This is a genomic window from Rhizobium sp. R634 (genome assembly GCF_002211305.1).
Lineage (GTDB): Bacteria > Pseudomonadota > Alphaproteobacteria > Rhizobiales > Rhizobiaceae > Rhizobium.
Genome location: NZ_LOKW01000027.1, coordinates 113,173 through 343,858, shown reverse-complemented (window position 1 = coordinate 343,858; position 230,686 = coordinate 113,173). Strand labels below are relative to the sequence as shown.

Sequence of the window (230,686 nt, the reverse complement as noted above, 5' to 3'; positions counted from 1 at the left end):
GTCGCGATGCGTCGAGCCGACGGTGATGGCAAGCGCGGCGTTGCCGGGATCCATGATCGTGCCGACATGGGCGGCGCGTTCGGGCGCTCCGGAAAATTGCGTCACCGTGCCGTAGCCGGCATTGCCGGCCGCGACCACCACGCAGACGCCCGATCGGACGAGCCGGTTGACCTCGACGCAAAGCGGGCTTTGCCCGGCGGCGAACCAGGCCGGATCAAAGGTGTAGCCGAGGCTGAGATTGATGCCGTGAATCTTGAGGTTACGCCCATAATCGTTCGAGCGTTGGACGTAATTGATCGCAGCCAGCAGATTGCTGAGCTTTCCCTGCTTCTCGTTAATCAGCACTTTCAGGCTCATCAGCTTACAGTGCGGCGCCATGCCGGTGATGACGCCTTCGTGCGGATCGTTGACCGTTGATTTTGTTCCATCCTCCTTGCGAATCTGCGAGGTCACGCAAATAGTCTTTAGCGCTTTCGTTTTCGGTACTTCTTTTACGGAGGTACGACCGGCGATGATGCCGGCAACGTGGGTTCCATGGCCGGCCGTGTCGATCAACGCCGCATCCGACGCCACGACCGGGTCGGGATCGGGATCGTCGATGGTGAAATCCCGGTGATAAAGGCCGTCCGGCAGATCGAGCGTGCCTAGGGTTTTGAAATGTGGGTGGTTTTTGTCAATTCCGGTATCGGCGACCGCCCAGACGATGCCTTTTCCACTGGCCGCAAAGGATGCATAGGCCGCATCGCATTTGATCGTCCTGACGGATTCGTAAACGCAGCGATCGATCTTATGATCACGCCAGATCTTGTAGACGAGCGGAACGTCCTTCTGCTTTTTGCCATCCTTCTTTTGGGTCATCATCCAGGTCGAAAGCCGGTCGATGGCTTCTCGAGTTAGGGTCGCAAAGGCGTAGCTGTCGGTCCAGAGGGATTTGGCGGCGATCCTGCTGCCATTCGAAAAAATCTGCGAGAGATTCAGCTTACCGTCCTCCGGAACCGCAGGCATGCCGAGCGGTAGCGACATGCCGAAACGTCGCAGGCTGTTGCTGTCGTCGGTCGCTCCGACCCGGTTGAGATACAAAAGATACGCCTCGAACAGGAATTGCCGCGCCGCCGTCACGCCGCCTGGAAAATCGCGATTGAATTCGATGACGACATCGAAGCTTTCAGGGGACGCCTTGGCGGGTTTCCTGGGGCGATCCGCGTCATCCTTCATCAACGAGGAGAGATCGCCTCCGATCCGAGTCTTGACCAGGTTTTCCCGGAAGTCGTCTTCGGGTTCTTTTCCGGGCTGCCCCGGCCGCGGTCGTCTCGCCATTCGCTGCTCCCTCCTTTTCGAGAAAGAATACCAGCAGCAACCGTGGGTGCAATGTATTTCTAAAATACAGCTCTGTATTTGTGAGTGCGCTGCCCGGCAAATGGCCTGCCGCATTTTCGGAGATTAGCGGGATGCGATTTCAGTCTTAACGAGTATCTTTTCTCTGAGGAACACGTTCTCTTCACACATGAGCCGTCCACGAAACTGAAATGGTACTGCAATCTTCAACGGACGAAAGTTGTCGCTAACGAAACCGACCTGAAGCCCTTAATCCGGCCCGGGATTTGATATCTCGTCGCAAATTTGGTCGAGCGCACCGCCACCGGAGCCCGCTCACGTCAAATCGTGCAGATCCGTCGTAATCGCCGGCCCAATCGAAAAGCCCGAAAACCGCACACTCAGCCCACTCCGCTCCGGCGTGCACGCGGTCGGCCCGACCTCGTATCTGTCGGCGATCGGGAAGGGCGCCAACCGCAGCAGCGGCCAGCGGCTGCCATCGCGGGAGGCCTGGATGCGCAGGGCGCCGCCCGCGACGGTGATGCGGATGTGGAAATCCTCCAATTCCTTGAAGGGCTGCGACACCGACCAGTCGGATTGGCCGTCGGTGACGACGGTGCTGAGGAAGGCTTCGCCGTCGGTGAATTCGACGCCGGTTTTGACCCAGCGGTTTTCGTCGAGGCGCACCATCAGGCCGGCCTGGTCGTAGAGGGTGCGGAATTCGCCTTGCACGCGGATCTGGGCGGTGAAGCTGTCGGCGGTGGGGAAGGCGAGGAAGTGGCCGCTATCGCGGGTGAAGCCGTAATAGGTTTCCCGCCAGAAGTCAGTCTTCTCGCCTGTTGTCAGCGTCAGGCCGGTTGCGTCGGCCTGCCAGCTGGCCGGTTCGTTCAGCCATTTTCCATCGGTGAAATCGATGTTCATTCCATCCTCGCTTGGTTGAAGCTCTGCCGGTGCCGATTCTTCGTGCTCGCATCATGCGCAACCTTCTCGCAGACGGCTAGCCACGGCCGGCGGCGCGGGCGCTGTCTCCGCCGTTCCGACCTTCGTCTCACGATATAATCCGCGGCCTCCGCTTGACACGATCACTTCATCTCTTATTCTGTTACAAAAATATGAATTACATAATTGTGGAACTTGACCGGGAGCCCTCATATGAAAACGCTTGTCGCATTCCTGCTCGGCACTGCGCTCGTCGCCCTGCCTTCGACCCTCTTTGCCCAGGAAAAGGGCGGCGTCATCAATGTCGCGACGATCGGTGAGCCGCCGACGCTCGATCCGATGTCGTCGACGGCCGATCTCGTCGGCATCGTCACGCAGCATATTTTCGAAACGCTCTACACCTTCGACAAGAGCTGGAACGTCACGCCTCTTCTGGCCGAAAGCCTGCCCGAGATCAGCGCCGACGGCAAAACCTATACGATCAAGCTCAGGACGGGCATCAAGTTCCACGACAATAGCGACATGACGTCGGAGGACGTCGTCGCCTCGCTGAACCGCTGGATGAAGATCGCCTCGCGCGGCAAGCAGGTGGCTGGCTTCATCGACAAGATCACCGCGACCGATCCGGCGACCGTGACGATTACGCTGAAGCAGCCCTATGCGCCGCTGACCTCGCTGCTTGCCTTCAACAATTCGGCCGCGATCATCATCCCGTCTGAAAAGCAGGACGAGCCGATGAAGGAGTTCATCGGCACCGGCCCCTATATGCTGAAGGAGCGCAAGGCCGACCAGTATATCCAGCTCGTCCGCTTCGACGGCTACAAGTCCCGCGAAGGCGAGGGCGACGGTTATGGCGGCGCCCGCCATCAATATCTCGATGAAATCCGCTTCGTGCCGGTGCCGGATCCGAATACCCGCGTCGAGGCCGCCGTTTCCGGCCAGTACGATTATGTCGATTCGATCCCGGTCGAATCATACGACAAGCTGAAGGCCTCGACCGCCTCGCAGCCGGTCATGCTGAAGCCCTTCGGCTATCCGGTCTTCGTCTTCAACACGAAGGAAGGCGCTGCTGCGAATGTCGAGGTTCGCAAGGCGATCCGCCAGGCGCTCAGCATGGAAGACATGCTGGCCGCAGCGTTCGGCGGCACGGATTTCTATGCGCTCGATGGCTCGATCTATCCGAAGACCTTTGCCTGGTCGACGGATGCCGGCGTCGAAGGCGCCTATAATGTCGCCGATCCGGAAGGGGCGGCCGCTGCCGCCAAGAAGGCCGGCTATAATGGCGAGCCGATCCGCATCCTGACCAGCCGCCAGTACGAATTCCATTACAAGATGGCGCAGGTCGCCGCCGAATATCTGAAGCTTGCCGGCTTCACCGTCGATATGCAGGTGGTGGACTGGGCGACGCTGACGCAGCGCCGCACCGATCCGAAGCTTTGGGATATCTACATCACCCACAGCCCCTTCCTGCCGGAGCCGGCGCTGATCGGCTCGCTCTCGACGAGCTCGCCCGGCTGGTGGGATACGCCGGCGCGCAAGGCCGCCGTCGATGCCTTCACCTCCGAGGTTGATCCGAAGAAGCGCGTAGAGCTCTGGGCCGATGTCCAGAAGGCGATCTATACCGATGCGCCCTTCATGAAGATCGGCGATTTCAACGCCGTCTCGGCGAAATCGGTCAAGCTCGAAGGCGTCGATCCGGCTCCGTGGCCGTATTTCTGGAACGCTTCGATCAAGAAGTGATGGAGTGATTTCGGTGCCTACTACTTGCTCCCTCATTCCTGTGCTCGTCACAGGAATCCAGCGCGCTCAAGTCCTTGGGCGCGGGAGACTCTTATTTGTCAAAAGATCCATTCACGGCGCAGACGCGCCGTGGCTGGATTCCTGTGACGAGCACAGGAATGAGGGCGAGCGGGGCGTTCCGCTGCAGTCCTGTAAGCACCGAGCGCAGGAGCAGTTCGGATGATCCGCTACATCCTCCAGCGCCTGTTCGGCATGATCGTCGTGATGTTTCTCGTCGTCACGATCGTCTTCGTTATCGTGCGCGTGACGCCGGGTGATCCGGCGGCCGTCATGCTCGGGCCGGATGCGACGCCGCAGGATATTGCCGATCTGAGAAGCAGGCTCGGGCTCGATCAGTCGCTCGGTCTGCAATATCTCTATTATATCGGCCAGTTGCTAAAGGGCGATCTCGGCCAGTCAATCTTCCTCAACATGCCGGTCACGTCGGCGCTACTCGACCGCGCCGAGCCCACCTTCTTCCTGACGCTGTTTTCGCTTGCCATCGCCAGCGTCATCGCGCTCCCGATCGGCATTTACGCCGCCTATCGGCGCGGCTCCTTCGTCGACCAGGCGGCAACGACGCTCGCCATGTTCGCCGCCAGCATTCCGAGCTTCTGGCTCGGCCTCATCCTGATGCAGTTCTTCGCCGTCCGGCTCAACCTCTTCCCGGTCTCGGGTTATGGCGGCCCGGGCTCGACCTTCGCCGACCGCATGTACCATCTGACGTTGCCGGCCTTCGCGCTCGGCATCGTCTCTTCGGCGCTGATCCTGCGCTTTACCCGCGCCTCGATGCTCGATGTGCTCGGCGACGATTATATCCGTACGGCGCGCGCCAAGGGGCTGGTCGAACGCAAGGTCATCCTAAAGCATGCGCTGAAGAATGCTCTGATCCCGATCCTGACGGTGATCGGCCTGACGGCGGCGGTGCTGATATCGGGCGCTGTCGTCACCGAGACCGTCTTCGGCCTGCCGGGCGTCGGCAATCTCGTCGTCTCGGCGGTGCTGCGCCGCGACTACCCCGTCATCCAGGGCGCGCTGCTCGTCATCGCCGCGCTCTATGTGCTGATCAATTTTGCAATCGACATGCTCTATCTGCTGGTCGATCCGAGGGTGCGCTACTGATGGCCGATATCGCAATCAAACCGGTCGAAAGCGAGGGCAGCAAATTCGTTCGCCGCCTTCTGAAGCGCAAGACTGTGGCCTGCGGCCTCCTGATCCTGACGATCTTCGTGCTGCTTGCGGCCTTCGCGCCCGTCGTGGCGCCCTATTCGCCTTCCAAGCTTTCGATCGTCAACCGGCTAAAGCCGCCGAGCGAGATCTTCTTCTTCGGCACGGACGAGTTCGGCCGCGACGTCTTCTCGCGCACCATCTTCGCCGGCCGCCTGTCGCTGCTGGTCGGTGCGGCGGTCGTCGCCCTTTCGGCGCTGATCGGCGTCACACTCGGCCTGCTTGCCGGCTTCTTCCAGAAGCTCGACACGCCGATCGCCCGGCTGATCGATGCGATGATGGCCTTTCCGGATATTCTGCTGGCGATCGCGCTCGTCGCCGCCCTCGGGCCCTCGTTGACGACTGTCATCATCGCGCTGTCGATCGTCTATGCGCCGCGCCTTGCCCGCATCGTGCGCGCTTCGACGCTCGTCATTCGCGAGCTTCCCTATGTCGAGGCCGCGCGGGCGCTCGGCATCTCGACCTTCCACATTATGACGCGGCATGTGCTGCGCAATCTGCTGTCGCCGATCCTCGTGCAGGGCACGTTCCTCTTCGCCAGCGCCATGCTGGCCGAAGCGGGCCTCTCTTTCCTCGGCCTCGGCGTCAGTCCCGAGATCCCGACCTGGGGAACGATGATCGCCGCCGGCCGGCAATATATCGGCCAGGCCGACTGGATGACGCTGTTTCCCGGCGTTGCAATCATTCTCTCGGTGCTGTCGCTGCAGATGGTCGGCGACGGCCTCAGGGACATGCTCGACCCAAGACTTCGCAAGGACCTTTAATCCGCCGGCGAAATGCCGGGTATCCAATTCGCCAGATCAAAAATTGCATGACAGGAGTTTGCGTGAATCAGTTTCCCACCGCCGCCGGCAAGGTCGAAAACTCGCCTTACGAACGGCTTTCCGCTCTCGGTATTACGCTTCCGCCGCCGCCGCCGCCGATCGCCAATTTCGTGACGCATGTGCTGGAAGGTAACATGCTCTATCTCTCCGGCCAGGGGCCGCGCGAGGCCGATGGCTTCCTGCATGCCGGCAAGGTCGGCGCTGGTGGCGTTGGTGTCGAAGAGGCTTACGGTCACGCGCGGTTGACCGGCATCAACCTGCTGTCGGTCATGCAGGATGCGCTGGGTGATCTCTCCCGCGTCAAGCGGGTGGTCAAGCTGCTCGGCATGGTGAATGCCGTGCCCGACTTCGAGGATCATCCGAGCGTCATCAACGGCTGCTCGGATCTGCTGATCGAAGTCTTCGGGCCGGCCGGCGAACATGCCCGTTCGGCCGTGGGCTTCGGCTCGTTGCCGGGCAACATCACCGTCGAAATCGAGGCGATCGTCGCCTTGCATGGCTGACGGGAATTTTCATATTGGGAGCAGCGTTTCCCCATATCCTGCTCCCCGACCCAGAATTCTGGAGAACTTCATGTCCACTGATATGAGACCATCGATCGGCCTCCGCCCCGTCATCAACGTATCGGGCACGATGACCAGCCTGGGTGCGTCGATCGTCGTGCCGGAAGCGATCGAAGCGATGGCGTCGATTCTGCCGCACTTCGTCGAGATCAACGATCTGCAGCGCAAGGCGAGCAGCGTCATTGCCCGGCTGACCGGCGGCGAGGCGGGCTTCGTCACCGCCTCATGCTCGGCGGGCATTTCGCTCGCCGTCGCCGGCGCGATCACCGGCGACAATCTGCTGGCGATCGAGAAACTGCCGGATGCGGTGCCCGAGAAGAACGAAGTGCTGGTGCAGATGGGCCATGTTGTGAGCTACGGCGCCCCCGTCGACCAGGCAATTCGGCTGGCCGGCGGCAAGGTCGTGCTTGTGGGACAGGCGACCTCGACGCATCGCTTCCACATGGAAAAGGCCATCACCGAGAAGGCCGCCGCTGCCGTCTATGTCGTCTCCCACCATGTCGTTGATTACGGCTTGTTGAATCTCAAGGAATTCGTCGAGATCGCCCATGCCAGGGGCGTGCCTGTCATTGTCGATGCGGCCTCGGAATACGGTCTCAAGATTTTCCTCGAGCAGGGGGCCGATATCGCGCTCTATTCCGGCCACAAGTTCCTCGGCGGCCCGACCTCGGGCATCGTTGCCGGCAGGAAAGAGCTGGTGCGTCACGCCTTCCTGCAGAACACGGGCATCGGCCGCGGCATGAAGGTCGGCAAGGAGAGCATCTTCGGCGTCATGGCGGCGCTGGAAGCCTGGGAAAAGCGCGATCATGCCGGCATCCGGGAGCGCGAAACCGGCTATCTCAATCTGTGGAAGCGCACGCTCGCCGGCCGTCCTGGCGTTACCGCGCTGATCGAGCCCGATCCCACCAACAATCCGCTCGACCGGCTGCGCCTCATCGTCGATGCCGAACAGGCCCATATCACTGCCTGGGATCTGGCCGATGCGCTGGCCAAGGGCAGCCCGCCGATCATCGTGCGCGATCACGAGGTCGAGCACCGCTATTTCTATCTCGACCCGTGCAACCTGCATCCGGGCCAGGAAGTCATCGTCGCGAACCGCTTGGCCGAGGAACTCGACAAGGCGCGCGCCTCCAACGAGATCATCGCAACGCCGATCGAAAACCGCAGCCGGCACCGCTTCGACGGCTTGCTGCGCTGGCCGGATTGAGCCGTAGGAGGAGCCGACATGGCAAACGTCCAAGCGCAGTTGATCGAGACAGCCACCCCCGTTCTTTCCGTTGAGGGGCTGACGACTTCCTTTCTGGTCGACGGCGCCTGGAAACCCGTGGTGCGCGACGTCTCCTTCACCGTCGCGCCCGCCGAGACGGTGGCGATCGTCGGCGAATCCGGCTCGGGCAAGAGCGTCACCTCGCTGTCGATCATGCGGCTGCTGCAGACGGATGTGAGCCGCATCGAGGGCCGCGTCATGCTCGGCGGCCGCGACCTGCTGGCCCTGCCGGAACAGGCCATGCGGCAGGTGCGCGGCAATGAGGTGGCGATGATCTTCCAGGAGCCGATGACCTCGCTCAATCCGCTCTTCACCATCGGCGATCAGATTTCCGAAGCGCTGCTTTGCCATTCCGCGATGAGCAAGGCCGATGCCAGGGCCGAGACGATCAGGCTCCTCGAAAAGGTCCGCATCCCCTCGGCCGCCTCGCGCTTCGACGAATATCCGCATCGCTTTTCCGGCGGCATGCGCCAGCGGGTGATGATCGCCATGGCGCTCGCCAGCCGGCCGAAGCTTTTGATCGCCGACGAGCCGACGACAGCACTCGACGTGACGATCCAGGGCCAGATCCTCGATCTCATCAAGATGCTGCAGGACGAGGAGGGGACCTCCGTTCTCTTCATCACGCATGACATGGGCGTCGTCGCCGAGATCGCCGACAGAACGGTGGTGATGTATCGCGGCGAGCAGGTCGAAAGCGGCGCCACGGCCGATATCTTCCACCGCGGCAAACATCCCTATACCAGGGCGCTGCTATCCGCCGTGCCGGTGCTCGGCTCGATGCAGGGCCGGCAGAGGCCGCTGCGTTTTCCCGTCGTCAATACGGCGACAGGCGAATCGGACGTTCCCGCCGAGGCTGCCGATACGGTTGCGGCGAAGCCGGTGCTGCAGGTGAAGAACCTCACCAAGCGTTTCGACATTCATTCCGGCCTCTTCAATCGGCTGACCAGCCGGGTGCATGCGGTCGAAAACGTCTCCTTCGATCTTCATGCCGGCGAGACGCTGTCACTCGTCGGCGAATCCGGCTGCGGCAAATCGACGACGGGGCGCGCCATCATGCGTCTCATCGAGCCGCAGGCGGGTTCCGTTCTCGTCGAGGGCAGGGAGGTGCTCGGCCTCGACAGGAAGGATCTGCGCGAGATGCGCAAATCGGTGCAGATGATCTTCCAGGATCCCTTTGCCAGCCTCAATCCGCGCATGACGGTAGGGGCGTCGATCTCCGAACCCTATCTCGAACACAGGATGGGCAATGCGAAACAGGCGAGGGAGGTCGTTGCCGACCTGCTGGTGAAGGTCGGCCTCTCCCACGATATGGCTTCGCGCTATCCGCATGAATTTTCCGGCGGCCAGCGGCAGCGCATCTGCATCGCCCGCGCGCTCGCCCTGCGGCCGAAGGTCATCGTCGCTGACGAAAGCGTGTCGGCGCTTGACGTGTCGATCAAGGCGCAGGTCATCAACCTGATGCTGGACCTGCAGCAGAGCCTCAATCTCGCCTTCCTGTTCATTTCGCACGACATGGCGGTGGTCGAACGCGTCAGCCACCGGGTGGCGGTGATGTATCTCGGCGAGATCGTCGAGATTGGCCCGCGCGCCGCGGTCTTCGAAAATCCGCAGCATCCCTACACGAAGAAGCTGATTTCGGCCGTGCCTGTGCCCGATCCGGACCGCCGCCACGAAAAGCGTATGGTGGCGAATGACGAGATCAAGAGCCCGATGCGATCAGTCGACTACCAGCCTCCGGCCACCTTGTATCGCGAGGTGGGGCCGGGCCATCTGGTGATGGCTGACCGGTAGCGAAAGCCGTTGGGAGTTGCCTAACCGGCTGGCGGCGCATAAAGCAGATGCAGAGACACCTGCCTGGGAAGCCGCATCAATGGACAAGACAGAGTATTTTTCGAAGCTCGGCGGTTTGCCGCCGCAGACCCAGTTGCTTTCCGGCAGAGCTGTTTTCACCACGGCTTACGCGGTCATCCCCCGCGGCGTCATGAGCGATATCGTCACGAGCCTCCTGCCGCATTGGACGGGAACGCGGGCATGGGTTCTTTCCCGCCCGCTCTCCGGCTTCTCCGAAACCTTCTCGCAATATGTCATGGAAGTTCAGCCGGGCGGCGGAAGCGACCGGCCGGAGCCCGACAAGCGGGCCGAGGCAGTGCTGTTCGTCGTCGAAGGCGGCATGACTGTGGAACTCGAAGGTGTGAGCCACGCGCTGCGCGCCGGCTCCTTCGTCTATATTCCCGCCGGTTCGGCATGGCGCCTAAAGAATGACAGCTCGGCCGCGGCGATCTTTCACTGGGTCAGAAAGGCGTTTCAGGAAGTCGAGGGGTTGGAGCCGCCGCCGGCGATCGTTACGCATGAGGACGACCATCCGATCCGCGCCATGCCCGACACCGATGGACGCTGGGGTACGACCCGCTTCATCGATCCGGCAGACGTGCGCTACGACATGCACGTCAACATTGTGACCCTGGAGCCGGGTGCGGTGATCCCCTTCATGGAAACCCATGTCATGGAGCACGGGCTCTATGTGCTGGAGGGCAAGGCGGTCTACCGCCTGAACCAGGACTGGGTCGAGGTCGAGGCCGGCGATTTCATGTGGCTGCGCGCCTTCTGCCCGCAGGCTTGCTACGCCGGTGGTCCCGGCCGCTTCCGCTACCTGCTCTACAAGGATGTCAACCGGCACATGAAGCTCTGGTAGGCCCCGCGCCGGATGCGACGGGCACGCTGCCGAAGAGCCTGTCCGGTTGCTTGACAGCTCTGCCGATTGCCCGCATCGTCCTTCGATGCGGGATATGGATTCATGGCTGTCGGAGAAGAAGGAAATAAGCCGGAGAAACGCTGCCGAAGCGGTCTTCGAAGATATCCGCACGGCCATCGTGGATCGGAAGTTGGCGCTCGGGATCCGTCTTCCCTCGGAGGTGCAACTCGCCGAACGGTACGGCATCAGCCGGGCGATCGTGCGTGAAGCGCTCCGCTCGCTTCAGACGCTGGGATTCACGCAGACCAGGACCGGCCGCGGCACCTTCGTCGTTTCGGAAAGCCCGGCGCGGCAGCTCGGCGGCGGCGCCTATTCCGCCCGTGATCTCATGGAGGCGCGTCCCTGCATTGAGATCCCGGCAGCGGGTTGGGCCGCCCTACGGCGCTCGGACGAGCAACTGGCCTTGCTGACATCCCTATGCGACCGGATGGACGGCGAGGATGATGTCCAGAAATGGGTGCGGATGGACGCGGCATTTCACGGAGAAATCGCAGCGGCCTCGGGCAATGCGATCTTCAGGAAAGTTGTCGCCGATGTTCGCGGCGCGCTTTCGACGCAATCGGAACTGGTGGAGCATGTTCGCGGACGGCGCAGAGCGTCCAACGCGGAACATCGCCGTATTCTGGAGGCCGTTGCCGCGGGCAGGGAGGAGGAGGCGCGTGCCGCCATGGCGGAGCACCTGCTGGAGGTAAAGCGCTCCATCATCGGGATTGCCGATGAAAATGAACTGCACTGAAGGTATGATTTCAAATTTGGCGCCCGGACATTCGGGGTGCCGCCGATCGAATGCAATGCGATGAACGATCTAGAAAGCTGGCTTTCCGACTCCGCGATCCTCAGCCGAAAAAGCGCCTCGGAACTGGTGTTCGAGGATTTGCGCAATCTCATTCTCTCCGGCCGGTTTACCGCCGGTTCAAAACTGCCGTCGGAGGCGAAGCTCGCGGCAAAATACGGCGTGAGCCGCCCGATCGTGCGCGAAGCGCTGCGCTCGCTGCAGATTTTGGGGCTGACGGAGACGCGAACGGGAAGCGGAACATATGTGCTCGCGACTGCCGGCGATGGAGATATCCGTTACGGCGATTATTCGGCGCGTGATCTGATGGAGGCGCGTCCTTTCGTCGAGGTGTCGGCTGCCGGTTGGGCGGCGCTGCGCCGGAGCGACGATGAGCTGTCCCGGCTGCTTCGCCTTTGCGACCAGATGGAGCAGGAAGAAGATACCGAGGCTTGGGTGCGGCTGGATTCGGATTTTCACGGGCTGATCGCGGAGGCATCGAAGAACGCCGTCTTCCGCGATATCGTCGATGACGTCCGCGAGGCGATGGCGCAGCAATCCGAGCTGCTGAGCGCCTTGGGGCCAAGGCGCCAGGAATCGAATGAAGAGCATCGCGCCATCGTCGAAGCCATCCGCATAGGGGCGGAGGCCGAGGCTCAGGCGGCGATGGAAATCCATCTCAGGAAGGTCGCGGCGGCTGTCAGCCGCATCATCGGCATCGAGCTGCGCTGATATCTTTGGCGCTTTTGACGGAAGCCTAGGAAATCGATCCAATCCCGCCGCCAAGACTGCCTTTCTCCAGGCCGCCGGCATCCACAAATAGCAGACGGAAAATCCTTGACTGCAAGGTGGTTCTTCCTTTATTCGCCAAACCTGTCAGACCGCATAGCAGATTAACATCTTTATGGCGTCTGCGCGGAGGGGCGGCCGGGAGGTTGCCGAACCCATAGGGAGGAGAAATGACAGTCATGCAATCCACCAGAACCGAGGCCGATGGCCAAGTTTTCGCCGAGGAGGATCTCGGCTACCACAAGGCGCTGAAGCCGCGGCAGATCCAAATGATCGCCATCGGCGGCGCCATCGGCACGGGGCTGTTTCTCGGCGCCGGCGGCCGGCTTGCCGCTGCCGGTCCGGCACTTGTGCTGGTCTATGCCTTGTGCGGCTTTTTCGCCTTTCTCGTTCTGAGGGCGCTCGGCGAATTGATCGTCCATCGCCCGACCTCGGGCTCGTTCGTCTCCTATGCCCGGGAATTTTACGGCGAAAAGCTCGCCTTCGCGGTCGGCTGGATGTATTGGCTGACCTGGGCGATGACGGCGGTCGCCGACGTTACCGCGGTCGCCCTCTACATGAATTTCTTCAAGGCCTATGTCCCGTGGATCGCAATGATCGATCAGTGGGTCTTTGCGCTGGCGGCGCTGGTCCTCGTCCTTTCGATGAACCTTCTGTCGGTGAAGGTCTTCGGCGAACTGGAATTCTGGTTCAGCCTCGTCAAGGTTCTCGCCCTCGTCGTCTTCCTGATCGTCGGCGTCTACTTCGTCGTCACCGGCACGCCGATCGACGGCCATGTTCCGGGCCTCAACACGATCACCGATTTCGGCGGCATATTCCCGAACAGCATCCTGCCGGCCCTGGTGGTGATACAGGGCGTGGTCTTCGCCTATGCCTCGATCGAGCTGATCGGCACTGCCGCCGGTGAAACCGAAAATGCCCGCAAGGTCATGCCGCGGGCGATCCGGACGGTCGTGCTGCGCCTGGTGGTCTTCTATGTTGGCTCGGTCCTGCTGCTGTCACTGCTGCTGCCCTATACCGCCTATAAGGGTGGCGAGAGCCCGTTCGTGACCTTCTTCGGCAAGATCGGCATCCAGGGCGCCGACGTCGTCATGAACCTCGTCGTGCTGACCGCCGTCCTGTCGTCGCTCAATGCCGGCCTCTATTCCACAGGCCGCATCCTGCATTCCATGGCGATATCAGGCTCGGCGCCGGCGGCGCTGGCGAAGATGAACCGATCCGGCGTGCCCTATGTCGGCATTGCGGTGACGGCTGTCGTGACCGCCTTCGGCGTCGTGCTGAATGCCGTCGTTCCGGCGGAGGCCTTCGAGATCGGCTTGAATGTCGCCGCGCTCGGCATCATCGCCGCATGGGGCGTGATCGTCCTGTGTCAGCTCAAGCTGTGGCAACTCTCGCGGCAGGGCAAGCTGGCGCGGCCTGAATTCCGGATGTTCGGCGCGCCGTACACCGGCCTGCTGACCCTGGGTTTCCTTGCCGTCGTCGTGATCCTGATGGCTCTCGATTATCCGGTCGGAACCTACACGGTCGCCTCTCTGGCGCTGATCATTCCCGCGCTGGTGGTCGGCTGGCTGCTGATGCGTGAGCGCATCTACATGCTCGCCGCCGAACAGGGCGAGGATCGCGGCGGTTTCGATCTCGCCTGATACCGATCGACAATCCAAGCTTGCTCCCGGCGGCGCATGCCGCCGCCGGGGTGCGGCATGAATGGAGAGAGACATGACCTCGAGTGAGGATTTCGTCGTCACCGATCGTGGCGGCATCGTCGAAAACCGTCATCGCATCCACGCAGCTGTCGTCGATACAAAGGGCAGGCTGCTTTACGCGCTGGGAAATCCCGAGCGTATGACGCTTGCCCGCTCCGCCGCCAAGCCGGCCCAGGCGCTTGCCATTCTGGAGACGGAGGGTTTCGCGGGTTACGGCTTCGACGATGCGGATATCGCGCTGATGTGCGCCTCCCACAGCAGCGAAGAGCGCCATATCGCGCGGACGCGGGCCATGCTGTCGAAGATCAAGGCCGAGGAGGCCGATCTGCGCTGCGGCGGCCATCCTTCGCTGTCCGAAACGGTGAACCGCGCCTGGATCAGGCAGGACTTTGCCCCGACGGCGGTTTGCAGCAATTGCTCGGGAAAGCATGTCGGCATGCTTGCCGGCGCCCGGGCGATCGGAGCCGGCGTGGAAGACTACCACCTGCCGAACCATCCGATGCAGGAGAGGGTCAAGCGCACCGTCGCCGAACTCTGCGACCTGGATGTCCGGGATGTCGAATGGGGGATCGACGGGTGCAATCTTCCGACCCCTGCTTTTCCGTTGGACCGGCTGGCGCGCATCTATGCCAAGCTCGCTTCGGCAGCGGATCGGGACAAGGCGCGCGAGGACTTGCCGGCGCGAGACGCAGCGCTGGCTCGCATTTTCCGGGCGATGGCGCGCTATCCCGAAATGGTTGCGGGCGAGGGGCGCTATTGCACGGTGCTGATGCGCGCATTCGACGGCGCCCTCATCGGTAAGCTCGGGGCCGATGCCAGCTATGCGATCGGCGTGCGGGCCTCGGATGAAACCCGGCGATTGGGGGCGGACGGTACGCTCGGTATCTCGGTCAAGATCGAGGACGGCAATCTTGAGATCCTTTACGCCGTTGTGACGGAACTCCTCGATCGGCTCGGCATCGGTTCGACTGAGATCCGCAGCCGGCTCGCGCCGTTCCATCGTCCCCAGCGCGTGAACACGATGGGTGTTACGACAGGCGGCGTATCCTTTCCGTTCAAACTGCGTGGATCGAAGGCGGATGGGGACGATCCCCGCCTTGCCGCCCCGACCCGATGACGCCTCCGGACGCGGCTTTTCTGCCGCGTCACCAGCCATTCTCGTCTTCAGCCTGGCGTCGCAATGCGTGCTCGCAGCGCCCCAATCGAAAGCTTCTGCCATGACGACATCCGATATGACCACAATTCGCGTCGAACACGACCTGATCGGCGACCGCGACGTGCCGGCCTCGGCCTATTACGGCGTGCATACGCTGCGCGCGGTCGAGAACTTTCCGATTACCGGTCAGACGCTGAAGGAATCGGCGGATCTGATCGCATCCCTGGCGGCGATCAAGCAGGCGGCGGCTCAGGCCAATGCGAGCCTCGGCCTTCTGGATCAGGAGCGCGCCGATGCCATCATCGCGGCTTGTATCGAGATCCGCCATGGCGCATTGCACGACCACTTCGTCGTCGATCTGATCCAGGGCGGAGCGGGAACCTCGACCAACATGAACGCCAATGAGGTGATTGCCAACCGCGCGCTCGAAATCCTCGGTCATCGCCGCGGCGAGTACCAGCACCTGCATCCGAACGAGCACGTCAATCTCTCGCAATCCACCAACGACGTCTATCCGACGGCGCTGAAGCTCGCCGCATGGATCGGCGTTCACCGTCTGGTCGACGCCATGGCGATTCTGCGCCGGGCATTCGAGGCCAAGGCGGTCGAGTTCGCCGACATCCTCAAGATGGGCCGCACCCAGTTGCAGGACGCGGTGCCGATGACGCTGGGGCAGGAATTCGGAACCTATGCGCTGATGCTGGCGGAGGACGAGGCGCGGCTTTCCGAGGCCGTCTCGCTGATCCGCGAGATCAATCTCGGCGCCACCGCGATCGGCACCGGCATCACCGCTCATCCTCGCTACGCTGCGCTGGTGCGCGAGCGGCTGTCCGAAATCGTCGGCGTCGATCTGGTGACGTCACCTGATCTGGTGGAGGCGACACAGGATTGCGGCTCTTTCGTCCAGCTTTCGGGCGTCCTCAAGCGCGTGGCGGTCAAGCTGTCCAAGACCTGCAACGACCTGCGGCTTCTGTCTTCGGGGCCGCGCGCCGGCTTGAACGAGATCAACCTGCCGGCGCGCCAGGCCGGCTCCTCGATCATGCCCGGCAAGGTCAACCCTGTCATCCCTGAGGTGGTCAACCAGGTCGCCTTCGAAGTGATCGGCAATGACGTGACGATCACCATGGCCGCAGAGGCCGGCCAGCTGCAGCTGAATGCCTTCGAGCCGGTGATCTTCTACAGCCTCTATCGGAGTCTCAGCCACCTGACCAACGCCTGCCTGACGCTCGAGGCGAATTGCATTCAAGGCATCACCGCCAACCGCGACCGTTTGCGCCAGACGGTCGAGCAATCGATCGGCATCGTGACGGCGCTCAACCCCTATATCGGCTACCGCAACGCCACCGAGGTTGCGCTGGAGGCCCATCATTCCGGACGGGGGGTCTATGAAATCCTTCTCGAACGCGGCCTGATGCAAAAGGAGCATCTCGATGCGGTGCTGCGCCCGGAAACACTGACCCGGCCGAGCGAGAAGCTGTCCTTCTCGTAAGGCATGCGGCGCATTTTGCTTCCGGGCGGCACCCAGGTATGCGCGATCACGCCGCCTTGGCTTGCGGCTTGGCAGCCTTGACATGGGTTATGCTGCGGCGGCCGTCGATGCTGACGGGAACATCGCCGTCGACGGTGGCGCGGCGCACGACCCGGTGCTGGTCGCCATAATCGTTGACGGCATAGTGCTGCGTCGCGCGATTATCCCAGATTGCGACATCTCCGGCCCGCCAGCGCCAGCGCACGGTATTTTCCGGGGCGGTGACGTAGGACTGGAACACCTCGTAGAGTTTCGCGGAGTCGCTTTTCGAAACGCCGACCAGGCGCTGGACGAAATTGCCGAGCAGCAGCGATCTTTCGCCGGTTTCCGGATGGACGCGCACGACCGGATGCTCGGTCTCGTAAATGGTCGAGGTGAAAACCTCCTCGAAATGCTTCTTCTCTTCGGCGGTGGCGCGAGGGCGCACGGCAGCATAGTCATAAGCATTGCTGTGGATGGCCCACAGATTGTCCGCCAGCAATTTCAGCGATGCCGGCAGGCTTTCATATGCGGCATGGGTGTTGGACCAGATCGTGTCGCCGCCGGCTGCCGGAATGACGACGCCGCGAAGCACGGAGAATTTCGGATAGGCGTCGACGAAGGTGACGTCGGTGTGCCACTGGTCGGCTCTGCCGCCGCCGCGACTGGAATCGAGATTGAGGATGGAAGCCGTGCCGGCGACCGGTCCCTGGGTCGGATGCGGCACGAGATCGCCGAGGCGGCGTGCGAAAGCTTCCTGTTCGGAATCGTCGAGATGTCCCTGATCGCGGAAGAAAATGACCTTGTGCTTCAGCAGAAGCTGGTTGATGGCCGCCACCGTTGCATCCGAGAGCTGACCGCCAAGGCGGATACCTTTGATTTCGGCTCCGACACGGCCGGTCAGCGGCACGACATCGGACTCGGGAATGATCTGGTTGACGAGAACCGGATTGCTCATGGAAATCTCCTGTTGATTTGGAAGAAGTCGGCAGGTCACAGGCGCCCAAGGATGCATCCATTTGGGCGTTCGAATTCTCAGCGCTGAAGTCGACAGGGCTATGGAACCGTATAATCTATAAAATCAGTAGACAATAATTTCTAATTTTGCCTGTTTTCCTGAAATAGCCGTCTTCGATTTCCTCGCCGGCAGGGAGGCTGGCGGCCGTTATCATTTCTTCGTATCTTCCACCGGCAGCGTGGAACCGCCGAACCAACCACGCTCGAGGCCTGAGATCGGCGCGCGGAAAGGAACTTTCGATGGCAACAGTCAAACTTCTGTCGGACCAAGAGGCCGCAGCCATTCCGGCCGTTCAAGCCGTGTTCGATGACATCAGGGCGACCCGCAAGACCGATTTCATCAACAATTTCTGGCGGGCTCTCGCCAACGATCCCGCAAATCTCAAGCGGGTTTGGGAGACGCTGAAATCGGTCATGACGGTCGAAGGCGCCATCGATCCGCTGACGCGCGAGATGATCTACATAGCGGTGTCGACGGCCAATGCCTGCCAGTACTGCATTCAATCCCACACCGCCGCCGCCCGTGCGCGGGGCATGACCGATGCCCAGCACGGCGAACTCCTGACGATCATCGGACTGGCCGCGCAGACGAACCATCTCGCTCTCGCCATGCAGGTTCCGCCCGACCCGGAATTCGAAGTGCGATAGGAAACGAAAGACCCGGCGCGCGCATCGGGATATTGTCTCCGTCGCCGTGAAATGCGAAGCAGGGTAAGAACCGCAACTTTTGGTGCGAAATAATCAACTCAAGATTGTAAATGTGGCGTAAGGTATGTTATGGAACGCGCCAACATTAAACAAAAGTCGCTTTGAGCCATTTCGTCACCCTAGGAAATGTGCCTCAGGTGAATCAGTCGCGGCCAGCGGCTATCAGGGCGTGCGCGGCATCGCGGAGCAAACCCGTCGCCTCGCCGGGTTCGAAGACCTGCATGCTGACAAAGGCGCCGTTGATCAGCACCGCGAGCTGCCCGGCAAGCCGGTCGGGCGCAGCAACCGCCAGTCTGCCGGCGATGGCCTTTAGGCGGCGCCGCATTTCGCGCATATGGGCTTCGGCGACCTTGCGGGCTGGGTGACCGGCTTCCGGAAACTCGGCAGCGGTGTTGATCTGCGGGCAGCCTCGGTAATTGTCGCGCCCGACCCGTTCGCCGATCCACTCGAAATGGGCGTCGAGTTCGGCCGAAGCGTCATCCGCATGTTGCGCGCTCACCCGGTCCCACGTGCTCCAGAAATCCACATCCTCGCGCTTGAGAAAGGCCGCAATCAAATCGTCCTTTGTGCCGAAATGGCGGTAGAGACTGGTCTTGGCGACACCGGATTTTTCCACCACCAGATCGACGCCAACGGCGCGGACGCCGCGCCGGTAGAAGAGCTCCGATGCCGTCTCGAGAATTCTGTCCCGGACCTCGTTGACGGCAGTGGCCGGCGCGTTCGCTGTGCTTTTCGTCATTCGCTTATCTCCAATTCAGGCACAGTAGCAGAAAGTTTGTTGACACGCTACAGACCTGTATGTTTTATAGAAGACAGACAGGTCTGTAGCGGAGGAGAGAACAATGACCATGCATCACGCCGACATCATCACAACATCCCAAGCCGTCGCGGTCTTCGGCGCCAACGGCCATACCGGCCGGTTTGTCGTCACCGAACTGTTGCGGCGCGGGCTGAAACCGATTGCCATCGGACGGAGTATCGAGCGGTTGGCGGAAGCGGGTTTTCCGGACCGTGGCGTCGAATGCCGCGAAGCAGCGATTGAGGATGACGCGGCGCTCGACAGGGCTCTCGCCGAAGCAGCGGTGGTCATCAACTGCGCCGGCCCGTTCATGGAGACGGCCGACGCAGTTATACGTGCCGCGTTGCGGGCCGGCATCCACTATCTCGACGTAACCGCTGAGCAGCCGAGCGCGCAGGACACGTTCGACCGGCATGGTGCTGCTGCAGAAAAAGCTGGCGTAGCCGTCATCCCGGCCATGGGATTTTACGGCGGCCTGGCCGATCTGCTGGTGTCAGCGCTGATGGACGAATGGCAGGACGCAGACACTGTCGAAATTCGCGTCGCGCTCGACAGCTGGCTGCCCACGAAAGGCACGCGCGTGACCGGGGAGAAAAACAAAGCGCAGCGCCTGGCCGTCAACGGCGGGCAGCTTGGGCCTGTGCCTCAGCCGGCGGCCGAGAGAGTGACTGTTTTACCAGCCCCGTTCGGCCGGCAGACATTCGTCGAGCTTCCATTTTCCGAAGTGCCGCTCATCGCCCGCCACATCCGGACAAGGGAGCTGCATACCTTTCTCAGCACGACAGCGCTGCAAGATGTTCGCGATCCGTCAACGCCCCCGCCCCAGGCCATCGATGAAACCGGGCGTTCGGCGCAGCGCTTCGTCGTTGAAGCGATCGTCACGCGAGGCGACCTGCGCCGCCGAATTCTCGCCCAGGGACAGGACATCTATGCCGTCACGGCGCCGATCATTTGCGAAGCAGTCCAGCGCATCCTGTCGGGCGACGTCCGCGATATCGGTGCGAAACCACCGGCTGCCATCTTTGATGCCGCGAGTTTCCTGCGGGCGCTCGGCTCGAACCTGCGGGTTGAGACATCGGAAACCAAATCTTCGCGCATGACTCGGGGAGACCTTACTCGGCGAAACCTCCGCATTCCGTGAGAAACCACGGACCTCGATCTTACGGGGGCGTGGCAAGGTCGCGCGTTCGCAATAGCCCGATACGACATTTGCCAGTCAAATCGCCGGGCCGAAGCGGCCCGGCGGGACACTGCCTTTCTCAGGCGAGATATTTCTTGAACCAGTCGACCGTCCGCTGCCATGCGAGGGTGGCGGCCGCTTCGTCGTAGCGCGGCGTGGAATCATTGTGGAAACCGTGATTGACGTCGGGATAGACGTAGGCCTCGTAGGTCGTCCCTGCTGATTTCAGCGCCGCCTCATAGGCCGGCCAGCCTTCGTTGATGCCCTTGTCCAGCCCGGCATAATGAAGAAGCAGTGGCGCCTTGATCTTCGGCACGTCCTCGGCGCGCGGCTGCCGGCCGTAGAAGGGCACGGCGGCGGCGAGCTCGGGATAGGCGACCGCCGCAGCGTTGGAAACGCCGCCGCCATAGCAGAAGCCGGTGATGCCGACCTTGCCGGTGGTGAGATCGCTCTGCATCAGGAATTCGACCGCGGCGAAGAAGTCGTTCATCAGCTTTTCCGGATCCACCTTCTGCTGGAGCTCCCGTCCTTTTTCGTCATTGCCGGGATAGCCGCCGACCGAGGTCAGGCCATCCGGCGCAAGGGCGATGAAGCCGGCCTTCGCCACGCGCCGCGCCACATCTTCGATATAGGGGTTGAGGCCTCTGTTCTCGTGAACGACGACCACGCCGGCGACCTTGCCGGTGGCGTTTTTGGGGCGGACGAGATAGCCGCGGACATCGCCGTTTCCTTTCGGCGAGGGATAGGTAATGTATTCGGCAACGATGTCGGGATCGGTGAACTCGACCTGGGTCGCCAGCGCATAATTGGGGCTGAGCGATGCCAGAATGGCGGCGGCCGTCACGCCGCCGACCGCAAACTTGGCGGCCCGGTCGAGAAACTCGCGCTTGGTGATCTTCCCGTGCGCGTAGTAATCGTAGAGTTCGAGAAGTTCCTGCGGGAAATCCTTGGCTGTCATACGGGTCATGATGGCTCCTCCTGGCCTCGGGTTCTCACCGCATCCTACACGCGCGGGATCACGAGTCTTTTCAACCTTTCGCGAGCACTTGCGTGATCTTGCGGGCGGTCGTTCACGCCTTGCAGCAAGAGGGATCGGCATCCGCCGTCCGTGCTTCGAGGCGCGGCCCTGTGCGCACCCGGTCCCTCGCGGCCCGGAATCGGCGGCCGCCTACCGATCCATGAAAATTAATTTCATACGCGCCCCGTGGCGCCCGTTTTCTATTGACGCCCCCTGTTTTTTGTCCCAACTTAAAGAAAATAAATTACTTAACTGGGAACATGATCGGCATGAAAGTAGGAATCATCGGGCTCGGATTCCGGCTGGGCTATCTCGGCTATGTCTTCAAGGCGATCGACAGCAGCTTCGACATCGTCGGCTATGTGGATCCTGATCCCGCGGGGCTTCCCGGATTGACGGAAAAGGGCATTTCGACCGGCAAGGCCTATGGTTCGCCGGAAGAGCTCCTCGCCTCCGAAAAGCTCGATCTGCTGATGATCGGCTCTCCCAATCACATGCATCTCGATCACATCAGGCTCGGGCTTCAGGCCGGCCTGAAGGTCTTCTGTGAAAAGCCGATCGTCACGACGATTGCCGAAAGCATCGAGCTTGCCCATCTGATGGCGAAATTCGGCCATGAGCGGCTGATGGTCGGCCTCGTGCTGCGTTATTCTCCTCTCTATAAGGATCTGCGCGCGATCCAGGCGGAGGGCAAGCTCGGCCAGATCGTCTCGATCGAGGCTTCCGAGCATATCGAGCCCTATCACGGCGCCTTCTTCATGCGCGACTGGCGCCGCTACGAGCGCTATTCCGGCAGCTTCATGCTGGAGAAATGCTGCCACGACCTCGACCTTTATAATGGCGTCGTCGGCGCCCGGCCGGAGCGCGTCGCCAGTTTCGGCGGCCGCAAGAGCTTCATCCCCGCCAACGACCCGGCGCGCGAAGGTATCAACGATCTCGAACTTTTCCACCGCAAGCCGAGCGGCTGGATGGGATCGGACAAGGTCTTCGACAGCGATGCCGATATCATCGATTATCAGGTGGCGATCGTCGAATATGAGAATGGCGTCGGCATGAACTTCCACACCAATCTGAACGTGCCCGACCAGTTCCGCCGTTTCGCCATCATGGGTTCGCGCGGCATGGCCGAAGGCGATTTCGTCCGCGGCTATCTCGACGTCCACGAGCAGCTGACCGGCAAGAAGGTGGTCGAGAACAAATATGCCGCGACCGAACTCTCCCAGCATTACGGCGCCGACGAGCAGATGGCGAGCGATCTGCTGGAAAGCGTGCGCACCGGCCTTGAACTTCCCGTCTCCACGCTGAACGCGCTGGAGGCCGGCATCCTGGCGCTGGCGATGGACGAGGCGAGGATGAAGAAGACGGTCGTCGACCTGCGTCCCGTCTGGGATCGCTTCGACGAGGCGCTTCACGCCAGAGCGGCTTGAGGAAGGCGGCAAGATGAGTGTCCAAAGAAGCGCCTTCATCTTCGCCTGGATCCTCCTTCTTCCGGCCGTTCTCTATGTTCTCGCCATCGTTGCCTATCCCCTTGTCGATACCTTCATCCTCTCCTTCACCGACGCGTCGCTGAAGAAGACCACCAATTGGGTCGGCTGGGTCAATTACCAGAAGATCTTCAACGCCACCTTTGCCGAGGTCATCCTGCGCACCTTCGTCTGGACCTTCTTCTCGGTCGCCCTGAAAATGGTGATCGGCACCTTCGGCGCTTGCATGCTGAACGCCGCAGTGCCCGGCCGCTCGCTGTTCCGGCTCTTGACCATGCCGCCGTGGATCGTGCCGATGGCCATCGGCATCTTCATGTGGGGCTGGATGTATAATGGCCAGTTCGGAATGATTTCGGGCCTGCTGCAGCGCTTCGGCCTCGTCGATGGCCCGGTCGCCTTCCTCGCCTATGGCAGCACCGCCTTCTGGGCAACGATCGTCACCGATGTCTGGATCGGCGTGCCGCTGGTGACGATCTACTTCCTGGCGGCGATCCAGTCGATTCCGAAGGATCTTTACGAGGCCGCCTGGACCGACGGCGCCGGCCGCTGGTACCGCTTCCGCCGCATCACCCTGCCGCTGATGGTTCCCGCTATCATCACCATGTCGATGCTGTCGCTGATCGCCACCTTCAACTCGTTCGACATCATCTGGATCCTGACGCAGGGCGGCCCGAGCGGCGAAACGACGACGATGATCATCGATACCTATCAGACCGCGATCGGCTCGAAGAAATACGGAGAAGGTGCGGCGCGCGCTGTCCTCATCTGCATCTTCCTGTCGCTCTTCTGCTTCGCCTATTTCCGTGTCACCCGCCACCTCAACCCGGAGAAGCGCGCATGAGCAGCGCCGCCATGATCGACCGTTACCGCTGGTGGGAAATCATCCTGATCTATTGCGGCATTGCGGTGTTCCTGTTCTTCGTGCTGGCGCCCTTCGTGGAGGGCTTCCTGGTTTCGCTGAAGCCGCTTGCCCAGCTTTTCTCCTCGCCCTACCGCTTCTGGCCGGAGAACGGCTCGTTCGAAGCCTATCGGACGATGTGGATCAGCGTGCCGGGTTTCGGGCGTTATATCTTCAACTCCTTCTTCATTTCGATCATCGTCACGCTGATCGTGCTCTGCCTCGTCATTCCGGCGGCCTATGCCTTCGCCAAGTTCGAATTCAAGGGTATGGGCATCCTGCTCGGCGCCTTCCTGACGGTGAACATGTTCTCCGGCGCGGTGCTTCTGATCCCGCTCTTCCGGTTGATGCGCAGCATGGGCGTCCTCAACACCTATCTCGCCATGATCGTGCCGGGAGTGGCCTTCCTGATCCCGTCGGCCATCTGGCTGCTGCGCACTTATATGATCCGCATTCCCCAGGAGCTCAACGAAGCCGCCTACATGGATGGCGCCAGCCATTTCTACACGCTTCGCCGCGTCATCCTGCCCATTGCGATGCCGGGAATTATCGTCGTCGCTATCACCACCTTCATCGGCGCTTACGCCCAGCAATTCATCTTCGCGCTGACCTTCAACTCGAAGACCGAATACATGCCCTTGCCGGTGGGGCTCTTTGCTTACTTCGGCAAGCAGGAGGTCATCTGGAACGAACTGATGGCGGCTTCCTTCGTCGGCATCGCGCCGGCGATGGTCGTCATCTTCTTCCTTCAGCGTTACCTCGTCGGCGGCCTGACCGCCGGTGCGGTGAAACAATAAGACTAAAAAGAGAGTGAACAGCTAACAACCACGATGGGAGTCACGACGTGAGCATTACAATCAAGACAGGCCTTATGGCGCTCGCCCTGCTCGGCTCGACGGCACTGACCGCGGTCACTGCCCATGCGGCCGACAAGGAAATCAGCTGGATCTATTGCGGCGACACGATCGACCCGGTCCACACCAAATACATCAAGCAGTGGGAAGAAAAGAACGCGGGCTGGAAGGTCACGCCTGAGGTCGTCGGCTGGGCGCAGTGCCAGGACAAGGCCACGACGCTCGCCGCCGCCGGCACGCCGGTTGCCATGGCCTATGTCGGCTCGCGCACGCTGAAGGAATTCGCCCAGAACGATCTCATCGTTCCGGTGCCGATGACCGATGAGGAAAAGAAGGCTTACTATCCCCACATCGTCGACACGGTAACCTTCGAGGGCAACCAGTGGGGCGTTCCGATCGCCTTCTCCACCAAGGCGCTCTACTGGAACAAGGACCTCTTCAAGCAGGCCGGCCTCGACCCCGAGACGCCGCCGAAGACCTGGGCCGAAGAAATCGAGATGGCCAAGACCATCAAGGAAAAGACCGGCATTCCGGGCTTCGGCCTTTCCGCCAAGACCTTCGACAACACGATGCACCAGTTCATGCATTGGGTTTACACCAACAATGGCGCGGTGACGGATGCAGAAGGCAAGATCACGCTCGACAGCCCGCAGATTCTCGCCGCGCTGAAGGCTTATAAGGATATCGTCCCTTACTCCGAGGAAGGCCCGACGGCCTATGAGCAGAACGAAGTCCGCGCCATCTTCCTCGACGGCAAGGTCGCCATGATCCAGGCCGGATCGGGCGCCGCTACCCGCCTGAAGGAGACGAAGATCAACTGGGGAATCACGACGCTGCCGCTCGGCCCCGATGCCAAGGGTCCCGGCACGCTGCTGATCACCGACAGCCTTGCGATCTTCAAGGGTTCGGGCGTCGAGGAGAAGGCGACGGAATTCGCCAAGTTCATCACCTCGCCGGATGTTCAGTCGGAATACGAGTTGCAGGGCGGCGCCGGCCTCACCCCGCTGCGTCCCTCCGCAAAGGTCGACGAGTTCGTCGCCAAGGACCCCTACTGGAAGCCGCTCATCGAGGGCATCGACTATGGTGGTCCTGAGCCGCTCTTCACCGATTATAAGGGCTTCCAGAACTCGATGATCGAGATGGTCCAGTCGGTCGTGACAGGCAAGGCCGAACCGGAAGCCGCACTGAAGAAGGCTGCCGGCGAAATCGAAGCCTTCAAATAAGCCCTTTCGAGGCTCTCCCTGGGGTCGCGGCATCAGCCGCGGCCCCTCCCCTCTATCGAATGTGCGACGAAGACCGCCGGCGGAGACAGATTTTTGGGACAGCTCCTTCTCAACAAAGTTCAGAAATTCTACGGCGACTACGAAGTTCTGAAGGGCGTGCAGCTCGAGGTGAAGAACGGCGAATTCGTCGTCTTCGTCGGGCCGTCAGGCTGCGGCAAGTCCACGCTCTTGCGGATGATCGCCGGCCTCGACGCGACGACGGCAGGCGACATCGTCATCAACGGCGTCAGGGTCAACGACCTGCCGCCGGTCAAGCGCGGCATCGCCATGGTGTTCCAGTCCTACGCGCTCTATCCGCACATGACTGTCTTCGAGAACATCGCCTTCCCGCTGCGCGTCGAGAAGATGGAAGAGGCAAAGCTGAAGGCCAAGGTGGAAAACGCCGCGCGCATCCTGCATCTCGACCAGCGGCTGCAGCAGAAACCCGGCATGCTTTCCGGCGGCCAGCGCCAGCGCGTCGCGATCGGCCGCGCCATCGTGCGCGAACCGAAGATCTTCCTGTTCGACGAGCCGCTCTCCAATCTCGACGCGGCGCTGCGCGCCGACATGCGCATCGAGCTTGCCAAGCTGCACCGGCAGCTCAAGGCGACGATGATCTATGTGACGCACGACCAGGTCGAGGCCATGACGATGGCCGACCGCATCGTCGTGCTCGACGCCGGCAATATCTCCCAGACCGGCGCGCCGCTGGAGCTTTATCACAAGCCCGCCAACAAATTCGTCGCCGGCTTCATCGGCAACCCGAAAATGAATTTTCTGCCCGTCACCTGCAAGGCCGTCAGCGCCGCCGGCGTCGAAGTCGATTATCTCGGCCAGACCGCCGTCCTGCCGGTGACGCCACGCGACGGCATGGCCGGCAAGACCCTGACGCTCGGCATCCGCCCGGAGCATATCCAGCTGAACGGCGGCGATATCGTCTTTACCGTGACCCCGACCGTCATCGAGCGCCTCGGCGCCAATACGGTCGCCTACGCCTCGCTCAACGGCGAGGCCGAGAATTTCTGCGCCATGCTCCCCGGCAGCGTCGGCATCCGAGCGGATGCGCCTGTGGCCACCGGCATCAATGCTGCGGATTGCCATCTCTTCGACGAGGCGGGCATTGCGTTTGAGCGGCGCGTGGAACTGACGGAGATCGATATGAATGTGATCAATCCGACGGCGGCTTGAAGTGACCGCCGGCAGTGAACTCAATTCCACCTTGTCGTCGTTAAATTGTAACTGCGTGCCACCTGGCCTAAGCGACAGCGTTCTTGTAATGTCTCAGCTCAAGTTCCAGATCCAGTCTACATCAATCCAATGGACCTCTAATGAGTGCGCGCCTATCGACGGCCATCAGGATCGGGGAAGCCGCAAAGGCAATTTTTCGAAAAACTCAAAGCTTTCCAGCGCAAGAATTCGGAAAACATGCAGACCTTAGCGAGAACGAACACGTCGGTGTTGAACCGATGCTTCTGGCACTTTCGATGGAGTTGGCGCTCAAAGCTTGGTTCGTTTTCGACTATGATGATCCGAAAGTTGCCAAGTCACACAACCTGATAAGGCTGTTTGATAGACTGAAGCCTGAAAGCCAAGAGAAACTCGACGCGGAGTTCAGAAGGTCAGTGGCACCGTATCATCCCAACGGTTTCTACATGGACTACAGCATTCGTCACATTCTCTATCAGCACCAAGATGCCTTCATCGACTGGCGCTACCTTCACGAGGCAGAGAAATCGATGATGTTCGATCAGGGTGCTTTTGAGGCAACGCTCGAAATGGTGCTCCGTGAGTTTGAGAAAAGATATCGCATTGAGCCGGTGAAGCCGCTTTGGCCATCCTGAACGCAGTCCGGATGGGGAGACCCAGTGCGGTGTTGAATATTCATTCCGCGCGGTAGCTTCGGCATAGAAGTTTTCCTTGCCGCGGCGAAGGGATAACGACCGCAATGAGGCCAGGAGTGGCCGGGCGGCAACGCGCCTTCATCTCGGTCATTGAAGCTCCGCCGCAGATTGCCTGAAAGCGGACACTTGATGAGCCCGCTTGCAAAGTCGGACACTCCGGACAGGCAGCTTACAGGAGGGCATAAGATTATAGCGGAGGCTCGACACCCAATGGAGAGCCGACGGCTGGTTTGCGCTTGGTTGATCAGTTGCAGACATAGGTTTTCAGCAGGAAGTTCAGTTCCATATTATCCGCAATCTGGTCGTGTGGGATGAGGGCGTAACGCCAAGGTTTTCCGCCACTTTGTCGAGCATGTTCGCTCGCCCACTTGCACCACTGAACTGCCACATCTCGTTTCGCGAGCACATCCGCATCGTTCATCTGTGTGGCCATCTTCGGCTCAAGCATCAAAATCTCATTCGCAGTCTCGGCAACGAAGTCCGGACGATATTCCAAATGGTCGCTGCCCTTGCGATAGAACATCTGGAACTGACCTTTCGCGGGTCGAAACCACTTTTCCGCCTCTCGCTCCAAGATGACGGCCAGCTTGCGTTCTGAGTCTGAATCAAACCGCGCGACGTTGGTCAGGCAATTGGTGAACCCGCCAAATAGGTATCGCGCCATGTTGCTCTTGTCGGCCGGCGGGCTGCGATAATCGAGGGGTTCGCCGCGCTCGGCGGAATGGGCGCTCTGCTTGATCTCTGTGAAGCCGCTCGTCACTACATGGTGATACTCGACCGTGTCGTCCATCCAGAAATGATCGAGCATCTGGGCATGGACGGCTCGTGCGATATTGGGCTGCTCCAACTGCAACAGGCGTAACGTGTCCTCTGCCGAGAGGTAGGAATGGAAATGCCGCACGACCTGGCCGGCCAAATCGTAAAGCAGATCCGCAGTGTCGTCGTAGGACACATCGGGGAAATCGATCAGGCCGCTTACGACATAGTCCTCCGGGCGCTTCTCGAGGAAATTACCCTGCGACATGCCGATGGAATGGCCTTCGTTTCGTCCCAGATACTGTGCCCAGAGCGTTTCTTCAGGCGCGGCATAAGTCATGCTGCCTAGGTCGAGCGTGAATGGCTTGAATCCCGCTTTGACTTCTCCCTTGGGCGATACCGAAATGCGCGGAATGTTGATCGTACGGTCAACTACGAGCGCGGCTGTTTTCGCAATCACCTTGGCGAAATCGGGGGGGGGCGGTGCGACGCCTTCCAGTTCCATTTGCTGCGGTTGGTACTGGCTCTGAACCTCTCGAACGAGCTGCGCCTGCACCTCGGGCCGCGAGATGTAGCTGATGTCTGGAACCCTATCCGGCGAACGGGACAGCTTCCGTATTGCCTCATAAGCGAGCTGGGCGACCCTTTCAGCCTCAGGATTGTAAAAGGCTCGCGTTGGCGGCGGCCCCGCATATTTCGAGCCTTCCTCGCTAAGCCCCGTTTTTATGCCAAGGCTTCCCAAGATCGTCGGCGCGGCCACCACTGTAACGGTCTTACGCTCCAAGACCTCCTCGTCCAGGACAAGGGCTTTCAGCCGGATCGGAGAGTTAGGGTTGTTCGCCTCGTCCACGATCTCTTGAAACCGGTCGTGCGCGACGATGTTGAGCCGATCCACGGCGGCCACGCCGGTGCGCTTACCATAAGGCAGACGGAGGCCGCGCCCGATGCTCTGCTCGATCAGCGTCCGAGCATTGGCGGCGCGCAAAGGAACGATGGTATAAAGGTTGGTAACATCCCAGCCCTCTTTCAGCATGTTGACATGGATGACTATCTCGACGGGATTTCCGGTATGTTCGACCGTCAGCAACCGTTCGACCGTCTCCTCTTCCTTGACGCTGGAATCGACCTGAATAACCTTGTCGGCATAGCGTGCCTTAAAAAACCGCTCCGACTGGATCAGTCGCATCAGCTCCGCCGCATGGGTTGTGTCACGGGCAATGACAAGGACGAAGGGCTTGACGATATTCACACCGTTCTCGCGCGCGTAGGTTTCCAGTTCAACCTTCACGCTTTCATGTAGCCGGATACCGTCCTCCAGCTTCATTTGCTGGATCGCTTCAGGAGATTTATTCGCCGTGATAAAGTTCTTCCGAGTGACAACGGCGGGGTCTTTGACGAACCCATCATCCATCGCGCGAGCGAGCGGATAATCGAACACGACGTTGCGGAATGCCACCGGTCCCTTGCTGCTCTCGACAAAAGGCGTAGCAGTAAGTTCTAGCCCAAGCACCGGCTTCAACTCGTTGATCGCCCGCATTCCCGCCGTGGCGCGATAACGGTGCGATTCATCCATCAGCATTACAAGGTCGTGCTGCTTGGAGAGATAATCGAAGTAGCTGTCTCCCAATTCTTCCTTGAAGGACCGGATGCGCATCTGCTTGCCGCCGCGCACTTCGGAGGTGATCTTGGAAATATTGAAGATATTGATTTTGCACCGCAGGACATCGTCAAGCAGAGTGCCCCGGTTTTCGTAGTTATCTCCGGTAATAACTTCGGGTGTGAACACAGCAAATTCATTGATCCCTTTGAATACATACTTAGCCGTGTTCGCGGCGAAATCCTGAATGAGTTTCTGATATATCGTAAGGTTGGGTGCGAGCACGAAGAAGTTATTGATGCCGTGGGCTATGTGCAGATAGGCGATGAAAGCGCCCATCAAGCGGGTTTTACCGACCCCGGTTGCCAGCGCGAAACAGAGCGAGGGGAACTCCCGCTCGAAATCGGTGACGCCGGGATACTCACTTCGGATAATGTCGAGCTTAGCAGCTAAATCGGTGTTGCTGCGCAGCGGTACGATCTCGGTAATCCGGTCGAGAATCGCCAGGCTATCCCGCTGCGGCGCGCGTAGGCTGAGGCGACCCGAGATTGCGTTAACATGACGCTGATTGGAGGTCGGCGGCTTGCTCATTCGTCTTCCTCCCAGTCAAACAACCCATCTTGTTTAGACGGCAGTGGCGCGACGAGTTTAATTTCCGCTATTGGGAGATTGGCGACATTCAAGGAATAATCGTCATGACCCCATTCGCATGTGCTGCGGATGTGGTTAGGGATTTTGCGAAGGGTTAGATTGTGGAACTGGTCCGCATTGCCACGCCACGCAGCGCACAGCACCAGCAGAGAGCGACCTTCACCCACATCGTCTGACAACGCCACCAAATCTTCTGGCCCAAGCGTTTGGGTCGTGACGTAGAGAAAGTCGGTCTCGGACGAACGGCCCTGCTGCCACCAGACATCCGGGCTGGGTGCATAGGTGAAACCTTCCAGCTTACAGAGCGCTTGCGCCAGCATAGCTGCATCATACTCTTTTGAGATGACCTCGCGCCCCCACTTGTCCGTTTCGAGCAACGAGGGCGCAAGTTCGTAGTAGCGGAAGCCCCCGCCGCCGCTCCAGTCGAGCGCCTTGCTGACACCTCCCTGGTCGCTGCCGTCGATCACCTTTCGCAAGCGCGGCACGACATGGGTAGTGCAGTGATCACCCATTTCGACCATAATCCAACGTCGGTGGAGCTTGTGCGCTACGGCCCCTGTCGTTCCTGACCCTGCAAAGGAATCAAGAACCAGATCGTTATCATCGGTTGCAATCTCAATAATTCGCCGGAGAAGGCGCTCAGGCTTTGGTGTCCCGAACGGTATCTCATCAGGGAAGAGAGCCTTTACTTCTGCCTTTGAAGTTCGATTGCTTCCTACCTCAGCGTGGGTCCAGATCGTTTCCACTGGCCTGCCATTACCAGTATCAGCATAAATTCGATAGTATGGTGCCCAACCAGAACGCCCGGCCACCCATTCGATGCGGGTGGCTTCGGCGGTGGCTTTTGATGAACTCCAGCGCCAAGCACCATCGGCCCCATCTTGTCTTTTTGGATAAATTTGTGATCCATCGGGTGCCGTTAGCGGATAGTAAAGCGTTGGACGTGTTGCTCGGCTGTCTCCTTGTCCACCCATGGCGCGCAAGGGCTTCAAGTAATACTTCCGTCCCTCATCATCCACTTTATCATAATGAGAGGGCAGTGAGTCACCATCTGTCGGAATGCGGTGCCATTCGGTCTTCGAGATATCTTTTGCGAAAACGAGAAGGTGGTCGTGCCTGTTGGAAAGGAACACCGCATCCATACGAGGACTATCCGATTTTTCCCAAATAATATTCCCTATGAAATTTGATCGCCCAAATATCTCGTCGCAAATCACCTTGAGATAATGAGCCTCATTATCGTCGATCGTAATCCATAATGACCCGTCATCAGACAGAAGCTGTCGAATTAGAGCGAGGCGATCCCGCATTAGACCGAGCCAAATTGAGTGTTCAAGGCCGTCCTCGTAATGTGTAAACGCAACCCCGGTATTGTATGGTGGGTCGATGAAAACGCATTTCACCTTGCCCGCATAGTCCGCTTCTAGCGCCTTGAGCGCCAGCAGATTGTCGCCGTGGATCAGCACATTGTCGAAGATGTCATTGTCAGTGACCCGCTTGGCAGCGTGATAACTCTTAGTTGGGTCCTCAATGAGGATGCGCGGCTCCAGCCGAGGCCGGCTCTCCTTTCCTACCCAAGTCAGTTCAAGCTTCTGTTTCTTAGACATTGTCACCCTGTGGCGCGGCCATTGCGGGCGGCGCTTGATTTTAAGAATTCCAGATTTGCGCTTTTAACGCAGCGAAGAGATTTTGGCAGTCGCCTTGTGTCTTAAACACCGATTGAAAATCACGAGGCGACTGGAGAACCTGCTGTCCGCCCAAACCGACGTAGGCCGCCAAACCCTTCCCAACTGCAATGGCGAGCAACTTTTCAGCAAAATCGGGTACGGCGGCGGCGATCGCAGTAGCTTCGTCGTCGGTGAGCCCCAACGCTTCGCCATCCTGCGGTTTTAGCCGGACATATATAGCTGCCAGCACGATCCATTTAGCATGTGTGTAGAAAGACTTTGTAGCCCCGCTGCTGGCTCGTGTGCTTTCTGTCATGCCCAGCAAAACGATACGCTGTGCTTGTACGGCCCGCCACGCAGTCCGCGCAGAAAGTCCCTGCGGAAAAATACGCTCGTGACGACTCGGGCACAGGAGATCATTCGGATAGACGACGTCGAGCGAAAGTAGAGAGGTTCGGTTTGCGGCAACGCGAGTTACAAGGTCGCAATCGCTTGCGTTAGCCAGACAGGCGCAAGCCGTCAGGGCTTCGTCAATAGTGAAGTTCGTTGCATCGTTGGCGGGTGTGTCTTCGTCGAGCCGGAAATGATAATCGATTCCGTGCGGTTGCAACGTCGCTGCAATCTGCCCGTGCAAAGGGTAGGCTGCGGCAAAGTCCTTGAGCACCACGGCGTTCTGGAAGTTCGCCGCCCGTGAAATCCTGTCGGCAAAAGCTCGATCGTCCTCGCACTTCTCAAGCGAAACAATCTTGATGAAGGCAAAGCCCCGCGGGGGAGCCTCAGCACCTGGCGCAGCAACGCATTTGGCGATCGACCCCAAGGTCTGCGCCCCATTGATGATCGAGAATCCCTTTGCCGTAATCCGCTTCCTTTCAGCATTGGTACGATCAAGGTTGTGCAGCTCCAGCCTATCGCAATAGGCAGTCAGGCCATTGTTTAGGTAGTGGAACAGGCCCACCTCTTCAGTGAGCGTCTTTTGAATGTCCTCGTTGACGTCGGTGCTGCCCTTGAACCCTCTGATATTAGCGCGCACCAGTCGCGCGCCGTATTCATCATGGAGCACCTTCAGCCGCTCAAGCGGGATAAGGCCGTAAATTGTTTCATAAGGCGCAGTGACATAACCGGGCCGCATGATTTCAAGCTCGACGGTTTCGATACCGGGAGCCGCATCACCACCACTAACCCAATCGTTCAGTGTGGTCAGGTTGACAGCTTGGAACGCGAAATAACCGTCGGCTTGATCCAGCGATAATTTGACGCGGAGCGCTTCAAAAAGGTGCTTTCGGTCTTCGGAAATAAATGACAACCCGGAATAACATAGGACCGATCGAACCTGCGTAGATGGGTTTTTCAACGCTGCTTCGAGCTGCGGGAGTAGGGCAACAATTTTGGCATTCTGAGCGAAGGCATCAAAGCGTGCTTCGAGCAGGTTTTCTATACCAATTTTGAATTTGGTTACCTCTCCAAGATCGGGCTCACCCGACCCCGCGTGAATGTATTTCGATTGCGTAAGCCAAAGTGTATTAGTGACGGGCGAAAAATAGATGCCATCGATACCGCCATCTCCGCCACCATCGACGATCCCGTTTGCGCCATCTTCAATCGACGCACCGCCGAGCTTGTGAAGCGTATAAGCCGATAGCGCACGGCTCAGAAAATCCCTTTCTCGCTGGTCTGCGTCACCAATAACGCCCGGACGAACATGCCCGTCAAATAGCTCGTGTAACTTCGGCGGGAGAGCCAATATCTCTACGGGGCGTGGCACCATCAGACCACGCTCCAGCGGATGGTGAACAGGTCTTCCTCTAGGATTTTCTGCTCAAGCCGGCTTTCAATGCTGGCGATAAGTTCGGATCGTTGTTCGTCAATCTTGTCCTGCGCATCGAACAATGATCTCCGCTTGCTGTTGCGCTCATTTTCCAGCGCCTTGACCGCCTTCTGCCCTGCAAGTTTCTCTTCCAAGGTTAAGGCAGCAGTGGCCGCGCGGCGCGCCTCCTTGATCTGGCGGTCAATCTCCTTGATCTCCCGCTCCAGTCCAACTTTCAGATCGTCTGCCCAACCATCCAGCTTGTCCGCCTCTTTCTCGAAAAAACGGGCATTACGTTCCGAAATAGCTCGCCGGATGCGGGTTTGCTGATCGGTGACGTACTGAGAAAGTGTCTCAGCAGCACCCACGGGCAACGCGATCTGTGCACCCACACGGCCGCCGATCGTCATCATGCGGGTTGTTGCTTCGTCAGAAAGTAAAGATCCGTTGTCCGCGATGCCAGCAAGCAGCAGGTAGTCCTCACCCTGACTCAGCGCCTCAACCATTAAGAGCTTGGCTTGCAGCCACCCGGACTGCCCCTTGAGAGGCTCGATTTGCGATACACGACCTTCGTGGTTGGTCAGGTCGAATGTCAGTTCCGCGATCTCCAGTTCTCTAGTTCGGGCACGCGCAACGATAGCCTCCCCAAGCGGGTGATTGAGACGAAAAAGATGCGCCTCACCCGTCCGCCGTGGTAGCTCATACAGGCCGGTAGGAATTCCAGCTCCGTTGATCCAATCTGGCAAGGTATTCAGGCGGAAACTGGAACCATCGATAAACCGCGCATGATCCCCCAACTCCTGTTGAGCGAGCCTTATCAGGCTTTGCTCGAACTGGTTCAGATACACCTTCGTGTCGGTATCGCGAATTTTAAGCTTGTCGCGAACTTCATCATCGAAGTTTTCCATCAGTTTACGCCGGGCGGACGTCATCTGCTCGTTAATTTCAAGGCTCAATTCACGTTGCAGTCTGTCAAAGGCGACCTTAATCTCATCCTTTGTTCGGCATCGCTGATAAATTTCAGCAATACGTTTTTCGAAATCCACCCCTGATTCGATAGCACCTAGAACTTCATCACTTGCGCCGAACACACCCTCAAAAAGCTGAAATTTTTCCGAGAGCAATTGAAACACGCGCTGGTCAGCTTCGTTCTTCTGGTTCAGGAAATTGACGACTACCACGTCATGCTTTTGGCCGTAGCGATGGCAACGACCGATACGCTGTTCGATGCGCTGAGGATTCCACGGCAGATCATAGTTCACGATCATCGAGCAGAATTGCAGGTTGATGCCTTCCGCCCCTGCTTCGGTCGCGATCATGATGCGTCCTTCCTCGCGGAAATAATCCACAAGCGCGGATCGCATGTCAGCCGTTTTTGAGTTGGTTATTCGATCTGATCCGGCGTGCCGATCCAGCCAGATGCGGTAAATCTGCTGCGATTTAGGGTCGGTGTTCGACCCGTTGAACAGGACGATCCCATCTGCGTAAGGGCTATCGGCTAGCAAGCGCAGAAGGTAGGATTGCGTCTTTCGCGATTCCGTAAAGATGATCGCCTTTTCTTCCGCACCTAATTCTTTTGCCTTCGCAAAACCGACCTCAAGCGCCTTAAGCAAAGCAAGGCCCTTGGCGTTCTGCGTTATCGAGGTTGCAAGCTCAGCAAACCTTTGAAGATCAGTTATTTCCGAGGCCAGCGCGCTTTGCTCAGCATCGGATATTGGCTCAACCTCATCGTCAGGCCATTCCTCGGCCGTCTCATCCAGCGCCTCATAGTCCTCATCCAGTTCGTCAACCAGCGATGTGGTGGGTTGGCTATGATCGAGCTTCTTTTGCAGGCGCGCAGACATTGAGGTAAGCGCGCCCGCGATCGCGAACGTTGATGATGCTAACAACTTGCGGAGGACAAGAGTCATGAGTGTACGCTGGCTCGGCGGGAGTGCTTGGAGGTTCGGCCTGTCGAGATACCCGGTGACCACATCATATAGGCGGTCTTCTGCCTCGCTGGGGTCGAACTTTTCCAAGATCGCGTGCCGCTTTGTGTACGGCACATATGCGGTCACCTGGCGCCGTAAGGTGCGATGACAAATCGGCTTAAGCCGTTCGCGCAGCACCTCGAAAGCGCGTTCCTGCGATAGATTGGCGAACTGCTCGCGAAAGCTCTTGAGATCGCCGAACGTGTGCTCGTCGATAAAGCTCACTAGGCCATACAGTTCGAGCAATGAATTCTGCAATGGCGTCGCAGTTAGCAATAGCTTGTGCCGGTCGGCCAGCGCACCCTTGAGCGTGTTAGCAATGATATTAGACGGCTTATAGACGTTTCTAAGACGATGCGCTTCGTCCATCACGACCAAGTCCCAAGGCGTCGCCTTGATATCCAGTTCCTTGTTCCGCGCGAACTGATAGGAGCAGATCATTATTCTGTCGGAATGATCGAACGGTCTCAAGTCGCCTGATTTCACTGCGGCGTTGAAGGACTTCGACTCAATGATCGCGCATGGCAGAAAAAACTTCTCGCTGAGCTCTTGGTGCCATTGCTTGCGAAGGTTTGACGGTGCGACGATTATAATTCGGCGCTTTCCTTCAGCCCAGCGTTGGGAGATGACGAGGCCCGCCTCGATTGTTTTCCCGAGCCCGACCTCATCGGCCAAGAGAGCACCGCGTGACAGTGGAGAGGAGAAAGCAAAGAGCGCCGCATCCACCTGATGCGGGTTCATATCAACCTGCGCACCGGCGACCGCAATTGCTAGCTTTTCAGCGCTGTCCGCCGATCGCCGCCTGACGAGATCAGTCGCCAGATATTTCGCATGATATTCAGTGAGTTTCGCCATCCCAGATGGTTAGCCTCTGGCGCGGCACAGGTAAAGTAGTCCGAAAAGCAAAATGCTCGGTAAGCGTTTCGAGTAGACGCACGTCGGTAGGGCAAGATCTTCTCGATAGCCATAAACGAACGAAGGCTTTCGACAGCCGACATCTCAGGTTCGAACGACCGAAATGTCGGCGGCCGCTGACGAAGTCATTAGTTTACCCGAATGTCGACTTTGCCAACTTTCGATCTTCAATCCGGATAGGCAGGAGACGGCCCCAAAGTGGACTTCTTGCCCTCAGCCGAAACCGCCGCTACCAGACGAGCCCCCGAGCCGCGACGTCCTCGACGCGGGTCACAATCCCGCCCCGATGAAACACCATCGTATCGAACAGGTTGGACACCACGCAGGTGTGGTTCGGGACAATGAAGAGCTTCTCGCCGATCTGCGGCCGGGGGCCGGTGCAGTTTGAGAGATCGATGACGCCGTGCTCTTCCGAGAGGCTGGTGATCCGCGCCTGGGGATAGCTGACGATCAGGCCGTAATCGCTGAAGCCCTGAAGGTCCGAGGTCAGCGCCTTCGAGCCGGCGTCGATGACGGCGCGGTCGGTGGTCGGGCGGGAGACGACGGTGGCGAGCACGTGCATGGCGCAATCGTCTTCGGTGCAATGGCCCATGCGCACCATCTGGCGGTCGTTGTAGATATAGGTGCCGGCGCGGTGTTCGGTGGCGGATGGGACGAGATGCGCCTCGAACAGGCTCGGCGTTCCGCCATTGCTGACGATCGGGCAGGCGATGCCGTCGGATTTCAGGCGGTCCAGCGTCTCGGTGATGAAGGCCTCGACGCTCGCTGCCGACTGCGGCTTGGGATAGGTGACGATGCCGCCGAAGGTGAGGCCGTCGGCGGCGGTGATGCGCCTGGCGAGCGAGGCGGCTTCTTCCGGCGTCTGCACGCCGCAGCGGCCGCCGCCGGTGTCGCATTCCACCAGCACGATCAGCGGCTTGTGGCCGGAAAAATGCGCGGCGAGCCCGTCGACCGTCGTTTCGCTGTCGGCGACGACCTTGAGGGCCGGGATTTTCTCGTTCAGCCTGGCCAGGCGCTCGAGCTTCTGCTGTCCGAGGATGTTGAAGGTGATGAGGATGTCGTTGAAGCCGGCTTCGGCGAAGACTTCCGCTTCGGTGACCTTCTGGCAATTGATGCCCTTGGCGCCTGCGGCGACCTGCGCCACGGCGAGCGCCGGAATCTTGTGCGTCTTGATATGCGGGCGGAAGTTCAGCCCATGCTGATCCATATAGGATTGAACGCGGGCGATGTTTGCAGCCACCCGGTCCTCGTCGATGACAGGGCGCGGCGTCGAGAGATCGGCGATCCTATCCCCTGCCTTGGCGACGACGGCGAACCTGTTGTCATGCATCTAGGCGGCTCCGCGTTCTATCCCGTGTGGATCGGCCACGATCGGCCAAATGGTCTTCGGCGCCCGCCGGTAAGGCGTCGTCGCCGGATTATTGGGATAGGGCGTTCCGGCGGAGCAGTAAAGGATCTCCGACGCGATCTTCGAGAAGGACGCGAAGAAGTGATTGGTGGATTTGATCACCAGGATCTTCTGCTTGGTGGGATCGAGGCCCATCACCGAAAAGAGGCTGGGGTCGAAGCTCTGGGCGCGCGTCGAATTGAGGATGATGTCGATGCCGTTGAGAACGATGTGCGCGGCATCGCCGAATGGCGCGAGGCTCTCGCCGAACTGCATCTCGGCGTTCTTCACCAGCTTGACGACCTTGACGGTGCCGTCGATCGGATTGCCGGTGCCGGGCGCCGATTTGGCGCCGAAGCGTAGCGGAATTTCCGCCCCCTCGCCTGCCGCAAAGCAAATCTGCACCGCAATCGGATCCCAGATGGTGCCGATAGCCGCACTCGTGACGCCGCGTGCCATGAGTTCTGCGAGAACAACGGTTGCATCGCCTGCCGTGCCGCCGCCCGGATTGTCCCAGACATCGGCGATGACGACAGGCCATGCGGTGGCGGCGATCGCCCGCGAGACGGCTTCCTTCTCGTCGATCTGCGGGACCATGAAAGTGCCGCGCTTGGAAAAGAGTTCGAGGCCGAGTTCGCGCGCCAGCGACGTGCCCTTTTCCGGCTTGTTGTCGGTGACGACGAGCAGCTTCGTTCCCATTTCGGGAACGTCGCCCACCATGAAGCCGTGGATCACCGAAATCGACAGGATCTCAGGATCATCCTTCTCGATCCGCATGATCTTGTCGACGAAGGAGCGCATGGGATCACGCGAGGTCGGGAAGACGTCGATCATGCGGCAGTCGAACACCGACATGAGAGGCTTGGCCCGGCCTTCGAGCGAATCGACGGCGATGCGCCAGAGATCCTCGGCGCGATCGACGAAATCGGTATGCGGAAATTCCTTGAAATAGACGGCGAAATCGAGTGCGGCGACGCGCTTCGCCGTCAGATGGCTGTGCGGATCGAGCTCGGCACAGATGAGGACCTCGGGTCCGACGATCTCGCGCATGCGCGAGAGGAGATCGCCTTCGGTATCCTCATAGCCCGCTGCCACCATCGCGCCATGCAGGCCCATGACGACGGCATCGACAGGCATTGCCGCCCTGAGCTGGCCGAGAATTTCGTCGCGCAATCCCTCATAGGTCTCCCGGTTGACGAGGCCTGCCGGGTCGGCCCAGGTGGCCGTTCCCTCGATCAGTTCCCAGCCCTTTTCCCTGGTCACGCGCCGTCCGACGGTGATCGGCGCAGTGCAGAGCGTCGGCGTTTCGGGATGCTGGCCGGGGGGCGCATAAAGCGAGGCTTCGAATGCGCGGCGATCCACGCAGATCGGGGAGAAAGTGTTGGTCTCGGTCGCCAGTGCTGCCGTGAAAATGCGCAAGAAAGTGGCCTTCGTGTTGGCGGCTCCGCTTCAACCCATCGGGTTCGGCAGGTAGCCGGTGAAACCTGAGATCTTCCAGCGTCCCTCGTGCAGCCTGCAATAATAAAGCGTCTGCCATTGCAGGACATCGCGGGTGCCGTCGGCCTTGGTAATGCCGCCGTCGAATTTCTTGCGCACCAGCGCCATGTCGCCTTCGATCTCGATATCCTCGAGCGTCGTCGTGGTGAAGATCGCCGTGCGCGGATCTTCCGCGAAGCTCTGTCCGGCGAAATCCTTCGCCTGCCTCAGCCATTCCTGGCGGTAGGCCGAAAGCGTCGGAAATGCCAGGCGCCACTTGTCGGGGCTCACTTCCTTCCGGCCGTCGATGCCGATGAAGCCCTCCTCCACGAAATCATGCTCCACCATCGACCAGTCGGCGGCGAGGAACGCGTCGATATCGCGGGAAACGAGCATTTCCCAGATCGCGTGCCGGGCGCTGTCGGACGGGAAAGGATTCTTGAACGGATCGCGCATTTCGGCCCCCATTGAAATTCTTTTCATAAATTGCGTTTTTCACTGGTCAAATTCCGCTTTCTATGGTCACTTGTCAACTTATCAAGAAAATAATTTGCAAGGACTTGGGAATGCCTATCAAGCGCTATGGCACTGTTCAAACGGGCGCCGGCGGCAAGGCGCTGCCTTTCGCGCGCGCCGTCGAAGCCGATGGATGGCTCTATGTGTCAGGACAGGTTGCAATGGAAGATGGCGAGATCATCGACGGCAACATCATCGCGCAGACCCATAAGACGATCGCCAATGTTTTGGGGATCCTTGAGGAAGCCGGATATGGCGTCGAGGATGTCGTGCGCGTCGGCGTCTGGCTCGACGATCCCCGCGATTTCTGGACCTTCAACAAGATCTATCAGGAGTATTTCGGGCAACATCCGCCGGCACGCGCCTGTGTGCAATCGTCGATGATGGTCGATTGCAAGGTTGAGATCGACTGCGTGGCCTATAAGAAGAAGGGTGCATAGCGAATAAGGGCGGGAGCGGCTTTGGATATCTTTTCGACATTGCAGGAAGACAAGGGCCGGCTCTCTCCCTCCGAAAGCCGCATTGCCGAGATCATCGTCAACGATTTCGAATTTGCCGTGAACGCCTCGATCATCGAGCTTGCCGAGCGGGCTGAGGTATCGCCGCCGACCGTGACGCGCTTCTGCCGCCGGCTCGGCTGCGAGAGTTTTTCCGATTTCAAGGTGCAGCTCGCCCGCACCGCCCATATCGGCGTGCGCTACCTGAAGCCGGAATCCAAAAGCACCGATCCGGCCGATGTCGCCCAGGATATCATCACCAAGGCGCAGAACGCGCTGTTTCTCCTGCACCGCTCGCTCGATCTCGCCGCGATCGAAACCGCCGTCTCGCACATCGCCAAGGCCGATATGATCTACGCCTTCGGCTCGGGCGGCAATTCGTCGATGATCGCCGACGAGCTGCAGAACCGCCTCTTCCGTCTCGGGCTGCGCATTACCGCAAGTTCCGACCACAGCATGCAGCTGATGATGGCGGCCGCGGCGAAGTCGGGCGACGTGCTGATCGGCTCCTCCTTCTCGGGGCGCAACATGGAGCTGGTGCGCGCCTTCGAGCTTGCCCGCCAGGCCAAGGTCAAGACGATCGCGCTGACGCAGACGGCAAGCCCGGTTGCCAAGGCGGCGGAAATCGTCGTGCCGATCGACCTTCCCGAAGGCAACAATATCTATCGTCCGACCTCGACGCGCATCGCCTATATCGCCATGGTCGATATTCTGGCGAGCCTGATCGCTTATGCCGTTCAGCCGAAGGCGACGGCGACGCTGCGGCGCATCAAGCAGCAGCTTGTTCTGCACCGGGACGGCGACGACCGGCAATTGCTTGGAGACTGAAGCGCATGAACGGGAGCGACATCCAATGACCCAATCGGCAGCGATCGTGACCGGTGCTGCAGGCGATATCGGCGCGGCGATCGCCGCGCGGCTCGCCGACGACCATGATGTCGTGCTGCTCGCCGACATCGATGCTGCGGCCGCCGCCGCCGTGGCTTTGAAGCTCGGCCCGGCCGGTCGTTTCGTGGCCGTCGGATGCGATGTGACCAGCGAGGCGAGCATATCCGAACTGGTAAAACACGCTGAAAACGTCGGCGTCGTTCGAACCCTGGTCAACAATGCCGGCGCTGCCCGCGCGACCAGCCTGCACGATACGACGCCGGAGATCTGGCGGGCCGATAATGCGCTCAATCTCGAGGCGGCGTTCCTGTGCTTTCGCGCCTTCGAACCGATGCTGAAGGCCTCGAAGGGTTCCGTCGTCAACATCGCCTCGGTCAACGGCATGAATGTCTTCGGGCATCCGGCCTATAGCGCCGCCAAGGCGGGCCTTCTGCATTTCACCCGGCTGGTCGCGGTGGAATACGGCAAGTTCGGCATCCGCTCCAATGCCGTCGCACCCGGCACGGTGAAGACGCAGGCCTGGGAAGCGCGCGCCGCCGCCAATCCGAATGTGTTCGAGGAAGCGCGCCGCTGGTATCCGCTGCAGCGCGTCGTCGATCCCAAGGATGTCGCCAATGCCGTCGCCTTCCTTGCCGGCCCGCTTGCTGCCGCCATAACGGGCGTCTGCCTACCCGTCGATTGCGGGCTGACGGCCGGCCAGGCCGAGCTTGCGCGGACCTTCTCCCAATCGGAGCATTACTGACATTCAGGGCTGCGATCTCTGAGTTGAAACGATAGCATGACATGACCTTCCGGACTGCCCGCTGCGGCCGCGCCTGCCGATTTCCCTGACGATTGATGCCCCCATGAGCCGCCTCTTCCCCGACGTCTTCCGCAATCCGGCGATCCGCGCCAGCATGATCGCCATTTTCACCTTCGGAATGGCGGGGGCGATGACCGCGCCCTATCGTTCGATCGTCGGCATTCGCGAATTGGGTCTGAGCGATGGCCTCTATTCTTTCCTGAGCTTCGCCTCAGCGGCGGTGAACGTCGTCGTCAGCGTCCTGCTCGGCAATCTTGCCGATCGGCTCGGCGAGTATCGATCGGCGATGATCGGCGCCTGCATTTTCGGCATCGTCGGTTACGGCATCGTCTATGCCTTTCCGAGCGCGGCCATCTTCGCCATCAGCGGGCTGCTGCCGCTGCCGATCTTCGGAGCGCTGAATTCGCTGCTGTTTGCCAATGCGCGCGCGGCGATGCAGGGCATGAACCGGAATGACATGGTGACGGCCAATTCAGGCGTGCGCGCGATGATCTCGCTCTCCTGGGTATTGATCCCGGGAATTACCGGCCTTGTGCTTTCGGGCGCATCGAGCATGCTGCCGGCCTATCTCTTTGCCGCCATCGCCTGCCTGCTATGCCAGGCCATCATCCTCTTCGCCCTGCCGAAGCGGGCGGGAACGGAGATGGCCGCAACCCATCACCTCACCTATCTCGGTGCGCTCCGCCAGGTGGTTTCGCCGCGGATTTCGGCACATATTGCAGGGGTGGCGCTGATCACCAGCACGCTGCATCTCAACGACGCCCTTCTGCCGCTGATTGCCACCGGCGCGGCGCATGGCCGGCTCAGCGACGTCGGCATTCTCGTCGGCATCGTCGCATTGCTGGAGGTCGTCTTCATCATCGTCTGGTCGCGGATTGCGCGAAAGATCGGCCAGATGACGGCGCTTGCTGCCGGCACTATCATCTATGCCATATTCCTTGGCCTTCTCGGTTTCGCCTCCGAGCCATGGCATCTCTATGCGCTCACCTCACTTGCCGGCATCGGTGCTGCGGCGATCATCAGCTTTCCGATCACCTATCTACAGGATCTCATCGCCGACCGGCCGGGGCTCGGCAGCGCGCTCATCTCCGTGAATATCTTCGCGAGCGCCGGGATCGGCGCGCTGGTTTTTGCCGCCGGCACGTCGGTTGCGGGTTATTCCGGCACCGCCATCCTCAGCGCCGTCACCGGATTGGCGGGGATAGGCATCCTCGGCTTCCTGCAGCGGCGCAACGCCTAGCCGATCGATGGGCTCGGGAAATATGTGGCTTTCATCACTCTCTCTCTTGTGACAAGGGTGATGCACCCATTTCCTTTGAAGGCGACATGAAGGCGATCTCCGGCACGAATCTCGAGCAGGCCAAGTCTCACAACCGGCGTGTGGTGATCGAGTTGATCCGCACGCACGGTTCGCTCTCGCGGGCGGCGATCGCCCGGATGACAGCGCTGACGCCCCAGACGGTCTCGAATATCGTCGAGGAGCTGGAGAGGTCGCACCTGCTCGTGGCCGCCGAGGCGCAGAAGCTGGCGCGCGGCCAGTCGATCATTCCCTACACCATCAATCCGCGCGGCGCCTATTCGATCGGTCTCGAACTTGGCCGCCAGCGCGCCATCGGCGTCCTGACGGATCTGTCGGGCGCCGTTTGCGCCCGCATCGAGCGCGACGTCGAGCATCCCGATCCGCAAAGGGCGATGCCGGTGCTGCAAGCGATCGTCGAGGAGCTGCACCAGGCCTTCGCCTTCGACCGCAGCAGGCTGCTCGGCGTCGGCATGGCCCTGCCCGGCCGCTATGGCGATGGCGGCACCACCTCCCTCAGCCCGCACAGCCTGCCCGGCTGGCAGGGTTTTCCCGTCGGGCGCGAGCTGGAAGAGCGGGTGAAGGTGCCGGTGCTCGTCGAGAACGACGCGACGGCGGCGGCGATCGGCGAGCGTCTCCATGGCGTCGCCCGCGGTCTCGCCAGTTTCGTCTATCTCTTCCTCGCGGGCGGCGGCGGCATCGGCGCAGGCATGTTCCTCGACGGCCATCTGTACAAGGGCAGCCGCAACAATGCCGGCGAGATGGGGCATATTATCGTCGAGCCGCACGGCAAGCTCTGCAGCTGCGGCAAGCGCGGCTGCCTGGATCGCTATGTCTCGCCGAGCGTCGCTTACGAATTCATGGGCATCCCTAATGCGCAGGAGCTTTCGCCCGACGAACTCGACGCGCTGATCGCCAGGAGCGGCGAAGGACTGGACGCTTGGCTGGATCAGGCCGTCCAGCCGCTGCGGCAGACGGTCGACTTTCTCGAACTCGCCTTCGATCCGCAGACCGTCGTGCTCGGCGGCAGCATATCGACATCGCTGATGCGCCGGCTTGCCGAGCGCCTGGAGCCGCTGCACCTTCCGATCGATCCCGACCAAAAACGGACGCTGCCGCGCGTCATGATCGGCATGACCGGCAAGGATACAGCGATCCTCGGCGCCGCCGCCCTGCCGATCTTTTCCGAAACCAATCCGCGCTTCGACGTGCTGCAGAAGCCGGTCGGTTAGCGCATCTAGCCCGTCCTTCAGCCGCGTGCCGGCAGGTTCGCATCTGGTTGCGGCGACCGCCGCGCGAGAGGGCGCGCAAAGATGATCACGTTCCCAAGCAGCGTCAGCGTCAGGCCGATCAGGCCCAGGCCGGTCCAATGGTAGCCCTCGAAGACCGTCGACAGCGACAGGGCGACAATCGGGAACAGCACGGTGGCATAGGCCGCGCGTGAGGAGCCGATGCGCGACACCAGCATCAGGTAGGTGGTGAAACCGATCACCGATCCGATTGCTGAGAGATAGAGCAGCGCGGCAAGATAGGTGATGCCTGATGGTGCCACGATCGGGGTTTGCGTCACGGCAATCAGGACGAGAAGGATGATCGTGCCATAAGCCATGCCCCAGGCATTGGCGGTCAGCGGTGAGATGCCGGCCGCGCTGTTGCGGCGCGATGCCATATTGCCGAGCGAGAAGAACAGCGTGCCGAGCGCTGCGAGCCCGATCCCTTTCAACGTGCCCATATCGAAATCGACGGCAACCTCCTCTGCGAACAGCAGGAGAAGGCCGGTTGCGCCGAGTGCTGCGGCGAACAGCGTGCGGCCCGTAATGCGGTCGCCGAAGAAGAGGCGCGCATTGACGGCATTGTAGATCGTCGCCAGCGAGAAGATCACGGAGATCAGCCCCGATGGAATCGAGGCGGCGGCGTTGTAGAAACAGATGAAATTGAGGCTGAACAGGCAGAGCGCCTGCGCAAGGATGAAAGGTTGATCGCGTAAGGCAGGGAGCTTGAGCCGCCGCATGACAGCAAGGACGGCGATGAGGATCACGGCCGCGAGCGCAAATCTGTAAAAGACCGAGACCAGGACCGGCACCGGACCGACCTGCATCGCAATGGCAATCCAGGTCGTCCCCCATATGAGGACGGTCGCGATGAAAAGAACGGCGTTTGCCATGGAGTAATCCTCGTTTTTTCCACCAATAGGCAAACCGTGAGCGGGTCTCTTGCAGATTCTTGCTATGAAATCGATCTGCCCGGACTTCCCCCTCGCCATCTCAGCGGTCGCCCCGTATTATTCTGAGCGCGTGGCCAGCTGTGGGAAAGAATTGGTGAAAGATAGCCGCCTCTCGGTTTTCAGGTTTTTGTCCGCCTCTCCCACTGCGCGGATGTCACAGTCGATCGATCTGGGTTTCGGGCGATCGGCTGCCATCTGGAGCAATGCGCATGACAGGATGAGCTATCAGCGGCCGAACGGTCATACGTTCAGTCTTTATCTGAGCGGCGGCGCCGGAACGCGGCGGCTGGATGGCGGCCCCGACGCGCGCGGCCGTCCGGGCGTGCTGTGCATCATGCCGCAGGGGCATTCGTCCGAATGGGAAATCACCGACTTCTTCGAATTCGTCCACCTGTATGTTCCCGACGATCAGATGCGCCGGATGTTTGCCGAGACGTTTGACCGCGATGCGCGGCTCATGGCTCTTCCGGAAGTAACCTTCGACGATGCCCCCGCCTTGGCGCTGAGGCTTCGGCAGATGACGGAAGCGATATTGGCGGGCGGGCATCTGCTGGCCGAAGAAGCGATGACGCAGGCGATCAGCGACCTCTTCGTCGATCCGCGTTATGGAGGCATGCGTGCCTGCGCGATCAGCGGTGGACTCGCGTCACATGTGCGGCGCCGAACCCTGGACTATATCGAGGCCCACCTTGGCGAGACGATCCGCCTGCAGGATCTGGCTGATATCGGGCAGCTCAGCGCCTTTCATTTCCAGCGGATGTTCCGGGCGAGCTTCGGTATCTAGCCGCATGGCTGGGTGGCGCACCGTCGTGTCGAGCGCGCCAAAATGATGCTATCAGGCATGGAGCCAATCGCGCAGATCGCTTCGGCCTGCGGCTTCAGCAGTCAGAGCCACATGACGCGGGCCTTCAAGCTGGGCACAGGCGTCACGCCCTCTGCCTACCGGCAGCGACAGTAAAGGCCGCCTTCAAGACTCCTGCAGCCCGTAAAGTAGCGGCATCAATCCCGCCAAGGCTCTGAAGCGCTCCCAAGACTTGGCGGACGGCTTCGTCCAGCCCGTTTCGGCCAGCGCGGAAATACGCGGGAAGACGAGACGGTCGAACACGGCGCGATCGGTCATCGGTTCCGACCAGATGCAGGCCTGGATGCCGAGAAGTCTCTGTTTCTGCGCTGCCGTCCAGCCGCCGACCGGATCGAAATTGTAGAGCTTTTCCGCGTCTGACGTTCCTGCCCAGCTGGCGCCGGGCTCGTCCCAGTCGGGTCTCAGCGCCATGTCGAGATAATAGACCTGCCCGGGGCAGACGACCATCTGGTAGCCGCGTTCGGCGAGTTCCGCCGAGACTTCGACATTGCGCCAGCTGCAGAGATAGCTCTTCGACTTGTCGATGACATCGCCATGGGCGGCTTCTTCCCAGCCCCCGGTGATGCAGCCCTTGCTCGCCAGGAAGCGCTGCACCCGCTCCAGGAACTCCGCCTGCAGGATGGCCGCACCCGATCCATGAATATCGTCGGCGCCGTGGGTATTGGTGACGACGTTCAGCCGTTTGGCGTGGGCATCGGCAACCTCGTTGCCGGCGACGGCGCGCAGACGCGCAAGCGCTTCCGGCGAGCCGGACCAGGCGCCGAGGGGAACTTCGTCGGCGCCGAGGTGGATCGTCTTGAACGGAAAGAGGTCGATAAGCTCGGTAAGGATCGTCTCGACGATCTCGTAAGTCTTCTCCCGCGCCGGGTTGATGCAATTGTCGGGAAAGCCCTGAACCGAGTGGTAGCTGCCGGTTTCATCGGGATCGCGCAGCTCCGGTATCGCCTGCTGCATGGCGTAGCAATGGCCTGGCATGTCGATCTCCGGCACGATTTCCACGCCAAGGCCCTTTGCATAGGCGACGATATCGCGGATGGCGGCCTTGGTGTAATAGCCGCCCGTCCGGGCCGGGCTTGACCCCAGCAGCGGCGGCACGGCAAGGCCGTGGCCGCGCCAGGCGCCGACCTCGGTCAGAGCGGGATAGGCATCGATTTCCACGCGCCAGGCTTCGTCGTCGGACAGGTGCCAGTGGAAACGGTTGAGCTTGTTCCAGGCCAGAACCGCAATCAGCTTCTTGACCTCGGCCGCGCCATAGAACTGGCGGGCGACATCGAGATGCAGGCCGCGCCAGCCCATCGACGGCTCGTCGACGATCTCGCCGGATGCCGGAAACTGGAAGACGCCAGGATGCAGCTTGGCGCCGCGCCAGATCTGGCCGAGTGTCACGAGGCCATAGAGAAAACCGGTCCGGCTGCTTGCCTCGACGGCGATCATTTCGCCGTCGAAGCTCAGCCGATAAGCCTCCGCTCCCATGCCGGCGGCATCCCTGAGGGCAACCGGAACCGCGCCTTCCGCTTCACTGCGCACGATGCCTTCCACCGCGAAGAGATGGTCCACCAGCGCTGCGAAGCTCCGGGCGGCCGCCTCCCCCTCGGCGCTCTGCGCCTGCGGCGCGAAACCGGCGGGCAGCGGCCGGCGCGAGCTGACCGCCACGCGGTTCGGCCACGGAATGATCGACACCTGGACGGGCGCATTGGCGGGAACGGGATAGATCTCGGCGCCGCGCTTCAGCGGCGCGTTGCTGACGGAGGACCGCGTCGGCTCGATCGAAAGCACAATGGTGCTGCCGTCGGAAAGCGCGAGATAGCCGCTCGTCGCGCCGTCGGTCCAGTGGCGGAATTGCCAGCTCAGCGCATAGACCGATATCGTCCATGTCTCGCCCGCGCCGAGAACGAAATTGGCCGGCGGTTTGAATTCGGTGAAATTCGACAACCGCTGCGAGACGGTGGCGCCTTCGACGCGCCCGGCCGGATCGACGCGGCCCGGGCCGCTCACGCAGAGAGAAAAATCCGAAAGCGGCTCGGTGCCGAGATTCCTGAGGCGCAGGACATAGGAAAATTCCTTGCCGTCGGCCGGCGGGTTCCAGAGGGTTTCGAGCCGCAGGGCTTTCGGGCGCGGTATGGACATGGTCACTGGTTCCTCGTGAAAATCAGGCTTGAACATTCCGCGCGAGTGCGGGAGCTGAATTTGATGTCAATCAAATTGATTTAATATTGATAGTCAGTTTCCCGCCGGGGCGTCAACCGCCGATCGCGAATTTGCGACGGCCTGCTTCCATAACTTTCGCCTTGAGGCGGCAACCGGAACAGCCCCGACACCGAGCATCCGATTTTCGCACAAAATTGCGTCCCGACGCCGTCACGTTAACGATTAAGGTACCTTTAAGTACCATAATTTGCTCAACGATGGCGAATTGACCTGCCCGAACGCGGGTCGATAAGCATGAGGCTGCTCGCCACGGCCCGGATGTGTCCCGGGATGCAACACATCCAACTTCCGAAACAGGCGAATTTCCAATGACGAGCATCAATACGAACAATTCGGCGATGGCAGCCCTTCAGACGCTGCGCAGCATCAACTCCAATCTCGAATCGACGCAGAATAGCGTTTCCACCGGTTATCGCGTCGACACCGCATCCGACAACGCCGCCTACTGGTCGATCGCAACCACCATGCGGTCCGACAACAAGGCCCTTTCTGCTGTGTCCGACGCCCTAGGCCTCGGCGCGGCAAAGGTCGATACGGCTTACACGGCAATGGAAAGTGCGATCGACGTCGTCGACGAGATCAAGGCCAAGCTGGTGGCCGCAACGGAAGACGGTGTCGACAAGTCCAAGGTCCAGGAAGAAATCAGCCAGTTGCAGGAACAGCTGATGAGCATCGCCCAGTCGGCATCCTTCTCCGGTGAAAACTGGGTCGCCGGCGAGAGCAGCACGAAGAGCGTCGTATCGTCCTTCGTTCGCGACGGCTCCGGCGCCGTTTCCGTTAAAATGACCGATTATGCTCTGGATACCAGCTCCATGGGCAACGTTCTGTTCGGCATGAGCGGCGGGTCGATCGAAACCTCCTCGGGTATCCTCGGTACCTCCTCGGGCGCGACCGGCTCGGTCTATTCGATGGACATCACCGACTTCACGCTCGGCCAGATCCAGTCGGCGCTGACGACTGTCGAATCGGCGCTGTCGGCGATGACCTCTGCCGGTGCGCAGCTGGGTTCGATCTCGACGCGCATCGAACTGCAGGAAGATTTCGTCAGCGCGCTGTCGGATTCGATCGACTCGGGCGTCGGGCGGCTGGTCGATGCCGACATGGAGGAAGAGTCGAGCAGGCTTTCCGCGCTGCAAACCCAGCAGCAGCTTGCGATCCAGTCTCTGTCGATCGCGAATTCGTCGTCCCAGAACATCCTGTCGCTCTTCCGCGGCTAATCGGACTGGTCGAGGCAAAGGGAGCCGGGCGCTTAGTACGCCCGGACCACATTCGCAGATCGAGCACCGAGCCTGGCCCTCCCGGTCAGGCTCGGTCGCATTGTCGGCGAAAATGCCGCCGCCGGCATTTTTCTCCACAAGCCAATATGACTGCCCGGGCGTTCCAAGACCGGTTGCCCCTCTTCCGATTGTCGGTAAGATTTCTCTCAATCTTTTTGCGTCATCCTTCGATTCCCCTCTGATGCCAATCGATGAGATCCCGATGTCCCCCGACTTTACGCGCAGTTTGCAGATGCCCCGACGCGAAGAGCTTGGCCTCTTCACGATCGGCAACGGTTCCGGCCTGTCGATATCGGCACTGCCGAACGGCACGCTGTTTGCCATCGAATATGCCGACGACAAGGGATCAGTGCAGATCAACCAGATCCAGGGATCGCCGCTCATCGGCGGCATCGGCCGCCTGTATCTGCGCATCGGCGGTCCCGTGCCCGATGTCGTCGAGATCGTCGGCCCTCGCGCCGCCGGCAGCTTCGGGTCCGATGCGACGAGTTTTTCCTGGAGCGGCAAAACAGGCGATATTGGCTACAAGGTCCGCCTCGAGCTTCATCCATCCGAAACCGCCTGGTTCTGGCGCGTCTCGCTGCGGCATCTGAAGCGTGGAAACATTCCGGTGGATCTGGTGCTGGTTCAGGACCTTGGCCTCGGCGATCGCGGCTTCCTGATGAACAGCGAAGCCTATGCCTCGCAATATGTCGATCACCATATCGCCGAGCACGAGACATTCGGCCCCGTCCTGATGAACCGGCAAAACCTCAAGCAGTCGGGTGCACGCAATCCCTGGATCGTGCAGGGCTGCCTTGAGGGCGCGGCCGCCTATGCCACCGATGCGATCCAGCTGGTGCAGGCGAAAGAGCGCCGCGGCGACATGCTGGTCGGCCCCTTCGGCACCAGCCTGCCGAGCGAACGGCGGCAGCAAGAGACGGCATGTCCGGCCATCCAATCGAAATCCTTCCCGGTGCCGGCAAGCGGCACAAGCGCGACTTTCTTCGTCCTGTTTACCGCCGATCATCCCGAAGCATCGAGCGATGCCGATCTTTCGCTCCTTGATGGGTTCGCGGCGACGGAAGGTGCTGCAGCTGATATTGCAGAAGCCGAACCGGTCCGTAGCCTACTGCAGGATGCCGTCCTGCTGACGGCCGAGCCGCTCGATAAAAAGGCGATTGAGCGGCTCTATCCGGAGCGGAGCCTGGAAGAACGCGCCGGCGGAAAGCTTCTTTCGTTTTTCGTGCCGGACGGCGTCCTAAACCGCCACGTCGTCCTCAGCGAAAAGGAGCGCCTGGTGGCGCGCCGCCACGGCGCGATCGTCCGCAGCGGCCAGAACATGCTGCTCGACGATAGCACGCTTGCCGCCACGTGCTGGATGCAGGGCATCTTCGCCGCGCAGCTGACGATCGGCAATACCTCCTTCCACAAGCTCTTTTCGGTCTCCCGCGATCCCTACAATCTGACGCGCGCCAGCGGGCTGCGCATCATGACGGATGTCGGCGCGGGTTGGCAGCTCCTGGCCGTGCCTTCGGCTTTCGAGATGGGGCTCAGCGATTGCCGCTGGATCTATCGCTGCGCCGACCGCACGATCACTGTCGCGGCGGTCGTTTCCGGCGAGGATGCGGCCGTGCAATGGACCGTTTCCGTCGAAGGCAAGCCTTGCCGCTTCCTCGTGTTCAGCCATGTCGTCCTCGGCGAGCGCGAATATGATGCGGGCGGGCGGATCGACTTCGATGCGCCGGGCAAACGCATTCGCTTCCTGCCTGATCCGGGCTGGCTCTGGGGCGAACGGTATCCCGACGCCGCCTATTGGCTGGTGAGTTCGACGCCCGATGCCATCGAGGAGATCGGCGGCGATGAGCTGCTCTACAGCGATAGTGTCGCCCGCAACGGCGCCTTCGTCGCGTTGCGCTCCCGGCCAACGCAGGCGCTGTCCTTCGCCGTCGTCGGTTCGATGACCGATGCTGAAGAAGCCGAGCGCCTTGCGCAGCGGTATGAGGCCGGCATCGCCGACCAAGCCATGCTTGCGCCGGCATCGAAATTCTGGCGGAAGACCGTGCGTGGCCTGACGATCGGCGGCACATCGCCCGACCTCGCCGCGCAAACGACCCTGCTGCCCTGGCTCGCCCATGACGCCATCGTGCATCTGAGCGTGCCGCACGGCCTCGAGCAATATACGGGAGCGGCCTGGGGCACGCGCGACGCCTGCCAGGGGCCTATCGAATTCCTGCTTGCCTATGAACATGACTGCGAAGCCAAGGAGGTGGTGAAGACCGTCTTCAGCGAACAGTACCTGGAAAAAGGCGATTGGTCGCAATGGTTCATGCTGGAGCCCTATTCCAACATTCGGGCGGGCGACAGCCACGGTGATATCGTCGTCTGGCCGCTGAAGGCGCTCTGCGATTATATCGAAGCGACCGGCGATCTCGCTATCCTCGACGAGAAGGTCACCTGGCGCGACGAAAAGACCATGCAGAAAGCGGCGGAGATCGACACCATCGCGATCCATGTCGAGAAACTGCTCGATACCGTCCGCGAAGCTTTCATTCCGGGAACGCATCTGATCCGCTACGGCGAAGGAGACTGGAACGATTCCCTGCAGCCGGCCGACCCGCATCTGCGCGACTGGATGGTCAGCAGCTGGACGGTTGCTCTGCTTTATGAGCAGGTCGTGCGCTATTCCGCCATCCTGCTCCGTCATGGGTCCGGCGAAAAGGCCAAGGCGCTCAGGAAGATCGCGACGGCGATGCGCCGGGATTTCAATCGCCATCTCATCCGCGACGGCGTCGTTGCCGGCTATGGTATCTTCGATCCCGAACATGACGGCGTCGAATTGCTTCTGCATCCAAGCGACCGGCGCACCGGCCTCTCCTACTCGCTGATCTCGATGACACAGGCGATGCTCGGCGGGTTGTTCACGCCGGTTCAACGGCGCGATCATATGAAGCTGATCGAGGAGCATCTACTCTATCCCGATGGCGTGCGGCTGATGGAGAAGCCCGCGACCTATGCCGGCGGGCCTGAGACGCTGTTTCGCCGGGCGGAATCCTCCTCCTTCTTCGGCCGCGAGATCGGGCTGATGTATGTGCATGCCCATCTGCGCTATTGCGAAACGCTCGCGCTGGAAGCCGAGGCGGACGAACTCTGGAAGGCAATCGCCGTCGTCAATCCGATCGCCGTCACATCGGCGCTGCCGCATGCTTCGCTGCGCCAACGCAACGCCTATTTCAGCAGCAGCGACGCGGCCTTCCATGACCGCTATCAGGCGGCGGCCGAATGGGCGCGCGTCAAGGCGGGCAAGATCGCCGTCGATGGCGGCTGGCGCATCTATTCGAGCGGTCCGGGCCTCTACACAAGGAGCTTCGTCGAAAACATCCTCGGCTTCAAACGGCGCTTCGGCCGGCGCAGACGCAAGCCGCTTCTGCCCGCCGCTCATGCCTCCGTCGCTCTGCAAACCGATCACGCCGCCTGGCGGCGGCTGATGAAGTCTCGAACCGAAGACTAAGACGAGGTGCTGGCATCGCGCAGCTCTTCGAAGCGCGCTGTGCTTTTCGACAGGTGGGTCCGGATGGCGCGGCGTGCGGCGGATTCGTTGCCGTCGCGGATCGCCGCGAAGATGGCGTGGTGTTCTCTGCGCATGCGCGCCGCATGGCGCTTGCGCTCGGCGGCCGTCATCTTGTCCAAGCGCGCCCACTGCCGCGGCACCATGATGTTGCCGAACGTATCGAAGAGACGGCCGTAATAGGAATTCTGCGTCGCGACCAGAATGGACCGGTGGAAGGCATAGTCCTCTTGCGCGCCATATCCGCCTTCTTCCAGCGCCCTGTCGAGGGCGTCGAGGCGATCCTGCATGCGATCTATATCTTCCTGCGTGCGCCGCAAAGCGGCAAGGCCGGCGGCTTCATATTCTACCCCCATGCGCAGCTCCAGCACGCGCAGGACCTCGTCGATCGACTGCAGGTCGTTGGGAATGATCGAGAAGGATCGCGGCTTGGGATCGTCGGAGACGAAAGCCCCGAGGCCTTGATGCGTGGTGATCAGCCCCTTGGCGCGCAGCGTGGCGAGCGCCTCGCGCACGATTGTCCGGCTGACGCCGGTCGCCGCCATGATCGCCTGTTCGGTCGGCAGGCGCTGGCCGGGTTTCAGATCGCCGGACTCGATCTGCGCCGTCAGCGTATCCGCCAGGCTGCTGCGCAGGTTCGGCGGCTGGCGAGTGGCATCGAAGACCGTTTTGTCCCTGTCCGTCATCCCTTGTCCAAGTCCTGCGTGTCGATACAGCTGCGCCGGCCGCGCTGCTGTTGCTAGCGCATGGCGGCAGGAAAGGCAAAACGATGCGAGCCACGACGGAAGCGCCGTGGCTCGCCATTCGCTGAGGCGGTCAGCGTGCGAGCCAGCCGCCGTCGACGGGCAGCACGGTCCCGTGCACGTAATCGGATGCCGGCGATGCCAGGAAGACGGCGGCACCGCCGAGTTCGGCCGGCGTTCCCCAGCGCCCGGCCGGAATGCGGGCGAGGATCGCGGCATTGCGGTCAGGATCTTCGCGCAGCGCCGTCGTGTTGTTGGTGACGAAATAGCCCGGAGCGATGGCATTGACGTTGACGCCCTTGGCCGCCCACTCGCAGGCAAGCAGCTTGGTCAGTCCCGCAAGCCCGCTTTTCGAAGCGGTATAGGATGGAATGCGGATGCCGCCCTGAAAGGAGAGCAGCGAGGCGATGTTGATGATCTTGCCCCTGCCCTTCTCGACCATGTGGCGGCCGGCCGCCTGCGACAGGAAGAAGGCGGTCTTCAGGTTGACGTCGATCACCGCGTCCCAGTCTTCTTCGGTGAAGTCGAGCGCATCGGCGCGGCGAATGATGCCGGCATTGTTGACGAGAATGTCGAGCCCGCCGAAGGTGCGGATCGTCTCGTCGACGATCCCCTTGACCGGTTCGATGGTGGAGAGGTCGGCCTTGACGACATGGAAGCGGCTGCCCGCCTGCTTCACCAGGGCTTCGGTTTCGTCCATCGAGGAACGCCCGACGGCGACGATGGAGGCGCCGGCTTCGGCCAGTGCGCCCGCAATGGCCTGGCCGATACCGGTATTGGCGCCGGTGACGACGGCGGTCCTGCCGGAAAGGTCGAAGGGGCTTGCCACAGCGCTCACCTCAGATCTGCAACGGCGATGTGGTCCATGTCGGTGAAGCTCTTGTTGTCGCCGGCCATCGCCCAGATGAAGCTGTAGTTCCGGGTGCCGGCGCCGGAGTGGATCGACCAGGGCGGCGAAATGACCGCCTGCTCGCTGGCCACGACCATATGGCGGGTCTGCTGCGGCTCGCCCATGAAATGGAAGACGCGCTGGTCGGCTTCGAGATCGAAATAGAGATAGGCTTCCATGCGCCGGTCGTGCGTGTGCGCGGGCATGGTATTCCAGACACTGCCGGTCTCGAGCATCGTCAGGCCCATGGTCAGCTGGCAGGACTGGCAGATCTCCGGATGGACATACTGGTAGATCGACCGCTTGTTGGAGGTCGCCGGGTCGCCGGGGCTGAGATGCCTCGCCTTGTCGCGCGTGAGCAGCACGGTCGGATGCGTGGCATGGGCTGGCGTCGAGACGAGGTAGAATTTTGCCGGATCGGCGGCATCGACGCTTTCGAAGCGGATGTCGCGTGCACCCTTGCCGACATAGAGGCAATCATACTTGGCGAGATCGTAGCTCGTGCCGTCGACGACGATGCGGCCGGCGCCGCCGATGTTCAGCGCGCCGAGTTCACGTTCGGCAAGGAAGGTTTCCTGCCCGATCGCCGTCGGCGCCGTCAACGTCAGCCCGGAAGCGAGCGGCGTGGCGCCGCCGATGACCATGCGGTCGTAATGGGAATAGGTGAGCCGGATCTCGCCGCCTTCGAAGATGGTTTCCACCAGAAAGTGACGCCGCAGCGTCTCCGTGTCGAAATTGCGCACGGCCTCGGGGTGGGAGGCGTGCCTCACGTCGATCTGCATGTCCATTTTCCTTCAGCTTCGTTGTCGTCTGGCATTGGCGGAAGCCGGGATTTGCCCGCCGTCTTCCGTGCCGTGGTATCCGGCTAGTTACATAGTTGTACGACAAGTTGGGTGTCAACCGCTTTGTCCGGGTGGTTGCCTGATGAGATGCCGGGCCGGTCACAGCAGGGGAAGAAAATCTCGAAATGGGACAAGGGAAGTCGCTGGCGGTGGCGGCCAGAACGAAAAAAGCCTGCCGCGGGAGGAGGTGCGGCAGGCTTTCGATAAAACCGAACGACAGCTGGGAGGAGGAGTGCCGTCGTTCCCGCAAGCGACCCTGGGAGGAGGATGGGGCGCCTGCATGTCCGAAGGGATGCGGGAGGAGGTGCATCGCTTCGATGGAAATAATCATACTTATTTCCTGCTCAGTTGATAGGCATTTCTTTGCAGGGCAGCTATGCGCTATGCGAAAGGCGGGAGGCTTGATCGCGGCAGAGTGCCGTCGGGCGGCGGCACAAAAGCAAAGCGCCCGCTCGGGAGGAAGCAGGCGCTGGCAAGTTTCGAAGATGCTTGGTCTAAGCGGCCGTTAGCGGGCGATGGCTGCACGGGCGATGTTGCGGATGTCGCCGCGGCCGATGCCGAGGTCGTCCAGTTCGCGCGTGGACATACGGCCCAGTTCAGCGACCGTCTGACGGTACTTGCGCCAGTTGTTGAAAGAGCGTGCTACGTTCATGATGATCCCCTTTCCGTGGGCTTTCGAAGCTTAGCTGCCAGTCCTTGGCGCTTCGTTCGCTTCGATGAGCTTCATATAGTATAAGACCCTCGATTGTTGCAGCGCCAATGCATCACTGCACCTATGCAGGGAATGCATGGATTGTTGCGGAGGCTCAGAGTCTGAAGCGGTCGAAAGCCGTCAGTCTGAGGATCGGCGGATCCGCCTCGGCCCAGCGGTAGATTTCCGAGCGCAGGTAGGAAAGCTCTTCAGGGAGATCCTCTTCGCCGATTTCGATCCACCAGGATTTCAGACGACCGTCGCTGCCGTCCGACCAGCGGTAGCCTCGCGCCTTCAGATGATCCTTCATCTCGAAGGGGCTGTGTTCCGCAAAGATGCGGATACGGGAGCGCTGGCTGGCGCGGTAAAGCTCCGCGAAGGCCCTCTCTCCGTCGCCCTGCGCTCGGTCGAGTATTTCGAGCAGCGCGTGGCAGTCGTCCACGGCGCGATGGCCTTCGTGGAAATAACCGGCCTGGCCAACGAGATAGCCGAGCTTGGTGCCCTCGAAACCGCGAGCGCTCCAATCGATCTCCGAAACCGAGCATGCCCAGGCCTTGCCGGCGAAGATGTTCGAGAAGGTCTCGCAGAACGGCCGGTCGAAGCCGGCATTGTGGGCAATGATCAGATCCGCCGGCTCGATCAGTTCTCTCAGCGCGCGGATGTCGATCGCCTGCCCTTCGACCATGGCATCGGTGATCCCGGTCAGCCGGGTGATCTCGGCCGGGATCGGCCGGGACGGCTGCTGCAGGCCGCCATAGACGCCGACGACGTCGCCGACCACGCCGTCTTCGTCGAACGTGAAGGCGACCGCGCCGATTTCGATGATCTCGTCGCTGCGGTGGCTGAGACCTGTCGTCTCCGTATCGAGAATGACGCCGAGCCGCGAAAATCCTGGCCGCCTGGTTGCCGCAATCGGCCGCGGCGAGAGCTTCCTGAGGATGCGGTAGTTGCCGCTCTCCTCCAGTACCCGCGCCATGTCTTCATCGGAACGGACGGCAGCCTGCGGTGGCTGCCGGCGCGACGGACGGTGCGCCTTGGCCGTCACGGGCGATGCCTTGGCAAACATGTCGAGTTGCGAATCTCTGTGCACGCTCATTGAATTTATATGTCACGGCGACGCGGCTTAATCCATCGGGCGCGCGGCTTATCCAGAGGGGAAGCTCAGGCGGCAGACCGCACCGGGATTGCGGTTGGCAATCGTCACCTCGCCGCGGTGCAGGCACATGATGTCCCGAACGAGATTGAGGCCGAGGCCGGCTCCGCGCCCGTCGTGGTGGCGCTTGAAGAATGGCTCGAAGATGCGCTCCTGCAAATCGGCGGGAATGCCAGGCCCCTCGTCGCTGACCTCGACCCAGTTGGAGCCTGCGGTCAGGGAGATGATGCCTTTCCGGCCGCCATGATTGATGGCGTTCTGGAGGATATTCATCAGGGCGCGCTGCAGCGCCAGCGGGTCGCCATCGATCTCCCCGGCATGATCGACATCGAACTGCACCGTATATCCGGCGGCAAATGCGAGCGGCGCCATTTCGATGATGACCTTTCGCGCCAGCTGGCCGAGATCGACCTTGATAAATGGGGACTTGCCCTGTTTCAGCCTTTGAAGATCGAGCATCTGTTCGGTGAGTATGGCGAGCCTCGCGGCATCTTCCAGGAGATCGGTCTTGACGGGGCCGTGCGGCAGGGATCCGATTCTCGTATTGAGAATGGCTATCGGGGTGCGAAGCTCGTGGGCGGCATCGGTCAGGAACCGTTCCTGCCGCTCATAACCCTCGTCGAGACGGCCAAGCGCGCGGTTGACGGCGCGCACCAGCGGCGCGATCTCGTCGGGAACATCGTCTGCGGAGAGCCGGCCGCCGCGCTGATCGATATCGATCGTATCGGCCTGGAGCGCTGCCTTGTCGACCCCGACAAGCGACCTGCGCACGACGATAGGCGTGGCGATGAGCGCGCCCAATGCCATTACGGCGACAATGGGGATGACGACTTTAAGGATCAACGAAAGACCGCGCAGAAGAAACGTGCTGGCGGTGGGGCCGTCGGTGCCTGTCAGGAACTGCAGCTGACCCCAATCGGTGGGGATCCACTTCATGAGGGCAACGGGACGCTCGTGATCGCCGAGACCCTTGGCGAACTTCGCTTGGCCGATATGGTCGAGTGTGTTGCCGATGCTTGCGTATTCCGGAGGGATCAGGCCTTCCGTCAAGGTGTGTCCCTGGGTGTCGCGGATGGTAAACCAAAGATCCGGCGCGTCTTTGCGGAGCTGCCGCAAATCTTCGGTCTCCCTGACGCTCAGTTCTCCCGAGGGCTGACGGAAGACGGCCTGGCGCAGGATCTCGACCGTGCCGTCCGGCGACCTGAAATCGAATATTTGCCAGACGAAAAACAGCACGATCATCACGAGGATGAGAACGACCGACTGCAAGGCGAGAAGCCGCCAGAACAGACGCTTACGCAGTGAATAGCCGCATCGCTTTCTCATGATGCCTCGCGCAAGAGATAACCGACGCCCCGGATGACGTTGATGACCACGCCCGCCTGCGAGGCTGCCAGCTTGCGCCGCAGGCGCGAGATGTGAGAATCGAGCGCGTTGGACTGGATTTCGTCGTCGAAGCCGAAGACTGCCTCCATCAAGGTCGGCCGCGGCACCATGCGGCCGGCTCGCCGCATCAGGCATGCGAGCACCAGCGCCTCCCGGCGCGGCATGTCCAGAGGCTGGCCGGAGACGCTGACATCGCAATAGGTCGGGTCGAATGAAAGCCGGCCGATAGAGATCAGTGACGGGCGCAAGGTTTCGGAGCGGCGCATGACGGCACGCAGCCGCGCCAGAAGCTCATCGAAGACGAAGGGCTTGGCGAGGTAATCGTCGGCACCCGTCTCAAGCCCGGTGATCTTGTCTGGCACCTCTCCCTTGGCGGTGATGACGATGATCGGCAGCGTCAACCCCCTTCCGCGGATCTTCGGAATGAGCTCAAGCCCGTCGCCGTCAGGCAATTGCCGGTCCAGGAGAACGGCGTCGTAGGCGCCGTCACCGATCACCAGCTCGGCGTCGCAAAGGGTCGAGACATGGTCCATCACCATGTCGTGCCTGGTCAGCGCGCCGCGAAGCGCCACGGCCATTTGAGGTTCGTCCTCGATCAGTAATATGCGCATCTCACATTCCTATCGCGGCAGTCCTTTAGGGAAGGCGACCATATCACGCGCGGCGTCACACGATCAGGGCCATGGATCGACAGCCGCGGCCGAAGCGATAGACCGCAGCGGCCGGCAGAGACGCGCGAAATCAGAAGAGAAGATGTCGGAGTCGATCGAAACGTGGCTGGAACCTTCACCTAGACGGTCTGATTCCTCCTATGAAACGGCTCAACATTGCAGCAGTCTGTCAAAGCCCCGCCTGGATCATGCTTCTTCGATTCTGGTGAACTGATGTACTCGTTGCAGAAGGGAACAGGAACAGGTGCTTCATGCTCAGGCAACCGAACAGACATTGCGACCAGAGGAGAATTCATGCCGGGTGAGACCAGCAAGGGCGCTAACGAAGATGTCGTCATTGTCGGCGCCGGGGCCGCTGGCATTGCCGCTGCCCGCCGCCTTCAGTCAATCCGTCCCGATCTTTCCATTCTCCTTCTCGAAGCGGGAGATCGTCTCGGCGGCAGGGCGTGGACCGTTGGGCTGCCGGGCGTTGCCGATGTGGGGCTCGACCTCGGCTGCGGCTGGCTGCATGGCGCGCGTACCAATGCCTGGACTGAAGTGGCCGGCGAAGTCGGGCTGACGGTCGACCGCACGCCCGCTCCCTGGAATGGCGGTCGACGGCTTGAGCGGGACGATGCGGAGGTTCGTGCCTCGCAAGAGGCGGTCAGCGCCTATTTCGAACGGTTGGAGAACCACGAAGGCGATGATACCGACATGGCCCGAGCGCTGGAACCCGGAAATCCCCGGAACGGCCAGATCCGGGCGATCGGCACCTATATTACCGGCGCCGAACTGGAGCGGTCTTCGGTTGTCGACTATACCAGATATGACCCCGGCGCCGGACCGGATTGGCGGGTGCGCGAGGGCTATGGAACCGCAATCTCCCGCTATGGCGAGCCGGTGCCGGCAAGGCTCGGCGTGGAAGTCAGGCGCATCGACCATCGCCATGCCGGCCGCGTCGGCATCGAGACGAACAAGGGGACACTCAACACCCGAACGGTGCTCGTCACCGTTTCGACGAATGTGCTTGCCGCCGAAAAGATTGCCTTTGACCCTCCCCTGCCCAAGAAGATCGAGGCGGCGGCGCGTTTGCCGCTCGGGCTTGCCGACAAGCTGTTTCTCAGGCTCGCCAATCCGGAGGCGCTGCCGGCGGATACGCATATGCTCGGCTCGACCAGCCGCGGCGCGACCGGCACCTATCAGCTCCGGGCATTCGGCGCCCCCGTCGTGGAGGCCTATTTTGCCGGCGACCTCGCGCATGATCTGGAGCGGGCGGGCAGAGATGCCGCTTTCGCCTTCGCCGCTGATGAACTGGCGGCGCATTTCGGCGCGAATATTCGCAAGGAATTATCGGTGGCGGCGATCTCGGCCTGGGCCGCAGCACCTTATATCGGCGGCTCCTATTCCTACGCGGAGCCCGGCGCCTCCGATCTGCGCGGAGTTCTCGCGGCGCCGCATGAGGGGCGGATCTTCTTTGCCGGAGAAGCCTGTTCGCGCTCGCGTTATTCGACGGCGCACGGCGCTTACGAAACCGGGATCGCTGCCGCCGATCTGATCGTCGGCTCGTTTCCGCGACCCTGACCGTCTCCCGCCACGACGGCAGGGAAATATTTTTTCCCACTTGTGGCCCGGGCGGGATTGACTATGCTGCCCTTGCCCCTCGCGCTTCCCAAGCCCAGGGTGCCGTACCTCATCATCCCGGCGGCAAGCGGCCGCCTCAAGCACGACACTGTCATTGATTGCAGGAGCCCCGGCTTCTAACCCCGACGTTTTTGCGCGTCGGCTGCGGGCATCCGCATGAGGAGGAAAAATGGATTATCGCAAGCTCGGTCCCAGCGGGACCGTCGTCACCGCCTATTGCCTGGGCACCATGACCTTCGGCGCGGAGGCCGACGAGACCGCCTCGCACAAGCTGCTCGACGATTATTTCGCCTGGGGCGGCAATTTCATCGATACAGCCGATGTCTATAGCGCCGGCAAGTCGGAAGAGATCATCGGACGCTGGCTGAAGGCGCGCCCGACCGAAGCCCGCCAGGCGATCGTCGCCACCAAGGGACGTTTTCCGATGGGCAACGGCCCCAATGATATCGGCCTGTCGCGCCGGCATCTCGGCCAGGCGCTCGAAGATTCCCTGCGCCGCCTCGGCCTCGAGCAGATCGACCTCTACCAGATGCATGCCTGGGACGCGCTGACGCCGATCGAAGAGACGCTGCGCTTTCTCGACGATGCGGTTTCGTCAGGCAAGATCGGCTATTACGGCTTCTCCAATTATGTCGGCTGGCATATCGCCAAGGCTTCGGAGATCGCCAAGGCTCGCGGCTATACGCGTCCGGTGACGCTGCAGCCGCAATACAGCCTGCTGGCGCGCGACATCGAGCTCGAAATCGTCGCAGCCTGCCAGGATGCCGGCATGGGCCTCTTGCCATGGTCGCCGCTCGGCGGCGGCTGGCTGACCGGCAAGTACAAGCGCGACGAGATGCCGACCGGCGCCACCCGCCTCGGCGAGAACCCCAATCGCGGCAGCGAATCCTATGCCCCGCGCAATGCCCAGGAACGGACCTGGGCGATCATCGGCGCGGTCGAAGAGATCGCCAAGACCCGCGGCGTCAGCATGGCGCAGGTGGCTCTCGCCTGGACGGCGGCCCAGCCGGCCGTCACCTCGGTCATTCTCGGCGCCCGCACGCCTGAGCAGCTCGCCGACAATCTCGGCGCCATGAAGGTCGAGCTTTCCAACGAGGAGATGGCCCGGCTGAACGAGGTCAGCGCGCCGCAGCCTCTCGATTATCCCTATGGCAAGGGCGGCATCGCCCAGCGCCATCGCAAGATCGAGGGCGGCCGCTGAGCCTTTCGACCGGACAGGCCGACGCAAAAAGCCGCCATGGTTTCCGTGGCGGCTCGGACTGCCGAGAAGATCGGTCAAACCCTCATTTCGTCATGCTCGGGCTTGTCCCGAGCATCTGCCCCGGTCGATAGGGCAGCAGATCCTCGGCACAAGGCCGAGGATGACGTCAGGGGGAGAGCACGATTGCCATGAAACTGAGCTGCCGTGTTCGGTGGCGGCTTTCGTATCTTCAGGGCAACGAGAGAGCGTGTCGTTACCCTCAGGCGGCCTGTACGGCCGCATTCAGCGGGATTTCGACGTCGATCTCCAGCGTCGAGACATATTCGTTGCGATCGATCGTCACCTGCACCTTGTCGTGGTCGAGTTCGACATGCTTGGCGATCACCGCAAGGATTTCCTCGCGCAGCAAGGTGACCAGGTCCGATCCCGCCGAGGCGCGCTCGTGGGCAAGAAGCACCTGCAGGCGTTCACGGGCAGCGGGCGCGGTCCTCTGCTTGTTGAAGAGACGGAAAATATTCATGCCGCCCTCCGTCCGAAAATCTTGCCGAAAATATTGCGCTTTTCCTCGGGGATCGCCATCGGCAGGGTTTCGCCGGCGAGCCGGCGGGCGGCATCGAAATAGGCCATGGCGGCCGGGCTGCGGCTTTCGGCCAGCGTGACCGGCGCACCGACGTTGGAGGCGCGCAGCACATCCATGCTTTCCGGTACGATGCCGAGCAGCGGGATGGACAGGATTTCCAGCACGTCGTCAACCTTCAGCATGTCGCCGCGTTCGGCCCGGTTGGCGTCGTAGCGGGTCAGCAGCAGATGCTTTTCCATCCGCTCGCCGCGTTCGGCCTTCGCGGTCTTGGCATCGAGCAGACCGATGATGCGATCGGAATCGCGCACCGACGATACTTCCGGATTGGTGACGACGACGGCGACATCGGCATGGCGCATCGCAAGCGTCGCGCCGCGCTCGATCCCGGCGGGGCTGTCGCAGATGATCCAGTCGAAATAACGCTTCAGATCGTTGATAACGCGCTCGACGCCTTCGGGCGTCAGATTGTCCTTGTCGCGCGTCTGCGAGGCCGGCAACAGGAACAGCGTCTCCAGCCGCTTGTCGCGGATCAGCGCCTGGGTGAGCTTGGCGTCGCCCTGGATGACGTTGATCAGGTCGTAGACGACCCGGCGCTCCGCGCCCATCACCAGATCGAGATTGCGCAGGCCGACGTCGAAATCGACGACGACGACTTTCTCATTGCGTTGCGCCAGGGCCGCTCCCAATGCGGCGGTCGAGGTCGTCTTTCCGACCCCGCCCTTGCCTGACGTGACGACGATCACTTTCCCCATTTCTCTCTCCTTTGCCGTAGCTGCGACAAGTCAAAGTGTGACGGCGTTCGTTGCGCGTCTCGAAGACGCGCGGCGCCGTAATCAAATCAGTTTTTCCGCCATGATCGCATCCTCTTCGAGCCAGAGCTGAACAGCCTGTCCGCGAAGATTGGGCGCCATGTCTTCCGCCATTTTGTAGATGCCGTCGATTGCAACCAGCTCGGCTTCGAGCTTGCGGCAGAAGATTCGCGCGGATGCGTTGCCGATGGATCCTGCCATGGCGCGGCCACGCAGGGCGCCATAGATATGGACGGAGCCGCCGGCGATGACCTCGGCGCCCGAGGCGACGGAGCCGACGATGGTGACGTCGCCCTCCGGGAAGATCACCGATTGCCCCGAGCGCACCGGCTCCCTGATGACGATCGATTGCGTTGTTGCCGGACGGGTCTCAATGACCGCAGGTTTGCCGGCCGGCTCGGCCGGCTCGCTCGTCTGAACCTCGATGTCGGAAGCGGAGCGGCCGCCTTTGAGCGCCGGCGGCATGCCGGATCCGAGAATGGATGGCCGCGCGCCCTCGATGCCCATGATGCTGACATTGCGCTTGGCAAGCTCGGCGATGAGCTCCTTCAGCTGCGGCTTGTCGATTTGCAGGTCCGTCAGATCGAGCACGACAGGCCGTCCGAGGAAGAAACCGGCCGAACGTGCGGCCAGATCGTCCAGTCTGGCCAGCCAATCATCGAAAGGAAGGTCAGGGGACAACATGACGGCCAGGAAGGAGCGGCCCTTGATGCGGATAGAGCGAGCGTCTGTTAGCACTTTGGTCATCTGTGTGAAGAAATCGTTGACCATGTCTACCGCCGACATGGTTAACAAAAAGTTAACGCGGCCCCGAAATTCCCTAACGTAATGTCACTTCCTTCGGTCGAGAATTTTACTTAAGCGAATGAAAAGATTGAATTAATATGAAGAGTGAATAATCCTCATATATGATCGGGATAAAGATCTGTTGCTCGGCGATCACGTCGACAGCATCGCGCGGTTCTTAGGGCTGCGTTAACCCCTCTGCGACTCACCCCATGCGCCCGGAGGCGCTGATCCTTTCCGGCAATGAGGTTGCAGAGTCAGGATCTCATTCCTCCGCTGTTTCGCCCGCGATCCGTTTGACGGCATCCGCGGCGGCTTCGAGCAGACGCTCGGACATGCCCTGGTCGGTCATGATGCGAGAGATGGTTACGGCGCCCACCATGAGGGACAGGACGACCATGGCTTTGTCATAGGGGTTCCTGCCGTCCGATGCCGGGATCAATTCGTCGAGAACCTGAAGATGCGCCTCGATGCCATCCTGGAACGGAGCTCGCACCTCTTCACTCTGGCGCGCCGCATCCGACCCAAGTGCTGCCAAGGGGCAGCCATCACCTTTCTCTTCCTGGTGCCCGGTCGAAAGATACATGCCGACAACCGCGGCGAAGGGATCGGCACTTCCGGCCGCAACCCTCGACCACCTGCGAATGGCGCTCTCCATCGCTCGGCCGGATGCCAGCGCCGCAAGATCATCCTTTGATGCGAACTGCTTGTAGAAGCCGCCTTGCGTCAGACCGGCCCCTTTCATCAGGTCCTTGAGCCCGATGCCGTCGAATCCATGCTCTCGGAAAAGCCGGCTTGCGACATTGATCACCGTTTCACGATTGGCCTCGGCTTGAGCGCGACTGACTCTCATTGCGATCTCCAATTAGATTTCATTTGACATCTATAGCAGAATTAGAGTTAGATCGCAATCTAATTAAAGGGCTGCGCCCGTCAATAAGGCTTACTGACATGAACCGTAAAATCCTCCTCGCCTCTTTCGGCCTTCTGGCGGCTGCCGGCGCCACGACGTTCGTGCTTTTCGGAGTCTCCTCGAAAGGAGGCGCGCAAGCCGCCGATCCGCGAATCGCGCCGCCGTTCGTCAAACTGGTGGAAGCGAAGAAGCCGGAAACGGCCGAACGCACCTTTACGGGCACCATTGCCGCCCGGGTGCAGAGCAATCTCGGTTTTCGTGTGCCCGGCAAGGTCATGCAGCGTTATGTGGACGTTGGCGAGCAGGTCAAGGCCGGCCAGCCTTTGATGCGCATCGATGAGACCGATCTGCGTCTCGCGCTGACTGCGAAACACAATACCGTCGTCTCCGCACAAGCTGTGTTGACCCAAGCGCAAGCCGACGAGAGACGCTATGCTGCTTTGACGAAAAGCGGATTGGCGGCGGCTTCGCCGCAGCGCTATGAACAGGCAAAGGCTGCACTCGATACGGCGACGGCTCAACTGGCTGCGGCGGAAGCGGAGGCAAGGGTCGCTGAGAACGCCGCAACCTACTCTTTGTTGGTTGCCGATGCTGACGGGACCATTGTCGAAACGCTCGGAGAGCCGGGTCAAGTCGTGACCGCGGGACAAACCGTGATCCGTCTGGCGCAGGCCGGCCCGCGCGAAGCGCTCGTCTGGCTTCCGGAGTCGCTGCGGCCGCAAATCGGCGAGATAGCCGCGGCCAGCATCTACGGAAACGAGAGCCGGCAGGACAAGGCGCGGCTTCGGCAGATCTCCGACGCTGCCGATCCTCAAACCCGCACCTATGAGGCGCGCTGGGTTCTGGATGGCGCTGCAGCTTCGGCGCCGCTGGGCGCGACGGTGACGATCAGAATCTCCAGCAGCGGTGGCCAATCGCATGCCGCGGTGCCGGTCGGCGCCGTATTGGACGATGGCAGCCGAACCGGCGTCTGGGTCTTCGATCAGGCATCTTCGACCGTCCACTTCCGGCAAGTGAAAATAGAACAATTGGGCGAGGAGGTCGCGGTGGTTTCCAGCGTCAATGCTGGCGAGCCGGTCGTCGCTCTCGGCGCCCATCTGCTGCAGGACGGCGCCAGCGTGCGCACCAAGGTAGAACAGACAGAGGCGGCAAACTGATGACCTTCAATCTTTCCGCGCTCGCCGTTCGCGAGCGGGCCGTTACGCTGTTCTTCATCGTTCTGCTGGCCGCCGCCGGCGCCTATGCCTTCGTCAAGCTCGGGCGCGCCGAGGATCCCTCCTTCACCATCAAGACTTTGACCGTGACGACTGTGTGGCCGGGTGCGACTGCGCGCGAGATGCAGGATCTGGTCGCCGAGCCGCTGGAGAAACGCCTCCAGGAACTCACTTGGTACGATCGTGTCGAGACGACAACGCGGCCGGGATACGCCTTTTTGACCGTGACACTGAAGGACAGCACGCCATCCACGGCCGTCGAGGAGGAATTCTATCAGGCCCGAAAGAAGCTTGGAGACGAGGCTCGCAACCTGCCCAGGGGCGTGCTCGGTCCCTTTGTCAACGACGAATACTCCGATGTCAGCTTCGGCCTTTACGCGCTGAAGGCCAAGGGCATGCCGATGCGTGAGCTCGTGCGCCAGGCCGAGGTGATCCGCCAGGATCTTCTGCATGTGCCTGGAGTCAAGAAAATCAACATTCTCGGAGAGCGGCCCGAACAGATCTTCGTCGAATTCTCCTATGCCAAGCTCGCCACCCTCGGCATTTCGGCGCAGGACATCGCGGCCGCCTTGCAGCGGCAAAACACCGTGACGCCGGCGGGATCGATCGATACGCGCGGCCCGCAGGTCTTCATTCGCTTCGACGGCGCCTATGACAGCATACAGGCGATATCAGACACGCCGATCGTCGCGGCCGGACGCACCTTGAAACTCTCGGATTTTGCCGAAGTGCGGCGCGGCTATGAAGATCCGGCCACCTATCTCATCCGCCATGACGGCGAGCCCGCCATCATGCTCGCCGCGGTGATGCAGCAGGGTTGGAACGGTCTGGAGCTTGGCAAGGCGCTGGAGGAAAGATCCGCGGCGATCGCCAAGACCCTGCCGCTCGGCATGACGCTCGCCAAGGTCAGTGACCAGGCCGTCAACATCGACGAAGCCGTCGGCGAGTTCATGCTGAAATTTGCGATGGCGCTCGGCGTCGTGTTGTTCGTCAGTCTCGTCAGCCTCGGCTGGCGTGTCGGCATCGTCGTCGCTCTGGCCGTTCCGCTCACGCTTGCCGTCGTCTTCCTCATCATGCTGGAGACCGGCCGGTTCTTCGATCGAATCACTCTTGGCGCGCTCATCCTGGCGCTCGGCCTCCTGGTCGACGACGCCATCATCGCCATCGAGGTGATGGTGGTGAAGATGGAAGAGGGGATGGATCGCATCAAGGCGGCCGCCTATGCCTGGAGCCACACCGCGGCCCCGATGCTGTCGGGCACGCTTGTGACGATCATCGGGCTGATGCCGGTCGGCTTTGCCCGGTCGACCGCCGGCGAATATGCCGGCAACATTTTCTGGGTCGTCGGCTTTGCCCTGATCGTCTCCTGGATTGTCGCGGTGATCTTCACGCCCTATCTCGGCGTCAAGATGCTGCCGGCGATCAAGCCGGTCGAAGGCGGCCATCACGCCATCTACAACACCCCGAACTACCGGCGCCTGCGAGGGCTGATCGAGTTTGCCGTGCGCCACAAGTTCGTCACTTGTGCGGTGGTCGGCATCGTCATGGGGATCTCTGTCGTGGGCATGGGATCGGTAAAGCAGCAGTTCTTCCCGACTTCGGATCGTCCGGAGGTTTTGGTTGAAGTCCGCATGCCTGAAGGGACCAGTATCGAGACGACGGCCGCCACGGTCGGGAAGCTTGAAGACTGGCTGCAACAGCAGCCGGAAGCAAAGACAGTGACGAGCTATGTCGGTCAGGGCGCTCCCCGCTTCTTCTTTGCGATGGCGCCCGAGCTGCCGGACCCGTCCTTCGCCAAGATCGTCGTGTTGACTCCGGACGCTCACACACGCGAGGCTTTGAAGCTTCGCCTGCGCGCCGCCATCTCGGATGGGCTCGCTCCGGAAGCCTATGTCCGCGTCACCCAGCTCGTCTTCGGTCCCTATACGCCGTTTCCGGTCGAATTCCGCATCATGGGGCCTGACACCGACCAATTGTACCGGCTCTCCGAAAAGGCCCTTGAGATGATGAAGAGCGTGCCGGATGTGCGTCAGGCAAACCGTGATTGGGGCAACCGCACACCGGTGGTGCGCTTCGTTCCAGACCAGGAACGGTTGGGCCTGATCGGCCTTTCGCCGACGGAGGCCGCCCAGCAGATGCAGCTGCTGCTGAGCGGAATTCCGGTCACGGAGGTTCGCGAGAATATCCGCAACGTGCCTGTCATCGCACGCAGTGCTGGCGACAACCGGCTTGATCCGTCGCGATTGGCAGACTTCTCATTGATGAGCCGGGACGGCCGACAGGTTCCGCTCGATCAGATCGGTCATTCCGAAATCCGGTTCGAAGAGCCGATCCTGAAACGTCGCGACCGCACGCCCGTTGTCACGATCCGTTCCGATATCGACGAGGCGACGCAGCCCCCCGAGGTATCCCAGCAGGTCATGAAGGCGCTTCAGCCGCTGATCGCCTCGCTTCCTGTCGGATATCGTATCGAGATGGGCGGGAACATCGAGGAGTCGCTCAAGGCCAACGCCGCCCTCGTCAAAATCTTCCCGGCGATGGTTGCTGCCATGCTGATCGTGATCGTGCTGCAGGTCCGCAGCCTGTCGACGATGACCATGGTCATGCTGACGGGGCCGCTCGGTCTTGCCGGGGCGGTTCCGGTCCTGCTGCTCTTCAATCAGCCGTTCGGCTTCAACGCCATTCTTGGATTGATCGGATTGGCCGGAATTCTGATGCGCAACACGCTGATCCTGACGGAACAGATCAAGGAGAACAAGGCAGCCGGTCTCGACGATTATCACGCCGTCGTCGAGGCGACGGTGCAGCGGACGCGCCCCGTCATTCTGACGGCCCTTGCCGCCGTCCTTGCCTTCATTCCTCTCACCCATTCGGTGTTCTGGGGGTCGATGGCCTACACGCTGATCGGCGGCACGGCGGTCGGCACCGTGATGATCCTGCTCTTCCTTCCCGCTCTCTACGCCACGTGGTTTCGCATCAAGCCGACGAAAGATGAAAGCCATGAAAATACGCCGAAGGAAGTGGAGTTATTACCAACGGCAATGGCTGCCGAGTGATGTTCTCCGGGAGCGGTGATGGCATTTAACGTGCCGGAAACCGGGCGAATTCGTGAGAGCAACTCTGGTCGAAAAATCGCCGGGATAATGAAAAATTATTGATAATCAACTGCTTGATAAGAGCCAAGGAGCATGCATGTCTACAAACAAAGTTGTCGTGATTACCGGAGCATCCTCCGGAATAGGTGAAGCGTCAGCCCGCCTTCTCGCACAACACGGCTTCCAGGTCTTCGGCGGCGTACGCAACCCGGCGCGTGTCAATGGCATTCCCGGCGTGCGCTATGGAACTGTCGACGTGACCGATGACGCTTCGGTCTCCAATTTTGTTCAATGGGTTTTGTCCGAGGCAGGCAAGATCGACATCCTGATCAACAATGCCGGCGTTTCGCTGGTCGGGCCTGTCGAGAACACGTCGCCTTCCGAAGCGCAAACGGTATTCGATGCCAATGTTTTCGGCCCTTTGCGCATGATCCGCGCTGCCTTGCCCTCGATGCGCGCCGCCCGCAGCGGGCTGATCATCAATATCAGCTCGGTCCTCGGCTTCCTGCCGGCACCGTTCATGGGAATATATGCCAGCAGCAAACATGCGCTCGAAGGATTGTCGGAATCGCTGGACCATGAAATTCGTGAGTTCAACGTGCGCGTCGTGCTGGTTGAACCGACCTTCACAAACACCAGGCTCGATGTAAACGCGGCACAGACCGAGGCGCCCTTGGGTGCCTATGCAGCGCAGGCCGAGGCGACCATCAAGGCGGTGCAAGCCCAGATCAAAACCGCGCCGTCGCCTGCAAAGGTTGCCGAGAAGATATTGGCGGCAATCAATGGCCCGTACAAAATGCGTCAACCGGCCGGCGGCCAGGCAACGCTTCTAAGCCGGCTGCGCAGGTTCATGCCGGCAAAAGCCGTCGACAGCAGCCTGCGCAAGACATTCGGCTTCGGAAAGCGTGCTGCGTCCTAAATCTTGCTGAAACTTCCAGACGGCGTCGGCTGACCGGTCGATTAGCAGCGTGATAACCCCAGCGCGCCCGAGCGATTGGCGGAGCACGCTTGTCTAGATTTCCGGCTGGCCGGGGCGCTCACCCCATGCGTTCGGAGGCGTAGCTTCCGGGACTTGCCGGGAAGACGACGGTGCGGTTGCCGTTGATGAAGGTGCGGTGGTGGATATGGGCGTGAATGGCGCGCGCCAAAACCTGGGCCTCGACGTCGCGTCCCAGCGAGACGTAGTCTTCCGGGGACTGCGCATGCGTGATTCGGACCGTGTCCTGTTCGATGATCGGACCTTCGTCGAGATCGGCGGTGACATAGTGAGCCGTCGCGCCGATGAGCTTCACGCCGCGCTCATAGGCTTGTTTGTAAGGATTGGCGCCCTTGAAGCTCGGCAGGAACGAGTGGTGGATGTTGATGATGCGGCCGGACATTTTTTGGCACAGCGCATCCGAGAGAATCTGCATGTAGCGGGCAAGAACAACCAGTTCCGCTTCCGATTGCCCGACGATATCGAGCAAACGCGCCTCGGCCTCGGCTTTGTTGGCCTTGGTCACGGCGATGTGGTGGAAGGGAATGTCGTGATTGACGACCAGCTTTTGATAGTCGTGATGGTTGGATACGACGCCCACGATGTCGATCGGCAGCGCGCCGATGCGCCAGCGGTAAAGAAGATCATTTAGGCAGTGGCCGAAGCGGGACACCATGAGGATCACCTTCATCCGGCGCGAGGCGTCCACCAGTTCGAAGCTCATCTCGAACTGCCTGGCGACTTTCTCGAATCCTTCCCGGATCTCGGCCTGGGTTGCGCCGTCTTCCGAGACGAAGGTCACTCTCATGAAGAACTTCGTGCTCTCGAGATCATCGAACTGAGAGGAGTCGATGATGTTGCAGCCTTTCTCGGCAAGGCAACCCGAAATCGCAGCGACGATCCCGCGGGTCGACCTGCATGAAACCGTAAGAACGTACTGAGACATGGGACTATCCGACTAAAGAAAAAAGACCCGTGCCCGAGGCACGGGGCAGGTAGCCGCGAATGCGGCGGGAGCTCAAATGTCCAGAGTGGTGCTCCGTTCCCACTCGGTGAAATGCGAGCAATAGGTGTTCCACTCGCCGTGCTTCAGTTTGAGGTAGGCGGAGGAGAATTCCCGGCCAAGGGCCGCCCGCAATTCTTCGTCCTTCTCATATTCACGTAGCGCGTCGAGAAGGTTGAGGGGCAGCTTCGGAGCGTCGGTCACGGTATGCCCGTCGCGATACATATCGATATCATAATGGCTGCCGGGATCGGCCTTCGACCGGATTCCGGAAAGGCCGGCGGCAATGATGATCGCCTGCAGAAGATAAGGGTTCACCGCGCCGTCGGGCAGCCGCAGTTCGAAGCGGCCGGGACCGGGCACACGCACCATATGGGTGCGGTTGTTGCCCGTCCAGGTCACCGTATTCGGCGCCCATGTCGCGCCCGAGATCGTTCTCGGCGCGTTGATCCGCTTATAGGAATTGACCGTCGGGTTGGTGACGGCGGCCAGCGCCGACGCATGTTTCATGATGCCGCCGAGGAAGGTCTTGCCCTGAGCGGAGAGCCCGAAAGCCATTTCCTTGTCGGCGAAGGCGTTGACCCTGCCGTCGAGGTCCCAGACCGAGATGTGGGCATGGCAGCCGTTGCCGGTCAGGCCCTTGAAGGGTTTCGGCATGAAGGTGGCGCGAAGCCCGTGCTTTTCGGCGATCGACTTGACCATGAACTTGAAGAAGGAGTGCTTGTCCGCCGTCTTCAGCGCATCGTCATATTCCCAGTTCATCTCGAACTGGCCGTTCGCATCCTCGTGATCGTTCTGGTAGGGCTTCCAGCCGAGTTCGAGCATGTAGTCGCAAATCTCGGCGATGACGTCATAACGGCGCATCACGGCCTGCTGATCATAGCAGGGCTTTTCGGCAGTATCGAACTGGTCTGAAATCACCGAGCCGTCGGGAGAGATCAGAAAGAATTCGGGCTCGACGCCGGTTTTCACCCGGAGCCCCTCTTCCGCAGCCTCGGCGACCAGCTTTTTCAGCACCACGCGCGGCGCCTGCTCGACAGGCCGGTCGTCCATGACGCAGTCGGCGGCGACCCATGCGACGTCTTTCTTCCAGGGCAGCTGGATGACGGAGGAAGCATCGGGAACGGCAAACAGGTCGGGATGGGCGGGCGTCAGATCGAGCCAGGTTGCGAAGCCGGCAAATCCGGCGCCATCCTTCTGCATATCGGCAATGGCTTCGGCCGGAACCAGCTTGGCGCGTTGGCCGCCGAAGAGGTCCGTATAGCTGATCATGAAATATTTGATGCCTCTTTCGGAGGCGTATTGCGAGAGATCCAGTGTCACGTTTGTCCCCTTATGTTGATCTTCGACACTTGATGATGAAGCCGGCCGCATCCTCCCAAACGCGCCCGGCCGGCCATTCTTAAAAACCGGTCTTGCCGGGGATCCAGTTGGTGCCGGCGAGCGGCACCTGCGCCATGGCCGATGCCTCGATCGTCAGTGCGACAAGGTCTTCCGGCTCGAGGTTGTGCAGGTGGTTCTTGCCGCAGGCGCGCGCGATCGTCTGCGCTTCGAGCGTCATGACCTTGAGGTAGTTGGCGAGACGGCGGCCGGCCGCAACCGGATCGAGGCGCTTTGCGAGCTCCGGGTCCTGGGTGGTGATGCCGGCCGGATCCTTGCCTTCATGCCAGTCGTCATAGGCACCGGCCGTGGTGCCGAGTTTTTGATATTCCTCTTCCCAGTGCGGATCGTTGTCGCCGATGGCGACGAGTGCTGCCGTGCCGATCGCGACCGCATCGGCGCCGAGCGCCAGCGCCTTGGCGACGTCGGCGCCCGAACGGATGCCGCCGGACACGATGAGCTGCACCTTGCGGTGCATGCCGAGATCCTGCAGCGCCTGAACGGCAGGACGGATGCAGGCGAGCGTCGGCATGCCGACATTCTCGATGAAGACGTCCTGGGTCGCCGCCGTGCCGCCCTGCATGCCGTCGAGCACGACGACATCGGCGCCCGCCTTCACCGCAAGGGCCGTGTCGTAATAGGGCCGCGCCCCACCGACCTTGACGTAGATCGGCTTTTCCCAGTCGGTGATCTCGCGCAGCTCCATGATCTTGATTTCCAGGTCATCGGGGCCGGTCCAATCGGGATGGCGGCAGGCCGAGCGCTGGTCGATGCCCTTCGGCAGGTTGCGCATATTGGCGACGCGGTCGGAGATTTTCTGGCCGAGCAACATGCCGCCGCCGCCGGGCTTGGCCCCCTGCCCGACCACGACTTCGATGGCGTCGGCGCGGCGCAGATCCCTCGGGTTCATGCCGTAGCGCGAGGGCAGATACTGGTAGACCAGCGTTTGCGAATGGCCGCGTTCCTCATCGGTCATGCCGCCGTCGCCGGTCGTGGTCGAGGTGCCTGCGATCGTCGCGCCACGGCCGAGCGCTTCCTTGGCGTTGCCGGAAAGTGCACCGAAGCTCATGCCGGCAATGGTGATCGGCGTCTTGAGCGTGATTGGCTTCTTGGCGAAGCGCGAGCCGAGCACGACCGTGGTGTCGCACTTCTCCCGATAGCCTTCGAGCGGATAGCGCGAGATCGAAGCGCCGAGAAACAACAGGTCGTCGAAATGCGGAACCTTGCGCTTGGTGCCGGCGCCGCGGATGTCATAGATGCCGGTGGCGGCCGCGCGGCGGATTTCGGCAAGCGTATAGTCGTCGAAGGTCGCAGACTTGCGTGGCGGGGTGTAGGGGTTGTGATAGCTCATGAGTGTCCCTCGCCTTAATACGCGTCGGCGTTGTCGATGTTGAAATTGTAGAGCTTGCGGGCCGAGCCGTAGCGCTTGAACTCTTCGGGCCTGACGCCGGTGATCCCTGCCTTGTCGAGCAGCTCGGCAAGCTTCTCCCGATGCTCCGGCCGCATCTCTTTCTCGATGCAGTCGGAGCCGAGGCTCTTGACCTCGCCGCGGACGAAAAGCTTGGCTTCGTAAAGCGAATCCCCCAGCGCCTCGCCGGCGTCGCCGAGCACGACGAGATGGCCGGATTGGCCCATGAAGGCCGACATGTGGCCGATGCTGCCGTGCACGACGATGTCGATGCCCTTCATCGAAATGCCGCAGCGCGAGGCCGCATTGCCCTTGATGACGAGCAGGCCGCCCCGGCCGGTGGCGCCGGCATACTGGCTGGCGTCGCCCTCGATGACGACGGTGCCGGACATCATGTTTTCGGCAACGCCCGGACCGGCTGAGCCATGGACCGTAACATTGCCACCGTCATTCATGCCGGCGCAGTAATAGCCGACCGAGCCTCTGACGGCGACGGTGACGGGGCTGTCGATGCCGACGGCAACGGAATGGCTGCCACGCGGGTTGATGACCTCGAATGCGGTGTCGTTGGCGCCTTTGGAAAGGGCGTGCAGCGCGCTGTTCAGCTCGCGAAGAGGGGTGTTGGAAAGATCGAATGTGGGCATTGGTTCCTCGTTGATCTGGGAGGCGGGTTCAGCCGGCTCCTGGCTTTCAGGCGCCCCTCAGGCGGCCTTGTCGTGATCCCAGAAGTAGACGGTCGCCGGCTCCGGCTCCCAGACGCGGGCATTCTCGATGCCGGGAAGGTTGACCAGCGCGCGGTATTCCGAGCCGAAGGCGACATATTGCTCGGTCTCGGCCATGACGGCGGGCTTGCAGGCGATCGGGTCGCGCACCACGCCGAAGCCGGACTTGGTGCCGACGACGAAGGTGAAGAAGCCGTCGAGATCGTCGAGCGCGCCGGTCAGCGCCTGGCCGAGATCCTTTCCCTTGGCCATCTCGGCCGTGAGATAGGCGGCGGCGACCTCGGAATCGTTTTGCGTCTCGAAGCTCATGCCTTCACGGATGAGTTCGCGGCGCAGATTGTTGTGGTTGGAGAGCGAGCCGTTGTGCACCAGGCACTGGTCGGCGCCGGTCGAGAACGGATGGGCGCCGAGCGTGGTGACCGCGGATTCGGTCGCCATGCGGGTATGGCCGATGCCGTGGGTGCCGCTCATCGCACGCACGCCGAAGCGCGCCACGACATCCTTGGGAAGGCCGATTTCCTTGTAAATTTCGACGCTTTCGCCCGATCCCATCAGACGGACCGCCGGTCGGATCTCTGCAAGCGCCTTGCGCACGGCGCCAAGCTTCGAGGCTTCGAGCTCGACGACCGCATGCGTGCTCTTGACCGACACCTCGGCTTTGATGCCGGCCTTCTCGAGGTCGCCGGCGAGGCCTTCGAAGTCCGCGCCCGGATTGGCGGACTGAATGGTGATTTTGGCTTTGCCCTCGGCAGAACCGCCATAGATCGCGATGCCGGCCGAATCCGGGCCGCGATCCGTCATGGTGATCAGCATATCCGAGAGCAGATTTCCCAGCTGGGGTTCAAGGCTCTTGTCCTTGAGGAACAATCCAACAATGCCGCACATAGCGTGTGCCTCCGTTCATGTTGCGAAAGGAGTAACAGCTCTGTTTGCAGTCTTCAACTGGGAGGAATAAATTTTTCTTTTAAGGCAATATTAGCCTTTGGTGCTTTGCTGGGGATAGCTGATGATCGAGAGATAGCGGCTCGGCAGTTTCACCAACTGCTCCGGCCCGTGCGGTGCATCCGCGTCGAAGAACAGGCTGTCGCCCGGCTGCATCTGGAAAAGCTGGTCGCCGTGGCGATAGACCACCTCGCCCTCGAGCATGTGGAGGAACTCCATGCCCTCGTGCTGGAAGGTCGGGAAGACATCGGAATCGGCCGTCAGCGTGATGAGATAGGGCTCGACGATGACGCCGCTCGAATTGTTATCGATATGGCCGAGCAGATTATATTGATGGCCGGCGCGCGTGCCGCGCCGTTCGAGCTCGACGCCCTCTCCCGCCTTGACGAAGACGGCATTGCGCGGTTCCTCGTAGCGCCTGAAGAAAGCGGTCAGCGGCACGCCGAGCGCCCGCGACAGCGATTGCAGCGTCGTCAGCGATGGTGAAATGTTGCCATTCTCGATCTTCGACAGCATGCCGAGCGAGATGCCGGTGGCGGCTGCGAGATCGGTGACCGTGATGCCGAGTTTCTTGCGATAGGCCCGCACCTCATGGCCGATCGCCATTTCAAGGTTGTTTTCCTTCGGCTCCCGAACGGCGTGCGGGTCCTGGGAAAAGGGCGCGCGTCCGCCATGTTCCGGTTGCTCTGCCGTTTCACGCTTGGTTGTCATGAATGTCCCGCCGCCTGCTCTTTTGTCCCGATGCCAACCTATCCCCCTGGTGAAGGTTCCTCAACCGTGAAGAAAACCTAATCCCGCCTCGCTTGCCGCGGCGCAATGCCATAAAGGGCGCGGAACATCCGGGAAAAGTGGCTGAGACTGGAAAAGCCGGTGGCTACCGCGATCTCCGAGACGGAAAGTGGGCTCTGCTTCAGCAGGCGGTGAGCATGCTGCAGCCGGATCCTGTGATATTGATCGAGGAAGGTGGTGCCGAGACGGGCCGAGAAGAGCCGGTCGAGATGACGGGCGGAAACACCGGCGATGCGCGCCATGGCGGCGCGGTCGAGCGGCATCTCGATCGTCTCCTCCATACGCTCGAGAACGCTGAGCAGGCCGGGATGATGGACGCCGTAACGCTCGGCGAGCGACGCGCGCTGGGGCGCTGCCGGCTCGTTGACCTCTGTGTGCAGATACCAGTCGCTGACCCGGCGGGCGAAATCCGGCCCCATGCGCTCGGTAATCAGCACATGCATCATGTCGAGCGCTGAGATGCCGCCGCCGCAGGTGATTCTGCTGCCGTCGATCATAAAGCGCGCCTGGCGCGGCGAAAGATCGGGGAAGGCCTCGAGAAGAGCGGCGGCGTACTCCCAGTGGATGGTGAAGTCGCGGCCGGCGAGCAGTCCGGCGGCCGCCATCAGATAGGGACCGCCCGAAATGCCGCCGATCCTGACACCTTCGCGCGACAACTGCCTGAGGCAGGCGAGTACGCCCGGATAGCGCCAGTCGCGCGGCGAGCCGCCGGCGCAGACGAAGGCCGTGCCGAGCCCCGCGCCCCTGATGGGAAGAGGTTCGGCCGGCACCGGCACACCGGAGGAGGAGAGAACAGGCGCGCCGTCCGGCGAGAAGGTCCGCAGACGATAAATATCGCGTCCGGCCAGAAGATTTGCCGCCCGCAACGGCTCCGTCGCCGAAGCGTAGGACATCAGCGCGAATCCCGGGATCAGGATAAAGCCGATCTCCTGGACATTTCTGGTATCGGGTGAGGACATGTCCCTTTTATATTCATTAGTGTCCTAATTGCGCAAGTCCGCGCTGATCTTTCTGGCATCATGCGGCCACTCCATTCGGATTGACCCATGCGCTACTCCGCTCTCTCGATTTTCCTCAACGGCCTTCGCGGCAACAAAGGCTGGGCGCCTGCCTGGCGCGACCCCGCGCCGAAGCCGCATTATGATGTCGTCATTGTCGGCGGCGGCGGCCACGGCCTTGCCACGGCCTATTATCTCGCCAAGGAGTTCGGCATCACCAATGTCGCCGTCCTCGAAAAGGGTTATCTCGGCTCCGGCAATATCGGCAGGAACACCACGATCATCCGTTCGAACTACCTGCTGCCCGGCAACAATCCCTTCTACGAGCTGTCGATGAAATTGTGGGAGGGGCTGGAGCAAGACTTCAATTTCAACGCCATGGTCTCGCAGCGCGGCGTGCTCAACCTCTTTCATTCCGACGCGCAGCGCGACGCCTATACACGCCGCGGAAATGCCATGCGGCTGCACGGCGTCGATGCCGAGCTGCTCGACCGGCAGGCGGTGCGCAAGAAGCTCCCGTTCCTCGATTTCGACAATGCGCGTTTCCCGGTAATGGGCGCCCTGTTCCAGCCGCGCGGCGGCACGGTGCGCCACGATGCGGTCGCTTGGGGTTATGCGCGCGGCGCCGACAGCCGCGGCGTCGACATCATCACCCAGTGCGAAGTGACGGGCATCCGCAGCGAAAACGGTCAAGTCACCGGCGTTGAGACCAGCAGGGGCTTCATCGGCTGCGGCAAGCTGGCGCTGGCGGCGGCCGGCAATTCCACCGTCGTCGCCGATATGGCGGGCCTCCGCCTGCCGATCGAAAGCCATGTGCTGCAGGCCTTTGTCTCCGAGGGACTGAAACCCTTCATCGACAATGTCGTCACCTTCGGCGCCGGGCATTTCTACGTCTCCCAGTCGGACAAGGGCGGCCTCGTCTTCGGCGGCGATATCGACGGCTACAATTCCTATGCCCAGCGCGGCAATCTGGCGACGGTCGAGCATGTCGCCGAAGCCGGCGTGGCGATGATCCCGTCGCTGTCGCGGGTGCGTTTCCTGCGCTCCTGGGGCGGGGTCATGGATATGAGCATGGACGGCTCGCCGATCATCGACCGCACCCATATCGACAATCTTTATCTCAACGCCGGCTGGTGTTACGGCGGCTTCAAGGCGACGCCTGCCTCCGGCTTCTGCTACGCCCATCTGATCGCCCGCAACACGCCGCATCAGACGGCCCGGGCCTTCCGGCTCGACCGTTTCGCCCGCGGCTATCCGATCGACGAAAAGGGCGTCGGCGCCCAGCCCAATCTGCACTGAGGACACTCAACATGGCGAGCCTGATTTCCTGTCCCCATTGCGGCGCCCGGCCAAAGGAGGAATTCGCGATCCGCGGCGATGCCGGCCTTGTCAGGCCAGCGCCGGACGCCGGCGCGGAGGCCTGGTTCGACTATGTCTATCTGCGCGGCAATCCGCGCGGCCGCCACAGCGAATACTGGCACCATTCCTCCGGATGCCGCCGCTGGCTGATCGTCGAACGCGATACCGCCACCCATGCGGTCCATGGCGTCAAAGACGCCGCCCTTTCAAAGCTCGGCGGAGAACAGGCATGACCAGCTTCCGTCTTTCCTCGGGCGGCCGCATCGACCGCGCCAAGACACTCGGTTTCAGCTTCGACGGCAAGGCGCTGGAAGGCCATCCGGGCGATACGCTCGCCTCGGCGCTGCTTGCCAACAGTGTCCAGCTCGTCGGCCGCAGTTTCAAATATCACCGCCCGCGCGGCATCGTGACGGCGGGAGCCGCCGAACCGAACGCGCTGGTGACGACAGGCAGCGGCGGGCGCACCGAACCGAATACGCGCGCGACGATGATCGAGCTTTACCAGGGGCTGACGGCCAGGAGCCAAAACCGCTGGCCCTCGCTCGGCTTGGATATCGGCGCCGTCAACGGCCTGCTCTCGCCCTTCCTCAGCGCCGGCTTCTACTACAAGACCTTCATGTGGCCGGCAGCCCTCTGGGAAAAACTCTACGAACCGGTGATCCGCAAGGCGGCCGGCCTCGGCCGCGCCTCCTACGAAGCCGATCCCGACGCCTATGAGAAATGCTGGGCGCATTGCGACCTGCTGGTGATCGGCGCCGGCCCAGCCGGTCTTGCCGCAGCACTGACCGCCGGCCGCGCCGGCGCTCGCGTCATCCTCGCCGACGAAGGCTCCGAATTCGGCGGCAGCCTGCTGTCCGAGAGCGGCACGATCGAGGGCAAGCCGGCGGATGCGCTTCTCGCCGAGCTGCTGGCCGAACTAGAGGCGCTGGAAAATGTGCGCCGCCTGCCGCGCACGACCGTCTTCGGCTGGTACGACGACAATGTCTTCGGCGCCGTCGAACGCGTGCAGAAACATGTGGCGCTGCCCGATCCGGACCGTCCCGTCGAACGCTTGTGGCGCATCGTCGCCCGCCAGGCGATCCTGGCGACGGGCGCCGAAGAGCGTCCGATCGTCTTCGGCGGAAACGACATACCGGGCGTGATGATGGTGGGCGCCATGCGCAGCTATCTCAACCGGCAAGCAGTCGCGCCGGGCCAAAGCACGGTGATCTTCACCACCAACGATGCGGGTTACCGCACCGCCGCCGACCTCGAAGCGGCCGGCCTCGCCGTGGCGGCGATCATCGACAGCCGCGCGTATGGGGGGAAGACCTGGCAGGGCCGCGCCGAGGTGCTGAAGGGCGCCCGGATCGTCGATGCCCATGGCGGCCAGCGCTTGCGCGGCGTCAGCGTCGAAACCGCGGCCGGCACTCGGCGCATCGAGACGGATGCGCTTGCCATGTCGGGCGGCTGGAGTCCTGTCATCCACCTTGCCTGTCATCGCGGCGGAAAGCCGCAATGGTCGGACGAAGCGGCGGCGTTCCTGGCGCCGGCCACGCAGGAAGGCATTGCCGTTGCCGGCTCCGCGGCCGGGCTTGAGCAAACCGTGGCTTGCCTGGGCGATGGAGCCGCAAAGGCGGCGGCCGCATTGAAAGCGATCGGCTTCGCAGCAGAACCGGCATTTGCCTCAGCCGGCGAGACGGCGCAGCGCGCAAAGCCGCTCTGGTCGGTCAAGGGCTCGAAGGGCAAGGCTTTCGTCGACTATCAGAACGACGTCCATCTCAAGGACCTCGGCCTCGCCGTGCGCGAAGGCTACGGCCATGTCGAGCTTGCCAAGCGCTATACGACGTCAGGCATGGCGACCGACCAGGGCAAGCTTTCCAACATCAACGCCATCGGCATTCTGGCCGAAGTGCGCGGCGTTTCGCCCGCCGAAGTGGGAACGACGACCTTCCGGCCCTTTTACACGCCGGTTTCCTTCGGCGCTCTGACCGGCGCCTCGCGCGGCAAGGATTTCCAGCCGGCGCGCAAATCGCCGCTGCATGGCTGGGCTCAGAAGAACGGCGCGGTCTTCGTCGAAACCGGCCTCTGGTATCGTTCCTCCTGGTTCCCGCGCACAGGCGAGGCGACGTGGCGCGACAGCGTCGATCGGGAAGTGCTGAATATCCGAAAAAATGCCGGCCTCTGCGACGTCTCGACTCTCGGCAAGATCGAAATCTTCGGCCGCGATGCCGCGACCTTCCTCGACCGCATCTATTGCAACGGCTTCGCCAAGCTTGCGGTCGGCAAGGCGCGTTACGGCATCATGCTGCGCGAGGACGGCTTCATCTATGACGATGGCACGACCAGCCGCTTCAGCGACGAGCATTTCTTCATGACGACGACGACGGCGCTTGCCGCCGGCGTGCTCACCCATCTCGAATTCTGCGCCCAGACGCTTTGGCCGCAACTCGACGTCTGCTTCGCCTCCTCGACCGATCAATGGGCGCAGATGGCCGTTGCCGGGCCGAAGTCCCGCGCTGTCCTTTCGGAAATCGTCGACGAGGACATCTCCGATGCGGCCTTCCCTTTCATGAGCGCCCGCAAGGTTTCGCTATTCGCAGGCCGCCTCGAAGGCCGGCTGTTCCGGATCTCCTTCTCCGGCGAACTCGCCTACGAGCTGGCCGTGCCGGCCGGCTACGGCGAGAGCGTTGCCGACGCCATCATGGCAGCGGGCGAGAAACACGGCATCTGCGCCTACGGCGCCGAAGCGCTCGGCGTCCTGCGCATCGAAAAGGGCCACGTCACCCATGCCGAAATCAACGGCACGGTCACCCCAGGCGATCTCGGCTTCGGCCGCATGGTTTCATCGACCAAGCCGGATTTCATCGGCAAGGCGATGCTCGCCCGTGAGGGCCTGCAGGATCCGGAACGGCCGCGCCTCGTCGGCGTCAAGCCGCTCAACCCGGCAAGCGGCTTCCGCACCGGCTCGCATATCCTTGCCGAAGGCGCTGCGGCGACACTCGAAAATGATCAGGGCTATGTCACCTCAAGCGCCTTTTCGCCGACGCTCGGCCATAAGATCGGCCTGGCGCTCGTCCGGCGCGGGCCGGAGCGCATCGGCGAGAAGGTGACGGTCTGGAACGGCCTGCACAATGAATTCATCGAGGCGGTGCTCTGCCATCCCGTCTTCATCGATCCTGAAAACGAGAAGCTCCATGCCTGATCTTCCCCAGCACAGGCCGGTTCTCGCCGGCGCCAGATATAACGGTGCGGCAGGATCCGCCCTCCGGCTGGAAGCCTTGCCGGAAGGCCATCTGCTGCACGTGCTCGGCACGATCGAGCCGGCCGCACTTGCCGCCGAACTGGCAAAGATAGGCCTTGCGAACAGTTCGATCCGGCAGGCCGGCTTCCGCCAATGGTTCGTCGCCGGTGACGCGCCGCTTGCGCCGGCAAAGCTCGACACTCTTACCGCAGCGCTTGCCGGAAAAGCCTTCGTCATGGACCAGAGCCACGGACGCGTCCGCATTGGCATTTCCGGCCGGTCTTCGCGCCTGCTTCTTTCAAAGGGCACCGCCGTCGATCTCGATCCCGCCGTTTTTGCCGAAGGCAGCTCGGCCATGACGATGGTCGGCCATATCTCTGTGCAGATCGCCCGCACCGGCGACGACAGCTTCGAGCTTACGGTCCTGCGCAGCTTCGCCGAAAGCCTCTGGGACGAACTCAGGCATATGGCGGCGAGCGCCGAAAAGGACGGCGGCGTATAAGGCCATTCGTTCCGCCGACGCCGGACATTGACATGGTAAAGTTAGGCTCTTATGTTACATGTAACATTTAGTGGAGCTAACTAGTGGCAACGCCTGTCAATCAGAGAGTCCAAAAGCGCCGTGAGACCTTGCGGGCTGCTGGGCTGCGACCGGTGCAGATATGGGTGCCCGATACCCGCCGCCCGGGGTTCGCCGATGAATGCCATCGCCAGTCCGTTCAGGCCGCGCTCGCGGATGCAAGCGATCGCGATTTGCAGGATTTCCTCGATGCGGCTCTCGCCGACCTGGATTCCGAAGGTGAAACGTGAGGCGCGGTGACATCGTCACGGTTGCTATGACAGGCGATTTCGGCAAGCCTCGTCCGGCGCTTATCATCCAGGCAGATCAGTTTGACGCAACCGGCACAGTCACCGTGCTGCTGATATCAGGCACGCTCATCGACGCGCCGCTTATTCGGCCGATAATCGAACCGACGGCGCTCAGCGGCTTGCGCAAAGTCTCGCAGGTGATGGTGGATAAAAGCATGTCCGTAAAACGGGATAGAATCGGCCCGATAATCGGTCGCCTGGAAGATGATGCTCTCCTGGCGGTCACAAGATCGCTCGCCGTTTTTCTGGGTATCGCCTAAGCCACATCCAACCCGCTTTGCAGGTCGCATCCGCCGATGGGGCCTTAAGCCGGTTCCCGCGCGGCGGGACCGGCCTTCGCCCATTCGGGAAGTTCTCCGCCCGCTATCTCTTCCATGGCATCGGATGCGAAACTTGGCACGACGCCGGTCCACAGCAATGCGCCGTCGGAATTGGAATGGCCGTCGCCTTCGAGCTTGTAGATGCTTTCGACGATATACTGGCCGTCATCGTTGAGGCCCTTGATCTCGGAAATCTCGATGACCCGGCGTCTGCCGGTGCGCTTGAAGCGGGCGATCTGTACGACGACATCGACGGCGGAGGCGATCTGGGCGCGCAGCGGCCGGAGCGGCATGTCGATATCGGACATCAGCGCCAAGGTTTCCAGCCGGTGCAGGGCGTCGTAGGGGGTGTTGGCATGCACAGTCGAAAGGCTGCCGCTGTGGCCCGAGGTCATCGCCTGGATCATATCGAGCGCCTCGCCGCCGCGGCATTCGCCGACGATGATGCGGTCGGGCCGCATGCGTAGCGACGAGCGGAACAGGTCGCGGATGCTGGCGCCGCCGCGGCCGAAACGGTCGGGCTTCGTCACTTCGAGATAGACGACGTGCTCTTTGCGGATCTGCAGTTCCGACGTGTCTTCGATGACGATGATGCGCTCGTGGTCGGCAAAGGCTTCCGACAGCGCGTTCAGCATCGTCGTCTTGCCGGTGCCGGTGCCGCCCGAGATGATGACGTTCTTCTGCAGGCCGACGGCCGCCTGCAGCAGCGCAAGCGATTGCTCGGTCAGGCTGCCTTGGGTCACGAGGTCGCGAATGCTGCGATGTTCTTTCAGGAAGCGGCGGATGGAGATGCAGAGCCCGGTGCGGGCGGCGGGCGGCTGGATCATCTGCACGCGCGAGCCGTCCGGCAGACGAGCTTCCACGCTCGGCTCCTCCGGCGTCAAGCGCTTGCCTGAAAACTGCGCGATGCTGCGCGCGGCCGATTCCAGATCTTCGCGGCTGGCAAAGCGCGTATCGGCGCGTTCGAGCTTTCCCCGCCGTTCGACGAAGATGTCGGAGGTCCCGTTGATCAGGATTTCGGAAACGCTGGGATCCTCGAGCAGGAAACGGATCGGACCCAAGAGTTTGTCCAGCGCCCGGGTCAGGACCTGGAAGGTCGCCTGTTCGGCGGCGTCGTCGGAAACGGCCTTCATCAGAGCGGCATCCCGACAAGAACAGTGCTCATGCCGAACAGCGTGACCATCATCTGAACTGCGGTCGGGAAGAACATCATCAGTGGAATGAGGACCAATGCAAGTATCAAGACGCTGCTCATCGTTTCCATGGTTCTTTCTCCGGAACGATTGAAGGGTCATACCCAATATGTCGGATAAGCTTAATCCAGATCGCTAAGCAACGCCATGGGCGCGTGGCGCGCGGACGGGCGATGCGGCTGATCCGATCCGGATATTCTATCGCCTTGAAAGCATTGGCCGATTATGGGGCAGTGGACGATCGTCGGCCAAACGGCGGCGGGACGGTTACTTTGAGGTGAAAAGATAGCCGATTCAGCAGGTTAGTTGAAAGCGGCCGCCGTCAATTCCGTTTCATCAAGAGACGCCTCCAAGTCAGTTGGAAGCCTTCGTTTCGTTTGCTTGACGGAGGGCTGGCCTTGGGCGCACTCTTGGGTCTTAATGGTGTTGCTCAACAAGCGTTGGCCGCCGGGGAAGATAAACCGAAGCAGAAAATATCATTAGAACGAGCAACGTGCCGTTTCGAAACGATAGCGTATTCTTGCTTCATCTTCACCAAGGTCTTCGATCCGAAACAAACCTAGGAACGAGGAATACGCAGATGTTTGGAAACCTCAAGACTCTCGCAATTGCACTTCACAAGGACGAGCGTGGCGACATGGCCCAGATCGTGCTCGCCGTCGCGCTGATCGTCATTCCGCTGATGCTGCTCTTGCTCGCATTCGGCAAACAGATCGGCGAATGGTTCAACGAAAAGAACACGGCTCTCTCCGACGCCGAGAGAATTCCTGAGCCGGGCCAATAATCGGATCCGTGTCATGGACATGACCTATGATCTGACCCAGATGCCTGCGGCGACGGCTCTTGCCGTCGCCTGCGCCACGACCGCGGCGGTGCTCGATCACCGCCATGGTCACATCCCGAACGCCGTGACCTATCCCTGCTTGCTTGCCGGCTTCGTGCTGGCAGCAATCAGCGGCGGTCTGGCAGGGATCGGCCTTGCCTTTGCCGGCCTCCTTGCGGCCGGCATGATCTTCATCATCGCCTTCGCAGCAGGAAGCTGCGGCGGCGGCGATGTCAAGCTGATGGCGGCGCTCGGCGCCATCCTCGGCCTCTGGCCCGCCATCGACGTGATGCTCGCATCGCTCACCGTCGGCGGCGTGATCGCCGTCTTCTCCATGGCACGGCGGGTTCAATGGAGCGGCTTGTTGCGGGCGGTCGGACTGTTCGTCTTGCTGCTGCCGGCGGGTATCCGCGGCGCCGCTGCGGTGCTGAAGCCGCGCGAAACACATCATACCATCCGCTTCGGCGTCGCCGCCGCTCTCGGGCTCATCTGGTGCCTTTTCATGCCCGATTTCACCCCTCTTGCCTTCGTGAGGTAACGGCAATGCGCCCTGAACTCGAACGCCCCATTTTCGACGGTGCCTTCTGGAGTTCGATCCTGCACTCGCGGACCTTCTGGATTCCCGAGGATCACGGCGCCCTCTTCGGTACCTTTGCGATCGCCCTTGTGCTCTTCGCCTCGATGCTGCTGCTGCCGCGGCTTTCCGCCCGCCGGCGCCGGATATCGGAGCTTCATGGCGATATGTCGGGCAGCACCACGATGATGGACTTCGTGCTCGTCACGCCGGTCTTCGTCTTCTTCATGTTCGTGGTGTTCCAGTTCACCATTCTGGCAAAGAACCACCTTTTCACGCATTACGCCGCCTATGCGGCGGCGCGCAGCGCCCGCGTCTATTTCTGCCCGGCCCTGCCGATCACCATCCGCAGCCTGATCGACGCCAAGACCTGCGACGACGATGCTGCGCCAGGGAAGGCCGATCTTGCCGCTCGCCTGGCGCTGATCCCGGCCGCACCCTACGACCAGCTCAGATGCGTCGGCGCGTGCCAGCCGCCGGAAGAGGCGCTGAAGAACCTTGCCGATGCCTCGGGCCTTTCGAAGAACTGGCGCGCCATGCACAATCAGGCCCGCTACATGTTCGACCCGCAGAACGTTACCGTGACCGTCGACCGCGCGCCGATGGCGCTCTTTGCCGCCATCAACCGGTCGCCGCACGTGCCCGTCACCGCCAGGGTCGAAGCCCGCTTCCTGCTGCTCGAATATGCCGGCTGGGTCTTCGCCCGCGGCCAGAGGAAGGACGGCCGCTACTACACGATCTCGACCGCGGAGGTGAACCTGCTATGACACCGACGTTCATCAAACGCCTGCATCGCGACGACCGCGGATTCCTGTCGCCGATCATCCTCTACATGACGATTGCGCTCGCGCTGATGATCGTCTGGATCCTGAACACCGGGCAGATGATCTACGACAAGCAGCGCACGCAGGATACTGCGGATGCCGCGGCCCTCGTCCACGCCGATTGGGAAGCACGCTATCTCAACATCATGGCGATGAACAATGTCGCCTCTTCCCAGGCAACCGTGGTCATGGCGACGTCGGTCGCCTACCAGCTCACGACGGCGGAACTGGCCCTGCGCTCGGGCGTCATTCTGGCGAAACTTGCCGAATATTCCTTCACGGAAGGCTTCGGTCCGGCATCCCTGCTGCCGCCGCTTCCGCCGATGCCCTATTGCCCCGGCTGGCAGAAGGTCCCAATCGTCGGCGGCATTATCTACGGCGCTTGCCTGGCGTTTCAGGGCTTCCGGGCGACCGAAGCCACCAAAGCGATTGCCTATACGGTGGCCGCGCAAGTCAAATACGATCCCTGGGGTCTCATCAACAAGTCGAGCGACATCATCGATGCGATGAACGACCTGAACGATTACCTCGTGGAAAGCTTCCCGCAGCGCGTCGGCAACGAGGCCCTGCATCTGGTGCGCCTGAACAAGTCTGACCACGTCGTGTTTCATCCGCCGTGCGAATCCTGCAACGACGCCGGAGAAGGCGCCGGCGGCAACCTGCCGGTGGACCGTGATGGCGCCAATCCCGTCGCCGCCTATACGGAAATGTGCCTTGCCATGTCGAATGGCACCCAGGGACAGGATCCGCTTCTCATGCGCGGCGAGTTTGCCAACCGCGGCTTCCCCAACGGCAAGGGTCCGTTGACCGCGGGCGGCGTCGACGGCAGCCATATCCGTGATTGGGTCAATCATGAGAGCGGCATCGACGATCAGCTGGTGGAGTTCTACATCTTCTACGAAGCCTTCGGCCCGGCCTATCTCAGCAAAGTTCCCTTCAAGGCGATCGTCGAACAATGGGCCGGCGATCTCGGCTTCTGGGAAGAAGTAGCGCTCGATGTCAGCTTCTGGCTCGCCGACAAGGTCTTCGGTGTCGGCTTCGGCATCACCAACCCCTTCCAGCTGCCGATCGACGTGCCGCCGCGTTATTCCGACGCGCAGACCAAGGACGAGAACGATTTCACCCGCAAGTTCGACATGATCTGGAACCAGGTCTGCGGCCCTGCCGGCGGCGCGATCTCGGTGGCCGGTGCCAGCCTGCCCGTCCTCTCCTTCCCGAAGCCCTATTGGCTGAAGGGCCGCATTCCCTTCAACTTCACGCCCTTCGGCGGCGACCAGCTCACCGATTACCAGACGCTGGCGGTCGTTTCGCGTGCGCCGCGGGCGAGGCTCCAGGTCCGGCTGTTCAAGGACAAGACGCCCTCCGCCTATGCTTTCGCACAGAGCTGGGTGCACAATTACACGGCCTTCGATCTCTACACGCAGGACTGGCTTGCCTCGCTTGCGCCCGCGACGCTCGCCGACGATATCGGCGCCGTCTCCAACACCATCAAGCAGAGTCAAGCCGCCGACAGTTTCACCGGCTTGACGCGGGTCTTCGACCAGGGGGGAGCCAATGCCTGGGCTGACGTCAACACACACTGAGCATGCCGGTGGCGCTCCGGCCGGCGGCATCTTGATGCGGCTGCACCGCGACAGGCGCGGGCTTGCCTCGATCGAATTCGTGCTTGCTGCGCCGGTGATCCTGCTGATCGTGATTTTCGTCATCCATGCGAACAGGATTTCGACCAAGAAGGTCGGGACCATGCTCGCCATGCGCAACGCCGCCTTCGCCGAGGCCAACGGGCTGAACTGCACCTCCGACTTTTCGAACGTCTTCCCGCTCCCGGCCCTGCCGGCGCTGCCGGGACGCGATGCCATGAACTGCTCGCGCACGCCTTCCCATGAAGGCGACGGCGATCCGCAGCGCACCTTCGTCTGGGACGACGTGCAGAACACGCTGAAGAGCGACGGCCGTGATTTCGGCGATATGGTCGGCGATCTCGCCAACGAAAAGCCGCAGCTCGTCACGGCGACGGCAGACCGCGTCTACAAGTTCCGGGATTCCGACGATCTCGATACCATCCGGAGCCTCCGCTGGAAGGATGCCTTCACGGTGGACGACTCGACGCTCTTTGCCTCCCACAACAACGACACCACGAGCCGAGGCTATGACCCGACCCTGCGCCGGGAAATCCGCGATGTCGCCAGCGATTCCGGCGATCTCTTCGACGGCGTCTTCCCGGGGGCGAAATAAAATGAAACAGGCCGCGCGCATCTCCCGTCATCTGGCGGTCTTGGCTCTCCTCATCGGGATTGGCGCCCTGGTCGCGGCCACTCCAGGCCGCGCCGAGGTCTACAAGGATTTCAGGGCGACGCTGAATTCGATGCTGGCCGGCATTCTCGGCGCGCCGGAGCGCTCGCCGCGGGATCTCGTCATCAACGGCCAGCCGCTGCAGTTCACGCCCTATCAGAGCGATCGCAGCATTTCCGATATCACCGACGAATGGCTGCGGGTTCTGGCCGCCAATACCCGGCCCGCCTTGCCGAAAAGCAACGATAAAGACGAATTGACGGCCGTCATCGCCGCCAACATGCTGATCGTCCCGAAGACGAGCCGTATCCGCGACGATCTCGCCGTGGTCGTGCGCTTCTTCGATGGCGACGGCGAAGCCGCGCTTGAGTATCTGCGCCGGCAGGATCCGGAAAATCCGTCGGCACGGGGGCCGATACCAGGCGTTTCGATCATGATCCGCCGTCCCGCCGATGCGCCGGCGACCGAGGTGCTGATGAGCCGCTTCGACGATGTCGCCGCGACGCTGCCGGCCTTTGCAGCGCCCGCCGATACTGGCAAACTGCCGCCGCCGCTGCGCCCGCCGCCCGGCGTCGAGGTGCTGAGCGATATTGGCGACCGCGACAATGGCCACATGTCGCGCACGGTCGTCTCGAAAGGCACGCTGTCGGCCGCGCGCTGGTCCGATGCCCGCGCCGATCTTCTCGCCCGTGACGGTTTCACCATCGAGACGCCGCCGGCCCAGCGCGGCAGAGTGACGGCGCTTTATGGCCGGCGCGGCAGCGTCGAGGCCAATGTTCTCTACACCCGCAGCAAAAGCGACGGCAGCACCGTCGAAGTCATTCAAATCAGGCAACCCTTCGTAGAGGGAATCACACCATGAACTGGAAGCTCATTGCGGCTGTCATTGTCGGGCTCATTACGGGCGTCCTGCTGTATTTCTGGACGGAGAGCGTCAAGAACGAGCAGACGGCCTATGCCTTCATGCGCCTCCAGCCCGACAGGAAGGTGACGAGAGGGCAGGCGATCACGCCCGATATGCTCGCCGAACCGGTGATGCTGCCGGAGAGCTTCGGCGCGCTCGCCAAGCTCGCCGTGCCTGCGGCGAGCGCCTATCAGGAATGGCTGAAGGATAGGACCGCTGCCGCCGACATTCCGGCCGGTTCCGTATTGCTCTTCCAATATTTCGACGATGCCGACGGCGGTCGCCTGACGACGATGATTGCGCCCGGCAAACGGGCGCTGACGCTTCCCGTCAATGCGGCTGCTGCCGTCGGCCACTTCGTCGAGCCCGGCAGCTATGTCGATATCATCGGCACGGTCGACGAACCGGTCGAGCCTGTCGCGCCCCCTGCTGCGACCCAGCCGGGAGTCCCCGGCCAGGCACCTGCCGCTCCCGGCCAAGCGGCTGCTGCAGCCGGACAGCCGCAGGCTCCGGCCCAGCCGGCCTCGCCGGTCGAGCAGATGCTGAAGAACTATCTCACCCAATATCCCGGCGCCGACGAGAACGACGTCAACGCCTACCGCAAACAGGCACAGGACTATAAGCTCGGCATCAGCTCGCGCACCCGCGTCGTCACCCGCACCTTCCTGCAGAACGTCAAGGTCCTGGCCGTCGGCGCGGCGACGACTGCCGAGGGCGCCATCACCAAGGCCAACAGCACCTACAACAACGTGACCGTCGAGGTGACGCCTTCGGAAGCGGAAATGCTGATTTTTGCCCTGGGCCAGTCGAATGGCAGCCTGAACATGGTGCTGCGCAATCCGGCCGACAATAGCGTCGAGGACCTGCCGAGCATCAACTGGACGCGCATGTGACCGCCGCATGAGGGAGTGAGCCATGCTGTTGAAGATTTCCTATGAGGACGGCAGCGGACGGGAGGTGATCCCGCTTTCGGCGAACGAGACCTATTTCGTCGGCGAAAGCAGTACGCTTACGCTGCCCGCTGGGGCGGGCGTCGTGCGCCTGCGCGGCAGCCATGTCTCCTCGCCGCAATTCGTGCTGCGCAAATCCGGCCAGGGCTGGTCGGTTCAACATCATGGCCGCAATCCGACGCGTGTCGACGATCAGCCGCTGCGGGCGGGCACGCCGGTCGCGGTCTCGGCCGGCATGTCGATCTGGGTGCCGAATGTCACCATCGAACTGGTGGAGCCGGCCGCCGCTCCTGAGGCCGTCACGCAGTTTCCCGATCAGGAGCGCGTGCTCGCCCTGCAGATGGAAATCCACGAGCGTCTGCTGAAGGACACGCAATACGACCGGCTGGTGAAATCCTCCGATTTCGGCCGCGAGGAGACGCGAGGCCGCATTCGTGAACGCCTCGACATGTTCATCAAGGAAGCGCTCGACGCCGCGCCGCAGGATCTCGTCGTCCTCGTCATCAGGAACGCCGTCTATCGGTGGCTGGCAAAACGCATCGCCCGCACGACGCGGCGCGACGCCTCGTCGAATGCGGCGGCCCTGATACGCGAGGAGCAGGACAACCGCCGCCTCTTCGATGTCGGCAAGGCTCTGATCTCGGCCCTGCAGCTCAAGCTCAACCTCGAATCCACCCGCTCGGATTTTGCCCAGCTCGACACGCGTTTCAGCGCCGCCTTCCAAGCCCGGCAAGCTCTCTTCAATGCCGGCGACCGCTATGAGATCGCCCATGCGCACCTGCGTTCCAACATCGAAGAGCTGATGTACCGGTGGGGCACGATCTCCGAGCTCATGGATCTCGACGTCATCTCGGAAATCATGGTGACGCGCTATGACGAGATCTATGTCGAGAAATTCGGCCTGCTGGAGCGCTATCCCTTCGCCTTCGCCAATGAGCGGCAGTTGATGAAGGTGATCGAGCGCATCGCCGTCGATTCCAACCGTTCGATCAACGAGAGCGAGGCGATGGCCGACTTCCGCATGCCGGATGGTTCGCGCGTCAACGCCGTCATTCCGCCGCTGGCGGTCAGGGGCGCCTGCCTCACCATCCGCAAATTTGGCGGCAAATCGCGGCTCAACATCAGCAAGCTGGTCACGGCAGGTGCGCTGAGCGAGCCGATGCGCGCCTTCCTGGAAGCCGCGGTGCGCGCCCGCAAGAACATCGTCGTCTCAGGCGGCACCGGCTCCGGCAAGACGACGCTCCTGAACAGCCTGTCGCAATTCATTCCGGTCGGCGAGCGCGTCGTCGCCGTCGAGGACACGTCCGAACTGCAGCTCGACGGCATCCATGTCGTCTACCTGCAATCGCGGCCGAAGACGGCGGAATCCGAGACCAGCGTCACCATCCGCGATCTCGTGCGCAATGCGCTGCGCATGCGCCCCGACCGCATCATCGTCGGCGAGTGCCGCGGTGCGGAGGCGATCGACATGCTGCAGGCGATGAACACCGGCCATGCCGGCTCGATGACGACGGCCCATGCCAACACGCCGCAGGACATGATGACCCGCCTGGAGGTGATGGTTTTGCAGGGCCAGAGCTCTCTGCCTGTCATGGCGATCCGCCAGCAAATCGTCGCCGCCGTCGAACTCGTCGTGCAGCTCAACCGCCTGGAAAGCGGCCGGCGCGCCGTGACCGAGATATCGGAAGTGATCGGCATCGATCCCGATACCGGCCTCGTCATCGTCGAGCCGATCTTCAATCTCGTCGGCCGGGCCGGCGGACAGGCGGTGCATGCCTTCACCGGCTACCTGCCGACCTTCGTCGCCGAGCTCGTCGAGTTCGGCGAAGACGGCGAAATCAAGAAACTCGATATGTTCGTCTGAGGGGGAAGCCATGGATATCAGCATTCTGCAGATCTTTACGGTGGCTCTCGGGGCGGTGACGGCGGGATTGCTCGTCTGGGGTGCGCCGGTGAGCTGGCCGGCACCGCTCTTGCGCGCGACCGAGCGCGACATCGCGCTCGCCAGCGAAGCCGCGCAGGTCTTCGGTCGCGATGCCGTGCCGCCCTACACGATGATCCTCGCCTATATCATCACGGCGGTCCTCGTCTTCATCGTGATCTCGCTGATCTTCGGGCCGATCTTCGGCCTCGTCATCGCGATCCCCGTCGCCTTCTTCCTGCCCAAGGCGATGATCCGCTATTTCCTGCAGCGCCGCTGGCTGCAGATCGAATCCCAGCTTCCTTATGCCGTCGACCAGATCGTCTCGGCGGTCCGCACCGGCAAGCCGCTCGCCGTCGCCGTCAATGCGGTGGCCGATACCGGCCAGATGCCAGCCTCGCGTGAATTCGAGCGCATCGCCCGCGAGCAGAAGCTCGGCATCGGCCTGGTCGAGGCGCTGGACCGCCACGGCCGTAACGTACCGAGCCTGCACTTCAAGATGGTCGACGCCGCGCTCGGCCTCTTTGCCCGCCAGGGCGGCGATATTTCCGAACCGCTGACCGAAATGTCGAAATCCTTCAAGGAAATCTGGAAGCTCGACCAGAAGATCACGACATCCTCGTCGCAGGCGCGCATGAATTTCCGCGTCGTCAATGGCGGTGCGCTGTTCATGATCCTGATGATCTTCTTCGGTCAGCCGGAACTGATCGACAAAGTGTTCGGCAATGCCATCGGCATCGTCATCGCGATCGTCGGCGCCATTCTCTACGCAACCGGCTTCTTCTGGATGCGCTCGATGATGAAGGTGTCGGTATGATGTCTCAGATACCTCTCGCCCCGATCGCCATCGCTCTTGCCGGCATCGCAGCCGCGCTCTTCGTCTGGTGGATCGGCGATCTGCTCGGCAGTATCCAGGTTGTGCGGCGCACCGCCGGCGGCGACGGCCCGCCGCCGAATATCGTCGACAGCATCGGCATGCGGACGCCCGTCGAATTCGTGCTGAGGCATTTCGAGCCGCTGCTGGCAGATTTCGGCGCGCAGCTCGAGCAGAAGCTGATTTATGGCGGCCGGCCCTTCGGCGGCGTGACGGGACGGGAATATATCGCGCTTCTCGTCGTCATGAGCATATTCGGCTTCGTCCTGCTCGGCTTGCTGTTCGGCATCGCGAGCGGCAGCGTCATAGGCGGGCTTGCGGCGGGCCTGATCCTCGGCTTCATCCCCGCCATCTATTTCTGGGTCGTCGCCGACGACAAGATGCAGGACCGCAAGGAGCGGATTTCGCGCGAATTTCCCTATTTCCTCGATCTCGTCGTCATGACGCAGCAGGCGCAGGCGACCTTGCCGGAAAGCCTGAGGCTCTATGCCGAGGCCGCGCCCGGCACTGTCATGACCGAGGAGATCGAGCAGACGCTGAAGGACGTGGCGCTCGGCACCGGCATGATCGAGGCGCTGCAGCGCCTGGAGGCCCGCATGACCGCGGAGGAAGTGGTGCGCGTCATCCGCGCCGTCATCCAGGGCGAAGTCGAGGGCAGCAACCGCGTCGAGCTGTTGCGCGAACATGCGCGCGACCTGCGCTTCCGCCGCTGGGAGAAGGCGGACAGGGCCAGTGAAAAGCTGAAAGCCAAGATCGTCATGCCGGCGATGATGATCGTCGTCGCGATCCTTCTCCTGGTGCTGGCGCCAGCAATTGTCGAGATGATGTCGAGTGGGATGTTCTGATCATGGTCTTTTCCTTATTTCGTGGAAACAAGCCAAGCCTTCTGCAGACCGGCCCCGGCGGCCAGAGCCGCAGCCATGTGCTCGACCGGCCGGAAATGTCGATCGGCCGGGCGGGCAATGCCGATATCGTCGTCGACGATCCTTTCCTGGCGCCGATTCATGCCCGCATCGAAAAACAGAGCGACGGCACCTTCATCATCCGCCGCATGGGGCTGAATCCGATCATGCTGCGCGGCGAGGCGCTGCTGCAGACGGCCTCGCTGAAAGCTGGCGACAGTTTCCGCCTCGGCAAGGATGTCGAATTCCAGTTTCTGGAGAAGGCGCCCGCCAAGGAGGCGCCGAAGAAGGAGGCCGCCAAGGCGAGCGACGGCAAGCCGAAAAAGCCGCTCTTCAAGCAGCCTGCCTTCCTCGCCGGCATCGGCCTCGCCTACCTCGCGATCGTCGGCATCGTCGGCTACGTGATCCTGTCCGACAGCGGCAGCACGGAGGGCGGCCCTACCGCCGAGCGCATTCACGCGGAAGCCGCCCGCATCCCGACATGCATCAAAAACGCGCGCCGCATGCGACAGGTCTCCGAAGCAAGCTTCAACGGCGCCGTCGGCGGCCGCGTCGGTCGGGATGGCGACGCCACCTACGCCGCCCTTTCGCTGGCATCCGAACCCGCTGACGATGCGGCTTTGGCAAAAGCCGCCGAACCGATCGTCGAGGCGTACAAGCGCACGGCGCTGGCCGCGCTCGCCTCGGAGAACCGTGGCAACAACACCCTGGCGCAGACCCTCTACCAGCAGACCTACGATCTCGTGCCCGACGTCAACTGCTCGGCCGCCCGCTTTGCGCTGCAGCGGCGGGCGGCAGTGAAGCCGCCGGCGCGGCGTTGACCGGCGATGTCACGCGCTTGCCGGAATGCGAGCGATGACCTTTATCTCAAAGTCGAAGCCGGAGAGCCAAGTTACGCCGAGGGCGGTCCAATTCGGATAGGGCGGCTTGCTGAAAACCTCCTGCTTGACCGCCATGATCGTTCCGAACTGGTTTTCAGGGTCGGTGTGGAAGCTGGTGACATCAACGATATCATCCAGCGTGCAGCCGGCTGCGCTGAGCGTCGCCTTCAGATTTTCAAAGGCCAGCCGCACCTGGCGTTCGAAGTCGGGCTCGGGTGTTCCATCGGGCCGGCTGCCGACCTGTCCCGATACAAACAGCAGGTCACCGGACCGGATGGCGGCGGAATAGCCATGCTCCTCGTAAAGGGCATGTCTGTTGGCGGGAAAGATTGCTTGGCGTTGGGGCATTGTGATCTCTCTTTGTTGGCGATGGCGGATGAGAGCGCGTTATGCTTCACAAGCTCGCCCTTCATTTGATATACGGTACGTATGCGAAATATTGACATACGCATCGTATGTCAAGTCCAGATACGTGCCGTATGTGAATTGGAGCTTAGAATGGCGAAAACACGCAGCGAGACGATGCAGGAAAACCGCGCCAAATTGATAGCTGCCGCGCGGAAGGCTTTTGCCGAAAAAGGGTACGCCTCGGCATCAATGGATGAGCTGACGGCCGACGCTGGGCTGACACGCGGGGCGCTCTACCACAACTTCGGAGACAAGCGCGGGCTGTTGGCGGCGGTGGTCGACCAGATCGATACCGAAATGGCGGCGCGCGCCAAGGAGATCGGCGCTCGGACTGACAATGTTTGGCAGGGCCTGCTCGCTGAAGGTGCAGCCTATATCGAGATGGCGCTCAATCCGGAGGTCCAGCGTATTGTTCTGCTCGACGGACCTGCAGTGTTGGGTGATCCCTCGCTATGGCCCAGCCAGAACAGTTGTCTGCAAGTGACTAAAGATGCTGTGGAGCGCCTTGTCGCGCAGGGCATCTTGAAGCCCGTCGACGCAGAGGCGGCCGCCCGATTGCTCAGCGGCGCGGCCCTCAATGCCGCTCTCTGGATCGCCGCGAGCGAAAACCCGCAAAGCGTGCTGCCGAAGGCGGTCGAGGCTTTTCAAGCCTTGGCGACAGGTCTGCTTATGGAGCGTTCGTCATCTGCATAAGGGCAAACTGATGCTCCAAACTGGGGCTCTTGCGAAATGCGTCACCGCAGCTCAGCCGTCACCCGGAAAATCCCGCCCGCTGAAGCATCCGAGCAGACGACGAAGGTTGAGCCTTCCTGCGCCATGAAGGCGACGTTGCCGCCGGCTTCGCAGGGGGTGGCGCTCCATTGCAGGATGATGTCGCCGTTGTCGGGCAGCTTTTCCGTCGGGATATTGACGGCACTCGCCATCCATTCCGTCGCCGACGGCAGATGGACGGGGGCGTTCAGCTGCTTCGACAGCCAGGCGGTGTAGTTCTGCGCCTCGGCAAGCGGCACGTCGTCGGCCGGCTGCTGCGGATTGTCGGCATAGGCCTGGGCGGCGGCGGGATCGGAGTTGGCGGTATAGTATTCCGCCATTTCCGCGCGGGTGACGGCCCGCGTCTGCATGCAGAAGGATTTTTCGACCTTCACGGCGCCATCGGCAACGCCGAGCATCCCGCCGAGCTCCTTCAGCGAGGAGGTCATCAGCCGGACATTCTCCAGCGAATAACTTCCGGCCGGAACGGTTTCGAAGGCAAGTTTCGGTGAAACCGGGCAGAAGCCCTTCGCCGACAGTGCTTCGAGATCGGCAAGGATCGGCTGATAACCCGCGATCGCCAGCTTATAGGCCTCCGCGGAGTAGTGGCCGTCGGCTTCGCCGAGCTTCGGCTGGATTGCGGCAAGCGTCGGATCGGCGGCGCCGGCGCGGGTCGAGATCGAGGTGTAGAGATCGGCGACCTTCTGCTTCAGCGCCGTCGCCTCGTCCTTCGCCGCCATGATATCGGCAATCAAGGCGTCGAACAGCTTGCTGGCGTCGCCATAACCCGCGGTGGCCGCCGGCGTCTGCCATTGCTCGGCCTTCGCCTTGGCGTCGGTCATCAGCCCGTTCGCCTTGGTGAACTCGGGGCCTTCGCCGGCGCCGATGCGGGCGGCGGTGTCACGCTTCGTAGCTGCGTCTTTCTCCGCGGAGGCCAGGGCGGTCAGCGCCTTGGCGAGGTCGTCGAAGGATGTCTTCGCCGTGTCGTAGCCGCCGACCGCCCCGTGCATCTGCTGGGCGCTGGCGCTCTCGGCGGCAGCCTGCATCTTCTTGTCGGCCTCGGCGAAAGCGGGGGCCCTTTCGCCGCCCGCGGCGGAGGCTGCGGCTTTCGATTTCTCGGCATTTTCCTTCGAAATGGCGATCAGCGCCTTGCCGAGGCTGATGGCGGCCTTCTGGTAGCCCGGCAGCGCCTGTTCATAGTCTTCGTCCTTCAGCAGGGCATCGGCCGAGGTCAGCGCCGAGGCGCCGGCGTCATAGGAAAGCTTCGCCTCGTCCCCGGAGGGACGCTCCGGCGCCTTGGCGGCGATCGCCTTTTCCCGGCGGCTTTCGGCCTCCTTCTTCCAGACGCCGACATCGGCGACGAGCTTCGGGTCCGGCGCCAGCAGCTTCGGGACAGTGACGATGCCCACGCCGATGCAGATCAGAAGCAGGGCTGCGACCATGGAAATCTTGGCGGGCGTCCACTTCTTCGGCTTCGGCGTCTCCGGCTGCTGGGTCATGCCGCCGCGCGGATCCCAGTTCATCGGCTGGATGCCCGTCGTCACGCGGGTATATTCGCCGAGCGCATCGGCGCCCATGCGCGGCCGCTGCGCCGGGTCGCGGCTCAGCATTCTTTCGACCAGACTGGCAAGCCCTTCGGGAAAGCCGGGGATCAGCACGTCGAGGCGCGGGAAGACATTCGAAGGATCGAGGTGAATGTTCTTCCAGCTCTGCTCGCGCTGGTGTTCATCCTCCCAGACCATGACGCTGTCGAAGACGCTGGCATAGGTCTGCCGCGGCAGGAAGAGCTTGTAGGCGATCATGCCCATCGCATAGATATCGAGCGCGGCGGAGGCGGAAAAGGTGCCGCTCGCATAAATCTCCGGCGCGCCGAATTCCGGCACATAGGGCGGGATGATGTGCTCGCCGATCTTCGAGATCAGGTGCAGATTGCCGATCCTGACCGAGAGGCCCGAATAATCCTCCGACACATAGATGCACTGGTCGGTCAGCGCATTGTGGGCGTAACCCGCGCCGTGCAGCGTCGCCAGACCTTCGAGGATATGGCGGCCGATTTCGACGGCGCGATCATGGGCGACCATTTCCACTTCGTCGAGATACTGGTGCAGCGTCTTCGACGGCCGCTTTTCGACGATGTAGAAATTGTCGTCTTCCGGGGACGGCGGGATGAGGTCCTCGATTTCGACGAAGCGCCGGGCGGTCAGCGATTTGGCCTCGTTGATGGAGGTCCAGACCCGCTCGAACCGGGCCTTGTCCAGTTTCAACGCCACGTCGGGCGTGACGATGAAGACCGCGTGGTCCATCCGCTTGTCCTGAGCGGGATAGACGATGAACTCGTTCTCATAGACCGGCTCGCCGATCGTGTAGCGGGCGATCAGATCACTTCTCATGCACGTGTCCCCCTGCGATCATCATGAAACCGAATTTTATTCACCTGCCAGAAGCGGATCGCCGATCAGGCCCGCGGCCAAGAGGAGGCCGCTCCTCGTATCCCGAAGCGCGAAGGCGAAACGGGCATCGGCCGTCACGCGCACCAGTTTCGGATCTATGCTTCGCTCGGTGACGACAGCCGTTGCCGCTGCCGCTTCCGTGCCGTTTTCGTCCACCTTGATCATGGTCTTCTGCAGGACGCGCGACAAGCTGATGTTTTCCTTGGTGAACCCTGGAAAAGCCGCGTCCTTGGCCTTTTCGGGCGCCAGTCCCATCGCATTGAGTATAGGCATCAAATCACGGCCGTCATTCAGCGAAAAGCGGGGGAGGAAGATTTCGCCCTTGGCGGCCTCGAATTTTTCGCCCTGAAGCCAGGAGGAGAGCACCTTCAGGTCGGAGGCATCGACGCCCTTGCCGGTGCGTGCCGCAATGACGACCATGCGATAGGTTTCGCCCGCATAGACGAGATCGACGGCGGCGAAATTGTCGTCGAAGCGGAATTTCTGCCCGTCGCCAGCAAGATGCATCATCGGCACCTGGATCGTCGAGCCATCGGGACGCCGGAAGGGCGCCGCCGGGCTTTCCTTTTCGAAGGCGGTTTTCCAGCGCGCCTTGAAGGAGAGCGCGCCGAGGCTGACGAAGCCGCCGCCGGGCGGCGATTCCAGGATGGCGGGAATGGCGCCGCGCGTCGTCTGGCTCACCCAGGCGTTGATGCGCTCGACGGATTTCGGTCCGTCCAGATCCTCGATCGAGGGCTTGATGTGGTGGTCGGCGAGCATGGAGAGGGCATCGGGCACGAGCACCAGCTTGTCGTCAAAAACGATCGCGGCGCCCGTCGCCAGCGGCGCGTCGGCGGCCGGCTTCTCAGGGTTCATCGCGTCGAGCACCTTCTCCGGTCCCTTCACCTCGGCTCCGAAGCCGAGGCCTTTGGCAATCGCCGCCTTGCCTTCCCCGGAGGCGCCGAGGGCCGCCAGGCCGAGGGCGGCGGTCAGGCTTGCCGGCGATACCATGATGTTCGCCGCCCCTTCCTTCGCCAGCGTGCGGTCGATGAGGTCGACGGCAAGCCCGGCCTGCGCGGCAAGGATCGCCTTGCTGTCGGCGGCCTCGCCTGCATGAGCGGCCGGGGCAAGCGCCATCAGCGAAGCGGCAAGACCCGCCAGAAGGATGGATTTCGACATGGCTCCCTCCTCTTCAACGGATACGATAGAATTTGGAATCGAACGACCATTTGCCCCGGGCGCCCGTCTCGTCGTCGCCGACGATCCTGAGACTTCGGGCAAGGTCGTAGACATAGTTGAAGGCGGCGCGCTGGCCGACGAGCGGTGTCGGCACATCGGGCAGGTCGAGCACTTCGATCGGCTTGTCGCTGAGAATGGCAACGACCATGCCGACGCCGGCCGGCCCCTCCACCTGATATTCGAAGCCGATATAGGGGTTGCGCGCATCCGGCACGACGACCGGCCTTGCCGGATCGAGCCGGTTGTCGCCGCCCTTGGCGTTCGGCTTCAGGCCCATCGAGCGCTTATTCGGATAAAGCTGCGTCAGTTTTCCCGCCGCGTCGATATCGACCAAAATGAGATAACCGGGTTTCTTCGTGGAGACGCGCATCGCCACCTTGTCACCGATGCTGACGGTGGTGCCGGGCAGCACGTCGACGGCAACACCCGCCTCGTTGTCGCTCTTCAATGTGTTCTCGACGGCGGCGACCGGCGTCTTCGCCTCTTCGCCGGTGACGACGTCGCGGCCGAGCGCATCCGGCAGGCCGTAGAATTGCGGCACCGGCGTGAAGCGGCAGTCCTCGGCATGCGCCCGGCAATATTCGTCGGATTTGCGCCGGACGTAGTCGAGAAGCGCCGCATTGCTGACATTCGGCTTGTCCGATGCGCGCGCTACGCCTTCCTGCACGCCTTCGATGAAGCGGCGGGTGAAGACGCCGAGCGGCGGCTTGGCTTCCTGATCGACGAGCGCCCACTGGCCTGAATTGACGGCCGACCAGACCATCGCCGATTCACCGCCAAAGGAGAATTTGGCTTCCTTGCCTGACTTGTTCGGGGGTTCGAGCCCGGCCAGCGCTGGGCCAAGGCACCGCACGGTTCCGTCGTTCGGCGCGGCCACCGCGCTGCGGCTGCCGGGGCCGACATGGCAGGCGTCGATCAGCAGCGTGACGCGGCGGTCCTTGAGGCTGTTCAGCCGCGCGGCGATTTCCGTTTCCCGGATCTGGTTGGTGACGGTCACCTTGCCGCCCTCGCGCACCAGCTTGGCATCGGCTGCGACGAGCGTCGGGCTGGTCGTTGCTTCCGCGCCCATTTCCTCCGACCCCTGGCCGCTGAAATAGAGAAAGACGCGGCTGCCGGATTGCGATTGGCGCACCAGCCAGTCGTCGATTTCGGCAAGGATCGCCTCACGTGTCGCCTTGCGGTTGGTCAGGACATGGACCTGCTCCGGACGGTAGCCGAGCGTCTTGACGAGGAAGATCTGCATGGCCTTCACGTCGCTGGCGGACCCGATCAGCTTCGCCTCGCGCATTTCGTAATCGTCGATGCCGATCAGCAGCGCGCGGTCGCCGGGCGAGCTCTGGATCGTCGGAGTCTCGACGACAGGGGGCTGGACGGCAGGTTCGTTTGTGACGGGCTTGTCAGCGGTGGGCGTTTTCGTCGTTCCGGCAGGCGTCGTATCGCCGGCGGGCGGGGCGGTGATGGTGAGGTTGGCCAGTTTCTCCCCGGATGGCTTCTTATTCGTGCCGGCGCCGGTGTTGGTAGACGCGACCTGCTCGTCGGCAACGGGTCCTTCGACATCGGGCACGTCGCCATCGGTCTTTGCGGCGATCCAGCCGCGGAAGGCGGCGACGCGGGTGTAGACGCCGTAATGTTCGGCCTCGGCGCAGCCCGCACCCCAGCTGACGACGCCGAGTTGGATCCATTTCTTGTCGGGACGCTGGGCGACTAGCGGACCGCCGCTGTCACCCTGGCAGGCATCCTTTCCGCCTTCGGCGTAGCCGGCGCAGACATTGCGCTCGTCGATAGGGTTCATCCGCATCGAGCTCTCGCGATAGGCGGCGCGGCAGTCCTCGCGCGAGACGATCGGCAGCTCGACTTCCTGCAGCTCGGTCGGCAGGTATTTGTCATCCCAGCCGTGATCGGCCTTGGTGTAACCCCAGCCGGTGACGACGGCCGTGTGGCCGGCGGTTTCCACGGCCTCGTCCGAGGCGGAGGCGAGGAGCGCAGGCTTCGAGACGGCGGGCTGGGCAAGCTTGATGAGGGCGATGTCGTTGGCGAAGACCTTGCGGTCGAAATCCTCGTGGATGATGACGTTTTCCACGGCAAGGCCCGGCTTGTCGGGCCCGTCGACTGATATCACCTTGTCGATCTTCGACTTGCCTTCGACGATCAGCAGATCGCGGGCGAAGAGATCCTGCTTGCCGGAACGGCCGCTGGTGACGCAATGGGCAGCTGTCAATATCCAGCGCGGCGCGATCAGCGAGCCGCCGCAATGGCCGCCGAAGCGACCGCGCTGTTCGGGATCGGGGGCCAGGATCTTCACCTGCCAGGGCCATTCACCCTTCCTTGCCGCCTGGCCGCCGATGACGCGCCCGCCATCCTCGCCGGCGAAATCCGTATCCTGCTGCGCAAGGACAGGAGAGGCCAGAAGCAGAAGGGCGGCCGCAACGTTGAGGATGCTGCTGATCGACGTGCTCATAGCTTGGCTCCGGCGGAGGTATAGAGGACGGTAAATCCGACGCGTGCGCCCTCGGGCAGCAACTCGCCGAGGCGTTTGGCGATATTGCCGGCGGTGCGGCGCCTGTCGTTCTGCTTCAGGAATTCCACGAGTTCGGGCATCGGCCTCTCAGCGGTGACGGCGACAAGCAGGTCCGTGCCGAAGGGGGCGACGACGGAGAGATCGAGATCGAAGGTCGCAGACATCTCGGCATCGGCGTCCCTTTCGCCGGGATAGAGGAACTGCACCGTTCCATCGCCGGTAATATCGAACAGCACGAGCTTGCGGCCTGTCAGTTCGGAAACCGTGACGCCGACGCGCTCGCCTTCGCGGTGAACGGTATCGGAGGGCATCACACGCACGGTCTGCGGACTTGTCTCGGAGAGCCGCTTCAGCGTGTCGAGCGCGGCCATCCGGTCGATGACGAAAGGCATGTCGCCGGCGCCGACGCCGGAGGCGACGACATCGCCACCGGCGATCGCCTCGCGCTTTTGCGGATCGAAAACCAGTTCGGCGTCCGCGCCATCCGCCAGCTTGAACGGCGTGATGGCAGGCTCGATTCCCTGCAGCACCGGCTCTGAGCCGAGAGCTGCAACCATGATCGGTGCCGGCTCGGCCAGCGGCGGAACGCTTGACTTTTCCGCCGCCGCCTGCGCCCCCGCCCCTTCGTAACTATAGACGACGGTGCGGTCGAGATCGCTTCCCGGCGGGCTTTCGGTAAAGACGTTTTGCCGCTGGTCGGTGAACTGATAGACCGACTGGCGGACATATTCGAAGAGTTCGCGGCGGCTGACGGCGGCGTCGCCGTTCCGGTCGGCGGCGCCTTCGAAGGCGCGGGCGGTCGCATAGCTCAGCGCACCGCGTTTGACGGGAATGCCGGGAATGGTGATCTCCGGTGATTTGGTGTTGTCGTCGACGGCGCCGAGAAAAGTCAGCCGCTGGTAGTCGAAGCCGGTGGAAAGTGCGTCCGCCGTGGTCGAAATCGGCGCAAGATCGTCTTCCTCGATCGTGTAGGACGGCGCCTGCCGCCAGGTGATCTCGGCGCCGCGCGGATCGACGTCGCGGGTCATGCCGCCGGCATGGCAGGTATCGGCGATGAAGAGCACATCGGCGCCCTTGGCTTCCAGCTTGTGGATCAGCACCTTGAATTCGTCGCCGAAGATGCGCTCGCGCGATCCCGGCAGGCGTGTGTCGAAACCGGCAAGCACATAGACCTCGTCGCGGCCGCTCGGCTTCGAGCCCTTGACCCTCTCCGGCTCGCTCGAGCCATGGCCGGCAATGCCGAGGACAACAAGATCGCCCTCCTCGGCCCGTTCAGTAACGGATGCGATCGCCCGGAAGATGCCCTTGCGATCGGCCGCGCCATTCTTCAGCACGGTCATGTCCTCGACGCCGACTGAGCGCAGCGACAGCGACAGATCCTCGGCATCGGCGACGGCGCCATGCAGCGGCGGGACGTTGCGGTAAAGGTCGATGCCGATCAGCACGGCCCTGACGGCGCCGCGTGAGGGAGCTTCGATCGTCCTCGCCAGGCCGCCGGTCGCCGTCATGGCAAGAAGAGCAAGTGCTGCGGCCATGGAACGGGATGCGGACATGGCCAAACCTCCCCTCGCCCGGCTACTCGCGGCGCCATTCGACGCGGCGGTTCAGCGCGTCGATATCGTCTTCGGTGAGGTTGGCGGTCGCGGTCACGTCCACCGGTTCGGAGGAGCCGCGGCCTTCCGCGTCGATCGTCGCGTCGATGCCGTTCTTCTTCAGAAAATCGGCGACGGCCTGGGCGCGGCGCTGGGAGAGCTTCTGGTTATATTCGTCGCCGCCGCGCCGGTCGGTATGGCCGATCAGGATGATGCGGCCGGGATTCTGCTCCTTCAACGCTTCCAGCAATTCCTGGGCAGCCTCCGTGCCGATCGAGGTGAAGGTCGACTTGTCGAAATCGAAGGTGATCGGGACCGGGATGGATACCGGCACGATGCCGCGCACATTCTCGGAATAGATGCCGCCGAGCACGCCGCTGCGGTGATCCTTCTCGGCCGGCACGAAGCTGCCCTCAGGATTGTCGCTCGTCGGATTGGCGGCAAGGATGCGGGCCTGGGCGGCGCGCTGGATGAGATCGGAGATCGTCTCTGCCGGTGGCGCCTTCGGCGTGCGGGTCTCGTTCTTGATGATTTCGATCGCCTGCTGGTAATCGGCGGCGGCATCGGCAAAGCGGCGTGCGGAGAAATAGATCTCGCCGAGCGTGGCGGAAGCCTGCCACAACACCTGCGGGCTGTCGGCGGCGACCAGCAGCGGCTCGTAATCGGCGACCGGCTTGTCGGCAGCCATCATTTCCTGGGCTGCGGCAAGCCGCAGCGCGGCGACGCGGCGCTGGGCGTTAATCTGGAACTGGCCGCAATCGGCGCTGACCGCAATCGCATCGGCTTCGGTCGCGGCGGCATTGATATCCTTGGCGGCGACGGCGGCGTTCAGCTTGTCGAGAAGCGCGTTGCAAACGGGCGTATCGGCATTGGCCACCTCGATCTCTTCGCCTTCGCCGGCGGCCTGCGGCTCAGCCGAGCGGCCGAGATTTATCTGCGGCATCTTGATGCCGAAACCGCCGGGAAGCTTGAATTGCGGCATCTTGATCTGCGGCATCGGCAGTTTCGGGATCTTCGTCTGGGATGACTGGGACGATTGATAGGATTGCGATGATTGCTTCGGCCTGTTGGACGTGCTGCCGGTGGCGGGCCCGATCAGCTCCAGCTCGTCGGCGGCAAGCTCCTGGCCGGGCGCCAGATTGGTGACGATCTTGTATTTCTTCGACGGCTGCGAGGTGGCCTGCTCGACAGGTTTCGGGGCCGGCTTCTTCGGCTTTTCGATCACCGGCTCCGGCTTCTTGGCCACGTCCTGCTTCACGACAGGCTTCGGCTTCGGCGCAGCCTTGGGTTTCGTCGGGGTAACGGGCGGCTTTGCAGCCTGTTCGACCGGCGCGGGTTTGGCCTCTGGGGCCGGTGCTGCGGCGACGGGCGGAACGGCACCCATGCTGTCGACCGTCGTCAGTGTCAGCGTCTTGCTGCTGATCTTCGTGCCGAGGCTGCGGGCTTCTTCCAGGCTACGGGAAACGGCTTCCATGCCGCCGTCGATCGAGCGGAACATGCCGCTGCCGCTGCCGCCGAGATCGGCGAAGATGGTGAGAGGCTTTGAGGAGTAGAAGACCTTGATCTGCTCCTGGCCGACGGGGCCGGAAACCTGGAGCCTAGCGCCGCTTGCGGGATCCGGCACCTGCACGCGCTTGCCGGCGGCGACGAGGGCATCGGTCTGATACTTGTTCGGGAAGAGCTTCACGACGGCGCCGTTCGGCGAGACGTTCAGCACCGTGACATAGGCGTTCTCGCTCGATTGGATGAAGAGGCCGACGACTTCACCGATGGCATATTTGGCCTCCGCGCGATCGAAGGTGATGCTGACGGGTCCGCTCTGGGCCGGCGCTTCGCTGAGTGTGCGTTCGTTCTGTGCTTCGACGGCGGGAACCATCGAAAAGAGCGAAAGACATGTGGCTGCGGCTAGGATGGCTTTACGGCTCAGCATCGGAACCTCCCCCTTCGAACAATCTCACACTGTGTTGAAGATGAGAATAGCACTGACCGGCGAAATTGGGATGGCTTAGCCCGTCTTGCTTGAGGGAGGGTTACAAATTATTTGGAGACTCGAAGAAACCGTCGCGGCAAAGACGTGAGCAAGACTCGGGATCGGCAATATATCGGCTGATATAGTCCTTCTGGACTTGGGATCGGTGCTTAGTTCTTCGGCTTCTGCCCAGCCGATTTCAAGATCGAGATCAGGTCGCTCATTCCCTCGGGCGAGGAATTGTAGAGCCAGAGAATATCCGGATTGTCGGCCGTGAATTCCTTGCCGGGGCCTGAGCCCATGGCGCGTCCCGGCGACGTCGCATCCGGCAGCTTTCCTTCGCCCGGCGTCAGCCCTTGGGCGCGTTCGTGTTCGGCGATGATCGCGACGGCGGCGGCAAAGGCTTTTTCGTCATGCTGACGCAGCGCGGCAAGCGAAGGGTTTCTCGTCGCAAGCGCATCCTCGACCGGCCCGGCAAAGCCGAGCTCAGGGAGCTGCAGCGCCAGCAGAAGGCCGATCGACAGGGTTATGAGCCGGGATTTCGTCATCGTCGTCAAATCCATCATCAACGTTTCACGATAGCGCAGGCAGCACGACAATAGGGAGAGGCCGGAAGGAAGGCAACGGCGATCGCCGCCAAACGATTGGGAGGGTGGAAATCGACTGGCCGCGGGCTCAGAGGATCTTCATTTGCTGCAGGCCGAGGCGAAGATTGCGCAGCATCTCGCCGAAGATTTCCTCGATCTTGCCGGTCGACCAGACGACCATGGTGCCATAGGGCGAGCGCTTGCGCTGCATGAATCCCGCCGTCTCGAAATCGATCAGCGTCTTGCGGCAGGTCTCGCTCGACATCACGGCGACGAGGAAACGGGCAAGGTTGGACTGGTCGATCGCGCCTGCCTTTTCCGCCCAGTTCTGGATCAACCGCGGCTTGGTGTCGGCGGTGAACATCGAAGCGAGCGCGCGGTCCTGCGAAAGGCCCAGGCGCTGCAGCTTGGCCGGATCGCGGGTGAGCGAAACCACATAATCATTGTGCAAATCGGCGAAGCGTTCGATATCTTCCGCCGTGTTGATGCCGAAGACCTTCATGGAATAGAGGAACTCTGCCATCAGGTAGGTCGGCTCCGAGCGCAGCTGGGCCAGGTGTTTCTCGTCCGTGCTGGCCGAGGCCGCACAGACGCGATCGGAGAAACCTATCCTCGCGGCGCGTACCTGCTCCAGCAGGCTGACATCGAGCGCGAGTTCGTCACCGTTCCAGTCCAGCATGAGCATTCCCTGGCAGCAAAACTTTGAGATCCTGATCTTGTACTATCGCAGGCGCAGATCTCCAAATCGTTTGGAAAGCAACGGCTTGCTGAGGAGGCGCATCTATCCTAACATTTTAAAGACTTGACGGTCTTTCGGGGGTCGAGGCAATGCGTAGTTTCGGGTCGCATATTCTGCTTGCCGCAGCACTCGCGGTCGCCTCGCCAGGTTTTGCCAAAGACACTGTGATGATCGAGCTTCGCAGCGGCGATGGCGCCCGCTCGGTCGGCATCATTTCCGCCAGCGAGGAAGTGGAGGCATCCGGGCCGGCGGCGATCACCGTTGGCGACGATGGCACGATCTATATCCTCGATCAGAACAATGGCCGCGTGCTCGCCATCCATGCCGAGCGCTCGCAGGCCGATCCCGAGATCCTGCCGCTGCCGGAGAATGCCGCGCCGGAGGATCTCGCCGTCGTCCATAACGAACTCTACCTCTGGTCGGATGGCGTCGTGCCGCTTCAGCGCTCCACCACTGCCGACGGCCGGTCGCAGACACTGCGCGCCGTCGACGGCGGCGATGCCGACGACTATACGCGCTCGGTCTTCGCCTCGATGGGCTCGGTGCCGCCAGGCCCTTTGAACAGCATTATCGACGAGATCGGCCGCAGCACCAGCCGGCCCGAGGCCCGGCCGCCGATTATTCAATATGTGCCGAGCCGTGGGCTCGGTGATATCGTCGCGGAGGTCTCGGCTGCAAACGACAAGGCGGAAATCCTGCTTCGGCGCAGCAGCTCGGAGGAGAATTTCCTCTCGCTGCAGCTCGCCTCCGAAGGGCGGATCGGCACGGTCGAGCTTCTCGACATCGATACGACGGGCAGGCCCTATGCGCTGGTCGAACTCGTGCCCGCCGACCGGCCGGAACGCACCGGCATGCTGGTGGTGCGCTTTACGCCGAACGGGGTGATGGACCGGATCTACGACCTGCCGATCGAACCCGGCACAGTGTTTTCACGGCGTTTCGTCGCGATCGGCCCGCGCGGCGACGTGCTCTTTCTTCGTTCGCAGGAAAGCCGGGCGCAGGTGCTGAGGCTTGACGGCCGCGATCCCGGCCGCAAGCTCGCCGTCGCCAGGCCCGCCAAACCGCTGAATACCGGCAAGCCCGGCAAGACGCAGAAGGTGGCGATCGTGCCGAAATCGCGGGGCGACGTCATCGAGCGCGCCATCGGCTTCGAAACGCTGAACTGGTTGGTGACGCCGGCCGCCTACGGCCGGGATCCCGGGCCGGGCTGCGCCAACATGAACCGGCTGCGCCGCCCGATCTACCTGATCGGCAAACGCGGCCAGACCGTGAAAGGCGTCCCTTACTGCTGGGGCTGCAAGACGCCGCTCGAGGCTTTCGTGAGCGGCGTGGAAAAAGGCCAGACCGCCGGCAATGTCTGCACCAAGAGCGCGCCGCAAACCAACATCCTCGGCGTCGATTGCTCCGGCTTCGTCAGCGACGCCTGGGGGCTGAAGATGCATGTATCGACCCGCGCCATTCCGGGGATTACCAAGCGCCTCTCCGACCCCTGGTCTCTGCGGCCGGGCGACGCGCTGAACAAGCCTGGCTCGCATGTCCTGCTGTTCATGCGCTTCACCGACGACAAGAAGGTGGAAGTGATGGAAGCCTCGCCGAACGCCTGCAAGGGCCGCGTCTGCCGCAACACCTATTCGCTCGGCAATCTTCTGATGCGCGGCTACCAGCCGGTACGCTTCAGGGGGTTAGACGGTTGAACGACCGGGCGGCTTCGATGCGCTGGTCTTAAGGTCAGGCGCAGTAAGCGCTACGCCCAGTACGGGATCTCTCGATCAGATTGCCAGCTGAACATCTTGCGGGACGAAATCCGGAAGTCCGATCGAAGGCTGCGTCTTTGCAGCGTCGAGCGAAAGCGCCGCGACTGCAGCGCCTGCCGCTGGTGAAGCCAGGGAAAGCTCATCCGGTATCGAAATCATTCTGATATCGAGCTTGGCGTAGTCCACAGCGTAATATCCGGTTGCACCTCGAGACACGACATCCGGCCTGATCAGTAAAAGATCCTGCGCCATTGTGCCGACAAAGAGCGGGCCGCCCCAGATGTAGCGGAATGCATAGATCGGAATGCCGGCAGGAGAAGCGCCGACGCGACGAATATCCGTCTTCAGACGCCGGTCGGACCAACCGGGATCGCCGCCACCGGTATCGCCGCCGTCATTGCCGCCGGAATTGCCGCCGCCCATCCCGGACGAACTGCTTGAGCCGCCGGAACTCCTGTCCGAACGAGCAAAAGTCGACTCCCGGTCGTGGCTTTTTGCGGCGACCTTTTTCGCGGTCGGAGTCTTGTTGTGCGCCGGCTGCGCCTGCTCCTGATCGGCGAAGAGGGTCTTGCCGCCGGGGTCAAAGACGCAGCCCTGCAATATGATGCCGGAGCCGGCGATGAAGGTCGAGCAGAGCAGTACACGGATGAAGACTTTGCTGGTCATGTTAGGCGCCCCCGGGATCACCGTTTTAGAAAAGATCATATCGCGGATTTCGCTTTGCCCACGTCGCCTTCGCAAGAAGCGTCAGCCTCTCGTTGAGTGACTGCGTCTTCGGCAGAGCCTTCAGTTCCTGTGCAGTCAATTCCGTCGAAAACGCCTCTGCGGCCTTCTTTTTGGCAGAGTCCGCCAAGGATGCGAGCTCTCTCTCCGCCTGCTTTTTGGGATCGCCGGTTCCCGGCCTGTTGAGTGCGCTTGCAAGAGCGAAATAGTGGGCCGCTGTCGCTAAGCTTTCCGCATCCGAGCCGTCGGCCTTGGCTATCTTGGCCCGCTCGAACGCGCTCCAATAATCGCCGCGCTCGGCGCCCATTTCCAGCCAGGAGAGGGCTGCAGCCTCGTCTTTAGGCACCCCTAGCCCGTCTCTGTACATAAGGCCGATGTTCCGCGGGGCATAAGGCTGGCCGCCGTCTGCTGCCTTTTTGAAAAGCTCCAGCGCCTTCTTAAGGTCCTGCGGCACGCCTTTGCCGGCGCGATAAATCATCCCGAGGCTGTTCATCGAATAGATGTCGTCTCTCTTGAGGCCTGACTCATAAAAGCGGATGCCGCGTTCCATGTCCGATGAGACATTGACGCCGTTCGAGAAGATGTAGCCAAGTTCGTTCATTGCATAGGTGTGGCCGAGGTCGGCTGCCTGGAGCATAAGCTTCAGGCCTTCCTGGGTGTTGGCTTTCACACCACGGCCATAAAAGAGATTTTTGCCATAGGCGTAGAGCGCGTAGGGGTCACCCTTCTTTGCGCCCATGGCCGCCATCTGGCTCGATTTGTCGAGGCTCGCCTGAACGGATCCGCCGACCAGATAGAGCGCAGAGAGTTCCGAAATCGCCCTGACATGCCCGGCATCCATCGCCTTCTTGATCGTTGAAAAGGCCATCTTCGTCTCGCGGTTGGCGAGCTGGGCGCGGCCGAGCTGATAGACGAAGCGCGCGACCTCGGGATAGGTCTTCATCGCCTCCGTGCAGGCAGGTACGGCCACGCTTGGATCGATCTCGTTCGGCAGTTTGCCCGCGGTGACGCCTTGCAGGTCGAGCGGCGCTGCGGCTGCGCTATCGCAGGCGTCGAGTGCCGGCTTGAAGGTGACGGTCGCGGGCGGCAGGTTGTCGTTGGCGGCCTGCAGCGTCACGGCGAAGGTCTGGTTTTCCGTGCCGATCTGCGGCTCGTAGGAAAGCGCCGGAACATCCGCTGCCTCAAGCACATGGCCGAGCCCGATCACCCGGTCTCCGGCGCGCAGCGTGCCTTTGTCGGGAAGGGCTGCGACCTTGAAGGTCATTTCCGCGGCCGAGGCCGGCACTTCAGGCAGGTTCGCCTTGACGGGACCGACGCCGATCGTCGTATCGATGTCACGCGGCAGTTCTTTCAGATAGGCGCCGGCATCGGCAAGCCGTGTCTGCTTCTCCTGTTCGAGCTGTGCGAGCTTGGCGCCGGCATCGGCCGAGACGGTGATTGCCACCACACCCTGCGTCGCCTGGCCGTAAGGGTCGCTAACGGTATAACCGATCAGGCCGACGGTGCCGGCGGCGACGCCTGATGAATCATAGGTCAGTGCCGTCAGCGCCGCGGCGGGAAGCTTCGCGCCCTGCTCGACCGGCTTGCCGTCGAAGCTGAGCTTGCCGGTTTGGGGAAGCTGGTTGATCGTGACGAGCAGTGCCGAGCCGGTCTCGTCATGCGGCGGCGCGATCATCAGCTGCGTGGCGGCGGCGCCCTCCGGCACGCTCGCCTGCTGCATCGTCTCGACGCTCGGCGGCGGCGGCGCCGGAATGAAATAGAAGCTGTCCATCAAGGAGGAGTTTTCCCAGGGCACCTGCTTGCCGTTGGTCATGGCGATGACATCGCGGCGCACATCGGTCAGCACCTGACGGATTTCCTTGTTGGGCTCGCTGGCGCGCTTGATGAAGGATTCGGAATAGGGGCTGAGCGCGCCCTCGCCGTCGAGCGCCACCTGTCCCGGTTCGGTCGAAAAGGCGATGAGGCTGCCGAGATCGCTGTCGATGCGCGCAAGACCGCGTGTGGCGCCGACCGGTTCCAGCTTTTCGGCCATCCAGAATTTCTGCGCGTTGAACGGATTGTTGCGGCAGGCATCGAGGAAGATCAGCTGCACCCGCGAATTCTGCTTGAGGTGGTTCAGAATGAGGTCGAGCGGCATGGTCTGCGTCTCGACGTCATAGGGTGTCTCCAGGGTGGCATCGATCGGCACGATGAAATTCTGCCCGCCCACCTGGATGCCGTGGCCCGAATAGTAGATGAGGCCGGCCTCGGCATTGCTGGTCGAGCGCAGGAAGCGGCGCACCGTGTCTTCGAGCCCGATACGGTCGACATTGACGCCGATCGTCACGTCGAAACCGGCCGCGCGCAGCGTATTGGCGACCTCTTCGACATCATTGGCGGGATTCGGAAGCGAGGGCAGCGTCCTATAGACTGAGTTGCCGATCACGAGGGCGACGCGCCGGCCGCTCTCCTCGGTGACGGCGCCATGCGCGATGCCAACTGACAGCAGTATTGCCGCAGCCGTCAGCAGATAAGCGCACAGTCTCTTGACGTCGTGAAACTTCGGCATGGCGCGATCGCAAACATTCTATTGTTTCTGTTCAATAAAATTTGCTGGCCTGCTGACGCCGGCCCCCTGCGCATTCACAGTTTGAAAATATTCCTGACTGCTAAAAAAAGCAAGCTTCGCCGTCTCCAAGAGAATTGGAGCAGACCCATCAATTTGGAGGCCTGTCGCCGGCGGGAAAGACTATGGAAACTCAGAAAATGAACATGCGGCCGGCGGCGGATACGTCAGTCTCGATGAAGTTTCCTATCCGCGAAACGTATAGTTGCTGATCGAGGCCGGTTTCATCTCGATGGAGAAGCCCGGCAGCGTGGGCGGCATATAGGCGGCGTTTTCGATGCGGCAGGGATCGACGAAATGTTCGTGGAGATGATCGACATATTCGATGACGCGGCCGTCCTTGGTGCCCGATACGGCGATGTAATCGATCATCGACAGGTGCTGAACATATTCGCAGAGGCCGACGCCGCCGGCATGCGGCCAGACCGGCAGGCCGAACTTCGCGGCGATCAGCAGCACGGAGAGAACCTCGTTCAGTCCGCCCATGCGGCAGGAATCGATCTGTACGATATCGATCGCGCCCTCGGCGATGAACTGCTTGAACATGATGCGGTTCTGGCACATTTCGCCGGTCGCGACCTTCACCGGCGCAATCGCCTGGCGGATCTTGCGATGGCCGGCGACATCATCGGGGCTGGTCGGCTCTTCGATGAAGAACGGCTTGGCCGATGAAAGCGCCTTGACCCAGTCGATCGCCTGCCCGACATCCCAGACTTGGTTGGCGTCGATCATCAGGTAACGATCCGGACCGATCACCTCGCGGGCGATCCTGAGGCGGCGGATATCGTCGTCGAGGTCGCGGCCGACCTTCATCTTGATATGGTTGAAGCCGGCGTCGATCGCCTCCCGGCAAAGGCGGCGCAGCTTCTCGTCTTCATAGCCCAGCCAGCCGGCCGAGGTCGTATAGCAGGCGTAACCCTCCTTTTCGAGGACGGCGATGCGCTCCGCCTTGCCGGCTTCCGCTTTCTTCAGAATGGCGATCGCTTCATCGCGCGTCAGCACGTCCGTGAGATAGCGGTAGTCGACGATATCGGCGATCTCTTCCGGCGACATTTCGGCGACGAGCCGCCAGACGGGCTTGCCGGCCTGCTTGGCGAGCAGATCCCAGACGGCATTGACGACAGCGCCGGTCGCGAGATGAATGGCGCCCTTTTCCGGGCCGATCCAGCGCAATTGGCTGTCGCTCGTCAGATGGCGCCAGAATTTGCCGGGATGGGCGAGAACCTCGGCCAGGTCGGTGCCGACGACCAGGTGGCGCATCGCTTCGATCGCCATGCAGCAGATGTCGTTGCCGCGGCCGATGGTGAAGGTCAGGCCGTGGCCGGCAAGATCGGGCGCATCCGTATCGAGAATGACGTAGGCTGCCGAATAATCGGGATCGGGGTTCATCGCATCGGAGCCGTCGAGGCTTTGCGAGGTGGGAAAGCGGAGGTCGAAGACGCGGAGATCGGTGATGCGGGTCATAGTGTTTCCTCCGTGATGGGCCCGATTTCATGAGCAGCCGGTGCGCCCGGCGGTGTGCCGGCCGCACCGTCGCGCGGGGTCAGATCGTCCAGCCGCCGTCGATGGCGATCGCCTGACCTGAAGTATAGGTCGCGCCGGCGAGATAGACGGCGAGATCGGCGATCTCCTCCGGCGAGCCGAGCCGGCCCATCGGCTGGCGCGCGATAAAGGCGGCGCGCGCTGTGTCGTAATCGCCCTGCGCGCGCATGCGATCCTGCAGCGACGGGCTTTCCACCGTGCCGGGGCAGATGGCGTTGCAGCGGATTCCTTCCGCAACGTAATCGGCCGCCACAGCCTTGGTGAGCCCGATGACCGCCGCTTTGGTGACGCCATAGGCGAAGCGGTTCGGCACGCCCTTGATGCTGGAGGCGACGGAAGCCATGTTGATGATCGCCCCGTCCTTGCGCTCCAGCATGCCCGGCAGTACCGCGCGGATGGTGCGGATCATGGCCTTGACGTTGAGATCGAAGGCGAATTCGAGATCGGAATCCGGCATTTCGAGGATCGAGCCCGCATGGACGAAGCCGGCGCAGTTGAACAGCACGTCGACGGCGCCGATTTCGGCGACGAGGGCTTTGACCGCATCCGCGTCGAGCACGTTCAGCTTATGCGTGGAAACGCCGGTTTCCGCCGCGAGGGTGGCAAGCGCATCGGTATTGATATCAGTCGCGTGGACCTTGGCGCCGGCCGCGGCAAAGGCTGCCGCCGTCGCCCGGCCGATGCCCTGGCCGGCGGCGGTGATGAGAACGGTCTTGCCAGAAAGTCTGTCTGTCATGTCACGGGCCTTTTCTTGATGTGTCTACGCTCGACGATGGATGCGGCTGTGTCTCCGGTGAAGGCTTGGCCATGATGGAACAGCTCGCGGTCACCGTCTATCGTTCGCTTTCTTTGCGCGCTTCGACCGGGTTCTGGCAAGCTGCGCGCAGCATGCCATCTTGCGTTCGGGTGGCGGCTTGTCTTCAGCCATGATTTGTCTGTTTATAGACAAACAGACGATGGCCCCAGGGTCAAGTGCGAAGTTTTCCTTTTCCGGCCGCGGTTCTGCGTATATGCAGAGCAATATTCACAGGAGGAAGGAATGGAGACCGACGAGTCCGACCGCTACCGCGCTCCTGCCCTCGACAAGGGCCTCGATATATTGGAGCTGCTCGCCGGTGTCGACAGCGGCCTCACCCAGGCGGAGATCGCCAAGCGGCTCGATCGCAGCCCGAATGAATTCTACCGCATGCTCGACCGCCTGGTGCGCCGCGGCTACGTTACCCGGCTCGACGGCGATCGCTATTCACTGACGCTGAAACTGTTCGGCCTCGCCCAGCTGCACGCGCCGGTGCGCCGGCTCGCCTCCTATGCCACGCCGCTGATGCGCGAACTCGCCCAGCGCACGCGCCAGGCCAATCATCTCGCCGTCTTCGATCGCGGCGCTGCCGTCGTCATCGCCCAGCAGGAGGCGCCTGATTACTGGGGATTCTCGATCCGCATCGGCGCCCATATCAGCCTGTTCGACACCGGCTCGGGCCATGTGCTGCTCGCCTTCCGCAGTGACGAGGAGCGGGAGATGATGATTTCGGAACATGTGCGCAGCCGCGCCGACATCGAGCTCGGCGCCGAATTCTACGACCGTCTCGACCAGATCCGCGAGCGCGGCTACGAGATGATGGCGAGCGCCCAGACCGCTGGCGTCTATAATCTCTCCGCACCGGTTCTCGGGCCGGACCGGCGCTGCATCGCCGCCCTCACCTGCCCTTTCATCGCGCTCGTGAATGCGCCTTCGGCACCCGATATCAGCCAGACGATCGCGCTGGTGCAGAAGACTTCAGCCCAGCTTTCGCTGCTTGCGGGCGCCGACGTCGCCAACCTTGCCTGAGGGGCCGGAATTTTTATTTGAACAATCCATTCACCGGGGATAGGTTGCCGCAACACACTCCTGGAGGAGAAGAGCGTGCTCATCGATACCCATCTGCACATCATCGACCGGTCGGCGCTGCCCTATCCGTGGCTCTCAAATGTGCCCGCTCTCGACCACGATTTCCTCTATGAGACCTATGCGACCGAGGCCCGGCGCTGCGGCATCACCAAAGTGCTGCACATGGAGGTCGATGTCGATCCTGCCGCCATGCAGGCCGAGACCGATCATGTCAGGAGCATCGCGGCGCGCGAGGGCAGCCTGATTGCCGGCGCCATCGTCGCCTGCCGGCCGGAAGAGAAGGACTTTGCCGCCTATCTCGAACGGCAAAAGGCCGATCCCTTCGTCAAGGGGTTTCGCCGCGTGCTGCATGTCGTCCCTGACGATGTCTCCGAAGGCGCCCTCTTCCGTGAAAACATCCGGCGCATCGGCGGCAGCGGCCTGACCTTCGATCTCTGCACGTTGCCGCATCAGGCGGGCCGCGTGACCGCGCTGATCGATCTTGCGCCCGATGTGCAGTTCGTGCTCGATCATTGCGGCGTGCCCGATATCCGCTCGGATGCCTTTGAACCCTGGAAGGCCGGCATATCCGAGATTGCCCGTCGGCCGAACGTCGTCTGCAAGGTGTCCGGCGTCGTCGCCTATGCCGATGCCGAGACATGGGCGGCGCAGACGCTGAGGCCCTATATCGAGCATGTCATCGCAAGTTTCGGCTGGGATCGTGTCGTTTGGGGCAGCGACTGGCCGGTCTGCACGCTCGGCGGCGGTCTTTCCACATGGGTGGCTGCGACCCATGCGGTGCTCTCCCTCAGCAGCGAGGCGGAGCGTTCCAAGCTGCTTTTCGCCAACGCCCAGCGCCTCTGGGCGCTTTGAAACAGGTCGCGCTCGTCGGATTGGTCGCCGCGTATCGTTATAGCACAACCGCACACACTTTTGCGTGACGCGCTTTAATCTTCCATTTACGCAGTTTCCGGCAACGCTTCGCGCGTTGCTGGAGAAATCGTTGCGTATGTCTGTAGTTTCCAAGGGTGAGGAATGAAAGCGTTCCGCTTTTTCCTCGAATCACGGAAGTGCTCTATCGCTTGGTTTTCGCGTAGCACCTCTACGCACTTTTACCTTAGATCCTCAAAATGACGTATCCCACAAAAGTGCTACTTTGGCATGTTTTTTGCTGATGATAGAATGAAGCGCGCCGTTGTTTCGGTTTGGGACGACCTACAACCAAGCAATTGCGAGCTTTATTCATCTCGGGTAAAAGTTGTCAGGCAGGGATATGACGAATAACCTCATGTCCACTGTCCTCAGGAGGGAAAAGAAATGAAAGAAGAACCGCATGCAGTGGATGTTCACGTCGGAAAGACGATCCGTATACAGCGTCTGCTGAGGAAGGTTTCCCAGACGGAACTGGGCGAACGTGTGGGCGTCACGTTCCAACAGATCCAGAAATACGAAAAGGGCTCCAACCGTGTTTCCGCCAGCATGCTGGTCGAAATCGCCGGCGCTCTGAAGGTCGATGTCAGAACGTTCTTCGACGATCTGTCCGCTCCTGATACAGCCAACGATAATCCGGCTCCCAGCGAGGAATTCATTATCTCGCGCGAAGGCGTGCTTCTCAACGCGGCGTTTTTCTCGATCAAGAACGAAGCTCTTCGCAAGAAGATCCTCAAGCTCGTCCAGGCGATCGCCAATACCGAACAGTTGGAAGGTGACGCGGCCGAATAATCTGCCTTTCACGCGACCTCAACGGACCGCTTGAGAATCAATCGGGATCAATTGCCGTTGATCGATGAATTTCCATCGATCGGATCAATGTGCATTGATCGGGTTTAATGGCGATCGATCAGGATCAGATTCTCGCTGGCATCCTTCATTGCGATCTTGGCCTTGCTGCCGAGCAGCTTCTCGAGATTGACGTCAAGTTCCCTGTCGGGATCGATGCCGTCCCAATCGATGACGACCTGCAGCAGCGCCATGTTCGTCAGGTGCATCAGATTACGCAGCTGAAGTTTTTCAGCCTCCTCCTTGGCTGCCGACAGCAGCCGGAAGATCCTCGCGTATTCGCTGCCTGTACCCTCGGTATGTTGTTCAAACATCGTTCCCGCCTCGTTGGTCGTGAAACCCTACGATTCCATCGCCAGTACATCTTTCTGCCGCGACCGTTATTCTAGCGTTACAGGAGTCACATTCCGTGTGACTTCGGCATGCAAGAGCTCCCAGTGGGAAGTCGCGGCAAAGCGCCAGTCACGGTTGACGGGAAGGAATTCGTCGCGGCGCAGCCATTCCAACACCAGCCGGGCATCGTTGCGTTTGCGTTCGACGCGGTTGTTGCGGATAGCGGCGAGGATGTGATCGCGGCGCGGCTTGCGGGCGAAATGGCATTCATCGACGGCCTTCGCATAAGTGCGCTCGGAAAAATGCAGGAAGCGGCCGGCAAGCAGCAGTTTCTTGCGTTCGCCGGGTGTTATCTCGCCGCTGGCGTAAAGCGCGTCGATCGTCGGCTCGAAATCGACCCAAGGCACGGAAAGCGGCAGCCAGCCGAGCTCCTGCGGCGCATGTACGAGGGCCACGGCCTCGTCGTCGAGCAAGCGGCCGGTCTCGTAATCCTCGAAGATCGAGCCGATCCCGACCATGCCGAACGGAGCGCATTCGGCCGCCCGCAGTGCGCCCATGCTGGCACCGCCGGCCACGGCGACATTCTGTTCGAGTGCGTAGAGGATTTCCTTGTGCCAGACCGACGGCAGATCACCGAAATAGCCGTCAACGAGGCCGATTGCGGTGGCGCCGTCCTCGACGGCCTTCAGGATGTCGCCGCAGGCGGCCGGCGGCCGGAAGTCGATGCAGGAAGATGCCGCCCTTGCCGCGGCGAGATCGCTTCCGAGGCTCGGACCGACGAACAGCACCTTCATGATTGGGCTCCCCTCATGGTGTTGACCGCGCGCATGCCAAGCTGGATGTACTGGCCCGATATATCGACCTCCAGACCCGGTACGATCACCCTGACGACGGAGACCGGCAAGGTCTGGTGGGCAAACGGCACGACGACGATCTGCTCGATCCCGGTCGCCGCCAGCCGGCTCGCAATATGGTCGATGTTCTCCTGAATCGTCGCCTGCCGGCGATGACGCGGCTGGAACGCGCGCATCCGGCCGCCGCCCTCGCAAAGCTCGACCACCTGCTGCATCGCCGCACTTTGGTCGAGCCGCTGATAGATGCGCGGCGAGAAGTCGTCGCGGCTGCCGGCGATCGCGGTCAGCCGGCTCTGCGCCGCCTCGGTGATGGCGCGCAGCGCAGCGCGCACGGGATCGGGATGGCAGCCGCAGCCGCCGCAGACATGCGACCAGCGTGCATCGACACGATCCGAAAGATTGCCGGGCATGATGACGGCGAGAAACGCGGGAACGCCGATGTCCGTGGTCATGTCGAGCAGCAGCAGCCGCATGCCGGCGCGGGCGATCCGGTCGGTCATGATGTCAATGACGGTGTCGCCGAAGGAGGCGGGGTCGATGCGGCTTTCCTTCAGGCGTTCCGGCGATTTCAGCTGGGTCAGCGCCCAGGCATCGCGTTCGACCAGTTCGCAAAGCCCATGAAGGACCGCTTCGGATGGCGTATTGCCGGAGGCAAGACCGTCGCTCGACTGCTCGAAGCCCGGCGGCCTCTCCCCGCGATGGTCGAGGCCGACGAGCCACCAGGGCACGAAAACGGTGCTGCCGGACAGGATATCGAGGCCGGAGCACCAGGGAATGGGGCTTTTGCCGATCTCGTCGGGGGCGCAGCGCGCGACATTGTCGAGATCGATCATGGCGGCGCGCTCCGCCCGCATGCTCTCGACCGTCGCCTGCGTCAGATCGGCGGGCGGTATTTCCGCGATCCGCGTCTCGATCGCCTCCATGGCAGCCGAGGCCATGGCGGCCTCGTTATCGATGCCCTTGCCCTGGAAGACCGAGAGCGTATGGCTGTTCGGCCGCGTCGCGAACGCGACCGGAATGTTCAGGACATCGAGCGCGGTCAGAAGGCCGACGCGCGTGATGCCGAATTCACGCAGATACGGCCTGATCGCAGCCAGCGTCTGGGCCGGCGTGACTGCGCGGTCGTGATATTCGCTGACGCCGGCCGATGATCGTTTGAGGTCACCGGCAAGCGTCTCAAGATCGGCGAAAGCGGACATGCAATCTCGTCCTTAGCGGAATTTCAGAGCATGCGTCAGGTTTTCGAGGGCATTGGCGGAAACGTTGAGCTCGTCCTGTTTCATGGCCGCCCTGGCGGCTGCAGAGAAACGCAGCGACTGAGCCTGAACTTGGGTGGTTTCAGCATTCGTCTTCATGTTCGATCTCCGATTGTTCGGACAGCGTGTTGCTGTCGTTAGCGGTCGGAGGGAAACATTGCCCGCGTCATTTAAGCGTTACAGGCTTCGTTAAAAGGCGACGCAATCAGGGGAGACCGGCGAGCTGCAGGCCGTGAATCAGTGCTTCCGTATAACGGGGATCGCGATCCGGGACGAAGTGGCGGATATCCTCGCTGCGGAAATCCGGGAAATTCTCAAGGACGACCCTGGCGTAGTTCCCGGCTTTCTTCATATCGCCTGCCATCGCATGAGCGGCGGCGAGCAGGCGAGCGGTCGCCTGTTTGGAGTTCACAGGCTCGAGCGCCTCGATCGTCTTCTTGTAATCTTCACGGTCGAAATGAATGCCGCCGAGATTCCAATAATAATAGTCCGGCGGCAGGGGATTGAGCCTGAAGGCGGCTTGGTTCAACTCCAGCGCCTTGTCGAAATCACCATTGTGGCACAGAGCATCGGCATAATCCGCAAGGATATCCGCATCGTTCGGATTGAGATCCTGGGCCTGCTGGAAATATTCCAGGCTCTCGTCGAAACGGCGGCGGTAAAGCGCCACGAAGCCGAGTTCGCGATAGGCCCGGCCGCTGTTCGGGTCGGACTGCTGCGCCAGCCGGGCAGCCCCGTTCGCCTCGTCGAGAAGGTCGGTATCCTGCATGCCGCGGATCAGCCATTCCATGCCGAGCGCACGTGATACGCCGGCATGGGCAGCCGAGAAATGCTCATAACGGTTGAGCGAGGATTTGAACCATTTGCGGGCCTGGCGCAGGTGTTGCAGGTCGGTCTTGGCGATCAGCCGCTTGCCTTCCAGGTAGAGACGATAGGCGGAGGCCGGCGCATCGCCGATCGGCATCGCCAGTTCGTGGCGCTCGATCGTGTCGGCGAGCGAGGAGACGATCCGCCGCGTCAGATGCGCGAAGGATTCGCTGATCTTCTGCATCACCAGCGGCAGTTCCAGCGCCCAGATCACCTCCGACGTCGTCGTCCGCGTCAGACGGCAGGTCGCATAGACATCCTCGTCGCGGCCCTGGATGGTGACGTAGACCGCATAGTCGAAGCTGAGGTCGAGCGGGCCGGGCACGGCGCGCGCCGGATCGACCGAGCGGCTGAGGATCTCGAGGCTGGTATGCGCCGCGATGACCTTGAAGCCGCGCTGCTGGCTGAGGCCGATGGTTACGTCTTCGAGAAGCGCCCTGCCGACGCGCTCCATCAGCGGATCGGTAAAGATGCTTTCCGGCGGCAGGATGATGATGCGCGGCTGGCCGAGCATATCGGCGAACATGCCTGGCGCGGACGGACGCTCGGGCGCTGCGGCTTGTGCTGCCGGGATCAGGCCGAGTTCGCGGGCGAGCGCCGTGGTGCTTTCCTCCGGCTCGGTGTCGAACTCGTCCTTCAGCTGGCTCTTGCATTTCAGATAGGCCTGACGCGCCGCGGCCGGATCGTTCATCCCGACATAAAGGCGCATCAAGGCGCGATAGGCCGTTTCGCTGGCCGGGTCGAGTTCCAGCAGGCGCCTGGCAAGCGCGACCTGCTCTTCATCCGACCTGTCTTCGGCGGTTTCGACCAGCCGGGTGAGATGGGTCGAGCGCAATTCGTCGATACGCTGGCGCTCGAAGGTCAGCCAGTCCTCGGCGCCTTGCGTCGGCGATTTCGCGCCTTCCAGCAATTCGCCGTTGAGGATGCTGCTGTCTTCGGGGGCAAGCGGCCCTTTCTGCTTCAGGATGCGAACGTCGATCTCCCAGCCGTCGGCAAGGCCGATATGGGTCCTTGTCGCGGCGAGCAGCGGGGGAAGGTCGGCGGGAATGCTCTGCTCGATGCGCGCCAGCAGCTGGCGCAGGCTGCCTGCCCGTTTTTCCGGCAGTTCGGATTGCCAGAGCTGGCGCCTGATCGTTTCGCGGTCGAGTTCCAGATTGGATTCGGCAGCGAGCATGGCGAGAAGAAAATAGGATTTCTCCGGCAAGGGGAGCTCTCTCCCCGCCGCTATCAATCGCGGTCTTCCGAGCAGGCAGAGCCTGTTCGTCGACACCTCTGCGGATGTCTCTTGCATTTCGGTTCTCACCCCTGAAGCCCAAGGCGCGCAGAAGCGCCGGCCAGTGGGTAGCATGTTAGAGCGATAAGGGCGCCGCGCATAGCGGCTTTGCTATAAAAAGAAGAATTTTCGTCGAATAATTGCATCTTCTCGCACCATCTGTGGAGGAAAATGCTTACGGACACTTGATGCGAGACCGCCTCGGCGTCTCATTTCGGTACATTATTTGAACTGTCACCGTTCTTCGAAGCCGGCTACTAGAGTTTGCGCGGATCGAAGGCCAGCGGCACGCCCAGCGATCATAGGGCCCGGGCGATCCGTTTTGCGGCTGCTTCCGTCGCGGTTGCGGCCTCGACGAAATCAAGCCCGATATCGAGCACCGGCGCGCTGTGTGTCAGCCAGCCGACGGAAATGAGGTCGACGCCGGATGCCGCGATTGCCGCTGCCGTTGCCGGCGTGACACGGCCGGATGCTTCTGTGATTGCCCGGCCGGCGACGATGGCGACGGCTTCGCGCAGATGGTCCGGCGTCATATTGTCGAGCAGAACGGCGTCGACGCCGATCTCCATCGCTTCACGCAATTGAGCAAGCGTATCCACCTCGACCTCGATCTTCACCATATGGCCGACGCCGGTCCGCGCCCGGCGTATCGCCTCGGCAATGCCGCCGGCGATCGCGACGTGGTTATCCTTGATCAGCACCGCGTCGTAGAGCGCGAAACGGTGGTTCATGCCGCCGCCGGCCCGCACCGCATATTTTTCCAACGCCCTTAGCCCCGGTGTCGTCTTGCGCGTGCAGGCGACGGAAGCCTTGGTGCCGCCGATGGCGGCGGCAATCTCGGCCGTGACGGTTGCAATCCCCGAGAGATGGCCAAGGAAATTCAGCGCGGTACGCTCGGCGGTGAGGAGGCCGCGCGACGGGCCTTCGATGGTGGCGATTACGTCGCCAGGCTTGACCGCATCGCCGTCTTGGAGATGGCGGAGCGTGGTGATTTCGGGATCGACGAGGGAAAAGGCGAGTTCGGCCGCATCGAGGCCGGCGATCACGCCGGGCTGGCGGGCGGCCATAACAACTGTCGAGCGATGATCCGCCGGAATGACCGATGCCGAGGTGATGTCGCCGGCAAGACCAAGATCTTCAAGCAGCGCTGCCCGGACCAACGGTTCGACGATCAGGCGCGAAAGGGGAACGAGGCTCATCTCAGGCACTCCTTGCAAGCGAATAGGGCGGTGTCGCGCGTGCGATCTCCAGCGCGTCCGACAGGCGCATCTGACGTCGCCTTGCATCGGCATGCTTCAGCGGAAAATCGGTACGGGCGTGGGCGCCGCGCGATTCCGTTCGCAAGCTGGCAAAAACGGCGATCAGCAACGCCACGATGGCAGGATCGGTGGCGGGGCCGGTGCTTTCGGCAAGCGGCAGCAATGCGGCGATCGCTCCATTCACGGCGCCGGCGTTGCGCAGCACGCCGAGATGGCGCGAGACAATCGGCCGGACGAGCGAGGCATCGGCGGCCGCCGGCAGTTTTGCGGCGGTGATGGAGCCGGCACCATTTGCCGGTGCGTGGGACAGATCGCCTGCTGCCCGAATGCCCATCACGGCTGCCTCCAGCAGCGAATTGCTGGCGAGCCGGTTGGCGCCGTGCAGCCCTGTCGAGGCCGCCTCCCCCGCCACCCAGAGACCGGGCACCGAGCTGCGCCCATTCGCATCCGTGGCAATGCCGCCCATGTGATAGTGAACGGCCGGCCGCACCGGAATGAGGTCCGTTGCCGGGTCGATGCCGGCCTCGCCGCAGAGGGCTGCGATCACAGGAAAGCGTGCCGCGAACCGGCGGCCGAGCGCATTGCGGGCATCGAGGAAGACCCGGCCGCCACGGGCGATTTCGGCGCTGATGGCGCGTGCCACCACGTCGCGGGGCGCAAGTTCTGCGCCCGGGATACGGGCCATGAAGCGCTCGCCCTTTTCGTTCAGGAGCAAAGCCCCCTCCCCGCGCACCGCCTCGCTGACGAGCGCCAACGGCCGGCGGCGTGAATCGAGCGCGGTCGGATGGAACTGCACGAATTCCATATCGGCGAGAACAGCGCCCGCCCTTGCCGCGAGCGCGATCCCTTGGCCGAAATTGCCCATCGGATTGGTGGTCGCATCATAGAGCCCGCCGATGCCGCCGGTGGCGAGCACCACTTTGGACGTCGGAAGGATGGCGGCGCCATGGGTGGTCGCGCAATGCAGGCCCGCCACATGTCCGCCGTCCATCAGGATCCGTCGCGCCTCGAAGCCTTCGAGCACGGTGATCGAAGGCGTCTGCATCACCGCCCGCACCAGTGCAGCGATAATTGCCGCGCCAGAGCCGTCGCCTTCGGCATGGACGATACGGCGACGGCAATGCGCGGCTTCGAGCCCGAGCGAAAGCTCGCCCACGGCATTTCTGTCGAAGCGCACGCCGGCCCGTTGGAGCGCCGCGATCGCGGCCGGCGCCTCGGCGCAAATGCCGGCGGCGACCGCTGGATCACAGAGGCCGTCGCCGGCGGCAAGCGTATCGGCAAGGTGCAGCTCGGCGCTATCGTCGGCGCCCATGGCGGCGGCAATGCCGCCCTGCGCCCAGGCGCTCGACGTTTCCACGCCAAGAGCGGCGCGGGTCACGATCACGCAGGGCTCCGGCGCCAGCGTCAGCGCGGTCACCAGCCCTGCAAGGCCGCTGCCGACGATCACCGTGCGTCCGGCAAGATGGTCGAGAAGCTCGATCATATCGCGAGCATCCTCTCGACGGCGCGGCGTGCGGCCACGGCAATCGCCGGGTCGACGGTCACTTCATGACGGTTTTCTTCGAGCGCCGCACGGATATTGGCAAGCGTGATCCGCTTCATATGCGGGCAGAGATTGCAGGGGCGGATGAACTCTACGTTGGGGTGATGCACGGCGACATTATCGCTCATCGAGCATTCGGTGAGGAGCACGACCCGCGCCGGCTTCTGCGTGCCGACATAATCCGACATCACGGCGGTCGAGCCGGCGAAATCGGCTTCAGCCACCACATCAGGCGGGCACTCCGGATGAGCGAGCACTGTCACGCCGGGATGATTTTCACGCAGCTGGCGGACGTCTTCGGCGGTGAAAAGTTCATGCACTTCGCAATGGCCGTGCCAGGCGATGATCTCGACATCGGTCTCGCGGGCGATGTTGCGCGCCAGATATTCGTCGGGGATCATCAGCACCTTCGGCACGCCGAGCGATTCCACCACCTGCTTGGCATTGCCCGAGGTGCAGCAGATGTCGGAGGCGGCCTTCACCGCAGCCGAGGTGTTGACATAGGTGATGACCGGGACGCCGGGATGGGCCTGGCGCAGCAGCGCGATGTCCTCAGGCGTGATCGAGTCCGCCAGCGAACAGCCGGCGCCGAGATCCGGGATCAGCACCGTTTTCTCGGGGTTCAGAAGCTTGGCGGTCTCGGCCATGAAATGCACGCCGGCCAGCACGATGACGTCGGCATCGACCTCGATCGCCTTGCGGGCGAGCGCCAGGCTGTCGCCGACGATATCGGCCACCCCGTGGAAGATTTCCGGCGTCTGGTAGTTATGGGCGAGAATGACGGCATTGCGGCGGCGCTTGAGATCGAGGATCGCGTCGACGTCATTTTCGAACATCATCCATTCGGCTTTGGGGATGACGCGGCTGACGCGTTCGTAGAGCGAGGATGCGGAAACAGCGTGATTCATGACCGGCTCCTAATTATGCTCGGCTTGAGCATATTATAGGCAAAGACATATTCTCATGTTGAGCATATGTCAATTGCGGGAGAGCGGTAATTTCGTTCCGGCGAGCGCGCGTTCTTCAAGCACCGTATGGCGGAAGCGGAAGAGCTTGGCCGGCCGGCCGCCGGTTTCGCTTTCCGTCCCGCCGGTTTCCTCGACCAGTTCCTGCTGTTCGATCAGGCGGCGGAAATTCTGCTTGTGCAGCGTCAACCCGGCGAGCGCTTCGATGGTGCGTTGCAGCCTGAGCAGCGTGAAACTGTCGGGCATCAGCTCGAAGACGACCGGGCGATATTTGATTTTGGCGCGCAGCCTTGCGATGCCGGTCGCCAGAATGCGGCGGTGGTCGGCGAACATCGCCCGGCCGAGATTGGCTTCGGCGGCGCATCCGGCCTCGGCGACCAGCCCCGCTTCGTAAAGCAGTTCATAGCGCTGCAGCGCCAGATCCTCGTTCCAGCCGCCGCCGTCGAGGCCGAAGGTGAAATCCGCGCGGCGATGACGATGGTCGCGCCGCGCGGGATCGGCATCGGCCCAGTTCCGCAGGCGTGTCACGATCTCGTCGAACACGGCCGGCCGGCCTTGCCGATGATCCTCCCAGGGGAAATATTCATACCAGCCGTGCCATCCCGGCCGGCCGGCGCCGGACTGCTCGTTGACGAGGCCGAGATAGCTGATCGAGATCGTGCGCCCGCCTGGAATGTCGTTGTTCCGATCGCGGTCGGCGAAGGTGTAGAGCTGTTCGAGATAGCCGACCGGGTGCTCCGTCTGCTCCTGCACCCATTCGCGCAGGCCCGATTGCAGCGTGCGATGGCCCATTTCGAAGGGGCCTGACGGCAGCGCATTGCCGGAACGGATGGTCATGACGCGCGGCTCATCCCCCGTCACCGCGACGAGCACCGCAATCAATTCCGCATGCGCAAAGCCTATCGTCACAGGGGACCGAATACTCCGTTCCGAATGGGTCGAACGGATCATTCCTGACATAGGCGAAGGCGGAAGCCAATGGCGGGCTTCCCCTTTCCCCAGCGGGGCGAGGGGAAGCGCGGAGCAAGCAGTCAAGCTTTCAGTGATTGCCGATCTCGCCCGCCAGCCGATCCAGAAAAATCTTCAGCTCGGCTTCTTCGATGCCGACGAGATGGCGTTTTTCCGGATAGGCGCTGGATCTGACATCGTCGGCGAACTCGGCAAAGGCGGTGATGCGCTCGCGCTGCAGCCGGTCGTTTTCGGCCGCGAAGTCGCGATAGACCTTGGCATGGCGCGGATAATGGCCGCGATTGGCGCCGAGCACGTCGTCGGCGAAGAGATATTGGGCATCACAGCCGCTGCCGGCGCCCATGGAGATCATCAGCATCGAGGTGTTGCTGCTGATGGCGGCGGCGACCTCTCCCGGCACGACTTCGATTTCGGCGGCAAACGCGCCGGCTTCTTCCAGCGCCTTGGTCTGTCGCCAGATCTCTGCGGCGCTCGCCGCCGTCTTGCCGACGGCGCGGAAACCGCCGGTCCAGGTCGCTTTCGAAGGGATCAGGCCGAGATGGCCGCAGACGGGAATGCCTTCATCGCGCATGCGCCGGATGGTCTGCAGGCTTGCGGCGCAATAGACGGCGTCGCCACCGGCCTTCAGCGCGGCGAAGGCGGCGCGCAGGTAATCCTCCGCCGAGACATGGTCGCCATATTCGAGCCCGGGAATGGCAAAGGGCGTGGGCGCGATCTCGCGGAAGACCGGGCCGAGCAGCGAAGGCGGCACGGAAACGATATCGATCCCGGCCTTTTCGGCGGCCTCCGCCTCCTCCAGCGAGGTGACGCGCAGCATGGTGAGCTGGCGCTTGCCTTTTTCCGCCAGCAGGTCGGCGACCGTCGCGCGCTTGTGTTTCTTCATCATCAATTCCTTTAAAGAATAGCGGCCGCTCAGGCGGCCAACAGGGATTTCAGTTTGACGTTGCTTGATGTCAGCGCCGCCGGGTCGGGACGGGCGCCTGCTGCAATCAGCATTTCGGCGAGCCGGATGTCGCGCGCCACCGCATTGCCGCGTCCGATGCCGCTTGCGGCGATCAGCCGTCCTTCGGCGTCGAGATGGAAGAGAATGAAGGCGTCCGCGCTGAGATCGCGGCGATGATGGGAGGCGGCGCCTTCGGCAAGCCCTGATATCTGCAGCGTCATGTCATATTGGTCCGACCAGAACCACGGCACGGCGGAAACGGCTTGATCGAGGCCGAGCATGTTGGCCGCGGCCAATGTGCCCTGCTCCTGGGCGTTGCGCCAGGATTCGAGCCGCACCCGCCGGCCGCCATAGATCGGCAGCGGGAAAGAGCAGCAGTCGCCGGCGGCAAACACGTCAGGCGCCGAGGTCTGGAGATAGGTATCGACAGCAATGCCGTTCTCGATCGCGAGGCCCGCGCTTTCGGCGATCTCGACATTCGGCCACGCGCCGATGCCGACAAGAGCAAGATCGGCTTCGATCACCTCACCGGCCGACAGCCTGATCACGGCCTTCCCGCCTTCCTCGATCAGCGCCTCGATCGAGACGCCGCAGCGGATATCGACGCCCTCGGCGCGATGGCGCTCGGTGAGGAGATGGGCGACTTCCTCCGGCACGCCGCGCTTCAGCACGCGTTCCAGCCCCTCGATGACGGTCACCTCGGCGCCGAGCAGGCGCGCCGTCGCCGCAAGCTCCAGGCCGATGAAGCCGCCGCCGATAATGGCGATATGACGGCCCGGCTTCATTGCATCGCGCAGCGCTGCCGCATCGTGATAGGTCCGGAGCGAACGAATATGCGCGCTGCCCTTCGGCGCGCCTGGAAACGACCGCGCGCTCGCGCCCGTCGCCAGCAGAAGCTTGTCATAGGAGAGTGTCGTCCCGTCGGAAAGCGTGACGGTCTTGGATGCCGTGTCGACATCCCTGGCCTCTACGCCGGTCAGCAGCCGGATGCCGCTTTCGGTATATTTTTCCGCCGCAGCGATGAATTTCGGATCGCTGGCATCGGCGATGCCGGCCTTGGAAAGCGGCGGCCGCTCATAGGGATGGAGGGCTTCGGCGCCGACAAGCGTGATCTCGCCAGCAAAACCCTTTTCCCGCAAGGCGAAGGCGGCGCGCGCACCGCACTCGCCGGCACCCAGGATCACGAAATGAGCCACAGCAGCCTCCCTCAGACCGAGATGAAGACGGTGTCGCCTTCGACCTTCACGGGGTAGGTCTTGAGATTGACGCAGACCGGCGCGCCCTTGGCTTCGCCCGTCTTGTAATTGAAGCGGCCGTTATGTTTCGGACATTCGATGATCTCATCCATCACAAGCCCGTCGGCGAGGTGGATATTTTCATGCGTGCAGAGCCCGTCGGTCGCGAAGAATTCGTCGTCGGGGCTGCGGTAGACCGCGAAGGTGCGCCCGCCATGATCGAAGCGGATGACATCCTCTTCGTCGATCTCGTCCTTGCCGCAGACTTCGATCCAGTTTCCGCTCATCTTATCCTCCCTCGATCGTAATTATTGGGCCGCCGGGGCCAGTTCGTTGTGGAATTCCTCGCGATAGGGCCGCGCGGTGGCCGGCAGTTCGCGCCGCAGGAAATAATCCTCGTTGCGCAGCTGGCGCAGGAAGGCCGGGATCATCTCGCGATAGCCGGACCAGATCGACGCGTTCGGCGCCGGCAGATCGTGCTTGATCATCGCATGCAGCCTGGGCAGCGCGTGGTAGGGCACCATCGGAAACATGTGATGTTCGACGTGGTAGTTCATGTTCCAGTAAATGAAGCAGCTGATCGGGTTCATGTAGACCGTGCGGCTGTTCAGCCGGTGGTCGATCACATTGTCGGCGAGACCGCCATGCTGCAGCAGCCCGGTCAGCACATGGTGCCAGGCGCCGTAGAGGCGCGGCAGGCCGATCAGCATCAAGGGAAGGATTGAACCCATGGCAATCGCGGCTGCGATCGTAGCGATATAGATGGCGAGCCAGATACGGGCGATGCGGATCGCCTTCGGCTGCTCCATCTCCGGAATGAAAGTCTTTTCCGCCGTGCTGATGACGCCGAAGGCATTGCGCAGCATGTCGACGACGGCATGCCAGACATCGAGGATACCGAAGAAATTGAGGATCAGCCGGAGGAGATCCGGCGGCCGCATGACGGCGATCTCGGGATCGCGGCCGACGATGACGGTATCGGTGTGATGGCGCGTGTGGCTCCAGCGCCAGGTCACCGGATTGCGCATGATCATGAAGCAGGCGATCTGATAGACCACATCGTTCATCCAGCGCGTCTTGAAGGCGGTGCCGTGGCCGCATTCGTGCCAGCGGCTATCGGAGGCCGAGCCGTAGAGCACGCCATAGGCGAGGAAGAAGGGCACGGCGATCCACGAACCCCAGAAATAGATGCCGAGCCCGGCAAAAACCGCCATGCTGCCGAGCCAGATGGCCGTATCACGGATTGCGGGTGCATCGGAGCGCTGCATCAGCGCCTTCATCTCCTTGCGCGGAATGTCGGTGTGGTACCATTGCGCTGCCGCCAGCCCCGTCTCGACGGCAGTGCGGCCGCTTTCGCCGAGCAGGTCGTAGTCACGTTTCTTTGTCTGGGTCGCCATCGTCCGCCTCCCGCTATGCTGTTGGCAGGGAGAATAGGTTGACTTTGGTGGGTGCTCAATGCAGGCTTGATATATTCTATCAAAAGCCATCAGGAATGGCTTGCATTCATGATTGAATCTATCAGGAACGTTCATGCGCCGCCCCACCATATCCGATCTCGCCCGCGCCTCCGGCGTCAGCGTCGCCACCGTCGATCGCGTTCTCAACGCCCGCCATCCCGTGCGGGAGGAGACGGCGCGGCGGGTTTATGACGCGGCGCAGTCGATCGGCTATCATGCGGTCGGCCTCATCAGGCAGCGCGTCTTCGAAGATCTGCCGCAATACAGGCTGGCTTTCCTGCTGCAGAAACCGACACAGCAGTTCTACCAGGCATTCGCGCGTGAGATCGAAGCGGCGGCGCGAACGGTCACGAACGCTCGCATCCAGGCGCATATCGACTTTCCGTCAGCCGCCACGCCGGCTGCAATCGTCGAGAAACTCAAGGCTCTCGGTGCACGCAATCAGGCCGTTGCCCTAGTTGCGCCTGATTACCCCGCGGTGACGACCGCCATCGAGGAGTTGAAGGAAAAAGGCGTCCCGGTCTTCTCGCTCCTCTCCGATTTCGCGTCGGGCGTGCGCACCGGCTACATCGGCGTCAACAACCGCAAGGTTGGCCGCACCGCCGCCTGGGTGATTGCGCGGACGGCGCATAAACCCGGCAAGGTCGCCTGTTTCGTTGGCAGCCATCGTTTTCATGGGCATGAACTCCGGGAAATCGGCTTCCGCTCCTATTTTCGCGAAAATGCGCCGGAATTTGATGTCATCGACACATTGATCAACCTGGATACGCCCGAGATCACGCACGAGGCGACGTTAACGTTGCTACAGAAACATCCCGATCTTGCCGGGCTTTATGTCTGCGGCGGCGGCATGGAAGGAGCGATTTCGGCATTCCGGGAGGAGAACCTTGGCGGCAAGGTCGTGCTCGTGGTCAACGAATTGACGCCCGACAGCAAAGCAGGTCTTGCCGATGACATCGTCGCTATGGCAATCGGCACGCCCCTGCCCGCGCTCTGTCAGGAGCTGATGGCGCTGATGAGGAATGCGGTCGAAAACAGCGAAGCCGCCATCCCCGGGCAGTCCTTCTTGCCCTTCGACATCTACCTTTCCGAAAACATCTGAAGCATGATGGAATTCTATCATACCGGCTGAAATTCTCTCAGCAATGAGGGCGGTCGCCGGCGATGACGGATGGATTGGCGGGCGAATTCGGATAGAGATTCGCTCGCTCATTCACGAGGACCGCTCCGCCTGCCGCGGAGCCGAGGAGGATATATCCGTCATGACTTCGATCCGCTTTGCGCTCAACCATATGGCCGCGCCGTCGCTCGCCATCGATGATTTCTTCGCGCTTGCAAAGTCGCTCGGCATCGACTCCGTCGAAATCCGCAACGACCTTTCCGGCAACGCAATTCTCGACGGCACCAAGCCCGAAGCGATCAAGCAGGCGGCGGCTCAACATGGCCTGACGATCATTTCGATCAACGCTCTGCAGCGCTTCAACGAGTGGAATGAAACGCGCGCCAGGGAAGCGCAGGAATTGATCGACTATGCCCGCGCATCCGGCGCGAAGGCGCTCGTCCTCGTTCCGAAGAACGATGGCACCGGCTGCGCCGACGGTGAACGCCAGGCCGATCTGCGCCAGTCTCTGACGGCGCTGAAGCCGATGCTCGATGAAGCCGGCATCATCGGTCTCGTCGAGCCGCTCGGTTTCGAGATCTGCTCGCTGCGCTCGAAGACGGAAGCCGCCGAGGCAATCAAGGAACTCGGCGCGCAATCGACCTTCAAGCTCGTCCACGACACCTTCCACCACCACCTTGCCGGCGAAGCCGCGACCTTCCCGGAACTTTCCGGCCTCGTTCATATCTCGGGCGTCAGCGATCCTGCCGTCTCCGTTGCCGATATGCGCGATTCTCATCGGGTGCTCGTGGGCGGCGACGACCGGCTCGACAATGCCGGGCAGATCAAGGCGCTGCTGCAGGCCGGTTATGCCGGCCCGTTCTCCTTCGAACCCTTCGCGGCGGAAGTCCATGCGGTCAAGGATCCGGCCGGTGCGCTCCGCGCCAGCATGGATTATCTCACCGCCCGGGTTTAAAAACCGGGCAAGCTCGCTCTCATCGCTATACGAGAAGCCGCGCCATCGGCGCGGCCGATCACTTGAAGCTATTCCCGGCCCCTGAACCGGCGCTGATAGGCCGGATCATAGAGCGAGCTCTCGCGAAAATCCTCGGCTGCGAGCGAGGGGCCGACGAAAATAATTGCCGTGCGTTCGATCGGTTCGGCCGCAACCCTTGCTTCGATATCGGACAGCGTGCCCCACAGGATGCGCTCGTCCGGCCAGGAGGCCTTGACGACGATCGCGACCGGGCAGCCGGCGCCGTAAAGCGGCGTCAATTCCACCACCACCTGCTTCAGCGCATGGATTGCCAGATGGATCGCCAGCGTGGCGCCCGTCGCGCCGAATTTGGCGAGCGTCTCATCGTTCGGCATTGGTGAAGCGCGGCCGGAAACGCGGGTGAGCACAAGGCTCTGGGCCACCGAGGGAATCGTCAGTTCGCGCCCGAGCGCCGAGGCGGCGGCGGCAAAGGCCGGAACGCCCGGCGTCATCGTATAGGCGATGCCGTGTTTTTGCAGCCGGCGCACCTGCTCGGCCACCGCGCTCCAGACCGAAAGATCGCCGGAATGCAGCCGGGCGACATCCTGGCCGGCGGCAGCGGCGCTGAGATATTCCGCCTCGATCTCGTCGAGCGACATCGGCGCGGTATCGACGATGCGCGCCTCCGGAGGGCAATATTGCAGCAGTTCCGGCGAGACGATCGACCCGGCATAGAGACAGACCGGGCATGCGCCGATGAGGTTGCGGCCGCGCACCGTGATCAGATCTGCCGCGCCAGGCCCAGCGCCGATGAAATGCACCGTCATCGATTATCCTTTCGTCCAGCGCCACTGGGTGACCGGCATGGCCGGCCGCCAGCCGCTCATGCCGCCGAGGGGCTCGGCGCGCGATATGTCGATCCGCGTGAGCGAACCGCCGCGTTTTGTGTGTTCTGAGAGCAGTACGGCCTCCATCTCCAGCGTCACGGCATTGGCGACGAGCCGCCCTCCCCGCTTTAGCGCGGCAACGGCGCCGTCTATCACATCCGGTTCGCTGCCGCCGCCGCCGAGGAAGATCGCATCCGGCTCCGGTAATCCCCGCAGTGCATCGGGTGCCGAACCTTCGACGATGGCGAGATGCGGGACGCCGAAGGCGGACGCGTTGCGGGCGATGCGTGCGGCCCGCGCCGGCGACTGCTCGATTGCGATCGCCTTTAGCGACGGATCAGCCAGCATCCACTCGACGCCGATCGACCCCGAGCCCGCGCCGACATCCCAGAGCAATTCGCCGTGACGCGGCGCAAGCGCCGACAGCGTCACCGCCCGGATTTCGCGTTTGGTGATCTGTCCGTCATGCTCGAACAGATTATCCTCGAGGCCTGCGGCAAAAGGCAGGATGCGAGCCCCCTCCCCTGCCGCAACATGGAGCGCACAGACATTCACGGCATCGACCTCCGCGAGATCGAAATCCGCAGCCGCCGTATGCCTTTGCCGTTCTCGGTCGCCGCCAAGCGCCTCGAGTACGGTAAGCCGCGACCGACCGAAGCCAGCGGCGGCAAGCAAGGCGGCGAGTTCGCCCGGCCCCTTCTCGTCCGAGGTCAGCGCAATGATGTGCCGTCCGGGGTGCAGATGCGGCCGGATCAGGTCGAGCGGGCGTCCATGCAGCGAGATCGTTGTGACGTCCTGCAGCGGCCAGCCGAGACGGGACGCGGCAAGGCTGAAGGCGGACGGCGTTGGGATGGTGTAGATTTCCTCTGCCGCCACATGGCGGGAAAGCGTCGCTCCGACGCCGTAGAGAAAAGGATCGCCGGAGGCGAGCACGACGACCGGCGTGCCGCGCCTTTCAAGAATGGCGTCAATCGAGCGCTCGAACGGGCTCTGCCAGGAGAGCTTTTCTCCTGTAATCAGCGATGCGGCAAGCGCGTGATGCCGCGCCCCGCCGAAAACGGCCGGTGCGCTCGCAATGAGCCTTTTCGCCTCTTCGCCCAGCCCTGCTGGACCATCTTCGCCGATGCCGATAATAGTCAGCCAGCGTTGGCCGGGAAGAGAAGAAACATCAGCCATGGGCAGACCCCGCATCCTCATTCTCGGCGGCACCGGCGAGGCGCGCCTGCTCGCCGAGGCGCTGGCGGCGCGTGACGATCGCGATATTCTTCTGTCGCTGGCTGGCCGCACTGAAAAACCGGCCGCGCAGCCGGTTCCGGTTCGCATCGGTGGTTTCGGCGGTGCTGCGGCGCTTGCCGATTTTCTGAAAGCCGGCGAATATGACCTGCTGATCGACGCCACGCATCCCTTTGCCGAGCGCATTTCCGCCAACGTCGCCTTCGCGGCCGAAACCACGGGCATTGCTGCCATCGCTCTGCGCCGCTCCGAATGGCGCCGTCAGCTGGGCGACCGCTGGCAGGAGGTGTGGGGCATTCCGGCAGCCATCGAAGCGCTCGGCCGCTCCCCTCGCCGTGTCTTCCTGGCGACGGGCCGGCAGGGCGCGCATCACGCGGAAGCGGCGCCGCAACATTTTTATCTCATCCGCAGCGTCGATCGGGTCGAGCCGCCGCTCGCGCTCGCGAAGGTCGAATACATCCTCGATCGTGGTCCGTTCACGCTGGAAGACGAATGCGCTTTGCTGAGGAAACATGGGATCGACGTCATCATTGCCAAGAACAGCGGCGGAGGCGCCACCTATGCGAAGATCGAGGCGGCCCGCCTGCTCGGCATCAAGGTGATGATGGTGGTGCGCGAGACCGGCCCTGAGGTCGCAGTGGTCGAGACTGTCGAGGCAGCGCTTGCGGCGATCGATCACCTCTTCCCTCCTGCCATGAAGCGCGGAGTATAGACGAGGTCCCGCTTGCCGGAGCGCGCAACGACACGCGTTTCGGCCGAGCCGATGATGACGCAGGTCGCCATATCGGCAACCGACGCATCCGCCTCAGACAGCGGTTGCACCGCGATGCGCTCATCTGCCCTTCCGGCCGCACGGCCGAAAATCACCGGTGTTGTTGCCGGCAGATGCTGGCGCAACAGCTTGAAAGCCTCGCCGAGTTGCCACGGCCGCGCCCGGCTGATCGGATTATAGAGGGCGATGACGAAACCAGCCTTCGCCGCCAGCTCGAGACGGTTCTCTATGATATTCCAAGGCTTTAGGTTGTCTGAAAGCGAGATGGCGCAAAAATCGTGGCCGAGTGGCGCCCCGGCCCTCGCCGCCACCGCCAGCATTGCCGTGACGCCGGGCAGGACGGTGAGATCGACCGCACGCCAGGCCGCCGGCCCATTCTCGATCGCCTCGCAGATCGCGGCGGCCATTGCGAAGACACCGGGATCGCCGCCGGAGACGACGCAGACCTTCGCGCCGTCCGCCGCCATGGCGAGAGCTGCCCCTGCCCTATCGAGCTCCTCGCGATTGTCCGAGGCGTGCCTCAACTGATCGGGCCGGAGTTGCAGCCTGTCGAGATAGGGCCCGTAGCCGAAAAAGTCCGTCGCCGCATCGACAGCGGCTAGCGCTTCCGGGGTCATCTGCTCGGGATTGCCGGGGCCGGTGCCGATCACGAAAAGTCCGCCCTTCATCGGCTGCCCTCCCAGCCCGGCACCAGCACGAGCGAGAAATAGGGCGCATCGCCCTCGCCCCTGTCGGCAAGCTTCTCCATCGCCGCATTCGACATGGTGCCGCGCTCGACGTAGACGGCTTCCGCCAGCCGGCCGGCCGCGGCCAGCGCCCGGCGGATCTTCGGCAGATTTCGGCCGACCTTCATGATGACGGCCGCTTGCGTATCGGCGAGGCGGCGGGTCAATTCGGTCTCGGCCATCGTACCGGGCAGTACGGAAAGCACGTCGTCACCCTGGACGATCGGCATGCCTGCCAGGGACCAGCAGCCCGACATGGCGCTGATGCCGGGGATCACTTCCGTCGGATAACGCGTCGATAGCCTGATATGCAGGTGCATATAGGAGCCGTAGAACAGCGGATCGCCTTCGCTGAGCACGGCGACGGTCAGCCCGGCATCGAGATGGCTGGCGATATCTCGCGCTGATTGATCGTAGAACTCCGTGATCTGGCTTTGGTAGCGCTCGTCGTTCTTGTCGATCTCGGTGGTGACGGGATAATAGAGCGGCACCAGCGTCACGCCTGGTTTCAGCAGCGGTTCGACGATCGCCTTGCCGTTTCCGCCCCTGCCCTGCTTGGCGAAGTACGCGATCACGTCAGCGTCTTCGATGGCGCGCACGGCTTTGAGGGTCAGGAGTTCGGGATCGCCGGGGCCTGTGCCGACGCCGATGAGACGGCCGTTTGTTGTCATAGGCCAGGCCTCGCCAGCGCATTGATGGCGGCGGCCGTCATCGCGCTGCCGCCGAGTCGGCCGCGCACGATGGCGAAAGGAACGCCATACGAATTTTCCGCCAACGCATCCTTCGATTCCGCCGCGCCGACAAAACCAACCGGCATTCCGAGGATCGCCGCGGGTTTCGGCGCGCCGTCGCGCAGCAGTTCGAGGAGATGGAAGAGCGCCGTCGGCGCATTGCCGATTGCGACAACGCTTCCGCCGAGCCTGTCGAGCCAGAGATGCATGGCGGCAGCCGAGCGTGTATTGCCGATCTCACGCGCGAGCTCCGGTGTTTCAGGATCGCGCAGCGTGCACACCACCTCGTTCAACGCCGGCAGCCGCGCGCGGGTGACGCCATGGGATACCATCTCCGCGTCGCAGAAGATCGGCGCGCCGCCCTTCAGCGCGTCACGCGCCGCACTGACGAAATCGGTGGAAAAGACGAAATGCTCCGTCGCTTCCACAAGCCCGCAGGCATGGATCATGCGCACGGCGATTTCGGCCTGATCTTCGGTGAAGCGCGAAAGATCGGCCTCGGCGCGGATGATCGCAAAGGAACGCTCGTAGATCGCGTCGCCGCTGCGGATATAATCGTAGTCTGGCATTCCTATTCCTGTCGCAGCGCCTTCAAAACGCCGGTTGCGCCAAGCCGTGTAAGGCAGGCGGCAGCCGATTCGCCAGCGCCTCTGTTGTCTTCGATGGACCGGGCGAGCCTCTCTATAGCGAAATCGATCCGACCGCCAGCGATCCGTTCATCCGGCTGATCCGCCGCAAGCCCATTGAGGACGAGGCCGTAACCCTCCGCCGAGCCTGTCAGGGTGAGCGCTGGCCTGGCATGGGCGCAGCCCTTGGCGCAGCCGGAGAGATGCAGCGTCAGTGAACCATCGAAGAGAACAGGCGCCACAGCGATGAGGCGGCGCGCTAAAGTTCTCGTCTCGTAGAAGGCTGCACCGCAGGCGCCCGCACCGGCGCAGGCCGCGACATATTCGCTCTTCTCACCGGGTTGCGTGCTGAAACCATGTTTGCGTGCGGCAATCTGCAGGGCCGGCGCGGCATCTGCCGGGAGCCCGGTGAAGAAGAAGCCTCGGCCGGGCGCGAGCCTGACGATGGGCGCGCCGTGGGTCCTCGCGCAATCGAGCAGGGCGGTCAGATCGGGCGCTCTTATCTGCCCGAATTCCGGCCGGACGCCGAGCACGCTTTTGCCGTCCTTAAGGCGGTGCAAGCCGGAAAGCGGCGCCTTTGCCGTGTGTGACGGAAGAACGCGGATCGCATCCATCGCGGGAAAACGCGCCCGTAGAAGCGCCGGATCGACATCCCGCGCCCGCTTGCTCTGCCCGAGCACCGCCAGCAGATGCAGAATTTCGCCGACGGCTGATATTGCCGCCTCTGCAGGGCCGTTTGCGATTGGCGTGGCTGTTTCGCCATCGCCGTTGATCGCCACGAGCCATTGTGCGTCCGGCTGTGCAACGACGCGGATATCGGCGAAAAGCGTCGATAAACCGAATGCGCCGCCGCCGTCGATGATGATCGAGAGTTTCGGCGCGAGCCAGGGGGAGGCGAGCAGATCGCTGAACTCCTCACGCAATAGCTTCTCCAGCGCGGCCGGATCGCTCGTCTCCTCTGGGTCGATGCCGTGCAGCGGCGATATCTCGATTGCCGGTCCGTCTGGCACTGCGATTCCCGCAACATCGATATCGGCGGCGAGCCGTCCTGCGGTATCGGCCCTTAGTCCCCGGATCTGCAGATTGCCGCGCGCGGTGATTTCCAGAATGCCGTTTCCATGCTCGCTGGCAGCGCCGGCGAGGGCGGCGAATTGCGATAGCGTCAAGGCGCCGCCGGCCGGACGCAGCCGCACGAGCAATCCGTCGCCCGTGGGCATGGGCGCGGCAAGAGCGGGACAGGCACCGCGCGGGCGCATCTTCGCCGACGGTCGATCATACGGATCCGCCTCGTCTTTGTTGTCGATCGCCTTGGCGGCCTTTGTGCCCATTCCTAGCCCTCTGATCATCTCTTACATGATCGCGGCCGGCGCGGCAAAGCTTGACGGAGAGGGCTATTCTTCGAAGTCACGTCCCTTGCGCAGGAGATAGATGTCCATGATCCAGCCGTGCCGCTCTCTGGCATAGGCCCGGAGCGCCATAATTTCTGCGGCGATATCGCCGAGCCGTCCCGATCGGATGATCTCGTCCTTGGTACCGAGGTAAGCGCCCCAGAAGATTTCGGCATCCGGATCGTCGATCTTTGCCAAAGCCTGTTCGCCGTCGAGCATGACGATCGTGCTCTCAGCCTGCAGCCCGTCTCGGGCCAGCCGGCGCCCTGTGGTCACCTCGACCGGCTTGCCGACGAGGTTGACCGGGATTTTGTGGCTGGCCGCCAGGGCCTGGATGCTGGTGATGCCGGGGACGACGCTGTAATCGAAATCAACGCTGTTCGTTTGCCGCACACGTTCGACGATGCGGATGGTGCTGTCGTAAAGACTGGGATCGCCCCAGACGAGAAAGGCGCCGGTGCCGCTGTCCGGGAGGCTTGAGATCAGTTTCGCATAGATATTGGCAATATCACCGTGCCAGGCATCGACGCTCTGTGTATAGGTTCTGTCCGCTGTCTGTCTTTGCGGCACGTCGAATTCCGCGATCCGGACACCTGACCGAGTGACATAGCGCTCGCAGATTTCCCGCCTTATCTCTGCGAGATCCTCCTTGCCGGCGCCTTTGAGCGGCAGGAAGATCACGTCGGCGGCGTTCATCGCATTTATTGCCTGTATAGTGACGTGCTCCGGATTGCCCGTGCCGATGCCGATGATACTGATATGTTTCAAGCGGATATTCTCCCCGTGAGTTCCGGCGGTCTTGCCGAAAAAGTCGGCCCGCCGCAAGGGTAGGGCAGGGAGTTGGCCGCGGCCAACCAGGCCATGCGGCCCCTCCGGCCCCTATTGTTGCCGTAAATCCCGAATCGTGTCACTTTCGATACGCTTTTTGACGCTAAGTTGACCGAAAAGCGCATCGAAAAGGATTGGGTGTTTTGGACAACATTAGCGTATCGACGACGGATGTGCGGATCGAGCGGCATGCGAACCAGCTTTCGCGGCAATTGAAGCTCCTCCGCGACAAGCTGTTTCCGCCGCTTTCCCAGAAGACGCTGCGCACTTTCTCCTCGGGCGAGGCTGCTCAGATGATCGGTGTGTCCGACGGCTATCTTCGGCAGCTTTCGCTGGATGGCAAGGGGCCGCAGCCGGAACTGTCGTCGAACGGTCGACGATCCTATACACTCGGCCAGATCAATGAGTTGCGCCACTATATGGCGAAGCTGAAGCCGAAGGATGCGCTGTCCTATCTTCCATGGCGCCGCCCCGGTGAAAAGCTGCAGACGGTGGCCGTCACCAATTTCAAGGGCGGTTCAGCCAAGACGACGAGCACGCTCTATCTGGCGCAATATCTGGCGCTGGAAGGTTACCGGGTGCTGGCGATCGATCTCGATCCGCAGGCTTCGCTCTCCTCCATGCTGGGCGTTCAGCCCGAATTCGATCTCTCCGACGGCGATACGCTCTATGGCGCCATTCGCTACGACGAGGCGCGCAAGCCGCTGAAGGACATCGTCCGCAAGACCTATTTCGACGGGCTCGATCTAGTGCCGGGCAATCTCGAACTGATGGAGTTCGAGCACGAGACGCCGCGTGCGCTGAATGACCGCCAGAAGCCGGCCGAGCTGTTCTTTCGCCGCGTCGGCGTCGCTATCGCCGAGGTCGAGGCCGATTATGATGTGGTGGTGATCGACTGCCCGCCGCAGCTCGGTTACCTCACGCTCGGCGCGGTCTGCGCGGCAACATCGCTGCTCATCACCATCCATCCGCAGATGGTCGATGTCGCCTCCATGTCGCAATTCCTGCTGATGACCTCGGATCTGCTCTCGGTCGTGCGCAGGGCCGGCGGCGATCTGCAGCATGATTTCATCAAATATATCGTCACCCGGCACGAGCCTTTCGACGCGCCGCAGTCGCAGATCGTTGCGTTGCTTCGCAGTCTCTTCGGCGACGACGTTTTGACGGCGACCATCCTCAAATCCACGGCGATCGCCGATGCGGGGCTGACCAAGCAGACGCTTTATGAAATCGAGAAGGGGCAGGTGCGCCGCTCGACATATGACCGGGCGCTGGAATCGGTCAACGCCGCCAACGGCGAGGTTCTCGCCGGCATTCACAAAGCCTGGGGCCGTACATGAGCAGACGCGATCGCCTGAAAGGTCTTTTCGATGATACGGCGCAGGAGTTGGCCGCGGCCAACTATGAGGAGCCTTCTGCGCGCGGATCCGCCGGCCCGGTTCGGACGATGGCGCTGACGCTTGGCCGTATGGAAGAAGAGAGCAGGGCGATGCAGGAAGCCTTGCTTTCCGGCGAGCGCATCGTCGAGCTGGATCCCAAATTGATCGATTCCTCCTTCATCCGCGACCGCCTTGCTGACCAGCCGCTCGATATTGAGGATGAGCTGGTTCAGTCGATTGCCGAGAACGGACAGGAAGTGCCGGTTCTCGTTCGTCGCCATCCCGATGATGAGAGCCGTTATCAGATTGCCTATGGCCATCGCCGCCTGCAGGCCGTCAAGCTGCTGGGCCGCAAGGTGCAGGCGATCGTCCGCAAGCTCGACGATACCGACGTCGTCATCGCGCAGGGCATCGAAAATTCGGCGCGCCGGAACCTTTCCTATATCGAGCGGGCGGTCTTTGCCCTCAATCTCGAACTCAAGGGTTTCGAGCGTCCCGTTATCATGAAGGCGCTGTCGACCGATAAGACGGAGCTTTCCAAGCTGATATCGGTCGCAAAGGCCATCCCGGCCGACATTGTCAGGTCGGTTGGAGCGGCACCCAGCGTAGGGCGCCGCAAATGGATGGCGCTCGCCCAGGACTGGAATGGCGGAACGGCAGCGCGGCTTGCGAAACTCATCGCTTCGGAACGCTTCATGGCGGAAGAGAGCGATCGTCGTTTCGAGCTTCTGGTCGCGGAGCTGGCCAAGAAAGAATCAAAGCCCGAAGCCAAAGAATATGACTGGAAGCCGAAGAGCGGCGGCAAGATTGCCGGCCGGATCAAGAGCGCCGGCAATTCCTTCACGATTGCGTTGAAGACCGGCGATGCGCCGGATTTCGGCGCTTACATTTCACGCCGTCTCGATGAGCTTTACGAAGCCTATCGGGCCGGCAAGTTGCAAGCAGGAGAGTAAGCCGCAAAAGAAAAAAGCCTCCGAACGTTGCCGTCGCGGAAGCCTTTCTCATATCTGGACAATCTGAGAATCGCACTTCCTCGAATCACTGTCAAGCATCTTCGGCATCCTTTTGGGTGGTAAGATTTCTTTTGCCTTGAAAAAAGGTGAGGGACATGGAGCCTCAATATGTATCGACGCCCTTTGGGCGGCGATCGATGACGCTTGGTATGCTGGCAAGCCAGGAAAGCGCCAGCAAGGTCGATCCGGATGCATCGGTCGACAAGTGGAAGATCTTTCGCGCGCTCTGCGAAGCGAAGGATATGGTCGGCGTATCCGACCGTGCGCTTGCCGTTCTCAACGCGCTGTTAACCTTCTATCCGAAGAACGAGATTGCCGAGGCCAACGGCTTCGTCGTCTTTCCTTCGAACGAGCAGCTTTCGCTGCGCACGCATGGCATGGCCGGCACGACGCTGCGGCGGAACCTGGCGATGCTGGTGGAGGCAGGGCTGATCATCCGGCGCGATAGCCCGAACGGCAAACGTTTTGCCCGTCGCAACGGCGAGGGCAGGCTTGGAGAGGCCTTCGGCTTCAGCCTGGCGCCCCTTCTTGCACGCGCGGGCGAGATCGAAGCGCAGGCGGCTCAGGTGATGGCCGACAGGCTCGAATGGAAGCGCCTGAGGGAGCGCCTGACGCTCTGCCGGCGCGACATCGCCAAACTCATCGAGATTGCACTGGAAGAGCAAATTGCGGGCGAATGGATCGAGATGCAGCGGCATTTCAATCTGCTTTCGGCCAGCCTGCCGCGTCGTCCGTCGGCTGCGGAAATGAAAAGCCTCCTGGCCGATCTCGAAGCGTTCCGCGAAATGATCGTCAAGACGCTGGAACTGAAGACGAAAACAGAAAAAACAGACGCCAATGATAGCCAAAACGGTCGGCACATACATAATTCAAACCCACACCCCTTATCTGAACTTGAACCAAGCTTCGAAACGAAGCAGGGCGCAAAGCCGGAGGAAGAGCCGCGGCCGTGGCGCGAGCCGCCGAAATCTTTCCCTCTTGCCATGGTGCTGCAGGCCTGCCCGGAAATTATCGCGTATGGCCCGGGCGGTGGAGTCGGCAGCTGGCGGGATCTCATGGCCGCGGCCGTTATCGTCCGTTCCACCCTCGGCGTCAGCCCCAGCGCCTATCAGCAGGCCTGTGATGTCATGGGGCCGGAAAATGCCGCCACGGTGATCGCCTGCATCCTGGAAAGGGGCGGACATATCAACTCCGCCGGCGGTTACTTGCGAGACCTCACACGGCGGGCGGAGCGCGGCGAGTTCTCGCTGGGGCCGATGCTGATGGCGTTGATGCGGGCGAATGGGCCGGCGACGAGGAGAACCGGATGAGCAGGCACGAAAAAGCTTCGCACCAGTCGCGGCAGTTAAACGAGGACGGCCTGCCTCTCAGCCATCTCGCGCGTTTCCATTGGGCACTTCGGTTGAAAAACACCATCACTCATGTCATAGATGACGGAACAAAACGCCTGCTTTGCTTCCATTTGTTAAAAACCGTAAAGGTTAACAATGCGCTACGACATCGATGGGGCAATGCTGCAAACCCTGCTTCCGGCCATCGCCGCTGCTGAGGATGCAATTGCGCGGCTCGACGAACGCGTGCTGCGTTCTCCGGTAGGCGAGGGATTTGCCGAGCGCAGCCACTTTTTTGATGCGGCAGGCGCCCTCTGGGTTGCCGGTGAACTCGTGCATGTCGAGGATCTCGTTCTGCACGATGCGCATATGGATAGCCGCGCTCCGAGCCACGAGCTGACGATTGCCCATTCCGTGTTGCGGACGCGTCGCCGCATCTGGACCGGCGAACCCTCCTGGGCGCTCGGAGCGTCGGGCCTTGCGACGCTGACTGCAACGCTCGGGGAAGGGGAGGGGAGCGCGCAGGAGGGGAAGCGTCCCGAAGCTGTCGTCGAGGCCGGCGAAGAGGGCGAGGATGAGGCCGGACCGCTCGCCGCCGAACTGGCGGAGATCGACGCGCTTCTCGCGCGCTCGCAGAAGCTCATCGATATCCATACGGGCAAGGCGCCGCCGAGCGAGCAGGCTGCGGTTCCCGCGACGAAGCGAAACGAAGATCCGCTCGGTTTGCTCGGTGACGATGAGTGGGACGAGGAGCAGCGGCTTGCGGAGTGGCGCAGCGTGTTGCCGCTGGCCGAAGCCTTGCCCCCGGTTCTCGGCGCCGCCATTCTTTTCGAAGCATGGGAGAGGATCGAACCGCTGCGGCGGCAGCATTGGCTCGGCGGCCTCCTGGTCGCAAGCCACCTGCGTGCCCGCGGTAAGGTCACCTCGCATCTCTTTTCCTTCTTCGGAGGGCTGAAGCTCGTGCGCCATGAGCGTCGCCGGGCGCGCGACCGGGGAACGCGGCTGCAGGCTTTTCTGGAGGCGATGCATCTCGGTGCTACGGCCGGCCTTAAGGAAATTGACCGCTTATCGTTGGCACGCACGCAAATGGAGCTGCGTTTTCGCGGCCGCCGTTCGAACAGCAGCCTGCCGGAGCTTGCCGATTTCATCCTGTCGCGGCCGATGGTTTCGGCTGCGATGATCGCCCGCCAGTTGCGCATCACACCGCGCGGCGCGCTGAACCTCGTCAACGAGATCGGCATTCGTGAAATCACCGGCCGGGGCCGTTACCGCGCCTGGGGCATCATCTGAAATGAAAACGGCCGGGCGTAAACCCGGCCGTTCCTTTTAAGGTGAGCACCCGATCTGCCATCCTGTCACAGATTTTAGACCGGGCGCTCTTGCGCTTCCATTGCCCCCAGAAGCGCGGTCCTATTCCCGCTCGCCCGTGAAGTTGAGCAGAAGCTGGAAGATGTTGACGAAGTTCAGGTAGAGCGAGAGCGCGCCGAAGACGGCGAGCTTCTGGTTCGATTCCTGATCGTAGTTTTCCGAATACTGTTCCTTGATGTTCTGCGTGTCGTAGGCGGTGAGGCCGACGAAGACGACGATACCGATCACTGAGATTGCGAACTGCAGCGCGCTCGAACCCAGGAAAATGTTGACGATGCTGGCGATGATGATGCCGAAGAGGCCCATCATCAGGAACGAGCCCATCTTTGAAAGGTCACGCTTCGTCGTGTAGCCGTAAAGGCTGATGGAACCGAACATCGCTGCGGTGATGAAGAAGGTCTGCGCGATGCTCGTCTTGGTGAAGACCAGGAAGACGGAGGCAAGCGACAGGCCCATCACGGCGCAGAAGGCCCAAAAGGTGATTTGCGCAGTGCTGGCGGACATCGTCTGGATGCGGAATGAGAAGAAGAAGACGAAGGCGAGCGGCGCCAGCATCACCACCCACTTCAGCGGGGTGTTGAAGATCGGCACGTAAAGCGCCGGCGTCGAGCCGACGATGAAGGCGACGACGCCGGTTATGACGAGGCCAAGGGCCATATAGTTGTAGACGCGCAGCATGTGCTGGCGCAGGCCTTCGTCGAAAAGGGCCTGCGAGCCGGCGTTAGCGCCGTAGCCGTAGCGGGGATTGATCGGGTTCATACTGATCTCCTCGGGTTGAACTAATAGAGCGAACGGGCGAGCCGTTCGGCCGCCTGATCGAGATTGACGCCGCCATCGTCAGCGATGAGCGCATAGGCGACCTCGCCGATCTGCCAATAGGCGGCTTCCGTTTTTTCGAGTGCAACATGGCTGACCGGCTGGACCTCGAAAGCGCCCGGCCGGACGGCGAAAAGCGAAAGCCGCTTTCCATTCGTTTCCTCGATCGACATTTCGACGCTGGGACCGAAAGCTGACGGGAAGATCTGCACATCGGCGACCTTCCAGTCCTTCGGCAGCTCCGGCATGATGATCGCCGTCGCGGCGCGAATGTCGTCGACATTATAGGTGGTCGGCGTCTGCGACGGCATCTGCTCGCGCAGCGCCGCGGTCTGATAGGCGCGAACGGCATCCTCGACATAGGCGGGTGCGGGAACGGAAGCCGCAACCTCGGTCGCCGAGAAGGCGCCGAAGGAATTGTGCGCCACCCAGCCGGCGGCAATCAGCACGCCGACGGCGGCGATGCGCTGCATGGTATGGAAGATGCGGCCATAGGAAAGGCCACGTTCCAGCCGGCGGGCGGCGTCGCGGGTTTCGGCGCGGCCGAAGGCGCTTTCGCCGGCAAGAGCCAGGCGCAGCTCGCCTTTCATGCTGAGGTCGGCCATGACCTTGGCGGCAATCTCAGGATGCTCGGATAGATAGGATTCCACCTGAATACGGCGGGCGACATCGAGCTCGCCGTCCACATAGGCGTCGAGATCGGCGTCGATGATCGGATCAATTGTCTTCATTGCCGTCCCCTCCGATTAATCTCAGATGCGAAACGCGGGGCGTTTTCTCCTCGAATTCGCGCAGCTGCGCGCGGGCGCGGGAGATGCGGGACATCAGCGTACCGACCGGAATGCCGAGCGCAGCGGCCGCTTCCTGGTAGGAGAGGTCCTCGATCGCCACGAGATGCAGAGCCTCGCGCTGTTCCTCCGGCAGGTCGAAAAAGGCCTCGCGCACCTGTTGCAGGCGCACGGCATGCTCCTGTCCCGCCGGCAGCGACTGCTCGGCTTCGGCAGCCGCCTCGTCGTGACGGCGCGTCAGCGATCGGTTCCGGCGAAGACGGTCGATATGGGCGTTATGCAGGATGGAAAGAAGCCAGGTGCGCAGGTTGCCGCCGCTGCGGAAACTCTTGCGCTTCTCGTAGGCGCGCACGAGCGCATCGTGCACCAGATCCTCCGCCTCGTCCGAGCTGCGCACCAGCGAGCGAGCATAGCGCCTGAGCGCTGCAAGCTGTCCGATGACGTCGAAGGGGCGTTCTTTGCGTTCCATGATTGAGTATACGCAAGTGCGGGGGATTTTATTCCCGACCAGTCGAAAAAATCATGCGGGCCGCGCGCACTCTTCAAATATTCCCTGTCCGTTGGACGCGCACCCCAAATCGGCGATTGTTTATGACAGATACATGACAGATCATCGCGCCGCTGATCTGAAGGGGAAAACCAAGAATGAAGGAAAAGAAGCGGGTCTACGAAGCTCTCGTGGACGGCGCCATGGAAGGGCTGACGGATCAGGCGCTCTATGATTTCGTCAAAGCGCGTTGCCCGAAGGCCACCAGCAAGAAGATCGTCAGGGCCTCACTTTTCGCCCTGACCGATCCTCATCTCAGGGACCGCAATATTCTCGACGTGATCTATTCGCTCGCGATCAAGCATCGGTTGGATGAAGGCGTGCTGGACGATGGCGAAGACGAGGAACCCGATGAGCAGGTTCGCTCTTCCCAGGCCGCCAACCAGAACACGCGTCAGCTCTCCTGAACGGCGCCGTCCGAAAGCCCTTCGAGGATCGGGCAGTCCGGCCTATGGTTTCCATGGCAGGCACGCACGAGGTGCTCCAGCGTATGCCGCAGTTCCGTCAGCTCTCTGATCTTGCGGTCGATCTCGACAAGCTTGATCTCAGCGATCTCCTTGACGTCGGCGCTCGCCCGACTCCTGTCCTCGTAGAGCGCGAGCAGTTGCCGGCATTCCTCGACGGAAAAGCCGAGGCCGCGTGAGCGCTGCAGGAAGCGCAGTTTGTGGACGTCGGCCGCATCATAGTCGCGGTAGCCATTTCCGCCCCTTCCGGGGCGGATGAGGCCGATATCCTCGTAATAGCGGATGGTCTTCGAAGGGAGGCCCGAGCGTTCCGATGCTTCGCCGATATTCATCGCCATCTCCTATAGTTTTGCAAAGCGCAGTCTCAGGGCATTCGAAATAACCGAGACGGATGAGAGGCTCATCGCCGCCGCCGCGATCATCGGCGAAAGCAGCAAGCCGAAGACCGGGTAGAGCACGCCGGCTGCGACCGGCACGCCAAGTGCGTTATAGCCGAAGGCAAAGCCGAGATTCTGGCGGATGTTGCGCATCGTCGCCTCCGCCAGCCGTCGTGCCCTGACGATGCCGGTCAGATCGCCTTTCACCAATGTAATGCCCGCGCTTTCCATCGCAACATCGGCGCCGGTGCCCATGGCGATGCCGACATCGGCTGCGGCAAGTGCGGGCGCATCATTGATGCCGTCGCCGGCCATGGCGATGACGGCGCCTTTGGCGCGCAACTCGTCGATCAGAGCCTTCTTGCCTTCCGGCAGCACGTCGGCTCGCACCTCGTCGATGCCGAGGCTTACCGCCACCGCGCGTGCGGTGCGCTCGTTATCGCCCGTTGCCATGATGATCTTCAGCCCGCTTTCGTGCAGCGCCTTGATGGCAGCTGAAGTCGTCGGCTTGATCCGGTCGGCAACGGCGACGAGACCGGCAAGCGCGCCGTCGATCGCCACGAACATGACGGTCTTGCCGTCACCGCGCAGGGCTTCGGTCTTCTCGGAAAGTGGCGCCGGATCGATGCCGAGATCGGCAAGCATCGCCGCATTGCCGAGCACCACCGTCGCGCCGCCGGCAAGACCTTGGACACCTTTGCCGGTCTTGGCTTCGAAGCCGCTCACCTTGACGAAGACGACACCGCGTTCCCCCGCGCCGGAAACGATCGCGTCGGCGAGCGGATGTTCGGAGCCGCGCTCCAGGCTCGCTGCCAGCGACAGCAGCCGACTTTCCTCGATGCCGCTAGAGGCGACCACATCGGTCAATCTCGGCTTGCCCTCGGTCAGAGTGCCGGTCTTGTCGACAATCAGCGTGTCGACCTTGGAGAAGCGCTCCAGCGCTTCGGCGTCCTTGATCAGCACGCCTTCCCCAGCGCCGCGTCCCGTTGCGATCATGATCGACATCGGCGTCGCAAGGCCGAGCGCGCAGGGGCAGGCGATGATCAGAACCGCGACGGCGGCAAGCAGCGCATTCGCGAGGCTCGGCTCCGGGCCGATCACGGCCCAGGCAAGGAAGGCAAGGATGGCGACGGCGACCACCGCCGGCACGAAGAAGGCGGATACGCGGTCGACCGCACCCTGGATCGGCGCACGCGAGCGCTGCGCCTTGGCGACCATGTCGACGATGCGCGACAGCATCGTGTCTGCGCCGACCTTCTCGGCCGTCATGATAAGGGCGCCGTTCTTGTTGATCGTGCCGCCGGTCAGCGTATCGCCCTTCGATTTTTCGACGGGCAGGGGTTCGCCAGATATCATCGATTCATCGACAGTCGACTGGCCCTCCAGAACGGAGCCGTCCACCGGCACCCGTTCGCCGGGGCGCACGCGCAGCCGGTCGCCGGTTTGGATCTCGTCCACCGGCACGTCGTTTTCGCTGCCGTCGGCATGGATACGCCGCGCCGTCTTCGGCGCAAGATCAAGCAATGCGCGGATTGCCGAGCCGGTGCGTTCGCGCGCCTTCAATTCCAGCACCTGGCCGACGAAGACGAGCGCGACAATGACGGCTGCCGCTTCGAAGTAAACCGGAACGGCTGCGCCATGGCCACGGAAGCTCATGGGGAAGATATCGGGGGCAAGTGCTGCGACGACGCTGTAGACATAAGCGGTGCCGACGCCGAGACCGATCAGCGTCCACATATTGGGGCTGCGATTGACGAGGGATGCCCAGGCGCGGCGGAAGAAGGGCAGGGCCGCCCAGAGCACCACGGGGCTCGCCAGCAGGAGCTCGATATAGGTCTCAAGCGGCTCGCCGACCGCTTCGCGAAGCGGCAGGCCGAGCATCGGCCCCATGCCGAGCGCGAGCAGCGGCACGGCGAGGACCGCGCTCACCCACAGCCGCCGGCTGAAATCGACAAGCTCCGGGTTAGGGCCTTCATCGGCGCGGGGAACGCCCATCGGTTCCAGCGCCATGCCGCATTTCGGGCAGTCGCCGGGATGGTCGCTGACGACCTCAGGATGCATCGGGCAAGTGTAGAGCGTGCCCTCCGGCGCCGGCTTTGCCGCCGGGCGCTTACCGTTGCGATAGGCCGAGGGGTCGGCCTCGAACTTCGCTTGGCAGCCGGCCGAGCAGAAGTAGAACTTCTCGCCTTCGAATTTCAGGAAATTTTTCGCCGTGGAGCGGTCGACGTTCATGCCGCAGACGGGATCTTTCGCGGTCAAGTAATCCTGCGGCGTGGCCGCAAACTTCGTCCGGCAGCTCTCCGAGCAGAAATGATAGGTGCGGCCCGCATGGTCGAACGATGGCTTGCCGGCCTTCGGATCGACCGTCATGCCGCAGACGGGATCGCGGATCACCGCGTTGGCCGCGTTCTCCTGAGGAGCATGGCTGCAATGGCAGTGATCGCCCCCGTGAGCGTGCTTGTGATGGTGATCGTGTTCGTGCTTGGTATCCATGACTATCTCCTGTGTCCCAAGGGCAGCTGGATAGGGCTTATCCACCTTCCAGCAACTGGAAGGTCAAGCACTAATTTGGAGAGTCGCATATTTAATCGTGCGGGAGGCCCGACGCTCAGATCGGGCTGATCAGCCCGACCGGCTGGCTTCCGAGCAAGGCGGCAACCGAGATGCTGCCCCCAGGTTCGATCGTCTTTCCCGTCACCAGATCCGCCTTCAGTCCGTGAAGCGGGGAGGGGATGGCGATCGCCGTATCCTCCCAGAATTCCGGACCGGCGAAGAGCACGCCGGGATCGAGCCAGCCGAACATCAGCCGCGGCGCCACGGTGATTGCGAACTCGCTGTTGTGCACCCGGGCGAAAGCGAGGACATGGTCGCGCCGGTTGCCGGTCGCCTTCAGCGGCAGGTAATCGCCTTTTGCGAAAAGGGTGGGATGACGCCGGCGCAGCTGCAGACCGATGCTGACGACGCGCTGCTTCAGTGCTGCCGCCTGCAGCTTGGCGATCGGTCCCGCTTCGGCCAGCCATGCAATCAGCCGATCATGCTCGACCGGCCGGCGGTTATCCGGATCGACAAGGCTGAAATCGAAAGCCTCCGCGCCCTGGTAGATATCGGGAATGCCGGGAGCGGTCAGCTTGAGGAGCGTCTGCGACAGGCTGTTGAGGTAACCGGCGGCGATGAAGGGCTGCAGCACTCTTTCGAAATCTTCGAGAAAGGTGTCATTTTCAGGCGACACCAGCGCCGCCGCATAGGCGGTGACGGCTTCCTCATAAACGTTATCCTGTTCCAACCAGTCGCTGCGCAGTTTCGCTTCGCGCACCGCCTTTCTCGCATAGTCGGTAAAGCGCTCGCGAAGCTTCTCCGTCTGCCCTCGGTCGAAATCCTCCGGCCAGACGCCGGCCAGCGCCTGATAGAGCATCCATTCGACATTCGGTTCCGGAACCGCGCCGTCCGGCAGATCCTTCAGCCAGGACCGGTTCATCTCACGCCAGCGTGCCATCGCCTGCACGAAAACATCCGCGCCTTCGCTCAGCGTGTAGAGCCTTGCGCGCGCATCCTCGCCACGTTTGGTGTCATGGGTGGTGCTCGCCGACAGGCCAAGCGGCTGCAGCCGCGCGCGCTCGGCCATCCTGCGATGAAAGCCCTCGGGACCTTCAGGCGTCCTGCCCGGTTCGCCGCCCACCTCGTTGGCGCCAAGCAGCCTGTTGTAGCGATAAAAGAGCGTGTCTTCCGTCGCCTTCGCCATGACCGGTCCGCTCAATTGCTGGAAGCGGATGCGGAATTCATGGGCCGCATCGCCTTCGACCTTGCCTTCAAGAAGCATCAGCACATGGTCGAGCGCCCGTCGATCATCGAGCTGTGCGGTGGCCTGCGATGCGGTCGCGGCCAGCACTGCCGAATCCTGCCAGGAGAGCGGGCCGCCGTCGCCATAGGTGCGGTAGACCGGAAAGGCGATCAGCAGTTCCCGCAATGCGCCGGCGATCTCGTCTCTTCTCTCCTCGGGAAAGATGCCGGCGGCAATCGACACCAGTCTGTCGGTCTCGCCTGCGAAATTGCGTTCCACCATCAGCCGCTTGGCGATCCGCCGGCTCTCTTCGAGATCACCGGCTTCGCCGGCGATGCTGTGATAGGCATCGTCCAATATGCGCAGTCCGGCGCCATCGATGAAGAGGTCGCCGATCGCGGCAATGAACTCATATCCCGTGGTGCCTGCGACCGGCCAGCTCTCCGGCAGAATCTCACTTGCGCCGAGGATCTTTTCCACGACGATATAAATGTCGGGTCCGACGGCTTCCCGGAGCCGGTCGAGATAGGCTTTCGGCTCTGCCAGCCCATCGACATGGTCGATGCGCAGGCCCTGCACCTTGCCTTGGCGCACTAGTTCGAGCACCAGCCGGTGCATGTCTTCGAACACCGCGGGATTTTCGACGCGGGTGCCGACCAGCCCGGTCACCTCGAAAAAACGGCGATAGCTCAGATGCAGCGCCGCTTCCTTCCAGTAGCTCAGCCGCCAATGCTGCGCCTCATGCAGGCTTCTAAGGAAATCTCGATCGGACGAGATGTCATCGAGTTTCTGCCGCAAGACCGCCTTATCGCCACCTTCGAAGAGGATGTCGCGCATCGCGCGGCGGAAGTCCTCGCCTGACGTGGCGGCCGCAGCCTCCGCCATTCTCGTTGCAACCGGATCGTCGAGCCGGTTTGCCAGCGCGCCATAGCTCCCAGGGTTCAGCGGCAAGAGCGTTTCGAAATAGGCGAGGGCGAAATTGCCGTGTGTTTCATCGAGCGTGACGCGCAGTTCGCCGGCGTTGAGCGCGCGGTCGAAATCCTGGCCGAGCTGCGGCAGGGTCACCGGCTCGCGCCAGTCGATGTCGAAATGGCCGGCATAGGCGCTCTGCTGGCCGAATGCCAGAACGTCGCGCCACCAGGCATTTTCCGGCGAGGCGGCCATATGGTTCGGGACGATGTCGAGGATCAGCCCCATGCCTGCCGAAGCCAGGCTTTCCGTCAGCCGGTCGAAGCCTGCGCGGCCGCCGAGCGACGGGTCGATCTCATTGGCGTCGGTGACGTCATAGCCGTGGGTAGAGCCGGTGACGGCGGTAAAGATCGGTGAGGCGTAGAGATGGCTGATGCCGAGCGTCTTCAGATAGGGGACGAGGCCGCAGGCGCGATCGAAGGTCATGCCGTTGCGGAATTGTATCCGGTAGGTCGCTGTCGGAAGTGTCATGAGGCCGTCTGACGTTGGAGGGAGACCCTCTCCAACGGTTGTGTCCGGGCTTTGGTTCCATTCAGCGCTGCGCGTCTGATCAGACGCGCAGCGCTGTAACACTTTGAGGCGTTAGTCGATGAAAACGCCGACGCTTGCGGCGCGACCGGCCGAATCGATGACGGTAAGCTTCGAATAGCCGCCGCCGTCCGGCAGCCATTGCTGGGTGCGCCGGCGCGACAGATCGGGCAGCGGCTTGCCATTGGCGAGCCAGCGGAAGGGCGCGCGGCCGCCCTGCAGCTTCAGCTGCAGCGGTGACAGGTCGCCCTCTTTCGCGCCGAGATCGATATGCGCGCCTTCTGGCGGATAGACGATCTGAGGCGCGGCCTCGCGGCCGGAGGCGACAAGCAGGCCGCTGGCGGAGAGCGCGAAACGCCGCTGGCTGATCGGCAGTTCGGATTGGGCGATGCGCACGGCGCCGGCGGGCGGCCGCGGCAGCGGCGTCGTCGCTATGCCGGATTTTGCGAAGCCCTCGAAGAGGATCGGCGCGGCGGTGCCATAACCGGTCAGGCCCGGCACAGCGCCGTTATCGGGCCGTCCGACCCAGACGCCGAGCACGTAGCGCCCGTCATAGCCGACCGACCAGGCGTCGCGGTAGCCGTAGCTCGTGCCGGTCTTGTAGGCGATGCCGCGCTGGGCGGCGCCGGCGGGAGGAATGACGCCGGAAAGGATATCGGCGACGTTCCACGCCGCGACCGGCTCCAGCATCGGCTCGCCGTCGATCTTGCCGGGTGCGCCGGTGATCCCGTCACCGAGCCGCGTCGGCTGGCCGCGATTGGCGAGCGCCGTGTAAAGCTGCACCAGATCCTTCAGCGTGACGCCGACGCCGCCGAGGCCGATCGCAAGCCCCGGCGTCTCATTCGGCGGCAAAGCCGGACGGACCTCGGCGCGGCGGAAACGCACCAGCAGCCGCGATGGCCCGACGGCGTCGAGCAGCTTCACGGCCGGCACGTTCAGCGAAAGCTGCAGCGCCTCGCGCACCGTGACGTCGCCCTGATAGCTCATGTCGAAGTTGCGCGGCCGATAGCCGAAGAAATCGGCGGGCCGGTCCTCGATGATCGTCTCCTGGGAGACGAGACCCTGCTCGAAAGCGAGGCCGTAGATGAAGGGCTTCAGTGTCGAGCCCGGCGAACGGTTGACGCGCGTCATGTCGATCCAGCCGGAGCGGCTGGTATCGAAATAATCGGCCGAGCCGACCTCGCCGACAATCTCGCCCGTCTGTGCATCCGCCATCACCATGGCAAGCGACAGCTTCGGCCCGAGCTTCATGGCCGCTGCCCGCGCGACCGACTCCAGCCCCTGCTGCACCTGCTTCTTCAATGTCGTCTGGTGTTTGAGGACCGTAGGATGCTTGCGAACGGCCGCCTCGGCGAGGTGGGCGGCGAGCGCCGGCAATTGCATGCGCCGCGAGGGAATGGCTACCCCCTCGGCCCGCTCCGCCTCGCCATCGCCGACGGCCTCGGCCACCGCGACGCGGTCGAGCACGCGCCTTCGTGCTTCCTCCGCCGCCTTGAGATTGCGGTCCGGCCGGCGCCGTTCCGGCAATTGCGGCAGGGCGACGAGCAGCGCCGCCTCGGCGACCGTCAGGCGGCGCGGCTCCTTGCCGAAATAGGCAAGGCTCGCGGCGCGCACGCCTTCGAGATTGCCGCCATAAGGTGCGTGGGTGAGATACAGGTCGAGGATCTGTTCCTTGGTCAGCCGCCGCTCGATCTGCACCGCCCGCGCAAGCTGCAGCAGTTTTGCCGAGAGCGTCCGTTCCGGGCGCGGCTCGATCAGCCGGGCCACCTGCATCGAAAGCGTCGAGGCGCCGGAGACGATGCGGCCATTGCTGACGAATTGCAGGCTCGCGCGCCCGAGCGCCCAAGGGTCGACGCCGCCGTGGCTGTAGAAGCGCTGGTCTTCATAGGCAATCAGCATGCGCAGGAATTGCGGATCGACGTCGGCAACTCCAGTCTTCAGCCGCCAGCGGCCCTCCGACGTCGCAAAGGCGCGCAGCAATTGACCATCCGCATCCAGCACCTCGGCGGAGACAATATCAGCCTTCTCCAGCGGCGGCGGAAAGGCCCGGTCGGCGGCGTCGAGCGCAAGCAGACCCGCGCCGGCGAGAACGACGCCGGCGGCGGATCCGATCGCAAACTTGCGCCACAGCCCCATTATTGTGCCGCCATGACCTCCATCTTGCCGGTCGCCGTGCGGGCCGAAAGCTCGGGCCTGTACATGTCCTCGACGGTTGCCGCCGGGTGATCGTAGGTGCCGGGAGTGACGGCGCGCACGACATAGGCGACGTTGAACTCGCGATCGTCGCCCGACCCGCGGTTGAAGGCGGCGACGAAGCGATCATAGCGGAATTCGGTATGGGCGGCGGAGATCTCGCCGATCCAGTCGAAATTCGTCATCTGGGCGCTGTCGACGAGGTTCGGATTGTCGATCTCGAAGCCGGCCGGCAGAAGATCGGTGATGACGATGCGCGACGGCCAGTCGTTGGTTTCCCGCACATGAATGACGACGACGTAGCGCTCGTTCTGCTTGGCTTCGCTGACATTCGCCTGTTCGCCGTCGAGCGTGTAGTAGCTGCGCTCGATGGTGAAGCCGTCGCCGCCGGCCGGCAGCGGCACGGTCGGGGCGGCCACGGTGGTGACGACAGCCGAAACCGCGTCGTTGGTCTGGTTGGTCAGCGTCAGCGGATGGCCGGCCAATGCATCGCCGGTCATGCGCGCCATGTAGGCGCCGGTATGCGCGGCGCCATTGACGTCGATTTTCAACCCGTCATCGCCGCCCTGGATGGCGCGCGCGGCAAGCAGCATCCAGGTCTCTTCCTGGGTGCTCTTATATTTGCTGCGCCCCCATTCCTTGGCCACGGCCTTGGAAAGTTCCGGAATGACCGGCGGTACCGGCCGGCTTTCGGCCGCCAGCGCCAGGATTGCGGCGCCGTCACGCAGGATCGTGCCGTAATCGGTGCGCGAGAGGTTGACGCGCGACACCATCGATTGTTCCGACATCTGCAGCGCATCGAGGAAGATGTTCTTTGAACGCTGCGCATCGCCGTAAAGTGCCAGGGCGGCGGCGATGTGCGCCTTGGCGAGTGGCGTCGGGAAGTCGTTGATCATCGTATCGGCATAATAGCGCAGATCGCTGATCGCGGCCTTCTTGTTGCGGGCCAGGACGTAGACGGCATAGGCGATCTGATCGCCCTGGCCCTTGATGTCGGTGGTGTAGGACAGCACGTTCTGCAGGTTTTCCAGCGCCTGCACGAAAGCTCTTTCCGGCACGTCGTATTTCTGTTCGCGGGCCCGCGTCAGGAAATCGGTGACGTAGGAATCGAGCCAGACATCGCCCGAGTCAGGACCCCAGAGGCCGAAGCTGCCGGCGGATGCCTGATAGGAAAGCACGCGGTAGATCGCATCCTGCACGCGCTGGCGCAAGTCATCGTCGTTTTCGATGCCGGCCTGCTTCGCCACTTCGGCAAGGTAGAGCAGCGGCAGCGCGCGGCTGGTGGTCTGCTCGGCGCAGCCGAAGGGATAGCGGTCGAGCGTCATCAGCAGCGCGGGAATGTCGAAGGCCGCCGAACGTGTGACGTTGACGCTGATCGAGGCGCCGGGCAGCACGCTGTCGGCCAACAGGTTCTTGTCGACGGTAAGCTTTGCCCCGGGCTTCAGCGCCAGCACCCTGCGCTGGGTGATCGGCAAGGAGGCCGGGCGCACCGGCACATCGACCGTCTGGTCGAGCGACAGGCCGGAAGCGTCGGAGAGGTTGATCGAGACGCTGCCGGCGCCCGGCTGCTTGCCGACGAGTGACAGCGTCAGCTCGGATTTGGCGCCGGCCTCGAGGCGGATCGTCTGCGAGGCGGAAGCCTGTTCGATGCCGAGCGCGTCGTTGCCCGTCAGCTGCAGCGTGTAGTCGCCGGCCGGGGCATCGGTGTTGGCGATGTCGAGACGCAGATTGGCTTTGTCGCCGGGGGTGAGAAATTTCGGCAGGCTCGCGGTGACCACAATGGGATCGCGGATGATGACATCCTTGACGCCGTGGCCGACGCCGCTCTTCGACCAGGCGACCGCCATGACGCGCGCCGTGCCGTTGAATTGCGGAATGTCGAAGGAGACATTGGCCTTGCCTTCGGCGTCGAGCTTCACCGGACCGGAAAAGAAGGCGACCAGCTTCTGTGTCGGCGGACTTGACTGCAGCGCCACGGCGCCGCCGTCGCCACCGGTCCTGAGCTTGCCGGTCACCCCAAGCGAGCCGTCGATCAGGCGGCCGTAGAGGTCGCGGATTTCAAGGCCGAGCTGCCGCTGGCCGAAATACCAGTCTTCAGGATTCGGCGGTTCGTAGCGCGTCAGGTTGAGAATGCCGACATCAACGGCGGCAACCGTCACATAGGCATCCTCGTTGGCGCCGGCGCCCGTCACTTGCAGGCCGATGTTCAAGGGTCCGCGCGGCAGCATCTTTTCCGGCGTGTCGAGCGCCACCTGCAGCGCGCGCTGCTCGGGATCGACCTTTAGCCATTTGATGCCGATCGAGCGCATCGGCATGTGGCTGTCCTGCGCATCGCCGGGACGGAAGAGTGTCGCGGTGACATAGGCGCCGGCACCCCAATCGGCCGTGACGGGGATATCGACCTCGCCGCCGGTCTCGCCGATCGTGGCGCTCTGCACGGCGACTAGCTTTTCGGTTCCTGATGTCACCATCAGTTCGCCGCCATAACGCGAGGTGACCTTCAACTTGGCCGTCTCGCCGACCTTGTAGCTCTCCTTGTCGAGGGCGATTTCCAGCCCGTCGGGTGTTTCGGTGGAAGTCGAGGCCACGAACCAGCCGGCCTCGAATTCGACGCTGGAGGTGGGGCCGTCGGCATCCGGACTTTCGACTTCGAGGCGGTAGCGGCCCCAGGTCACCGGCACGGAGATCTTGCCGCCGTCCATCGTCACGTCGACGCTGCCGTTGGAGATCTGCTCGGCGTTATAGACCGGCTCGTATTTCCATGCCGTGCCCTCGCGATACCATTGGTATTCGCGGTTGAGGCTGTAGAACTTCCAGCGCAGGCCCTTCGTCTCCTGCTTCCCACCGTCGGCATCGACGCCGATCACCGTGAAATTGGCGATCGCGTTTTCAGGCAGGTCGTCGGAAAACTCCGGCTTGATGCCGATCGAAGCGCCCTGGTTCTTCACCGGGATGACGAGCGAGCGCTCGATTGCACGCCCGCCCGCTTCCTGCATGCGCATATAGACCGTGGCGTTGAGCAACTGGGTCGTCGCCGGCAGGTCGCTGATGGTAAGGTCGGTCGAGGCTTCGCCGTTCTCGTCGAGTTCAGGCAGACCGTCGATCGGCAGGCGCGAATCCTCGCTTGCCTCCTCGTCGGCAAGCCCGAAGAGGAAGCCCTTATAGGCAGCGCTCTCACGCGTCGGCTTGACGACGACGTCGCCCTCGAGCGTCAGTCCCGCGGCCGGAGCGCCGTAGAGATACTTGCCCGAGATGATGATCGTCGCCGGCGTATCCGGACCGATTTCCTTGGCCTCGGTCTTGATCTCCATCTCGGTGCGATCCGGCACGAAATCGTCGACGAGAAAGCTCTTGGTGGCGATCGCCGTACCCTTGGGGTCGGTATAGACATTCATCGTCCAGGTGCCGCGCATGGCGTTTTGCTGGGTCGGGAAGTCGATGGAATAACCGCCGAGATTGCTGGTCTGGCTGACGATCCGCCGGTCTTCGACGCCATCGGGGCGGCTGAAGATGAAGGTGAGCGGCAGGTTTTCGATGGCGTTGCCGTCGGTATCGCGGGCGAGAGCCTGGGCATGCACCGTTTCGCCGGCGCGGTAGATGCCGCGTTCGGTAAAGGTCAGTACGTCAATCGCGCCGGGGGCGGCGCGGCCCGTCACGCCGCGGTCGGAGAGGTCGAAGCCGGCGCGCGTCATGTCGAGGAAGACATAGTCCGATGTGCCGTTCTTGGCGGCAATGACGGCGGGCGTGAGAGCCGCCGTGCCGCGGATCAGGCCGGCGGTGAAGATGGCGCGGCCGTTTTCGTCTGTCGTCGCGGTGCCGAGCACCTCATTGTTCTTGGCGAGCAGTTGCAGCTCGACGCCCGCGATCGGCTTTGCCGAGGCGAGCGAGCGGGTGAAGACGTTGAGCCCGTCGGTGCCGGCATAGGTGGTGATGCCGATATCGGAGACGAGGAACCATTGCGTCGCCTGCGAATCCCACTCCTGGGACGGGCCGGTTCCTGCCGTTGCAGTCATGACGTAGATGCCGGGCTTGCGCTCGGGCAGCGCCTCGTCGACGGGGAAGCTGGTGACGACGTCCTTGTTGAGCTCGTTGGCGATTTCGATCGAGCCCTGCCAGACGAGTTCGCCGCTCTGGTCCTGAATGTTCTGGGCGCTGTAGCCGTCGAGCTGGCTGAGGAACTGGGAGTTCGTCAGCAACGGCGCGATGCCGCGATCGCCGATGCGGTAGAGCTTGAGATTGGCGGAGGCGAGGTTGACCGAGACGATCGGGATGCCGCGGCGCGCCGTCGAGGGCAGCACGAAGCTGTCGCCGGTGAAGCGCACCATCTGAGTGCGGTCCTTGATGTAGACATCGATGCTGACGGGGGCTTCGAGAACTTCGTCGACGGCCGACGGCAGGCCGGTGCGGAAGGCGATCTTATAGGTCTCGCCATGCGTCAGGCCCTCGACGCAGATCTGCTTGCCCTTGGTTTCCACGGCCTTCGGCGCGGCGCCGTTCAGCGTCACGAAGGGCGTGTAGTCGGTGGTCTTGATGAGCGCCTCGGAGAAGGTGGCGCAAGCGCGCGGCGTGGCGCTGTCGGCATCGACCGTATGTTCGGTAATGCGGAACCCCTGCGTCGATTTCAGCTGCAGGTAGGCCGCCTGAACATCCTTGGCGCCGACCAACGCCAGGCTTGCCTTGTAGGCGTCGAGAGCCGGGCGGTAATTGCCGTTGCGTTCCAGGGCATTGGCAAGCACGGCGAGCGCCTCGGCCCGCTTGGCCGTCGTGCGCGTCAGCTCGTAGCCGTTCAGTGCGTCGAGCACGGCCTGGCCCGTGATGCTGCTCTCCGTGCTTCCGAAGGAAATTGCGGCGCGGGCGGTCTCGAGCCAGAGATCGGCGTCATCGGGCGTGATCGACAGTGCGCCATGGAAGGCGATCAGCGCGTCGGTCAGGTTGTTGACGGTCATGTCGAGGCGGGCATTGGCCGTCAGGCTGTCCACCCCCTGGCCCTGCTGGGCGTCGGTAAGGGCAAGATTGTCCTTGAAGTCGTGGGCCTGCTGGATGAGATCGCTCGTCAGGAAGGTCAGGCGCGGCGCCGCACCGATATCCGGCTCCTTTTGGGCCGCGGTCTCGACGATCTTGCCGGCGACGGCACCGGGAAAGGCGTTCATCGTCTTGAAATCGGACTTCAGAAAGCACCACTTCACCTTGGGATTGTAGGTGAAGGCCTTGCAGCTCTTGTCGCCGATGCACGAGGTCTTGCACTGGTCGAGCGAAACATTCTGCTCGGTGCGCAGATCGAAGCCGAAGAAATCGGCATCCTTGATCGTCTGAATGTCGCGCTTGGTTTCCGCCGCGGCCGCGGGAAAGCTGATGGCAATCGTGGAAAAGGCGATAGCGGCGAAAGCGAAAAACGAGCGCACGGACATAGATTCCCCCCAAGGATACAGGCGATGCTGGCTCTGATCGGCGGCACTCTCCTCACTCCTCATGAGATTGTCAACTCAACTTGAGCGGTGTTTCACCTTCACACAGGCGCTTTCGTTCAACCGTCACATCGGCGGGCGTGATTTGCGGCTTTTGCAAGGATGGGCAAGGATTTGGGCGGCCGCCAGAGACATCGCAACGTCCAGATCTTTCCGCCATGGCAGCCTTGCCACGGCCATTGCAGCCAATGGCCTGTTGCTCGCTGTAGGTGCAGCCGGCCCGCCTGGGCTCGCGTCTGCAACGGGATGCCGGCAATCGAGGGGGCGAGAGGCCGGATTAGCCTATTCTGCCGCGGCTTTTCCGCACAGGTCAGGCAGCCGCTTTTTTGTTTCACATCGATATGGTTAAAAATTTATCAACCTTAACAATAGGTTAAATACAGAGATTCGCGTTTCACAGCGGAACATAACGTTTAGTTGCCCGTTACTGGCATGAGTTTCGAGCAGGGACAGCTGCCGGAGCGGATCCCTCTTTCGAAGTATGTGCGTAACAAGGGGACGTATCATGGCCACCAATGTTGTGCGGCGCTAGCAACGAGATGACCTCATGAAGCAGAGAGTTTTGATCGTCGAAGATGAATTCCTGATCGCCCTGGATCTCGGGGCGACGGTGGAGAACATGGGCATGCAGGTCGCGGGCCTCGCGCATGATCGCGAACAGGCGCTGCGGCTGGCACCGCTTGCCGATATCGCCTTCGTCGACGTCAATCTCGCCGACGGGCCGACGGGGCCCGACATCGGCCGGCGACTGGCGGAAGAGCACGGCATCGCGGTCGTCTTCATGACCGGCAATCCCGAGATGGTTGCCGCTGGGGTCAAGGGCGCGGTCGGCGTGGTTCAAAAGCCGGTCATGCCTTCGGTCGTCGAACAGCTGGTCAAATATCTGGCCGCGCGCCGGGTCGGCATGTTTGCCGTGGTGCCCAAACAGATGACGGTCTTTGCCTGATTGGCCGGTCAGCCGGAAACGGTCGCAAGCTGCGGCGGAGGGCTGGCCTGCTCCGCCCCCGGTCTGCCATAGGCCTTGAGAAAGGTACGGACGGCGTTGCGCGCCGCCTTTTCCAACTCGCCGTCGCTCGGCATCCCACCGAACAGGACGGTCATCTGCAGGTCGGCATTGCCGAGCGCCACGAACTGGCGGGCAGCGACGTCGAAATCATCGATGATGAGCGCCCCCTTATGGGCAAGCCGCGCGAAAAGCGCCGACAGCGCCGTGGTCAATTTCCCCGGCCCGTGCTGGCGCCAGCTTTCGAAGAGGTGCGGATATCGTTCGCCCTCCATCTGCACCAGCTTGCGCAGGAATTTTCCGTCGTGATTGCAGATGCAGTTCCTGTTTAGGCGCATGACGAAAGCCGTCAGGTCGTCCTCCAGATTGTCGGCATTGTCGGGAAAGGTCGACAGCATGGAGAAGAGCATGGCGTTGGCGCGGTTCATCACGTCCTCGACGACGGCGACAAACAGGGTCTCTTTTTCGCGGTAGTGATTGTAGATCGTCTGGCGCGAGACGCAGGCTTTGGCGGCGATCTCATCGATGCTGGCGCCGGCAAAACCCTGGTTGCAGAATACCTCTGCGGCGGCCTCGAGAATCGACATGCGCTTGGCGCATTGTCCGCGCTGCGTATGCCCCGTCATCCTGGCTGCGGGTGTCATGCGATCTTTCATGGCACGAAGATAAGCCGTCTTGACGTTTTAGACAATGGCGTCTAATTTTACATTAGTGTCCAAATTTATAGACACTCTTGGTTCCGCCGCTGGAGATATGAGCTCCCAACTTCGTCTTCGCGCGAACGATCATCATTGAACCCTTAAGAGCAAGGCGGCGGAGCGACGATCCGACGCTTTCGCTGCGCTTTTATGAAAGATCATCCTTATGACGGCTTCATTCTTTCGCATCGCTCTCATTCTCGGCCTTCTCTCGGCCATCGGGCCCTTCGCCATCGACATGTATCTGCCTGCGCTGCCGTCCATCGGCCAGGATCTGCACGCCGATAACAGCGTCACCCAGCTGACACTTCTCGCCTTCTTCATCTCCTTTGCGCTCGCACAACTTCTTTATGGCCCGTTGTCGGATATGTGGGGCCGCAAGCTGCCGCTCTATATCGGTATCGGCCTCTTCGCGGTCGCGTCGGTCGGCTGTGCGCTGGCGACCGACATCGAAACGCTGATCGCTTTCCGTTTCGTCCAGGGTATAGGCGGTGCAGCAGGCATGGTCATTCCGCGCGCCATCGTCCGTGATATGCACACCGGCGTCCAGGCCGCGCGCCTGATGTCGCTCCTGATGCTGGTCTTCTCGATCTCGCCGATCCTGGCGCCGCTGACGGGCAGCGCCGTCATCGAGTTTTACGGCTGGCGCGGCGTGTTCTGGGCGGTAACGATCGCCGCCATGATCGGTCTCGTCCTGCTTTCCACACAGCTCGACGAAACGCGGCCCGCCAGTGAGCGCAGCGGCAGCGGCCTTGGAAGCGCCATGGCCGCCTACCGGCGGCTGCTTGGCGACCGCAATTTCCTGACGCTGACCTTCATCGGCGGCCTCGGCATTTCGAGCTTTCTCGTCTATCTCGCCAACTCGCCCTTCGTGCTGATCCAGCATTACGGACTGACGCCGACCCAGTACAGCTTCGCCTTCTCGATCAATGCCGTATCTTTCTTCGCGGTGTCGCAGGCGACGGGCTGGCTCGGCGAGCGTTTCGGTCTCGTGCGCGTCATGCGGCTTGCCGTCGGCGCCTTTGCGCTGTCCATGGTCGCCATGGCGGTGGTGATGGCCGCAGGCTTCAACCAGCTGCCGGTCATGGCGAGTTTCCTGTTCCTCGGCTACGGTTTCCTCGGCCTCGTCATCCCGACGAGCGCGGTGCTGGCGCTGGAGGATCACGGCGAGATCGCCGGCACGGCTTCGTCGCTGATGGGCACGCTGCACTTCGTGATCGCTGCCGTCGCCATGGTGATCTCGAGCCTGTTCTTCGACGGCACGGCCGTTCCGATGGCCGCCGGCATCGCGCTTTGCGCGCTCGCGGCCTTCGTGCTGACGCAGGCAACGATCGGCCGCCGCGCCGCCGTCGCCGCCGCCGAATGATCGTGATCGGCCGCACCCGATTATCGGGTTGCGGCCCCCGCTGTCCGGATCATGCCAGAGCAGGCAGCGCCGAGCCGGGTCTAAGGCGTCAACGCGTCAGCGTGAAAGCGTCGCTTTCGCCGGGAATGAGTTCCAGCGGCCAGATCCTGTTGCGGGCGCCTTGCGGATAGTGTTCCGCATAGGCCGGCATGGTGGCAAGCAGGGTTTCGCCGAGCTGCACGCCGAGATCGCGCAACGACATGCGGAAGGATGTCAGCGTCGGCTGCAGGAAATGCGTGCGCGGCTCCTCGCGGAACCCCAGGACGGCAAGATCGCGCCCCGGCACGATGCCGGCCTCTGCAAGCCGCCGGTAAAGCCCGATCGCCATCAATTCGTGGATCAAGATGATCGCGGTCGGCCGGTCTTCGATCATCAGCAGTTCGTGGCCGGCCTGATAGCCGCCCTGTTCGCTCGACTTGACGCGGATGACGAGGGCGGGGTCGAAGGGAATATCGTGTCGTTTCAGCGCCTCGCGGTAGCTGTCGAGGAAAATATAGCCGAGGTTGATATCGGAGGAGGGGGCGGCCACCGCGATCCGCCGGTGGCCCTTCGCGACCAGCCGGTCGACGCCGCGCGCCGCCACCCCTTCGAAGTCGAGATCCATCCAGGTATAGCTGCCGCCGGATGCGCTGCGGCCGAGCGCCACGAAGGGAATGCGCGCCTTTTCCAGGAGCTCGATGCGCCGGTCGGTGCGCCGGGTCGCCGAAATGATCATCGCGTCGACCAGCCGGCGCGCCACCATACGCTTCAGATATTCATGCGGATCCTCGTCATCGGGGCAAGGCAGCATGACCAGATCGAGCTTGTGGCGGGAGAAGACGCTCTGCAGCCCGTCGGTGACGCCAAGGAAGAAGTCGTCGCTGTTTTCGACCGTCTCGCGGCTGACCTCCAGCATCAGCCCGATGACGTTTGTCATGCCCTGGCGAAGGCTGCGGCCCGACTGGTTGGCGACATAGCCGAGTTCTTCGGCGGCGGCGAGCACGCGCCGGCGCGTTTCGTCGTTGACGTCGGGCTTGCCGTTCAGCGCGCGGGATACGGTCCCGATCGAAATGTCGAGATGCTCGGCGAGCTGTCGGATTCCCTTCATCTGCAGCGATCTTCCTCCCTTGCCTCGCCAAAGACGCTGTAACACTTCGATCTCAGCGTCACGCCCTTCTTGCCACAGGATTGCGCCTGCGAAAAGCGGGGGAGGGGTTAGGGCTCGAAGCTCCGGCGGATGACGAGTTCCGGAATGACACGCTCGTAAGCCGGCGGCGCATCCGGATTTTCAAGCCGCCGCTCCATCAGCTCGACGGCGCGCTGCGCCATGGTCAGCGGATCCTGGCGGAAGGTGGTTAGCTGGTAGCTCAGCCAGGAGGCTTCCGGAACGTCGTCGAAGCCGATGACCGCAAGATCCTCCGGAGCGCGCAGCCCTGCTTCCAGGCGCGCGACATCCATCAGCCCGAAGGCGATCAGGTCGTTGGCGCAGAAGACGGCTTCAGGCTTTGTTCTTTCCGAAAACAGCGCCCGGCCGGCGGTGACGCCGCCCTCGTAGTCGGAATCCCCGCCGCGGGCGACGGTAACCGATGCGCCGAGCGACTCGGCCGCCGCAAGGAAGGCGCTTTCGCGCTCGACGATAGCAGGCGTTTTCGAGTTGGAGCCGATGACCGCCAGCCGTCGCCGGCCGCTTTCGTAAAAGCCCGTCGCCGCCTTGCGCGAGGCTTCGGAGTTGCCTGCGCGCACATGATCGGCGTCGGGCTCCGAACGGCCAATGACGACGAGCGGCTGGCCGTTTCGCTGGGCGAGTTCGAGGAAACTTGCCGGCGGCGAGCCGGACAGGATGATGATCGCCTCGGCGCGGTGGCCGATCAGCATCTTCTGGGCGGCGAGCAGTTCGTCTTCCGTCTGGCCGGTATTGATGAGGATCGGAATGCTGCCGCGCCGGATCAGGAATTTGGCAAGGGCGGCGGCCAGATGGGCGCGAAAGCCGACTTCCGGCCGTGTCGCGACGATGCCGACGAGGCGGCTCTGATTGGCGAGCACGCCGCGAGCCAGGTCGTTGACGTGGTAGCCGAGTTCGTCAGCTGCCCGCAGCACCTTTTCGCGCGTTGCCGGAGCGACGCTTGCGCCCGGCGTGAAGGTGCGCGAGACGGCGGAGCGCGACACGCCCGCCAATTGCGCCACCTGCTCGGCGCTGACGAAGCGCATGCGTTCTTTCTTCGGCGTTTTGGAGCCGTTCACTGGACCATCATTCATGGCCCTCAGCTATTGGTCGACTCTGACAGCTGGATGACAGGCGGCGGCCTGCCGGCAAGATTTTGGAAAAAGGGGAAAATCGCAGGACAAGCTGAACTGGCGCAAAGGGCAGCCAACGTCATTGCGGAGAACTGCCGAGAGCGGCGCCGGCCAAAAATCAGCGCGCGCCGCTCCTGGAAATCCGGTTATTCGCAGACGCGGACGGTTTCGGTGTGATAGCCGCCGTCATAGCGATTGCGGACATCGCGGTCCTCATACCAGCACCTCGGCGCGGGTTCGACATAACGGGGGCCATCGACATAGCGCGGGCCGCCATTGGCGATCGCCCCGCCGATCAGACCGCCGACGACACCTGCGGCAACGCCGCCGGCGATAATGCGGCCGGTGTCATCATGGTGATGACGGTCACGCGCGGCAGCAGGCTGAATAGCCGATCCAACAAGGGCCGTCGCGATCAACAGGCTGCTCATAATTCTCTTCATAACATTTCTCCTCAGTGGCAATCGCCTCCGGATAGGAGAGAAATGCGGCAGCAAGTCGTTTGTTCGTTCAAACTTTGCAACATGCGTTAATGCATGCCATCCGCTTTAGGTCGCCGATTCCGCCGTCGTCTCTTCCAAAACCTCTTCGGGAATATCGTCGAAGGACGCGTAATTGAGGTTATAGAGCCTGGAATAAAGCTTGCCGTTCTTCATCAATTGACGGTGATTGCCGCTTTCGATGATTTCGCCGTTCTGCAGCACGATGATGCGGTCGGCCTCGCGGATGGTGGCAAGGCGGTGGGCGATGACGAGACCGGTGCGGTTTTCGAGCAGCTTCACCAGGGCCTTCTGGATCAGCATCTCCGTATAGCTGTCGATATTGGCCGTCGCCTCGTCGAGTACGAGGATCTTCGCATCCGCCACCAGCGCGCGGGCGAAAGAGAGGAGCTGGCGCTGGCCGAGCGAAAGATTGCCGCCGCGCTCGCCGAGCATGCTGTCATAGCCTTCCGCCATGCGCATGATGAAGTCATGCGCGCCGACGGCCTTGGCGGCTTCGATCACCTGCTCGCGCGTCGCTTCCGCCTTGTGGTAGCGGATGTTCTCGAAGACGGTGCCGGTGAAGAGGAAAGGTTCCTGCAGCACCATGGCGATCTGCGCCCCGAGCGAATCCTGCGTCAGCGCGCGCACGTCATGCCCGCCGACCAGCACCTGCCCCTGCTGCACCTCGTAGAAGCGGTGGATCAGCGACATGCAGCTCGATTTGCCCGATCCGGTCGGGCCGACGAGGGCAACCGTCTCGCCGGGGTTCACCTTGAAGCTGACGTGCTTCAGCACGGGATGTTTGGGATTGTAACCGAAAACGACATCGCGAAACTCCACCGAGCCGTCCATCTCGGCCGACAGCACCTTGGCGTCGGGCGCGTCCTGGATCTCGATCGGCACGTCGAGCACGTCGGTCAAACGCTGGCCCGAGGCCATGGCGCGCTGCATGACGGAATATTGCAGCGTCAGTGAACGGATCGGGTCGAAGAAGCGCTGGATATAGAAGAGGAAGGCGACGAGCACGCCGACATCGAGCGCCTGGTTCAGGACGCGCGCGCCACCGACGACGATGACGAGCGCCATGGCGATGCCGGTCAGCGAATCGACGATCGGCACCATGATCTGGGCATAACGCGCCGCCGTCAGATGCGTCTTGAGGTTGGCATGCGCCTTGTCGTCATAGAGTTGAAAGTTGACCTCCTGCCTATCCATACTCTGGACGGCGCGCACGCCATGGATCGCCTCGGCGAGCGCGCCGTTCGCCACCGAGTTCGTTTCATGCGCGGCCATGAAGGACTTGCGCGCCAGCGGCAGCCAGAACAGGCGCACGACGAACAGCACCGGCAGTGCGGAAAGCGTCAGCAGCCCCAGCTTGAAGTCGAGATAGAGCATCACGAAGACGATGCCGAAGAGCAGGAAGATGTCGCCGACGGAAAGCACGCAGGTTTCCAGAAATTCCTGCATCGAATTGACGTCGCCCTGCAGGCGCGACATCAGCCGGCCGACCTCCGTCTTGTCCATGAAGGAAAGCGAAACGCGCTGGAGATGCGAGAACATCGCCTTGCGGATATCGAAGAGCACGTTTTCGGCGACGCCGCCGACCAGCATTTCCTGCCAGTAGCTGGCGCCGTAGTTGATGAGGATGGCGATCAGGAAGGCGACGATCGCCCAAGTCAGCGCCGAATGGCTGCCGCCGGGCTGCATGCCGTGGTCGATGGCGTAGCGGATGATCAGCGGGATCATGAGCTGCATGCCGGTGAAAATAAGCACCGAAACGACCGACAGCACGACATCGCGCCGGTAGGGATGCACGAAGGCCCAGATGCGCTTGACGATGTTGGAATCAAAGACCTTGCCGAAGATTTCCTCTTCGATGCGATGCGACCCGACGACCGCCCTCGGCGGCCGCCTGCCATCCTCGTGAACGTCGGAGCGTTCGGTTTCCAGTTCCTCGGCCATCAATTTCCTCCAGCGCCGGTTTCTTACGCGCTTAAAGCGTCGTCGCCCGGCCGCACCTGCAAATCGTAAAGCGCCTTGTACCGCCCGCCGAGCGAAAGCAGCTCGTCATGGGTGCCCTGTTCGACGATGCGGCCGTCCTCGATGAAGAAGATCCTGTCGGCATGCATCAGCGAACTCAAGCGATGGGCGACGATGATCGTCACGCGGTCGGCGGCGTAGCGGCGCATGGCGCTGCGGATCCGCTGTTCCGTGGCCGCGTCGATCGCCGCGGTGGAATCATCGAAAACCATGACGGCGGGTTTGAGCATCAGCGCGCGGGCGATCGACAGCCGCTGACGCTGACCGCCTGAGAGCGAGACGCCGCGTTCGCCGACGACCGTGCCGTAGCCTGTGGGCAGGCCGAGCACATAATTGTGGAGCTGCGCGCTTTCGCTGGCGCGCTCGATGCGGCTTTCCTTTGCCCAGGGGTCACCATAGGCGATGTTGTTTTCGATCGTCGTGGTGAAAAGGAAGGAATCCTGCTGGACGACGGCGACGGAGCGGCGCAGCGACCGCAGCGTTGCCTTGCGGATATCCTGCCCGTCGATGGTGATCTTGCCTGCGGTGGCGTCGTAGAAGCGCGGGATGAGATGCGCGAGCGTCGATTTGCCGCTGCCGGGCGGGCCGACGATGCCGATCGTTTCGCCGCGCTTCGCCTCGAAGCTGACATCGTGCAGCACCTCACGCGCCGGCGCGCTCGGATAGGCGAAACTGACATTCTCGAAGCGCAGCGTGCCGTCCGTTACCGTCAACTCCTTGGCATCCGGCGCATCGCGCACGGCGATCTCCAGATCCAGAAGATCGAAGAGGCGCGTACCGCAGGTCGAGGCGCGGGCGAAGGCGTTGACCATCAGGCCGAGCTGGCGCACCGGCATCTGCAGGATGGTCATGAAGGTAAGGAAGGAGGCAAGCGTACCGACGGTAATCTCGCCGGAGAGCACCTTGCCGCCGCCGACCCACAGCACGAGACCCATGGACGCAAAGAAGGAAAAGGTCATGGCGCTGGTATTGGTGACGCGGATTCCGACGCGCTGATGGGCAAGCTCCAGCGCGTTCTTCGAAGCCTGATCGAATTTCGAGAGTTCATGCTCCTGCGCCGCGAAGGCGCGCACGACGCGGATGCCGCCGAGATTTTCTTCCATGATGCGGGTCAGCACCGAAAGCCGCTGCTGCAGGTCGAGCCAGGTGGCGCGCAGGCGAAGCTGGGTGACCGACGAACGCCAGCCGACGAAAGGGACGAAGGAAAGCGCCAGCAGGCCGAGCACCACGTCGGTCGACAACAGCATGTAAGCGCCGATGCCGATCAGCATCGAAAGCAGGAAGACGCGCACGAGCGCGGTGGAAAAATACATGCGCACGCCTTCGAGATCGAGCAGGCCGACGGTGATCAGGTCGCCGGAATGCACGGTGTCATGAAAGCTGAAGGAGAGGCGCTGGATCTTTTCGTAGCAGGCGAGCCGCAGCTCGTAGCCCATGTGGTGGCCGACGGATTCACTGAAATAGTTCTGCACCATGGTGAAGATGCCGCGCAGCACGCTGGCGCCGAGCAGAAGCAGCGCCGTCGTCAGCAGCGCATCCTGCGCCTGCTGCCCGACCGTGCCGCCGTGAAGTGCCACCTGCGTATGGTCGACGGCCTGGCCGAGAAGACGCGGGATCAGAAGCTGGAAGGTGGAGGCGATCAGCGTGGCGCCGATGGCAAGGCCGGCCTGCCAAGGGTGACGGAAGGCCATCACGGTGATGCGGACCAGTGTATAGAGGCCTCGGCCCCAGCCTGCCGCAGTTGCAAGCGCCATCGAAGCCGAAGGCTTCGCGGCGCGTCTGAACGCATCGCTGCTCACGGTATTTTTCCAATAGATGTGTGTTCGGACGCTGGCCCGAAAAGACGGCAAATCCATGAAGGGATTGATAGCACCGTCACTTTTGCCGATTCCATTTGGGGGTTCAAGTAAAGAATTCACCATCTGGTTATTTTTACGTGAGGCCTCCTCGCATGGCGGCGGGAACAATCGCTGCGCGGGCGGGTTGCAGCAGGCAAACCCCTGTCAGACAGCCGTTACCGGGAGAGAACCATGCCGCTGAAAGCCCTCGCTCTCAATTCCACGCTGAAGACCGGCGACGCCAAGGAGGCTTCCTCGACCGAGCGGATGATCGGCCTCATCGACAAGGCGCTGTCGAAGCACGGCGTTGTGACCGAAGTGATCCGGCTTGCCGATTTCAACATCAAGCCGGGCGTCACGTCTGACGAAGGCGAGGGCGACGATTGGCCTGATATTCGCGCGAAGCTGCTGGAGGCCGATATCCTGCTGATGGCAACGCCGATCTGGCTCGGCCAGCCCTCCAGCGTCTGCAAGCGGGCGCTGGAGCGCATGGACGCCTTCCTCGATGAGACCGACGATCAGGGCCGCATGGTCTCCTACGGCAGGGTCGCCGCCGTTGCCGTCGTCGGCAACGAGGATGGCGCCCACCATGTGTCGGCCGAGATCTACCAGGCGCTGAACGATGTCGGTTTCACCATTCCGGCGAATGCCGTCGCCTACTGGGTCGGCGAGGCGATGGGATCCACCAATTTCGTCGATCTTGACAAGGTGCCCGAGGTCGTGACGAAAGCCGTTGACATGCTGGCGCGCAACACCGCGCATCTGGCGGACCTTCTGAAAGCGAAGCAATATCCCGGCGAAAGCGGCTGACGTCGGCAGCAAATATTCTTTCGTTCCAATATCTTAATAACCAGAACCATAAAACCCCTTGCCACATTCGGCTTTTAGCGCTTTCATACACGACTAGTTTGATAGACTATGGGCGGGTCTAACTGCTCCCCTTATTCCCCTTGCGGGCCGCTGAGCGGACCCGATCCTGCGGCAGATGTTTGCGAATGGCCGCATGAACCTCATCAACGCGTGGCCGGTATCTATGCGTTGAAACCTCGATCGACACACGGTGCGGATAAACCGCAAAGGAGTTGCGATGACGGTTCAGGGACTATTTTCCGCGAAAGCCAATGCGGCGGCGCAAATATCGGCCGTGCCGCGCATTGCGATCGTTGGGCGCGGCTTTTCCGGAATGATGACGGCGATAGCGCTGATGAGGACGGTGCGCACGCCCTTCCATCTCCAGCTGTTCGACCCGAATTCGTCGGTGAGCGGCGGCCAGGCCCTGTCTTCAGCCCGCTCTTCCACGATCCTCAATACCCGCGTGCGCGATCTTTCGGTTTCGCTCGGCGACAACGACGATTTCAACGACTGGCTTTGTAGCAACGCTGCCTTTCGTGCCGCCGTGCCGGCTGCCATTCCCGGCTTCCGGCAGATCTTCGTGCCGAAGGAGATCTTCAGCGATTATGTCTACCAGCGCTTTTCGGAAGCGCTTGCCGCCCGCCGTGACATTACCGTCCAGGTTTGCAGCGATCCTGTCGTGGCGATCCGCAGGAGCCACGGCAACCGCTTCCTGCTCGAAAGCGCCAATCCCGCCAATCCGCTGTTCGATACCGTGATCCTCGCAACCGGCTACGGTATGAGCGGCAGGGATGCCGGCGAACAGGAGCCGTCGCCGGTCCGTGCCCAGCGCCTCGTCGCGCGGCCGCACACCGTGTTGCTCGGCAGCGGCATCCGCGTCGTCGACCAGCTGCTGCAGCTGCGCGATTCCGGCTATGCCGGCCAAGCGACGATCATTTCCCGGCGCGGCTTCCTGCCGCAGAGCCACACGCCGAATTCCGCCGATCCGGTCTTTCCCGCCGAGGCGCTGCCTGAGAGCCTGGCCGACATCGTGCGCTTCATCCGCCAGGCCTGCCGCGAGGCGGAAGAGCAAGGCCGAAGCTGGCAATCGGTGATGAACGGCTTGCGGAAACATGCCCGCTCGCTCTGGCGCTCATTGCCGGCACGCGAGAAGCATCAGTTCAACCGCCATTTGCGCGCAATCTACGACAGCCATCGCAACCGCCTGCCGGAGGCCATGCACCTGCGGCTGAAACGCGAGCTTGCCGAAGGCCGCACACTGCTGCGCCGCGGCCGGGCCGGCCGCCAGGGGCTGAGCGGGCTGTTCTTCACGCCGGCCGGCGCCTCGGCCGAAGAGGTCATTCATGCCGAGCGTGTCATCGATTGCCGCTGCCAGGCACCGGATCTATCGGCGCCGCTGATGCAGAGCCTGCTTTCCGCAGGCCTCGCCATGCCGGATGAGCTCTCCCTCGGGCTTGCGGTCAATGCGCATGGCGAGCCTTTCCTCGAGGATGGTTCGACGGTCGCCGGTCTCTTTGCCGTCGGCCCCCTTGGCCTTGGCAGCCTGCCCGACATCGATCTCGTGCCAGAAATCGTCTCGCAGGCCTATGCCGCCGCCGAGCGGGTGGGCGAACGGTTCTATCCGCAGGTCAAGGCCGTCTGAAAAAGTCTGATCTTTCCGGAACCATTCGCCTGCGGCTGCGTTATGTGCGCTGGTAACGCAGAGGGGCAGATGGAAGTGCTGGATCGACATGACACGTCTCTTACCGAAGAGGGACGTTTTCGCCTTTTGGTCGATGCCATCACCGACTACGCCATCTATATGCTCAGCCCCGAAGGCATCGTCACCAGTTGGAATACCGGGGCGCAGCGCTTCAAAGGCTACAAGCCTTCCGAAATACTGGGAGATCATTTTTCCCGTTTCTATCCGGAAGAGGACCGCGCCGCAGGCGTTCCGGAGCGGGCTCTCGCGACCGCGGCGGAGACCGGCCGCTTCGAAGGGGAGGGCTGGCGCCAGCGCAAGGATGGCACCCGCTTCTGGGCTCATGTGATCATCGACCCAATCCGCCACCCTTCCGGCGAACTCATCGGCTTTGCCAAGATCACCCGCGACCTGACCGAGCGCAGGGCTGCCGAAAACGCCATCCGCCAGAGCGAGGAACAATTCCGCCGGCTGATCCAGGGCGTTTCGGACTACGCGATCTACATGCTCGACCCCGAGGGCAATGTCAGCAGCTGGAATTTCGGCGCCGAGCGCATCAAGGGCTATCGGCCTGAGGAAATCATCGGCCGGCATTTCTCGACCTTTTATACGGCTGAAGACAAGGCGGCCGGCGTGCCCGAAACTGCGCTGAGCGTCGCGCGTGCCGAAGGCCGGTTCGAAAGGGAGGGCTGGCGCGTCCGCAAGGATGGGACCCGCTTCTGGGCCAGCGTCGTGATCGACGTTATCCGGGACGATGACGGCCAGGTGGTTGGCTTTGCGAAGATCACCCGTGACATCACCGAAAAAATGGAAACGCAGAAGGCACTGGAGCAGGCGCGCGAAGAGCTGTTCCAGTCACAGAAAATGGAGGCGATCGGTCAATTGACCGGCGGCATCGCCCATGATTTCAACAATCTGCTGATGGCTATATCAGGCAGTCTCGAAATCCTGAGGAAACGCATGCCGCAGGATCTTGCGCTGACATCGCTGGTCGATAACGCCATGCAGGGCGCTCAGCGCGGAGCGGCTTTGACGCAGCGCATGCTTGCCTTCTCCCGCCGGCAGGAGCTGCATGTGGAGCCGATCGACGTTTCCGGCCTTGTGCGTGGCATGATGGATATGCTGAGCCGCTCGCTCGGCCCCCTCACCATGATCGAGACCTCTTTCCCCGTCAGGCTGCCGACGATCCTGACCGACCCGAACCAGCTGGAGATGGCGATCCTCAATCTCGTCGTCAACGCTCGCGACGCCATGCCGTCCGGCGGCAGGATCACGCTTCGCGCTTCCGAGGAGGCGGTGGCGTCAGGCAAGAGGCCTCTGTCGCCCGGCCGCTATATCAGGATCGCCGTAATCGACGAGGGCGAGGGCATGGATGCCAAGACCCTGGACCAGGCCGTGACACCCTTCTTCACCACCAAGGGCGTCGGCAAGGGCACTGGCCTCGGCCTTTCCATGGTGCAGGGCCTCGCGACCCAGTCCGGCGGCTGTCTCTTTCTGAAGAGCACGCCCGGCGAAGGCACGACGGCGGAATTGTGGTTCCCGGTCGTGGCGGCCGATCAGGCGATGGAAGCCAATGCCGAGCCGCCGCAACGGCAGCAGGACGTGACCGACCGGCTGCGCGTTCTCGCCGTTGATGACGACGGTCTGGTCCTGATGAATACGACGTTGATGCTGGAAGATCTCGGCCATACCGTCCTCGAAGCAATGGCGGGGGCAGAGGCGCTCGACATCCTGCGCAAGGAGCCGGTCGACCTGGTGATCTGCGACCACGCCATGCCGCGCATGACGGGTGCCCAGCTCGCCCAGGCGATCCGCGAGGAGTGGCCGGAGATGCCGATCATCCTTGCGACCGGTTACGCCGAGCTTCCGGAAGGCGCCGGCATGATAAACCTGCCGCGCCTCGGCAAGCCTTTCTCGCAGGCTCAGCTCGCCGAGGCGATCAATCGGGTCGCTTCCTAAGGAACGTGAATGAGGTGAGCGACGGCCCGCGCTCGATTGCAGGCGGCTTTCGAACGGCTCCGGAACGCTGGAGAGCCGCTACGTTATGCGCGAAGCTTCCCATCGCCGCCGTCCTGGATGAGCGTGCGGCCGGTTTCCTCGGTCGTGACTGAAGATGCGCCGTTGAGAAGGCGCTTTTCGGTCTCTTGAAGGTCGAGGATCGCCTGTTCGATCCTCGCAGCCGGAGTTCCCCTCGCGACCAGGCGCCACCGGTGATGCTGCCAGAAGGTGACGAGCAGGCGCCGGCTCGGGACCTCTATCGTCTCATGGAGGAACCATGCTCCTCCGACTGCAACGAGAGACGCTGCCGCGATGAGCGCCGGTTCGGGCATCAGAGTTTCAAAGGCCCGGTGGACGAGGAACATGATCGGGACGTGGAAAAGATAGAGCGAGAAGCTGATCGCCCCTAGAAACCTCACGGGTGCAGCCGCCAGGATATGGGATGCGATAGGAGCTTGCCGCGCGACCAGCGCCACAATGACGGCTGCGGCGAGCGCGCTCTCCAGGCCCCAAAATTCGGGGGAAAAATTCGCCAGGAGATGCCTATAGGTGAAGAACACCACCAGAAGGACGAGAGTGAAAATTCCCGTGAGGGCGGATGGCGTCCATCTGTCCCCATAGGAATGCAGCTTCCCGGCCAGCGCGCCGAAAAGAAAGTAAGGGAGCTTGGAAACGAGCAGGATTCCAGGCCCCGGCAACTCAAGCAGACCATCCACGACGACAGCCACCGCAAAGGCTGCGATCAGGCTGCTATAGCGGTCCGGGCGGGCCAGGCAGAGCCATAGGACCGGGAAGAGCAGGTAGAATTGAATTTCCGGCGGGATCGACCAGAAAACGCCGCTCGAGCCCAGCAGAAAGGCATGGCGCACAAAGTCCGTGCCGCCTGTGATCGGCTGGACGAAGTTCAGACCCTGTATGCCGGACAGCATCGCCACGAGCAGGACGGCGACAAGGTAGACCGGATAGATGCGGGCAAAGCGGCTCACAAGGAAATCCAGGACGTTTTCCCGGGTCACCGGCCGTGAACCGTAGAGATGGGCCATCAGAAAGCCGCTGAGGGCAAAGAACAAGCCGACAGCCTCGCTGCCCATCGTCATCAAATGCTGGGCTGTGCTCGGAAAGACAAGGCCGATATGCGCTTGAACGACCAGAAGCGCGGCGACACCGCGCAGGCCATCAAGACTGGGGATGTAATCCGGCCGGCTCATGTGCAGCTTTTGTATATTCTGGACAGGCAAGCAGTAGCGGACATCGCTTTACAAGAGATTAATCCGCTGCGCTGAAGCCATTGCGGTGCGACAGCAGCCGGAGCTCGTCTTATTCGCGGCGGCCCCTTCCGATCTCGCCGCGAAGGATGAACACCAGCAATGCCAGTACCATCGCTGTCAGCCCGTACCACGTGACCGCATAGACGAGATGGTTGTTTGGAAAATGGATGACCGTGAGGCCGCCAACGGGCAGGCCGCCGGGATTGGGTGTAGCGTCCGCATCGATGAAATAGGGTGCGACCGCGTTGATGCCGCGTTTCTGCGCGATTGCCGCGACATCGCGCGAATACCAGCGGTCGGCGGCAATATTGTTGGCTTGCAGCAGCGAACCCTTTGGCTCGGTCATCCTCAGAAGCCCGGTGATCTCGACCTGGCCCGGCAATTCGCCTTCGCGGCGCGAGGCCGCATCGCGCCTGTCGGTCGGCACGAAACCGCGATTGATGAGAACGGCTGTTCCGTCGGCAAGCATCAGCGGCGTCATCACCCAGTAGCCCGGGCCGAGCGCTGTCGAGGCATAGACCAGCGTTTCCCTGTCGTTCGCCAAGGTCCCGGTTGCCGTCATCCGCCGGTATTCGTCGTCGGCGGCATTGATTTTGCCCCAGTCGGCGGCCGCCGGGGCGGGCACCGGCGCCGCATGCACCCGCTCGTCGACGCGGGCGATGAGGTCGCGCTTCCAGGCGAGGCGCTGCACCTGCCATGTGCCGAGTGCGGCGAGTGCCGCGGCCAGCAGCGCCAGGCAGAGGCAGAAGATCGCGACTTTTGCCGGCGAACGCCGTCTTTCCGATGTTTCCTGGAGAGCCTTGCTCATGTGCAGAACCGCCAAGGGCGGCGTTGCCGCCGCCCTTTTGCAAATCACGGCATGTTCTTCATCATCTCGGGGCTCATCGGCATCATGTTCGTGTTGAGATGGTGCATGACCCAGAGGGAGCCCGACAGCGCGATGGCAACGATGATGATGGTGAAGATCAGCGCCATCATCGTCCAGCCGCCCTCGCTCCTGGGGTTCATATGCAGGAAGAAAACCATGTGGACGACGATCTGGATGGCGCCGAGGCCCATCACCAGCACCGCCGTCAGCGCTGGGCTGGCGATCACGCCCGACATCACAAGCCAGAAGGGAATGGCGGTCAGGATGACGGAGAGCACGAAGCCCGTCATATAGCTGCGGAAGGTGCCGTGGCCGGCCTGATGGCCGTGGCTGTGGCCGTGATGGGCCTCGTCGGCATCCTCATGTGCGGGTGCTTGCGAACTCATCCGAGAACTCCCAAGAGATAGACGAAGGAAAAGACGCCGATCCAGACGACGTCGAGGAAGTGCCAGAACATCGAAAGGCACATCAGGCGGCGGCGGTTGGCCTCGATCAAGCCGTGCATCGATACCTGCACCATCAGCGTGACCAGCCAGATGATGCCGAAGGTGACGTGCAGCCCGTGCGTGCCGACCAGGGTGAAGAAGGAGGAGAGGAAGGCGCTGCGCGTCGGCCCGGCGCCTTCATGGATCAGGTGGATGAACTCATAGAGTTCGAGCCCGATGAAGGCTGCGCCGAACAAGCCGGTTACGGCGAGCCAGAACAGCGTTTCCGCCTTTGCGTTCCGCTCCATCTGCAGCATGGCGAAGCCATAGGTGATGGAGGAGAAGAGCAGCATCGACGTGTTCAGCGCGACGATCGGCAGATCGAAGAGATCGGCGGGCGACGGCCCGGCGGCATAATTGCGGCCGAGCACGCCGTGCGTCGCAAACAGCACCGCGAAGATCAGGCAGTCGCTCATCAGGTAGAGCCAGAAGCCGAGATTGGTGCTGTTCTCCGGATGATGATCTTCCGTCAGGTAGAATTCAGGCTTTTCGGCCGTGTCGACAGTGTGATCGCTCATGGTCTTACACCTGCTCGGCAAGCAGCGTCGTGCGCTTGCCTTCCGTTTCGATGACGTCTTCGGCGGGAATGTAGAAGTCGCGCTTGTAATTGAAGGTGTGGCCGATCGCCACGACGATCAGGGCGACGAAGGAGACGACGACCAACCACCACATGTACCAGATCAGGCCGAAGGCGAGTGCGACGCTGATGGCCGACAGGATCGCGCCGGTGCCGGTATTCCTAGGCATGTGGATCGGCTTGAAGCCGCCGAGCGGACGTTCGTAGCCGCGTCGCTTCATGTCGTACCAGCTGTCATGATCGTGCACGACAGGCGTGAAGGCGAAGTTGTAATCCGGCGGCGGCGATGAGGTCGACCATTCCAGCGTGCGGCCGTCCCAGGGGTCACCGCTGTCGTCGCGCAACTCTTCGCGCTTCATGAAGCTGACGACGATCTGGATCAGGAAGGCGGCGATGCCGAGCGCGATCAGGCCGACGCCAAAGGCGGCGATGATGAACCAGATCTGCAGCGACGGATCCTCGAACTGGCTCATGCGGCGGGTAACGCCCATCAGGCCGAGCACATAGAGCGGCATGAAGGCGAACCAGAAGCCGATCTGCCAGAACCAGAAGCTCATCTTGCCCCAGAAGGGATCGAGCTTGAAGCCGAAGGCTTTGGGGAACCAGTAGTTCACGCCGGCGAACATGCCGAAGAGCACGCCGCCGATGATGACGTTGTGGAAGTGGGCGATGAGGAAAAGCGAATTGTGCAGCACGAAATCGGCGGGAGGAACCGCCAGCATGACGCCGGTCATGCCGCCGATGACGAAGGTCACCATGAAGCCGACCGTCCACAGCATCGGCACCTCGTAGCGGATGCGGCCGCGATACATGGTGAAGAGCCAGTTGAATATCTTCGCCCCCGTCGGGATGGAGATAATCATCGTGGTGATGCCGAAGAACGAGTTGACGGAAGCGCCCGAGCCCATCGTGAAGAAGTGGTGCAGCCAGACGATATAGGACAGGATCATGATCACGCAGGTGGCGTAGACCATGGAGGCGTAGCCGAAGAGGCGTTTGCCGGAGAAGGTGGCGACGACTTCCGAGAAGATGCCGAAGGCCGGCAGCACGAGGATGTAGACCTCCGGATGGCCCCAGATCCAGATGAGGTTGATGTACATCATCGGATTGCCGCCGAGGTCGTTGGTGAAGAAGTTCGTCCCGGCATAGCGGTCGAGCGACAACAGAACGAGCGTTGCCGTCAAGATCGGGAAGGAGGCGACGATCAGCACGTTGGTGCAGAGCGCCGTCCAGGTGAAGACCGGCATCTTCATGAAAGTCATGCCCGGTGCGCGCATCTTGACGATGGTGGCGATCAGATTGATGCCCGAAAGCGTCGTTCCGACACCGGCCACCTGCAGACCCCAGATATAATAGTCGACGCCGACCCCAGGACTGTAGGCGGCGCCCGACAGCGGTGGGTAGGCGAGCCAGCCGGTCTGGGCGAATTCGCCAATGAACAGCGACAGCATGATGATGATCGCGCCGGCCGTCGTCATCCAGAAGGAGAAGTTATTCAGGAATGGGAAGGAGACGTCGCGCGCGCCGATCTGCAGCGGCACCACGAAGTTCATCAGGCCGGTGACGAAGGGCATCGCCACGAAGAAGATCATGATGACGCCGTGGGCGGTGAAGATCTGGTCGTAGTGGTGCGGCGGCAGGTAGCCCTCCGAACCGTTGAAGGCGATCGCCTGCTGGACGCGCATCAGGATCGCGTCGGAGAAACCGCGCAACAGCATGATGACCGCCAGGATCACATACATGATGCCGATCTTCTTGTGATCGACGCTGCAGATCCAGTCGCGCCAGAGCGGACCCCAGAACTTGAAATAGGTGATGACGCCGAGCAGCGCGAGGCCGCCGATGACGACACCGATGAAGGTCACGACCTGGATCGGCTCGTGATAGGGGATGGCATCGAGGGTCAACCGGCCGAAGATGAACTTCAGGAGGTCAGGATTGGAAAACATGGAACAACCCGTTCATTATGTCTTGCGACGCAAAGCGCCAGGTTAATTGTTGTTGTTGAGCTGCGCCGGCGCCGGATCGGCGCCATTGCTCATGCCGGGCATGGAATGACCCTCATGCTGCATGTCCTGCATGCCAGGCGTGCTTTGCATGCCGGGCATGTCGTGCTGCATGCTGCTGCCATCGGAATTGCGAGGCGGCTCGGCTCTCGCGGGAGCACCGGTCGCCGGCACGGTGGCCGCAGGCGCTACGATGCCTTCGCCGGCATGGCGGTTGTCATATTGCAGCTTCTCGCGGTTCTCCGCGCTTTCCTTGCCGGCGCCGCCCATCATGTCGATATGCATCATCTCGTTCATGCACATCTTGCCCGGCGTGGCGCACATATTGAGAATGGCGTTGTAGAGGTCGGCATCGGCGCCGGCGTAGTAGCGCACCGGTTCCTTCTCGCTCGGCTTCTCGAGCTTCAGATAGGCGTCGCGGTTCAGCATCGTGCCCTGCTGCTTGACCTGCGCCACCCAGGCGTCGAAACCTTCGCGGTTGAGGCCATGGAACTTGAAGCGCATATGGGAGAAGCCTGCGCCGCTGTAATTGGCCGAGAAGCCCTCATATTCGCCTTCTTTGTTGATGACGGCATGCAGCTTCGTCTCCATGCCGGGCATGGCATAGATCTGGCCGGCAAGGGCAGGGATGTAGAAGGAATTCATCACCGAGGAGGCAGTGATCTTGAAATTGATCGGCACGTCGACCGGGGCAGCGAGTTCGTTGACGGTCGCAATGCCGAGCTCGGGATAGAAGAACAGCCACTTCCAGTCGAGCGCCACGACCTCGACGATCAGCGGTTTGGCGTCTGCCGGAATGGCGCGCTCGGCGTCGAGCCGGTCGAGCGGCCGGTAGGGGTCGAGCTTATGCGTGGAAATCCAGGTGACCGCGCCAAGCGCAATGATGATGGCAAGCGGTGCCGACCAGATCACGATTTCGAGACGTGTGGAGTGATGCCATTCCGGCGCGTAGGTCGCCGCCGTATTCGAGCGCCGATAGCGCCAGGCGAAAAACAGCGTGAGGAAAATCACCGGGACAATGATCAGCAGCATCAGCACCGTCGAGATGACGATGAGATCGCGCTGCTGCGCGGCGATGTCGCCGGAAGGCGCCATGACCACCATATTGCATCCTGCCAGGAGAAGCAGCGGCAAGACGGATAGAAGGCGGGAAAACTTCGCGAGTTTTGGCACGTCTCTAAGCTCTTGTTGTTTCGTTTGTTCCGCGACTAAAGCACTGAACCCGATAGCGACATGAGGCGGAAGGTCGCAGTGCAGCATGCATGCCGCACTGCGGCAGAAATTATATTAAGCTACCGCCTTGAAATCCTGATGAAAACAGAAAGGATTTTCATGGGCGCGGGGTCGTTGCGATCAATATATCCGCAAGCACAGGACAGGCCAGCTTTCCCCGGGAAAAATAGCCGGCCGGCCGCGCTATTTTTCGCCTCAGCCTGATTTTCAGCCGTGATGATGAACTATTTACATCTGACGGGCTTGATAAGCCTGCGGGTTTGATCAAGATCAGGCTGAGGCGCCTTGCCGGAAGCGCCTTAACGAGGAGGCGTTTCATGGCAACAGCATCACAATACGGACCGTCGTCGTCGTCGCTGGAACGCGACGCGCGGCGCATTCACGACGACAAGCCGGTGTCCCCGGGCAGCATCGCCATCGGCGTGGTGATCGGGCGCATGTCGGAGTTTTTCGATTTCTTCGTCTATGGCCTCGCCTCCGTCCTGGTTTTTCCACAGCTGGTGTTCCCCTTCGCGCCGGACAGGCTGACGGCCACGCTCTATTCCTTCGCCGTCTTCTCGCTCGCCTTCCTGGCTCGCCCCGTCGGCTCCGTCGTCTTCATGACCATCGACCGGATGTACGGACGCGGCACGAAGCTGACGATCGCGCTCTTCCTTCTCGGCGGTTCCACCGCCTCCATCGCCTTCCTGCCGGGCTACAACGAGATCGGCGTCTGGTCGATTGCGCTGCTGGCGCTCTTCCGTCTCGGCCAGGGTTTCGCGCTCGGCGGCGCCTGGGACGGTCTTGCCTCGCTGCTCGCCCTCAATGCGCCGGCCAATCATCGCGGCTGGTATGCGATGATCCCGCAGCTCGGCGCGCCGATCGGCTTTGCACTGGCAAGCATCCTGTTCGGCTATTTCGTCGCCAATCTTTCCAGTGAGGATTTCCTCTCCTGGGGCTGGCGTTATCCGTTCTTCGTCGCCTTTGCGATCAATGTCGTGGCGCTCTTTGCACGTTTGCGCCTTGTCATGACCAAGGAATTCGGGACGCTGCTGGAGCAGCACGAACTGGAAGCGGCGCCGATCCTGGATGTGTTGCGCATTCACGGCCGCGATATTCTGATCGGCGCCTTCGTGCCGCTCGCGAGCTTCGCCATGTTCCACCTCGTCACCATCTTCCCGCTCGGCTGGATGAGCCTTTACGGCGATCAGCCGATCGGCGCCTTCATGGTGGTGCAGGTGATCGGCGCCATGGTCGGCGTCGTCGCCATCATCACGTCGGGCCTGATCGCCGACCGTATCGGCCGGCGCGCCCAGCTTGCCATCTGCGCCGTCATCATCGCGGCCTTCAGCTTCGTCGGGCCGATCCTGATCGCCTCCGGCAACAGTGGCCACGACGCCTTCGTCATTATCGGCTTCGGCGTGCTCGGCCTGTCCTTCGGCCAGGCGACGGGCTCGATCTCGTCGCGCTTCGGCCGCGGCTATCGCTATACCGGCGCTGCCTTCACCTCGGATCTCGCCTGGCTGATCGGCGCCGGCTTCGCACCGCTGGTGGCGCTCAGCCTCTCCAGCCGCTTCGGCCTGACCTTCGTCGGTTATTACCTGCTCTCGGGCGCCATCTGCACGCTGGCCGCGCTCGCCTTCAGTAAGGCGCTGGAACAGCGCGAATAGACGGGCTTGACCCAGAGCCCCTCATCCGCCTGCCGGCACCTTCTCCCCGCTTGCGGGGCGAAGGGGATAGGCCGCAGTCTCTCCGTTCCCCGCCGCCGTTTCGCATGGCAAGTCCCCTCGCCCCGTTTACGGGGTGAGGGGCAGTCATCGGCGCGAATTCCAGTTATTAATTGCATTGCAATCTATAATTAATTGCATATGATCGCCATCAGCGAGGATATGCCCATGACCCCGGAAACCATCGATCATTCGACCCTCTCCCGCCTTGTCGAAGCAGGAGCGGTCGATGCCGCGCATGTCGTCGGCAAAACCGGCGGCTGGTCCGTCGTCATCCGTTACGGCAAGGCCGAGCGCCCGCTCGCCGCCCAGCGCAGCCGGCAGGTGCGTCTGTTCAAGCGCATGGATACCTTGGTTTCCTATCTGAAGGATGTCGGCATTTCGCAGTTCGATGTCGATGCGGCCGATTACGCTCCCGAGACAGCTTCGCGGCCGGATCGGGCCGCCGCGCTGCGTCGGACCCATGAGGCGGCGGAATACGACAAGTGGTTCCGCGAACAGGTCGAGGAAGCGATCCGGGAAGCCGATGATCCGAATGCGGTCTGGATCAGTGCGGAGGATGCCGAAGAGCAGATGGATAAGCTTCGGGCCGAACTGCTCGCGCAGCTGCAATCCGGAGATAAAGCTTGATTGTCAGATGGCTGGCGCAGGCTCTTGTGGATCGGGAAAGGCAGATCCGGCACATCTTTACCCAGAATCCAACGGCTGCAATCGTACTGGATGATGTCATCCGTCATCAGGCAAAAATGCTCGTCGATCACCCCGAAGCAGGACGCGCCGGCCGTCTCGAGGGAACGCGGGAACTGGTCATTCCACGTACCGCATTTCTGCTGATCTATCGCCTCGACAGACATGCGCGGAGAGTGGAAATACTGCGCCTTCTTCACGGCGCGCAGCGATGGCCGCCGAAATCCTGAAAAGCGTTACTGCGCCATCTGCGGCTGCTTTGCCGCCCGGGCTGCGGTCAGTTCCGCTGTGGTGTGGTTCAGCCGGTCGGCGAGCACGCGCATGATTTCGACCGCCATTTCGGGGAAGTCGCTGAGCAGCTTCAGGAAGTGCTCCTTGCTGATGCGCAGCACTTCGAGCGGCGAGGTGGCGCGCACCGTTGCCGTGCGCGAGACGTCGCAAAGGATGGCGATTTCGCCGACGATGGAATTGAGTTCGACGTCGGCGACCTTGATCTCGCCGGCGGGCGAGGAGACGATGATGTCGGCGCTGCCGGAGAGGATGACATAGGCGGCGTCGCCGACATCGCCCTGGTGAAAGAGATCCTGACCGGCCTTGTAGGTCATTCGGTCGGAGGTGAAGGCCAAAAGCTTGAGCTTGGCCGGCGCAATCCTTGAAAAGATCGGCACCCGCCGCAGCATTTCGACTTCGTCTCTCAACAGCATGAGCGTTTCAATCCCCTGACGTCGGGCCGCGAGACCAGACGCCTTCAAACTCCGGCATTCCCCCGGGAACGCCTACATCGCCGCCCCAATAGAATATTACGATAACAGTTCCTTGAACATACCGTTTTTCTCGGAAAGTTCCGGATAGTTGCCAGCCTCCGCCAGGCCGCCGCGGTCGAACAGCAGGATCCGGTCGAACATCTCGGCGAGGCGCGCATTGGTGAGTACCCAGATGATCGCCGGCCGGTGGCCTTCCTCATGCAGGTCTTTGATGATGTTGCGGGTGATCTGATCCTGGACGCGCTGGTCGAGCGCAGAAAGCGGCCGGTTGAAGATGAAATAGTCCGAGCGCTTCAAAAGCGCGCGGGCGAGATTCAGCTTCTGCCGCTGCACCATCGTCAGTCGTTTGCCGGCCGAGCCGACATCGAATTCCAGCCCGATCGACAGCACGTCGTCATAAAGGTCGAGCGCGTCGAAGAGTTCACCCATGATGGCGCGGATGCGGTCGGAGGCATCGGCCTGCTGATAGGCGATACGGCCAAAAAGCACATTGTCCATCAGGCTGGCCGACGGGGTGAAGCGCTCGGCGTCGTAACGCTCGATCAGCTCGGCGAGATCGGCCGGAATATGCTCGTGGAACTGCTTGCGGGCGCTGACGATCTTGTCCATCAGCTCGTTCGTCAGCAAGCCGAAGCGGTGGCGCGGTTCGATATAGGCAAAGCTCAGCCGGATGATGGCGGAGCGTTCCTCCGGCGTGGCGTCCTCGAAGCGGCGGCTCTGCAGCTTCTGCAGCAGCGCCTGATAGGTCGGAATATCGTCCGCCGTCATGAAGGTCAGCTGCTGGAAGAAGGGATGGTCCGGCGGCAGGTCGTGGAAGAGTTCCACCGCGTTCTCAGCGATCTCGAGGCCCATGGCGTAGAGATCGGTGCTCAAACCCGTCTCGCGGAACAGCTGCTGGAAATAGGGGTGCGCAGCCAGCCTGCGGTTGGTCATCAGCGGCCGCTTCATCGTGCCGAAGAGCAGGTTCTCGCCAACCGTCGCCTGGGCGTTATAGGCGTCGAAATCGAAAGGCACGACGATGCCGTCGAGCCCCTCGTCGCGCAGCCGGTCTCTCAGCGAGGCGCGCAAGGCCACGACATGGTCGCTGACTGCCACATGCACGTCGGTATTAACGTTCGAGCGCAGCGCCAGGTCGAGGATGTCCTGCGAGATCAGAACGGCGTCGAGCACCGGGCGGATCGCTTTCAACAAGTCTTCCGGCCCGTTGGCGCCGGCCGCCTTGTAGTCCACCCAGTCGCTATTGAGGTCGAGCGTCGGATTGCCTGCTTTCACCGCCTCGGCGGAATGCCATTTATATTCCTGCGCTTCCTTCTCGTCATAGACGGGGTCGGTCATCGGCGCGTGCTTGAGACCATAGAGCAGGTTGCTGGCGAGCGAGCCGTGGAAGAAGAAGGTGTCGGCCGAAGCATAGGAGATGCGCCGGCCGGTGATCGATTCCGGCATATCAAGGAAGTCGCGCCCATCGATGGTGATGCGGCCGGAATCCGGCCAGACCATACGGCCGAGCGCTTCGGCGAAGGCTTCCGCGCCGCTGCCGTTCGGGCCGACGATCGCAACCGTCTCGTTCGGCTTGATCTCGACGGAGACATGATCGACGAGACGGGCGCCGCTGTCGTCGGAGACGGAGAGATTGGTGACGACAAGCGCGCTGGTCAACGCTCCGACGGGGGCCGTCGCCAGTTCCTGGATCTGGCTGTCGATCAGCGGCTCAACGTTGAACTGCTCATAGACCTGCTGGTACTTCACCTGCACGTCCTGGCGCATCTGGTCCCAGTCGATCAGCTCCTTGAGCGGCCCGGGCAGGTCCTTGTAGGCTGAGATGACGGCGACGAGCTGGCCGATGTCGAGGCGGCCCTGCAGCGCCAGATAGCCGCCGATCGCGTAAAACAGGAAAGGCGTGACCTGGGCGAGGAAGTTGTTGATGAACTTCACCAGGAATTTCCACTGGTAAAGGTCGTAGCGGATCGAGAAGATGCGGCCGAGCCGCCAGGCGATATCGGCACGTTCGAGGTTGGACGTGTCGTTGCCATGAATCGTGCCGATGCCATCGACGATCTCGCCGACGCGGCCGGAAAGTTCGCGCGCCGTCAGCTGCCGCTGGCGGCCGAGCTCCAGCAGGCGCTTGCGCATGCGCGGAATGACGACCGCCTGCACGCCGACGATGCCGGCGGCGATCATGCCGAGCCAGAAATTCTGCACGATGATGAAGGCAAGTGCCGTGATCGCCTGGCCGCCGAGAAGGGCGGGCGAGACGAAGGCATCGCCGGTGAAGCCGCCCATCGGCTCCACCTCGTCCTTGATCATGGTGGCGATCTCGGCCGATTTCACCCGCTTGAAATGGGCGGGCGGGAAACGCAGCACACGATCGACCAGCTCAAAGCGGATGCGGCGCAGCATGCGTTCGCCGAGCCGGCCCTTATAGGTGTTGATATAGAATTTGAAGAGGCCGTTCAGCACCACGAGCGCCAGGAACACGAGGCTGAGGGCCATCAGCATCTGGAAGCGGTTGAGCTCCAGGCCTTGAAAGAATTCGACATGGCCGATCAGCGGAATGTCGTAGGCGATGTGCATGAACTTCTGTGTGGCGCCCGGCCCTTCGAATCCATCGCCCTGGATCGGCCCGTTGACGATCTGCTTGGGCAGATCGAAGGACAGGAAATAGGGAATCATCGAGGCGGCGACGACGGCCAGGATCCACAGCTGCTGCAGCCGCGTGTTCTTCCAGATGTAGCGGGCGAGGCTTTTTTCCATGGCTAACCGTCAGCTTGCTGGGAAATTCCGGGGGCCGGGATGGGGAGGAATTCTGAGAACAGTACCATGCAGCCGGACCGCCGATATCGCAATGAATACAAGGCGAAGCGACCGGCTGCAGACGTGCCGATTCTCGCCGGAACATTGCTTATATCACAGGATTTTTGGATTACAGCGCCGAGCGTCTGAAAAGACGTGCAAAAGAGGCGGTAAGGCTTGCAATTGCTGGATAATTTTATCCCCGAGTCGGTCTGCAACCATGCCGCAGTCGACGCTGCGAGCAAAGAAACCCCCGGAAAAAATCCGGGGGCCGGTCATTGGTCCGGGCGGTCAGGTTCAAGCCGCGACGTTGCGAAGCATGGTATTTGGATCGGCATGGCTCATCGCTTCCGCGATCATATCTGCATCCTCCTCGCCAATGCCGAACAAACCGAAGCGGAGCTGATAGCCCCAATTGGGGCCGGCCCTCGTGAAGGCGAGCCGGCCGAGCAGCGACCGGATCGGGGTTTCCTCTGCAGGCTGCCAATCGACATCCCGCCGCCAGGGCCTGAAACCACTTTCCATCTCCACCTGGTAGGGCGCGCGGTCGCGGGCCATGCCGATCGCGGTGAAAGCCTGAAGGCGGTCCTTGCCGCCAAAGACCACGGTGGGCGAATAATAGATCACGCGGTCCCCAAGCGTGATCCGCCTGAGGGGTGATGCCTTGCCGTGGCAGACCTGCATGAAGCCGGCTTGACGGCCGATGCGCACATGCTCTGCGGAGGCGACGGCGATCCAGGCTTTGGCCATGGCTCAAACCTCCGTCACGGTGTAGACGCGCAGGCGATGCCCATCAGGATCGGCGGCGACGAAGCTTCGGCCGAAATCGAGATCGGTCGGGGCCATGACGATATTCGCGCCCTTGGCCCGCCAGTCGGCGTGGGTTGCATCGACCATGTCGGTCGCGGCGACCTTGAACCCAATTTCGGAGCCGCCGCCTGCCGCTGCCGGCGCGGGCTCAACGCCCGCCTTGCCCCAGAGACCGAGCCCCAGGCCGGAGGGCAAGATGAACATGGCGAAGGTCTCGCTCGCTTCCACGGGCTCCTTGCCGAGCAGCTTGGCATAGAAGCGGGCGCTCGCCGGCGCGTCGGTCACATAGAGAAGAATGCTGTTGCTGGCGGTCATAAGGGTCTCCTGTTGTTCGTTGGACAACAGAACCTTATGACCAGACACTGCCAAATTCTGGCAGTATCATACGTCTCGATGCGATATTCCCTGGATCTCCCGCCATTGTTTCAGCAGCGTCTGCCGGCGCTTGGGATAACGCGCGTCGAGCGCTTGCGCATGAACGATTCGATCCGTGCGAAACGAGCGGAAATCCTGACGGAGTTCGCACCAGCCGAGGAGTAGGCGCACCTGGTCGAAAAAGGCAAGCGCGAAGGGCCACACCACACGCTCCGACGCTACGCCGGCGCCGTCGCTATAGGACAGGGAAAGCTTGCGTTCGGTGCGGATCGCCTTACGCAGCAGGGCCGGATCGACCGAGTCGGCAGGGAGTTTGACGCCTGGACCCACCAGAAGGGCGGAGGCCTCCAATGCGTCGCGCAATTCGGGCGGCAGCACGGCGGCAATCCGCGCCAGCGCATTTCGCGCCGCATCGCGTAAGTGATCGTCCCCTCTGTCCGCCACCCATCGGGAGCCGAGCACGAGCGCTTCGATTTCCTCAGGCGGAAACATCAGCGGCGGCAGGAGAAATCCCGGTTTCAGGACATAACCGACGCCCGGTTCGCCCTCGATCGCCGCGCCCTGGGCCTGAAGGCTGGCGATATCCCGATAGAGGGTGCGGATGCTGACGCCGATCTCGTCGGCCAGCACCCCGCCGCTGACCGGCCGGCGGTGGCGGCGCAATACCTGGAGAAGGTCGAGAAGGCGTTCAGAGCGGGACATGGGGTAAGCTTATACAGGCTTGCTGCTGCCAGATACTGGCAGGATGAAATTTGCCGTTTTTGCCGAAGCCGTGCGCCCGCTTCTTTAACCGCGGGCGCTCATCGAGATCCTCAAAGCTTTCAATTGCCGGCCAGAATGGCGCGGATGATGCCGGCCGTTTTCTCCGCCCCATCGAGATCGAGCGATACCGCGCCGCGCCCTGGTGCTGTCAGCGCCTTTTCGACGGCTTCCTTGACATGGCCTGACGTCAGCCCCGTTTCTGGCAGGATCTCGGCGAGATCAAGCGCCTGCAGGCGTTCTGCGCGCACCGTCTGCTCGGTCTCGCCGCCGGCGACGAAGGGAATGAGAATGGCCCGACAGTCGGTGCGCAAGAGATCGCCGACCGTGTTGTAGCCCGCCTGCGAGATCGAGACCTTGGCGCCGCGCAGCAGCGAGGGGAAATCCTTGCGGAAGCGCATCAGCGTCACGTTTTGCGGCGCATTTTGCGACAGCGCAGCGAAATCGGCCTCCGGCAGATTGGGGCCTGATATCAGCAGCCAGCGAAGCTGATCCGGCAGCATCGCCGCCGCCTCTTTCGCGGCGCCGATCAGCTCGGCGCCGACCGCGCCGCCGCCCGCCGAGGCGATGATGTCGAATGTCTCGCTCGGTTCCGGCGCCGCCGGCGGTGCGACGAGGCCGGTATAAAGCAGCTTGTCGGCGATCTCGGCTGTCAGCGGAAAGGTGTCCTCAAGCCTGACAAAGTTCGGGTCCCCGTGGACCAGCACGGCGTCGAAATGGTCCCTGACCAGCGCGACCGTCTCGGCGTCGCGGCCGGCCTTGCGGTTTTCCTGCAGGATGTCGCGTACCGAGCTCAAGAGTTTCGGCCGCGGTTCGGACTTGTCGATCGCCGCAAGCAGCGGCAGCAGTTCGAAGCGCATCTGCCGCCGGCCGAAGGGAAAGGCTTCGATGATCACAACATCGGGCCTTGCGGCATGAAAGGCGTCGAGCAGCAGGTCGCGGCGCGTGCTGAGGAAATCCTCGCCGGCCGGCCGGCCCTCGGCGTCGGCTAGGCCGGAGAAACCGGCATTGCTGGCAACGACCGCCGGCAGCGCCACGGTCTTGACGCCCTCGCCGGGAAAGCCCGGTACCGGCAGGCCGCCGGTCACGACCGTGACGTCGAAACCGTCCTTGACGAGCGCATTGGCGATGCGGCTGGCGCGGGCGATGTGGCCGATGCCGAGCAGGTGCTGGACGTAGAAGAAGATGCGCGGTGTCGTCATGAGGCCTTCTGCCATTCGGCCTCGAACAGGCCGCTGAGCTGTCGGATGCTGGAATGGTAGTCGAATTCTTCGCGCACCCGCCGTTCAGCCGCATCGCCGAGACGCTTGCGCAGCACCGGATCGCGGATCGCTGCCGTCAGGGCCTCGGCCAGCAGTGCCGGATCTTCCGGCGGCACGACAAGCCCGTTTTCGCCGTCCCTCAGCAGTTCCGGCACGCCGGACACGGCGGTCGAAACGCAGACGAGCCGCTGGCTCGAGGCTTCGACAAGCACGTTCGGCAGACCGTCGCGGTCGCCGTTGGCGGCGATCCGGCAGGCGAGCGCAAAGAGGTCCGCGCGGCGGTAGTGATCGAGCACGTCTTCCTGCGCCATGGCGCCCTTCCAGACGATGCGGCCGGAGAGGCCGAGCTCGCTGGCCAGCGCCTTCAGCTTTGCGAGCGCCTCGCCGCCGCCGATATGGTCCATGCGCCAGTGCAGATCGGCGGGCAGCAGGGCGAGCGCGCGCAGCAGCACATCGTAACCCTTTTTCTCGACGGCGCGGCCGACGCTCAGGATGAGGGCGGGATCGTCCGGGTCATTGCCGGTGCGCTGCGAACGCTCGCCGGCAAAGTGGGCGAAACGGGCGAGATCGAGACCGTGGTAACTCAAATGCACCGCATCCTTGCGCGATGTCAGCATGCGCATGTGCTCGTAGCCCGTCCGGGTGCAGGTGACGGTCCAGCGGGCGCTCTTCAGCTTTTCGGTGAGCTCCCAGTCGGGCGAGGTCCATATGTCCTTGGCATGCGCCGAACAGCTCCAGGGTGTTCCCGTCAGCATGCTCGCATATTCCGTCACCGAGGCCGGCGTATGGATGAAATGGGCATGTAGCCACTCGCCTCTATCCGGCCATTCGCGTCCCAGCACCAGCGCCTGGCCGAGGCGGCGGAAGCGGTTGCGGGAGAGATCGCGCCTGAGGTCGGCGAGGAAGCGCTTTATCAGGGCCTTGAAGCCCGGCTTGGAGAAGCCGGCGATCAGGCCTTTCAGCACCCGGATCGGCTCCTCGTGAAGATATTCCGGCAGATAGACGACGCGCGCCCGGATTTCGTCATGCACAGGATGGCGCTTCTTGTCGGTCGGCCGGCGCATCGAAATCAGAGTCAGGTCGAAGCCGGCCTTTTCCAAGCCGAGCAGCTCCTGAGCGATGAAGGTTTCCGAAAGGCGGGGATAGCCTTTCAGGACGACGAGGATCTTGCGGCGTGGCGGCAAGGCTGGGCCCTATTCTGCGCCGACGAGGGCAAGGTGGCTGCCGCGCCCGTCGAGCCACCGGCCGACGGTCTGCGAAATGTGATCCAGCCCCTCGAGATGCATGTTGCTGCCGCTCTTCGACGGCGGCAGGCGGGAGGGCAGACGCTTCAGCGCCTCGGCCATGACAGCCGGATCGGCAGATTGTTCCGGCAGCAGCATATCGATGAGGCCGAGCTCGCTGGCGCGTATGGCGCGCAGCAGCTGCTCCTCTCGTGGCTTGACGCGCGGTACGATGAGGGCGGGCTTGTCGAAGGAGAGGATCTCGCAATAGGTGTTGTAGCCGCCCATGGCGACGACGCCGGTGGCACCGGCGATCAGTTCTTCCATGTGATTGTCGAACTCGATCACCTCGATATAGGGGATCGCTTCGCCCTTCTGCACCAGCTTGGCGCGCTCGGCCGCCGGCATATAGGGTCCGAGCACGACGAGCGCCTTCTGCGTCAGCGTCGGATCGGCCTCGTAGGCGTTCATGACGTCGTGGACGAGATCGGAGCCGTCGCCGCCGCCGCCCGTGGTGACGAGGAGGTAATTATCCTTACGGGCGTTGATCGAGCTCTTGCCCCTGGAGACGCTGCGCTGAAGGAAGCCGACGAAATCCATCTTCCGGCGCAGGCTGGCCGGCACGTCGAGACCGATCAGCGGGTCGTAGAAGTCGGGCGGACCGTAGACCCAGACGCTGTCGTAATACTGGTCGATCTTCTGCATGATGCTGTTCTTCTTCCACTCGGCCTCGAGCAGATGCGGCGCATCCATGATCTCGCGCAGGCCTAGCACCAGCACGGTGCCGCGGGCCTTTAGATAGGCAAGCGTATCCTCGACCTCCCCCTTCAGCCCCATCGGCTCCTTGTCGACGATGAAGATGTCGGGCTGGAAGGTCTCAGCGGTGTGGCGAATGCTGGATTCGCGCATCTTCAGCGTTTCGTGCAGGTCGATGTGGCTGGCGAGCGACGTATATTCGCCGTTGCGCAGCTTGATGACGCTCGGGATCTTCACGAAGTCGACGCGGGCGCGGTAGTCGAAGGCGCCGGCGATCGTGGCACCCGAAATGATCAGGATATTGAGACCGCGATAATCCTCCACCAGCGCGTGGGCGATGGTGCGACAGCGGCGCAGGTGACCGAGCCCGAAGGTGTCGTGGCTGTACATGAGGATGCGCGCATCTTCGAGACGTCTGGCCATAGGCGTTCCCTCTGGGGTGAACAACATAGTTAGCACCCCCGCCGTCCGGAGGCCACGAGGCGGGGGCGGTGCCGGAAGGCGCCGCCGAGCTTTCCGCTATTTGTAGGGATCTGCCGCATCACGCAAGCCGTCTCCCAGAAAGTTGAACGCCAAAATGACAAGAACAACAGGAATGATCGGAAAGAGCAGCCAAGGATAGAAGGCGATGACACTGACGCTTTTTGCTTCGGTCAGCAGGATGCCCCAACTGGTGATCGGTGGGCGAAGACCGAGGCCGAGGAAGGACAGCGCGGTCTCGCCGAGAATCATGCCGGGGATCGAAATCGTCGCCGAGGCAATGAGATGCGACATGAAACCCGGCACCAGATGCCGGCCGATGATGCGCGGCGTGCTGGCGCCCATCAGTTGCGCGGCCTGCACGTAATCTTCCTCGCGCAGTGCCAGAAGCTTCGAGCGCACGGCGCGGGCAAGACCCGTCCAGTCGATGATGCCGAGGATGACCGTTATGCCGAAATAGATAACGATCGGACTCCATGTCACCGGCATGATCGCGGCCAGCGCCATCCACAGCGGCAGGCTCGGCAGCGACTGCAGCACCTCGATCAGGCGCTGGACGATGAGATCGAAAATTCCGCCCCAATAACCGGCAAGGCCGCCGATGACGATGCCGAGCACGAAGCTGATGGCAATGCCGATGAGGCCGATCGTCAGCGAAATCCGCGCGCCGTAGAGAATGCGCGAAAGGACGTCACGGCCGAGCCGGTCGGTGCCGAGCAGGAACATCTGGCCGCCGATCGCCGGGCAGACGAGGTGGTAGTTCGAGGTGACGAGGCCCCAGAACTTGTAGGAATCGCCACGGCAGAAGAAGCGGATCGGCTGCACGTCGTTCGGCCGGTCGGTATAGACGCGATGCAGCGTGTCGAGATCGAGCGTCATGCTGCGGCCATAGACGAAGGGACCGACGAAGCTGCCCTTGTCGAAGAAATGGACGCGCTGCGGCGGCGCATGGATGAAATCGACGTTGCGTGTATGCAGGCCGTAGGGCGCCAGGAACTCGACGATCAGGATCATCAGATAAACGACGGCGAGAAAGATGCCGGAGATCAAGGCCAGCTTGTGCTGCTTGAACTTCCACCACATCAGCCGCTTCTGCGAGGCGAGATGGATGCGCGATTGCGCCGCCGTCATGCTTTCGGTCGCGTGCGGATCGAAAGGCGCGGTCGAGACGTAGTGAGGCAGCGGCGCGCCGGGTGCGGGAAGGGGCGACATTATTTGGTGCTCCTGCCTTGCAGACGGATGCGGGGATCGAGGAAGCCGAGCGCGATGTCCGAGATCAGCACGCCGATGACGTTGAGGAACGCGAGGAACATCAGGAAAGAGCCGGCGAGATACATATCCTGGCTCTGCAGCGCCTTGATGAGCATCGGCCCCGTCGTCTCCAGAGATAGGACGATGGCGACGATCTCGGCGCCCGAAATGATCGATGGCAGGATCGAGCCGATATCGGCGACGAAGAAGTTGAGCGCCATGCGCAGCGGATATTTGACCAACGCCCGCATCGGATGCAGGCCCTTGGCGCGGGCGGTCGTCACATACTGCTTCTGCATCTCGTCGAGCAGGTTGGCACGCAGCCGCCGGATCATGCCGGCCGTTCCGGCGGTGCCGACGATGATGACGGGAATCCAGAGATGGGCGAGGATCGACTTCGCCTTTTCCCAGCTCATCGGCGCGTTGAGATATTGCTGGTCCATCAGGTGGCCGATCGAGAGCCCGAACCAGACATTGGCGAAATACATCAGGATCAGCGCCAGCATGAAGTTCGGGATGGCGATGCCGAGCAGCCCGAGGAAAGTCAGTCCGTAATCGCCCCAGCTATACTGATGCGTGGCCGAATAGATGCCGATCGGAAAGGCGATCAGCCAGGTGAGCAGGATCGTCGTGAAAGAGACGAGGATCGTCAGCCACAGCCTGTCGCCGACCACGTCGGAAACCGGCAGCTGATATTCGAAGGAATAGCCGAAATCGCCGTGCAGCATGCCGCCGACCCAGTAGAAATAGCGCACGATCTCCGGCTTGTCGAAGCCGTATTGCTGGCGCATCTCCTCGATTTCCTGGAGGTTGGCGGTCTCGCCGGAGGCGCGCAGCTCGGCGATCTGGCTCTCGAAGAAGTCGCCGGGCGGCAGCTCGATGATGGTGAAAACCAGCGCCGAAATGACGAAGAGCGTCGGCACCATGGCGGCGATGCGCCAGAGAATGTATCTGAGCACGCCTCAGGCCTCCTTGTACCAGAATGCATCCGGCATGTAGACGCCGAGATAGGAGGTGGGATCGAAGCCGTAGAGCGCTTTCGCCGGCAGGTTCTGCAGCTTGGCGGCGCGAAGGATCGGCTGCAGCGTGCTGTTGATCAGGCCGATCGAGAACACCTGCTGCGTATAGAGCGCCAGCATCTTGTGCCAGATCACCTGGCGCTCTTCGAATTTCGCGGTAGAGCCCCATTGCTTGAGAAGATCGACCAGCTCGGCCGCCTCCGGCAGATCGGGTGCTGCGCCTTCCTGGCCCGCGGAGAGGTAGTGCATGCCCCAGAGCGGCCATTGCAGCTGATCGTCGAGCGTCGGCGCGAGCCCGGAGGGCGACATGTCGGCGGTCGGCACGCCGTTGTCGAGGCCATACCAGATCGACATCATGATCGTGCCGCTCATGGCGCGGTTGCGGAAGACGTCGCGCTGCGAGGTCCGGGTATAGAGCGCAAGGCCGACATTGGCCCAGTGGTCATGCACGAGCTCCAGCACGTCGGTATCGAGATTGCTCTCGCCGGCGGTTTCGACGGTGATCTCGGCGCGCCGCCCGTCGGGCAGCAGACGGATGCCGTCATCGCCGCGCTTGGTCAGGCCGAGCTCGTCGAGCAGCCGGTTGGCCTCCTCCTGATCGAACTTCACATAGGCGTCGGCATATTCCTGCTTGAAGAGCGGGCTGTCGGGCAGGACGGTATCGGCGCTCGGCGTGCCGAGACCATAGAACGCGACCATGTTGATCTCGTGCCGATCGATTGCCAGAGACAAAGCGCGGCGCATGCGCACGTCGCGGAACAGGCCACGCCATACCTCGTCGGCGCAGTTGAGGTTCGGCAGCAGGGTGATGCGCGAACCGCGCGCGAGCTTCCAGAGGTCGACCTTGACGGGGAAGCGCTTCTCCGCCTCCTTCAGGAAGGTGTAATCGTTGAAATCGATGCCTGTCGCCTGCAGGTCGGCTTCTCCCGCACCGGCCTTGGCGGCGATGATCGACGAAGAAGAAACGTTGAGAACGAAACGGTCGAGATAAGGAAGCTGCCTGCCGTTCTCGTCGACGCGGTGGAAGAAGGGATTGCGCTCGAAGACGAACTGCTCGGCCGGCAGCGCCGTCGTATTGCGCCAGGGATCCAGTGTCGGCAGGTTCGGATTTTCGGGGCGGTAGGAGCGCGCCATCTTGATGTGCAGATCCTGCCACTTCTTGACGCGGTAGGTCTTCATCATCTGTTCCATCTTCGCCTCGTCCGGCTGGAACTTCTTGTGAAACTGCTTGAGGTAATGCCCCGGTCCGAAGATGACGAGCGGCTGCGGACCTGCCAGGCTCGGCAGGAACATCGGGTTGGGCTTTTCCCAGCTATAGCGCACGGTCAGCGGATCGAGCATCTCGAAGCGCGGCAGGTTGCCGTGCGGGCGCAGCTCCAGCGCGCCGCCGCCCGGCGTCAGCTTGTCGTTCAGGATGACGTCTTCCCACCAGTAACGGAAATCGTCGGCCGTGAACGGTTCTCCGTCGGACCATTTATGGCCCTCGCGCAGCGTGAAGGTGAAGACCGTGTCGTCCTCGGAACGGAAGTCGGCGAGGATATCAGGCTGGAATTGCAGGTGCTTGTCATAGCCGATCAGGCGGGAATAGCCGTAGATCGTCATGAAGCGGATGTCGCGCTGACTGCCGATGATGGTGCGCACCGTGCCGCCATAGGTGCCGGGGGCAAGTCCCATCTCCGCCAGGTTGACGACACGCGGGCGCAGCGGAATGCGCTCGGCCATCGGAGGCAGGCCGCCGGCGGCGAGCCGCTCCTTCAGGAATTCCGGCTCGCCGATCTGCTCGGCGCGAAGCACGGCAGGCGCGATCGCCGCACCGACGAGGCCGCCTAGGAAAGTGCGACGCGTCACCATCAGCGCAACTCCCTGATATCGGCGCCCTTGCGGGCGCGCACCAGATGGCCGTCGCCAAGGTCGGCATAGGCGAGTTCGGCGGCGTCATCATGCTCGGCGGTGAAGGTCTTGCCCCAGTTCTGCTTGTCGGCGGCGCCGTTTTCCCGGAGCGCCTTGAAATCGAGCGGCCGGTCGAGATCGGGGAAGGGCACGGCGGCGAGCAGTGATTTCGTATAGGGATGCACCGGATCGCGCAGGATGATTTCGCGCGGCGCGATCTCGACGATGCGGCCCTTGCACATGACAGCGATGCGGTCGGCCATATAATCGACCACGGCGAGGTTGTGCGAAATGAAGAGATAGGTGAGCCCCAGCTCTTTCTGCAGGTCCTTCAGCAGGTTGAGGATCTGCGCCTGCACCGAGACGTCGAGGGCCGAGACCGGCTCATCGAGAATGACGAGCTTCGGACCCAGCGCCAGTGCGCGCGCGATGCCGATGCGCTGGCGCTGGCCACCGGAGAAACTGTGCGGGTAGCGGCTGAGATAACGCTTGTCGAGGCCGATCGCTCCCATCAGTCCCTCGACCTTGCGCTTGCGCTCGTCGCTGTCGCCGCGGTCGTGGATTTCGAGAGGTTCGCTCAGGATGTTGCGCACCGTCATGCGCGGCGAAAGCGATGACACCGGATCCTGGAAGACCATCTGGATCTTGGTGCGCATGTCCTGGAGTTCCGCACCCTTGACGGAGAGGACGTCGATCACATCCTTGCCGTCGTTGAACACCACCGCGCCGGTATCCGGCGTGACGGCGCGCATCAGGATCTTGCTGAGCGTCGTCTTGCCGCAGCCGGACTCGCCGACGAGCCCGAGGCATTCGCCGCGGCGGATGTCGAAGCTGACATCGTCGACCGCGTGCACGACGGTGGCTTCCTGCCTGCCGAGGAAACTGCGCTTGCGCGTCTTGTAGGTCTTGGAAAGATTGGCGACGGACAGCAGCACGCCGGGCGCTTCGGCCTGGACAGGTTTCTTCTTGCCGACGAGAGTCTCGAGATTGACCGGCACGTCGCGCAGCGCCTTCAGGCGTTCGCCGGGCTTCATGTCGAAATGCGGAACGGCGGCCATCAGAGCCTTGAGATAGGGATGCTGCGGATTGCGGAAGATGGCGTCGACCGGCCCAGCTTCCATGATCTCGCCGTGATAGATGACGACCACCTCGTCGGCCATGTTGGCGACGATGCCGAGATCGTGGGTGATGAGCAGCATCGCCATGCCGAGCTTGGCCTGCAGGTCGCGCAGCAGTTCCAGGATCTGCGCCTGGATCGTCACGTCGAGCGCCGTCGTCGGCTCGTCCGCGATCAGCAGCGCCGGCTTGCAGATCAGCGCCATGGCGATCATCGCGCGCTGGCGCATGCCGCCCGACAGTTCGAACGGATACATGTCGTAGGTACGGTGCGGATTGGAGAAACCGACGAGGCCGAGCATCTCCTCGGTCCTGTTGCGCGCTTCTTCCTTGTCGACCTCCGTATGGATCAGCAGCGCTTCGCTGATCTGGTTGCCGACCGTATGCAGCGGCGAGAGCGAGGTCATCGGCTCCTGGAAGATCGTCGCCATGCGCCGGCCGCGCAGATCGCGCATCTCTTCGCTGTCGCGCGGCAGCGACAGGATATCGGTCGCGCTGCCGTCGAGCGGGTCGGTGAAGAGAATGCGGCCGGAGGCCTTGGCCGGATTGGGCAGGATGCCCATGACGGCCTGGCTGATCACCGATTTGCCGGAGCCGGATTCGCCGACGAGAGCGGTAACCTTGCCCGGAAGGATGCGGAGATTGGCTTCCTTTACGACACGGAGCCGGTCGCCGAAAACCGAGAAGGAGACGTCGAGGTTCTCAATACGCAACAGATCGGCAGCAGACGCCATACCAATGAAATTCCCCAGTCTTCTATGTTCCCGTTAAGGCACACTATCGTACCGCAAACGGGGTGTCTAGTTGATGACAATCGCAGGGGAAACCGCCCCGTTCCGCCGAAGTTCCCGGGGCAGAGCGCGCTCATTTGGCAGGGGTTGCAGCTTTTACTGGATGAACTTCTCCATAGTTGTACGGCCGACCTGTTTCTTGGCGTCGCGATGCAGGAGAATGACCTGCTCCGCTTCGGAAAGTCCATTCTGTCCGGCCTCGCGGAAGCTCTCGTCGGCGCTGATCTCGGGGGCCGGCGCGCGCGGCTGCAGCACCGTCACCTTCTGGCGGATGCCGCGGAGCTTTTCCTCGCCGAGCGTTGTCCATTCGCCGCCGCAATAGCCGGCGAAGGCCTGACTGGCGACGACTTCGCGGCCGTATTTCTTGGTCAGGATCTGCAGGCGCTGGACCTCGTTGACCGCCGAGCCGAAGGCGGAGAAGGTCAGGCGGTCCTTGAGCCCGACATTGCCGAACATGACGTTGCCGACATGCAGCCCGATGCCGTAGCCGATCCTGGAGAGGGCTTTCTGCTCGCGGTCCCTGTTGAGCTCGGCGACCCGCGCCTGCGCCTGATGGACGGCCGAAAGAGCCGCTTCGCAGGCGATCTTGGAAGGGTCCTTATGGCGCCCGCAGGGATAGACGGCGAGGAAGCCGTCGCCGAGGAAGCTCAGGATCTCGCCGCCATTGCGGTTGAAGGGGGCGGCAATCGCGTCGAAGAACTGGTTCAGCGTGTCGATATAGGCCTGCCTGCCTTCCTTTTCGGCATACATGGTGGATTCGCGCATGTCGCCCATGACCAGGGCCGCGCGGATCGTCTCGCCGTCGCCGCGGCGGATCTGGCCGTTCAGCACCCGCTTGCCGGCGTCGCCGCCGAGATAGGTGGTCAGCATGTTGTTGGCGAGCTTGCCGAGCACGGCCATTTTGGCCGCGACCGCCAGATGGTCCTGCATCCGCAGCAACGCGTCGATCATGTCGTCGGAAAAGCCGTTGTGGTGGTCCGTCGACCAGGAGCCCATCATGCCCTGCACCGAACCGTCGCCGAAAGGCTGCACGAAGGCGAGGTAGTCGGTGATGGCGTCCTTGCGCAGGTCCTCGAAGATCGGGAATTCATTCGGCCCTTCCTGCATCAGCCGGCGGCGAATGTGCTGCAGGTTGTTGTCGAGCAGATAATAATAGGGGCTCTGCAGGAAACGATCCGGCTTCTGGCCGGCGGGCATGCGGAAGCCTTCGATGGTGACGCCGCTGGCGCGCCGCCAGGTGAAGCTCAAGGCATCGTAGAGCGGGTGAAGCATTGAAAAACTGAGATGGACGCGCGCGATCGGCAGACCCGCCGCAGCAATTCTCTCGCAGAAACCGCGCACGATGTTTTCGAGGTCGTCACCTGCCAGCGAAGAGTTCGTCAGCCATTCGGCGACCCGGTCCAACAGGATGGAGGACACGCTGGATTCGATCGTGCTCATTCTCGGTATGATCCTCATAAAGCACGCCATCCCCAAGAACCAAAAATTCCTCTGCCGGCACATTTTCATGCGCAGGGCATAAGGAAATCAGGATGTACGAGCGGTATTATTGTGTCAACGATCTGCCGGAAGCCCGGCAGCGGCACCCCTCAGCTCCCCGGTCGGAGATCGGACGGGCAGTCCTTTCATGGCGGTTTATTATCAAAAGTCAAAATAGGGATGCTGCAGATGCGAAACAATGGGAGCCGGATTTTTTTGTGCTTTAAAGTTGCAGCAAAGCACGACGCCGGGGCATTTTCGCCACACCCGGCTAACGGATTAGAAGAGGGGGCTTCGTCGCCAACCGGCGGTATGCCGCCAGGGAGAAGAGGACCCCGGGTTTAATTCACCGCGATCATGCATTAGATCAGCTCCTGAATGTCCCATTTGAAAGATCCCGCCTTGGCCACCTCCACCTTCGATACGCTTTTGCAGAAGATCGAAACCCGCGCGGCGCGCGCCGGCATCATCGGGCTCGGCTATGTCGGCCTGCCGCTGGCGATGGCTGTGGCGCGCAGCGGTTTTGCAGTGACCGGCTTCGACATCGACCCTTCCAAGATGGTGGCTCTCGATGCCCGCCGCTCCTATATCGATGCTGTCAGCAATGAGGCGCTTACCGCCGAGATCGATGCGGGCCGCTTCCAGGCGACCACTGATTTCGCCGGTCTTGCCGCCTGCGACGTCATCATCATCTGCGTGCCGACGCCGCTCACCAAACATCGCGATCCCGACCTCTCCTTCGTCGAAGCGACGTCGCGTTCGATCGCCGCGCATCTGCGCCCCGGTCAGCTCATCGCATTGGAATCGACCACTTACCCGGGCACGACCGATGACGTGGTCAAGGTCATTCTCGAAGCCACCGGCCTGAAATCCGGCTCGGACTTCTTCGTCGGCTTCTCGCCCGAGCGCGAGGATCCAGGCAATCAGCACTATCACACCGCCACGATCCCGAAGGTCGTCGCCGGCGACGGTGCGCAGGCGCTGGCGCTGATGAAGGCTTTTTACGGTGCTGCGGTCTCGACCGTCGTCCCGGTCTCCTCGAATGCGACGGCCGAGGCGGTGAAGCTGACCGAAAACATCTTCCGTTCGGTCAATATCGCCCTCGTCAACGAGCTGAAGACCGTCTATGCGGCCATGGGCATCGACGTCTGGGAAGTGATCGACGCGGCCAAGACCAAGCCTTTCGGCTATATGCCCTTCTATCCCGGCCCCGGCCTCGGCGGCCACTGCATCCCGATCGATCCTTTCTACCTCACCTGGAAATCGCGCGAATACGAGCTGCCGACCCGCTTTATCGAGCTCGCCGGCGAGATCAATTCGGCGATGCCGCGTTATGTCGTCGGCAAACTCGCCGAAGCGCTCGACATTCGCGCCGGCAAGGCCCTGAGCCGTAGCCAGGTGCTGGTGCTCGGGCTCGCCTATAAGAAGAACGTCGCCGATATAAGAGAAAGCCCGTCGCTGCGGCTGATCGAGATCATCGAGGAACGCGGCGGCCGGGCGGATTATCACGATCCCTTCGTCGCCGAGATCCCGCCGACGCGCGAACACCAGGCCTTGAAGGGTCGCAGATCGGTGGCGCTGACGCCGGAGGCCATAGGCGGCTATGATGCGGTGCTGGTCGCAACCGACCATGATAAGGTCGATTATGCAGCGCTTTCGAAAAGTGCTTCGCTCATCATCGACACGCGCAACGTTTTCAACCGGCTCGGCCTCTCGGCCGATCATATCATCAAGGCGTAGTCGAAAGGCGACCGCGTTTTTGACTTTTCAAGAAATATGTACATATATCCGTACATTCGATAGTTGGGAAAGGATGCTTGATGGCACATGTTCGTTTGACGGAGTTCCGGCAGAACATCGCTACCTATTTTGATCAGGTCCTGTCTTCTCGGGCTCCTCTGCTCGTAACCCGTCAAGGTTCTGAAGCAATGGTCTTAATTGCCGAAAGCGAGTACGAGAGTATGCAAGAAACGCTGCACCTGCTCTCGACGCCTGCGAATTCTGCCCGACTGCGCGAGAGTATTGGACAGCTTCGCGAGGGCCGGGTGATAGAGAGCGATCCAACTCGCTGACATGAAGCTGCTATGGACCCAAAATTCCTGGGAAGAATACGAATACTGGCAGAAAACCGACCGGAAGATGGTCGAGAAAATCAATGAACTGCTGAGGGATGCAAAGAGGTCGCCCTTTCAAGGTCTTGGCAAGCCAGAGCCGCTGAAGGGCGATCTATCCGGATTTTGGTCGCGGCGCATCCTCGGAGAGCATCGGCTCGTGTATTGTGTAACAGGCAAGGGTTCCAGCCAGCAGTTGGAAATCATCCAGTGCCGATTTCATTATGAAAAATAAGCTTCCGCGCATTGCAGGTGGCGCCACGATCTATGTTACAGCGGTGCTATCGAAAGCGACTTGCCGGTCATCCGGCTGGCGGCTACGGCATAGCCGCCGGCTGCACCGTCGATGAAATGCATGTGGTCGCGTGAAATCGGCGTCGGCACGAAGCAGGTCATCAGCGCCGAGGACTGCCGGTGCAGGCCGTAGCGGGCAACGCCCTTCGCCCGCGCCTCTTCCAGCAGCGCCTCGATCCGTTTGAGGTGTGCGGCGTCGACGTCAACGGTCATTTTCAGCCCATCGTCGAATTTGCGGAAATCGGAATTGCCGGCGACGTCACCCTTGTAGCGGCGCGCATCGAAGCGGCCGAGCGGGATGCCGAGCCTGAAGCACACCACCGTGATGGCGAGCTGCAGGAAGATGATGAATTTCTGCCGCAGCCGCCGGCCGGCCGGCGCAGTGGCTTTGGCCTCACGATTGATGCCGTGCAGCGAGAAGGCAAGATCCGGCCCGTCCGCCGGCACGGGATGGCTGTCGCGGTTCTGCTCGGTGGTGATGGCGACGATGCCGTTGACGAGATCGCGGAATTCCTGTCCCGGCCGGCCTTCGCCGGGTATGGCAATGATCGAGACGATCTCACCGTTGCGCGCCTCGATCGGGCTCCAGCGACAGGAAAGCCCGGTCAGATCGGGCCGCGTTCCGGGTGCCGCGCGCTCGACGCCGTAATGGCCGAGCTTCATCTGTCTTTCGGCCCAGCTCGTGCCGCCGCCCCAGAACATCGCATAGGTTACGTGGGGACTTGCGGAATAACGCGCGACGCGGACGTCGAGACCCTGCGCACGGGTATCTGCCACGGGAACGATGGCGATGCGCAACGTCAGGCCCAGATCCTCCTCGACCCAGACCTGTACGGCGGCGAGCGCCTCGCGCGCCGTCTTCTCCAGCGAACCAGGCAGTGCGATCAGCGCGCCGTCGCCGCCGAAGACGAAGGGATAGTCGCGCTTGCCGACGGAATTCAATACCGCCGAGATGACGCTGGCGCCCGCCATGTTGACGTCCTTGTAGCGGCCGCCAGCGATCGCCTGCGTCGAGCCGACGATGTCGGCGAGCGCCAGCACCCATCCATCCGGAAGCGGCCTGTAGTTGGCAGCATCGGTCACGCCCTCGAACGCGCTGAAGAGCGGCATGGCGGCAAAGAAATCTTCGTCGGTCATAGTTGTCATGTCGTTCAGCTTAGCACAGACCCATGTTGCCACTGCAACGCCAATTCCCATTTACGGCAATCGACTTGGCAAGGTTTCATGTGTAAGCACCACAGAGTATTTTCATGACGGATACGGAATAGATGAGCCGCCTCGACAGCTTCATTCGCCGGTTGACGGCTCAACGCGATATTCTGAATGCGATTATCGATCTGGTCGAAGACATCGAAGGCCCGGTTTTGGAGTTCGGCCTCGGCAACGGCCGCACCTACGACCACCTGCGCGAGAAATTTCCCGGCCGGCGCATCGTCGCCTTCGACTGGGAAGTCCGCTCCTATTCGGCCTCGACACCGGCGCCGGAAGACATGGTGACCGGCAATATCCGCGAATCCGGCCAGGCCTTCCTCGGCATCGGCGCTGCACTCGCCCATGCCGATATCGGCACGGGGCATGACGAAATCGATGCCGTGACGCTGACCTGGCTGCCGCAACTGATGGCCGGCGTGCTCGCCCACAACGGCATCGCTGTCAGCGGCTTGCCGCTGGAGCATGCCGAGCTGGTGGCATTGCCGCTGCCTGAAGGGATCAAGGAAGGGCGGTATTTTCTCTATCGGAGGAAATGAGCAATAGTCCAGGCGTTTTCCACGTCGGTCGTTTTGGCCGTCCGGACGCATTATAACCTCGAACGCACGTAAGGGCGTAATGACGAACGCCTTAACTAATAAGCAGCTCTAAATTCTGAGCTTCGATAACCGCTTATTGCAATTTTTGCGCTTAAATTGTAGCTGTTTTCTATCCGGCACGACTGTCGTGGCAAGACGATGGTGAGTCGTCGGCGCGCTTGCAGCAAGCATAGATGGGGCATGGGTATGGGGTTTACTGAAGCTGTTCGGACGGTTCTAACGCAGAAATACGTCACCTTCTCCGGCAGGGCATCTCGCTCGGAATATTGGTGGTTTCAGTTGTTCAGTTGGGGGATAGGGGTCGCACTTTGGATTTTGAGCTTGTTGCTGACGCCGAACAGCGCTTCGTCAATGTCCAACCCTTTCTCGATCATCGGAGGATTGATTTCACTCGCATTCATTCTGCCACAGATAGCCCTTCAGGTTCGCCGCTTTCATGATCGCAACATTTCCGGTTGGTGGTATCTCGGACTTATCGTCGCGTGGATCATTCCTTTTGCTATTTTCATTTCGCTTATTGCGATTTTCGTGATCGATGTACTTCCGGGCACGCGGGGTCCGAACAAGTTCGGCGGGGATCCGCTGCGTCCGGAAGTTAGAGCAGAGGTCTTTGCCTAGAGCATGACCATTCGCAACGTCGGCCTGCTGGCGGCGCTATTTCTGGCCGCTTTGGCGCAATTTTCGCCTGCGCAAGCGCAGCAGGTCGAAGGCGGCGATCGTCAAAGGAGCGCCGCCGGGGCCGAATATGCCTCGCAGTGCTTGCAGAATGGCCTGCGGTGCAGGCTCGTCTATGGCGACGCCTCTGAAAAGACCGAACCGGCATCGAACACGACGTCGTCACCACCCCAGCGCAGGCCGCTGGCGATCCCGCGAGAGCCGGTCATCAGCGGTCCTTTGGCCGTGGTCGTCGTGTTTTTCGGTCTCATCGTGGCCATCGTGCTGTGGCTGCGTTTCGGCAATGGCGGCGTGCTGCTGTCATCGGCCCCGCGCGAGATCAAACGGCGGGGAGAAGCGCCGGAAAGCTGGCGCACGTCGGCAGCTGAGGCTGCGGAAGGGACGAGCGATTTCCTGGAACGCATTGCCGCCATGGCGGATCGAAAGCAGGCGCTCGTGCTGCTGCTCAGGCATTGCCTGCTTCACGCGGCGGATATCACGGGAACGCGCCTTTTCCGCTCGGATACGGAACGGGCCGTTTTCGCCCGCCTGCCGGCAAACTTGCCTGACCGCGATCGCCTCGAAAACCTGCTGACAGCGGTGGAACTCGTGCATTATGGCGGCCGCAGCTTTGCGGACAACCATTTCGGCGTCCTTCTCAAGACCGCGCGCGGCTTGCTCTCGACAGGCAGACTGGCCGCCCATGCGTAACTCTACCCCGCTTCTGTTTCTGGGACTGCTGCTCGCGCTGGCGGCGCTGGCAATCTTTGCGCTGTCCAGAGGCAGCGATTACGACCGCTCTCCTCTCGGCAACAAGGGATTGGAACTATGGCTGCAAGCCAAGGGCATACCAGTCCTCCGATCCGACCCTCATGTCAGCCAGGCGCATTCGGAAGTCTCGCTGCGCATCCTTCCCCTGTCGATACGCCAAGGCGAGACGGCCGCGCCGCAGACGGACGAGGAACTGGGTAATGTAGGCCCGGAAAACCTCATCGAAGAGGCAAGCCGATACGATCTGCCGACGCTGATCATTTTGCCGAAATGGCGCGGCAACGTGTCGACGGATGGTGTCGCCAGCAAATCGGGACTGGTCGATCTCGTCGATATCGGCCGCGAGCTGGAAAAGATCGGTTATTCGGATTTCGGCTTCGCCCGCAGCGAGACGGGTTTCGAAGAGGCGCAGCTGGACCTGAAACCAGGCCAGCCGATCAAGATCGCCCTCTATCACGCCCAGGCCTTCGAGCGCTCGAGCATGCCGGAGGGCTGCGAGGAGATCGTCGGCATGCCGTTGGGTGCGCTGCTCGCGCGTTGCGAGGACAATCCCAACGTCTACCTGCTGTCTGATCCGGATCTCTTGAACAATCACGGCCTGGCCTTGGCCGACAATGCCTCCTTCGCCGTGTCGCTCGTCACTGTGCTGCGTGGAGCGGCCGAGACACGGCCGGTCTATCTGGATACGGCCGGGCGGCCCCTGGATGACGAGGAGCGGATCGACGAGGGTCGCACCTATGAGCGCTCCGCCTCCGATCTCAAACGATTTTTCGCCTATCCCCTATCGCTGATCTGGGGAACGCTGCTCGCCGTGGCGGCGATCTGCTTCTGGCGCGGCGCCTATCGCTTCGGGCCGGCTTTGCCGGAGGCAGCCGCAAACACCGAAATGTCGAAAACAACAGCGATCGAGGCGACGGCGCGTCTGCTGCGCCTGTCCGGCAATGACGGGCGGATGACCGAGCAGTTCGTTCTCCATCTTCTTGCCGACAAGGCGCAACTGCTCTTTGGCCCGGGGGCCGGAAATCAGGCAGGCATAGATCGGCTGTTTCAGCGCCTGGCGCGCCGCGATCAGGCGGCGGCGCGGGCATTGCATACGTCGGCGCAGGCGCTGATCGAACGCGGGCATCTGATGACGCGGGCAAACCTGCATCGCAATCTCGAGACATTCAGAAAATCGCTGGGGAGCATGGACCTTGGATCTAGGTGAATTTCGCAATCTTATCGCTGCTGTTCGCGGTGAAATCGGCAAAGCGGTGCAGGGGCAGGATGCGATCATCGATCTCGTCCTGATCTCGATCTTTGCCGGCGGGCACTGCCTCGTCGAAGGCCCTCCCGGCACGGCCAAGACCTTGCTCGCCCGCTCCGTTTCCGCCGCGATGGCGCTGCAATACCGGCGCATCCAGTTCACGCCCGACCTGATGCCAGGCGATGTCCTGGGCGTCAATCTCTTCAATTTCCAGACCAATCAGTTCCACCTGACCAAGGGGCCGGTCTTTACCGACATTCTTCTGGCCGACGAGATCAACCGCGCTCCGCCGAAAACGCAATCCGCCCTTCTACAGGCGATGAACGAGCGGATGATCACGATCGACGGAACCGATTATTCGCTCGGACCGGATTTCTTCGTGCTCGCCACGCAAAACCCGATCGAGCAGCAGGGCACGTACCCTCTGCCGGAAGCGCAGCTCGACCGCTTTCTCTTCAAGCTTATCGTCGATTTTCCCGACCGAGACACGGAAATCGCAATCCTCTCCCGACATGCGGACCAGGCGCTGAAATCGGATGTGCGCAATGCCGGCATCCGTCCGCTTGTTACGAGCGAGGCACTCGCCGCCGGGCGAGCGCTGATCGATTCCATCCATCTCGACAAGACGATCCTGACCTATGTCGTCGATCTCGTGCGCGCCACGCGTTCCGATCCCGATATTCTTTACGGCGCATCCACTCGCGCAGCCGACGCCCTCGCCTCGGCCGTGCGCGTGCGCGCGGCGTTCGAGGGGCGCGATTACGGCTTGCCGGATGATGTTCAGGCTCTGCTGGTCCCGGCATTGCGTCACCGCATCGTGCTCTCGCCTTCGGCGGAAATCGATGGCCGCACGCCGGACGAAGTGCTGCGCAACATCAAGAACCGCGTGGATGCGCCCCGTTAAATGCGGCCATCCCCATATCTGATCGCGCTCGTTCTGATCTGTGCCGCGGTGACGGTCTTCGCCAGCGTCTGGTGGCGCGACATGACCTTCCCGCTGCTGCTCGTATGGCTTGCCCTTGCAATGTTAACGGTCGCCGATCTGGTCCTATCGAACCTCTCCGGCCGGATGGCGGTCAATGTCGATCTGCCGCCGCAAGGTTTCGTCGGCCATACCACCGCATTCACCGCCGGCATCCGGCCGCAGAAGGGCGCGCTGCCCCAGAAAATCGAGATCCGGGTCGATCTCGCGCCCGAACTGGTCATCGGCGAAACCAGATGGCTGAAGCCGGCACCGGACGCGGGAGAGAAACTTCTCAAGGTCTCTCTGGACCTGCATCTGAAACGGCGCGGACAGTTTGCGGTCAACGAGCTGTGGCTGAAGTGGCCGTCGCGATTGAAGCTGCTCGAATTGATTGCGCGCATGCCGGTCGGTAAGGAAATCGCCGTTCAGCCTGATATATCGCCCGTGCTTTCAGGAGCGATCAAGACCCAGATCCTGCCGCTGGAGGCCGGCCAGAAGGATTTGCGCTTGCGTGGCGAGGGATCGGAGTTCCATCAGCTGCGGGAATTTACGAGCGGCATGGACCCGCGCAGCATCGATTGGAAGCGGTCGGCGCGCATGCGCAGCCTCGTCGTGCGCGAAATGAGAGCCGAGCGAAACCACCAGATCATCCTATGCGTGGATTCCGGGCGGCTGATGGCCGAGCAGCTCGCCGGTTTCACCAAGCTCGATCGCGCCATCAATGCCGCACTTGCCATGTGTTGGGGCGCGGGCCTTGCCGGAGATCTCGTCGGCTTCTACAGCTTCGATAGCCGCCCCCGTCTTTTCGTGCCGGCCCTGCCTGGGCGCGCGGCCTTTCCGCGGTTGCAGACGGTGTGCGCCAAGCTACGCTACGAAACCCAGGAAACCAACCACACGCTGGGGCTGACCCATCTGTCCGGACGCCTGAAGCGCCGTTCGCTCATTGTGATATTCTCCGATTTCGTCGACACCATCACGGCGGAGCTGATGATCGAGAACATACAGGTGCTCGCCCGGCATCATTTCGTCGTCTATGTTGCCCTGCGTGATCCGATGCTGACGAAGTTCATCGAACCGGAGGAGACGACGCTCGATGCCGTCGCCCGCTCGGTTGCAGCGCGCCAGGTTTTGAACGAGAGGCGCGCGGTCATGGAAAAGCTGGCGCGCATGGGCGTACTCTGCCTCGACAGCACCCCGGAGGCGCTGACGTCGGATCTCATTGCGCGCTATATCGAAATCAAGTCCCGTGAGATGATATGATGGATATCGGTATCGACGGCAGGATAGATACGGGCGCGACGGTGAATGTCGGCGCCGTCCAGAACGATACGCTCCGCTCGGCCCGTTTCCGGCTGGAGCGCGAGGCGCACTGGCGTCAGTTGGACCAACTCGTGACGCGCGCCGAGAAGGGCGGCGCGGCCGCGCTCGGCTATGACGAGGTTCGCAATCTCGCGGCCGGCTACAGGCAGGCGATGAACTCGCTGAGCGTGGCGCGCGACATTTCTCTCGACCGCGCCCTCATCGCCTATCTGGAAAGCCTTTGCGCCCGGGCCTATCTCGTCGTCTATGCCCCACAGGAGAGCCTCGGCGGCCTGACCGCCCGCCTGCTGCTGCGGGGTATTCCGCAGGCCGTGCGCCGCTCGGCCCTGCCTCTCTTCATCGGCTTCCTGGCGCTCATTCTGGGCGCGCTCGCAGGGTATAAGCTGTGCGTAAGCGACCCGAGCTGGTTCTATACCTTCGTGCCGCCGGAGCTCGCCGATCAGCGCACGCCCGATGCATCGGCCGATTATCTGCGCTCCACGATCTACGGCGATGAAGGGCATGACAGCGACAGGCTCGCCGCATTTTCGGCCTTTCTGTTTTCCCACAACACCACCATCGTCATCCTCATCTTCACGCTCGGCATCTTCGTGTCGGTGCCGAGCTTCATGCTGACCTTCTACAATGGGCTGATCCTCGGCGCGTTTTTCGCGATGTTTGCGCGCAAGGGGCTTGGTTATGACGTTTTCGCCTGGCTCTCGATCCACGGCGTGACCGAGCTTGCGGCCATCGCCATTGCCTGTTCGGGCGGCGCGAGACTGGGCCTTGCCGTTCTCTTGCCCGGCGCGCGAACACGCAAGGAGGCCTTGCGCCACCAGGCGCATGACGCCGTGAAACTCGCGCTGCTTGCGGCATTGATGCTCGTCGTCGCAGCCTTCATCGAAGGATTCCTGCGCCAGCTGATACAGGACCCGGCCTGGCGCCTCGCCATCGGCTGGGGGATGGGCCTCTTTTGGGTCGGCTGGCTGCTGCTTGGAGGCCGCCAGGGCAAAGCTTCGCGTGAGGTGGCGCGATGAATCGAACGGACAAAGACGGCAAGCGCGTCGAGCAGTTCATTCCGCCGGAGGGCGTGCCGATCGATTTCGCCATTGCCTCGCTCGGAACCCGTTTCGGCGCGCAATTCCTCGACATGATCTTCACCGTTCTCATCGTTGGCATCATTGCTTTTTTGATCCTGTACACCGGCCTGCTGCCTGCAAGCGCGGAGGCGATGCTGACGGTGCTGCTGGGCTATCTGGTGGGGGTTCCTTATTATGTCCTTTCGGAGCTGATCTGGAACGGACGCACGCTGGGAAAAAGAATAACCGGCATCCGCGTCATCAACATGGATGGACGGCGGCTCACGCCGCATCAGGTGACCGCACGCAACCTCATGAAGGAGGTGGAGATCTTTGCCCCCATGGGACTGCTGGCCTCGGTCGGCACCCAGTCTGCCTGGGAAAACGGTCTGACCAGCCTCTGGCTTCTGGTGGTCGTGGTCGTGCCCTTTACCAATCGCCGCCGGCAAAGGCTCGGCGACATCATCGCCGGCACCCTTGTCGTCGACAATCCGCGCTCGGTGCTCCTCTCCGACCTCGCTCTGTCCGTCCCCGCCGCCGCGTCATCGCAGTCGGCCTTCGAATTCCTGCCGGAACATCTCGATATCTACGGCAAATATGAACTCCAGACCCTGGAGGACGTGCTCCGCGACGCCACGAAGACGTCCAACACCAAAGAGATCGTCCAGATCGTCCGAACCATCACCCGCAGGATCCGCTATGAGGATACTGTCAAGCCCGGCCAGGAACTCACTTTCCTCAACGAGTTCTACCGCGCCCAGCGCGAGCATCTGGAAAGCCTGAAGCTGTTCGGGACGCTGCGTGAGAACAAGTATCACGAGCATACGCGGACGGAGGCGAAAAAGCTTGTTTGAGGTGGGGTGAATTGCCCGCCAAGCAAACTTCCTCATTCCTGTGCCCGTCACAGGAAACCAGCCGCCGCGCGTCGGCGCGGTGAATGATTCACCTCTCGTAACAGAAAAGAAAAGAGTTTCTACTGACCAAGGACTTGGGAGGCTGGATCTCTGTGACAAGCACAGAGATGAGGGGAGGGCGCGCGGACCCGTCAGTGCGTAGACGGCTAACCATTCTCCCCAATCAGCTCCCATATATCCACCTTCTCAGCGCGCCCCTTCACCTGCGCCAGGCCGAGCGGCCGAAACGCGAAACGGTCCCCAACGGCATCGTGAATGGCCGCGCTGACCAAGATCGACGTAGCGAATTCCTTGTTCAATCCCTCCAGCCGTGAGGCGACGTTGATCGTATCGCCCATGGCTGTGTATTGCTGCCGCGAAATCGCGCCGAAACTGCCGACGACGGCGGGGCCGGTGTGGAGGCCGAAGCGCGTGATGAGCGAGGGACGGCCGTTCGCTCTGTTCTCGTCGTTCAGGCCGTCGATTGCCGCTTTCATGGCGAGCGCGCAGCGGCAGCCGTTTTCGGCGTGTCTGGCATCGGGAACGGGGGCGTTCCACATGACGAAAATGGAATCGCCGAGATATTGCACGACCGTCCCGCCATTGCGCTCGGCGATGGTGTTCAGCAGTTCGAAATAGGCCGACAGCGTATCGACCACGTCTTCGGGCGAATTCTGCTCGGATATGGTGGTGAAGTCCCGGATGTCGGTGAAGAGCACCGTCACATCCTGCCGTTTGGCCTTGACGACCGCTCGCCCTTCAGGGCTGACGATGCGCCGCACCACTTCACGCGGAACGTAGAGGGCGAACTGGCCGATGGCGTGGCGGCTTGCCGAGAGCGCGGTCGCCAGCGTGTTGATCTCCGTTATCCAGGAATGCGACAGGGCCTTCTCGCCGAGATCGAGATCGCCGATCCGGCGCGCTTCGTCGGAGAGCCGGTAGAGAGAGCGGCTGACCATGCGGGACAGCACCACCGATGCGCCGACCCCCGCGATCAACAGGGCACCGGCAATCAAGAGATTGCGCACGAGCAGCCGATTGGCCTCCTCCACCAGGTCCTCGAGCGGCACGACGATTGCGGCTGTACTCCCCTGAAACAGGCCGGAGACGCTGACGGGGGCGATTTGCACCAGATGGCTTTCGCCATCGAGATCGAGCCGCGCCAGACCGCCGCTTGCGAAGGTGGGATCTCTCCTCAGCCTAGCCACGGCTTCGAGGCTCCTGTCGAAACTGTTTGCCGTCGCGGCGAAGGCGCCTGATGTTCTCGCCCACAATCCGATGATCCTGCTCATGATTTGAGCATTGGAATGAGCGACGAGATGGCCGCCGCCATCGATGATGTAGGCTCGGGCATGGGGAGAAATCGCCTGCGCATTCAGCAGGCGGCCGATCGTCTGCAGATGAATGTTGATGCCGATAACCACCCGGCCGTCATCCTTCATCGGCGCCGCGATCGTCAGCGTGGGAACATTGAGCGTTCCCGTTACATAGGGCCCGACGGAAACCGGCACGCCGTCCTGGACGACGGATTGGTACCAGGGACGCTGGCGCGGATCGAAGGATGCATAATCGATGTCGCGCTCGCCGATCGATCTTGCCTGGCTGTCGAGAAAACGAAGTGTCGATAGGACATCTGTGCTTTGTCTCTCCGCGATCGTTCTGACCGCGAAGGCTGCGCCATCAGGCGCCGCCAATGCCTGCCGGACATCCTTCCTCGCGGTGTTGATGACCTGCAGATAGGAGCCATCGGGATAGCCGGTGTAGACGCTCGTCGCCTCGGGAACGTTTCGCAGAACCTCCAGAAAGAGTTCCTGTTTTGCCTTGATATCCTGAGACGGCGGGGAAATCAGCTGCGGCAGGGTCGATGCCAGCGACATCGCCTCGGTGCCGCCCCGCAGCGTATTGCGGTACCCCTCGACCAGCCGCAGGCTCATCTCGCGCATCTGCTGCGCGCCGGCGTTCACCGCAGCGGTGCTTCCCTGCTGGAATGCCATCCAGATGATCGGCATCGACGTGCAAATCAGCGACGCGACGACCAGGACGCCGAGATGCACTCTGAGCGGTTTGGACCAGCGCACGGGATTCCCCTCGAAATGCGGACACGTCTCAGCGCACCTATCGTCCCAATGCTCATCCAGCCGTGCGAAATGAACGTCCCCAACGATATCAGCTAACTGCTTTTTTGAGGCTTGCACAAGGCGTTGATGTCAGCACTCCGGCCGTCGCGGATAGCTTCATGGCAGCTGCGAAAATTGCCCGTCAGTGGCTCCATCTCCTCGCAGGCCTCCACTTCGTCAGGCCGGTTGTTGGGGCGCGAACGAAGAGCCCGCGATTGAATAGCCTCCAAGCCTCTCGAAAATTCCCGGAGCCTTTCTATTTGCGCCATAGCCGGTATTTCATCGGTTCGCCGTTGAGGCGGCGAGGGATGATTTTGGATGGAGCCGTTTTATTGATGCAAAATACTTCTCAGCCCAAGGCGGCATGGACGCTGGCCGATTTCCTCGACACTTATCGTTATTGGGCCCTGTTTCTTGCCTCGCTGCTGGCGGGGCTCGGCGGAGAGGGGCTCAACACGGTCCTTCCGCTGATCTCGCGGGAGACCGGGAGCAGCCATCAGACTATTGCGATCTTCTATCTCGGCTCCAATGCCGGCTGGATCATCGGCGCCTTCCTCGCCTTCGTCGTTGCCAGCCGCCAGGGCCGGCCGGCGCTGATCGTGCCGCTTGTCGTCTGTGCTCTTGTCGCCGTCAGTGTCGTGGCAGCGCCGTCGCTCTGGGCCTCGCCGGTCTTTCTGTTTCTGTTCGGATTGTCATTCGGCACGGTCCGGGCCGTGTTTCCCCTTGCGATTGCCATATTTCTGGTCGGGGGACGGCCCGGCAAGGTCGACTTCGGCTGCGCGCTGACGCTGATGTCGGCAACAATCCTGACCGCGGCCTTCGCGCCCATCGGCACCTCCTGGCTCTATCAAGGCGATCAAGGCGGGCTGCCTGTGATCCTCGGTTTCCTCGCCTGCCTGGTGATTGCCGTCATCCTGCTGCTGCCGGCGCGGCGCCTGTCTTTCGATGATATGCCGCGCCAGCGCCACAGGCCGCTCACGCCGCAAAAGCGATCGCCGCTCATGGTTGCCGCGATCCTGACCACGCCGCTGGCGCTGATCATTCTTCTCAGCCTCATCTACGGTTTTCAGGGCGGTGATATGGAGGCGAGCGGCTATTTCGAGATCACGCTGATTTTCGCCCTGCTGGTGCTCGTCGTCGCGATCGCCGCCTTCATCTACCTTGCCTACTGGTGCTATCGCATCCATGGCGAGCTTGCGGGGTCCGCACCCTCGCAGCGCCTGCTGACACCGCTTACCGCCATGCTGATCGCGATCCTCGTGCCGCTCGGTCTGCCGATTCTGCTGATGACGCTCGGCGATCTCCTCAACGATCGCGGCCGTGAGAGCGGTCAAGGGCGCCTGATTTCGATTGCTTGGCTCGCGCTCTGGAGCTTCCTCTTCCCGCCGGTCGCCATCGCTTTGGTGCAGAATGCGGCGAACAGGAGTTATGATTGGGTTTCCCCGGAGGCCGCTTAAGGACGGGTAGGTCGCCTCGAAACAGCGTGGCTGGAGAACGTCGCGTGAAAGCAATATCGCGAGCATTCGCGAATATTTACGGCAAAAACAGCACGTTATACTGATCGAATTCGCCTGGCAGATCGCGAACCTTCATTTCCACTTCGCGATCCTCGAAGAGGACGAGGCAATCTTCGTAGAAGCCGGACAGCATCGAGATGAAAGCTTTCGTACCCTCGGGACCATAGAAGAGCGGCGTGAATTCCATATAGAGCGGCACCCGGCGGGCAAGCAGCGGCTGCATCGACCGGCAGGCGACCGGTTCGTAGCCTTCGATGTCCATCCAGACCAAGCCGATTGCGGCCGGATCGATCGAAAGGCCGGACAGGATCCCGGATACCGGCTTTACCGGCACGCTGATCTTTTTGTCCGTCGGGCTCTGGCGGATGGCGCTGCTCTTGCCATGATTGTTGAGGTTCAAGAAAAAATCGATCTCGCCTTCGCTCTCACCGGCGGCGCAATTGACGAGACGGACTTTCTCTTCCAGCCGGTTCTGGCGGATGTTGTGGGCAAGCAGCGGGAAATTGCGCGGGTCGGGCTCGATGCTGACGATTTGGGCATAGGCGCCGCTCAGCGCAAAATAGACGGTTTGGGTGCCGATATTGCCGCCGATCTCGAGCAGCGCCGTTTCCTTCCTGAGCAGGCCGCGCTCACGCAGGATGACGATCAGCCGGTCGACGGCATCGCGTTCGAAATGGCCCTTCCGGAAGACCTTGCGGCCGATATAATCCGAGGGCGAGAAGGTCATCAGATGGTCGCCGGCATCGACCGTCATCGATACCACGCGCGGGCCGATATTCTCGATCAGCAGGCGGCGGCCGAAACGGGTATTGAAAAAACGTGAGGCCGCGGCGTTGCGCGCTTTGCGCAGGCGGCGGCTCCAATATTTGGCGGTGAGCCACGGCTTGCCGGGCATTAGTCTTTTCCTTCGAGCGGTTCTGCCGCTTTCTCTCTCGGAATGACATAGACTTTCAAGGGCAGGGCACGGCCGCGCACGCTGATTTCACGGCTTTCTATGCCGGCGAGATCGGCCCCGGAAAGGTTGGCCACAGGCTCGGAGATGACGACCGCCGCTTCGAACTCCTTGGCGGCGGTCTCGAGCCGGCTGGCGACGTTCACGGTATCGCCGATCGCCGTCATGCTGCGCACCCGGCCATATCCCATCGTGCCGACCACGGCGGGGCCGGTGTGGATGCCGATGGCGATGCGCAGCGGCAGCGTCAGCTCGTCGGCAAGTTCTGCGGCGAGCTTGTCGATCCCCGCGACGATCGCCGCCGCTGCGCTCAGCGCCTGGCGGCAGGCTTCGTCCGGTGCAGTGTTGAGGCCGAAGAGCGCCATAGCGCCATCGCCGATGAACTTGTCGAGCCGCCCGCCCGCCTGTTCCACCGCCTTGCCGATAATGGCGAAATAGCGGTTGAGCAGGAAGACGACGTCGAAGGGCAGGCGCGTTTCCGTCAGCGTGGTGAAATGACGAATATCGACGAAAAGCACGGCGATGTCTCGCTCGCGGCCCGGGCTGGTTTCCTGGCTGTTGGGGGGAAGCGTCGGTTCGACCGCCGGCACGAGAAGCGGTGCGACCGTAATGTCGGCGTTCGGGCGAAGTTGGCAGGCGAGCCGGACATCCGGGCCGGCCTTGATGCGCTTCAGCGTCGTCTGTTCCATCTTGTCGGGAGGCGGCAGATTTTCGTAGTCGCCGAGGATCTGCACCCGGCAGGTGGAGCATTGGCCCTTGCCGCCACAGACGGAATAATGCGGCAACCCGCCGAGGCGGCTGGCTTCCAGTACCGTGAAGCCGCGCGGCACGCGAATGACCTCGCCGCCCGGATAATGCACGGCCACCTGATCGAGCCGCTCCTTGATCCGGCGCCGCGCGCGGGCGGCAACGACGAGGAGCAGTGAGGCCGAGAAGGCGCCGTAGAGCCCGGCGCGGACCGTGGCGATCTGGCCGCGAACCTCCGGATCGGAGACATAATGGGCGTTGACGCTCTGCTCGTAGGGATTGATCGTCAGCTGATAGGAAGGGTCGGCGAGCGTGCGGCCCATCTGCACGAAGCCGAGGAGCGAAAGCACCGGCACGAGGATTGCCAGCGCCAGCAGCAGCGGCGTCAGGTTGATGTACCATGGCCGATAGCGGAGCCAGAAATGGATGCCGATGCAGCCGTGGGTCCATACCGCAAGCACGGCGAGCGCCTGCCGCATGCCTGTCGACGGCGACCTGATCCACTGCATGCTGACGATCGTCTCGTAGTCGTCGATATAACCGTAGAGTTCATGGGCGACGCGCGTGCCGATGACATGATCGATGAGAAGCAGCGGGATCAGCAGGCCGAGCGCGATCTGGGCTGTTTCCCCCTTGGGCATGACGAGGCTGCGGCGCATGTAGATGGCGCGCAGCACCAGGGTCATGTGGATCAGGATCGAGGAATAGAATACCGCCGTCCCGACGGGATTGCGCCATATGGCGAGAAAAAGGCCACGGGCCTTGTCGGCGGCGTTAAGCGAAATCAGCCCCAGCGCATGGTTCGACAAATGCAACAGGACGAAGATGAAGATGACGAGGCCGGAACCGAGCCTTGCCCTTCTGATCGCGCGTTCCGAAAAAATCCCTGTGGCCGAGACCGTCGTCATTCATTCCCATTCTTGTCGTGTCAGTTGAGTGGCCATAGAGATTGGGAACGAGGCGGAATTGCTTCGGTCGCGATCACATTTCATATGTTTATGCGCAACTTTTAGAGAAGGCGGCAATAACGGAATTTTTCGGCCGCAAGCCTGTGGTTTGCAACTATGCTGGCGTGCGCTCGGCCTGAACCTCCATCGCTTTGATTTCATTACATGTGATCGCAGAGTGGGCAGGCTGGAAATCATCCGTGATCGGGCGTCGGCGCCAACTTGGAAACAGTGTGTCTTCTGTGAGAGGTACGAATGCGGGTGGCTTTCTATGCGCCGATGAAATCGCCGAACCATCCGGTGCCGTCGGGCGACCGGCTGATGGCCCGGCTGTTGATCCGGGCGCTGGAGCTTGCCGGCCATGAGGTCGAGGTCGTTTCCGAATTCCGCACCTATGCCGCGACACCGGAGGCGGCGGCGGAACTCGAACCCGCCATCGATGGCGAACGCGAGCGGCTGCGGCTGAAATGGAAGTCCGAGCCGCGACCCGAACTGTGGTTCTGCTACCATCCCTACTACAAATCACCCGACCCCTTCGGGCCTGCAATTTGCGCCGAATTCGCCATTTCCTATGTCACGGCCGAAGCCTCCTATGCGGTAAAACGCAACCGGACGGGCTGGGCTGCCCGGCAGAAGCTTGTCGGGGAGGCGATCATGCAGGCGGCGGTCAATATCAGCTTCACGGACCGCGACCGGGCCGGGCTTGAAGCGGCCTTTTCGGGGGCGAAGCTCGCTGAGCTGAAACCGTTCATCGATACCGCGCTCTTCGACATGGTATCGCCGAAGCCCGATCCACGCCGGCTGATGACGGTGGCGATGATGCGGGCCGGTGACAAGCTGGATAGCTACGCGATGCTTGCAAAGGCGCTCCGGCTGGCCGAAGACCGGCCCTGGACTCTTGCCGTCATCGGCGATGGGCCGATGCGGCCGCAGGTGCAGGCGCTGTTTGCCGACCTTTCCGGCCGGATCGAATGGCTGGGCGAGCGCAATGCCGCCGAAATCGCCGCGCTGCTCGGAGAGGGCGGTATCTATGTCTGGCCCGGCTGCGGCGAGGCCTACGGTCTTGCCTATCTCGAGGCCCAGGCCGTTGGGCTGCCCGTCGTGGCGCAAAAAACGGCGGGAGTGCCGGCAGTGGTCGAAGCCGGTGTGACGGGGCTGCTGACGCCTGACGGCGATATCGCCGCCTATGCTGGTGCCGTGACGGCCCTGCTCGACGACAGTGAAAGGCGCGACGCCATGGGGCAGGCAGCTCGGCGCTTCGTGCTTGAGGAGCGCTCGCTCGCGATGGCGGCGCGGGCGTTGAACGGAATTTTGCGGGATCATGTGGGAACAGGAGTGACGTGATGACCGATGGGGTTTGGGACCCGCTGCGCCGTGAGCTCGATCGCTGGCAGGCCGCCGGCCGGATGGCACGGTTCTGGCTGCGGGACGACGATGCTGTCGAGCCGACGCAGGCGCTGGAGACGCTGATGTCGGTGACTGGCGAGAGCCAAGTTCCGCTGACGCTCGCCGTCATCCCCGGACGGACCGGTCAGGCCCTGGCTAAGCGCCTGGCGGAGGAGACCGGCGTCACCGTTGCAGTTCATGGCTGGTCGCATACGAATCATGCCGGGCCGGAACGAAAAAAGCAGGAACTCGGAAACGACCGGCCGGCGGGCGTCGTGCTCGGCGAGCTGCGTGATGGGCTTCATCTCTTGGAGCGGCTGCATCCGGCCCGCTTCCTGGCGATGCTGGTGCCGCCGTGGAACCGGATCGACGCCGCACTCGTCCCGGCGCTGCCGGGGCTCGGATTTGCAGCGCTTTCCGTCTATGGCCGGGCGAGGCGGTATAGCCTGATGCCGCTCCTCAACACCCATGTCGATATCATCGACTGGCACGGCACCCGCGGCGGACGGAGCGAAGAGGAGCTGGTGGCGGAGCTGGTGGCGGAGCTTCACGACCGATTTGCCGGCAATGACGAACCTGTCGGCCTACTCGCCCATCATCTGGTGCATGATGCGGCTGCGTGGAATTTCCTGTCGGCCTTGTTCGCGACGACAGGCCGCCATCCGGCCGTCCTGTGGTCATCGGCAAGCGAACTTCTAAGGCCGCTCGAGATGTAGCGATTAGGCGGAGTGAACGCGCCCAAGGAACTCCCGGATGAGCGCCACGACTTCATCGAGATGGGTTTCGAGCAGCCAGTGCCCGCCGCCGAGCAGATGGAGCTCGGCGTCCGGGAGATCGCGCAGATAGGCCCGCGCCGACTTTTCCGGCATGTAGTGGTCGTTGGGACCCCAAACGATCAAGGTGGGAGGCCGGTATTCCCTGAGGTATTTCCGGTGTTCCGGAAACCAGGCCCGGTTCTCCTTCAACCCGGCAATGAGGTCTACGGCGATTTCCTTGCGCCGGGGCGTGACCAGCGACCAATGCAGCTTCCAGAGGTCCGGCGGGATCCTGTTTGCAAGCGCGGGCGGTAGGTCGTTGAGGAACTCCTCTTTGAAGGCCTCCTCATTGACCGCTTCCGCCAGCGCTTTCCTCATTTCCGGCCGCGGAAGCGTCCACGTCGCTTCGATATCCGCATATTTCGGTCCAAGCGCATCCTCATAGGGAATATCGCCGTTCTGGATGATGAGGGCGGCGATCCGCTGAGGCGCCCTGATCGCCAGCCGGGCGCCGATAGGCGAGCCGAAATCGTGGAGGTAGAGGACGAAGCGATCGACTTTCAACGCGTCGACAAAGGCTTCCAGCCAGGCGGCATAACCATCGAAACTGTAGTCGAAGTCATCAGGCGTACCGCTATAACCTGCGCCCGGGAAATCCGGTGCAATCAGACGCCAGCGGTCGGCAAGGCGCGGCATGAGGTTGCGGAATTCGTAGGACGAGCAGGGGTATCCGTGCGGCAGCAGCAAGACTGGGGCATCTTGCCGCCCGGCCTCGCGATAGAAGGTCTCGATGCCTGTGACGGTGATCCGGCGATGCTGGACGAGAGTGTCCATCGGGAATCTCCTCTTCAGCGGTTATTTCGGTTTCCTCGGACAGGCCTATGAGGCGAAGGCCTACCTCCGGTCCTCTTCAAATTGCGCGGCGCCTTCCACCGGCCGCAGCCATGGTTCGCGGCGTTTGATCCAGAGTTCGTAGCAGGGAACAAGAGGGGTCGGGGCCTGCGAAAGCATGCCAAGCTTGATTTCCGCTTCCTTATCATCGGCGGAAAACAGGCGCGAACCGCAGCGGGGACAGAAACGTCTTCCCTGGAATTCGCCGGTTTCCCCGGAATGTTCAAATCGGCCGGCGGGCCAAACGCCATAGAAGGTAAAGGCCGAGCCGCTTTCCTTCCTGCAATCCGTGCAATGGCAGATTCCGACGCGCAATGGTTCGCCCCGAACAGAAACGTGCACCTGCCCGCAAAGACACTTTCCGGAAAGCACGGCCATAACCGATCCCTGTTTTGTTGATTTCGCGCTGACGGGAGAACGGTCTGGCCCGGCATCGGTTCCGTCGCGACGGCACAGGTGGGCTTCACGGCATCAACACGGTGAAGGCGGCCTGCGGCCGCCTGCTAGATCACCACGGTCTGATTGTCGCGCGCGGCAAAGGCTTCCGGGAAGGCGGCCTGCGCCTGTGCTTCCATCTGGGCCAACTGTTCGTCCGTGCGGGAAGGGGCGTGGTGGAACAGCGCGAAGCGCTTGGCGCCCGCCATCTTGGCGAGCTCGGTGCCGTGCTGCCAGGTCGAATGGCCGAAGCCCTTGAAGCGCTGCATCTCGTCTTCATTGTAGGTGCAGTCGTAGACGACGAGATCGGCGCCCTGCATCATTTCCAGCGAAACGGGATCGTAGCTGCCCGGGATATGTTCGATGTCATAGACGAGAGCGATCGACCGGCCCTGCCACTCGATACGGTAGCCGATGGCTCCGCCCGGATGGTTGAGCATGAAAGTCTTGATCTCGATGCCCTCGTGCGGGGCGAGGGTCTGGCCGGGATGGAAGTCACGGAAGTTCATCGTCGCCTGACAGATGTCGGTCTTGACGGGAAACCACGGCGGGCTGATGAACTGCTCGACCATTTCCCGCGTGCTCATCTTGCCGTCGAGATGGCCGGACCAGATGTTGACGTTGATCGAGGGATAGTAGATCGCCTTGAAAAAGGGCAGGCCGATGATGTGGTCGTAGTGGCAATGGCTGAAGAAGAGATCGACATCACTGACGCCATCGGCGAGCAAGGACAGGCCCGCCTCGCGCAGGCCGGAGCCGGCGTCGAAGATCAGCCGGTGCTTTCCGCAGCGGACCTCAATGCAGGATGTGTTACCGCCGTAGCGGTCGAACTCGGGACCTGACACGGGAATACTGCCGCGCACGCCCCAAAATTTAACTTGAAACAGTTCTGTCGTCATCGTTCTTCAAACCGGCCTTCCCGCGTCGCCATCGTAACCATAGTTGTTCCCGATGCGAAGCAGCAGAATTCCACGGGTTTGCCTGCGTCCCCTTTCATTCTCCTAACCGCTAGCGGAAGAAGAAGTACATTTTCCTAAGCAATCGGCTTTCGCCTCGGAAAGCAACCCAGTATGGTTGGTTTTCCGTAAATGGGCGTCTGCAGGCGGGGACATTTTCCCGTTATCATGCCTATTAGATGGTTGTGCGCGATTGAAAAAGCAAATCGCCCCCTGCCGCACCGCCATATCCTTGCCGACGAGCCTAAAGCGAAGCGGTAATCCCGCCGTCGACCATCAGCATATGGCCATTGACGAAGGAAGAGGCGTCTGAGGCGAGGAAGACGGCCGCACCGACAAGCTCCTTTACTTCGCCCCAGCGGCCGGCGGGCGTGCGGGTTTCCAGCCAGGCGGAGAATTTCGGATCGTCGACCAGCGCCTGGTTGAGCGGCGTCCTGAAATAGCCGGGCGCGATGGCATTGACCTGCAGGCCGTATTTCGCCCAGTCGGTCGCCATGCCGCGCGTCAGGTTCTTCACCGCGCCTTTGGTGGCGGTATAAGGCGCGATGCCGGGACGGGCGAGCTCGGCCTGAACGGAGGCGATATTGATGATCTTGCCGCGGCCGCGCGATATCATCGCCTGGGCGACCGGCTGGCTGACATAGAACAGGCTGGAGACGTTCGTCTTAAAGATTTCGTCCCATTTGTTGACGGGGAAGGATTCCAGGGGTGTCCGGAACTGCATGCCGGCATTGTTGATGAGGATGTCGATCGGGCCGATTTCCGCCTCGATATAAGCGATGGCGCTGCGGCTCGCCTCGGCATCGGTGACGTCGAAGGCGGCGCTGACGGCATGGCGGTTATGACTGCGAATATTCTCGGCGGCGGCTTCCGCCTTCTGCGCATTGCGTCCGTTGATGATGACGGAGGCGCCGTGCTCGGCAAGCCCGAGCGCTAGCGCATGGCCGATACCCTGGCTGGAGCCGGTGACGAGAGCGCGACGGCCGGAAAGATCGAAAAGGGGAAAGGTCAAGGGACTGTTCTCATCTTGGGACATCAGCTTGAAAAACATAGCACCTGGTGCTACTTAGAGTCATGGCGGAGCGGATATTCAAAACCGGTTGGTTTACCAAGGCGGCTCGCAAAGCGCGGATATCCGATTCCGAATTATTGAAAGCTATCAGGCAGGTTGCGGAAGGCAAGGCCGATGATCTAGGCGGGGGCGTATTCAAGAAGCGATTGAACGACAACCAGCATCGGTCGATCATCTTGGCGAAAGCTGGCCGATTTTGGGTTTACGAGTATTTATTCGCCAAAAAGGATAGGGCCAACATTGAAGACGACGAACTTGTGAAGTTTCGCAGACTTACCAAATCATATGCTGGTCTTTCCGATAACCAGCTTCAGGAGTTGATCGATATCGGTCATTTTGTGGAGATCGAACATGGCAAAAAGTCTTAAGTACAAGAGCGATGCGTTCGAAGCGATTCACATGTCCGCGGAGGCTCTCCATAAAATAGGAGCGATCGACAAGGAAACGATGCGCTCCTTCGATGAAAGCTGCCTCGCTTCGCCGGGCGCTCTCGATCCCGCAGAAATCAAGGCGTTGCGGGAAAGCAATCATGTCAGCCAACCCGTTTTCGCCCGCTATCTCAATACCAGCGAATCCACCGTCCAGAAGTGGGAAAGCGGCGCCAAGCGGCCCAGCGGAATTGCGCTGAAATTGCTCTCGATCGTGCAGAAGCACGGGCTCCAGGTTCTGAGCTAGGCGGTTCCAAGCCGCTTGATATTTGTCGTCAGCTCCTTTGCCAGCCGCAGGCTCGCGCCGGTTGCCATCGCCATTTGTGGCAGGAGGAGCCATTCGAGCGTCCAGGCGGCGCCCGAGCGTTCCTGTTCGTGGACGAGGGACTGGTGGATGCCGGACAGCGCCGTGGCGTTGAAGCGGGCGAGCGAGACCAGGACTTCGGCGGAAACTGGGTTCTGCTTGTGGGCCATGGCCGAGGAGGCGCCGCCGCCTGAGATTTCGATCTCGCCGCCGGCCTGGGCGAGCATAGCGATATCCTGTCCCATCTTGCCGAGGCTGCCCGAGATCGAGGAGAAGAGGCCAGCGATGTCGGCGATCGGCAGACGCCCGCTCTGCCATTGCGGCTGATCAGTGAGGCCGAGTTCCTGGGCTAGAGAGGCGCGGATGGCGGCGGCCTGCGGCCCGAGTTTGTCCAAAGTGCCGGCGGCACCGCCGAACTGGACGGGAAAACTCTGCTCAGTCAGCCGGTCGCGATAGGTCGTCAGCGGCGCGCGCCAGGCATGGAGACGGTCGGAGACAGTGATCGGAATGGCCGCCTGCATGCGGGTATGGCCCATCAGCCGGTTGCCGCCGAACCGGCGCTCGAGCGCGTCGAGCCCAGTGAGGATCGCGGAAATCCGGCCGGCAAACAGGAAGGTAACGGCCTTCAAGCGGATCATCAGGCTGGTGTCGATGACATCCTGGCTGGTGGCGCCGAGATGAAGGCTTTTGGCCGCTTCCTCGCCGACTTCAGCGCGAAGCTGTTTGACGAGGTCGGGCACGACGACACCGTCTTTCGCCGTTGCCGAGCGAAGGCTGACGAGATCCGGAGAAAAACCGGCGCAGGCTTCGGCAATCTTCCTTGCGGCTTCGCCGGGAATGAGGCCGTGTGCGGCTTCGGCCCGGGCGAGCGCGGCTTCGAAGGAGAGCATGGCGCGAATATCGGCTTCGGCCGAGAAGTAGGGCGCGATTTCATCGTCGCCGAGAAGGCCGGAGAGGAAAGGGTGGTCGAAGGGCGATGTGTTCATGGTCTGCTCTTTGTGACTGCGCCCCCTCATCCGGCCGCCGCCACCTTCTCCCCGAGGGGAGAAGGGACTTGGGGCGGCCCTCGACGCTTTATGAGCTGGCGATCTCGTATGGCACTGTTCCCCTCTCCCCTCGGGGAGAGGGTAGGGTGAGGGGGCTATTTGCGCAAGAGCCTTGGGAACAAGCTGGTTGCGCCCCTCAGATATCCAGAAACACAGTCTCTTTCGGCCCCTGCAGATGGACATCGAAATGGCAGGTCGCGCCGTCGCGGGTGGCGATCATGGTTGAGACGCGCTCGCGATGTTCGATGCGCGACAGTAGCGGATCGGCGGCATTGGCTTCCGCTTCCTCCGCGAAATACATGCGCGTGTGCAGGCCGATATTGATGCCGCGGGCGACGATCAAGAAGCTGATGTGCGGGGCTTGTCTGCGGCCGTCCTTGAAAGGGACCCGGCCTGGCTTGATGGTCTCGAAGCTATAGACGCCGTCCTCGGCGCGGGTCGGGCAGCGGCCCCAGCCTGAAAAATTCGGGTCGGCGGCGCCACGCATTTCCGACGGGCTGTTGTAGAGACCGGCGCTGTCGGCCTGCCAGATCTCGACGACGGCGTCGCGCACCGGTGCGCCGGCGCCGTCGAAGATCCGTCCGGTGATGGTGATGCGTTCGCCGAGCGTCTTGTCGTTGAGCATCGCCGTGCCGAGATCGCTGTCGTAGACGCCTGTTATGTCGCAGAAATTGGGCGTCAGGCCGATATGGACGTAGGGGCCTGCCGTCTGCGACGGGGTTTCCTTGAGGTAGCCGAGCTCTTGCATGGTCAATTGCCCTCCAGTCTGTTTTCGAACATCGTCGAGCGGCGGCCGCGGAGCACGATATCGAATTTATAGGCACGCGAATCCATTGGGATCGTGTTGCCCCAGTCGAGCGGCGCGATCAGCTGCTCGATCGCCGCCTTGTCGGGGATCGTGCCGACGATCGGACATTTCCAGATCATCGGATCGCCTTCGAAATACATCTGGGTGATCAGCCGCTGGGCAAAGCCATGGCCGAAGATCGAGAAATGGATATGCGCGGGGCGCCAGTCGTTGACGCCGTTCGGCCAGGGATAGGCGCCGGGGCGGATGGTGCGGAAATGATAGCGGCCTTCCTCATCGGTGATGGCGCGGCCGCAGCCGCCGAAATTCGGGTCGATCGCCGCGAGATAGGTTTCCTTCTTGTGGCGATAGCGCCCGCCGGCATTGGCCTGCCAGAATTCGACCAGCGCGCCGGCCACCGGCTTGGCGCGCTCGTCGAGCACGCGGCCATGGACGATGATGCGCTCGCCGATGGCGCTTTCGCCGGGGCGCGCGTAATTCAGGATCAGGTCGTTGTCGAGCTCGCCGATCATCGAATGGCCGAAGACCGGGCCTGTGATTTCGGAGATCGAGCCATCGAGCGAGAGCAGCGCGCGCTGCGGCGAGCGCAGCACCGAGGTCTTGTAGCCGGGGGTGAACGCGGGGGGATGCCAGGCGCGGTCCCGGGCAAAGAAGGCGCCGGTCTCGGGCTTGCGGTTGAATAGTTCGGACATGTTTCCCCCTCAGGCCGCCTTTTCGGCGTCCATTTGTTCAAAGGCCTGCTTGGCGATCTTGATCGCGTGGTTGGCGGCGGGAACCCCGGCATAGATCGCGACATGCAGCAGCGCCTCGCAGATGTCTTCCCGCGATGCGCCGGTGTTGGCGGTGGCGCGCACATGCATGGCGACCTCGTCGTCCTGGCCGAGAGCGGCAAGCAGGGCGATCGTGACGATCGAGCGCTCGCGCTTCGTCAGGGCAGGGCGCGACCAGACATGGCCCCAGGCGGCTTCGGTGATCAGTTCCTGGAAGGGGCGGTCGAACTCGGTCGCAGCGGCTGAGGAGCGGTCGACATGGGCGTCGCCGAGCACGGCGCGGCGGGTGGCCATGCCCTGCCGATAGCGCTCGGAGGAGGACGCGGTCTCGTTCATCGGTTGGTTTCTCCAGGCGGAAGGGATGTGAGGAAGGCGCGGATGATCGCCGTCAGCGCCTCTGGCTGCTCGACGCAGGGAATGTGCGCGCAATCTGGGATGACTTCGTAACGGGCGCCGGAAATGAGCTTTGCGGTCGAGAGCACGAGGTCGGGCGGGGTGGAGCCGTCCTGATCGCCGACGATGCAGATCGTCGGGACAGAGATCGTTTTGGCCGCTTCGGTGAAATCGAAATCGCGGATCGCAGCACAGGCGGCGGCGTAGCCCTCGACCGGCTGGCGCGTCAGCATGTTGCAGTAACCTGAATAGGCGGTGTTCTCCGGCCGGCGGAAGGCGGGCGTGAACCAGCGCTCCATCACGGCATCGACGATGCTGCCGATGCCGTTCTTCTCGACCGCCGTAATGCGGGCATTCCAGCTTTCTGCCGTGCCGATCTTATGGGCGGTGTCGCTGAGGATCAGCGCGCGGACGAGATCCGGCCGGCGCTGGTAGAGCGATTGGGCGATGAGGCCGCCGACGGAGAGGCCACAGATGACGGCATCCTTCACCGACAGCAGATCGAGCAGGCCGGCAAGGTCGGTCGCGTGGTCCTCGATCGACGCAGGGACCTGGCCGACATCGGAAAGACCGTGGCCGCGCTTGTCGTAGAGCACGATGGCGAAGTCGCCGGCAAGCCGCACCACGACATCGCGCCAGATGCGGAAATCCGTTCCGAGCGAATTGATAAAGACGATCACCGGCCTGTCGGCGGGCGCGCCGATGACCTGATAGTGGATTGTTACGTCGTTTATGCGGGCGAATTGCACTTCACGTCCTCATCAAGCTAGCTCGGCCGAGTGGCCGGCATGTTTGGTTTCCCGGCGAAGTGCGACAACGCCGCGAACGGCTCTGTCGTCCCCCATTCTCCGTCATGCTCGGGCTTGACCCGAGCATCCAAGCGGCACCCATAAGCAGCCGGGGCATGGATCCTCGGGTCAAGCCCGAGGATGACGGAGAGTGGGGAGGCTCTTCACCAAACTCGTCCCAGCATACAAAGCCCATCCAACGGCACCTACTCCTAACAACAAAACTGACCGGTTGATCCGGTTAAGTAAAATGATATTTAATGGCTTTTCGATAACCCTGGAGTTATGCGAGCGATGATCGATAGCCGCGTCAAGTTTCGCCATCTGCAGACCTTTGTCGAGGTGGCGCGGCAGAAGAGCGTGATGAAGGCGGCCGAGCTGCTGCATGTCAGCCAGCCGGCGGTGACGAAAACCATCCGCGAGCTGGAGCAGGTGCTTGGCGTCGGTGTGTTCGAGCGCGACGGCCGCGGCATCAAGATCACCCGCTACGGCGAGATCTTCCTGCGCCATGCCGGGGCGGCGCTGACGGCGCTGCGACAGGGTCTCGATTCCGTGTCGCAGGAGCAGTTCGCCGATGCGCCGCCTATCCGCATCGGTGCATTGCCGACGGTCTCCTCACGCATCATGCCGCGGGCGATGGAACTCTTCCTCAAGGAAGGGGCCTTGAGCCGGGTGAAGATCGTTACCGGCGAGAATGCCGTTCTTTTGGAGCAGCTTCGCGTCGGAGATCTCGACATTGTCGTCGGCCGCCTGGCGGGCGCCGAGAAGATGGCCGGCTTTTCCTTCGAGCATCTCTATTCCGAACAGGTGGTGTTTGTCGTGCGGGCCGGCCACCCGCTGCTCGACGGCAGGCAATCGCCATTCGCCGGTTTTGCCAA

Annotated in this window: 198 protein-coding genes and 2 pseudogenes (2 of these 200 running past the window's edge); 89 read left to right on the top strand and 111 right to left on the bottom strand. The window is 62.2% G+C overall.

What is annotated here, in order from left to right:
* Both ATY77_RS29065 and ATY77_RS29060 read right to left on the bottom strand, forming a co-directional pair.
* Nucleotides 1-1,317 carry the 5' portion of a S8 family peptidase gene (locus ATY77_RS29065; RefSeq protein WP_088689930.1) on the bottom strand. The gene continues 345 nt to the left of window position 1, outside the view, so 1,317 of the gene's 1,662 nt are visible here — the first part of the coding sequence; it begins with the start codon at nt 1,315-1,317; its stop codon lies beyond the left edge, outside the window.
* A 333-nt stretch (nt 1,318-1,650) separates the two neighbouring features.
* Nucleotides 1,651-2,235 carry a DUF1349 domain-containing protein gene (locus ATY77_RS29060; protein ID WP_088689929.1) on the bottom strand — a complete coding sequence of 195 codons (585 nt, stop codon included), beginning with the start codon at nt 2,233-2,235 and terminating at the stop codon, nt 1,651-1,653.
* A gap of 231 nt (nt 2,236-2,466) precedes the next feature.
* Here ATY77_RS29060 and ATY77_RS29055 point away from each other — a divergent pair, with 231 nt between their 5' ends.
* From ATY77_RS29055 to aspA, 12 genes are all read left to right on the top strand, one after another.
* Entirely contained in the window at nt 2,467-3,993 is a 1,527-nt protein-coding gene (locus ATY77_RS29055) for an ABC transporter substrate-binding protein (protein WP_088689928.1), read from the top strand.
* Between the two features lie 219 nt (nt 3,994-4,212).
* The gene (locus ATY77_RS29045; RefSeq protein WP_190237712.1) at nt 4,213-5,154 is read left to right on the top strand and encodes an ABC transporter permease; all 942 of its coding nucleotides are present in this window, start codon (nt 4,213-4,215) and stop codon (nt 5,152-5,154) included.
* On the top strand, nt 5,154-6,023 hold the full coding sequence (locus tag ATY77_RS29040) for an ABC transporter permease (RefSeq protein ID WP_088674584.1): 870 nt from the start codon (nt 5,154-5,156) through the stop codon (nt 6,021-6,023). The genes ATY77_RS29045 and ATY77_RS29040 overlap by 1 nt, the downstream gene beginning before the upstream one ends.
* A 47-nt stretch (nt 6,024-6,070) precedes the next feature.
* Complete coding sequence (locus ATY77_RS29035; protein WP_088674583.1) at nt 6,071-6,586, top strand: RidA family protein; 516 nt, start codon at nt 6,071-6,073, stop codon at nt 6,584-6,586.
* A 70-nt stretch (nt 6,587-6,656) separates the two neighbouring features.
* The gene (locus tag ATY77_RS29030; RefSeq protein ID WP_088689927.1) at nt 6,657-7,853 is read left to right on the top strand and encodes an aminotransferase class V-fold PLP-dependent enzyme; all 1,197 of its coding nucleotides are present in this window, start codon (nt 6,657-6,659) and stop codon (nt 7,851-7,853) included.
* A gap of 18 nt (nt 7,854-7,871) precedes the next feature.
* Nucleotides 7,872-9,707, top strand: a complete 1,836-nt coding sequence (locus tag ATY77_RS29025) for an ABC transporter ATP-binding protein (protein ID WP_088689926.1) — start codon at nt 7,872-7,874, stop codon at nt 9,705-9,707.
* Between the two features lie 79 nt (nt 9,708-9,786).
* Nucleotides 9,787-10,608, top strand: a complete 822-nt coding sequence (locus ATY77_RS29020; RefSeq protein WP_088689925.1) for a bifunctional allantoicase/(S)-ureidoglycine aminohydrolase — start codon at nt 9,787-9,789, stop codon at nt 10,606-10,608.
* A gap of 85 nt (nt 10,609-10,693) precedes the next feature.
* The gene (locus ATY77_RS29015; RefSeq protein WP_088689991.1) at nt 10,694-11,404 is read left to right on the top strand and encodes an FCD domain-containing protein; all 711 of its coding nucleotides are present in this window, start codon (nt 10,694-10,696) and stop codon (nt 11,402-11,404) included.
* 60 nt (nt 11,405-11,464) lie between these two features.
* Entirely contained in the window at nt 11,465-12,172 is a 708-nt protein-coding gene (locus ATY77_RS29010; protein ID WP_088689990.1) for a FadR/GntR family transcriptional regulator, read from the top strand.
* Nucleotides 12,173-12,399: 227 nt separating this feature from the next.
* On the top strand, nt 12,400-13,872 hold the full coding sequence (locus ATY77_RS29005) for an amino acid permease (protein ID WP_088689924.1): 1,473 nt from the start codon (nt 12,400-12,402) through the stop codon (nt 13,870-13,872).
* A gap of 73 nt (nt 13,873-13,945) precedes the next feature.
* Complete coding sequence (locus tag ATY77_RS29000) at nt 13,946-15,049, top strand: asparaginase (protein WP_088689923.1); 1,104 nt, start codon at nt 13,946-13,948, stop codon at nt 15,047-15,049.
* A 100-nt stretch (nt 15,050-15,149) separates the two neighbouring features.
* A complete protein-coding gene (gene aspA / locus ATY77_RS28995) occupies nt 15,150-16,577 on the top strand; it encodes an aspartate ammonia-lyase (RefSeq protein WP_088689922.1) in 1,428 nt (475 codons plus the stop codon).
* Nucleotides 16,578-16,623: 46 nt separating this feature from the next.
* Here the strand turns inward: aspA and ATY77_RS28990 are convergent, their stop codons facing one another.
* Nucleotides 16,624-17,553, bottom strand: coding sequence for a TauD/TfdA family dioxygenase (locus ATY77_RS28990; protein WP_088689921.1), 930 nt, complete (start codon nt 17,551-17,553; stop codon nt 16,624-16,626).
* Between the two features lie 299 nt (nt 17,554-17,852).
* Between ATY77_RS28990 and ATY77_RS28985 the strand changes: the two genes are divergently transcribed.
* Complete coding sequence (locus tag ATY77_RS28985; protein WP_011428207.1) at nt 17,853-18,260, top strand: carboxymuconolactone decarboxylase family protein; 408 nt, start codon at nt 17,853-17,855, stop codon at nt 18,258-18,260.
* 202 nt (nt 18,261-18,462) lie between these two features.
* On the opposite strand, the gene ATY77_RS28980 is transcribed toward ATY77_RS28985, so the two are convergent.
* Nucleotides 18,463-19,059, bottom strand: coding sequence for a TetR/AcrR family transcriptional regulator (locus tag ATY77_RS28980; RefSeq protein WP_088689920.1), 597 nt, complete (start codon nt 19,057-19,059; stop codon nt 18,463-18,465).
* Between the two features lie 103 nt (nt 19,060-19,162).
* Here ATY77_RS28980 and ATY77_RS28975 point away from each other — a divergent pair, with 103 nt between their 5' ends.
* Complete coding sequence (locus ATY77_RS28975) at nt 19,163-20,260, top strand: saccharopine dehydrogenase NADP-binding domain-containing protein (RefSeq protein ID WP_088689919.1); 1,098 nt, start codon at nt 19,163-19,165, stop codon at nt 20,258-20,260.
* A gap of 118 nt (nt 20,261-20,378) precedes the next feature.
* On the opposite strand, the gene yghX is transcribed toward ATY77_RS28975, so the two are convergent.
* Nucleotides 20,379-21,266, bottom strand: a complete 888-nt coding sequence (gene yghX / locus ATY77_RS28970; RefSeq protein WP_088689918.1) for a YghX family hydrolase — start codon at nt 21,264-21,266, stop codon at nt 20,379-20,381.
* 320 nt (nt 21,267-21,586) lie between these two features.
* On the opposite strand from yghX, the gene ATY77_RS28965 reads away from it, so the two are divergent.
* From ATY77_RS28965 to ATY77_RS28940, 6 genes are all read left to right on the top strand, one after another.
* Nucleotides 21,587-22,744, top strand: coding sequence for a Gfo/Idh/MocA family oxidoreductase (locus ATY77_RS28965; protein WP_088689989.1), 1,158 nt, complete (start codon nt 21,587-21,589; stop codon nt 22,742-22,744).
* 13 nt (nt 22,745-22,757) lie between these two features.
* Complete coding sequence (locus tag ATY77_RS28960) at nt 22,758-23,642, top strand: sugar ABC transporter permease (RefSeq protein WP_088689917.1); 885 nt, start codon at nt 22,758-22,760, stop codon at nt 23,640-23,642.
* The gene (locus tag ATY77_RS28955; protein WP_010031435.1) at nt 23,639-24,496 is read left to right on the top strand and encodes a carbohydrate ABC transporter permease; all 858 of its coding nucleotides are present in this window, start codon (nt 23,639-23,641) and stop codon (nt 24,494-24,496) included. The genes ATY77_RS28960 and ATY77_RS28955 overlap by 4 nt, the downstream gene beginning before the upstream one ends.
* Before the next feature lie 74 nt (nt 24,497-24,570).
* The gene (locus ATY77_RS28950; protein ID WP_088689916.1) at nt 24,571-25,776 is read left to right on the top strand and encodes an ABC transporter substrate-binding protein; all 1,206 of its coding nucleotides are present in this window, start codon (nt 24,571-24,573) and stop codon (nt 25,774-25,776) included.
* 93 nt (nt 25,777-25,869) lie between these two features.
* On the top strand, nt 25,870-27,003 hold the full coding sequence (gene ugpC / locus ATY77_RS28945) for a sn-glycerol-3-phosphate ABC transporter ATP-binding protein UgpC (protein WP_088689915.1): 1,134 nt from the start codon (nt 25,870-25,872) through the stop codon (nt 27,001-27,003).
* A 140-nt stretch (nt 27,004-27,143) separates the two neighbouring features.
* Nucleotides 27,144-27,656 (top strand): hypothetical protein, encoded by a 513-nt coding sequence (locus ATY77_RS28940; protein WP_190237711.1) that lies wholly within the window; start codon nt 27,144-27,146, stop codon nt 27,654-27,656.
* A gap of 304 nt (nt 27,657-27,960) precedes the next feature.
* Here ATY77_RS28940 and ATY77_RS28935 read toward each other — a convergent pair whose 3' ends face one another.
* The 7 genes from ATY77_RS28935 to ATY77_RS28905 form a co-directional block, all read right to left on the bottom strand.
* Nucleotides 27,961-30,660, bottom strand: coding sequence for a DEAD/DEAH box helicase family protein (locus ATY77_RS28935; RefSeq protein WP_088689913.1), 2,700 nt, complete (start codon nt 30,658-30,660; stop codon nt 27,961-27,963).
* Nucleotides 30,657-32,327, bottom strand: coding sequence for a site-specific DNA-methyltransferase (locus tag ATY77_RS28930; protein ID WP_088689912.1), 1,671 nt, complete (start codon nt 32,325-32,327; stop codon nt 30,657-30,659). Before ATY77_RS28930 ends, ATY77_RS28935 begins: the two co-directional genes overlap by 4 nt.
* Nucleotides 32,328-32,367: 40 nt before the next feature.
* Nucleotides 32,368-34,152: an AIPR family protein gene (locus ATY77_RS28925; RefSeq protein WP_088689911.1), complete on the bottom strand. Its 1,785-nt coding sequence runs from the start codon at nt 34,150-34,152 to the stop codon at nt 32,368-32,370.
* Nucleotides 34,152-37,016 carry an SNF2-related protein gene (locus tag ATY77_RS28920; protein ID WP_088689910.1) on the bottom strand — a complete coding sequence of 955 codons (2,865 nt, stop codon included), beginning with the start codon at nt 37,014-37,016 and terminating at the stop codon, nt 34,152-34,154. The genes ATY77_RS28925 and ATY77_RS28920 overlap by 1 nt, the downstream gene beginning before the upstream one ends.
* A 289-nt stretch (nt 37,017-37,305) precedes the next feature.
* The gene (locus ATY77_RS28915; protein WP_088689909.1) at nt 37,306-38,406 is read right to left on the bottom strand and encodes a D-TA family PLP-dependent enzyme; all 1,101 of its coding nucleotides are present in this window, start codon (nt 38,404-38,406) and stop codon (nt 37,306-37,308) included.
* Nucleotides 38,407-39,882: a M81 family metallopeptidase gene (locus ATY77_RS28910; RefSeq protein ID WP_088689908.1), complete on the bottom strand. Its 1,476-nt coding sequence runs from the start codon at nt 39,880-39,882 to the stop codon at nt 38,407-38,409.
* Nucleotides 39,883-39,912: 30 nt separating this feature from the next.
* A complete protein-coding gene (locus ATY77_RS28905; RefSeq protein WP_088674919.1) occupies nt 39,913-40,395 on the bottom strand; it encodes a hypothetical protein in 483 nt (160 codons plus the stop codon).
* A 110-nt stretch (nt 40,396-40,505) separates the two neighbouring features.
* On the opposite strand from ATY77_RS28905, the gene ATY77_RS28900 reads away from it, so the two are divergent.
* From ATY77_RS28900 to ATY77_RS28880, 5 genes are all read left to right on the top strand, one after another.
* On the top strand, nt 40,506-40,895 hold the full coding sequence (locus ATY77_RS28900; RefSeq protein ID WP_088689907.1) for a RidA family protein: 390 nt from the start codon (nt 40,506-40,508) through the stop codon (nt 40,893-40,895).
* Nucleotides 40,896-40,916: 21 nt separating this feature from the next.
* Complete coding sequence (locus ATY77_RS28895) at nt 40,917-41,780, top strand: MurR/RpiR family transcriptional regulator (protein ID WP_088674920.1); 864 nt, start codon at nt 40,917-40,919, stop codon at nt 41,778-41,780.
* Nucleotides 41,781-41,805: 25 nt separating this feature from the next.
* Nucleotides 41,806-42,582: an SDR family oxidoreductase gene (locus tag ATY77_RS28890; RefSeq protein WP_088689906.1), complete on the top strand. Its 777-nt coding sequence runs from the start codon at nt 41,806-41,808 to the stop codon at nt 42,580-42,582.
* 103 nt (nt 42,583-42,685) lie between these two features.
* A complete protein-coding gene (locus ATY77_RS28885) occupies nt 42,686-43,882 on the top strand; it encodes an MFS transporter (RefSeq protein WP_088689905.1) in 1,197 nt (398 codons plus the stop codon).
* 86 nt (nt 43,883-43,968) lie between these two features.
* Nucleotides 43,969-45,171 carry an ROK family transcriptional regulator gene (locus ATY77_RS28880; RefSeq protein WP_088689904.1) on the top strand — a complete coding sequence of 401 codons (1,203 nt, stop codon included), beginning with the start codon at nt 43,969-43,971 and terminating at the stop codon, nt 45,169-45,171.
* 17 nt (nt 45,172-45,188) lie between these two features.
* On the opposite strand, the gene ATY77_RS28875 is transcribed toward ATY77_RS28880, so the two are convergent.
* Nucleotides 45,189-46,103 carry a DMT family transporter gene (locus tag ATY77_RS28875; RefSeq protein WP_088689903.1) on the bottom strand — a complete coding sequence of 305 codons (915 nt, stop codon included), beginning with the start codon at nt 46,101-46,103 and terminating at the stop codon, nt 45,189-45,191.
* 277 nt (nt 46,104-46,380) lie between these two features.
* Between ATY77_RS28875 and ATY77_RS28870 the strand changes: the two are divergent.
* A pseudogene (locus ATY77_RS28870) lies at nt 46,381-47,121 on the top strand (AraC family transcriptional regulator).
* A 9-nt stretch (nt 47,122-47,130) separates the two neighbouring features.
* Here ATY77_RS28870 and ATY77_RS28865 read toward each other — a convergent pair.
* Nucleotides 47,131-49,152 carry a beta-N-acetylhexosaminidase gene (locus ATY77_RS28865; protein ID WP_088689902.1) on the bottom strand — a complete coding sequence of 674 codons (2,022 nt, stop codon included), beginning with the start codon at nt 49,150-49,152 and terminating at the stop codon, nt 47,131-47,133.
* Nucleotides 49,153-49,541: 389 nt separating this feature from the next.
* On the opposite strand from ATY77_RS28865, the gene ATY77_RS28860 reads away from it, so the two are divergent.
* Nucleotides 49,542-50,450 (top strand): flagellin, encoded by a 909-nt coding sequence (locus ATY77_RS28860; protein ID WP_088689901.1) that lies wholly within the window; start codon nt 49,542-49,544, stop codon nt 50,448-50,450.
* A 262-nt stretch (nt 50,451-50,712) separates the two neighbouring features.
* Nucleotides 50,713-54,000: a cellobiose phosphorylase gene (locus ATY77_RS28855; protein WP_088689900.1), complete on the top strand. Its 3,288-nt coding sequence runs from the start codon at nt 50,713-50,715 to the stop codon at nt 53,998-54,000.
* Here the strand turns inward: ATY77_RS28855 and ATY77_RS28850 are convergent.
* The 7 genes from ATY77_RS28850 to ATY77_RS28820 form a co-directional block, all read right to left on the bottom strand.
* Nucleotides 53,997-54,743: a FadR/GntR family transcriptional regulator gene (locus ATY77_RS28850; protein WP_088689899.1), complete on the bottom strand. Its 747-nt coding sequence runs from the start codon at nt 54,741-54,743 to the stop codon at nt 53,997-53,999. The two genes, ATY77_RS28855 and ATY77_RS28850, sit on opposite strands and share 4 nt — an antisense overlap.
* 130 nt (nt 54,744-54,873) lie before the next feature.
* The gene (kduD, locus tag ATY77_RS28845) at nt 54,874-55,638 is read right to left on the bottom strand and encodes a 2-dehydro-3-deoxy-D-gluconate 5-dehydrogenase KduD (RefSeq protein WP_280950772.1); all 765 of its coding nucleotides are present in this window, start codon (nt 55,636-55,638) and stop codon (nt 54,874-54,876) included.
* Nucleotides 55,635-56,471, bottom strand: a complete 837-nt coding sequence (gene kduI / locus ATY77_RS28840; protein ID WP_088689897.1) for a 5-dehydro-4-deoxy-D-glucuronate isomerase — start codon at nt 56,469-56,471, stop codon at nt 55,635-55,637. The genes kduD and kduI overlap by 4 nt, the downstream gene beginning before the upstream one ends.
* 565 nt (nt 56,472-57,036) lie before the next feature.
* A complete protein-coding gene (locus ATY77_RS28835) occupies nt 57,037-57,183 on the bottom strand; it encodes a DUF1127 domain-containing protein (protein WP_088392288.1) in 147 nt (48 codons plus the stop codon).
* Nucleotides 57,184-57,337: 154 nt separating this feature from the next.
* A complete protein-coding gene (locus ATY77_RS28830) occupies nt 57,338-58,318 on the bottom strand; it encodes a 3'-5' exonuclease (protein ID WP_088689896.1) in 981 nt (326 codons plus the stop codon).
* A gap of 48 nt (nt 58,319-58,366) precedes the next feature.
* Complete coding sequence (locus ATY77_RS28825; RefSeq protein WP_088689895.1) at nt 58,367-59,701, bottom strand: ATP-binding protein; 1,335 nt, start codon at nt 59,699-59,701, stop codon at nt 58,367-58,369.
* Entirely contained in the window at nt 59,698-60,372 is a 675-nt protein-coding gene (locus tag ATY77_RS28820; protein ID WP_088689894.1) for a response regulator transcription factor, read from the bottom strand. The genes ATY77_RS28825 and ATY77_RS28820 overlap by 4 nt, the downstream gene beginning before the upstream one ends.
* A gap of 354 nt (nt 60,373-60,726) precedes the next feature.
* Between ATY77_RS28820 and ATY77_RS28815 the strand changes: the two genes are divergently transcribed.
* Both ATY77_RS28815 and ATY77_RS28810 read left to right on the top strand, forming a co-directional pair.
* Entirely contained in the window at nt 60,727-61,992 is a 1,266-nt protein-coding gene (locus ATY77_RS28815) for an FAD-dependent oxidoreductase (protein WP_088689893.1), read from the top strand.
* Between the two features lie 229 nt (nt 61,993-62,221).
* Nucleotides 62,222-63,253, top strand: a complete 1,032-nt coding sequence (locus ATY77_RS28810; protein WP_088689892.1) for an aldo/keto reductase — start codon at nt 62,222-62,224, stop codon at nt 63,251-63,253.
* Between the two features lie 259 nt (nt 63,254-63,512).
* Here the strand turns inward: ATY77_RS28810 and minE are convergent, their stop codons facing one another.
* From minE to ATY77_RS28790, 4 genes are all read right to left on the bottom strand, one after another.
* A complete protein-coding gene (gene minE / locus ATY77_RS28805; RefSeq protein WP_004674690.1) occupies nt 63,513-63,773 on the bottom strand; it encodes a cell division topological specificity factor MinE in 261 nt (86 codons plus the stop codon).
* Entirely contained in the window at nt 63,770-64,585 is an 816-nt protein-coding gene (gene minD / locus ATY77_RS28800; RefSeq protein ID WP_088689891.1) for a septum site-determining protein MinD, read from the bottom strand. The genes minE and minD overlap by 4 nt, the downstream gene beginning before the upstream one ends.
* 81 nt (nt 64,586-64,666) lie before the next feature.
* Nucleotides 64,667-65,389 (bottom strand): septum site-determining protein MinC, encoded by a 723-nt coding sequence (gene minC, locus ATY77_RS28795; protein ID WP_088689988.1) that lies wholly within the window; start codon nt 65,387-65,389, stop codon nt 64,667-64,669.
* A 304-nt stretch (nt 65,390-65,693) separates the two neighbouring features.
* Nucleotides 65,694-66,281 (bottom strand): TetR/AcrR family transcriptional regulator, encoded by a 588-nt coding sequence (locus tag ATY77_RS28790; RefSeq protein WP_088689890.1) that lies wholly within the window; start codon nt 66,279-66,281, stop codon nt 65,694-65,696.
* 98 nt (nt 66,282-66,379) lie between these two features.
* Here ATY77_RS28790 and ATY77_RS28785 point away from each other — a divergent pair, with 98 nt between their 5' ends.
* From ATY77_RS28785 to ATY77_RS28775, 3 genes are all read left to right on the top strand, one after another.
* Nucleotides 66,380-67,498 carry an efflux RND transporter periplasmic adaptor subunit gene (locus tag ATY77_RS28785; RefSeq protein WP_088689889.1) on the top strand — a complete coding sequence of 373 codons (1,119 nt, stop codon included), beginning with the start codon at nt 66,380-66,382 and terminating at the stop codon, nt 67,496-67,498.
* Nucleotides 67,498-70,611, top strand: a complete 3,114-nt coding sequence (locus tag ATY77_RS28780) for an efflux RND transporter permease subunit (protein WP_088689888.1) — start codon at nt 67,498-67,500, stop codon at nt 70,609-70,611. The genes ATY77_RS28785 and ATY77_RS28780 overlap by 1 nt, the downstream gene beginning before the upstream one ends.
* Before the next feature lie 136 nt (nt 70,612-70,747).
* Complete coding sequence (locus tag ATY77_RS28775; protein WP_088689887.1) at nt 70,748-71,569, top strand: oxidoreductase; 822 nt, start codon at nt 70,748-70,750, stop codon at nt 71,567-71,569.
* Nucleotides 71,570-71,687: 118 nt separating this feature from the next.
* On the opposite strand, the gene purU is transcribed toward ATY77_RS28775, so the two are convergent.
* The 7 genes from purU to ATY77_RS28740 all read right to left on the bottom strand — a co-directional run bounded on the left by purU (nt 71,688) and on the right by ATY77_RS28740 (nt 78,829).
* Nucleotides 71,688-72,572, bottom strand: coding sequence for a formyltetrahydrofolate deformylase (gene purU / locus ATY77_RS28770; protein ID WP_088689886.1), 885 nt, complete (start codon nt 72,570-72,572; stop codon nt 71,688-71,690).
* A gap of 72 nt (nt 72,573-72,644) precedes the next feature.
* Nucleotides 72,645-73,952 carry a type III glutamate--ammonia ligase gene (gene glnT / locus ATY77_RS28765; RefSeq protein WP_088689885.1) on the bottom strand — a complete coding sequence of 436 codons (1,308 nt, stop codon included), beginning with the start codon at nt 73,950-73,952 and terminating at the stop codon, nt 72,645-72,647.
* A 79-nt stretch (nt 73,953-74,031) separates the two neighbouring features.
* Nucleotides 74,032-75,360 (bottom strand): FMN-binding glutamate synthase family protein, encoded by a 1,329-nt coding sequence (locus ATY77_RS28760; protein WP_088689884.1) that lies wholly within the window; start codon nt 75,358-75,360, stop codon nt 74,032-74,034.
* A gap of 14 nt (nt 75,361-75,374) precedes the next feature.
* On the bottom strand, nt 75,375-76,061 hold the full coding sequence (locus ATY77_RS28755; RefSeq protein ID WP_088689883.1) for a GXGXG domain-containing protein: 687 nt from the start codon (nt 76,059-76,061) through the stop codon (nt 75,375-75,377).
* A 57-nt stretch (nt 76,062-76,118) separates the two neighbouring features.
* Nucleotides 76,119-77,024 carry a glutamine amidotransferase family protein gene (locus ATY77_RS28750; RefSeq protein ID WP_088689882.1) on the bottom strand — a complete coding sequence of 302 codons (906 nt, stop codon included), beginning with the start codon at nt 77,022-77,024 and terminating at the stop codon, nt 76,119-76,121.
* A gap of 90 nt (nt 77,025-77,114) precedes the next feature.
* Nucleotides 77,115-77,792 (bottom strand): helix-turn-helix domain-containing protein, encoded by a 678-nt coding sequence (locus ATY77_RS28745; RefSeq protein ID WP_088689881.1) that lies wholly within the window; start codon nt 77,790-77,792, stop codon nt 77,115-77,117.
* 77 nt (nt 77,793-77,869) lie between these two features.
* On the bottom strand, nt 77,870-78,829 hold the full coding sequence (locus tag ATY77_RS28740) for a GlxA family transcriptional regulator (RefSeq protein WP_088689880.1): 960 nt from the start codon (nt 78,827-78,829) through the stop codon (nt 77,870-77,872).
* Nucleotides 78,830-78,916: 87 nt separating this feature from the next.
* On the opposite strand from ATY77_RS28740, the gene ATY77_RS28735 reads away from it, so the two are divergent.
* The 6 genes from ATY77_RS28735 to ATY77_RS28710 all read left to right on the top strand — a co-directional run bounded on the left by ATY77_RS28735 (nt 78,917) and on the right by ATY77_RS28710 (nt 84,580).
* On the top strand, nt 78,917-80,167 hold the full coding sequence (locus tag ATY77_RS28735) for a sarcosine oxidase subunit beta family protein (protein WP_088689879.1): 1,251 nt from the start codon (nt 78,917-78,919) through the stop codon (nt 80,165-80,167).
* Nucleotides 80,168-80,178: 11 nt separating this feature from the next.
* A complete protein-coding gene (locus ATY77_RS28730) occupies nt 80,179-80,460 on the top strand; it encodes a sarcosine oxidase subunit delta (RefSeq protein WP_088689878.1) in 282 nt (93 codons plus the stop codon).
* Complete coding sequence (locus ATY77_RS28725) at nt 80,457-83,411, top strand: sarcosine oxidase subunit alpha family protein (protein WP_088689877.1); 2,955 nt, start codon at nt 80,457-80,459, stop codon at nt 83,409-83,411. The genes ATY77_RS28730 and ATY77_RS28725 overlap by 4 nt, the downstream gene beginning before the upstream one ends.
* Nucleotides 83,404-83,952 carry a sarcosine oxidase subunit gamma family protein gene (locus tag ATY77_RS28720; RefSeq protein ID WP_088689876.1) on the top strand — a complete coding sequence of 183 codons (549 nt, stop codon included), beginning with the start codon at nt 83,404-83,406 and terminating at the stop codon, nt 83,950-83,952. Before ATY77_RS28725 ends, ATY77_RS28720 begins: the two co-directional genes overlap by 8 nt.
* 83 nt (nt 83,953-84,035) lie before the next feature.
* Complete coding sequence (locus ATY77_RS28715) at nt 84,036-84,260, top strand: antitoxin MazE family protein (RefSeq protein ID WP_088689875.1); 225 nt, start codon at nt 84,036-84,038, stop codon at nt 84,258-84,260.
* Entirely contained in the window at nt 84,257-84,580 is a 324-nt protein-coding gene (locus ATY77_RS28710) for a type II toxin-antitoxin system PemK/MazF family toxin (protein WP_088689874.1), read from the top strand. Before ATY77_RS28715 ends, ATY77_RS28710 begins: the two co-directional genes overlap by 4 nt.
* Before the next feature lie 44 nt (nt 84,581-84,624).
* Here ATY77_RS28710 and ATY77_RS28705 read toward each other — a convergent pair.
* Nucleotides 84,625-86,022, bottom strand: a pseudogene (locus ATY77_RS28705) (ATPase, T2SS/T4P/T4SS family).
* Between the two features lie 391 nt (nt 86,023-86,413).
* On the opposite strand from ATY77_RS28705, the gene ATY77_RS28695 reads away from it, so the two are divergent.
* Genes ATY77_RS28695 through ATY77_RS28645 form a run of 11 tightly spaced genes read left to right on the top strand, consistent with a single transcriptional unit; the run spans nt 86,414 to nt 96,718 of the window.
* Nucleotides 86,414-86,617, top strand: coding sequence for a hypothetical protein (locus ATY77_RS28695; RefSeq protein WP_088674954.1), 204 nt, complete (start codon nt 86,414-86,416; stop codon nt 86,615-86,617).
* A gap of 13 nt (nt 86,618-86,630) precedes the next feature.
* A complete protein-coding gene (locus ATY77_RS28690) occupies nt 86,631-87,194 on the top strand; it encodes a prepilin peptidase (RefSeq protein WP_088689872.1) in 564 nt (187 codons plus the stop codon).
* A 5-nt stretch (nt 87,195-87,199) separates the two neighbouring features.
* Nucleotides 87,200-87,997, top strand: coding sequence for a TadE/TadG family type IV pilus assembly protein (locus ATY77_RS28685; RefSeq protein ID WP_088689871.1), 798 nt, complete (start codon nt 87,200-87,202; stop codon nt 87,995-87,997).
* Nucleotides 87,994-89,637: a Tad domain-containing protein gene (locus ATY77_RS28680; protein ID WP_088689870.1), complete on the top strand. Its 1,644-nt coding sequence runs from the start codon at nt 87,994-87,996 to the stop codon at nt 89,635-89,637. The genes ATY77_RS28685 and ATY77_RS28680 overlap by 4 nt, the downstream gene beginning before the upstream one ends.
* The gene (locus ATY77_RS28675; RefSeq protein WP_088689869.1) at nt 89,609-90,289 is read left to right on the top strand and encodes a TadE family protein; all 681 of its coding nucleotides are present in this window, start codon (nt 89,609-89,611) and stop codon (nt 90,287-90,289) included. The genes ATY77_RS28680 and ATY77_RS28675 overlap by 29 nt, the downstream gene beginning before the upstream one ends.
* A gap of 1 nt (nt 90,290) precedes the next feature.
* A complete protein-coding gene (locus tag ATY77_RS28670; RefSeq protein ID WP_088689868.1) occupies nt 90,291-91,208 on the top strand; it encodes a hypothetical protein in 918 nt (305 codons plus the stop codon).
* On the top strand, nt 91,205-92,143 hold the full coding sequence (locus tag ATY77_RS28665; RefSeq protein ID WP_088689867.1) for an RcpC/CpaB family pilus assembly protein: 939 nt from the start codon (nt 91,205-91,207) through the stop codon (nt 92,141-92,143). The genes ATY77_RS28670 and ATY77_RS28665 overlap by 4 nt, the downstream gene beginning before the upstream one ends.
* 22 nt (nt 92,144-92,165) lie before the next feature.
* Entirely contained in the window at nt 92,166-94,064 is a 1,899-nt protein-coding gene (locus tag ATY77_RS28660) for an ATPase, T2SS/T4P/T4SS family (RefSeq protein ID WP_088689866.1), read from the top strand.
* A gap of 10 nt (nt 94,065-94,074) precedes the next feature.
* Nucleotides 94,075-94,938 carry a type II secretion system F family protein gene (locus ATY77_RS28655; protein WP_088689865.1) on the top strand — a complete coding sequence of 288 codons (864 nt, stop codon included), beginning with the start codon at nt 94,075-94,077 and terminating at the stop codon, nt 94,936-94,938.
* The gene (locus ATY77_RS28650) at nt 94,935-95,840 is read left to right on the top strand and encodes a type II secretion system F family protein (RefSeq protein ID WP_088689864.1); all 906 of its coding nucleotides are present in this window, start codon (nt 94,935-94,937) and stop codon (nt 95,838-95,840) included. The genes ATY77_RS28655 and ATY77_RS28650 overlap by 4 nt, the downstream gene beginning before the upstream one ends.
* A 2-nt stretch (nt 95,841-95,842) precedes the next feature.
* Nucleotides 95,843-96,718, top strand: a complete 876-nt coding sequence (locus ATY77_RS28645; RefSeq protein WP_088689863.1) for an FHA domain-containing protein — start codon at nt 95,843-95,845, stop codon at nt 96,716-96,718.
* Nucleotides 96,719-96,727: 9 nt separating this feature from the next.
* On the opposite strand, the gene ATY77_RS28640 is transcribed toward ATY77_RS28645, so the two are convergent.
* On the bottom strand, nt 96,728-97,126 hold the full coding sequence (locus ATY77_RS28640) for a RidA family protein (RefSeq protein WP_088689862.1): 399 nt from the start codon (nt 97,124-97,126) through the stop codon (nt 96,728-96,730).
* Nucleotides 97,127-97,276: 150 nt separating this feature from the next.
* On the opposite strand from ATY77_RS28640, the gene ATY77_RS28635 reads away from it, so the two are divergent.
* Nucleotides 97,277-97,879, top strand: coding sequence for a TetR/AcrR family transcriptional regulator (locus ATY77_RS28635; protein WP_088689861.1), 603 nt, complete (start codon nt 97,277-97,279; stop codon nt 97,877-97,879).
* Between the two features lie 41 nt (nt 97,880-97,920).
* Here ATY77_RS28635 and ATY77_RS28630 read toward each other — a convergent pair whose 3' ends face one another.
* From ATY77_RS28630 to ATY77_RS28600, 7 genes are all read right to left on the bottom strand, one after another.
* Nucleotides 97,921-100,326, bottom strand: coding sequence for a serine/threonine protein kinase (locus tag ATY77_RS28630; protein WP_088689860.1), 2,406 nt, complete (start codon nt 100,324-100,326; stop codon nt 97,921-97,923).
* A gap of 36 nt (nt 100,327-100,362) precedes the next feature.
* Nucleotides 100,363-101,544: a serpin family protein gene (locus tag ATY77_RS28625; RefSeq protein WP_088689859.1), complete on the bottom strand. Its 1,182-nt coding sequence runs from the start codon at nt 101,542-101,544 to the stop codon at nt 100,363-100,365.
* 13 nt (nt 101,545-101,557) lie between these two features.
* Complete coding sequence (locus tag ATY77_RS28620) at nt 101,558-104,062, bottom strand: trypsin-like serine protease (RefSeq protein ID WP_088689858.1); 2,505 nt, start codon at nt 104,060-104,062, stop codon at nt 101,558-101,560.
* A complete protein-coding gene (locus ATY77_RS28615; RefSeq protein ID WP_088689857.1) occupies nt 104,059-105,675 on the bottom strand; it encodes a caspase family protein in 1,617 nt (538 codons plus the stop codon). Before ATY77_RS28615 ends, ATY77_RS28620 begins: the two co-directional genes overlap by 4 nt.
* Before the next feature lie 22 nt (nt 105,676-105,697).
* Entirely contained in the window at nt 105,698-107,644 is a 1,947-nt protein-coding gene (locus tag ATY77_RS28610; protein WP_088689856.1) for a DUF4384 domain-containing protein, read from the bottom strand.
* 209 nt (nt 107,645-107,853) lie between these two features.
* A complete protein-coding gene (locus tag ATY77_RS28605) occupies nt 107,854-108,231 on the bottom strand; it encodes a hypothetical protein (RefSeq protein ID WP_088689987.1) in 378 nt (125 codons plus the stop codon).
* A gap of 127 nt (nt 108,232-108,358) precedes the next feature.
* On the bottom strand, nt 108,359-108,949 hold the full coding sequence (locus ATY77_RS28600) for a hypothetical protein (RefSeq protein ID WP_088675042.1): 591 nt from the start codon (nt 108,947-108,949) through the stop codon (nt 108,359-108,361).
* Nucleotides 108,950-109,098: 149 nt separating this feature from the next.
* Between ATY77_RS28600 and ATY77_RS28595 the strand changes: the two genes are divergently transcribed.
* Nucleotides 109,099-110,703: a hypothetical protein gene (locus ATY77_RS28595; RefSeq protein WP_088689855.1), complete on the top strand. Its 1,605-nt coding sequence runs from the start codon at nt 109,099-109,101 to the stop codon at nt 110,701-110,703.
* A gap of 75 nt (nt 110,704-110,778) precedes the next feature.
* Here ATY77_RS28595 and ATY77_RS33020 read toward each other — a convergent pair whose 3' ends face one another.
* The 4 genes from ATY77_RS33020 to ATY77_RS28570 all read right to left on the bottom strand — a co-directional run bounded on the left by ATY77_RS33020 (nt 110,779) and on the right by ATY77_RS28570 (nt 116,369).
* Complete coding sequence (locus tag ATY77_RS33020) at nt 110,779-111,429, bottom strand: tail fiber domain-containing protein (protein ID WP_190237710.1); 651 nt, start codon at nt 111,427-111,429, stop codon at nt 110,779-110,781.
* 25 nt (nt 111,430-111,454) lie between these two features.
* Nucleotides 111,455-114,034 carry a caspase family protein gene (locus tag ATY77_RS28580; protein WP_088689854.1) on the bottom strand — a complete coding sequence of 860 codons (2,580 nt, stop codon included), beginning with the start codon at nt 114,032-114,034 and terminating at the stop codon, nt 111,455-111,457.
* Nucleotides 114,035-114,277: 243 nt separating this feature from the next.
* Nucleotides 114,278-115,555 (bottom strand): L-fuconate dehydratase, encoded by a 1,278-nt coding sequence (locus ATY77_RS28575; protein WP_088674973.1) that lies wholly within the window; start codon nt 115,553-115,555, stop codon nt 114,278-114,280.
* A 79-nt stretch (nt 115,556-115,634) separates the two neighbouring features.
* Complete coding sequence (locus tag ATY77_RS28570) at nt 115,635-116,369, bottom strand: SDR family oxidoreductase (protein WP_088689853.1); 735 nt, start codon at nt 116,367-116,369, stop codon at nt 115,635-115,637.
* Nucleotides 116,370-116,672: 303 nt separating this feature from the next.
* On the opposite strand from ATY77_RS28570, the gene ATY77_RS28565 reads away from it, so the two are divergent.
* The 3 genes from ATY77_RS28565 (at nt 116,673) to ATY77_RS28555 (ending at nt 119,219) form a co-directional block, all read left to right on the top strand.
* The gene (locus ATY77_RS28565; protein WP_088689852.1) at nt 116,673-117,458 is read left to right on the top strand and encodes an IclR family transcriptional regulator; all 786 of its coding nucleotides are present in this window, start codon (nt 116,673-116,675) and stop codon (nt 117,456-117,458) included.
* A 75-nt stretch (nt 117,459-117,533) separates the two neighbouring features.
* Nucleotides 117,534-118,370 (top strand): amidohydrolase, encoded by an 837-nt coding sequence (locus ATY77_RS28560; RefSeq protein WP_088689851.1) that lies wholly within the window; start codon nt 117,534-117,536, stop codon nt 118,368-118,370.
* 444 nt (nt 118,371-118,814) lie between these two features.
* Entirely contained in the window at nt 118,815-119,219 is a 405-nt protein-coding gene (locus tag ATY77_RS28555) for a helix-turn-helix transcriptional regulator (protein ID WP_088689850.1), read from the top strand.
* 104 nt (nt 119,220-119,323) lie between these two features.
* Here ATY77_RS28555 and ATY77_RS28550 read toward each other — a convergent pair whose 3' ends face one another.
* The 13 genes from ATY77_RS28550 to ATY77_RS28495 form a co-directional block, all read right to left on the bottom strand.
* Nucleotides 119,324-119,590, bottom strand: coding sequence for a hypothetical protein (locus ATY77_RS28550; RefSeq protein ID WP_088674978.1), 267 nt, complete (start codon nt 119,588-119,590; stop codon nt 119,324-119,326).
* Between the two features lie 66 nt (nt 119,591-119,656).
* The gene (locus ATY77_RS28545) at nt 119,657-120,403 is read right to left on the bottom strand and encodes a TfuA-like protein (protein WP_088689849.1); all 747 of its coding nucleotides are present in this window, start codon (nt 120,401-120,403) and stop codon (nt 119,657-119,659) included.
* On the bottom strand, nt 120,400-121,662 hold the full coding sequence (locus ATY77_RS28540; RefSeq protein WP_088689848.1) for a YcaO-like family protein: 1,263 nt from the start codon (nt 121,660-121,662) through the stop codon (nt 120,400-120,402). The genes ATY77_RS28545 and ATY77_RS28540 overlap by 4 nt, the downstream gene beginning before the upstream one ends.
* A gap of 12 nt (nt 121,663-121,674) precedes the next feature.
* Entirely contained in the window at nt 121,675-121,818 is a 144-nt protein-coding gene (locus tag ATY77_RS33015; RefSeq protein WP_190233637.1) for a hypothetical protein, read from the bottom strand.
* A gap of 106 nt (nt 121,819-121,924) precedes the next feature.
* The gene (locus tag ATY77_RS28535) at nt 121,925-123,877 is read right to left on the bottom strand and encodes a BTAD domain-containing putative transcriptional regulator (protein ID WP_088674981.1); all 1,953 of its coding nucleotides are present in this window, start codon (nt 123,875-123,877) and stop codon (nt 121,925-121,927) included.
* A gap of 281 nt (nt 123,878-124,158) precedes the next feature.
* Nucleotides 124,159-125,058 (bottom strand): carboxylating nicotinate-nucleotide diphosphorylase, encoded by a 900-nt coding sequence (nadC, locus tag ATY77_RS28530; protein WP_088689847.1) that lies wholly within the window; start codon nt 125,056-125,058, stop codon nt 124,159-124,161.
* Between the two features lies 1 nt (nt 125,059).
* On the bottom strand, nt 125,060-126,601 hold the full coding sequence (locus tag ATY77_RS28525; protein WP_088689846.1) for an L-aspartate oxidase: 1,542 nt from the start codon (nt 126,599-126,601) through the stop codon (nt 125,060-125,062).
* Nucleotides 126,598-127,569, bottom strand: coding sequence for a quinolinate synthase NadA (nadA, locus tag ATY77_RS28520; RefSeq protein ID WP_088689845.1), 972 nt, complete (start codon nt 127,567-127,569; stop codon nt 126,598-126,600). The genes ATY77_RS28525 and nadA overlap by 4 nt, the downstream gene beginning before the upstream one ends.
* A gap of 69 nt (nt 127,570-127,638) precedes the next feature.
* Complete coding sequence (locus ATY77_RS28515; protein ID WP_190237709.1) at nt 127,639-128,586, bottom strand: hypothetical protein; 948 nt, start codon at nt 128,584-128,586, stop codon at nt 127,639-127,641.
* Nucleotides 128,587-128,665: 79 nt separating this feature from the next.
* Nucleotides 128,666-129,481, bottom strand: coding sequence for a 3-methyl-2-oxobutanoate hydroxymethyltransferase (locus ATY77_RS28510; protein ID WP_190237708.1), 816 nt, complete (start codon nt 129,479-129,481; stop codon nt 128,666-128,668).
* A 26-nt stretch (nt 129,482-129,507) separates the two neighbouring features.
* The gene (locus ATY77_RS28505) at nt 129,508-130,734 is read right to left on the bottom strand and encodes an FAD-dependent oxidoreductase (protein ID WP_088689842.1); all 1,227 of its coding nucleotides are present in this window, start codon (nt 130,732-130,734) and stop codon (nt 129,508-129,510) included.
* Between the two features lie 11 nt (nt 130,735-130,745).
* On the bottom strand, nt 130,746-131,060 hold the full coding sequence (locus ATY77_RS28500; protein WP_088689841.1) for a MocE family 2Fe-2S type ferredoxin: 315 nt from the start codon (nt 131,058-131,060) through the stop codon (nt 130,746-130,748).
* A 21-nt stretch (nt 131,061-131,081) separates the two neighbouring features.
* On the bottom strand, nt 131,082-132,170 hold the full coding sequence (locus ATY77_RS28495) for a fatty acid desaturase family protein (protein WP_088689840.1): 1,089 nt from the start codon (nt 132,168-132,170) through the stop codon (nt 131,082-131,084).
* 133 nt (nt 132,171-132,303) lie between these two features.
* On the opposite strand from ATY77_RS28495, the gene ATY77_RS28490 reads away from it, so the two are divergent.
* Both ATY77_RS28490 and ATY77_RS28485 read left to right on the top strand, forming a co-directional pair.
* The gene (locus tag ATY77_RS28490; protein ID WP_088689839.1) at nt 132,304-133,332 is read left to right on the top strand and encodes a LacI family DNA-binding transcriptional regulator; all 1,029 of its coding nucleotides are present in this window, start codon (nt 132,304-132,306) and stop codon (nt 133,330-133,332) included.
* Nucleotides 133,333-133,492: 160 nt separating this feature from the next.
* Entirely contained in the window at nt 133,493-134,305 is an 813-nt protein-coding gene (locus tag ATY77_RS28485; protein WP_088689985.1) for a TIM barrel protein, read from the top strand.
* 68 nt (nt 134,306-134,373) lie between these two features.
* Here ATY77_RS28485 and cobM read toward each other — a convergent pair whose 3' ends face one another.
* Together cobM and cbiE are read right to left on the bottom strand one after the other, a co-directional pair.
* Nucleotides 134,374-135,132 carry a precorrin-4 C(11)-methyltransferase gene (gene cobM / locus ATY77_RS28480; protein WP_088689838.1) on the bottom strand — a complete coding sequence of 253 codons (759 nt, stop codon included), beginning with the start codon at nt 135,130-135,132 and terminating at the stop codon, nt 134,374-134,376.
* 3 nt (nt 135,133-135,135) lie between these two features.
* Nucleotides 135,136-136,368, bottom strand: coding sequence for a precorrin-6y C5,15-methyltransferase (decarboxylating) subunit CbiE (gene cbiE, locus ATY77_RS28475; protein WP_088689837.1), 1,233 nt, complete (start codon nt 136,366-136,368; stop codon nt 135,136-135,138).
* Between cbiE and ATY77_RS28470 the strand changes: the two genes are divergently transcribed.
* Nucleotides 136,367-137,137 (top strand): cobalt-precorrin-6A reductase, encoded by a 771-nt coding sequence (locus ATY77_RS28470; RefSeq protein WP_088689836.1) that lies wholly within the window; start codon nt 136,367-136,369, stop codon nt 137,135-137,137. The two genes, cbiE and ATY77_RS28470, sit on opposite strands and share 2 nt — an antisense overlap.
* On the opposite strand, the gene ATY77_RS28465 is transcribed toward ATY77_RS28470, so the two are convergent.
* From ATY77_RS28465 to cobF, 5 genes are all read right to left on the bottom strand, one after another.
* A complete protein-coding gene (locus ATY77_RS28465) occupies nt 137,101-137,865 on the bottom strand; it encodes a precorrin-3B C(17)-methyltransferase (RefSeq protein WP_088689835.1) in 765 nt (254 codons plus the stop codon). The two genes, ATY77_RS28470 and ATY77_RS28465, sit on opposite strands and share 37 nt — an antisense overlap.
* A complete protein-coding gene (locus ATY77_RS28460; RefSeq protein ID WP_088689834.1) occupies nt 137,862-138,593 on the bottom strand; it encodes a precorrin-2 C(20)-methyltransferase in 732 nt (243 codons plus the stop codon). The genes ATY77_RS28465 and ATY77_RS28460 overlap by 4 nt, the downstream gene beginning before the upstream one ends.
* Nucleotides 138,590-139,222: a precorrin-8X methylmutase gene (locus ATY77_RS28455; RefSeq protein WP_088689833.1), complete on the bottom strand. Its 633-nt coding sequence runs from the start codon at nt 139,220-139,222 to the stop codon at nt 138,590-138,592. The genes ATY77_RS28460 and ATY77_RS28455 overlap by 4 nt, the downstream gene beginning before the upstream one ends.
* Nucleotides 139,223-139,224: 2 nt before the next feature.
* A complete protein-coding gene (cobG, locus tag ATY77_RS28450; RefSeq protein ID WP_088689832.1) occupies nt 139,225-140,607 on the bottom strand; it encodes a precorrin-3B synthase in 1,383 nt (460 codons plus the stop codon).
* A gap of 63 nt (nt 140,608-140,670) precedes the next feature.
* Entirely contained in the window at nt 140,671-141,435 is a 765-nt protein-coding gene (gene cobF / locus ATY77_RS28445) for a precorrin-6A synthase (deacetylating) (protein ID WP_088689831.1), read from the bottom strand.
* 203 nt (nt 141,436-141,638) lie between these two features.
* Here cobF and repA point away from each other — a divergent pair, with 203 nt between their 5' ends.
* From repA to ATY77_RS28420, 5 genes are all read left to right on the top strand, one after another.
* The gene (repA, locus tag ATY77_RS28435) at nt 141,639-142,835 is read left to right on the top strand and encodes a plasmid partitioning protein RepA (protein WP_088675001.1); all 1,197 of its coding nucleotides are present in this window, start codon (nt 141,639-141,641) and stop codon (nt 142,833-142,835) included.
* Nucleotides 142,832-143,827: a plasmid partitioning protein RepB gene (gene repB / locus ATY77_RS28430; RefSeq protein WP_088689829.1), complete on the top strand. Its 996-nt coding sequence runs from the start codon at nt 142,832-142,834 to the stop codon at nt 143,825-143,827. The genes repA and repB overlap by 4 nt, the downstream gene beginning before the upstream one ends.
* A gap of 155 nt (nt 143,828-143,982) precedes the next feature.
* Nucleotides 143,983-145,197, top strand: coding sequence for a plasmid replication protein RepC (repC, locus tag ATY77_RS28425; protein ID WP_088689828.1), 1,215 nt, complete (start codon nt 143,983-143,985; stop codon nt 145,195-145,197).
* Nucleotides 145,194-145,436: a hypothetical protein gene (locus ATY77_RS33010; protein WP_190237707.1), complete on the top strand. Its 243-nt coding sequence runs from the start codon at nt 145,194-145,196 to the stop codon at nt 145,434-145,436. The genes repC and ATY77_RS33010 overlap by 4 nt, the downstream gene beginning before the upstream one ends.
* Nucleotides 145,375-146,508 (top strand): RHE_PE00001 family protein, encoded by a 1,134-nt coding sequence (locus tag ATY77_RS28420; RefSeq protein ID WP_088689827.1) that lies wholly within the window; start codon nt 145,375-145,377, stop codon nt 146,506-146,508. The genes ATY77_RS33010 and ATY77_RS28420 overlap by 62 nt, the downstream gene beginning before the upstream one ends.
* A gap of 120 nt (nt 146,509-146,628) precedes the next feature.
* Here ATY77_RS28420 and ATY77_RS28415 read toward each other — a convergent pair whose 3' ends face one another.
* Genes ATY77_RS28415 through ATY77_RS28405 form a run of 3 tightly spaced genes read right to left on the bottom strand, consistent with a single transcriptional unit; the run spans nt 146,629 to nt 148,659 of the window.
* Nucleotides 146,629-147,345 (bottom strand): Bax inhibitor-1/YccA family protein, encoded by a 717-nt coding sequence (locus ATY77_RS28415; protein ID WP_088675005.1) that lies wholly within the window; start codon nt 147,343-147,345, stop codon nt 146,629-146,631.
* 20 nt (nt 147,346-147,365) lie between these two features.
* Complete coding sequence (locus tag ATY77_RS28410; RefSeq protein ID WP_088689826.1) at nt 147,366-148,133, bottom strand: anti-sigma factor; 768 nt, start codon at nt 148,131-148,133, stop codon at nt 147,366-147,368.
* Nucleotides 148,120-148,659 carry a sigma-70 family RNA polymerase sigma factor gene (locus ATY77_RS28405; RefSeq protein WP_088689825.1) on the bottom strand — a complete coding sequence of 180 codons (540 nt, stop codon included), beginning with the start codon at nt 148,657-148,659 and terminating at the stop codon, nt 148,120-148,122. The genes ATY77_RS28410 and ATY77_RS28405 overlap by 14 nt, the downstream gene beginning before the upstream one ends.
* Before the next feature lie 176 nt (nt 148,660-148,835).
* Here ATY77_RS28405 and ATY77_RS28400 point away from each other — a divergent pair, with 176 nt between their 5' ends.
* Complete coding sequence (locus ATY77_RS28400) at nt 148,836-149,144, top strand: hypothetical protein (protein ID WP_088675008.1); 309 nt, start codon at nt 148,836-148,838, stop codon at nt 149,142-149,144.
* On the opposite strand, the gene cueR is transcribed toward ATY77_RS28400, so the two are convergent.
* The 5 genes from cueR to ATY77_RS28375 all read right to left on the bottom strand — a co-directional run bounded on the left by cueR (nt 149,132) and on the right by ATY77_RS28375 (nt 162,454).
* Nucleotides 149,132-149,533, bottom strand: coding sequence for a Cu(I)-responsive transcriptional regulator (gene cueR / locus ATY77_RS28395; RefSeq protein WP_088689824.1), 402 nt, complete (start codon nt 149,531-149,533; stop codon nt 149,132-149,134). The two genes, ATY77_RS28400 and cueR, sit on opposite strands and share 13 nt — an antisense overlap.
* 9 nt (nt 149,534-149,542) lie before the next feature.
* Nucleotides 149,543-152,071, bottom strand: coding sequence for a heavy metal translocating P-type ATPase (locus ATY77_RS28390; RefSeq protein ID WP_088689823.1), 2,529 nt, complete (start codon nt 152,069-152,071; stop codon nt 149,543-149,545).
* Nucleotides 152,072-152,186: 115 nt separating this feature from the next.
* Complete coding sequence (gene treY / locus ATY77_RS28385; RefSeq protein WP_088689822.1) at nt 152,187-154,796, bottom strand: malto-oligosyltrehalose synthase; 2,610 nt, start codon at nt 154,794-154,796, stop codon at nt 152,187-152,189.
* A gap of 111 nt (nt 154,797-154,907) precedes the next feature.
* Complete coding sequence (pbpC, locus tag ATY77_RS28380) at nt 154,908-156,989, bottom strand: penicillin-binding protein 1C (protein WP_088689821.1); 2,082 nt, start codon at nt 156,987-156,989, stop codon at nt 154,908-154,910.
* A complete protein-coding gene (locus tag ATY77_RS28375; protein WP_088689820.1) occupies nt 156,989-162,454 on the bottom strand; it encodes an alpha-2-macroglobulin family protein in 5,466 nt (1,821 codons plus the stop codon). Before ATY77_RS28375 ends, pbpC begins: the two co-directional genes overlap by 1 nt.
* A 604-nt stretch (nt 162,455-163,058) precedes the next feature.
* Between ATY77_RS28375 and ATY77_RS28370 the strand changes: the two genes are divergently transcribed.
* Entirely contained in the window at nt 163,059-163,457 is a 399-nt protein-coding gene (locus tag ATY77_RS28370; protein WP_088689819.1) for a response regulator, read from the top strand.
* Nucleotides 163,458-163,465: 8 nt separating this feature from the next.
* Here ATY77_RS28370 and ATY77_RS28365 read toward each other — a convergent pair whose 3' ends face one another.
* Nucleotides 163,466-164,170: a TetR/AcrR family transcriptional regulator gene (locus ATY77_RS28365; RefSeq protein ID WP_088689818.1), complete on the bottom strand. Its 705-nt coding sequence runs from the start codon at nt 164,168-164,170 to the stop codon at nt 163,466-163,468.
* Between the two features lie 208 nt (nt 164,171-164,378).
* Between ATY77_RS28365 and ATY77_RS28360 the strand changes: the two genes are divergently transcribed.
* Complete coding sequence (locus ATY77_RS28360; protein WP_088689817.1) at nt 164,379-165,578, top strand: multidrug effflux MFS transporter; 1,200 nt, start codon at nt 164,379-164,381, stop codon at nt 165,576-165,578.
* Between the two features lie 88 nt (nt 165,579-165,666).
* Here the strand turns inward: ATY77_RS28360 and ATY77_RS28355 are convergent, their stop codons facing one another.
* From ATY77_RS28355 to ATY77_RS28335, 5 genes are all read right to left on the bottom strand, one after another.
* A complete protein-coding gene (locus tag ATY77_RS28355; RefSeq protein WP_088689816.1) occupies nt 165,667-166,704 on the bottom strand; it encodes a LacI family DNA-binding transcriptional regulator in 1,038 nt (345 codons plus the stop codon).
* Nucleotides 166,705-166,811: 107 nt separating this feature from the next.
* Entirely contained in the window at nt 166,812-167,852 is a 1,041-nt protein-coding gene (locus tag ATY77_RS28350) for a LacI family DNA-binding transcriptional regulator (protein ID WP_088689815.1), read from the bottom strand.
* 185 nt (nt 167,853-168,037) lie between these two features.
* The gene (locus tag ATY77_RS28345; RefSeq protein ID WP_088689814.1) at nt 168,038-168,334 is read right to left on the bottom strand and encodes a hypothetical protein; all 297 of its coding nucleotides are present in this window, start codon (nt 168,332-168,334) and stop codon (nt 168,038-168,040) included.
* Nucleotides 168,335-168,439: 105 nt separating this feature from the next.
* Complete coding sequence (locus ATY77_RS28340) at nt 168,440-170,335, bottom strand: ABC transporter ATP-binding protein (RefSeq protein ID WP_088689813.1); 1,896 nt, start codon at nt 170,333-170,335, stop codon at nt 168,440-168,442.
* Between the two features lie 23 nt (nt 170,336-170,358).
* Complete coding sequence (locus ATY77_RS28335; RefSeq protein ID WP_088689984.1) at nt 170,359-172,167, bottom strand: ABC transporter ATP-binding protein; 1,809 nt, start codon at nt 172,165-172,167, stop codon at nt 170,359-170,361.
* Nucleotides 172,168-172,443: 276 nt separating this feature from the next.
* Between ATY77_RS28335 and ATY77_RS28330 the strand changes: the two genes are divergently transcribed.
* The 3 genes from ATY77_RS28330 (at nt 172,444) to ATY77_RS28320 (ending at nt 176,743) form a co-directional block, all read left to right on the top strand.
* On the top strand, nt 172,444-173,061 hold the full coding sequence (locus ATY77_RS28330; RefSeq protein ID WP_088689812.1) for a flavodoxin family protein: 618 nt from the start codon (nt 172,444-172,446) through the stop codon (nt 173,059-173,061).
* Nucleotides 173,062-173,338: 277 nt separating this feature from the next.
* Entirely contained in the window at nt 173,339-174,745 is a 1,407-nt protein-coding gene (locus tag ATY77_RS28325) for an FAD/NAD(P)-binding protein (protein ID WP_088689811.1), read from the top strand.
* Between the two features lie 69 nt (nt 174,746-174,814).
* Nucleotides 174,815-176,743 carry a PAS domain-containing sensor histidine kinase gene (locus tag ATY77_RS28320; protein ID WP_088689810.1) on the top strand — a complete coding sequence of 643 codons (1,929 nt, stop codon included), beginning with the start codon at nt 174,815-174,817 and terminating at the stop codon, nt 176,741-176,743.
* An 83-nt stretch (nt 176,744-176,826) separates the two neighbouring features.
* On the opposite strand, the gene ATY77_RS28315 is transcribed toward ATY77_RS28320, so the two are convergent.
* From ATY77_RS28315 to cyoA, 6 genes are all read right to left on the bottom strand, one after another.
* Complete coding sequence (locus ATY77_RS28315) at nt 176,827-177,990, bottom strand: acyltransferase (protein WP_088689809.1); 1,164 nt, start codon at nt 177,988-177,990, stop codon at nt 176,827-176,829.
* Between the two features lie 109 nt (nt 177,991-178,099).
* Nucleotides 178,100-178,858 (bottom strand): SURF1 family protein, encoded by a 759-nt coding sequence (locus ATY77_RS28310; protein WP_088689983.1) that lies wholly within the window; start codon nt 178,856-178,858, stop codon nt 178,100-178,102.
* A 44-nt stretch (nt 178,859-178,902) separates the two neighbouring features.
* Nucleotides 178,903-179,304, bottom strand: a complete 402-nt coding sequence (cyoD, locus tag ATY77_RS28305; protein WP_088689808.1) for a cytochrome o ubiquinol oxidase subunit IV — start codon at nt 179,302-179,304, stop codon at nt 178,903-178,905.
* A complete protein-coding gene (cyoC, locus tag ATY77_RS28300; RefSeq protein ID WP_088689807.1) occupies nt 179,301-179,921 on the bottom strand; it encodes a cytochrome o ubiquinol oxidase subunit III in 621 nt (206 codons plus the stop codon). The genes cyoD and cyoC overlap by 4 nt, the downstream gene beginning before the upstream one ends.
* 4 nt (nt 179,922-179,925) lie before the next feature.
* A complete protein-coding gene (gene cyoB / locus ATY77_RS28295) occupies nt 179,926-181,929 on the bottom strand; it encodes a cytochrome o ubiquinol oxidase subunit I (protein WP_088689806.1) in 2,004 nt (667 codons plus the stop codon).
* Between the two features lie 42 nt (nt 181,930-181,971).
* A complete protein-coding gene (cyoA, locus tag ATY77_RS28290) occupies nt 181,972-183,159 on the bottom strand; it encodes a ubiquinol oxidase subunit II (protein ID WP_088689805.1) in 1,188 nt (395 codons plus the stop codon).
* 377 nt (nt 183,160-183,536) lie between these two features.
* Between cyoA and ATY77_RS28285 the strand changes: the two genes are divergently transcribed.
* From ATY77_RS28285 to ATY77_RS28275, 3 genes are all read left to right on the top strand, one after another.
* Complete coding sequence (locus ATY77_RS28285; RefSeq protein ID WP_088689804.1) at nt 183,537-184,868, top strand: MFS transporter; 1,332 nt, start codon at nt 183,537-183,539, stop codon at nt 184,866-184,868.
* Between the two features lie 225 nt (nt 184,869-185,093).
* On the top strand, nt 185,094-185,555 hold the full coding sequence (locus ATY77_RS28280) for a hypothetical protein (protein WP_088689982.1): 462 nt from the start codon (nt 185,094-185,096) through the stop codon (nt 185,553-185,555).
* On the top strand, nt 185,552-185,842 hold the full coding sequence (locus ATY77_RS28275; protein WP_088689803.1) for a type II toxin-antitoxin system RelE/ParE family toxin: 291 nt from the start codon (nt 185,552-185,554) through the stop codon (nt 185,840-185,842). The genes ATY77_RS28280 and ATY77_RS28275 overlap by 4 nt, the downstream gene beginning before the upstream one ends.
* Nucleotides 185,843-185,848: 6 nt before the next feature.
* Here ATY77_RS28275 and ATY77_RS28270 read toward each other — a convergent pair whose 3' ends face one another.
* The 13 genes from ATY77_RS28270 to ATY77_RS28210 all read right to left on the bottom strand — a co-directional run bounded on the left by ATY77_RS28270 (nt 185,849) and on the right by ATY77_RS28210 (nt 202,338).
* On the bottom strand, nt 185,849-186,316 hold the full coding sequence (locus ATY77_RS28270) for a cyclic nucleotide-binding domain-containing protein (protein ID WP_004679746.1): 468 nt from the start codon (nt 186,314-186,316) through the stop codon (nt 185,849-185,851).
* Nucleotides 186,317-186,412: 96 nt separating this feature from the next.
* Nucleotides 186,413-189,127 (bottom strand): ABC transporter ATP-binding protein, encoded by a 2,715-nt coding sequence (locus ATY77_RS28265; RefSeq protein ID WP_088689802.1) that lies wholly within the window; start codon nt 189,125-189,127, stop codon nt 186,413-186,415.
* Between the two features lie 336 nt (nt 189,128-189,463).
* Entirely contained in the window at nt 189,464-189,916 is a 453-nt protein-coding gene (locus ATY77_RS28260; protein WP_088689801.1) for an EVE domain-containing protein, read from the bottom strand.
* 3 nt (nt 189,917-189,919) lie between these two features.
* Entirely contained in the window at nt 189,920-190,291 is a 372-nt protein-coding gene (locus tag ATY77_RS28255) for a VOC family protein (protein WP_088689800.1), read from the bottom strand.
* Nucleotides 190,292-190,357: 66 nt separating this feature from the next.
* On the bottom strand, nt 190,358-191,053 hold the full coding sequence (locus tag ATY77_RS28250) for a YafY family protein (protein WP_088689799.1): 696 nt from the start codon (nt 191,051-191,053) through the stop codon (nt 190,358-190,360).
* A 119-nt stretch (nt 191,054-191,172) separates the two neighbouring features.
* Nucleotides 191,173-192,312, bottom strand: a complete 1,140-nt coding sequence (locus tag ATY77_RS28245) for a glycosyltransferase (RefSeq protein ID WP_088689981.1) — start codon at nt 192,310-192,312, stop codon at nt 191,173-191,175.
* Nucleotides 192,309-193,556, bottom strand: a complete 1,248-nt coding sequence (locus ATY77_RS28240) for a glycosyltransferase (protein WP_088689798.1) — start codon at nt 193,554-193,556, stop codon at nt 192,309-192,311. The genes ATY77_RS28245 and ATY77_RS28240 overlap by 4 nt, the downstream gene beginning before the upstream one ends.
* 9 nt (nt 193,557-193,565) lie before the next feature.
* Nucleotides 193,566-194,774, bottom strand: a complete 1,209-nt coding sequence (locus ATY77_RS28235; RefSeq protein WP_088689797.1) for a glycosyltransferase family protein — start codon at nt 194,772-194,774, stop codon at nt 193,566-193,568.
* A 96-nt stretch (nt 194,775-194,870) separates the two neighbouring features.
* Nucleotides 194,871-196,043 (bottom strand): ABC transporter permease, encoded by a 1,173-nt coding sequence (locus ATY77_RS28230; protein ID WP_190233693.1) that lies wholly within the window; start codon nt 196,041-196,043, stop codon nt 194,871-194,873.
* Nucleotides 196,043-197,041: an ABC transporter permease gene (locus ATY77_RS28225; protein ID WP_088689796.1), complete on the bottom strand. Its 999-nt coding sequence runs from the start codon at nt 197,039-197,041 to the stop codon at nt 196,043-196,045. Before ATY77_RS28225 ends, ATY77_RS28230 begins: the two co-directional genes overlap by 1 nt.
* A gap of 3 nt (nt 197,042-197,044) precedes the next feature.
* Nucleotides 197,045-198,952 carry an ABC transporter substrate-binding protein gene (locus tag ATY77_RS28220; protein WP_088689795.1) on the bottom strand — a complete coding sequence of 636 codons (1,908 nt, stop codon included), beginning with the start codon at nt 198,950-198,952 and terminating at the stop codon, nt 197,045-197,047.
* The gene (locus ATY77_RS28215) at nt 198,952-200,841 is read right to left on the bottom strand and encodes an ABC transporter ATP-binding protein (protein ID WP_088689794.1); all 1,890 of its coding nucleotides are present in this window, start codon (nt 200,839-200,841) and stop codon (nt 198,952-198,954) included. Before ATY77_RS28215 ends, ATY77_RS28220 begins: the two co-directional genes overlap by 1 nt.
* A 153-nt stretch (nt 200,842-200,994) precedes the next feature.
* Entirely contained in the window at nt 200,995-202,338 is a 1,344-nt protein-coding gene (locus tag ATY77_RS28210; RefSeq protein WP_088689793.1) for an adenylate/guanylate cyclase domain-containing protein, read from the bottom strand.
* Between the two features lie 441 nt (nt 202,339-202,779).
* Between ATY77_RS28210 and ATY77_RS28205 the strand changes: the two genes are divergently transcribed.
* The 3 genes from ATY77_RS28205 to ATY77_RS28195 all read left to right on the top strand — a co-directional run bounded on the left by ATY77_RS28205 (nt 202,780) and on the right by ATY77_RS28195 (nt 204,723).
* A complete protein-coding gene (locus ATY77_RS28205; protein WP_088689792.1) occupies nt 202,780-204,117 on the top strand; it encodes a nucleotide sugar dehydrogenase in 1,338 nt (445 codons plus the stop codon).
* 80 nt (nt 204,118-204,197) lie between these two features.
* On the top strand, nt 204,198-204,449 hold the full coding sequence (locus ATY77_RS28200) for a type II toxin-antitoxin system prevent-host-death family antitoxin (protein WP_088689791.1): 252 nt from the start codon (nt 204,198-204,200) through the stop codon (nt 204,447-204,449).
* Nucleotide 204,450: 1 nt separating this feature from the next.
* Nucleotides 204,451-204,723: a Txe/YoeB family addiction module toxin gene (locus ATY77_RS28195; RefSeq protein ID WP_088689790.1), complete on the top strand. Its 273-nt coding sequence runs from the start codon at nt 204,451-204,453 to the stop codon at nt 204,721-204,723.
* A gap of 35 nt (nt 204,724-204,758) precedes the next feature.
* Here the strand turns inward: ATY77_RS28195 and ATY77_RS28190 are convergent, their stop codons facing one another.
* Nucleotides 204,759-205,928: a DUF3095 domain-containing protein gene (locus ATY77_RS28190; RefSeq protein ID WP_088689789.1), complete on the bottom strand. Its 1,170-nt coding sequence runs from the start codon at nt 205,926-205,928 to the stop codon at nt 204,759-204,761.
* Nucleotides 205,929-206,050: 122 nt separating this feature from the next.
* Between ATY77_RS28190 and ATY77_RS28185 the strand changes: the two genes are divergently transcribed.
* The 8 genes from ATY77_RS28185 (at nt 206,051) to ATY77_RS28150 (ending at nt 213,457) form a co-directional block, all read left to right on the top strand.
* The gene (locus ATY77_RS28185; protein WP_088689788.1) at nt 206,051-206,530 is read left to right on the top strand and encodes a class I SAM-dependent methyltransferase; all 480 of its coding nucleotides are present in this window, start codon (nt 206,051-206,053) and stop codon (nt 206,528-206,530) included.
* 246 nt (nt 206,531-206,776) lie between these two features.
* A complete protein-coding gene (locus ATY77_RS28180; protein ID WP_088689980.1) occupies nt 206,777-207,208 on the top strand; it encodes a DUF805 domain-containing protein in 432 nt (143 codons plus the stop codon).
* Nucleotides 207,209-207,211: 3 nt separating this feature from the next.
* Complete coding sequence (locus ATY77_RS28175) at nt 207,212-207,955, top strand: hypothetical protein (protein ID WP_088689787.1); 744 nt, start codon at nt 207,212-207,214, stop codon at nt 207,953-207,955.
* Nucleotides 207,948-209,222 carry a hypothetical protein gene (locus tag ATY77_RS28170; RefSeq protein ID WP_088689786.1) on the top strand — a complete coding sequence of 425 codons (1,275 nt, stop codon included), beginning with the start codon at nt 207,948-207,950 and terminating at the stop codon, nt 209,220-209,222. Before ATY77_RS28175 ends, ATY77_RS28170 begins: the two co-directional genes overlap by 8 nt.
* Complete coding sequence (locus ATY77_RS28165; protein WP_088676256.1) at nt 209,209-210,165, top strand: MoxR family ATPase; 957 nt, start codon at nt 209,209-209,211, stop codon at nt 210,163-210,165. The genes ATY77_RS28170 and ATY77_RS28165 overlap by 14 nt, the downstream gene beginning before the upstream one ends.
* Nucleotides 210,166-211,485 (top strand): DUF58 domain-containing protein, encoded by a 1,320-nt coding sequence (locus tag ATY77_RS28160; RefSeq protein ID WP_088689785.1) that lies wholly within the window; start codon nt 210,166-210,168, stop codon nt 211,483-211,485. It begins immediately after the preceding gene.
* Nucleotides 211,485-212,561, top strand: a complete 1,077-nt coding sequence (locus tag ATY77_RS28155; protein WP_088689784.1) for a stage II sporulation protein M — start codon at nt 211,485-211,487, stop codon at nt 212,559-212,561. Before ATY77_RS28160 ends, ATY77_RS28155 begins: the two co-directional genes overlap by 1 nt.
* A complete protein-coding gene (locus tag ATY77_RS28150) occupies nt 212,558-213,457 on the top strand; it encodes an RDD family protein (RefSeq protein ID WP_088689783.1) in 900 nt (299 codons plus the stop codon). Before ATY77_RS28155 ends, ATY77_RS28150 begins: the two co-directional genes overlap by 4 nt.
* A 206-nt stretch (nt 213,458-213,663) precedes the next feature.
* Here ATY77_RS28150 and ATY77_RS28145 read toward each other — a convergent pair whose 3' ends face one another.
* A complete protein-coding gene (locus ATY77_RS28145) occupies nt 213,664-215,574 on the bottom strand; it encodes an adenylate/guanylate cyclase domain-containing protein (protein WP_088689782.1) in 1,911 nt (636 codons plus the stop codon).
* Nucleotides 215,575-215,948: 374 nt separating this feature from the next.
* Between ATY77_RS28145 and ATY77_RS28140 the strand changes: the two genes are divergently transcribed.
* Nucleotides 215,949-217,070, top strand: a complete 1,122-nt coding sequence (locus tag ATY77_RS28140) for a hypothetical protein (protein WP_088689781.1) — start codon at nt 215,949-215,951, stop codon at nt 217,068-217,070.
* 76 nt (nt 217,071-217,146) lie between these two features.
* On the opposite strand, the gene ATY77_RS28135 is transcribed toward ATY77_RS28140, so the two are convergent.
* Together ATY77_RS28135 and ATY77_RS28130 are read right to left on the bottom strand one after the other, a co-directional pair.
* Nucleotides 217,147-218,025, bottom strand: coding sequence for an FkbM family methyltransferase (locus tag ATY77_RS28135; protein ID WP_088689780.1), 879 nt, complete (start codon nt 218,023-218,025; stop codon nt 217,147-217,149).
* Nucleotides 218,025-219,737, bottom strand: coding sequence for an adenylate/guanylate cyclase domain-containing protein (locus ATY77_RS28130; RefSeq protein ID WP_088689779.1), 1,713 nt, complete (start codon nt 219,735-219,737; stop codon nt 218,025-218,027). Before ATY77_RS28130 ends, ATY77_RS28135 begins: the two co-directional genes overlap by 1 nt.
* Before the next feature lie 294 nt (nt 219,738-220,031).
* On the opposite strand from ATY77_RS28130, the gene ATY77_RS28125 reads away from it, so the two are divergent.
* The gene (locus ATY77_RS28125) at nt 220,032-221,120 is read left to right on the top strand and encodes a glycosyltransferase family 4 protein (protein WP_088689778.1); all 1,089 of its coding nucleotides are present in this window, start codon (nt 220,032-220,034) and stop codon (nt 221,118-221,120) included.
* Nucleotides 221,120-221,878 carry a polysaccharide deacetylase family protein gene (locus ATY77_RS28120; RefSeq protein WP_088689777.1) on the top strand — a complete coding sequence of 253 codons (759 nt, stop codon included), beginning with the start codon at nt 221,120-221,122 and terminating at the stop codon, nt 221,876-221,878. Before ATY77_RS28125 ends, ATY77_RS28120 begins: the two co-directional genes overlap by 1 nt.
* 3 nt (nt 221,879-221,881) lie before the next feature.
* Here the strand turns inward: ATY77_RS28120 and ATY77_RS28115 are convergent, their stop codons facing one another.
* The 4 genes from ATY77_RS28115 to ATY77_RS28100 form a co-directional block, all read right to left on the bottom strand.
* The gene (locus ATY77_RS28115; RefSeq protein WP_088689776.1) at nt 221,882-222,751 is read right to left on the bottom strand and encodes an alpha/beta hydrolase; all 870 of its coding nucleotides are present in this window, start codon (nt 222,749-222,751) and stop codon (nt 221,882-221,884) included.
* Nucleotides 222,752-222,811: 60 nt separating this feature from the next.
* The gene (locus ATY77_RS28110) at nt 222,812-223,186 is read right to left on the bottom strand and encodes a GFA family protein (protein WP_088689775.1); all 375 of its coding nucleotides are present in this window, start codon (nt 223,184-223,186) and stop codon (nt 222,812-222,814) included.
* A gap of 125 nt (nt 223,187-223,311) precedes the next feature.
* Nucleotides 223,312-224,142: an MBL fold metallo-hydrolase gene (locus ATY77_RS28105; RefSeq protein WP_088689774.1), complete on the bottom strand. Its 831-nt coding sequence runs from the start codon at nt 224,140-224,142 to the stop codon at nt 223,312-223,314.
* 301 nt (nt 224,143-224,443) lie between these two features.
* Nucleotides 224,444-225,211 (bottom strand): SDR family oxidoreductase, encoded by a 768-nt coding sequence (locus tag ATY77_RS28100; protein ID WP_088689773.1) that lies wholly within the window; start codon nt 225,209-225,211, stop codon nt 224,444-224,446.
* Nucleotides 225,212-225,273: 62 nt separating this feature from the next.
* On the opposite strand from ATY77_RS28100, the gene ATY77_RS28095 reads away from it, so the two are divergent.
* Together ATY77_RS28095 and ATY77_RS28090 are read left to right on the top strand one after the other, a co-directional pair.
* The gene (locus ATY77_RS28095) at nt 225,274-225,639 is read left to right on the top strand and encodes a type II toxin-antitoxin system RelE/ParE family toxin (RefSeq protein ID WP_088689772.1); all 366 of its coding nucleotides are present in this window, start codon (nt 225,274-225,276) and stop codon (nt 225,637-225,639) included.
* The gene (locus ATY77_RS28090; protein ID WP_088689771.1) at nt 225,623-225,946 is read left to right on the top strand and encodes a DNA-binding transcriptional regulator; all 324 of its coding nucleotides are present in this window, start codon (nt 225,623-225,625) and stop codon (nt 225,944-225,946) included. The genes ATY77_RS28095 and ATY77_RS28090 overlap by 17 nt, the downstream gene beginning before the upstream one ends.
* Here the strand turns inward: ATY77_RS28090 and ATY77_RS28085 are convergent.
* From ATY77_RS28085 to pcaD, 5 genes are all read right to left on the bottom strand, one after another.
* A complete protein-coding gene (locus ATY77_RS28085) occupies nt 225,943-226,989 on the bottom strand; it encodes a 3-carboxy-cis,cis-muconate cycloisomerase (RefSeq protein ID WP_088689979.1) in 1,047 nt (348 codons plus the stop codon). The two genes, ATY77_RS28090 and ATY77_RS28085, sit on opposite strands and share 4 nt — an antisense overlap.
* A gap of 196 nt (nt 226,990-227,185) precedes the next feature.
* On the bottom strand, nt 227,186-227,797 hold the full coding sequence (pcaG, locus tag ATY77_RS28080) for a protocatechuate 3,4-dioxygenase subunit alpha (RefSeq protein WP_088689770.1): 612 nt from the start codon (nt 227,795-227,797) through the stop codon (nt 227,186-227,188).
* A gap of 2 nt (nt 227,798-227,799) precedes the next feature.
* Complete coding sequence (gene pcaH, locus ATY77_RS28075) at nt 227,800-228,549, bottom strand: protocatechuate 3,4-dioxygenase subunit beta (protein WP_088689769.1); 750 nt, start codon at nt 228,547-228,549, stop codon at nt 227,800-227,802.
* 9 nt (nt 228,550-228,558) lie between these two features.
* Entirely contained in the window at nt 228,559-228,963 is a 405-nt protein-coding gene (gene pcaC / locus ATY77_RS28070) for a 4-carboxymuconolactone decarboxylase (RefSeq protein WP_088676240.1), read from the bottom strand.
* On the bottom strand, nt 228,960-229,769 hold the full coding sequence (gene pcaD, locus ATY77_RS28065; RefSeq protein ID WP_088689768.1) for a 3-oxoadipate enol-lactonase: 810 nt from the start codon (nt 229,767-229,769) through the stop codon (nt 228,960-228,962). The genes pcaC and pcaD overlap by 4 nt, the downstream gene beginning before the upstream one ends.
* A gap of 333 nt (nt 229,770-230,102) precedes the next feature.
* On the opposite strand from pcaD, the gene pcaQ reads away from it, so the two are divergent.
* On the top strand, nt 230,103-230,686 hold the 5' portion of the coding sequence (gene pcaQ / locus ATY77_RS28060) for a pca operon transcription factor PcaQ (RefSeq protein WP_088689767.1). The gene runs 343 nt beyond the window's last position; the window shows 584 of its 927 coding nt (coding positions 1-584); its start codon is at nt 230,103-230,105; its stop codon lies beyond the right edge, outside the window.

Coding starts and splice junctions, on each gene's coding strand:
- ATY77_RS28595 (WP_088689855.1), top strand. CDS start 109,099: ATGCGTAGTTTCGGGTCGCATATTCTGCTTGCCGCAGCACTCGCGGTC.
- ATY77_RS29005 (WP_088689924.1), top strand. CDS start 12,400: ATGACAGTCATGCAATCCACCAGAACCGAGGCCGATGGCCAAGTTTTC.
- ATY77_RS28880 (WP_088689904.1), top strand. CDS start 43,969: ATGAAGGCGATCTCCGGCACGAATCTCGAGCAGGCCAAGTCTCACAAC.
- ATY77_RS28140 (WP_088689781.1), top strand. CDS start 215,949: ATGCAAAATACTTCTCAGCCCAAGGCGGCATGGACGCTGGCCGATTTC.
- ATY77_RS28720 (WP_088689876.1), top strand. CDS start 83,404: ATGCCTGATCTTCCCCAGCACAGGCCGGTTCTCGCCGGCGCCAGATAT.
- nadC (WP_088689847.1), bottom strand. CDS start 125,058: ATGAGCCTCGTTCCCCTTTCGCGCCTGATCGTCGAACCGTTGGTCCGG.
- ATY77_RS28745 (WP_088689881.1), bottom strand. CDS start 77,792: ATGACAACCAAGCGTGAAACGGCAGAGCAACCGGAACATGGCGGACGC.
- ATY77_RS28885 (WP_088689905.1), top strand. CDS start 42,686: ATGAGCCGCCTCTTCCCCGACGTCTTCCGCAATCCGGCGATCCGCGCC.
- kduI (WP_088689897.1), bottom strand. CDS start 56,471: ATGCAGATCGACGTGAGGCACGCCTCCCACCCCGAGGCCGTGCGCAAT.
- ATY77_RS28665 (WP_088689867.1), top strand. CDS start 91,205: ATGAACTGGAAGCTCATTGCGGCTGTCATTGTCGGGCTCATTACGGGC.
- ATY77_RS28200 (WP_088689791.1), top strand. CDS start 204,198: ATGGCACATGTTCGTTTGACGGAGTTCCGGCAGAACATCGCTACCTAT.
- ATY77_RS28575 (WP_088674973.1), bottom strand. CDS start 115,555: ATGACCCGCATCACCGATCTCCGCGTCTTCGACCTCCGCTTTCCCACC.
- ATY77_RS28650 (WP_088689864.1), top strand. CDS start 94,935: ATGATGTCTCAGATACCTCTCGCCCCGATCGCCATCGCTCTTGCCGGC.
- ATY77_RS28155 (WP_088689784.1), top strand. CDS start 211,485: ATGGATATCGGTATCGACGGCAGGATAGATACGGGCGCGACGGTGAAT.
- ATY77_RS28605 (WP_088689987.1), bottom strand. CDS start 108,231: ATGACGAAATCCCGGCTCATAACCCTGTCGATCGGCCTTCTGCTGGCG.
- ATY77_RS28785 (WP_088689889.1), top strand. CDS start 66,380: ATGAACCGTAAAATCCTCCTCGCCTCTTTCGGCCTTCTGGCGGCTGCC.
- ATY77_RS28490 (WP_088689839.1), top strand. CDS start 132,304: ATGCGCCGCCCCACCATATCCGATCTCGCCCGCGCCTCCGGCGTCAGC.
- ATY77_RS28135 (WP_088689780.1), bottom strand. CDS start 218,025: ATGCCCGGCAAGCCGTGGCTCACCGCCAAATATTGGAGCCGCCGCCTG.
- ATY77_RS28555 (WP_088689850.1), top strand. CDS start 118,815: ATGAAAGAAGAACCGCATGCAGTGGATGTTCACGTCGGAAAGACGATC.
- minD (WP_088689891.1), bottom strand. CDS start 64,585: ATGGGGAAAGTGATCGTCGTCACGTCAGGCAAGGGCGGGGTCGGAAAG.
- cyoB (WP_088689806.1), bottom strand. CDS start 181,929: ATGTTTTCCAATCCTGACCTCCTGAAGTTCATCTTCGGCCGGTTGACC.
- cobM (WP_088689838.1), bottom strand. CDS start 135,132: ATGACGGTGCATTTCATCGGCGCTGGGCCTGGCGCGGCAGATCTGATC.
- ATY77_RS28350 (WP_088689815.1), bottom strand. CDS start 167,852: ATGAATGATGGTCCAGTGAACGGCTCCAAAACGCCGAAGAAAGAACGC.
- ATY77_RS28535 (WP_088674981.1), bottom strand. CDS start 123,877: ATGCAAGAGACATCCGCAGAGGTGTCGACGAACAGGCTCTGCCTGCTC.
- ATY77_RS28310 (WP_088689983.1), bottom strand. CDS start 178,858: ATGAGCAAGGCTCTCCAGGAAACATCGGAAAGACGGCGTTCGCCGGCA.
- ATY77_RS28235 (WP_088689797.1), bottom strand. CDS start 194,774: ATGGCCAGACGTCTCGAAGATGCGCGCATCCTCATGTACAGCCACGAC.
- ATY77_RS28905 (WP_088674919.1), bottom strand. CDS start 40,395: ATGCGCGATCCGTTCAAGAATCCTTTCCCGTCCGACAGCGCCCGGCAC.
- ATY77_RS28730 (WP_088689878.1), top strand. CDS start 80,179: ATGGCGAGCCTGATTTCCTGTCCCCATTGCGGCGCCCGGCCAAAGGAG.
- ATY77_RS28485 (WP_088689985.1), top strand. CDS start 133,493: ATGACTTCGATCCGCTTTGCGCTCAACCATATGGCCGCGCCGTCGCTC.
- ATY77_RS29055 (WP_088689928.1), top strand. CDS start 2,467: ATGAAAACGCTTGTCGCATTCCTGCTCGGCACTGCGCTCGTCGCCCTG.
- ATY77_RS28960 (WP_088689917.1), top strand. CDS start 22,758: ATGAGTGTCCAAAGAAGCGCCTTCATCTTCGCCTGGATCCTCCTTCTT.
- ATY77_RS28090 (WP_088689771.1), top strand. CDS start 225,623: ATGGCAAAAAGTCTTAAGTACAAGAGCGATGCGTTCGAAGCGATTCAC.
- ATY77_RS28500 (WP_088689841.1), bottom strand. CDS start 131,060: ATGAGCGGAAACTGGATCGAAGTCTGCGGCAAGGACGAGATCGACGAA.
- ATY77_RS28375 (WP_088689820.1), bottom strand. CDS start 162,454: ATGTCCGTGCGCTCGTTTTTCGCTTTCGCCGCTATCGCCTTTTCCACG.
- minE (WP_004674690.1), bottom strand. CDS start 63,773: ATGAATATTTTCCGTCTCTTCAACAAGCAGAGGACCGCGCCCGCTGCC.
- treY (WP_088689822.1), bottom strand. CDS start 154,796: ATGACACTTCCGACAGCGACCTACCGGATACAATTCCGCAACGGCATG.
- ATY77_RS28825 (WP_088689895.1), bottom strand. CDS start 59,701: ATGAGAAAGCGATGCGGCTATTCACTGCGTAAGCGTCTGTTCTGGCGG.
- ATY77_RS28635 (WP_088689861.1), top strand. CDS start 97,277: ATGGCGAAAACACGCAGCGAGACGATGCAGGAAAACCGCGCCAAATTG.
- ATY77_RS28920 (WP_088689910.1), bottom strand. CDS start 37,016: ATGGCGAAACTCACTGAATATCATGCGAAATATCTGGCGACTGATCTC.
- ATY77_RS29040 (WP_088674584.1), top strand. CDS start 5,154: ATGGCCGATATCGCAATCAAACCGGTCGAAAGCGAGGGCAGCAAATTC.
- ATY77_RS28760 (WP_088689884.1), bottom strand. CDS start 75,360: ATGAGCTATCACAACCCCTACACCCCGCCACGCAAGTCTGCGACCTTC.
- ATY77_RS29035 (WP_088674583.1), top strand. CDS start 6,071: ATGACAGGAGTTTGCGTGAATCAGTTTCCCACCGCCGCCGGCAAGGTC.
- ATY77_RS28780 (WP_088689888.1), top strand. CDS start 67,498: ATGACCTTCAATCTTTCCGCGCTCGCCGTTCGCGAGCGGGCCGTTACG.
- ATY77_RS28320 (WP_088689810.1), top strand. CDS start 174,815: ATGGAAGTGCTGGATCGACATGACACGTCTCTTACCGAAGAGGGACGT.
- ATY77_RS28695 (WP_088674954.1), top strand. CDS start 86,414: ATGTTTGGAAACCTCAAGACTCTCGCAATTGCACTTCACAAGGACGAG.
- purU (WP_088689886.1), bottom strand. CDS start 72,572: ATGTCTCAGTACGTTCTTACGGTTTCATGCAGGTCGACCCGCGGGATC.
- ATY77_RS28915 (WP_088689909.1), bottom strand. CDS start 38,406: ATGCATGACAACAGGTTCGCCGTCGTCGCCAAGGCAGGGGATAGGATC.
- ATY77_RS28985 (WP_011428207.1), top strand. CDS start 17,853: ATGGCAACAGTCAAACTTCTGTCGGACCAAGAGGCCGCAGCCATTCCG.
- pcaC (WP_088676240.1), bottom strand. CDS start 228,963: ATGAACGAGACCGCGTCCTCCTCCGAGCGCTATCGGCAGGGCATGGCC.
- ATY77_RS29020 (WP_088689925.1), top strand. CDS start 9,787: ATGGACAAGACAGAGTATTTTTCGAAGCTCGGCGGTTTGCCGCCGCAG.
- ATY77_RS29025 (WP_088689926.1), top strand. CDS start 7,872: ATGGCAAACGTCCAAGCGCAGTTGATCGAGACAGCCACCCCCGTTCTT.
- ATY77_RS28360 (WP_088689817.1), top strand. CDS start 164,379: ATGACGGCTTCATTCTTTCGCATCGCTCTCATTCTCGGCCTTCTCTCG.
- ATY77_RS28865 (WP_088689902.1), bottom strand. CDS start 49,152: ATGTCCATACCGCGCCCGAAAGCCCTGCGGCTCGAAACCCTCTGGAAC.
- ATY77_RS28660 (WP_088689866.1), top strand. CDS start 92,166: ATGCTGTTGAAGATTTCCTATGAGGACGGCAGCGGACGGGAGGTGATC.
- minC (WP_088689988.1), bottom strand. CDS start 65,389: ATGACCAAAGTGCTAACAGACGCTCGCTCTATCCGCATCAAGGGCCGC.
- ATY77_RS28990 (WP_088689921.1), bottom strand. CDS start 17,553: ATGAGCAATCCGGTTCTCGTCAACCAGATCATTCCCGAGTCCGATGTC.
- ATY77_RS28950 (WP_088689916.1), top strand. CDS start 24,571: ATGGCGCTCGCCCTGCTCGGCTCGACGGCACTGACCGCGGTCACTGCC.
- ATY77_RS28625 (WP_088689859.1), bottom strand. CDS start 101,544: ATGTCGAAATCCATCCTTCTGGCGGGTCTTGCCGCTTCGCTGATGGCG.
- ATY77_RS28965 (WP_088689989.1), top strand. CDS start 21,587: ATGAAAGTAGGAATCATCGGGCTCGGATTCCGGCTGGGCTATCTCGGC.
- repC (WP_088689828.1), top strand. CDS start 143,983: ATGGAGCCTCAATATGTATCGACGCCCTTTGGGCGGCGATCGATGACG.
- ATY77_RS28875 (WP_088689903.1), bottom strand. CDS start 46,103: ATGGCAAACGCCGTTCTTTTCATCGCGACCGTCCTCATATGGGGGACG.
- ATY77_RS28515 (WP_190237709.1), bottom strand. CDS start 128,586: ATGTCAGGAATGATCCGTTCGACCCATTCGGAACGGAGTATTCGGTCC.
- ATY77_RS28525 (WP_088689846.1), bottom strand. CDS start 126,601: ATGATCGAGCTTCTCGACCATCTTGCCGGACGCACGGTGATCGTCGGC.
- ATY77_RS28405 (WP_088689825.1), bottom strand. CDS start 148,659: ATGGAACGCAAAGAACGCCCCTTCGACGTCATCGGACAGCTTGCAGCG.
- pcaH (WP_088689769.1), bottom strand. CDS start 228,549: ATGTCCGAACTATTCAACCGCAAGCCCGAGACCGGCGCCTTCTTTGCC.
- ATY77_RS28095 (WP_088689772.1), top strand. CDS start 225,274: ATGGCGGAGCGGATATTCAAAACCGGTTGGTTTACCAAGGCGGCTCGC.
- ATY77_RS28680 (WP_088689870.1), top strand. CDS start 87,994: ATGACACCGACGTTCATCAAACGCCTGCATCGCGACGACCGCGGATTC.
- ATY77_RS28355 (WP_088689816.1), bottom strand. CDS start 166,704: ATGAAGGGAATCCGACAGCTCGCCGAGCATCTCGACATTTCGATCGGG.
- ATY77_RS28685 (WP_088689871.1), top strand. CDS start 87,200: ATGCGCCCTGAACTCGAACGCCCCATTTTCGACGGTGCCTTCTGGAGT.
- ATY77_RS28690 (WP_088689872.1), top strand. CDS start 86,631: ATGGACATGACCTATGATCTGACCCAGATGCCTGCGGCGACGGCTCTT.
- ATY77_RS28630 (WP_088689860.1), bottom strand. CDS start 100,326: ATGAGAAGTGATCTGATCGCCCGCTACACGATCGGCGAGCCGGTCTAT.
- ATY77_RS28540 (WP_088689848.1), bottom strand. CDS start 121,662: ATGTCCGCTTTCGCCGATCTTGAGACGCTTGCCGGTGACCTCAAACGA.
- ATY77_RS29010 (WP_088689990.1), top strand. CDS start 11,465: ATGAACGATCTAGAAAGCTGGCTTTCCGACTCCGCGATCCTCAGCCGA.
- aspA (WP_088689922.1), top strand. CDS start 15,150: ATGACGACATCCGATATGACCACAATTCGCGTCGAACACGACCTGATC.
- ATY77_RS28790 (WP_088689890.1), bottom strand. CDS start 66,281: ATGAGAGTCAGTCGCGCTCAAGCCGAGGCCAATCGTGAAACGGTGATC.
- ATY77_RS28860 (WP_088689901.1), top strand. CDS start 49,542: ATGACGAGCATCAATACGAACAATTCGGCGATGGCAGCCCTTCAGACG.
- ATY77_RS28940 (WP_190237711.1), top strand. CDS start 27,144: ATGAGTGCGCGCCTATCGACGGCCATCAGGATCGGGGAAGCCGCAAAG.
- ATY77_RS28975 (WP_088689919.1), top strand. CDS start 19,163: ATGACCATGCATCACGCCGACATCATCACAACATCCCAAGCCGTCGCG.
- ATY77_RS28400 (WP_088675008.1), top strand. CDS start 148,836: ATGAAGGAAAAGAAGCGGGTCTACGAAGCTCTCGTGGACGGCGCCATG.
- ATY77_RS28250 (WP_088689799.1), bottom strand. CDS start 191,053: ATGTCCCGCTCTGAACGCCTTCTCGACCTTCTCCAGGTATTGCGCCGC.
- ATY77_RS28735 (WP_088689879.1), top strand. CDS start 78,917: ATGCGCTACTCCGCTCTCTCGATTTTCCTCAACGGCCTTCGCGGCAAC.
- ATY77_RS29060 (WP_088689929.1), bottom strand. CDS start 2,235: ATGAACATCGATTTCACCGATGGAAAATGGCTGAACGAACCGGCCAGC.
- ATY77_RS29015 (WP_088689991.1), top strand. CDS start 10,694: ATGCGGGATATGGATTCATGGCTGTCGGAGAAGAAGGAAATAAGCCGG.
- cyoD (WP_088689808.1), bottom strand. CDS start 179,304: ATGAGTTCGCAAGCACCCGCACATGAGGATGCCGACGAGGCCCATCAC.
- ATY77_RS28775 (WP_088689887.1), top strand. CDS start 70,748: ATGTCTACAAACAAAGTTGTCGTGATTACCGGAGCATCCTCCGGAATA.
- ATY77_RS28230 (WP_190233693.1), bottom strand. CDS start 196,043: ATGTCGCCCCTTCCCGCACCCGGCGCGCCGCTGCCTCACTACGTCTCG.
- ATY77_RS28185 (WP_088689788.1), top strand. CDS start 206,051: ATGAGCCGCCTCGACAGCTTCATTCGCCGGTTGACGGCTCAACGCGAT.
- ATY77_RS28455 (WP_088689833.1), bottom strand. CDS start 139,222: ATGCCAGACTACGATTATATCCGCAGCGGCGACGCGATCTACGAGCGT.
- ATY77_RS29045 (WP_190237712.1), top strand. CDS start 4,213: ATGATCCGCTACATCCTCCAGCGCCTGTTCGGCATGATCGTCGTGATG.
- ATY77_RS28255 (WP_088689800.1), bottom strand. CDS start 190,291: ATGACCGCCAGCAACAGCATTCTTCTCTATGTGACCGACGCGCCGGCG.
- ATY77_RS28195 (WP_088689790.1), top strand. CDS start 204,451: ATGAAGCTGCTATGGACCCAAAATTCCTGGGAAGAATACGAATACTGG.
- ATY77_RS28125 (WP_088689778.1), top strand. CDS start 220,032: ATGCGGGTGGCTTTCTATGCGCCGATGAAATCGCCGAACCATCCGGTG.
- ATY77_RS28420 (WP_088689827.1), top strand. CDS start 145,375: ATGCGCTACGACATCGATGGGGCAATGCTGCAAACCCTGCTTCCGGCC.
- pcaG (WP_088689770.1), bottom strand. CDS start 227,797: ATGCAAGAGCTCGGCTACCTCAAGGAAACCCCGTCGCAGACGGCAGGC.
- ATY77_RS28285 (WP_088689804.1), top strand. CDS start 183,537: ATGGCAACAGCATCACAATACGGACCGTCGTCGTCGTCGCTGGAACGC.
- ATY77_RS28980 (WP_088689920.1), bottom strand. CDS start 19,059: ATGACGAAAAGCACAGCGAACGCGCCGGCCACTGCCGTCAACGAGGTC.
- ATY77_RS28810 (WP_088689892.1), top strand. CDS start 62,222: ATGGATTATCGCAAGCTCGGTCCCAGCGGGACCGTCGTCACCGCCTAT.
- ATY77_RS28750 (WP_088689882.1), bottom strand. CDS start 77,024: ATGTGCGGCATTGTTGGATTGTTCCTCAAGGACAAGAGCCTTGAACCC.
- ATY77_RS28345 (WP_088689814.1), bottom strand. CDS start 168,334: ATGAAGAGAATTATGAGCAGCCTGTTGATCGCGACGGCCCTTGTTGGA.
- ATY77_RS28900 (WP_088689907.1), top strand. CDS start 40,506: ATGCCTATCAAGCGCTATGGCACTGTTCAAACGGGCGCCGGCGGCAAG.
- ATY77_RS28725 (WP_088689877.1), top strand. CDS start 80,457: ATGACCAGCTTCCGTCTTTCCTCGGGCGGCCGCATCGACCGCGCCAAG.
- ATY77_RS28260 (WP_088689801.1), bottom strand. CDS start 189,916: ATGGCCAAAGCCTGGATCGCCGTCGCCTCCGCAGAGCATGTGCGCATC.
- cobG (WP_088689832.1), bottom strand. CDS start 140,607: ATGGGCACAAAGGCCGCCAAGGCGATCGACAACAAAGACGAGGCGGAT.
- ATY77_RS28370 (WP_088689819.1), top strand. CDS start 163,059: ATGAAGCAGAGAGTTTTGATCGTCGAAGATGAATTCCTGATCGCCCTG.
- ATY77_RS28510 (WP_190237708.1), bottom strand. CDS start 129,481: ATGATGAAGAAACACAAGCGCGCGACGGTCGCCGACCTGCTGGCGGAA.
- ATY77_RS28085 (WP_088689979.1), bottom strand. CDS start 226,989: ATGAACACATCGCCCTTCGACCACCCTTTCCTCTCCGGCCTTCTCGGC.
- ATY77_RS28330 (WP_088689812.1), top strand. CDS start 172,444: ATGCCGCTGAAAGCCCTCGCTCTCAATTCCACGCTGAAGACCGGCGAC.
- ATY77_RS28130 (WP_088689779.1), bottom strand. CDS start 219,737: ATGACGACGGTCTCGGCCACAGGGATTTTTTCGGAACGCGCGATCAGA.
- ATY77_RS29000 (WP_088689923.1), top strand. CDS start 13,946: ATGACCTCGAGTGAGGATTTCGTCGTCACCGATCGTGGCGGCATCGTC.
- ATY77_RS28615 (WP_088689857.1), bottom strand. CDS start 105,675: ATGTCCGCATCCCGTTCCATGGCCGCAGCACTTGCTCTTCTTGCCATG.
- ATY77_RS28115 (WP_088689776.1), bottom strand. CDS start 222,751: ATGGACACTCTCGTCCAGCATCGCCGGATCACCGTCACAGGCATCGAG.
- ATY77_RS28460 (WP_088689834.1), bottom strand. CDS start 138,593: ATGACAACAAACGGCCGTCTCATCGGCGTCGGCACAGGCCCCGGCGAT.
- ATY77_RS28190 (WP_088689789.1), bottom strand. CDS start 205,928: ATGACAACTATGACCGACGAAGATTTCTTTGCCGCCATGCCGCTCTTC.
- ATY77_RS28210 (WP_088689793.1), bottom strand. CDS start 202,338: ATGAGCACGATCGAATCCAGCGTGTCCTCCATCCTGTTGGACCGGGTC.
- ATY77_RS28215 (WP_088689794.1), bottom strand. CDS start 200,841: ATGGCGTCTGCTGCCGATCTGTTGCGTATTGAGAACCTCGACGTCTCC.
- ATY77_RS28570 (WP_088689853.1), bottom strand. CDS start 116,369: ATGACAGACAGACTTTCTGGCAAGACCGTTCTCATCACCGCCGCCGGC.
- ATY77_RS28470 (WP_088689836.1), top strand. CDS start 136,367: ATGGGCAGACCCCGCATCCTCATTCTCGGCGGCACCGGCGAGGCGCGC.
- ATY77_RS28955 (WP_010031435.1), top strand. CDS start 23,639: ATGAGCAGCGCCGCCATGATCGACCGTTACCGCTGGTGGGAAATCATC.
- ATY77_RS28930 (WP_088689912.1), bottom strand. CDS start 32,327: ATGTCTAAGAAACAGAAGCTTGAACTGACTTGGGTAGGAAAGGAGAGC.
- ATY77_RS28600 (WP_088675042.1), bottom strand. CDS start 108,949: ATGCTGGACTGGAACGGTGACGAACTCGCGCTCGATGTCAGCCTGCTG.
- ATY77_RS28180 (WP_088689980.1), top strand. CDS start 206,777: ATGGGGTTTACTGAAGCTGTTCGGACGGTTCTAACGCAGAAATACGTC.
- ATY77_RS28675 (WP_088689869.1), top strand. CDS start 89,609: ATGCCTGGGCTGACGTCAACACACACTGAGCATGCCGGTGGCGCTCCG.
- cyoC (WP_088689807.1), bottom strand. CDS start 179,921: ATGAGCGATCACACTGTCGACACGGCCGAAAAGCCTGAATTCTACCTG.
- ATY77_RS28565 (WP_088689852.1), top strand. CDS start 116,673: ATGGAGACCGACGAGTCCGACCGCTACCGCGCTCCTGCCCTCGACAAG.
- repB (WP_088689829.1), top strand. CDS start 142,832: ATGAGCAGACGCGATCGCCTGAAAGGTCTTTTCGATGATACGGCGCAG.
- ATY77_RS28495 (WP_088689840.1), bottom strand. CDS start 132,170: ATGGCGACCCAGACAAAGAAACGTGACTACGACCTGCTCGGCGAAAGC.
- ATY77_RS33010 (WP_190237707.1), top strand. CDS start 145,194: ATGAGCAGGCACGAAAAAGCTTCGCACCAGTCGCGGCAGTTAAACGAG.
- ATY77_RS28855 (WP_088689900.1), top strand. CDS start 50,713: ATGTCCCCCGACTTTACGCGCAGTTTGCAGATGCCCCGACGCGAAGAG.
- ATY77_RS33015 (WP_190233637.1), bottom strand. CDS start 121,818: ATGAAGACGAATGCTGAAACCACCCAAGTTCAGGCTCAGTCGCTGCGT.
- ATY77_RS28755 (WP_088689883.1), bottom strand. CDS start 76,061: ATGCCCACATTCGATCTTTCCAACACCCCTCTTCGCGAGCTGAACAGC.
- cueR (WP_088689824.1), bottom strand. CDS start 149,533: ATGAATATCGGCGAAGCATCGGAACGCTCGGGCCTCCCTTCGAAGACC.
- ATY77_RS28325 (WP_088689811.1), top strand. CDS start 173,339: ATGACGGTTCAGGGACTATTTTCCGCGAAAGCCAATGCGGCGGCGCAA.
- ATY77_RS28150 (WP_088689783.1), top strand. CDS start 212,558: ATGAATCGAACGGACAAAGACGGCAAGCGCGTCGAGCAGTTCATTCCG.
- ATY77_RS29030 (WP_088689927.1), top strand. CDS start 6,657: ATGTCCACTGATATGAGACCATCGATCGGCCTCCGCCCCGTCATCAAC.
- ATY77_RS28220 (WP_088689795.1), bottom strand. CDS start 198,952: ATGGTGACGCGTCGCACTTTCCTAGGCGGCCTCGTCGGTGCGGCGATC.
- ATY77_RS28365 (WP_088689818.1), bottom strand. CDS start 164,170: ATGAAAGATCGCATGACACCCGCAGCCAGGATGACGGGGCATACGCAG.
- ATY77_RS28580 (WP_088689854.1), bottom strand. CDS start 114,034: ATGCCGAAGTTTCACGACGTCAAGAGACTGTGCGCTTATCTGCTGACG.
- ATY77_RS28465 (WP_088689835.1), bottom strand. CDS start 137,865: ATGAAGGGCGGACTTTTCGTGATCGGCACCGGCCCCGGCAATCCCGAG.
- ATY77_RS28340 (WP_088689813.1), bottom strand. CDS start 170,335: ATGGCCGAGGAACTGGAAACCGAACGCTCCGACGTTCACGAGGATGGC.
- ATY77_RS28670 (WP_088689868.1), top strand. CDS start 90,291: ATGAAACAGGCCGCGCGCATCTCCCGTCATCTGGCGGTCTTGGCTCTC.
- ATY77_RS28925 (WP_088689911.1), bottom strand. CDS start 34,152: ATGGTGCCACGCCCCGTAGAGATATTGGCTCTCCCGCCGAAGTTACAC.
- ATY77_RS28935 (WP_088689913.1), bottom strand. CDS start 30,660: ATGAGCAAGCCGCCGACCTCCAATCAGCGTCATGTTAACGCAATCTCG.
- ATY77_RS28120 (WP_088689777.1), top strand. CDS start 221,120: ATGACCGATGGGGTTTGGGACCCGCTGCGCCGTGAGCTCGATCGCTGG.
- ATY77_RS28835 (WP_088392288.1), bottom strand. CDS start 57,183: ATGAACGTAGCACGCTCTTTCAACAACTGGCGCAAGTACCGTCAGACG.
- ATY77_RS28815 (WP_088689893.1), top strand. CDS start 60,727: ATGCCGGGTGAGACCAGCAAGGGCGCTAACGAAGATGTCGTCATTGTC.
- ATY77_RS28390 (WP_088689823.1), bottom strand. CDS start 152,071: ATGGATACCAAGCACGAACACGATCACCATCACAAGCACGCTCACGGG.
- ATY77_RS33020 (WP_190237710.1), bottom strand. CDS start 111,429: ATGACCAGCAAAGTCTTCATCCGTGTACTGCTCTGCTCGACCTTCATC.
- ATY77_RS28820 (WP_088689894.1), bottom strand. CDS start 60,372: ATGCGCATATTACTGATCGAGGACGAACCTCAAATGGCCGTGGCGCTT.
- ATY77_RS28610 (WP_088689856.1), bottom strand. CDS start 107,644: ATGCTGAGCCGTAAAGCCATCCTAGCCGCAGCCACATGTCTTTCGCTC.
- ATY77_RS28170 (WP_088689786.1), top strand. CDS start 207,948: ATGCGTAACTCTACCCCGCTTCTGTTTCTGGGACTGCTGCTCGCGCTG.
- ATY77_RS28245 (WP_088689981.1), bottom strand. CDS start 192,312: ATGACGACACCGCGCATCTTCTTCTACGTCCAGCACCTGCTCGGCATC.
- ATY77_RS28620 (WP_088689858.1), bottom strand. CDS start 104,062: ATGAGCACGTCGATCAGCAGCATCCTCAACGTTGCGGCCGCCCTTCTG.
- cbiE (WP_088689837.1), bottom strand. CDS start 136,368: ATGGCTGATGTTTCTTCTCTTCCCGGCCAACGCTGGCTGACTATTATC.
- ATY77_RS28160 (WP_088689785.1), top strand. CDS start 210,166: ATGCGGCCATCCCCATATCTGATCGCGCTCGTTCTGATCTGTGCCGCG.
- ATY77_RS28550 (WP_088674978.1), bottom strand. CDS start 119,590: ATGTTTGAACAACATACCGAGGGTACAGGCAGCGAATACGCGAGGATC.
- ATY77_RS28645 (WP_088689863.1), top strand. CDS start 95,843: ATGGTCTTTTCCTTATTTCGTGGAAACAAGCCAAGCCTTCTGCAGACC.
- ATY77_RS28410 (WP_088689826.1), bottom strand. CDS start 148,133: ATGAAGACAATTGATCCGATCATCGACGCCGATCTCGACGCCTATGTG.
- ATY77_RS28175 (WP_088689787.1), top strand. CDS start 207,212: ATGACCATTCGCAACGTCGGCCTGCTGGCGGCGCTATTTCTGGCCGCT.
- ATY77_RS28740 (WP_088689880.1), bottom strand. CDS start 78,829: ATGTCCTCACCCGATACCAGAAATGTCCAGGAGATCGGCTTTATCCTG.
- nadA (WP_088689845.1), bottom strand. CDS start 127,569: ATGAATCACGCTGTTTCCGCATCCTCGCTCTACGAACGCGTCAGCCGC.
- ATY77_RS28640 (WP_088689862.1), bottom strand. CDS start 97,126: ATGCCCCAACGCCAAGCAATCTTTCCCGCCAACAGACATGCCCTTTAC.
- ATY77_RS28280 (WP_088689982.1), top strand. CDS start 185,094: ATGACCCCGGAAACCATCGATCATTCGACCCTCTCCCGCCTTGTCGAA.
- pbpC (WP_088689821.1), bottom strand. CDS start 156,989: ATGGGGCTGTGGCGCAAGTTTGCGATCGGATCCGCCGCCGGCGTCGTT.
- yghX (WP_088689918.1), bottom strand. CDS start 21,266: ATGACCCGTATGACAGCCAAGGATTTCCCGCAGGAACTTCTCGAACTC.
- ATY77_RS28830 (WP_088689896.1), bottom strand. CDS start 58,318: ATGAGCGTGCACAGAGATTCGCAACTCGACATGTTTGCCAAGGCATCG.
- ATY77_RS28415 (WP_088675005.1), bottom strand. CDS start 147,345: ATGAACCCGATCAATCCCCGCTACGGCTACGGCGCTAACGCCGGCTCG.
- ATY77_RS28105 (WP_088689774.1), bottom strand. CDS start 224,142: ATGACGACAGAACTGTTTCAAGTTAAATTTTGGGGCGTGCGCGGCAGT.
- ATY77_RS28315 (WP_088689809.1), bottom strand. CDS start 177,990: ATGAGCCGGCCGGATTACATCCCCAGTCTTGATGGCCTGCGCGGTGTC.
- ATY77_RS28850 (WP_088689899.1), bottom strand. CDS start 54,743: ATGACGGACAGGGACAAAACGGTCTTCGATGCCACTCGCCAGCCGCCG.
- ATY77_RS28265 (WP_088689802.1), bottom strand. CDS start 189,127: ATGGAAAAAAGCCTCGCCCGCTACATCTGGAAGAACACGCGGCTGCAG.
- ATY77_RS28890 (WP_088689906.1), top strand. CDS start 41,806: ATGACCCAATCGGCAGCGATCGTGACCGGTGCTGCAGGCGATATCGGC.
- ATY77_RS28270 (WP_004679746.1), bottom strand. CDS start 186,316: ATGCTGTTGAGAGACGAAGTCGAAATGCTGCGGCGGGTGCCGATCTTT.
- ATY77_RS28545 (WP_088689849.1), bottom strand. CDS start 120,403: ATGAAGGTGCTGTTCGTCGGTCCGAGCCTCGGAAGCGATCTCGCCGCG.
- ATY77_RS28655 (WP_088689865.1), top strand. CDS start 94,075: ATGGATATCAGCATTCTGCAGATCTTTACGGTGGCTCTCGGGGCGGTG.
- ATY77_RS28335 (WP_088689984.1), bottom strand. CDS start 172,167: ATGGCGCTTGCAACTGCGGCAGGCTGGGGCCGAGGCCTCTATACACTG.
- ATY77_RS28110 (WP_088689775.1), bottom strand. CDS start 223,186: ATGGCCGTGCTTTCCGGAAAGTGTCTTTGCGGGCAGGTGCACGTTTCT.